This window comes from Streptomyces sp. TRM70350 (genome assembly GCF_019219825.1).
GTDB lineage: Bacteria > Actinomycetota > Actinomycetes > Streptomycetales > Streptomycetaceae > Streptomyces.
This window is the reverse complement of the sequence record NZ_JAHUXH010000002.1, coordinates 170,108-400,793: the sequence shown is the minus strand read 5'-3', so window position 1 is coordinate 400,793 and position 230,686 is coordinate 170,108. Positions and strand designations below refer to the sequence as shown.

The window sequence follows — 230,686 nt, the reverse complement described above, 5'->3', positions numbered from 1 at the left end:
GGCCCTTGGCCTTCAGGAACGTGTACGCCATGCCGCCGCCGATGAGCAGGCGGTCGGCCCTGCCGAGCAGCTGGTCGATCACGGCGAGCTTGTCGGAGACCTTGGCGCCGCCGAGCGCGACGACGTACGGCCGCTTGACGTCCTCGGTGAGCTTCTTCAGCACGCCGACCTCGGTGGCGATGAGGTGGCCGGCGTAGTGCGGCAGCCTCTTCGGCAGGTCGAAGACGGAGGCGTGCCCCCGGTGCACGGCGCCGAACCCGTCGCCCACGTACACGTCGGCGAGGGCGGCGAGCCGGTCGGCGAAGGCGGCGCGCTCGGCGTCGTCCTTGCTGGTCTCACCGGCGTTGAAGCGCAGGTTCTCGATGACCGCGACCTGGCCGTCGGCGAGGCCGCCGACGGTGGCCTGCGCGGAGTCGCCGACCGTGTCGGTGGCGAACTTGACCTCGGCACCGAGGAGTTCACCGAGCCGCGCGGCGGCCGGGGCGAGCGAGAAGGCGGGGTCCGGGGCGCCCTTGGGGCGGCCCAGGTGCGAGGCGACGACCACGCGGGCGCCCGCCTCGGCCAGCGCCTTGACGGTGGGCAGTACGGCGCGGATGCGGCCGTCGTCGGTGATGGTGGTGCCGTCCAGCGGCACGTTGAGGTCGGCGCGGACGAAGACCCGCTTGCCGGCCACGCCGTCCGCGAGAAGCTCGTCGATCGTCTTCATGAAGGGGCTCCTGGGAAGGGCTCTCGCTACGAGAGGGCTGGTCGATCTGTACGTGAGTCAGGGCTCGGGCAACGCGGCCTGCGCTGCCCGAGCCCTGCCCTCACACCGAGGTGCCTGTGGAAGCTGCTCAGAGCTGGTTGCCGACGAAGACCGTGAGGTCGACGAGGCGGTTCGAGTAGCCCCACTCGTTGTCGTACCAGCCGATGACCTTCACGTTCTTGCCCTCCTGGACCATCGTCAGGGAGGAGTCGAAGGTGCAGGACGCCGGGGCGTTGACGATGTCGGAGGAGACGATCGGGTCCTCCGTGTAGTGGAGGAGACCCTTCAGCTCGCCCTCGGCGGCCTTCTGGAAGGCGGCGTTGACCTCTTCCTTGGTGACCTCACGGCCGAGCTCGACGACCAGGTCGGTGACCGAGCCGGTCGGGACCGGGACGCGCATGGCGATGCCGTCCAGCTTGCCCTTGAGCTGCGGCAGGACCAGGGAGGTGGCCTTGGCGGCACCGGTGGTGGTCGGGATGATGTTCTCGGCGGCGGCACGGGCGCGGCGCAGGTCCTTGTGCGGGAAGTCCAGGATGCGCTGGTCGTTCGTGTACGCGTGGACCGTCGTCATCAGGCCCTTGACGATGCCGAAGTTCTCGTCGAGGACCTTCGCCATCGGCGCCACACAGTTGGTGGTGCAGGAGGCGTTGGAGATGACGTGGTGGTTCGCCGGGTCGTACTTGTCCTGGTTGACGCCCATCACGATGGTGATGTCCTCGTCCTTGGCCGGGGCCGAGATGAGGACCTTCTTGGCGCCACCGGCGAGGTGCTTCGCGGCGTCTTCCTTCTTGGTGAAGATGCCGGTCGACTCGATGACGATGTCGACGCCCAGCTCGCCCCACGGGATGTCGGCGGGGTTGCGCTCGGAGAGCACCTTGATGGTGTGGCCGTCGACGGTGATCGTGTCGGCGGTGTGCGTGACCTCCTGCTTGAGGCGGCCCAGGATGGTGTCGTACTTCAGCAGGTGAGCGGTGGTCGCGGTGTCACCCAGGTCGTTGACAGCCACGATCTCGATGTCTGCACCCTGCTCCAGCAGCGCGCGGAAGTAGTTACGACCGATGCGGCCAAAGCCGTTGATGCCTACGCGGATCGTCACGAACCGATCTCCTCGTTGGTACGCCGGCCGTTGATGCCGGCGAGCTGTATGGGATGTCCCCGACCGCCTACGACCCTACCTCCCCGAGGCCCCTGTGGTGACATCGAGATGCCCCATACACGGCAGTGCGGTCCGTACCCACCAGTAGGGGTACGGACCGCCCGGGCCGTGCGACCCGATCACCCGATATGACTACGAACGGTGGGCGGCCGTTGACCTGGTGTTCAGTCGTCGAGCGCGGTGAGCGCCTCGCCGATCAGGTCCCTGCGGTCGGCCGCTGCGGTGACGTGTTCCAGGCCGAAACCGAGCAGCACCGTGTCGTCCGTGGTGACCGCTCCATATGTCTTGAACAGCTCTCCGGACAGACCCCAGTCCTTGGCCACCGCCGGACTGCCCGCGGGCGGCCCGGGCGTGCTCCAGGCGCCGAGCGAGGTCTCGAAGCCGTCGGTCCGCCCCGCCGTACCGCCGATGACGACGGTGGCGTTGTCGGCGAGGACGCCGTGGCCGCCGGAGCCGGGGTCGGTGAGGTAGCTGAGGGAGACCTCGACCGTCTTCCCCGCGTAGGCGGAGAGGTCGAACTCGACCTGCTGCCAGCCGTGGGAGGCGCCGGTGAAACTGTTCCAGGAGCCGCTGGTCCCGGTGGGCGTGCAGCCGCTCTCGCCGAGGGTGAGATACCGCTTGAGCGCCGGGTGCGCCTGGATGAAGTAACCGGCCTCGCACTCGGTGGGTACGGCGGTGCCGGTGGCGCCGTTCTTCTCCGGGAGCGTGGTCCAGTCGTCGGCCCCGGCCGTGTGCGCCTCCAGGACGGCATGGTCGTAGCCCGCCTCGGTGTTCCACAGCAGCCGGGTGCGCAGGGTCGGGGTGTCGGCCGCGCTCACCGAGGTGAGGTCGATGGTGCGGGTCAGGCGGTTCCAGGCGTAGTCGGAGTGCGTGACGGCCGCCATGGACGCGCCCTCGTACGGGCCGTAGGGGTTGACGGTCCCCGGGTACTGGCCCGCGCCCGCGCTCTCGAACTGCGGGAACGTCTCCACGGGCAGGGTGTCGGAGGTGACGCCGAACGATCCGGCGGTGTTCAGCGGGTTGCCGGGCGCGTCGCCGAGGGTTCCCGTGACGCCCGCCAGCCTGCCGGTGCCGGTGAAGCCGGTGACGTCCGGCAGGGACGTACGGGTGTGGGCGCCCAGGTAGTACTGGCTGAAGTCGTTCGACAGGGTGCCCCCGCCGAGGTCGACCGAGCCACCGGCCGTCTCCCCCGCCTCGATCAGCTTGCCGCCCTCGTTGAGGTAGGCGCGCAGGGCGAGCTGGGTGGCGACGCCCGGGCGGACGGCGCCGGTGTAGTGGACGACCGTGTCGAAGTGCTTCAGCACCCCGAGCGCGTCCGGTGCACCCTGGGTGGCGACGTCCCAGACGACGGCCCGTTCCCCGTTGGCCCTCAGCGCGTCGACGTACTTCTGCGCCTGGGTCGCGGGTGCGCCCTCCTCGGCGACGACGAGCACATCGGCGCGCGGCCGTTCGGCGACCGTGTAGGTGAAGTGCTCGCTCGCGGTGCGCTTTCCTGACCTCGTCCTGCCGGTGAACCAGACCTCGACCGTGTCTCCGGGGTCACCGTCGTCGACCTTCGCCCGGTACTCGTCGAAGTAGAGGTTGTCCTCACCGCCGTACGTCTCGCCGCCCCTCCAGGGCCGAAGCCGCATGTCGTGCGTTCGGCCGCCGTTGACGCGGTACTTGAGTTCCTTGTCGCGCACCGACTTGCGTACGACGACGGAGACCTCCTGGTCGGCGCCGCGCGCGTACGACGTGGTGAACGGCGCGGGCGTGAAGTCGGGGGCGTCGATGCCGACCGAGGACTTCGGCTGGTCGGGCCGGGCGGCGGACTCCGCGACGGAGAGCGCGAACGGGATGTTCTTCTCGAACTCCTGCTGGATCAGCTTCTCGTCGTCCGGGAAGGTGAAGATCGACGCGCAGTCGGCGGCCTCCCAGGCGTCGTCCGGGTCGGCGTTGGAGACGGTCTGACAGGTCGACATCTCGGGCGTGAACATGGCCGCGCCGTGCAGGTTGGCCGCGTGGCCGTCGGTCTCGCCGTTGGTGGTGTACAGCTCGGAGGAGAGCTGCGGGTGGTAGCCGGGGACGGCCGGGTTCTCGGGCGTGCCGGCGAGGGACTTGTAGAGGACGTCGTCCGGGGTGGACGTGGCGACCTGCCAGCCGACGCCGTAGAGGATCAGCTCGGCGGCGGAGTGGTAGTTGATGCCGTACTCGAAGCCGATGCGCTGGAAGAAGGCGTCCAGCGCCCTGGTCTCGGGCTCGGAGTTGGGGCCGGGGCCGCGGTAGGTCTGGCTGGTGGGGTACGGGGAGGAACCCTCGTCGTCGTAGCCCCACTTGTAGGCGAAGTTGCGGTTGAGGTCGACGCCGTCGCCGATGGTGGTGGCGCCGTCGCCGTTGTTGTCCCGCATGTTCTTGCGCCAGAGGCGGTCCCCGTCGGCGGCGTGGGTGAAGTCGTAGCCGTCGGGGTTCGCGGAGATGACGAACCACAGCTCGGTGGTGTCGACGATCTTCCTGATGCGCTTGTCCGTCGCGTAGTTGTCCAGGTAGTGGTGCATCAGCCGCCGGGTCATCTCCGGGGTGATCCACTCGCGCGCGTGCTGGTTGGAGAGATAGAGGACCGAGGGCTTGGCGCCGTCCTTGGTCTTCCTGGCGTTCTTGGTGAGCTTGAGGGCGAGGATGTCCTGGCCCTGGAGGGACTTGCCGATGGAGACCACCTTGGTCAGGGACGGGTGCTCCTGACCGGTCCTGAGGATCTCCTCCTTGAGGTTGCCCTTGCCGCTGTACGGCCGGAAGACGCCCTCGCCCGCGGCGCTCACGCGTGCGTGTGCCTGCGCGGAGAGCGTGTGCTCCTTGAGGTGGATGCCCTGCTTCTGGAGCTTGTCGGCCTGTTTGTCGGTGAGGTAGACCTCGACGGTGGCGGTGCCCTTGTCGGGGATCTGTTCGCCGAGTTCGTGACTGTCCTGTCCGGTGGCGAGCAGCAGGGGTACCTGCTGCTGGGTGACGTCGGCGCGGAAGACCTTGACCTCTTGGGTGTCGGGGTCGGATGCCTTCTCGTCGGCCTGGGCCAAGGGTGCCAGGGTGAGGCCGCCCAGCAGGAGCGCGCCGGCGGCGAGGATCGATCTCGCTCTTCGTCTCATGAGCCCCCCTTGCGGTGGTTCGCCACGGTGGCGAGTGGAGATGCCAGGCTCATGACAGGGCATGGTCAAGTCAAGAGCGCCTCATGACACGCGAACGCCGGTGCCGACCACCCACGTGGGCGTCTTCACCGGCGTCTTGTGGCCCTTCAGGTCTCCCCTGACCCCAGGTCACCCCTGCCCTTCAGGTCACCCCTGCCCGTGCAGGGTCACCCCGCGAGGTTGTCGGCCAGTTCCTCCGTGAGGTTCGCCTCCGTACCCGGGATCCCCAGGTCGGCCGCACGCTTGTCGGCCATCGCCAGCAGGCGGCGGATACGGCCCGCGACGGCGTCCTTGGTCAGCGGCGGGTCGGCCAGCGCGCCCAGCTCCTCCAGCGAGGCCTGCTTGTGCTCCATGCGCAGCCGGCCGGCCGCGGCGAGGTGCTCGGGGACGTCGTCACCGAGGATCTCCAGCGCGCGGGCGACCCGGGCCCCGGCGGCGACCGCCGCGCGCGCGGAGCGGCGCAGGTTGGCGTCGTCGAAGTTGGCGAGCCGGTTGGCGGTGGCACGCACCTCGCGGCGCATCCGCCGCTCCTCCCAGGCCAGCACCGACTCATGGGCGCCGAGCCGGGTGAGCAGCGCGCCGATCGCGTCACCGTCCCGGACGACCACCCGGTCCACGCCCCGCACCTCACGGGCCTTCGCGGCGATCGACAGGCGGCGGGCGGCGCCGACCAGGGCGAGCGCGGCCTCGGGGCCCGGGCAGGTCACCTCCAGGGAGGAGCTGCGGCCGGGCTCGGTGAGCGAACCGTGCGCCAGGAAGGCCCCGCGCCAGGCCGCCTCGGCGTCACAGGTGGCCCCCGAGACCACCTGCGGGGGCAGACCCCGGATCGGCCGGCCCCGGCCGTCGACCAGGCCGGTCTGCCGGGCCAGCTGATCGCCACCGGCGACGACCCGCACGACGTACCGCGATCCGCGCCGCAAGCCACCCGGCGCCATCACGATCAGCTCCGAGCTGTGCCCGAAGATCTCCAGGATGTCCCGCTTGAGCCGCCGCGCCGCCATCGCGGTGTCCAGCTCCGCCTCGATCACGATGCGCCCACTGACCAGGTGAAGGCCGCCGGCGAACCGCAGAATGGCGGAGACCTCCGCCTTCCTGCAGCAGGTCCGGGTGACGGGGAGCCGGGAGATCTCGTCCTTCACCGCTGCCGTCATCGCCATGGGCCGATCCTTCCATGCATCCGAAAAATACGGTCGTACGCGGCGGCCAGCAGCTCCGGGTCGTGCCGCGGAGTTCCGTCCGTCCGGGCCACCGGCGCCAGCTCGACCGCGGCGCCGAAACGCTTGGCGGCGTCGGTCAGCGAGTCGCGGTCGGGCACGGCGGCCTCGTCGGCCAGCACCACGTCCAGGGCGAGTTTAGGGGCGTGTCGTCCCAAAACCTCCAAATGACGCTGCGGGGAGAAGCCCTCGGTTTCTCCGGGCTGGGGGGCGAGGTTCAGCGAGAGCACCCGGCGTGCCTTCGTCTCCGTCAGGGCGTCCAGCAGCTCGGGCACGAGCAGGTGCGGGATGACCGAGGAGAACCAGGAGCCGGGGCCGAGCACCACCCAGTCCGCGTCCAGCACCGCCTCGACGGCCTCCGGGACGGCGGGCGGGTCGTTCGGCACCAGGTGCACGGACTGCACCTCGCCGGGGGTGAGGGCGACGTTCGCCTGCCCGCGGACGGTGTCGATGCCATCGGGCCGCTCCCGGTCGTGCCCCTTGACCAGCGCCTGGAGCTCCAGCGGCACGGCGGACATGGGCAGCACGCGCCCGTGCGCGCCGAGCAGCTTGCCGACCAGGTCGAGGGCCAGGACGTGGTCGCCGAGCTGCTCCCACAGGGCGACGATCAGCAGATTGCCGACCGCGTGGTCGTGCAGTTCGCCCTTGGACTGGAAGCGGTGCTGGATGACCCGGGCCCAGGTCTGACCCCAGTCGTCGTCACCGCACAGCGCGGCCAGCGCCTTGCGCAGATCGCCGGGCGGCAGCACGCCCAGCTCGTCCCGGAGCCGGCCGCTGGAGCCGCCGTCGTCGGCCACGGTGACGACGGCCGTGAGGTCGCCGGTGATCCGGCGCAGCGCGGCGAGCGAGGCGGACAGTCCCATACCGCCGCCGAGGGCGACCACCTTGGGCTGGGTGCCCCGGCGGCGCGCCCGGCCACCCCGGGACTCGGTGAGCCGGCCGGCCCGCCCCTCGGGGGTGACCCTGCGCAGCCGGCTCAGCCGCAACGTACGTCCCGTCATTCCCGTCCCATGTCCCGGTGCACGACCACCGTCTCCACGCCCTCGGCCGCCAGGCGCGCGGCGAGCTTCTCCGACATCGCGACCGAGCGGTGCTTGCCGCCGGTGCAGCCGACCGCGATGGTCACGTATCGCTTGCCCTCACGCCGGTATCCGGTCGCGATGAGCTGGAGCAGTTCGGCGTACCGGTCGAGGAACTCCTTCGCGCCGGGCTGGTTGAAGACATAACCCGACACCTCCTCGTTGAGGCCGGTGAACGGGCGCAGCTCCGGGACCCAGTGCGGGTTGGGCAGGAAGCGGCAGTCGACGACGAGGTCGGCGTCGACCGGCAGGCCGTACTTGTAGCCGAAGGACATGACGGTGGCCCGCAGTTCGGGCTCCTCCTCGCCCGCGAACTGGGCGTCCATCTTGGCGCGCAGCTCGTGCACGTTGAGGCTGGAGGTGTCGATCACCAGGTCGGCGTCGCCGCGCAGCTCGCGCAGCAGCTCGCGCTCGGCGGCGATGCCGTCGACGATCCGGCCGTCGCCCTGGAGGGGGTGCGGGCGGCGCACCGACTCGAAGCGGCGCACCAGGGCCTCGTCGGAGGACTCCAGGAAGACGATCCGCCGGGTGACCCCGCGGGTGTCGAGGTCGGCGAGGGACTCGCGCAGGTTGTCGAAGAAACGCCGGCCGCGTACGTCGACGACGACCGCGATCCGCGCCACATTGCCCTGCGAACGGGCACCGAGCTCCACCATGGTGGGGATCAGCGCGGGCGGAAGGTTGTCGACCACGAACCAGCCGAGGTCCTCCAGACACTTCGCGGCCGTCGAGCGTCCGGCTCCGGACATGCCCGAGATGATCACCAGTTCGGGGATGGCCGCTTCGGGGACCCCGCCTGCTTCGATGCCCGTACCCACCTGTGCTCCGTCGTCCTGGGGCGCGTCCTGCCGGGTGCGATCCTCGTGGGTCACCTTGTGTGTTTCCTCGGTTTCCTGATCTCGCTGGGCTGTGGACTGCTTGTCGTGTTCGGTCATCTCTCCTGCCCCCGTCGCTCGTCCGGGGCGCCCGTGGGCACGGGCGTCCCTGGGGTACCCGCCGTCGTCTCGGGTGCCCCGTCCTCCACGTCATCCATGATCTCTCCAGTCGCCGTGTTCACGGCGGGTGCGGCCGGGGCCGTCCGGGCGAGCGCCACGGCGATCGTCTCGGCCGTCTTGCGGCCTATGCCCGGAACCTCGCAGATCTGGTCGATGGTCGCGGCGCGCAGCTTCTTCACCGACCCGAAGTGCTTGATCAGCGCCTGTTTGCGGGTCTCGCCGAGCCCCGGTACGTCGTCCAGGGGGCTGGAGCGGACGCGCTTGGCGCGCTTGCTGCGCTGGTAGGTGATCGCGAACCGGTGCGCCTCGTCGCGGACGCGTTGCAGCAGGTAGAGGCCCTCACTGGTGCGGGGCAGGACGACCGGGTCGTCCTCGCCGGGCAGCCAGACCTCTTCCAGGCGCTTGGCGAGGCCGCAGACGGCGATGTCGTCGATGCCGAGCTCGTCCAGGGCCCGCTGGGCGGCGGCGACCTGCGGCTGCCCGCCGTCGACGACGACCAGCTGCGGGGGGTAGGCGAAGCGCTTGGGGCGGCCGTCGTCCTCGGTGAGGGAGCTGACGAGGCCGTTGGTGTCACCGTTGGTGCTGCCGTCGGTGAGGCCGCTCGTGCTGCCGTCGCCGGTGGCGCCGTCCGTGTGGCCGTTCGTGAGGCCCGGCTCACCGTCGGCCCACTCGCCCGTCTTCTCCTTCTCGGCGAGGTAGCGCCGGAAGCGGCGGGTGATCACCTCGTGCATCGAGCGGACGTCGTCCTGGCCCCGGAAGCCTTTGATCTGGAACCGGCGGTACTCGCTCTTGCGCTGCAGCCCGTCCTCGAAGACGACCATGGAGGCCACCACGTCGTCGCCCTGGAGGTGCGAGATGTCGTAGCACTCGATCCGCAGCGGGGCGCTGTCCAGGTCCAGGGCGTCGGCGATCTCCTCCAGCGCGCGCGAGCGCGTGGTCAGGTCGGAGGCGCGCTTGGTCTTGTGCAGCGCGAGCGCCTGGAGGGCGTTGCGCTGCACGGTCTCCATCAGGGCCTTCTTGTCGCCACGCTGGGGGATGCGCAGCGAGACGTTCGAGCCGCGCCGCACGGTGAGCCACTCCTGCACCGGCTCCACCGGGTCGGGCAGCGCCGGGACGAGGACCTCCTTGGGGACCGCGTCGCCGGTCTCCTCCCCGTAGAGCTGCTGGAGGGCGTGCTCCACCAGGGCGCCGGTGGTGATCTCCTCGACCTTGTCGGTGACCCAGCCGCGCTGGCCGCGGACGCGACCGCCACGGACGTGGAAGATCTGCACGGCCGCTTCCAGCTCGTCCTCGGCCACGGCGATCAGGTCGGCGTCGGTCGCGTCGGCGAGCACGACCGCGTTCTTCTCCATGGCCTTCTTCAGGGCCTCGATGTCGTCACGCAGCCGGGCCGCCCGCTCGTACTCCAGCTCCTCGGCCGCCTCCGTCATCTGCTTCTCCAGACGGCGCAGGTACGTGCCCGTACGGCCCGTCATGAAGTCGCAGAACTCCTCCGCCAGCTCCCGGTGGTCCTCGTCGGAGATCCGGCCGACGCAGGGCGCGGAGCACTTGCCGATGTAGCCGAGCAGGCAGGGGCGGCCGGTGCGGTGGGCGTTCTTGAAGACGCCCGTCGAGCAGGTGCGCACCGGGAAGACGCGCAGCAGCAGGTCGACCGTGTCCCGGATGGCCCACGCGTGCGCGTACGGCCCGAAGTAGCGCACGCCCTTCTTCTTGTGGCCGCGCATCACCTGCACGCGCGGGTACTGCTCGTTCATCGTCACCGCGAGGTACGGGTAGCTCTTGTCGTCGCGGTACTTGACGTTGAACCGGGGGTCGTACTCCTTGATCCAGGAGTACTCCAGCTGCAGTGCCTCGACCTCCGTGGAGACCACCGTCCACTCCACGGACGCGGCCGTGGTGACCATGCTCCGGGTGCGCGGGTGCAGGCCGCCCAGGTCCTGGAAGTAGTTGGCCAGGCGCTGGCGCAGGCTCTTCGCCTTTCCGACGTAGATCACCCGGCGGTGCTCGTCGCGGAACCGGTACACCCCGGGGGAGTCCGGGATGTCTCCCGGCCTGGGGCGGTAGCTGGAGGGATCGGCCATGTCTCACACCCTACTGGCGAGCAGTGACACTCCGGCGGGCCTGTGGACAACGCCCACCGCACCGCCGGTCGGACCGGTAAACGATCACCTGCGGGGCAGCGGTCGAACCTCGGCCACGAGCACACCACGGTTGGGCATCAGGTGTTGTCGCGGCATGGTCAACACGCTTCAATGCGGAGGAACTCGGGACCGTGAACGGCGGCGTACGGATGTGCAGACGGCCCGGCGCCGCCCGGGTGACCCGGACGACCTGCGCGAACGGACCGACCAGCCGTTGTGCTCCAGCACAGAAAGGCCCCTGCATGCCGCACGCCACACCGCACGCGGACGTCGTCCCCGCGGAACTGGACACGGAGCCGGGCTCCGAACTGGACACGGCCCTGCGTGGCGGCCCCTTCCACGTCGCGCTGCGCGCCGCGATAGCCGCCCGTGGACTGCCGCTGCAGCGGGTGCAGCACCATCTGACGCGGTACGGCGTGAAAGTGGGCGTCACGAGCCTGAGTTACTGGCAGCAGGGCGCGCGCCGCCCCCAGCGCCCCGAGTCGCTGCGCGCCGTCCGGGCCCTGGAGGAGATCCTCCACCTCCCGGAGGAGTCGCTGATCCGGCTGCTCGCCGAGCCGACCGACGACCGCGTGTCCAGGCGCCGCCGCGAGGGCCGCTCCTACCGGTCCCTCGTCGAGGCCTCGGGCGTCCTGGAACGGCTGCTCGCCGAGCTGGGCGCACCGCTCGACGGCGGCCTGCACATGCTCGGGCTGCACGAGCGGGTACGGATCGGGGCGCGCCGCGAACTGCTGGGGCGCGAGTCGCACCACATCGTGCGCGCGCACCGGGACGGCGTCGACCGCTTCGTGGCCGTCCACCACGGCGACCCCGGCTGCGCACCGGACCGGACGGCCGTGCAGGCCCTGGACAACTGCCGCACCGGGCGCGTCCGTTGGCACCACGAGACCGGGATCCTGGTCGCCGAGCTGCTCTTCGACACCCGGCTGCGGGCCGGCGACACCTTCCTGTTCCGCTACGGCGTCGAGGACGGCACCGCCGGTGTGTCACGCGAGTACGTCCGCGCCTTCGGGCCCGCCGGCGGCCAGTACGCCCTTCAGGTGCGGTTCGACGAGAACGCCCTGCCGGTGCGCTGTCACCGGTTCACCCAGCACTCGGCGGCGGCCCCGCGCAGCGGCCGCCAGGACCTGCCGCTGACCGGGCGGCACCACTCGGTGCACCTTGTGGAGCCGCGGGTGCGGGCGGGGATCGTGGGGATCGGGTGGGAGTGGGACGGTGGGTGAGTTTCGGGTGACGTAAGCGTTTGCGCAAGCGTTTACGTCCGGGGCTGAATGGGATACCGTCCTCGCCAGGATCGGCGCGGCCCGGCACGGGCGCTTTCGCGGAGGGGACACCATGGCGACGATGGCGGACGTGGCGCGCAGCGCCGGTGTCTCCGTGGCGACCGTCTCCCATGTCCTGAACGGCACCCGACCGGTCCTCCCACAGACCCGCCAGGCCGTCCTGGACGCCGTCGACGAGCTCGGTTACACCCCGAACACCCTGGCCCGCTCCCTGGTGACCTCCCGCACCCGCTCGATCGGCCTCGCGGTGTCGGCCATCAGCAACCCGTACTTCACCGAGATCCTCCAGGGCGTCGAGGCGACCGCCCTGGAGCAGGGCTACAGCCTTCTCATCGCCGACCCGCACGACGATCCCGAGCACGAGCGCAAGGTCGTCCAGCTGCTGCACGAGCGACGCGTGGACGGCCTGATCGTCGCCCCGTCCTCGTCCCCCCGCGAACTGCTCTCCTACCTGCACCGGCACAAGGTGCCGACGGTGCTCCTGGACCGCGTGGTCGACGATCCGGCGAGCGGCACGCCGCGCTTCGACCAGATCTGCGCGGAGAGCACGGAGCCGGTGGCAGGCCTCGTCACGCACCTCGCCGAACTCGGCCACCGCCGTATCGCCCTGATCGCGGGCCGCCGCGGGCTGAGTACGACCGCCGAGCGGATCACCGGCTACCGGCACGGTCTCGCCGCCGCCGGACTGCCCCACGACGAGCGGCTCGTCGTGCACGGCGACTCCGAGTCGGCCGGCGGCGCGGAGGCGACCGCCGCCCTGCTCTCCCTCGCCGCGCCGCCCACGGCTCTTGTCACCGCCAACAACGCCATGACCATCGGCGCCCTGCGCGCGCTGCGCGAGCGGGGTCTGTCCGTGCCCGGCGACATCGCGCTGTGCTGCTTCGACGACTTCCTCTGGGCGGACCTGTTCTCACCCCGGCTCACCGCGATCGCCCAGCCCAGCAAGGACCTCGGCGCCCAGGCCGTGCGGGTCCTGCTGGAACGTCTCGCCGCTCCGGACCGGCCCAGCCGGACCGTGCGGCTGCCCTGCACCCTCGTCCACCGCACGTCCTGCGGCTGCCCCGAGAAAGGACCCGACTCGTGATCGTCGTCGCCGGTGAGGCCCTGATCGACCTGGTACCGCAGGGCCCGGGCGCCCTCGCCGGACTGCGGCCCGCTCTCGGCGGCGGTCCGTACAACACGGCCGTGGCGCTCGGCCGACTCGGCTCACCCACGGCCTTCTGCTCCCGCACCTCCACCGACGCCTTCGGCGAAGCCCTGCTCGACGGGCTGCGCAAGGCCGGTGTGGACGTCTCGGCCGTGCAGCGCGGCCCGGAGCCGACCACGCTCGCGGTCGCGACGATCGACGGGAACGGCTCGGCCGCGTACTCCTTCTACGTCGACGGCACCGCCGACCGGCTGTTCACGGCGCCGGACCGCCTCCCCACCGGAACACGCGCGGTGTCCTTCGGTACCTGTTCGCTGGTTCTGGAGCCGGGGGCGAGCGCCTACGAGAACCTGATGCGCACCGCGGCCGCGCAGGGCGTGTTCACCGCGCTCGACCCCAACATCAGGGCCGGACTGATCCCGGACGCGGACGCCTACCGGGCCCGGTTCCTGGGCTGGCTGCCCTCGGTGACGCTGCTGAAGCTCTCCGAGGACGACGCGGGGTGGCTGGGCGGCTCGCCGAGCGAGTGGCTGGCGGCGGGACCCTCGGCAGTGGTGATCACCCGGGGCGGCGACGGGCTGACCGTCTTCACCCGGGACGGCGGGGAGCACTCCGTGCCGGGTGAGCAAGTCGAGGTGGTGGACACGATCGGTGCCGGTGACACCGTCAACGCGGCCCTCCTGCACGGCCTGTCGAGCTGGAACGCCCTGTCCGCCGAGGCCCTCGACGCCCTCGACGCGGACGCCTGGACCCGGCTGCTGCGGTTCGCGGCCCGTGCGGCGGCGATCACCTGCTCACGGGCGGGGGCGGAGCCGCCGTATGCGTCGGAGCTGGGTGAGCTGTAGAGGTCGGTATCACTGGGTCATGGGTGGTGCCCTGCGGGAGTTCCCGCAGGGCACCGCCCATGTGCGTCAGGCCTTCCGAGCCCGTGTCGCCTTCTTGGCGGGCGTGACCTTCTTGGTCACCGCGGCCGCCTTCTTCGTCGTCGACCTGTTGTTGACCGCCGTGGCCGCCACCGTCTTCTTGGCGGCGGTCTTGCGCGGAGCCTTCACCTCGGTGGCGTCGCTGATCCGGTCCGCGCCGAGGATCTCCCGCAGGAACTTGCCGGTGTGGCTGGTCGACACCGCGGCGACCTCCTCCGGCGTGCCCTCCGCGACGACGAGGCCACCGCCCGCGCCGCCCTCGGGGCCCATGTCGATGATCCAGTCGGCGGTCTTGATCACGTCGAGGTTGTGCTCGATGACGATGACGGTGTTGCCCTTGTCGACCAGGCCGGACAGGACCCTCAGCAGCTTGCTGATGTCCTCGAAGTGCAGACCGGTGGTCGGCTCGTCGAGGACGTAGACGGTGCGTCCGGTGGAGCGCTTCTGGAGCTCGCTGGCGAGCTTCACGCGCTGGGCCTCACCGCCGGAGAGGGTGGTCGCCGACTGGCCGAGGCGGACGTAGCCGAGACCCACGTCGTGCAGTGTCTTCAGGTGGCGGGCGATCGCGGGGACGGCCTCGAAGAAGTGCAGGGCCTCCTCGATCGGCATGTTCAGGACCTCGGCGATGGACTTGCCCTTGTAGTGGACCTCCAGGGTCTCCCGGTTGTAGCGGGCGCCGTGGCAGACCTCGCACGGGACGTAGACGTCCGGGAGGAAGTTCATCTCGATCTTGATCGTGCCGTCGCCCGCGCAGTTCTCGCAGCGGCCGCCCTTGACGTTGAAGGAGAAGCGGCCGGGCATGTAGCCGCGGACCTTCGCCTCGGTGGTCTCGGCGAACAGCTTGCGGATGTGGTCGAAGACGCCGGTGTACGTCGCCGGGTTGGACCGCGGGGTGCGGCCGATGGGCGACTGGTCGACGTGCACGACCTTGTCGACGAGGTCGTCGCCGTCCACGCGCGTGTGCCGCCCGGGGACGTTCCGCGCGCCGTTCAGCTCGCGGGCCAGGTGTGTGTACAGGATGTCGTTGACCAGCGTCGACTTGCCGGAGCCGGACACGCCCGTGACCGCGGTGAACACGCCCAGCGGGAAGGACACGTCGATGTCCTGGAGGTTGTTCTCCCGGGCGCCGTGCACGGTGAGCTGCCGGGACGGGTCGCGGGGCCGCCGGATGTCGGGCACCGGGATGGACTTCTTCCCGGCGAGGTACTGACCGGTCTGCGACTCCTCGTTGGCGAGCAGTTCCTTGAGGGAGCCGCTGTGCACGACCTTGCCGCCGTGCTCGCCCGCGCCGGGGCCGATGTCGACGACCCAGTCGGCGACCTTGATGGTGTCCTCGTCGTGCTCGACGACGATGAGCGTGTTGCCCATGTCGCGCAGCCGGACCAGGGTCTCGATCAGCCGGTGGTTGTCCCGCTGGTGCAGGCCGATGGACGGCTCGTCGAGGACGTACAGCACGCCGACGAGGCCGGAGCCGATCTGGGTGGCCAGGCGGATGCGCTGGGCCTCGCCGCCGGACAGGGTGCCGGCCGCGCGGTTCAGCGAGAGGTAGTCGAGGCCGACGTCGACCAGGAACCGCAGGCGTTCGTTGACCTCCTTCAGCACGCGCTCGGCGATCTTCTTGTCGCGCGCGCTGAGCTTCAGCTCGCCCAGGAACTCCGCACAGTCGCTGATCGACATCGCGGAGACCTCGGCGATCGACTTCCCCATGATCGTGACCGCGAGGACGATCGGCTTCAGGCGCGTGCCCTCACAGGTGGGGCAGGGCACCTCGCGCATGTAGCCCTCGAAGCGCTCGCGGCTGGCGTCGCTCTCCGCCTCGCTGTGCCGGCGCTTGACGAAGGGGACGGCGCCCTCGAAGGGCGTGGTGTACACCCGCTCGCGGCCGTACCGGTTGCGGTAGCGGACCTCGATCTGTGTCTTGTGGCCGTACAGCAGTGCCTTCCTCGCGCGCTGCGGCAGGCCCGCGAAGGGGATGTCGGTCCGGAATCCCAACGCGTCTGCGAGGGCGCCGATCAGGCGGCCGAAGTAGTCCTTGGTGTGCCCGTGCGACCAGGGGTGGATGGCGCCCTCGTCGAGGGTCTTGTCCTCGTCCGGGACGATCAGCTCGGGGTCGACCTCCATGCGCGTGCCGATGCCGGTGCACTCGGGGCAGGCGCCGAAGGGCGAGTTGAAGGAGAAGGAGCGGGGCTCCAGCTCCTCGAAGGACAGGTCGTCGTACGGGCAGTACAGGTGCTCCGAGAACATGCGCTCGCGCTCGGGGTCGTCCTCGGGGAGGTCGACGAAGTCGAGCACGACCATGCCGCCGGACAGGCCGAGGGCGGTCTCCACGGAGTCGGTGAGGCGGCGCTTGGCCGAGTCCTTCACCGTGAGGCGGTCGACGACCACCTCGATGGTGTGCTTCTCCTGCTTCTTCAGGGTGGGTGGGTGGGAGAGCTGGATCGTCTCGCCGTCCACCCGCGCGCGGCTGTAACCCTTGGTCTGGAGATCGGCGAAGAGGTCGACGAACTCCCCCTTGCGCTCACGCACCAGCGGCGACAGCACCTGGAAGCGGCTCCCCTCCGGCAGCTCCAGGACCCTGTCGACGATGGCCTGCGGCGACTGGCGGGAGATCGGGCGGCCGCACTCGGGGCAGTGCGGCTTGCCGATGCGCGCGAAGAGCAGACGCAGGTAGTCGTAGACCTCGGTGATGGTGCCGACCGTCGAACGCGGGTTGCGCGAGGTCGACTTCTGGTCGATGGAGACCGCCGGGGACAGGCCCTCGATGAAGTCGACGTCCGGCTTGTCCATCTGGCCCAGGAACTGGCGGGCGTACGAGGACAGCGACTCCACGTAGCGTCGCTGGCCCTCGGCGAAGATGGTGTCGAAGGCCAGGGAGGACTTGCCCGACCCCGACAGGCCCGTGAAGACGATGAGCGAGTCCCGAGGCAGGTCGAGCGAGACGTTCTTCAGGTTGTGCTCGCGCGCGCCACGGACGATGAGACGGTCGGCCACGCCGGTCCGCACCTTTCTTGAGAGAAGTGACAGGGGCGGGGCCCCCGTGCTTTCTCAGACTAGGGGGAGCCACTGACAACGCCGGTCGGATTCCCGGGTTGCATAACAATCCCCGGCCCTCCAGCATGCCCGACGCCACTGCCGACCCTATAGCACGCACATTCGATTAACGGCCGGGGTTCACCGCCTTCACCCGAACGTGTGGCGGGGCTAGGGTCGGCGTCATGACTGATCACGCGCGTGACCTGGCGTCTGTACGGGACGCGACGGAACGGCTGCTCACCGCAGTGGCCAAGTTGGACAACGCGGCCGTGACGGAACCGTCACGGCTCCCCGGCTGGAGCCGCGGTCATGTACTCGCCCATCTCGCCCGCAACGCGGACGCCCTCGTGAACGTCCTTGACGGCCGTCCCATGTACGTCTCCGGCAAGGCCCGGGACGCCGACATCGAGCGGGACGCCCCGCGCCCCCTCGACGCCCAGCTCGCCGACGTCCGGGAGAGCGCCGCTCGCTTCCAGGACGCGGCGGCCGCGCCCGCCGACTGGTCGCGCACCGTGGAGCTGCGCAACGGCGTGACCGACTCCGCGTCCCGGGTGCCGTTCCGGCGCTGGGTCGAGGTCGAGCTGCACCACGTGGACCTCGGCATCGGCTACGAGCTGGAGGACCTGCCGGCGGAGTTCGCGGAGCGGGAGATCGACTTCCTCGCCGACCGGTTCACCGGCCACCCCGACGTACCGCCCAGCCGCCTGACGGACGGCACGCGCGCGTGGAGCACGGGCCGGAGGGCGAGCGAGCCCGAGATCACCGTCACGGGCTCCCCGGCCGACCTGCTGGGCTGGCTCGCCGGGCGCCGCGACGGCTCCGGGCTGACCGTCGAGGGCGGACCGTTGCCGTCGCTGCCCCCGCTGTAGCGGCGCGGACGCCCTGCTCGCCGTACCCCTGCCGACCTAGACTGACGGGCATGACGTACAGCGGACAGGTGACGGTCGGCGGCCCGGCGGACGTGCACGAGCTCAAGGACCTGATGATCACCAAGATCGCGGTGGGCCCGATGGACAACAACGCCTATCTGCTGCGCTGCCGGGCCACCGACGAGCAGTTGCTGATCGACGCGGCCAACGACGCGAAGACGCTCCTCGGCATGATCGGTGACGACGGCATCGCGTCCGTCGTCACCACGCACCAGCACCGCGACCACTGGCAGGCGCTCGCCGAGGTCGTCGCAGCCACGGGTGCCCGCACCTACGCGGGCCGCGACGACGCCCCCGGCATCCCCGTGCCGACCGATGTCCTGGTCAACGACGGGGACACCATCCGGGTGGGGCGCGTGGAGCTCACCGCCCGTCATCTCGTCGGGCACACGCCGGGCTCGATCGCCCTGGTCTATGACGACCCGCACGGGCACCCGCATGTGTTCACGGGCGACTGCCTCTTCCCGGGCGGCCCTGGCCGGACAACACGTCCGGAAGAGTTCAACTCCCTCATGGACGGCCTGGAGACCAAGGTATTCGACGTCTTGCCCGATGAGACCTGGGTCTACCCCGGCCACGGCAACGACACCAGCCTCGGCACGGAGCGGCCCCACCTCGCGGAGTGGCGCGCACGAGGTTGGTAACCGTCCAACGACGACCGCCCCCGTTTCGCAACCAAAGCGGGGGCGGTCGCGCGTTCACCGCAGCACCAGCGAAGCCCCAGGAGGCGTCTACCATCTGCCAGACCTGCCCCTCCCCCGGACGCAAGCGCGTCGTGTGGGATGGGACGGTCACAACGGCTGGCTCATGCCCTGCGTGAAGACCTGTCGTGACGCCTGCTACTACGGTGCCCCAGCATCTGCGTGACGATCAGGCGTCCTGAACCTCGTCCAGCAGCACGAGGGACGCCGCTGACGCAATGCGCCACAGCGAAGGGGCGGGCCCGGCGGACGGACTCCGCCGAGCCCGGGATGCGGCAGGTCGCGGTGAGCGTCGAAAGTGGCCACATGGCGATCGTCATGCTGCGCGAGCTACGCGAGGAACTGTCCGAGGACTTCGGCCCGGGCGATCCGGTCTCACGGATCGAGGCGATACACGCGGCACCAGCCGACCCGGAGGACCCCCGGCGACGTGGACGACCGGACGTTCTACGGTAAGCCGACAGAGCACATGGAACGGGTGAACTACCAGCCTCAGGGACCGGGGGCGCCGTGGCTGCCACCCAACATGAGGCCATGGGAGTGCTCCGGCTGTGCCGACGCGCTCCGGTCGCTGTAGAACCCGGCAACCCACCGCCGGGGCCTGCTCCGGCCTTGGGGACCAGCTGCGGATGGCGGTAGTACTGATGCCGCTTCTGCTCTCTCGCCAACGACCGATCGACCAGCGCCTTCTCGATGGTGCCGCCGGTGTGCCCGGCGACCTGGTCCAGCAGGGCGATGCCGCAGCGTTGTCGTGTTCGCCCAGCACGCGGCGATGATCAGGCCGGACATCTCGTCCACGGCCAGCCCCCCGCTTGCGGCCACCCGTTCGCCGGGTCCAGGCCGGTTGTGGAGGCGGGGACCCCGGCGGCTACGTGGACACTCTGTGTGTCCAGCACCACATGGTGGGCCGGGGCGCGGGTCCTCTGATCGGCGGCGGGCCCTCTCACGGACCTGGCAGCGCATCGGTTCGTGCACCCAACCGCCGTGAAGGCAGCGGACCTCGTCCGCCGCGGCTTCACCGCTGGCTCCCAGGTGGCGAGTGGTGACTGCCGGCGGTTATGCGGCTTTCAGTGCAGCCAGCCGCGTTTCGATCTCGGTCGCGTCGCCGAGTCCTTCGAGCTGCTCGAACTGCGTGTCCAGGGAGGAGGCGGCGAGTTCTTCCTTGCCCATGGCCCGGGCTTCTTCGCGGCGCACCTTGTCCTCGAACCGGCTGAGTTCGCTTGTCGGGTCGAGTATGTCGATGCTTTTGACGGCGTCCAGCATGCGGTTTTGCGCCTCGGCGGACTTCGCCCGTGCCACGAGTTGGTCGCGCTTGCTGTGCAGTTCGCCGAGTTTGAGCTGCATCTGGTCGAGGCCGGTCTTGAGTTTGTCCACGACGGCCGTGTTGGAGGCGATGGTCGGCTCGGCTGCCGTGGCCTCCCTTTCGGACTGCAGCTGCCTGCTCAGGGCGACCTTGGCCAAGGTGTCGAACCTGTCCGCGTCCACAAGGTCTCCCGCAGCGCGGAGTTCGTCCGCCTTCTTGCTGGCTGCGAGTGCCTTGCGGCCCCACTCGGTGGCGGCTTCCTTGTCCTCCTTGTAATCCTGTTCCATCAGGCGCAGGTTGCCGATGGTGGTGGCCACCGCCTGCTCCGCTTCCCTGATGTTGTTGGTGTAGTCGCGGATCAGCTGGTCCAGCATCAGCTGAGGATCTTCCGCCTGGTCGATCAGGGCGTTGATGTTGGCCCGGGCGAGCTGAGCGACCCGTCCCAGGATGGTCTGCTTGGTCATAACACTTCTCCTTTGCGCATCTGGGTGAGGGAGAATTGGTAGTGTCAGAAACGGCCGCCGCCCATCCGGGCGCGTGTTCCGCCGCCTCCGAAACTGACTGGCCCGGCGCTGTAGCCACCGCCGAAGCCGCCGAGCAGGATCCCGCCGAGCATGGCGCCCGCCAGGCCGCTGCCGCCGCTTCCGACCGCGTACACACCGGGCTCGGTGGCGACGCCGAAACCCTCTACGTCCTCTTGGGCCAGGAGCAGCGCATCCTGCGCCAGCGCGTCGGCCTGCTGCGCCTCTGTCAGGGCATTGTGCGCATCCGCCCCGGCACCCCGGCCGGAGAAGGCCTCGGCCCGCTGCAGCCTGCGCTGTGCTTCCGCGAGCCGCGTGCGGGCCTCGCTGCCGACGGCTCCCCTGTTGGTGATGATGTAGTCCACGGCCTCGCCGACGCTGGACTGCGCACTGAGCACCGTCCGCTCAAGCAGCGCAAGGGCGCGCCGTGTGCCCTGCTCGCTCTCCTGCGCCCCCATGAGGGCCTCGTCGAGCCCGGCATCGGCCTCCTCCACCCGGCGCAGCGCATCGATGGGGTCGTACCGGCCACTCTCCATGGCCCTGCGTACCTCGGTCGCCACGGTCTCGGCGCGTGCGATGCGCCCCTGCAGGGCGGCGGTCGGCAGTTCTTTGGCTCCCTGCAGCAGGCCACGCGCCTCCGCCAGATCCGCGTCCGTCTCGGTCAATGCGCCTGGCAGCGCGCCGGCCGCGTCCGCGAGTTCCTGGGCTCGCCGGTCGACGGCTTCGATCAACCGGTTGGCCTGCGCCACGGCTGCCTCTGCGGCCCGCAACTGGACCGCGGCCGAGCCGTTGTCGTTGCCTTCCACGGCCTGCCGCGCCTGTTGCAGGCTGTTCTGCGCGAACTGCAGTCGGCTGCCCGCCTGCTCTACGTCAGTGACTACCGGTTCGGTGGCTGAGGAGGCGTACTGCTCGCGCATGGCGGCCAGGGTGTCCTGCGCGAGCACCACTCGGCTGCTCGCGGTGTCGAAAGCGGCCTGAGCCGCGGCCAGGGCTTGAGGTGCGTTGCGTTCGAAGCCACGCAACTGGTCGAAGTCCTCGGCCTTCTCGTCCAAGACGCGATTGGCCTGCGCGCACCGATCAATAATCTCCTGGACCATCTGCAGGCGGGTCGAATCGTCCTCGGGGTAGGCGTCATCGAGTTGCTGCCGCAGCCGGAACGCCGCGGTCAGCTCCCGCTTCGCCGCCTCCACCGCTTCGGTGAACGGCTGGGTCGCCTCCTCGCCGAACTGCGCCGCGGCGAAGCCCAGTTCCTCCTGGCTGGTGCGCACCGCGTCGTCGGTTCGCACCAGAGCCTGGCGCGCCTGTGCGTCGAGATCCGCCAGCGACTTCGGGGACGGCCCGCCCCACGTCTCTTCGCCGCCTCGCGGCCCGGCGGCCCTGCGCGACCTGCGTCTGATCAAGGCGAACGCGGCCAGGGCCACTGGAACGAGCACCAAAAGCAGAAGGAGCCAGTTGCCTGTGCCGACGCCTACCTGCTCGCCCTGACCCGGGTCCGCCCCTCCGGGCGTCACGTCCAGCGTGGGCGCGGGCTGACCTGAGAGCACCGCGTCGTATCCCCGGGCTGCGCCGATCGCCGCTCCCGCCCAGTCGTTCTGCCGCAGCGCCGGCGCGACGGCTGTTGCGTCGACCTCAGTCAGGTCCTGCCGTGTCAGCGGCGAGCCGGCGTCCACGTAGTAGGAGTACTGCCGGTCGCTGGTGGCGACGGCGAGCAGCGCGTCGTCGGCGCCGAACCCGTTCCTTACGGCTGTCGCGTTCGCCCACTGCTGTGGGGAGCGGCCGGAGAAATCGCTCACGTACACCACGAACAGCTGGAGTTGGTGTTCGTCGGCCAGCCGGGCCAGCGCCCGGGCGACTTCAGGTTCCCGGTTGCCGAGTGCCCCGACCCGGTCCGTGATCTGTCCTTCCCGTGACAAGTCGACCGGGGCGTCGGCCAAGGCGGCGTTCGCAGAGGTCAGGATCAGGCCCGCAGTCGTCAGCAGCATAGCCATAAGGAATCGCACAAATGTACGCACCACGATATTCGATGCTATGCACCCGCGGGAGGCCCTTCGGCGACCGGACGGTTGCGAACGCATTCGCCGGGCCGCCACGGCCGGCCGGAGATCCTGACGACTGTGCACCCCAGGCGAGAAGGAGCCGACACTGCCCCTCGATCCCCTGCCCTTCCGCTCCGGCCTGCTCATCGCCGCCCCCTTTCGCGCTGGCGCTTCAACGGCCGCGTACCCGCCCTGTACGTGCTGATTCGTTCTGAAAAGTCACTTATCTTCTATTCATTCGCGGCCTGCACAGGAGGCACCAAGGGCAGGCAGATTGTCCAGCCGACAACCAACTGCGCCCTGTGCCGCCGACGACCGCGTTGGATACGCGTCGGGCGCACGGGCTCCTACTGCATGAGCGTTCTGCCGCTCGAGTGAAATTGCGGATGGGTGCACGCCCGCCGGAAGATTGCAAGGGTAGAAGGCGAGCCCCCTGCCAGGGCGTCAGTGGAGATGCTCGCGGCCAACAGGCATCACACAGCAAAGGCGAGATGCCAAGGCAAGGAGCTACCCCCGGCAGTTGAACGAGAACAGACTAAACATGCATATCTACTGGAAGTGTGTGCTACTTGAGGTATTGGGACATACAGGAGATGTCCGGCGACTACTGGGTTTACCGGGGGGCCGGAATCAAGAGGAGACACCATGCGTAGAACCGCCAGCACGGTACTCATCGCCCTTCTGCTCGCTCTCGCGCCGGCAGGGACGGCGTTCAGCCAGGACACTGCCGAGCAGGCGATGCCGCCGGCCGCCACCGCGACGGTTCAGGCCCAGGACAACCAGAACGAGGACGACGACAACGCGGGCCTGTGGGGCCTCTTCGGCCTCCTCGGCCTGGCCGGTCTCATCCCGTGGCGCAAGAAGCGCGAGCACGACCGCCAGGGCTACCGGGAGTCCAACACCCGTTCCACCGGCATGTAGGCGGAGGGCACCATGATGGTCAAGAAGATGCACGAGATGGGCGTCCGCAGCGAGCACGCCTACACGGCTGCCTTCGCTTCCATCGGCCTGACGGTCGCCGCGTGGGCAGTCTCACTCGCAGCGGAACCGGGAACCGGGCTCGCACGCGCCGACCGGTGGGGCATTTTCGTGGGCGAGTGGGCTCCAACCTTCTTCGGCCTCGGTCTCGCCCTGTCCCACTACGAACAGCAAGACGGCACGCTCACCGCCAGCACCCACGAACTCAGGCAGCACCAGCAGGCAAGCTGAAACCGAGCAGCCCCGCCGCGATGCGGCGGGGCTCGCCCTCACCACGGGCACCGCCACAACCGCCAACACTTCCCTGAGCAAGCGGACAGCGACCGGGCCGCAGAGGTCTGCGTAAAGAGGCTTGCAAGCTGGCTACGGGTAGATGACTTGCGTACCGCTCTGGCACAACCGGCAGCAAGTGACGAGGCGGCGTAGCCCTTCCCGTTCTGCTGGCCCTCCCGGAGCATCCACGTCACGAACGCGACCAGGGAGCCGCGGGTGCCCTCGGTGATCGGGAGGCCCTGGGCGGTGGTGAACCGCTCCCAGACCCGCCACGACTTCACGTATGTGTCCCGGGTGTTCTCCGGGGTTTCCCGGGCGGTGTGGGCAACACCCACAAGAATCCAAAGGCGTTCGCCAGTCTGATGCACGACGTCGAGACGAAGATCTTCGACGTCCTCCCGGACGAGACCTGGGTCTACCCGGGGCACGGCAACGACACCTCGCTCGGCGCGGAGCGGCCGCTTCTGCCGGAGTGGCACGCGCGCGGGTGGTGAACTCCACAGCCAGGGGGCGCGAGTTGCGAGACGCGCGCCCCGTGTGAATCCTCTGCACGCGCCGGTGCCCTGCGCGCGCTCCCCGCGCGCGTGGTTGCGCGGTCAACTGGAAGCAGCCCCGCGCGGGATGACAGCACCTGCGCGGTATGGGCCGCCGGTCCCTCGATCCCCGCCCTCGGCCGGCGGCCCACGCAACCCCCACTCCTGGCGGGCTACGCGTCGGCCTGTGCCGCCCCGGCCAGCGCCGCGACCCGCTCCACCCCGAACAGGTACCCCTGCACACCGCATCCCGCGATGACGCCGTCGGCGCGCAGCGAGACGTACGAGTGGTGCCGGAACGACTCCCGCTGGTGGATGTTGGAGATGTGGACCTCCAACACGGGCATGCCGTCACAGGTGTTGAGGGCGTCCAGGATCGCGACGGACGTGTGCGAGTAGGCTCCGGGGTTGATGACGATCCCGCAGTGGTTGAGCCGCGCCTCGTGGATCCAGTCGACCAACTCACCCTCGTGGTTGGACTGCCGGAAGTCCACCGTGCCGCCGTGCGCGGCGGCCGCCTTGGCGCACAGGGTCTCGACGTCGGCCAGGGTGTCGGAGCCGTAGATCTCCGGCTGGCGTTGCCCGAGAAGGTTCAGGTTGGGCCCGTTGAGGATCATGATCGGGGCGTTGGCCAGGGTGCGGGGCACGGTTCCTCCGGTCCGGTCGAGGTCGGTCGGTCCGCGAGGACCGCTGCGCAGACCCGGTCTATCACGGTGCGCCGACACCGTGGCCCTCGTACCCTCCCCGCATGAACGCCGTGATCTCGCCCTCCGCCGGTCTGCTGAGGCGCGCCGCACCTCCGTGCGCCCCCGTAACCCGTGGTCACCGTGAGTAGTTGACGCGGCATGCACGACGTACGCACCGTAAGGGCGCCTTCCATGCTGCGGCTCGCGGCCGCCTCGCTCGCCGGGACGGCCATCGAGTTCTACGACTTCTTCGTCTACGGGACCGCGGCGGCACTGGTCCTGGGGCCGCTGTTCTTTCCCACCTTCTCGCCGCTGGCGGGGACGCTGGCCGCCTTCGCCACGTTCGGCGTGGGCTTCGTGGCGCGGCCGCTGGGCTCCGTACTGTTCGGGCACATCGGGGACCGGCACGGGCGGCGGCCGGTCCTCGTCGGCTCGCTGCTGCTCACCGGTGCGTCGACGGTCGCCGTCGGCTGTGTACCGACGTACGACACGATCGGTGTGGCCGCCCCCGTGCTGCTGCTCGTGCTGCGCTTTCTGCAGGGGCTCGGGCTCGGCGGCGAGTGGGGCGGTGCCGTGCTGCTGACCGCGGAGCACGCGCCGGCCGACCGGCGTGGACTGTGGTCGAGCTTCCCGCAGGTGGGGCCCCCGGTGGGCTTCGTCCTCGCCAACGGCGCGATGCTGACGCTGTCGGCGACGCTGACCGACGCCCAGTTCGCGGCATGGGGCTGGCGGGTGCCGTTCTGGGCCGCCGGGGTGCTGGCCGTGGTGGGGCTGTGGCTGCGGTCGTCGCTCACCGAGAGCCCCAGCTTTCTCTCCATCGACGACTACGCGCGCGTGCCGCTCGCCGAGGTCGTGCGCGACCATTGGCGGCTGGTTCTGCTGACCGCCGGAGCGCTCGCCGTCGGGTACGCGATCTTCTACGCCGTGACCACCTGGTCGCTCGCGTACGCCACGGAACGGCTCGGCGTGAGCCGTACCGTGATGCTGACCTGCGTCATGGCCGCGGTGGTGATGAAGGGCACGCTGACGCCCCTGGCGGCGGTGCTCGGCGACCGCTACGGGCGGCGGCCCCTGTGTCTGATCGGGTGTGCGGCGGCCGCGCTGTGGATGTTCCCGATGGTCGCGCTGCTCGCGACCGGTGCCCCGCTGCTGATCTTCCTCGGCTTCCTGGTGGCGTTGGTCGCGTTCGTCACGATGTTCGGGGTGATCGCCGCGTATCTGCCGGAGCTGTACGAGCCCCGCGTCCGCTGCACGGGCGCCGCGGTCGGCTACAACCTCGGCGGAGTCCTCGGGGGCGCGCTCACCCCGATCGTGGCGACGGCACTGGCCGAACAGGGCGGCCGGGTGCCGTGGGGTGTGGGCGCCTACCTGACCGGCGTCGCGCTGCTCAGCCTGGGGTGCTTCGCATTGCTTCCGGAGACGCGGCCGGTGCGGGTGCGTGCGGCGAAGGCTGAGGCCGAGGCGGCGGCCGGCTGACGTACCGCTCGGCCACGGATTGACCGCCAGCTCCAAGTACGCCGCCAGCAGCACCAGATGGACGCCTCCCTGTAGCGGTGTGGCCCGGCCCGGTACCACCGTCAGGGAGGCGACCACGACGGTCAGTGCGAGCAGCACCATGTGGGTGGGGCCGAGGCCGGGGATGAGTGGCCCGGAGAGCCAGATGGACGCCAGGGCGACCGCGGGGATGGTCAGGCCGATGCTGGCCATGGCGGAGTCGAGCGCGAGGCGAGGCTGGTCTGCGCCCGGTCGCGGCGCGCGGCGCGCAGTGCGGGGATGGTTTCGGGGAGCAGCACCGGCAGCGCGATGATCACACCCACGACGGCGTGGTGCAGGCCGGCGGCGGCCACGCCCGACTCGATCGTCGGCGACATGCCAGGCCGACCACCCCGACCAGCGCGAGCGACAGCAGCCCCAGGCTGATCAAGGCGGTGCGGGTGGACGGGGCCGCGGCGTGGTCCTCCGCGGTGATCATGTCGCCCTCGCGGGTGATCGGCAGGAAGTAGTCGCGGTGCCGGACGGTCTGGGGTCGCCACGAACAGGCCGTAGAGGATCGTCGCCACGAACAGGCCGTAGAGGATCAGCGAGGACAGCGCGGCGAACGTGAGCTGCACCGCCGAGAACTCCGGGCCCGGCTTGCTGGTGGTGAAGGTCGGCAGCACGAGGCTGAGCGCGGCCGGCGTGGCGACCGTCGCGAGGGCGGCGCCGGTGCCCTCGGGGTTGAAGACGGCCGTGCGGTGGCGCGGGGAGGCCACGAGGATGCTCAGGCCGACGATGCCGTTGCAGGTGATCATCACGGCCGCGAAGACCGTGTCCCGTGCCGGCGAGGCGCTCTTGTCGCCGCCGTCCGCCATGAGGGTGACGATCAGCGCGACCTCGATGACGGTGACGGCGACGGCGAGGATGAGCGAGCCGAAAGGCTCGTCGGCCCGGTGAGCGACCACTTCGGCGTGATGCACGGCGGCGAGGACCGCGCCCGCGAGGACGACCATCATCAAGCACGACGACCGCGCCCGGCACGTCCCGGCCCCAGGTGAGGACCAGCGAGATCGCCGCGAGCACCGGCACTACGGACGTCCACCCATGCGTGAGCGACCTGAGCCGATCGATCATGCAGCGACCCTCGCAGACCGGCTCATACCTCCCATTCCGGTCGGCGACGGTCGGCGGAGGTCGCACGACGCCCGTACGTCACCGTCATGGCCTCCGCATGTCGAACTCGAAGCACGGGAGCGGTGCTCGGCACTTCACCGAACACCGCACCAGTGATGGTTGTCGCTGCCTCCGTGATGGTCAGACGTCGACGCTGTCCTTCGGGGTCTCTTCGCTCGGCCCCTGCGCCGCCTCGGCCGCCGCCTGTTTCCGGGAGGCCATGAGGCTGGTGATCGTGGTGACGATCAGGACGGTGCAGATCACGCCGAGCGAGAACGGGATGCCGATCTCCGGGACGTGGACCCCGGACTCGTGCAGCGCGTGCAGCACCAGCTTGACGCCGATGAAGCCGAGGATGATCGACAGGCCGTACGACAGGTGGACCAGCTTCTTCAGCAGGCCGCCGATGAGGAAGTACAGCTGCCTGAGGCCCATCAGCGCGAAGGCGTTGGCAGTGAAGACGATGTACGGGTCCTGCGTGAGGCCGAAGATCGCCGGGATGGAGTCGAGCGCGAACAGGACGTCCGTGGTGCCGATGGCCAGCATCACGACCAGCATCGGGGTCATGACCCGCTTGCCGTTCTGCTCGATCCACAGCTTGGTGCCGTGGTAGCGGTCGGCCACACCGAAGCGGCGCTCGGCGGCCTTGAGGAGCTTGTTCTCCTCGTACTCCTCGTCCTCGGCTCCCGCCCGGGCCTCCTGGATCAGCTTCCAGGCGGTCCAGATCAGGAAGGCGCCGAAGAGGTAGAACACCCACGAGAAGCTGGCGATGATCGCGGCACCGGCGGCGATGAAGACCGCGCGCAGTACCAGGGCTATGAGAACGCCGATGAGCAGCACCCGCTGCTGGTACTGCGAGGGCACGGCGAACTTCGCCATGATCAGGACGAAGACGAAGAGGTTGTCGACGCTCAGCGACTTCTCGGTGATGAAGCCGGCGAAGAACTCACCGGCGGGCCGGCCGCCGCCGAAGACGAGCAGGCCGAGGCCGAAGAGACAGGCCAGGACGATCCAGACGACGGTCCAGATCCCGGCTTCCTTGATCGATACATCGTGGGGCTTGCGACCGATGAAGAAGTCGACCGCGATGAGCGCGGCCAGTCCCACGATGGTCAGGACCCATAGGGTCACAGAAACATCCACTGCGCCTCCGGCAGTACGTAACGGCGAACGGTCAGTCAGCGTCGTCGCTGCCGGAGGTCTCTTCCACCCACAAGCGGGCCGACGCCCCGGGATCTGGCCTGATCCGTATTGACGGGTACGTCGCAGTAGTCAGGGAGTACTCCCCTCCGTACGCAGAACAGTACCCCAATCACCAAGGAAAGGTAAATTAGTTGGCAAAGACAAGCTCAAATCCCCTGCTCAGCCCGGCTTTACCGATGCTTGGTACGGGCTGCGGCGATCTGGTCGAGCACCCGCTGGAGCACCTGGCTTCCGGGCGGCACCAGCGACGGCTCGTACGTCCAGGCGTGCCCCACCCACGGGTCGGCGAGATGGTCGTCGGGCACCGGAGTCAGTCGCAGCAGCGAACGCCACAGCGGGTCGAGCAACGGCCCGTAGGCAGCGGCGTCCTCCCGGTCCGCGACCATCATGAGATGGACGCCGACGGCCGGGCCCTCGTCGGCCAGGTAGCGCAGTTGCGTGACGGCCCGGTCGTCGAAGCCGTGCGGGAAGTCGTTGACCACCAGCAGGTTCTGGGAGGTGTCGAAGTCCGGTGGAAGTGCGTCGGGCGCGCCGCCGCGCACCGCCATCTGCACCAGGTCGACCCGCTGCGTGAGCTTGCCCAGGACGTCCGCCACACCGGCGGCACCGACCGCGGGCGGGGCCGCGAGCACCCCGCTCTGCACCAGCGGTACCAGCGTCTGCGCTCCCGAACCGGCCGGGTCGATGACATACACGGTGAACTCGCCCGTGGGATGGACGGCGAGCAGGCGCGCCACATGCGCCACCGCCGTCTCCATCGCCAGGCGCCGCAGGTCGTGCGCGTCGTGGAACGAACCGTCGACGGACCCGGCACGACCGCTGTCGATCCACAGGCCGCGCTCCAGCGGCAACCGGACCAGCATCGGTATCCGCACCTCGGCGCACTCCGGCAGATGCAGGTCGCCCAGGCGCAGGGCCATGGGCATCTCCATCGGCACGCGGTAGCCGTGCCAGACGGGGTTGTCCCAGCGGGCGTACGCCGGTGGCAGGGCCGGTTCGACGACGTCGGCCTCGGCGGCGAGCTGGGCGACGTCCCGGTCGAGGGCCTGCCGGGCCTGGTCGACGAGCCGGCCGTGCCGGACGCGGGCCTCCTCGCGTGCGGCGTCGGCCTGTCCGCCGATCCGGCTGCGCGGGTCGGACAGGACCTGCTCCAGTTCCTTGTCCATGCGCGACTCGGCGAAGTCGACGGCGCTGCGGTACGCGGCGGTGGTACGGGCGAGGTCCTCGAACATGCCCCACACCTGGTTGCAGAGCCGCTCGTCCATGGACCAGCCGGTCGCGTCGCCCGCGACGGGCTGGGCGGGCTGACCGGGCGCCGCAGGGGGCGCGGTCGGCGGGGACGGCGGCGGTACGGAGTTCCGGCGGCGCGGGTGGTTGTAGTCGATCGGGCCGCCCGCGGTGGGCGCGGAGGGCTGGGTGAGGGCGGAGGGGTCGGTGGGGGCGGAGGGCTCGGGGTGGGCGGAACCACCGGGGTAGCCCGTACGTCCTCCTGTGGCGCCCTGCGGGGCCTGGGTGCCGTAGGGCGAGCCGCCGTGGTCCGGGCCCGGGGTGGGTGCGGCCGCCTGGCGGGTGCGGTCCGCGCCCACCGTACGGGGCGGGGGTGCCGCCACCGAGCGGGCCATGCCCTGGGCGACCGCGTCGTGGATGGCTCCGGCGAGCTGGTGGGCCTGGGGCAGGCCCTGGTCGGTGAAGAGCTCGGCGAGGCCGCCGGCGTAGCCCTGGCCGACGGCGCGCACCTTCCAGGCGCCCTGACGGCGGTAGAGCTCCAGGGCGACGACGGCCGTCTCGGTTTCCAGGCCGGTGATGGTGTAGCTGGCGACCTCGGTGCCGTCGAGTCCGGTGACCGCGACGAAGGGGGCGGCCACGGCGCCGAAGCGGGCCGGTCCCCCGGCGCCGGTGGGCAGGGCGAGCAGCACATGGACGCGGTGCACGGCGTCCGGCATGGCGTCCAGGTCCACCGCGAGGCGGTGGGCGGCGGCCGCCTGGCGGGACACCTCCAGTCCGGGCAGGGTGGGTGCGCCCGGGTGGGCCACTCGCTCCGTGTCCCGGACCTTGCCCTGCTCGTCGCTGAGCGTCGCCACGGCCACGACGGGCTTGCCGGCCGAGACCCTGATCTCCAGGCGGGCCTGGGAGAGCGGGTGGTTCTGCCCCCGCACCAGCTCGGCCGTCATCGCCTCAATCCCCCTGTGTGGCTGTTGTTGTCGTGTGCCGCTCGCCGGGTCCGCCGTCTCAGAGGAGCGGCAGGATCGACGGCATCAGGTCCTGGAAGGTGCGGCCGTTGGCCGGGGTGCCGAGGGCCGTCATGGACCAGCCCGTGCCCGCGCGGTGCACCTTCGCCATGATCTGGGCCGTGTAGGCGCCGCCGCCGGCGAGCGTGTAGCGGGCGAGTTCCTGGCCGTTGGTCTCGTCGACGATGCGGCAGAAGGCGTTCTGCACCTCCTGGAACGTCTGGCCCGTGAAGGAGTTCACGGTGAAGACGATCTGGTCGATGTGGACCGGGAGGCGCTGCAGGTCGACGAGGATCGCCTCGTCGTCGCCGCCCTGACCGACGCCGCCGACGAGGTTGTCGCCGGTGTGGCGCACCGAGCCGTCGTCGCTCACCAGGTGGCGGAAGAACACGACGTCGACCGGCTGCTTGTCCGCGAACAGGACGGCGGAGGCGTCAAGGTCGATCTCCCGGGTGCGCGAGCCGAACAGGCCGCGCCGGGGGGCCGCCTGCCAGCCGAGACCCATGCGCACCGCGGTCAGGGTGCCGCCGTCGTTCTTCTGCAGGCTGATGGCCTGCCCCTTGGTCATGTTGACGGTCACGCGCTGATTCCCCTCTTTAGCATTCCCCTGTTGCCGCGAAGTCGCGGATGACCAGCACCCTACGCAGGGGCACTGACAGTGACGTACTCCGGTCCGCACTTTGTGTCGGTCTTGCAACACAGCGCATTCGCGGCGAGGTCACAGCGGTCCCGCCGATCCATCAGGCCAGGCCTGCCTCCTTCATCTGGCGCAGTTCCTTCTTCATCTCGGACACCTCGTCGCGCAGCCGTGCCGCGATCTCGAACTGCAGGTCCGCGGCGGCGGCGCGCATACGCTCCGTCAGCTCCTCGATCTGCCCGGCGAGTTCCGCGGCCGGGCGGTCGGTCGGCACGGTCTCCTTGGCCTTGGCCTTGGCGCGCTTGGTGGGCTTCACGTCCTTGACCGCGTGATCCTTCAGGGAGGGCACGGGGGCCCTCGTCCCGCGGCCGTCCTTGCGGGACTGGCGATAGCCCGTGCCGAGCAGCTGCTCGGTGTCGACGTCCTCGCGCGCGATCTGCGCGACGATGTCGTTGATCTTCTTGCGCAGTGGCTGGGGGTCGACGCCGTTCGCCGTGTTGTACGCGATCTGCTTCTCCCGGCGGCGGTTGGTCTCCTCGATGGCCTTCTCCATCGCCGGGGTGATCTTGTCGGCGTACATGTGGACCTGGCCGGAGACGTTGCGCGCCGCGCGGCCGATGGTCTGGATCAGCGAGGTGCCGGAGCGCAGGAAGCCCTCCTTGTCGGCGTCGAGGATCGCCACCAGGGAGACTTCGGGCAGGTCGAGGCCCTCCCTGAGGAGGTTGATGCCGACCAGGACGTCGAACTCGCCGGAGCGCAGTTCCCGCAGCAGCTCGACGCGGCGCAGCGTGTCGACGTCGCTGTGCAGATAGCGGACCTGGATGCCGAGCTCCAGGAAGTAGTCGGTGAGGTCCTCGGCCATCTTCTTGGTCAGCGTGGTGACCAGGACGCGCTCGTCCTTCTCCACGCGTGTGCGGATCTCGTGCACCAGGTCGTCGATCTGGCCCTCGGTGGGCTTGACCACGACCTCCGGGTCGACCAGGCCGGTGGGCCGGATGATCTGCTCGACGACGCCGTCGGAGCGGGACAGCTCGTACTGGCCCGGGGTGGCCGACAGGTAGACGCTCTGGCCGATGCGCTCCTGGAACTCCTCCCACTTCAGCGGGCGGTTGTCGAGGGCCGAGGGCAGCCGGAACCCGTGCTCCACGAGCGTGCGCTTGCGGGAGGCGTCGCCCTCGTACATGGCGCCGATCTGCGGCACGGTGACGTGCGACTCGTCGATGACGAGGAGGAAGTCCTCGGGGAAGTAGTCCAGCAGCGTGTTCGGCGGGGAGCCGGGCAGGCGGCCGTCGAAGTGCATCGAGTAGTTCTCCACGCCGGAGCAGGTGCCGATCTGGCGGAGCATCTCGATGTCGTACGTCGTCCGCATCCGCAGTCGCTGGGCCTCCAGGAGCTTGCCCTGTTTCTCCAGCTCGGCGAGCCGCTCCCCGAGCTCCTTCTCGATGTCGTTGATGGCCCGCTCCATGCGCTCGGGGCCCGCGACGTAGTGGGAGGCCGGGAAGACGTACAGCTGCTGGTCGTCGCTGACGATCTCGCCGGTGATCGGGTGCAGGGTGGACAGCGCCTCGATCTCGTCACCGAACATCTCGATGCGGACGGCCAGCTCCTCGTAGACCGGGAAGATCTCGATGGTGTCGCCGCGGACCCGGAAGGTGCCCCGGGTGAAGGCCATGTCGTTGCGCGTGTACTGAATGTCGACGAAGCGGCGCAGCAGCTGGTCGCGGTCGATCTCGTCGCCGACGCGGAGCGGGACCATGCGGTCGACGTACTCCTGCGGCGTACCGAGGCCGTAGATGCAGGACACCGAGGCGACCACGACGACGTCGCGGCGGGTGAGCAGCGAGTTGGTCGCCGAGTGGCGCAGGCGCTCGACCTCCTCGTTGATCGAGGAGTCCTTCTCGATGTAGGTGTCCGACTGCGGCACGTAGGCCTCGGGCTGGTAGTAGTCGTAGTACGAGACGAAGTACTCGACCGCGTTGTTCGGCAGCAGCTCGCGGAACTCGTTCGCCAGCTGGGCGGCCAGCGTCTTGTTCGGCGCCATCACCAGGGTGGGGCGCTGGAGCTTCTCGATCATCCACGCGGTGGTGGCGGACTTGCCGGTGCCGGTCGCGCCGAGGAGCACGACGTCCTTCTCGCCGGCTTCGATGCGCCGGGCGAGATCGGCGATGGCCGTCGGCTGGTCGCCGCTCGGCTGGTAGGGGCTGACGACCTCGAAGGGCGCCACCGTGCGTTCGATGTTGGAAACGGGCCGCATGGAATCCACCGTACGACCCCGCACTGACAACGGGCTCCGATCAGCGGTTCTGCGGGGTGCGGTAGCCACTGCGGGCCGGGTGCCGACGGGTGCGGAGCGCGAGTCGGCGGGTGGGATGCGGCAGCGGCGCGTGGGCGGGGACGCCGGGTTTGGGCTCGGGGCGGGGGTGGGCGGGCCTGCCCATGACCATCAGCGGGTCGAACAGGACGACGACGGCCGCGAGGAGCAGCAAGGCGAGCGGGCCGATCAGCATGGGGGCGAGCAGCGCGGCGGGCGAGTCGCCCGTGGCGGGGTCGGCGGTGCTGTGCAGGTGGACGCGGAGGGCGGCCATGCCCGTGTAGTGCATGCCGCTGACCGCGAGTCCCATGACGAGGCTGGCGCCCACGCTCCACAGGAACCCTCTGACCTGTCCGGCCGCCCACAGGGCGGCGGTGGCGGCGACCATGGCTATGAGGACGGAGGCGGCGACGGTGAGTGTGTTGTACTCCAGCTTTCCGTTCAGCCGTATGCCGGCCATGCCCAGGTAGTGCATGGACGCGATGCCGAGGCCGGTGATGGTGCCGCCGGTGAACAGGGCCGTGCCGGACGCGCCGCGGTAGCCGACGATGAAGATCCCGATGCCCACCATCAGGATGGCGACGCCCAGACTGGCGTACGTCATGGGCTTGTCGTAGTGGATCGGGGCCTCGTGGACCGTGAACCCCATCATCGCGACGAAGTGCATGGTCCAGATGCCGGAGCCGATCGCCATGGAGCCCAGGGCGAGCCAGCCGGGGCGCCAGGAGCCGGCCACGAGCAGGGATCTGGTGGTGCAGCGCAGGCCGAGGGCACCGCCGAGGCAGGCCATGGCATAGGCCACCAGCGGTGTGACGAGGCCGTAACTGAATCCATCGACCGTGCCCTGCATGCGCGGCTGCCCTTCCGCCCCATTCCGTCCCGGAATTCCGTGAAATGCTCCCCTCCCAGGACCGCCCGAGCGGTCAGGGTTGAGGCAGAGAGTATGACTCGCACCGGATGGTCGAACGACTTTCCGGCAAAGAAACACGCCTCTGCCCCAGTTGTGCCGCACCCGTGAGCGGTCTCGGGCAACTCCATTCGATCTGTGTCCATCCTGTCCCCCTCCGACGCCGGGGCCGAGAACACCGTGGAGCAGGTGCGTGCCGACGCCCGCGCGGGGTCATCGGTGCGCACGGCAGGCCGCTGGAGGTCTTCACCCGGACCGTCGACGACGCGGCCACCGCCCGCAAGGTCGCCGGGTACGGCGTCGACGGCGTCATCACCAACAAGCCCGATGCCGTCCGGGACGCGCTGGGCGGGCAGTGACGTTCCGGCGCCGGTTCGGAGGGGCGTTGATGCTCCTATTGCTGGTCAAGCAGTTTGGAGCCAGTTGCGGTAGGCGTGGGCGAGGTCGTCGAGTCGGCGGGTTCCGCGTTCGATGTCGGAGATTCTGGTCGGCCAGACGCCGAGGTGTCGTGCGGCGGCGGTGAGGGTGATGTTCTTGGACAGCCGCAGGGGACGCAGGTCGGCGATCTCAGGAACGTGGACCGTGGTGGTCAGGCAGCGGAAGACCTCACGGGCGATGGCTCGTTTCAGCAGCCGGACGATCTCCTTACTTCGTGCGTCCGGCGGCGGTCTGGCGTGCGGCGTACCCGCGCGTGCGGGGATCGCTGCCCATGCGGACCAGGGCGATGCGGTAGAGGGCGGCGTTGGCGGCCCGGTCGCCGCCCCGGGAGAGGCGGTGGCGGCTGGTTCTCCCGCTGGAAGCCGGCACCGGGGCAGCTCCGCACAGTGTGGCGAAGGATGCCTCGGTCCGCATGCGGTCGGGGTTGCCGCCTGCCGTGATCAGCAGTTGTGCGGCGGTGTCGGGCCGACTCCGTGAGCGGCTCGTAGGCCGGGGTTGTCGGCGGTGACCGCGGTGTCCAGGGCCTTGAGGGCTTCATGCCCGGCGGTCAGCTCTCTGACGCGCCGGGCAAGGGTCTTCAGCGCGGTCAGGACTGCCGTGTGGACGGCGTCTGCGGCCGGCCGCAGACGGGCAAGGGCATCTGCACGGTCCGTCGATTTCAGCGGACCGTACTTGGCGTGGATGGCCTCGGGGGCACAGACGAGGATGCTGCCGATCTGGTTGAGCGCGGCGGTCCGGGTCTTCACCGTGGAGCGGGCGGCGTTGTGCAGGGCGCGTATGCCGGTGACGGTGTCGTCCTTCGGCGCGCTGGAGGCCCGCCCGGACAGGGCGGCGCGGGCTGCGGCGTAGGCGTCGATGGGGTCGGACTTGCCGATGCGGCGGCGTTCGGCCCGATCCGGCCGGTTGACCTCGGTGACCCGGTGCCCGTGCGAGCGGGCGGCACGAGTGAAGCCTGCCCCGTAGGAGGATGTGCCCTCCACACCGGTCGCCCTCACGTGCCCGTGGGCGTCGACGAAGGCCAGCGCGGCGGCGTATCCGGCGGAGGTGGTGGCGGACTCGGCGTCGGCGAGGTGGCCGCCGTTGTCGCTGATGACCGCGACATGAAGGGTGTCGGTGTGGGAGTCGACACCTGTGGACACCTTCTGGCCAGTGCCCGTGGTGTCTTCCGGGGCCTGTGCTGCCATGCTGGTGAACGCCTTCCTAGCTGGAGGTGGCGTCGACCGGGTGGCTCAGACAGGACATTGAAGGGGCTTCTGACCAACTCCTATCAGGTCATGGCTCCGCCCGGCCGGAGCCATGAGAACCAGCTCCGGCGGTCGGACAGAACAACGCGAAGACAGCCCAGCAGGGCGTCAGTCAGTGGCAGAGCCACGACCGCCGGAAGCCGCTACGAGTATCAATGTCAGTGGCGGGTCGTACGGTGGCCGCATGGACAGCCATGGGCAGTACGAGCAGCAGGCCGTGTGGACCGTCGTCGCCAGCGACATCGGTCCGCTGCTGCTGGCCGCGACCGGCGCGGGCCTGGTCAACGTCGTGTTCCACGCCACGGACCCGGTGCGCGACAAGGCGCTCGGCCGGCTGGCGTCCCGGCTGGGCGCCGAGCCGGTCGAGGCACCCGGCTCCCCGCTGCTGGCCGAGGCGATACGTCAGGTCCGGGCCTATTTCGCGGGTGAGCGCCGCGACTTCGAGTTGCCGCTGGACTGGTCGCTGATCTCCGGCTTCAACCGTGAGGTCCTGCGCGAGCTGGCGTCCGGCGTGCCGTACGGCACGGTCGTCGGGTACGGCGATCTGGCCGGCCGGGTCGGTCAGCCGGGCGCGGCCCAGGCGGTGGGCGCGGCGATGGGCGCCAACCCGCTGCCCGTGGTCGTGCCCTGCCACCGGGTCGTGGAGAGCGACGGCGGCATCGGCGGCTTCGGCGGCGGTCTGGACACCAAGCGGAAGCTGCTGGCGCTGGAGGGCGTGCTGCCCGAGCCGCTGTTCTGAGACCGGAGGGGGCCCACCGTGCGGGCCCCGGCGCGTGCGTCTCTGGCGTGGTTGGCGTGCCTCCCTCAGGCGTAGTGGCGTGCCTCGAAGAGGTTGCCGTCCGGGTCACGGAAGTAGAAGTTGCGCCGGGCGTTGCCGCGGGCGCCGAAGGAGTCGTGGCCGATGTCCGTCATGGGGACCGAGCGTTCCTGGAGTCGGTCGCGCAGGGTGTCGAAGTCGTCCTCGGGCAGAGCGAGGCAGACGTGGTTGACGGGGTGCCCGGAGCTGTCCGCCGCACCGGGGAGCATCGTCATCCGCTCCGCCGCGGTGAGCGGCATCAGGTCGATGATCGTGTCGTCGTTGACGCGTACCGAGGGGAAGGGCACCTGTCCCGCGGCGAACTCGGTGAGCCTGACCGGCTCCAGGCCGACCGCCTTCTCGTAGAAGTCGGCGGCGGCGACCGGGTCCCGTACCCAGAGGACGATGTGGTCGAGACGTGTCGTGTTGTCCGTCATGCCCCCAGGCTGGTGTCGTGCCGCACGTGCCGCAAGTGTTTGACGGGGCACGCCGCCCGCCAGAGATGAGGGAAGACCGGAAGACAGGAGGCAGGCGCGTGACGCTGGTGGTGTCCGAAGAGGTGCGGGAGGCGGTCCACGCGCGCCGGCCCGTGGTGGCCCTGGAGTCCACGATCATCGCGCACGGGCTGCCGCGTCCACGCAATCTGCGGGTGGCGCTGGAGCTGGAGGAGGCGGTACGGCGGCAGGGCGCGGTACCGGCCACGATCGCCGTGCTGGACGGGCAGCCCCGGGTCGGCCTGGACAAGGAGCAGCTGGAGCGGATCGCGAACGAGGACGGGATCCGCAAGCTGGGCCACCGTGATCTGCCGCTCGCGGTGGCCGCCGGGGCGAGCGGGGCGACCACGGTGTCCGCGACCGCGCTGCTGGCGGCGCTGGCGGGCGTACGGGTGTTCGCGACGGGGGGACTCGGCGGGGTGCACCGGCAGTGGACGGTGACGCAGGACGAGTCGGCCGACCTGGGTCTGCTGGCGCGCACGCGGATCACGGTGGTGTGCGCGGGCGTGAAGTCGATCCTGGACGTACCGGCGACGTTGCAGCGGCTGGAGACGCTGGGCGTGGCGGTGGCCGGATACGGCACGGACCGCTTCCCCGGCTTCTACCTCTCGGACTCCGGGCATCCCGTGGACTGGACCCTGGACAGCCCGCGGCAGGTGGCCGACGTCATGCGGGCCCGGGACGCGCTCGGCGGGCCGGAGTCGGCACTGGTCGTGGCCAACCCGGTGCCGGAGGCGGAGCAACTGGATCCCGAGCTGCACGCGCGCGTGCTGGCCGACGCGCTGCACGCGTGCGAGGCGGAGGGCATCACCGGCCAGGCCGTCACGCCGTTCCTGCTCGACTATCTGGTACGGCACACCGAGGGTGCCTCGCTGAGCGCCAACCTGGCGGCGGTGCGCGGCAACGTGCGGCTGGCGGCGCGGATCGCGGCGGCCTGGGCCGAGGCGTGAGCGGGCCGGGGCACGGCTCTTCGAGCGGCGCCCTGCTGGTCGTCGGGGATGTCGTGACGGACGTCGTCGCCCGGCACCGCGGGCCACTCGCGGGGGGCACCGACACGCCCGCCGTGATCAGGACGCTGCCCGGTGGCGCGGGCGCCAACGTGGCCTGCTGGGCCGCCCATTGGGGCTGCGCGGACGTACGGCTGCTCGGCCGGGTGGGCTCGGACGCGGTGGCGTGGCACGAGCGGGCGCTGGCCGCGGCGGGGGTGCGTGCCCAGCTGGTGGTCGACCCGCGGGCGCCGACCGGGACGGTGATCTGCCTGGTGGACACGGGTGCCGCGGCCGAGCGGACGTTCCTCACCGACAGTGGCGCCTCGTTGCGGCTCGATCCCGGTGACTGGTCGGACGCGCTGCTCGACGGCGTGGCGTGGCTGCATCTGTCCGGCTACCTGCTCTTCTCCGCACCGGGCCGGGCGCTGGTGGCGGCGGCACTGGCGACGGCACGCGCGCGTGGGGTGCCGGTGAGCCTGGACCCGGCGTCGGCCGGGTTCCTGGTGGAGCTGGGAGTGGACCGTTTCCTCACGGCCGTCGACGGCGTGGCGGTGCTGCTGCCCAGCCGGGACGAGGCCCGCCTGCTCACCGGGTTGCCGGACGGGGCCGACGCGGCGGCGAAGCTGAGCCGCCATGTCCCTCTGGTCGTGGCCAAGCAGGGCGCGGACGGTGCGCTGGTGGCTCGGTCGGGCACCGTACGCGCCCGCGTCCCCGCCGTACCGGCGACGCCCCGGGACACGACGGGCGCCGGAGACGCGTTCACCGGGGCGTTCCTCGCCGCACTGCTGGCAGGCGCCGAGCCGGATGCAGCGGCGGCGGAGGGGTGCGCGGCAGGGGCGCGAGCGGTCGAACAGGTGGGCGGCAGGCCTCCCGTGAGCCCGCGCTCCGGATGAGCCACACCCGGAAAGGAGGGCCGACCAGGCCTACGCCTTGCGCCCGCACGCCGAGATCATCGGACCCGCGGCCAGGTCCATCGCGCCGGACGCGATGTTCGACCGGTGCCGGTCGGCGTCTTGGTCGCGGCGAACCCCTGGGCGACCGGTTCGTCCGTACCTGACGGGTCGTCGCGCCTTCCAGCGCGGCGCAGGCCGGTGCCGTGGCCGGGAAGTACGCGTCGCCCTCGACGCGCCCCAGGCGGCTCTCACGGAACAGCCGCGGCAGTCTGCGGCCGTGGGTGCAGGTCGGCGCCCTGCCCTGCGAGCCAGGACACCAGGGAAGGAGCCGCCCGGGTCCGGCGGCTGTCGCGCCGATGGCTGCCGGTCAGCGCCACGCCGCGATCATCCCATTTACCCGACTTGCCGGGATTGCTCGATGCTCCGCACGCCGAGAATCCACGACGACGCGGCCAATTCCCGTTGTCCACAGCCGGGAACCAAGCGGAACGCGGGGTTTCCCCAGGCTTACCCGCTGCTCACGCGCTCCTGGCACACTGGCGCGACAGGCGCAGGATTGCGGCGCGAGAGGATCCACGCAAGGAGATCCAGATGTCCATGGCAGGGAATCTGCGGAAGGTCACGGGCCTCGGCAGGGTCGGCGGCCTCCGCAAGGTGGCGCGGCTGGCCCGGCGGGGCCGACGGGTGGACCTGAGCCACCCCGCGCGGTCCCCGCTGGGCTCCTCGGTGGTCAACTGCGTGGCCTACGAGGAGGGTGCCCGGCTCCCCCTCGGCGGTGACCTCGTCGACACCGTCGAGCGGGTGCGCAAGAGCGGGGCTGGTTTCGTCTGGCTGGGTCTGCATGAGCCGACGGACCAGGAGTTCGCGGGGATCGCCGAGCTCTTCGACCTGCATCCGCTGGCGGTCGAGGACGCGATCGAGGCCCACCAGCGCCCGAAGGTGGAGCGGTACGGCGAGACGCTGTTCGCGGTGTTCAAGACGGTCTGCTATGTCGAACACGAGGAATTCACGGCGTCCAGCGAGGTGGTGAACACCGGCGAGCTCATGGTGTTCGTCGGCCAGGACTTCGTCATCACGGTGCGGCACGGCCGGCACGGCTCGCTGGGCCCGCTGCGCGAGGAGCTGGAGGCCGACCCCCACCAACTCGCCAAGGGCCCGTCCGCGGTGCTGCACGCGGTCGCGGACCACGTCGTCGACGACTACCTCAGCGTCATCGACGCGGTGCAGGCGGACATCGAGCAGGTCGAGACGGACGTCTTCGCGGAGAACGGCGCACGCGCCGACCCGGGCCGTATCTACCAGCTCAAGCGCGAACTCCTGGAGCTGAAGCGGGCCGTGGTCCCGCTGAACCGGCCGCTGCTGGATCTCGCAGACCGGCCGATGCGGGTGGTGGAGCCGGAGATACAGGCCTACTTCCGCGACGTGTCCGACCATTTGATGCGCGCGACGGAACAGATCGCAGGCTTCGACGAGTTGCTCAACTCGATCCTGCAGGCCCACCTCGCCCAGGTCACGGTCGCGCAGAACGCGGACATGCGGAAGATCACGGCATGGGCCGCGATCATCGCCGTACCCACGATGGTCTGCGGGGTGTACGGCATGAACTTCGACCACATGCCCGAGCTGCACTGGAAGTACGGCTACGGCATGGTCATCGGCGTCATATCCGTGGCCTGCCTGACCCTGTACCGCGGATTCCGGCGCAACGGCTGGCTGTGACCGCCCGGTGCGGGCGAGGCGGGCCGGCGGTCAGCGGTTCGCGCTCTTGGCGTAGACCCGCTCCGCCCACTCGGCGATCTGGTCCTCGGTCAGGTGCTGGGCGAGATCGGCCTCGCTGATCATGCCGACCAGGCGCTTGTTCTCGATCACGGGCAGCCTGCGGATCTGGTGGCCCTCCATCTCCTGGAGCACCTCGCTGACATCGGCGTTCGCGTCGATCCAGCGCGGTGTGCCCTTGGCCATCTCGCCCGCGGTGACCTTGGACGGGTCGTGGCCCATGGCCACACAACCGACCACGATGTCGCGGTCGGTGAGGATGCCGCAGAGCCGTTCGTTCTGGTCACTGATGGGCAGGGCCCCGACGTTGAGTTCGCGCATCAGCTGGGCGGCGCGGTCCAGGGTCTGGTGCGCGGGGATCCACTGGGCGCCCCGGTGCATGATCTCTCGGGCAGTGGTCATGGAGTACCTCCCGGTGCCGGACGGCCGGCGCGGCGCGGGACGCACCGCTAGTCCCGGCGCCCTTCATTCTCGTCGGGTCGCCCGGCACACGCACCCGGGGCGGGGCTCGGACGAGAAAACCGACGATCTTCCGCGGCACCCCGCGGAAGGTCACGCTGACCTCGTCGTCCTGAACGGGCAGGGATTCGGCAGGAGCTTCGATCGCCACCCCGGTCAGCCGCTCCACGCCGGGCGGCACGGATCGTCGGTGCGTACGAGGACGTCGGCGGTGCCGCCGGGGTCGGTCTCGTTCTCGTAGCGCTCGAAGGCGGGGAGGGTCCAGTGCTCGCTCTCCGGGGTGCGGCGGCGCAGGGCGCCCGGAGACAGGAGGAGATGAACGGTCAGGTCGAAGGGGAACCAGTGGCGCAGGAGGAGGGGGCCGTGCAGCAACAGGAGGCCGCCGGGCGGGAGTTGGACGTAAGGGCTGCGGGTGGCGCGGTCGGTGACCGGGTCCAGGAGGTCGGGCAGGACCCGCCCGTCACCGCCGGGTTCGAGGGGGCCGAACACCTCCCGCCACAGGGCGCCGGTGTCGAACCAGCCGTCATAGTAGGCGTCCACGTCCTGGTGCCCGCGCTCCAGACGGACGGAGGCCGGGCGCAGGAAGCCTTCGGTGCCGACGACCAGCGAGGGGCGGCCGCGTATGCGCAGGGCCTCGTGGACGCGTGCGGCGAGGTCTCCCGGGGTGGCCGCCGGGGCGCCGTCGAAGGCGACCCGTGGCCAGGGGCTGCCGTCGGCCGGCTTCAGGTCGATCAGGCGTTCGGCGAGGCGGTCGACGAGCCGGTCCCAGGTGATCGCTTCGAGTCGCACACGACCATGATTACGGATGCGGGGGTGGTGGCGGACATGGCCGAGGGGCGGGGGCGTGGAGGGCGTGGCGCCATGGGAATGAAGCGGATATGGCAGTGCGTGTGACTCCCCCGTCCGCCGGCGGGGGCGAGATCAGACCCCTCACCGGCTCCCGTAGCGCTCCTGTCGTCATCCAGCCACTGAAGAAGAAGCGCTGTGCCAAGTGCCGGCGTGGGCCGCTGTCGCTGCTTGTCATGGAGGACGGAGTGCCGCGGTGCCTGGACTGTGCCGACCTCGGGCATCTGGTGTTCCTGCCGCGCGGCGACACCGCGCTGACGCGCAGGGCTCGGGAGGAGAGTCGGCTGTCGGTGGTCGTCGTGCGGTTCAACCGGCGCAAGAGCCGCTACGAGCGGCAGGGCGTCCTCGTCGAGGAGGCGGGGCTCGCCCGGGCCGAGGAGCGCTGCCTGGCGGACGCGGAGGCCCGGCGGCGGCGCCGGGCGCGGGACGCGCAGCGCAGGGCGGTGGAGGACGCGCGGTTCGCGGAGGCGTTCGCGGCGGAGATCCTGCGGCTGTTTCCCGGGTGCCCACTACAGCGGGCGCGGGCGATCGCGGCGTACGCGTCCCTGCGCGGCAGCGGCCGCGTGGGGCGAACGGCGGCCGGGCGGGCGCTGACGGAGGGGGCGGTGGCGTCGGCGGTGGTGGCGGCGGTGCGGCATGTGGACACGCCGTACGACCAGCTGCTGATGAGCGGGGTGCCCCGGTATGAGGCGCGGCGGAGGATCGCGGCGGCCGTGGAGACGGTGCTGCGGGAGTGGCGGGAGGAGCGGCTCGACTCCGTCGGGTGACGGGGGCCGCGGGCGGATGGCATGGCCGGGGTGGGGCCCCGGCACGGACGCTCGCGTATGGGGCTGCGGCGTTGAGAATGGTCCGGGTCGCGGGGCCGGAATTCACTGGTGGGAGCCGGGATGACCGGTGTGCCGGGCGGGGGCCCGGCCGGACGTGGGAGGAGTGGGTGACGTGATCGACGGGCCGTACTTCGTGCTGACGGTCGTGGGGCTGGTGGGGGCCGGGCTGGTGGCCGGGGTGTTCTGCGCCTTCTCCACGTTCGTGATGCAGGCGCTCGCCGCGCTGCCGCCCGCGCAGGGGGTCGCCGCGATGAAGGCGATCAATGTGACGGCGTTGCGACCCGCCTTCATGATCGTGTTCCTGGGGTCGACGCTGCTGTGCGCGGTGATCGCCGTGGTGGCGTTCGTGCTGTGGCCGGACGAGGGGGCGGTGGAGCTGCTGGTGGGCAGCGCGCTGTATCTGTTCGGGTGCTTCGGGGTGACCGTGCTCGCGAACGTGCCGCGCAACAACGCGCTGGTCACAGTGGACGCGGGCACCGCTGAGGCGGCCGCGTACTGGCCGAGATACGTGCGCGAGTGGACGGCGTGGAACCACGTCCGGACGGTCGCCGCGGCCGGCGCGGTGGTGGCGTATGTGCTGGCCCTCGCGTGAGCCGCCGGGCGGGGCTCTGCACAGGTGGCCGACGGGACGTATCGTGGCCGAAAGGGTGCCGCCGATGACGCACGGCCCGTCGTACCCCCATGCAAGGAAAACCGGCCATGGCCGATCCCAAGGGTTTCATGACCACCCCCCGCCAGGACTGGCCCCGCCGGCCGGTCGAGGAGCGGGTGCGGGACTGGAACGAGGTCTACGTCCCGGGGGCGCTGCTCCCCATCATCAACCAGCAGGCGGACCGCTGCATGGACTGCGGCATACCGTTCTGCCACGATGCCTGTCCGCTGGGCAATCTGATCCCGGAGTGGAACGACCTGGTCTCCCGGGACGACTGGCGGGCGGCGAGCGACCGGTTGCACGCCACGAACAACTTCCCCGAGTTCACGGGGCGGTTGTGTCCGGCGCCGTGCGAGGCGGGGTGCGTGCTCGCCATCAACCAGCCGGCGGTCACCATCAAGAACGTCGAGTGCGCGATCGCCGACCGGGCCTGGGAGGAGGGCTTCGCGCCGCCGAGTCCGCCGGAGCGGCTGAGCGGGCGGACGGTCGCGGTGATCGGGTCGGGGCCCACGGGGCTGGCGGCGGCACAGCAGCTGACGCGGGCGGGGCACACCGTTGCCGTGTACGAGAAGGACGACCGGCTCGGTGGGCTGATGCGGTACGGGATCCCCGAGTTCAAGATGGAGAAGCGCCATCTGGAACGACGGCTGGAGCAGATGCGTGCCGAGGGGACCAAGTTCCGTACGTCGACGGTGGTCGGGCGGGACATCGGGGCGGCGGAGCTGCGGTCGCGGTACGACGCCGTGGTGATCGCCACCGGGGCGACGGCCTGGCGTGAACTTCCTGTGCCGGGACGGGAGTTGGCCGGTGTGCAGCAGGCGATGGAGTATCTGCCGCTGGCCAATCGCGTGTGTGAGGGCGATCTGGAGGTCTCGCCGCTGTCGGCGGCCGGAAAGCATGTCGTGATCGTCGGGGGTGGTGACACGGGGGCGGACTGTCTGGGGACGGCGGTACGGGAGGGTGCGGCGTCGGTGACGCAGCTGGACATCTACGCGCAGCCGGGGGCCGAGCGGGACGAGGACGCGGAGCCCTGGCCGACGTACCCGAAGATCTACCGGCTTTCGGCGGCGCACGAGGAGGCGCGCGATCTGCGGACCGCGCCGGCGGCGGACGCGGACGCGCGGTTGTTCGCGGCGTCGACGCTCCGCTTCACGGGGGACGCGGAGGGGCATGTGCGGTGGCTGCACCTGGTCGAGGTGGACGCGCAGCGGCGGCCGGTATCCGGCACCGAGCGCACCCTGCCCGCCGACCTCGTACTGCTCGCGCTCGGCTTCTCCGGGCCCGACCGGGAGGACGGGCTCGTCGACCAGCTGGGGCTGGAGCTGGAGCCGCGCGGCACGATCGCACGGGACGCCGGGTTCGCGACGAACGTCCCCGGCGTGTTCGCCGCGGGGGACGCGGCGCGGGGGCAGTCGCTCATCGTGTGGGCGATCGCGGAGGGGCGGGCGGTGGCGGCGGCGGTCGACCGCCACCTGATGGGGAGTTCAGAACTACCGGCGCCTATTGGGCCGTACGACCGGCCGATGGCGGTGTGAGGGGGCGACCGGCGGCCCGGCAGGTTCGGCACCGCGGGCCATCGGGCCCGCCCCACCCCGTTCGGCGGTGCCGAACCCGCGGGGTCGCTGTGCTGTTCTGCGGCCGCCCACCGCCCCACGGCCACCGGTGCGAGGGCCGCGCCGCCGGATGGTGCGGTCGCCGAAGCCAACCGTCGCCGGATGGTGCGGTCGCCGAAGCCACCCGCGCCGTGGCAGCCAGGCAGGCGGAACGCGCCCCCTGCTGCGGGCAGGCTCAGCTGCGGCGCTCGTCCGTCCCCGCCACCTTCCCCGTCGACAGCGCCACCCGGTTCCACGTGTTGATCGTGCAGATCAAGGCGATGACCTGGGCCAGTTCCTGGTCCCCGAAGTGGGCCGTGGCCTCGGTGTAGACGTCGTCGGGGACGCCGGCGTCGGCGACCAGGGTGAGGGCCTCGGTGAGGGCCAGGGCGGCCTGTTCCTTGGGGGTGAAGAAGTGACGGGCCTCGCGCCACACGGCGACCATGTGCAGGCGGTCCTCGCTCTCACCGGCCTTGCGGGCGTCGTTGGTGTGCATGTGCAGGCAGTACGCGCAGCGGTTGAGGTGCGAGGCGCGGATCTGGACGAGCTCGACGAGAGCCGGGTCGAGGCCCTCACAAGCCGCCGCGTCGAGACCGATCAGGGCACGGAAGGCCTTCGGGGCGGACTGGGCGAAGTCGAGCCGGGTCCGCTCGGCCTCGGCGGCGGCGATGGCGGGAGCGAGGGAGGCGTTCGTCATTTTCGTCGCGTTCGTCGCGTTCATCGTGTTCGTCGCGTTCGTCGCGTTCATCGTGTTCGTCATGTCCCTCAACCTACGGCCCGCAAAGACCGGCTGTAGGGTGCATTTCCATGGCAGAAACGTGGGTCAATCCCGCCCAGCGCATCGGCGCCGACCTGCACTTGGAGCTGACCGGCCCGGGCGGCCGTCGCGCCGCCCTCATCCGGGCGCTGCGGGACGCCGTACGCAGCGGCCGCCTCGCCCCCGGCACCCGCCTGCCCCCGTACCGCTCGCTCGCCGCCGACCTCGGTGTCGCCCGCAACACGGTCGCCGACGCCTACGCGGAACTCGTCGCGGAGGGCTGGCTGACCGCCCGTCAGGGCTCCGGCACCCGCGTCGCCGACCGCGCCGAGCCCCTCAAGGGCAGCACCCGCGTCGCGAAGAAGACGCCCGCACGCGCGCGTGGCCCACGGCACGACCTCCGGCAGGGCACCCCGGACGCCTCCGCGTTCCCGCGCGCGGCCTGGCTCGCCTCCTACCGGCGGGCGCTCCAGCAGGCGCCCAACGAGGTGTTCGGCCCGGGCGACCCCGCGGGCCGCCGGGAACTGCGCGAGGCGCTCACCGAGTACCTGGCACGCGCGCGTGGCGTCCGCACCGAGCCGGGCCGGATCGTGGTCTGCTCCGGCTTCGCACACGCCCTGCGGCTGCTGTTCGGACAAGGCGGGGGCGGCGTCCTGCGCGGTCCGCTGGCGGTGGAGGCGTACGGGCTCGGCTTCCACCGTGAGTTGCTGGCAGCGGCTGGTGTACGGACGGTCCCGCTCCCCCTGGACGAGGACGGCGCCCGCGTCGACCGGCTCACGCGCGAACGGGCCGTCCTGCTCACACCCGCCCACCAGTTCCCGACCGGCGGCCCGCTGCACGCCACGCGCCGCGCCGCCGTCATCGACTGGGCACGCGCGCGTGGGGGTGTGATCCTGGAGGACGACTACGACGGGGAGTTCCGCTACGACCGCAAACCCGTCGGCGCCGTCCAGGGCCTCGACCCCGAGCGGGTGATCCACATCGGCTCGGTCAGCAAGAGCCTGTCACCGGCCCTGCGGCTGGGGTGGATGGTCCTGCCGGAGCGGTATGTCGACGGCGCCCTCGCGGCGAAGGGCGAGCGCGAGGGCTGGGCGAGCGTCCTGGACCAGCTCAGCCTCGCCGACTTCGTCGCCAAGGGGTCGTACGACCGTCATGTGCGGCGTATGCGGCAGCGGTACCGCAGCCGCCGGGACCGCCTCGTCGCCACGCTCGCCGAGCACGCCCCGCACATCGAGGTGACCGGCGTCGCGGCGGGCCTGCACGCGGTGCTGCGGTTGCCGCCCGGCACCGAGCGCTCCACGGTCAAGGCCGCCGCCTGGCAGGGCGTCGCCCTCGACGGCCTCGCCCCGTTCCGGCACCCGCAGACGGACATGACCGCGCGGGACGGCCTGGTCGTCGGCTACGCGACCCCCTCGGAACACGCGTACGGGGCGGCACTGGACGCACTGTGCGGCGTACTGCCGCCCCCGTGAACGCCGTGGACGTAAACGCTTACGCACCGCACGACCGAGCCACCCAGCCGCTACGCCTACCGCCTATCACCCACCGCGCCACACAGCCGCTACCCCTACCGCCCCCCGACCACGCAGCCGCTACCCCACCGCCCCGCGCCACACAGCCGCTACGCCTTCCGCCCCACCGCCCCGTACCCCGGAATCACCCCGTCGTCCTGCCCCGGCACCGGCTCCCCCAGCTCCGGATGCCACTCGGGCACCACCACGACGCCCGGCTCGACCAGTTCGAGCCCGTCGAAGAACCGGGCGAACTCGTCCCGCGAGCGCAACGCCAGCGTGACGCCCGCCGCCCTGAGCTTCTCGGTGGCCGCCGCCGACTCCTCCGGCGTGAAGTCGGCGGTGGCGTGGGTCATCATCAGGTAGCTGCCGGACGGGAGTTCGGACAACAGCTCGGCGACCAGCTCGTGCGCGCCGTTCTCGTCGGCGACGAAGTGCAGCAGCGCGACGAGGGAGAGCGCCACGGGCCGACTGAGGTCCAGGACCTTCCTGGCCCCGTCGATGATGGTGGCCGGTTCACGCACGTCGGCCTGGAGGTACTCGGTCACGCCCTCGGGTGTGCCGCGCAGCAGGGCCGCCGCGTGGGCCAGCACGATCGGGTCGTTGTCGCAGTAGACCACGCGCGCGTCCGGCGCGACGGCCTGCGCGACCTGGTGGAGGTTGGGCTCGGTGGGGATGCCCGTGCCGATGTCCAGGAACTGCCGTACGCCGTTGTCGGCCAGCCAGCGCGTGGCCCGGTGCATGAACGCGCGGTTGACCCGCGCCATCACCGGCACGCGCGGGTCCAGGGCCAGCATCTGCCGGCCCATCTCCTCGTCGACGGGGTAGTTGTCCTTGCCGCCGAGATACCAGTCGTACATCCGCGCCGGATGGGGCTTGCTGGTGTCGATCCCGGTCATGAGGCACTCCGTAAGCGTCGGATGCGATAAGCGATGGGACATGCGATGGGACATGCGATGCGATGGACGATCAAGTCAACACCAAAGTAAGGAAGTTGAGCCACAAAGACAGAGCACGAAGAGTACGTCAACGAGTCAACATCGGTCAGGACAACAGGAAGTCCGCTTCCCCCGCCTTCGCACCCTCGATGAACGCCGTCATCTCGTCGGAGGTGTAGATCAGCGCCGGCCCGTCCGGGTCGGTGGACTGCCGCACGGCGATACGGCCGTCGGCGAGCTTCATCGCCTCCAGGCAGTTGCCCCCGTTGCCGCCGCTCCACGGCTTGTGCCAGCCCTCGCTGCCCAGCTCCCGGGCGGGCATGCCGTTGTAGATCCGCTCGGCGCGGACCCGCGGCCTGGGCTGGGACGTGATGCGATCCATTCACAGCTCCTTGCGGAGATCCTCAAGGATCTCCTTCGTGCGATGTGCCGTAGCGGCCTGCGCCGCCATGCGGTCCATGACCTCGAGGTGAGTCGCCACCTCTGCGCGCGCGTCCAGGTAGACGGCGCCGGTCAGGTACTCGCTGTAGACCATGTCCGGAAGCTCGGGCACGGCGAATCGGAACAGCACGAAGGGCCCGTACGTGCCGGGGTGCGGCCCCGTGGCGAACGGGACGACCTGCAACGTCACATGGGGCAGCTTCGTGGCGTCGAGCAGTCTTTCGATCTGGGCACGCATCACCTCCGGGCCGCCGACCGGGCGGCGCAGCACGGTCTCGTCCATCACGGCCCACACCCTGGGTGCGTCCTGACGGATGAGCAGTTCCTGGCGTCGCATACGCAGGGCGACGTGTCGCTCGATGTCCTCGGGCCGGGCCTGGCCGACGGCGCCCGATGTCAGGACACCGCGCGCGTAGTCCTCGGTCTGCAGGAGTCCGGGCACGAAGTGGGGTTCGTAGCTGCGGATGAGGGAGGCGGCACCCTCCAGGCTGACGTACATCGAGAACCAGCCGGGCAGGATGTCGTGGAACCGCTGCCACCAGCCGGGTTTGTTGGCCTCCTCGGCCAGTTGGACGAAGGCGTCGGCCTCGTCGTCGGGGACGCCGTAGGCCTTCAGGAGCAGTTGGACGTACGGGATCTTGAGGGCGACCTCCGCCGTCTCCATACGGCGGATGGTGGCGGGGGCGACGCGCAGGACACGGGCGGCTTCCTCCCGTTTGAGGCCGGCGCGTTCACGCAGGTCGAGCAGGCGCCGACCGAGGACGACCTGGCCGACCGTCGGTGCCGACCGCGGCTCGCTCACACTCCACCTCCACTCACCCACTCACCGAATGCTGACAGCCCAGCGGCGCCATTCGAAGACCCATTCGAAGGCCGGTGCCGACCTCCGGGGATCTCAACTGGCGCCGCATCACATGCTGTTGCGAGCAGTGTGCCACGACCCTTCACCGCGTCACACAGCACTCTGCAATTTTCAGAGTGACACTTGCCAAGTTGTTCGCGGCAGGGCGATAGTGGCAAGCGTGATTCCGTCCGCGCCCTTAGGAACAGACGCCGCCACAGGCCGGTCCGGCCTCGGTGCAGCAGCGGCAGTCGGCCCCTCGGGGTCCCCCGCCGAGCGCCGGTTCCGCTTCGAACTGGCCGCACACCCGGGTTCTCCCGCGCAGGCCAGACGCCTGACGCGGACCCGGCTGAACGGCTGGGCGGTGTGCGAGGACACCTGCGACACGGCCGCACTGGTGGTGTCGGAGCTGGTCACCAACGCGATCCTGCACACCGGGAGCGATGTCGTCGTCTGCGAGCTGCACGACGGCGACGACGTGGTGCGCATAGCCGTGCGTGACCAGGGGTGCGCCGCGGGTGATCCGCACCCGTCCCCGAGCAGGCCCGAGGAGGAGCACGGGAGGGGACTGCTCCTCGTCGACGCGCTGTCGCACGCCTGGGGCGCCCAGGAGCACGGCCCCGGCCTGCTGGTCTGGGCCGAGCTGCCGCGCCAGGCCGATGCGCCCCGCGGCGACCTCGGCTGGGGTGCCCGCCCCAAGCCGGGTCCGTCCGACGGCTCGGACGAGGACGACGACGAGGCGCACGCGCGCGCGTGCCGCCCGACGCGCGGTGGGACGGGGACCGAATGGGTGTGACGGCTGCCTCCGGTGGCGGACAGGTCCTCGCCCTCGACACGCTCGTTCGCCTCAGCCGCGGGCTGCGCAGGGCGGACGTACCGCCGCTGCGGCTGTCCGTGCCCGACGGTATGACGGCCCCGCTGGGCTGCGACGCGGTGCAGGTACCCGCCCGCTTCGGTCCGCTCGTGCTGCCCCGCCTCCCGCGCGTGGGGTGCGTGTACGCCGACGACGCGCACTGGTGGTGGCTGGTCCCGTCCGACTCGGACTACGCACTGGAGTGGCCCGCGCCCGCGCGCTACGCCACCGGCGCGGTCGTCCCCGAGGCCCCCCGCCTCATCCACCGCCCCGACGGCACCCTCCCCTACACCCCACCGATCCCGCTCTACCTGGCCCTGTGCCGCCTCATGGGCACAACGCCGAGCTGGTCACGGCCGGTCACCGCGTAGGGCTCCGCGGTCCGACTCCGCGGTCCGACTCCGCGGTCCGACTCCGCGGCACGACTCCGCGGTCCGACTCCGCGGCACGGCTCCGCAGCGGGAAGGCTCCTGCGCTACGGCCGTACAGGCCGCCCAAGCCCCACCGCCCGGCGCGCACACCCGGCGCAAACCCCATCCTCCAGCGCGCACACCCGGCGCAAGCCCCCACCCCCCAGCGCATCACCCCGCGAACACACCCGGCGCAAGCCACCCCCACCCCGCGCCCTGCCCAGTCACCGGCCGTCCCGCGATAGTGGCCTTCGCGCGGGTTCGGGGGAGGCAGACGGTGGGGACGAAGGGTGGCTCGGGCGAGCCGGAGGTGTCCGAGTCGGAGCGGCTGCTCTTCGGCGGACCGCTGCGCTACGACATGGGCTGGAACCAGCACTCGGACGCCTTCCTGGAGCTCACCTTCCGGGCCATGATCACGCGGATGCCCGCCCTGCTCGCCTCCAGCCTGCGGCTGGCCCGGCACGCCGACCGCGCTGCCGCGCGGATGGTGCTGGCGGCCGAGGCGGGCCGGGGCGTGGCACAGGCGGTGAGCCTGTTCGCGGTGAACAGCGTGCTGAGTCGGCTGATGGGCGCCGGCCCGATCGAGGACCGGCTGCGCGGCGCCGTCCCCGCGCTGGTCGCCATCGCCGTCGTCCTGCTGCTCGGCGCGCTGCTGCGGGCGGCGTCGACGTACGCCACCGGCCGGCTGGAGCCGAAGGTGGAGCGCGTCGCGACCGAGCTGTACCTGGAGCGGGCCGCTGCCGTCGAGCTCGCGGCGATCGAGGACCACGCCTTCCACAAACTGCTGGACACCGCGCAGTACGGCGCCTCCTCGGCCCGCCGGATGATCATGTACGGCACACGGGTGGTGAACGCCATGATCTCGCTGGTCGCGGCGGCCGGCGTGCTCACGGTGCTGCATCCGCTGCTGCTGCCGATGCTGGTGACGATGACGCTGCCCAGTGCGTGGAGCGCGCTGACGAACGCCCGGCGCCACTACGCGTCGTTCCACACCTGGGTGCAGCACGCGCGCGCGGGCCACCTGATCAGCTCCCTGCTGACGGAGCCGGGGGCGGCGCCGGAGATCCGCTTGCACGGCGTGGGCCCGTTCCTGCTGCGGCACTTCCGCGCGATGTCGGAGGCGGCGGAGGCGGAGCAGGCCCGGCTGGCGCGGCTCGCGGCGCGGACCGGCCTGATCGCGGCGGCCTGGACGGGCCTCGCGACGGTGTCGACGTACGCCACGCTGGGCGGTCTGCTGCTCTCGGGGACGATGTCGCTGGCGGTGGCGGGCACGGCCGTGATCGCGATCCGGACCGGCTCCGCGAGCCTGGAGACGCTCGTTCTGGAGATCAACCAGCTGCATGAGGAGGCCTTGTTCGTCGGCGATCTGGAGCGTCTCTACGTCGAGGCCGCCGAACGTGCGATTCCGGTCGGCGGCGCGGCCCTGCCGGAGAATCCGCGCGAGATCCGCTTCGAGAACGTCACGTTCAGCTACCCGGGTGACGCCACCCGCCCCGCGCTCGACGACGTCTCCCTGACGCTGCCGATCGGCCGGATCATCGCGCTGGTCGGCGAGAACGGCTCCGGCAAGACCACCCTGGTCAAGCTGCTCGCCGGGCTGTACAAGCCGGACCGGGGCCGGATCCTGTGGGACGGCGTCGACGCGGCGACCGCGGACCGGCATCTGCTGGCCGAGCGGATCGCGATGGTGGCGCAGGACTTCAAGCGGTGGCCGTTCACCGCCCGGGTGAACATCGCCGTGGGCCGTCCCTCGGTGCCGGTGGCCGAGGATCGGCTGACGGCGGCGATCGCCGAGGCGGGCGCCGAGGACGTGGTCGCGGATCTGCCGCGCGGTCTGGACACGCTGCTGGCCCGCAACTTCAGCGGCGGGCACGAGCTGTCCGGCGGGCAGTGGCAGCGGCTCGGCATCGCCCGGGCGGCGTACCGGCGGGGCGGCATCCTGATCGTGGACGAGCCGACGGCCGCCCTGGACGCCCGGGCCGAGCTGGAGGTCTTCGACAAGATCCGTGCTCTGGCCGGGACCGGCCAGACGGTCGTACTCATCACCCATCGGCTGGCGTCCGTACGCCATGCGGACCTGGTGCACGTCCTGGACGAGGGGAAGCTCGTGGAATCGGGACCTCCGGAGGAACTGCTCGCCAAGGGCGGCGTCTACGCGGAGCTGTACGGGCTGCAGGCGCAGCAGTTCGTGATGCGGGCGCCCGCGCCGAAGGCGGGCTGACCCTGCTCACTCCGTGCCGTCGCCACCCCGGACGATCACCAGGAACGTGTCCGTCGCGAGGTCCATCACGACCTCGGCGGGCAGGCCCTCCGACCGGCGCGCCTGCGCGAACTCCTCCGCGGGCCACGACCCTCGCGGCCCGCCCGCGGGAAAGCGTTCGAGCACCATTCGCCCGTTCACCATCCTGCACCTCCAGAAAAGCGTCGTACTTGTAGGAGTTAACGCCTTCCGAAGGAAAATCGCCTCGCCAAGTGACGCGACTGAGACGTAGTTGACACTCGTTCACCGTCAAAAGTGAGGAGCCTCTGATCGTCTCCGCGTTTACCGTTACCCTCCGCTTCACTCCTCGTACTCGTCGTGATAACGGATCCGCTCACTGCCCGCGGGCGCGCCGAAGGCCGACGCGCGCCCCTTGGGTCCCTCCCACTCCTCCTGCCGGCCCAGCGCTGTGAGGTCCAGGAAGCTGGTGGTCGAGCCGAGCCCGTCCAGCCCGCGCCCGTACGTCGAGTAGGTGTGGAACACCCGGTCCCTCTCCCGCAGGAAGCAGCTCACGCCCGGCCGCTCGACGAGTTGCCCCTCCTGCTCCAGGGTCGCCTCGAAGTCGCGGTTGAAGTCGTCGCCGTACGACGAGTACCAGGGCAGCGTCCAGCCCATCCGCGCCTTGAACGGCAGAATCCTGGTGTACGGCGCCCTGGAGACGGCCGCGAACGTCGTCCCGCGCGCGTGCAGATGCGCCAGCTGCCCGACCTGGTCGAGGAACGCCGAGCAGCCGGGGCAGCCGGTCTCCCCCTCGGGCGCGAACATGAAGTGGTGGACGACCAGCTGGTGCCGCCCCTCGAAGAGGTCGAGCAGGGTGGCTTTTCCGTCGCCTCCTTCGAACACGTACTCCGTGTCGACCTCCACCATCGGCAGCCGCCGCCGCTCGGCGTTGAGCGCGTCCCGCGCGCGTGTGGCCGCCTTCTCCTTGACCAGCAGTTCCTGACGCGCCCTGCGCCACTCCTCACGCGAGGCGATCTCCGGAAGCGACATGGCCCCTCCTGTGCGACGGTCCCGTTGCGGGTGGTGACCGATGGACGGGGTGGAACTCATCGCGGTTCCACGAAGATTCTTGGGAGGGGTGTCCAGGTGCCGGTCACCGAGGGCCTCGCCTCAGGTGCCGTACTCCTGGACACGGCGCCCATGGCTCCGGTCCACCAGCGCGGGCATGCGTTCACCCAACTCCCGTACGACCGCGCTCACGTCCAGCGTCAGCAGCTCCCGGTCGCGCATCAGGACCCGCCCGTCGACGACGGTCGTGCGCACATCGGAGGAACGGGCGCTGTGCACCAGGGTCGCGGCGAGGTCGTGCACGGGCTGGGTGTGCGGGCCGGTGAGGTCGACGAGGACGATGTCGGCGCGCCGGCCCGGTGCGAGGGAGCCGATGGTGTCGCCCAGGCCGACCGCGCGGGCGCTCTGCAGTGTGGCGTGATGCAGGGCCTGACGTGCGGTCAGCCAGCGCGGATCGCCCTCGGTCGACTTCTGGATCAGGGCGGTGAGCGCCATCGACTCCCACACGTCGAGGGAGTTGTTGGAGGCGGCGCCGTCGGTGGCGAGTCCGACGGGGACGCCGATGGCGCGCAGGGCGCGCACCGGTGTGGTGGTGGGCCAGCCGAACTTCAGATAGCCGCGGGGCGCGGTGGCGACGGCGATCCGACCGCCCGCGCGTTCCAGCAGGGGCAGGTCCCGGTCGATGATGCCGGTGCCGTGCGCGATGAGGAGGTCGGTGTCGAGCAGTCCGGTGCGTTCCAGGACCTCGATGGGGGTGACGCCGTGGCGGGCGAGACTGGTGTCGGTCTGGTCGCGGTTCTCGGCGGCGTGGAGGTGCACGGGAAGACCGTGGGCGCGGGCGAGGTCGGCGGTGGCGGCGAGGTCGGCGTCGTCGACGGTGTAGGGGGCGTGCGGAGCGAGGGCGGTGGTGATACGGCCACCTGCGCGCCCCCGGTGCCGTAGCGCGAAGTCGAGACTGCGCTCCCGCCCTTGAGCCCCCTGCGAGGAGAAGTAGGCCTCGCCCAGATGGGCGCGCATCCCGCACTCCTCGACGACGGCGGCCACCGCGTCCATCGTGAAGTAGTGGTCGGCGAAGCAGGTGACGCCGCCCCGGATCATCTCGGCGCAGGCGAGGCGCGCGCCCAACTCCACGTCCTTCTCCGTGAGGTTGGACTCGACGGGCCAGACGACGTCGTTGAACCACGCCTCGGTGGGCAGATCCTCGGCGAGGCCGCGCAGGGCGACCATGGGGGCGTGGGTGTGGCAGTTGACGAGCCCCGGGAGGGCGACCTGTCCGGCGGCCTCGATGCGCTCGACGGCGGGCAGGTGCCGTACGGCCTCGGCGGTGGTGACGGACTCGACGACTCCCCTTCGCACGACGACCGCGGCGTTCTCCTCGAACCCGATCCGCTCTTGATCGTCGTGCACGAGGACGGTGCATCCGGTGATGATGAGGTCGGCGGGAGCTTGCCCGGGAGAAGGCGTCATCACGCCAACGTACGACGCGGTCGCCGGGTCGCGTGAAGTGAACGGCGCATCCTGTCGCGGGTCTGTCCAGGAACCGTCCGCACGGGCACGCTGGCCTCACCACACACCGCCGTCCGGCCTCTGAAAGGAGCCCGGCATGCTGCTCGGCACCTGGAACCTGGAGAACCTGTACCGGCCCGGCGGGCCGTTCGGCCCCAAGGACAAGGCCGCCTACGAGGCCAAGCTCGCCGCCCTCGCCGACGTGATCGCGGAACTCGACCCGGCCCTGCTCGGCGTACAGGAGGTCGGGGACCCGGACGCGCTGGCCGACCTGGCCGGGATGCTGGCCGGCACCTGGCACATCGCCCTGTCCGAGCACGCCGACAGCCGGGGCATCCGGGTCGGCTTCGTCAGTCGTACGCCGCTGGTGGTGCTGTCCGACACGACGGCGTTCCCGGCGCCGCTGCGACCGGTGCAGGCGGACGACTCGGGGCCCGCGGTGGCGGCGGCGGGCCGGGGTCTGCTGGCGGTGCGGGCCGGTGAGCTGTCGGTGGCGGTCGCGCATCTCAAGTCGAAGCTGCTGTCGTATCCGGAGGGCCGATTCCACCCCCGTGACGAGGGCGAACGCGCCCGCTACGGCGCCTACGCCCTCTACCGGCGGGCCGCCGAGGCGACGGCGCTGCGCGCGCTGGCCGACAAACTGCTGGCGGGCGACGGGCGGGCGCGGGACGTGGTGGTCCTGGGCGATCTGAACGACGAGGCCCAGGCGGCCACCACCCAGATCCTGCTGGGCCCGCCGGGTTCGGAGCTCGGCACGCCCGGTTTCACGGCGGACGACAAGGGCGACGCGGCCCGGCTGTGGAACGTGGCGCCGTTGATCCCCGCCGAGCAGAGGTTCTCACGGGTGCACTCCGGGCGGCGCGAGCTGATCGACCACATACTGTGCAGCCACCGGCTGGTCCGTCGGGTGACGGCGGCGGGCACGGGGCTGCCGGGGGCCGGTGCGCCTCAGCTGCCGTCGGTGGGGCCGGACCCGACGGGACGGCGGGGCGCGGCGGGGTCGGATCATGCGCCGGTGTGGGTGCGGGTGGGGAGCTGAAGGGACCTCGTCGCAGGGGGCGTCGGGGCTGCGTCAGCGGTCAGACGGCAACGGGCAGCTCCGGCTCGCGCAGGCCGAGGCGGCGGCGGCCCGACTCCAGTTCGTCGAGGAGTTCGGCGAGCCGCTCGGTGTGGCGCGGCGTGAGCCGGCCGGTGTCGTCCAGGTGGACGGCGCAGGCGGTGGTCGTGTCGACGAGCCGTTCCAGGGTGCCGGCGACCTCGTCGGCGCCCTCCGTGTGCCGGGCGAGCGCGGGCAGTTCGGCGGCGGCGAGGGCAATGGCGCCACGCGCCTCGGCGAGCGTGCGGTAGGCCTCGCGGCGGAGGGTCCAGCGGGCGGCGCGGTCGTCGGACTCGCTCAGCACATGGGCGAGATAGGCCTGCGCCGCACTGCCTGCCGCGGCGAGCCGCGCCCGCACGCCCCCGCCCCGCTGCCCCGGCATCGGCAGATGCCCGACGACGAGCACGATCGCGCAGGCCAGCAGGGTCTCCCCCATCCGGCTCATGGAGGCCTGCGGTTCGCCGCCGACCATCACCAGGGCGAGGACGAGCACGGTCACGACAGCGGTCTGGGCGGCGAAGTGCCGCGTGGCGACGGGAATGAGGGCACCGCAGACGGCGACGAGCGCGACGAGCCCTTCGGGCCGGGGCAGCAGGGCCGCGAACCCGGCGAAGACGAGGGCACCGAGCACGGTCCCGGCGGCACGGCACAGGACACGGGAGACGAGCGGCCCGAGGTCGGGCTTGACGAGGAAGACGACGGTGGCGGGAAGCCAGTACCAGTGCTCGTGGGTCCCGTACCCCTGGGCGTGGCGCAGTGCCTGGGCGATGGCCACGCCGGCGCCGAAGCAGAGGGCGACGCGCAGCCCGTACTCCCGGCCGCCGACACCGACGACGGCCCGCAGCAGGTCCCCGGCCGTACGCCGCCGGGTGTGCAGGTCGCCGCCCTTGCCCTGGTCGAAGACCTCGGCGGCGTGCAGCAGGGCGTCGTCGAGGGCACGCAGCGCGGGCATCGACCGGGACGGCGCGGGGAGCGGCCCGGTGTGCGCGTCCGCGCGTACGGCTTCGGCGAGTCGACGCGGCCCCGCAGCGGCCCGCTCGGACACGGCTTCCCCGGCCCAGGCGAGCGCGGTGGCGGCCTCGGCGAGGGGCAGCGCGGCGGCGTACTGCGCGTGCAGCCGCCGTTCGGCGGCGGAAACGGCGTACCGGCGCAGCCGGGGCCCGGCAAGAGCGTCCTGCGCGTGGTCGAGGGCGGCGGTGAGGGCGGCGCGCCGGGTGGTGGCGTGCTCGGTGCCGACGGCGTCGAGCAGGTCGCCGATGGCGTCGTACACGTCGGCGACCGCCTCCCGCTCCCCGTCGAACCGGAAGTCCCCGGCGAGCGCACCGGGCGTGGGCAGCAGCAACCGCAGCGCGAGCAGCCACCCGGCCCCCGCGAGAAAGGCGAGCGCCCGCTGCCACCCCGACTCCGGCAACGGCATCCCTGCCCCGACCGCGCTCGCCACGAGTAGCTGCGTACCGGCCGCGGAGGCGACGGGCCCGACAGCGCTGACGCCGCCGGCGACGAGCCCGAGCCCGGTGAGGAGCAGCGTCTGCGCGACGACACCCGTGTTCTGTCCGGCGTACGTCCCGACGAGCAGCCCCACCGAGCCCGCGAGCGCGGGCACCCCGAGGCGCCGGACGGACGCCCGCCGGCTGCCGGGCCGGTCGTTGATCCCGGCGAGCATGGCGGCGATGGCGGCGACGACCCCGACGGACGGATGCCCGACGAGCACGGCGGCGAGCAGCAGCGGCCCCGCGGCCAGCGCGCCTCGCACCACCGCATTCCAGGGCACGGGGCCGCGCTGGGCACGGAGGGCGTGGGCGAGCCAGGGCGGTAGGGCACGGATGACGCGGCGGTACACGGGGCTCCTGTCGGGGCGAGGGCGGGGGTGGGTGCCTTCGGGCGACGGTGGCCGGGCTGCGGGTTGTGCTGCGGGTTGTGCTGCCTACCGTAGGTCGCGTTCTTGGAGGGTGTGGAACGCTTGTATTACCGCGGTGTGACGATGGGTGGATGGGCCGGGTTCTTTATGAACGCAATGCGCTCGTGGCCGTGGTGACCCTGTCGTCGACGAGAGCGAGGGCACACTCGACTGCGCGGACAAGGCCTTCGGGGCCACGGCCGGCCCCCGCCTCCTCGACGATGTCGTCGACCTCCCGCAGCCCGGCCCGCTCCAGCAGACGCTTCTCGTTCGTCACCCACTCCCCGCGGGCGGCGAGGACGGCGTGCGCGGCCTGGGTGGCGGCGACGGCGAGGGCACCGACGGTCTCCGTGCACCGTCCCGCCGGAGCGTGGTTGGCCAGGGCATAGGAGAGGGTGGCGCGGGCGGTGCCGTACCAGCGGTCGCTCGCGGTGCGACGCAGCGGCGGTGGATAGGCGGACGGCCGGGGGAGCTTGCCGCGCAGTACCTGGTTGATCGCCAGCTCGGCGACCACCAGATAGCTCGGAATCCCCGCGAGATGGAAGAGCAGCGGCTCGACGTGGAAGCGGCCTTGCTCCGCCTCCGCCAGCTCGTGTTCGACGACGTCGAGGTCCCGATAGTGGACGTCGACCCGGCGTCCCTCGATGGTCAGCCACGCGCCCCCGTTGAAGACCCCACCACCCCAGCCGCCGACTTCGCAGACCTCGCCCTCCCAGCCGATGGCGCGCAGGTCGCCGGGGTTGAAGCGACCGCGGTAGTAGACGGCCAGGTCCCAGTCGCTGTCGGGCCGGTGGGTGCCCTGGGCCCGGGAGCCGCCGAGGGCCACGGCCCGGACAGTGGGGAGGGCGGCGAGACGGTCGCCGACGGTGTCGAGGAAGGCCGGGTCGGTGAAGGAGGGCATGCGCGCAGGGTAGGCGGCCGTGCGCCGTGTCTCCACGGAAATGACAGCCGACTTCCGGCTTGGACCTCCATGAGCCGAGGAATGGTGACGGCCGCCCCCACTCGACTACCGTTACGTCTCGCACTCATCGCATGACCAGGGGGAAGGGACGAGATCCACGTGAACGCGGCGCCGCTGAGCCCCGAGGATCCTGCGCAGCTCGGTGACTTCGAGCTGATCGGCCGGATCGGCCACGGCGGCATGGGGCAGGTCTATCTCGGCGAGTCGCAGGGAGGCGAGCATGCCGCGGTCAAGGTCATCAAGCCCTCGGTGGTCGACTCGGAGACGCGGCTGCGCTTCGCCCAGGAGGTCGAGGTTCTGAAGACGGTCTGGGGCCCGCGCATAGCCGCCTTCATGGACGCGGACCCGGATGCGGAGCAGCCGTGGCTGGCCACGGAGTACGTAGACGGGCCTGATCTTCGCAAGCATGTGAACACCTGCGGACCCCTGCCCATGGTGCTCGTGGCCTCGCTCGGTGCCACGATCGCCGAGGCCCTCTCCGGTGTGCACAAGCAGGGGCTGCTGCACCGCGATCTCAAGCCGGCCAACATCCTTCTCGGCCCGAACGGCCCGAAGATCATCGACTTCGGTCTGGCGGTGTTCACCGAGTCCAGCGCCTCGCTCACCGCCCCGAGCACGGTGCTGGGCACTCCGGCCTGCATGGCCCCGGAACAGGCCAATGGCGTCAAACCCCTTCTCGCACCCGTCGACGTCTACGCACTCGGTGCCGTCCTTCTGTACGCGGCGACCGGCCGCTATCCCTTCCAGGCCGAGAACATCCACGCCCTCTTCCACCTGATCACCAAGCCGGAGGCGCAACCGGATCTGACCGGTGTCCCGAACGAGCTGGTGCCCCTGCTGACGGCGATGCTCGCCTACGACCCGAGTGCGCGCCCCACCCTGCAGAGCGTCGTGCAGCAGTGCCGTGCCGTGATCGAGGGCCAGGGGCTCAAGGTCGCCCAGGCCCGCCGTCGGCTCACTGCGCACACGACGGCGACCTCGCCGCAGGACATCACGCGGGTGCCGCAGGCCCCGTCCCCCGCCCCCGACCCTGCCGTGGTGGCGGACCTGCCCACAGCCCCGGCCACGTACACACCGACCGTGCAGGACGAACCCGCCGTACCTGACCGGCAACCGGCACCCGCCGCCCCGGCTCCTGGGACCCCGCCGCCCGCACATCGCGGGCGGGAGCAGACCGGCCCGCCAGGCCCGCGCGGGAACGCCCCGCAGATCAGGCATTCCGCCCAAGCCAGGCGTGTAGCCCAACAGCTGCGCGAGACCTACGCTCAGCGTGCGAAGTTCTGACCCGAAACACCCGCGTTCCGCCCCTACAGGAGGCAGCCCCCGTGACCGTCGAGCAAGCCGGCGTCGCTGAGAACCCTCCCCTCAGCGCTGATCAGGGGGACGCCAAGTACCCGCCCGGCTCGCAGATCGAGGTCCGCGACGAGGAGTGGCTCGTACGGAACGTACGGCGCACCGCGCACGACGGTGACCGCATCGAGGCCGTCGGTGTCTCCGAATTCGTCCGCGACCAGGAAGCCGTCTTCTTCACGAAGCTCGACGACGTGCAGTTGATGGACCCGCGCCGGACCAAGCTGACCTCCGACGACTCCCCGAACTTCCGGCGCAGCCGCCTGTTCCTCGAAGCCATCCTGCGCAAGACGCCGCTCCCCCAGTCGGAGCGCGGCCTGGCCCTCGCGGACAGCTTCCTGCTCGACTCGCTCCCGTACCAGCACCGGCCCGCGCAGCTGGCGTTGTCGGGCAAGAACCTGCGCCCGCGCATGCTCATCGCGGACGTGGTCGGCCTCGGCAAGACCCTCGAAATCGGTCTGACCCTCGCGGAGTTGATCCGCCGAGGCCGGGGCGAGCGCATCCTCGTCGTCACTCCGCAGCATGTCCTGGAGCAGTTCCAGCACGAGCTGTGGACCCGCTTCGCGATTCCGCTGATCCGCCTCGACTCGGTCGGCATCGAACGCATCCAGCGTGAGATCCCGGCCGGACGCAACCCGTTCACGTACTTCAAGCGCGTCATCGTCTCCATCGACACGCTCAAGAACACCGACCAGTACAAGCACCACCTGGAGCGCATCACCTGGGACGCGGTCGTCATCGACGAGTCCCACAACCTCATCAACCGCGGCTCGCTGCGCAACCAGCTGGCCCGGCTGCTCGCCCCGCAGACCGACGCACTCATCCTGGCCTCGGCCACCCCGCACAACGGCGACGCCCGTTCCTTCGCCGAGCTGATCTGCCTCCTCGACCCGGCCGCGATCCGCGACCCGGAGCGCTACGAGGCGAAGGACATCGAGCACCTCTTCATCCGGCGTACGAAGATCAGCGCCGAGGTCCGCGAGCAGATGAAGGGCCAGTGGGCGGACCGGGGCCCGAGCACATCGGTGCACTGTGCCGCGACCCCGGCCGAGGAGAAGATCTTCGAGGAGCTGGCGCAGGTGTGGCTCCCGCAGGACCCGGACCAGCGCTCGGTGAGCGAGAGCCGCCTCTTCCCGTACACGCTCCTCAAGTCCTTCCTGTCCTCGCACGTGGCCCTGGCCTCGACGGTCGACACCCGCATCAGGACCCTGAAGGCGAAGGAGGACACGGAGGGCGGCGCGGGAGCGGAGGCCGAGCTGGCCGCGCTGCGGCGCCTGAACGACCTTACGTTCGTGATGTCGGAGACGGACTCGGCGAAGTTCCAGGCCCTGGTGGAGCAGCTGCGCGAGATCGGTGTCGGACCGCAGAGCGACACCCGGGTGGTGGTGTTCTCCGAGCGCGTCCAGACGCTGGAGTGGCTGCGCGAGAAGGTCCCGGCGGCTCTCGGTTTCAAGGGCAGGGCCCTGAAGGAGGCCGCGCGCGTCATGCACGGTGGCCTCTCGGACGAGCAGCAGATGCAGTGCGTGGAGGGCTTCGGGCTCGCCGACACCCCCGTACGCCTGCTGTTCACCGGTGATGTCGCCTCCGAGGGCGTCAACCTGCACCGCCAGTGCCACCACCTCATCCACTACGACGTCCCCTGGTCCCTGATCCGCATCGAGCAGCGCAACGGCCGCATCGACCGCTACGGCCAGGCGCACCAGCCCCAGTTCCGCGCGCTGATCCTCACCAGTGAGGTCGAGGGCGCGAAGGACGACCGTACGGTCGCCGAGCGGCTCCTGGAGCGCGAGGACGAGGCGCACCGCAGCCTGGGCACGGCGGAGGCGGTGTCCGGCCTGTACCGTGCGGAGGCGGAGGAGAAGTCCCTCATCCAGGATCTGCTGCGCGGCCGTACGGTGGACGAGTCCCTGGACGCCACGGCCCAGGCGGCCGCCGCCGAGGACTCGGGCACGGACTTCCTGGCGGACTTCTTCGGTGCGGTGGACGCGGTGAGCGACGCCGCCCCCGACGAGGTGGACGGCGACGGCCCGCCCGCGCCCGCCGACGTACCGCGCCTGTTCACGGGCACCCGGGAGTTCATCGACGAGGCGATCCGCGAGGTCTTCCCGGACGCTCAGCGGCAACTGGAGCTGGACCAGGACCCCGAGACGGGCCTGATCTCCTTCAAGCCGCCGTCGGACCTCACCCACCGCATGAAGTCCCTCCCCTCGGACTACCGTCGCGAACAGCGTCTGCACGAGCGCCTGTTGGTGACCCTGAACCGCAAGCTGGCCGACCTCTCCCTGGTCCGCGCCCGGGAGTCGTCCTCCTCCAGCTGGCCGGAGATCTCGCTCCTCACCGACCTCCACCCCGTCGTGGAGTGGCTGACGGACAAGGTGCTGGTGCGCCTCGGCCGCCAGGAGGCCCCCGTCATCACGGCGGACGTCGACGCCCCGACGTACCTGATCCAGGGCATCTTCTCCAACGCGCTGGGCCGCCCGACCGTGGTGAAGTGGATGGCCGTGAGCAGGGGCGAGGTCACCGACGACATGGTGGGCGTACTGCGCCGCGCGGGCGTCGGCCCGACCATGGCCAACCCGCTCCACGGCCACGACCTCGACCTGCTGAGCCGTGGCATCCCCGACGCGCTGGAGGCGGCCGAGCGCTTCCTGCGCCGCCACAGCAGCGAGTGGGACAAGGCGCTGGCCGGCCCGATCGACGACTACAAGCGGCGCCTGGGCGCCTGGGAGCAGCCGACGCTCGCCGGCGAGCGCACGAAGTCGGATCTGGCCGACCTGGCCGACTCGCTCCTTACCACCGGTCGCCCGATGCTCCGGGTCCTCGCCGTCCTCGACCACACCCGCTGATCCCTGAGGTCATTTCCGTCATGTCGTACGACTCACTCGTCAACCGCGGCGACTACTTCTCCGCGCACTACCTGGCCGAGGTCTTCCCCAAGGACCTCAAGGCGGGGCTGCTCGCGGCCTGGAAGGAGCGGGAGGACGCGGTACGCGGAACAGAGGCCGACCGCGCCGAGGACACCCTCCCCGTGACACCGCGGGTGGGCCTGCGAGAGCTGCGCCGCCCGTACTTCAAGGCGCGCGCGTTCTTCGCGGAGGCGGCGGCCGAGCCGGACGACGCGACGACGTACGACTCCCCCGCCTGGCGTGAGCGGGCGGCGGCGCTGAACGCGGACGTGCTGAGGGCCTTGGGGTACGACGCCAAGCCGCACACCCTGACCGTCGAACGCGCCGACCACACCTACGAGGTCCAGGTCGCCCACGCCGAGCCGGGCCTGGTGGCCCTGGACTGCGGCTGGGCGGCCGAGCCGGACGCGGCCCTTGACCCGGACGGTCCGGGCCGCCTCCTGCACCGGCTGCCCCTCGACGGCTCGAACGAGGTGACCACGGGCTCGAAGCTGGCGTCGTTCCTGTTCGCGTGCGAGGACGCGCCGCGGTATGTGCTGCTGCTGGTCGGCGGTGTGGTGGTGCTGGCCGACCGGGCGGCGTGGGGCGAGGGCCGCTACCTGGCGGCCTCGCTGGACGCGGCCCTGGAACGCAACGACACACGCGCGGGCGGCGAACTGGACACGCTGGCGGCCCTGTTCGGCGCGGACTCGCTGCGGACGCCGGAGGAGGGCGGCGAGAATCCGCTCGCGGGTCTCGTCAACAAGTCGACGAAGCACGCGGTGGGCGTGTCGAGCGACCTGCGGGACGGGTTGCGCCTGTCGGTGGAGCTGATCGCGAACGAGGTGCTGGACCGGATCCGGGGGGCGGGGGTTCGGCCGGAGGATGTTGCAGAACTGCCGGAACTTTCACGTCAGTTGACGCGGGAGTCGCTGCGGTATCTGTACCGGATCCTGTTCCTGCTGTACGCGGAGGCACGCCCCGAGCTGGGCATCCTGCCGTCGGACTATCCCGAGTACCACCAGGGCTACGGCCTCGGGCGGCTGGGTGAGCTGGTGGCGGAGCGGGACCTGGTGGGCGAGAAGGCCCGCGAGGGGACGTACTTGTACGACTCCCTGGACCTGCTCTTCCGCATGGTCCAGGAGGGCTACCGGCCGCGTCGTACGCACGGCGAGGCGGGGGAGACGGAGGCGGAGTCCGGGTCGCTCGGCTCGGAGGATGTCGGCCTGCGCTTCGAGCCCCTGCACTCCAAGCTGTTCGAGGCAGGGTCGATCCGCCTGATCGGCCAGCGGTCGGTGCCGGACCCGCGTTTCGACGAGGACGAGACGGGCGAGCCGCGTTACATCGACACGCGGCTGCGTAATGCCACGCTGTACCGCGTGCTGCGGCTGCTGATGCTCACGCGCGGCAAGAAGGGCGAGCGCGGGGGCTTCATCTCGTACGCGCAGCTCGGCATCAACCAACTCGGGGCTGTGTACGAAGGGTTGATGTCGTACTCCGGCTTTGTGGCGAGTGAGGAGCTGTACGAGGTCGCCAAGGGCGGGTACTCGAAGGACGGGTCCTGGCTGGTGCCGGCGTCGAAGGCGGACGAATACCCGGACGCTGTGTTTGTACGGCGTCGCGATGAGGAGACGGGCGAGGAGGTACGGGTCCGGTACCGGCCGGGGTCGTTCGTCTACCGCCTGTCGGGGCGGGACCGGCAGACGTCGGCGTCGTACTACACGCCGGAGTCGCTGACGAAGGTGACGGTTCAGCTGGCGCTTCAGCAGCGGCTCGACCAGGACGGTGAGGTGACGCCGGCCCGGGAGCTGCTGGACTGGAAGATCTGCGAGCCGGCGCTGGGGTCGGGCGCGTTCCTCAACGAGGCCATCAACCAGGTGGCCGCGGAGTATCTGCGGCGGCGGCAGGACGAGCTGGGTGTCGCGATCGACACCGAGAAGTATGCGGTGGAGCTGCAGAAGGCGAAGGCGTACATCGCGCTGCACAACTCGTACGGGGTTGACCTCAATTCGACGGCTGTGGAGCTGGCGGAGGTCTCGTTGTGGCTGAACACGATGCATCCGGGGATGGAGGCGCCGTGGTTCGGGCTGCATTTGCGGCGGGGTAACTCGCTGATCGGGGGGAGGCGGGAGGTCTATGCCGCCGAGAGGTTGAAGAAGGGTGGCTGGCTGGGGGCGACTCCGGAGCGTTTTCCGCTGACGGAGGCGGCGGCCGGGGCCGGGCTTCCGGTGGGGGCGGTTCATCACTTCCTGCTGCCTGCGAAGGAGTGGGGTGCGGTCGCCGCCGAGAAGGAGGCCAAGGCGCTGGCTCCGGAGGAGTCGAAGGCGCTGGCCGCCTGGCGGAAGGCCATCACCAAGTCGCCGTCGAAGAAGCAGACGGAGCGGTTGCAGGGGCTGGCTCGGCGGGTCGAGTACCTCTGGGGGCTTGTCGTACGGCGTCTGGAGATCTCCGAGCGGGACATCTCGCGGCGGATTGGTGTCTGGGGCGCGGAGGACGGGTGGCTGCGGGCGCCTGAGGTGGCCGTGCAGCGGGATGAGGTGCTGGCGGATCTGGAGGCTGTCGACACGCCCTATTGGCGGTTGAAGACGCTGATGGATGCGTGGTGTGCCTTGTGGTTCTGGCCTGTGCAGAGGGCTGCGTTGCTGGACGGGAGTGATGGGGTTTACCAGCGGGCGGCTGAGCTGGCGGAGGAGTCGGGGGCGTTTGAGGGGCTGAGTGAGGAGGCTGACGATGACGGCGTCCTCATGTCCTGGGAGGCGGATGCGCTACCTGGGTTCGGCGTCGATGCCAAGCAGCTGTCGTTGACGCGGGAGGACCTGGACAAGCGGCGGGCCGGGCGTCGGAAGGAGGCAGTGAGCGGGCAGCGGCGGGCTGTTGTCGCGTTGGCCGACCTTGATGACTGGCTGGACTTCGCCGAGTCGCTGCTGGGAAAACGGGATGTTCCGGCCGACTCGTTGGTTTCGGAGTTCGAGCGGCTGGATGAGCTTGAGCCGTATGAGGATGCGTTGCCGGATCTGATGGGCATGGACTGGGCTCATCATGTGGAGGGGCGGTATCCGTGGGCGGGGGTGGCTCGGGATATCGCGGGGCAGCAGGGGTTCTTTCATTGGGAGTTGGAGTTCGCGCAGGTGTTTGCGCGGGGTGGGGGATTTGACTTGCAGGTGGGGAATCCGCCATGGGTGAGGCCTCACTGGCATGAGGATCAGGTTCTGGCGGAGCGGGAGCCGTGGTTCGTGCTGGCGGAGAAGCCAAGCGTGGAGGAGTGGCGCCTGCGCAAGCAGGAGGTGCTGAGCACCGGCCGCGACAACAAGGCTTACTTCCTGGGCGAGTTGGCGGTGAACGTAGGAATCTCAGCTGTGCTGGGCAGCATGGCCGCGTATCCGCTACTCGCTGGGACGAATGGCGACCTCTACCGCGCCTTCATGGCCCAGGTGTGGCGGCATATGAAGTCGCATGGCAGCGCGGGTCTCATCCACCCGGACTCACACTTGAGCGGCGTGCGAGAGGGCTCGATTCGGGCCGCGTCGTATCGACATCTGCGAGTGCATGCACATTTTGTCAACTCGGCAAACTGGGCGTTTGAAGATCTCGACCGCGGCTGGGAATTCGGGATGCATATCTACGGCACGCCGCAGGAACCCGATTTCCTGCACGTCAGCGAGCTCCGCGGCGCCGATGTCCTACCCGATTCTCTGGCTCACGACGGACACGGCACGATGCCTGGCATCAAGCACAGCGGCTCGTGGGACATCCGGCCCCACCGCGAGCGCGTAGTACGTGTGAACACTGCTCTCCTGTCGGGTTGGCAGGCTTTGGCGGGTTCGGAAGGCGGAACTGTGCAGGCTCCCCTGCTGTACCCCGTCCTCGCCAGTGAACAAGGGGCGATCGAGGCGCTGGCCGCCTATCCCCGCAGCCTGGCCGATTTCCAACCGATGATCTCAGGCGGATACAACGAGACCATCGCCAAGAAGGACGGGCTGATCCGCTGGGGCAACAGAACCGTCTCGAAAATCGAGGATGTGATCCTCCAAGGACCGCACTTCGCGTCGGCTCTTCCCTTCTCGAAGGAGCCGAGAGTTCCCTGTCGGAGCAACAGGGATTGGGACTCGCTCGTGCCGACAGAACTGTCCGAGACATACGTCCCTGTAACGAACTACGTACGGGCCGCCGACGAGGCAACGTACCTTGAGGCCCAAGACTCCTGGCTCGGGCGACCGTACACCGCATACGTCCGGCTGGCCTGGCGGAAAATGATCCCCTTTAATACCAGCCGCAGTCTGCAAGCCGCCCTCATCCCGCCCGGCCCCGCCCACGTTGACGCCGTGCGTTCAATGGCCGTGGACGACACGCGCCTAACCGTGCTCAACGCTGGCTTCTGGGCATCGCTGCCCCTCGATTACGTACTGCGTATCACCAGTCGCTCGAATCTTCACGTCTCCGAGGCTCGCAAGATGCCCGCCCCAGACCCCAAGCACCCCCTCGCCCCCGCCATCCTCCTCCGCACCCTCCGTCTGAACGCCCTCACCACCCACTACGCACCCCTCTGGGAAGAGCTGTTCGACCCCCGCTGGTCCGGCTACGAAGACTGGGCCAACCCCAACTGGCCGGGCCTGAACCCCCTCGCCGCCAACCTCAAGCCAACCTGGGAGTACACCACCCCCCTCCGCACCGAGCACGAACGCCGAGCCGCCCTCGTCGAGCTGGACGCCTTGGTCGCCGTATGGCTCGGCATCACCGCCGACCAGCTCGCCGCGATCTTCAAGTCCCGCTACCCCCAGCTGTACGACTACGAGTCGGCGACCTGGTTCGACGCCAACGGCCGCAAGATCGCCGCAGACTTCAACACGTACGGCCACGGCCAGACCAAGCAGGACTACCTCGACCTCATGGCCCACCTGGAAGACCCGGAGCACACCCCACCCCCGGCCGGCTACCAGGCCCCCTTCTACAAGGCCGACCGCGAAGCCGAGATGCGCGCCGCCCACGCCCACTTCCAGGCCCGCCTGGACGAGGAGATCGCCCTCGGCCGCTGGCCCCGCTGAAACACACGCAGGGCCCTCGGCAAGCACACGCCTACCGAGGGCCCTGCCCCTGTCAGAGCGCCGCGAACTCGACGAACGCGGTCCACGCCGTGGTTTCCACGGCCACTGCGGCCCGGGCCGCGTCCTTCGAGTCGCGGACGTGAACCCTGCCGGGGCAGACGGCGACCTCGACGCACTCGCCGCCCGAGCCCGTGCTGTAACTGCTCTTGAACCAGGCCGACTCAGGTATGGGCTGTTGGGCGTTCATCTCTCTCCAAGCAACTTCTCGATGAGGGCCAGCGACTCGCGCGGAGTGAGCGCTTGGGCCCGGAGGATGCCGTACTGCTCCTCAATCTCCCGGACCGACCTCCGCTCCGTGTAGAGACGGCTGTCCTTGTACGCCTCCACGTACGCGATCCTCTGCCCTTCCTGTGTCTCGATCAAGGTGAAGGGGCCTTCCAACCCAGCGTGCTCCTCCCGCTCGATCGGCATCACCTGGATTTCCACGTTGCGCCGGTGACCGTGCAGCAGGATCTGCTCCAACTGGCCCTGCATCACAGCCCATCCACCGAGCGGTCGCCGCAGTACGAACTCCTCGATGACAAAGCTGATGGTGGGCAACGGGCTCCGGGAGAAGATGTCCTGGCGTGCCAGGCGAGCAGCGACCCGCTGGTTGATCGTCTCCTCGTCCAGCAGCGGACGCCACATGGAGAACACCGCCCGCGCGTACTCCTCCGTCTGCAAGAGTCCTGGAACAGCCTTGGTCGCGTACACATGCAGTGCTGCCGCCTTGGCCTCCAACCTGGCCGCATCCCGAAAAAACGCCGGATACTGAGCCCGAGCCACCTCCTCCTTCCCGGCGCTCAACACCCCACCCGCCCCCAGCACTTCATCGGCCCGGTCGATGAACTTCGGCGGCGGAATACGTCTCCCCTGCTCAAAGGACGCGATCGTCGAAGCCGAGTACCCGGTCAGCGACCCGAACTTCGCCCGATCCATGCCCGCCCGCTCCCGGAACAGCTTCAACTGCCGCCCGAACACGCACAGAATCCCCGCCCCGAACTCGTACTCCGGCTGCTGAACCTCGTCGCTCACCCCGCCGCACCTCCCGCTCCCGTACAGCCGAACCGCCACCACAGCCACCGAACTCCACCCAACGCGCGGCCGCACACCCCGGTCACGCCCCGCACCACGTACAAGCGCACCACCACCACGTACAGCCCGCACCCGTCAGCACACCACGCCTGTTCAACGCTACGCAGAGTCCGCGACGGTTCACCTCATGAAGTCAGCAACTCCCCCGAACGGGCATATGCCACAACGCCCCGCACCCGAACACGAGTTCACCATGCGCTTCACGTCCACCCCACGTGGCGCCCGCCTCGCCCGCCGACTCGTCTCGCACCGCCTGAACGAGTGGGGCCACCCCTACACGACCGAAGCCAACGAGACTCTCACCCTCATCACGGCCGAACTCACAGCCAACGCCGTACGCCACGGCCACGTCCCCGGCCGTGACTTCCACCTCCACCTCACCCTGACCGACAACACCTTCCGCATCGAGGTGACGGACACCCGCACGGAACGACACCCAGCACCCCCTCCCCCATCCACCCCCGCCCCCGACGCCGAATCCGGCCGCGGCCTCCTCCTCGTCGCCGCCCTCGCGGACGACTGGGGCGTCACCCCTCGCGCCACGGCGCCCGGCAAGACCGTATGGGCGGAGTTCGCCGTACCGTCACCGGCCCCCGCGGCCCCTCGTCAGGCAGAATCGGCACCGGCGTCACAGGTTCAAGTTCTGGCCGGCTACGAGACGGACACGAGGGCATATGTCACAGGAGGACAGCATCGGCAGCCGTAAGGCGGCGCGGGAGCAGGCGTCACTGTTCAGCCGCTACATGGACGACTCCGAGGACAGCGGCGCCTTCCGTGTCGAGGTCGGCGCCGACGGCCGGGCGACCGACGTGGAGCTGGAGCTTCCGGATCCCGAGGCCGAGGACGCGGCGGACCAGATCACCGCGCCGTACGACCCCTCCAAGATCGAGATCCAGACCCTCAACCCCACGATCAACCTGCTCATGTCCCGACTGAGCAACGGCATGATCGACCTCGCCCCCGACTTCCAGCGACATGCCGGGATCTGGTCGGACGAGCAGCAGAGCAGGCTGATCGAGTCACTGTTGCTCCGCATCCCGATCCCGTCGTTCTACGCGGCCGAGACGGAGGACAGCGACTGGGCCATCATCGACGGCATCCAGCGGCTCACGGCCATCGCCCGGTTCATCGCGCCCCGGGCGCTGGCCGAGGTGGCCGGCATCGACGTAGGCCCGTTGCGGCTGCGCGGTCTGGAGTACCTGTACGAGGACTTCGAGGGCAAGGGATACGACGACCTCACCGGGCGGCTTCAGATCCGGCTGAACGAGACGCAGGTCGTCGTCCATGTCATCCGGCCGGGCACTCCGGAAGAGGTCAAGTTCAACATCTTCGCCCGGATCAACACCGGCGGTCTCCCGCTCACCCGTCAGGAACTCCGGCACGCACTGATCCCGGGACCGGCACGGCAGTTGCTGTCATCGCTCGCCGAGTCGGAGGAGTTCGTGTCGGCGACGGGCGGCAGCATCCCCAGCGCGCGCATGGCCGACCAGGAGATGGTCCTGCGCGCCCTGGCCTTCCGGCTCACTTCCCCGAATGCCTTCCGGGCCCAGGACTTCGACCAGTTCCTCGCGCACACCATGCGGCAGATCAACCGGCTGTCCGACGAGGAACGAGCAGCTCACGCCTTGTCCTTCAAACGGGCGATGACCGCGGCCGAGATGATCTACGGCGCACACGCCTTTCGCAAGATGTACCCAGGGCAGACGCGGCGCTCGCCCATCAACAAGGCCCTCTTCGAGTCGGTGACGGTCAACCTGGCCGAACTCTCCGGCCGCGAGCTCGGCACGCTGGTAGCCTGCCGCGAGAAAGTGATCGAGGGCTTCCAACGGCTCATGAAGGACCGGGACTTCGAGCGCGCCGTATCCGTCGGCACCGGCGACCGCGCCAAGGTCAGGACCCGGTTCAGCAAGGTCCACGATCTCTTCCGCAGCGTTCTGGACAGCAACGGGGGCAGTGCGCAGTGATCGACCAGTTGTCGCTGAACAACTTCAAGGCGTTCCGGTCGGCCGACATCCCGCTCGCCCCGGTCACTCTCCTAACGGGCCTCAACTCGTCAGGGAAGAGCACGGTCTTACAGGCTTTCGCCCTGCTGCGGCAGTCGTACGACTCGTTCACGCTGTTCTCCAGCGACGGTGACTCCCAGCAGGGCGGCTTCCTCCTGAACAGCGATCTGGTGGAGCTGGGGACGGGACAGGATCTGATCCACGAGGACTTTGTGCGTTCACCGGGGCTGCCCACTCCGCTGATCGGCGTCGGGTTGCGTACCAGTGACGGGCGGGGCCACAAGTGGTCCGCGCTGTACGCCCCCGAACAGGACGTACTCCCCTTCCACTCCGCCTCGGGCCACCTGGAAGACGACTCGCTCTTCGGCCGCTGCTTCCAGTACCTCAAAGCCGACCGCATCGTCCCGGCCACGAGTTATCCCCGGTCCCATCACCAGGCGATCGCCCGCGCCTTCCTCGGCGCACGCGGTGAACACACCGTCAACTACCTGCGGCACCACGCTCGGCACCCCATGGCGGACGGCCCGCTCCGCCACCCCGAAGCAGATGCCCACACCTTCCTGGACCACGTTGTGGCCTGGATGCAGGAGCTGTGTCCAGGCGTCAACCTCGAAGCCACGGAGATCCCCGGCATCGACTCGGTCCGCCTCAGCTACGGCTTCGACGGGACGGCCGGCCTGGACTCCTCCTCCCGCCGCCGCCCCACGAACGTCGGCTTCGGCCTCACTTACGCTCTACCGATCGTCGTCGCCTGCCTGTCGGCGGGACCGCGAAGCCTGATCCTCCTGGAAAACCCGGAAGCCCATCTCCACCCCCGCGGTCAGTCCCGTATGGCCGCCCTCATGGCCGCCGCCGCGTCGGCCGGAGCCCAGCTGATCGTCGAGACCCACTCGGACCACGTCCTCAACGGCCTGCGCCTGGCCGTCAAAAACGGCGTCATCCCCGCCTCGGCCACCGCCGTGCACTACTTCCGCCGCAACGGACAGCGCGCGGAGTTCGTCAGTCCGCAGATCCACGACGACGGCACCCTCTCCGACTGGCCGGCGGGCTTCTTCGACGAGTGGGAGAACTCGCTCGAACAGCTCCTCGACTGACCGTCGCGCATCGCCACTGAGCCACTGAGCCACTGAGCCACTGAGCCACTGAGGGGGTCCGTAGTGCCGCTGTCCTTATTCCTGAACGAACTGTCCTGCCAGTCCGACGCGGGCCCGAGACAGGTCGACGAGGCCATGGCCACGTTCGTGGCCACGCTGAAGCACCTCAAGGGCTGGGGGCAGAACGTCGGACTCGTCACCGAAAGCCCGCTCCAGTCGGCCGAACTCGCCCGCGGCTACGTCTACCAGCAGTGGCTGAACGCCACCCCCCGCAACAAAGAGCGGCACCGCCTCATCCTCAGCCTGCGCGACCGCACCCCGGGCGCCCTGCGCGGCGTACTCGAAGCGGCCGGACACGACCCGGCCGAGGTCGAGCACTTCCACGACGGCCGCCGCGCCGTCGGCATCGGCGCCGCCCAGCTCGTGGACGGGATAGCCATCAGCCTGCCCGTCAGCCCGAAGTGGGCGGCCTCCTGGCTGGACGTCGACATCAACCGCGTCGGCGAGGACGACGTCGAGTCCGACCGGGACCGTGTCCGGCACTGCTCCACTCCCGCCGAGGCCGACGAACACGAGGAGTGGGCACGCGGCACCGGCCTCAGCTCCCTCACCGGCCCGTCCCAACTCCTCGACGCCTGGGATGAGTTCTTGCCCTCCCTGGAGCGCCTGCCCCGCTTCGACCGCGACCTGCGCGCCCTCGACCCGAAGTGGTTCCGTCCTGTCCGCGACCTCCTCGCCGACCTCCAGTCCACGGCCGCCGACCACTGGGACCTCGCCCGCTCCCCCGAGCCCGACTGGCAGAACCCGCACATCACCCCCGAGTCACAGTCCCGCCGCCACCTGTGCACCTTCCCGGACCCGGACCTCAACGGCCGGGACGCGTGCTTCTCCTGGCACGGGCGCATGACGCCGGGCAAGGGACGGCTGTACTTCCGGCTGGTGCCCGAGCGGAAAACCTTCCGCCTGGCCTACGTCGGCGACAAACCCGGCAGCGACCGTCTCTCCTGACCAGCACGGAGGGACTCAACGGGCGACGTGCACACGGCAATTGGCGGAAAGCACATGCCTGACAGGTAAGTGACAGCGAAGCACTGTTGACCCTCTCCGTGCCCCCGAATGATGCTGATGCGCGCGGTATCTGCAAGTCGGTTGATGAAACGTTACATCCCGCCATACCACGGAGGACGAACGTGCCAATCAGCTCGGCAAGACATCGTTTCAGACTTGGCGGCTGGGCCATCGGCTGCACGGCACTGGCTTTGCTCGCAGCGGCGGTGCCCGCGGCCGCGGCCCCCTCGAAGCCCGGCGCCGCTGAGCCGAAGAGTCTCCTCGACGCCACGCCCAACGCGGACATCATCGGAGGCACACCCGCCACCCAGGAGGCGCTGTTCGCCGTCCAGGAGCGGTTGAACAAGGCGGCCGACCGGATCCAAGCGGTCACCAACACGCTCGGCGGCTCCGGTTTCGCCGGTGACCGCATAGACACCGCCGCGGGCACCGTCACCCTCTACTGGCACGGAGAGCTTCCGCAGCAGGTCTCCAAGGCCGTCAAGCAGATCGAGCGTTCCGGAATCACCGTCGAGGTCCAAGAGGCGAAGTACACCCTCGAACAACTCCTCCAGGAGTCCGACCGCTTGGCCTCCCTGGGCTCAGTCAACGGTGCGACGATCACTTCCGTCGGGCCCCGCCCCGACGGAAACGGGGTCGAGGTCGCCGTCGAGTCCGACAGTGAACCGACCAGCCAGGCCCGGGCCGCCCTCGACGCCGCCCTCACCGAGAGCGTGGACCTGGACATCACACTCGGGGTAGCCCCCCGCCAGGCCAGCCGGCTCGCCGACACGCCCCCTTACTGGGGTGGCGCCTATGCCACGATCCACAACAGCTCAGGGACCGCCCAGGGTTCGTGCACCACCGGGTTCGGCGTCGCGGGCAACAACGGCGCCGCCCGCTACATCCTCACGGCCGCGCACTGTGGCGGTACCACGTGGCGGACAGGCACCGGCGCCACCATCGGCACCGTGCTGTCCGGGAAGGACACCGCCCGCGACGCCGAGCTGGTCCTCGGCGACATCGGCAACGCCGTCTACGAGGGTCCGTCCATCGCGGACGGCGACACGAACACCGGGCGCCTCGTCACCAGCGGCTCCAGCAGCCGTGTCGGCGACTCGATCTGCCAGGGTGGCGCGTACTCCGGCAGTATCTGCGGGTACACGGTCGCCGCCGTGAACCAGACCATCACCATCGGCGGTTTCGGCACGGTCACCAACATGGTCCGGGTCGAAGCCGCCAACCGGGCTTCCGGAATCGGCAACGGGGACAGCGGCGGCCCCGTCTACACCATCTCCAGCTCCGGTGCCGGCGTGGCCCGCGGCATCATCAGTGCCTATGACGGTTCGCAGATCATCGACTGCCCCGGCGTCCCCAACAGCAGCACCCGTAACTGCTCCTGGCGCTGGTGGTACCCGGATGTAACCGTGGCCGCCAACAATCTCGGCGTCCACTTCTGACGCACCGGACCGCTCCTGGCCTACGCCGGGCTGGGGGTTGACGGTGTGAACGGTTCCGCGGGGCCCGCGACAGCCGTCCCCCGCTCCACCACGACGCGGCTGTCGTAGTGCTTCGACAGCCGCGTCGCTTCCGCGGCCGTTCCCGCCCGCGTCATGATACCGACGCCCGAGCCATCGTTCAGCGGTCCGCCGCCGGTGATGACGATGTCCCGCTCCCGCCAGTATTCGGTGTCGGCCAGGATCTCCCGGACTTGGGCCAGCATGCTCTTCTCGGACATGGCCGCGTCCTTGAACACCAGCTTCACTCCGGAGACCCGGGAACGAACGGCCTTGTCCAGGTCGCTGCCCGGCTTCCGGTAGACGGTCAGCACGCCGCCTCGGTGATCGAGGACGGTACCCGCGTACCAGTCCTCGTAGCGGGGACGGACGATCTCGTCCACTTCGTCCGCCGCCGCCGAAAGAGCGGGATCGTCACTCACCACGGAGGGCGGCGCCGACGGTGCCGTCTGCTTCGGGTCGCTGCCCGACGTACCCTCGGAGGCGGTACCGCATCCAACCGCCACCGCACACACGGCGCTCACCACGGCCAGCCACCGCACTCCATACCGGCATCTCACGGGCACTCCCTCGCACTCGGTCCTCACAGATACGACGTGCGACCCCGGCACCTGGTTCACTCACCGCAGGCCAACAGCTCGCCCCCCCACAGGTCATGTGCTCGACGTGCCCCACCTTGATCCACATCTCGGGATTGCCCGAGCCCTTCCACGGTTTGTCCGGCTGGTCATGAAAACGCGGGAAGGCCCCGGACGCGAGCACGACCGTGCGCCAGGGCAGCAACGTACCCAGCAGATCGAGCGCGGTGATGGCGTCCTTCGCGGTCTCCTCCCCTTCCGTGACCGCGCCCATCTCGACATGGACGGCGTCGACCCAGCCCGGCATCGCGGCTCCCCCTCGGCCCTCGTCTCGCCGAATCCCCCATCGCCCCTGGTCGCAGAGTGAGCGGGCATCCTCCGTAACGAAAGAGCGCAATTCCGGCTAGAACCGAACCCTGAAACGAACGGTGTGAGTCGTGATTCGGGGGACGCTGTCGGTGCTCCGCTATACGGTTGGGCTGAACGGTTGATCCGTACACTGACCTGGGACGAAGGAGTACGTCGTGCGGCCCACCCTGGCCGCCGCGCAGTTGCGCGGCAGTCTGACTCAGTACCTCACGACGACGTACGCCCTGACCGACTCGGACACCCGCCTCGCCCTGGAGCGGTTCCTGAGTCACCCCGAGACGGGGATCTTCCGCGGGCCGTACCTGCGGATCCGGACGCCTTTCCACACCGCCGACGACGGCTGGCGGCAGCACCTCGAATGGACCCCCGGCTTCCCTCCCTACCGGCATCAGGCGAAGGCGTGGGAGCGGCTCAGCACCCTGCGCGGGGCCGCGCGGCCGACGCTGATCACCACAGGGACGGGGTCCGGCAAGACGGAGTCCTTCCTCGTGCCCGTGCTCGACCACTGCCGACGGGAGAAGGCCGCCGGGCGGGCCGGTGTCAGGGCCGTGCTTCTCTACCCCATGAACGCCCTCGCCACCGACCAGGCGGGGCGTATCGGCGAGTATCTGGCGCAGCCGGAGCTTGCTCAGGTCACCGCGGGCCTCTACATCGGCGACCGGCCCGACACCGACTTCCGGCGGGTGATGACCCGCCGCGAGGAGATGCGGGTCTCCCCGCCGGACGTGCTCATCACCAACTACAAGATGCTCGATCTGCTGTTGCAGCGGGGTGAGGACCAGACACTGTGGGAGGGCGCCGACATCACGTATGTGGTGCTGGACGAGTTCCACACGTACGACGGGGCTCAGGGCACCGATGTCGCGATGCTGCTGCGTCGCCTCGCGACGGCCACGGGCAAGAGCCGGCCGGGGCGGCCGCTCGGGACGATCTGTCCCGTGGCCACGTCCGCGACCCTGGGTGAAGGCGCCATCCCGGGCGCCGCTCCGGGCGGTCGGGACAGGGCGATCCTCGACGTGGCCGAGCAGGTCTTCGGCATGCCCTTCCCCTCGGACGCGGTGATCGGCGAGGAGCGGATGTCCGCGGGGCAGTTCACCGGCGAGATCGACTACGAACTGCCCGAGCCGCCCTCGCCGAAGGAGGTCATCGAGTGCTCGGGCGGTCCCGGGATCGAGGCCCGGCCGGATCTGCTCGACCTCGACGGACTCGCGGAGCGGCTTCTCGGGCGCAGAGGGCTCGACGCGTTCCAGATCGGCAGGCTGCTCAAGCGGCACGACTTCACGCACGGCGTGCTGTCCCTGCTCGACGGAGAGCCACTCAGCGAGTGGGAACTGCGGGACCGCATGAGCCGGTTCGGGTACGCGTGGGGCCGTACCGCGCGCGAGAACCCGCGGTTGGTGCTTCAGGCGCTCTCACGCTTCGTGGCACTGCTGTCCGCAGCCCGGGACCCGGAGTCGGACGAGAAACGGCCGCGACCGCTCCTGCACATCGAGGCCCATCTGTGGGTGCGGCCCGTCACGCGCGTGCTGCGGGGCGTGGGGCCCAACCCCGAGTTCCGGTGGTACGAGGACGACCGCACCGCCGCGCGTCGTGCCGCGCTGGCCGCGCCACCTGCCGGCGGCGACGGCTTCGACGGCACTGACGACGAGCGGTCGTCGGGTGGATGGCCGTCCGGCGATGCCCGCCGTGCGCAGGCCCAGCCGGGGGCGGACACCGCGGTTCGCCCCGCCGCCGTCCATCTGCCCGCCGTCTACTGCCGCAACTGCGGGCGGTCGGGATGGGCCGCCCTGTCACCGGAAGCCGATCCGCAGCGGCTCGTCATGGCGCAGGACCGGGTGTGGCGCGCGGGCGTGGGGCGCGACAAGCGGCGTATCCGGTACTTCATCGCCGCCACCCCCGCCGAGCGGGACGAGGCGCTCGACGCGCTGACCGGCGCCAGGCCCTCGTCGGGCTCCCCGGGCAAGGGCAGTGGCGTCGATCCACTCTCCGTCGTCGTCCTGGACGGCGCACAGGGCACGTACCGACTTCCGGCGCCCGCCGACCGCGAGGAACTGCAGGACGGCTGGTTCGCGCTGGCCATCACCGACAAGAAGTCCGCCGACAAGGCGGCCCTCGACGACCGGTGCCCGGCCTGCAACACCGACAACGGCATCCGCTTCCTCGGTACGGCACTGGCGGCGCTCGCCTCGGCGACCGTCACGCAGCTGTTCACCGGCGGGGACATCGCGCTCGTACCAGAAGAGCGCAAGACGCTGCTGTTCAACGACTCCACGCAGGACGCCGCGCACCGTGCGGGCTACGTCGCCAACGCGTCCTACAAGTTCTCGCTGAGGTCGCTGCTCGCCCACGCCCTCGCCGACTCCCCGGAACCGGTGGCGCTCAACGACCTGATCGGCAACGTTCTCGACTCCATCGACGACACCCAGGCCCTGGCCGCCGTCGTCCCGCCCGACCTGCACGACGAGCCGGGGGTGGACCGGCTGCTGTCCGGGCGGGGCAGCGGCGATGCCCGTACCTGGAAGCTCATCGGTGAGCGGCTGGCGTTCGCCACGGTGATGGAGTTCGGTCTGCGGTCGCGTCAGGGACGCACGCTGGAGCTCACCCGCACCGTGGCGGCCGAGGTTGCCCTCCGGGAACCGGACCTCATCGTCGCTCTGGCCCGCGATCTGCATCTGACGCTGCCGGGCCAGCTGCTGGCCGTCGGCGGCCTGGCCACACCCGACCGCTATCTGGCGTTCATGCGCGGGCTGTTGGAACGCATCAGGCTGCGGGGCGGCGTACGGCACCGGTGGCTGGAGCCGTGGATGCGGGACGCCGGCGTCACGCGGTTCAAGGTGTGGGGCGGTCGGCCCGACGGGATGCCCGCGTTTCCCGACGGAGTGGCCGCGCCCCGGTTCCTGCTGGACGCCCCGAAGGAGAAGTCCACCTTCGACGCGGCTACCGGACGGCTCGGCTGGTACCAGGACTGGACCCGGCGGTGCCTCGGTCTGGACGTCGCAGGCGTCAACGAGTATCTGCGGCGGCTGCTGCCCGTGCTCGCGGAGGATCACGTCCTGGCGGTCCGCACGGCACAGGACCGGACGACGAAGGTCTACGGGCTGCAGCCGGGGCACATCCAGGTGCGGCTGCTGGACGACGCCTCGGTCAACAAGGCGTTCGTCAGCTGCCCGGACTGCGGGTGGGAGCAGGTCGTCCTGCCGGAGCGCAGGACCCGCTGGTACGGGCATCCGTGTCCGCGCTACCGCTGCCAGGGGGTGCTGAGGCCCCCGCAGGACGACGTCTCGATGACCATCACCAGTACCTCCGGGAGCTTCGGTGGGTCACGCGAGCGCGACTACGTCAGCGACTACTACCGGCGGCTGTATCTGACCGGCGGCGCCTTCCGCGTGGTGACGGCCGAGCACACGGGCATGCTCACCCGGCCGCAGCGCGAGCGCGTCGAGCGCACCTTCCGCGACGGCACCCACTACACCGACCCCAATGTGCTGTCCTGCACTCCCACGCTCGAACTCGGCATCGACATCGGCGACTTGTCGGCCGTACTCCTCGGCTCGCTGCCGAAGGGGCCCGCGAACTACGTGCAGCAGGCCGGTCGCGCCGGACGCAAGACCGGCAACGCGCTGGTGGTCGCCTTCGGTGGGCGGCGCGCCCGGGACCTGTACTACCTGGACGAGCCCCGCGAAATGATCGCGGGCGACATCGTCCCGCCCGGCTGCTATCTGTCCGCGGTCGAGATCCTGCGCCGCCAGTACACGGCGCATCTGCTCGATCTCGCCGCCCGGGGAGCACTCACCACCGCTGACGGCGAGCGGCTCCAGCCCGCGCCCCGGCTGGTGTCCGCGCTCTTCGGCACCACCGGCTGGTGCCAGGACCTCGCCGACGCGGCACTCACCCATGGCGCCCGCCTGGTCGAGGACTTCCTGGCCCTCTTCCCGGCCGCGGACGCGGAGGGCAATGGAGTCACCGAACACGCCGCCGACGAACTGCGGGCCTACGCGACCGGCGGAATCGTGCGCGCCCTCCAGGAAGCGGAGGAAGACTGGACCGCACGACGTGAGGAGCTGCGCCGGCGGATCGCGGCCATCGACGCGGCGATGGACGGCCTGGTGCGCTCCGACCCCGAACAGGACCGGGAACACCGGGAGTTGCTGGCCGAGCGCCGCGCCACCGGCGATCTGCTGCGCGAACTCAGCCAGACCAGCGCACACGGCGCACTCGTCGAACTGGGGCTGCTGCCGAACTACAGCCTCACCGACACGACGACCCAGTTGGAGGCCACCCTCTACTGGACGGAGGAACAGGCCGACGGCGACGGCGATACGGCTGGCGCGAAGAAGACGTACCGCAGCGAGGTACGGGACTACGAGCGCTCCCGCCGGCTCTCCCTCTCCGAACTCGCCCCGGGCAACAGCTTCTACGTCAACGGCTACAAGCATGTCGTGCGCGCCCTGGACATCGGCGGCCCGGATCGCCGTGCCTGGTCGGTGTGGCGGCTGTGCCCGGCGTGCGGGTACGTGCGGACGGAGAACGCCAAGGCGGACACCTCGCCCTGCCCGCGCTGCTCAGGCCGGGAGATCGCCGACGCCGGATGCGTGCAGCACGTACTCGAACCCCGGCGGGTGATCGCCCGCGACAAGCGTGACGACGCCCGCGTCCGGGACGACAAGGACGAGCGCGACCGGCGCCGCTACTCACTGCTCACGACGGTCGACATCGACCCTGCGCATCTCGCTGCCGGCTCCTGGCGGCACGACACCGCCGTGTTCGGCGTCGACTTCACCCGGCGCGCCGTCATCAGAACCCTCAACCTGGGACTCGACCGGCAGGACGGCAGCAGCACCGTGCCCGTCGCCGGTGAGGACGTGCGTCTCAACCCCTTCCATGTGTGCACCAGTTGTGGTGGCGCGACCGCCGACGGGCGTCCCGTCGTGGACCAGCCGCACGACGCCCTCACGGAATCCCTGGCGGCCTCCACCCGGGCAGGTGCCCACCATCTGCTGTGGTGCCCGCGCCGCAAGACGCTGTCGGCCGGTGACGGACAGGGCAAGGGCGAGGACATACCCCTGCTGCTCGCCCACGAGCTGGTCACCGAAGCCGTACGCATTCTGCTCCCCGCTTCCGTCGCCCGCGCCAAGGAGCGACTCGCCTCGTTCACCGCGGCCCTGTTCGTGGGCATCGCGGCCCGGTACGGCGGAGACCCGGACCACATCGAGATCGCCGCCGCCTCCATGCCCGACGGTGGGGACGCCAACTGGCCGCGGCGCTTCCTCGTGGTCTACGACCGGCTGCCGGGCGGCACCGGATATCTGCACCGACTCGCCTCCGCGGACGGATTCCGCGAAGTGCTGCTCAAGGCCAGGGAAGCCATCGAGAGCTGCACGTGCATCGAGAAGGGTCTGGACGGCTGCCACCGATGCCTGCTGCGCCGCGTCGCCGCGACCGACTACGACAAGGTCAGCCGCAACGAAGTGCGGCACATGCTGGACGAACTGCTCGGCAAGGGCGGTGAGGGATGGAAGACCTCGCCCGTCGCGGCGACGCACGCCATTCCCCTGGAGCGCCAGGCCGAGAGCGACCTCGAGGTCATGTTCATCGACACGCTCAAGGAGTGGGCGCGCCAGCCGGCGGCCCGGGCCAGCGCCGATGCGTACACGACCACGGCGGGCACCTACTCCCTCGACCTGCGGCTGACGAACTCGGACGGGACGACACTGAGCTGGCGCGTATCCCAGCAGCGCGTCCTCGACGGCACGCGTCCGGACGTGCTCTTCGAGCGGCTCGACGCGCCCGGACCGCGACTTGCGCTCTATCTCGACGGATACGAGTTCCACGCCTCGGCCCGGCACAACCGTCTCGCCGACGACGCCGCAAAGCGCACCAGGCTGCGGGCCGAGGGACTCCGGGTCTTCCAACTCACTTACTACGACGTCAAGGAGTGGCGCACGCGGGTGCGCGACACGGGCTACGCGGCCGCAGGCCCGGCCGATCCGGTATGGCAGCCCTACGGTGACCAGGGTCAGCGGCAGGCACGCGACTACTACGCCAAGGTGAGGGGCGGACTGCCCGGCGAGCTCGCGGAGAACATCTGGATCAACCCCGCCGAGACACTGCTCGCCTATCTGCGCTCCCCGGACGCGGACATGTGGCTGGCCCGCGCGGAGGCGGCCGTCGCCGGGCTCACCGGGACACGGCCGCAATCGGCGGCGGTGTCGGGAGAGGCCGTGAGCGTACAACTCACCGCCGCGCTGCACGGCGCACCGCCGGCCGGTCAGAACGGGCCCGTCCGCGTGCTCGGAGCACTGGACCGGTCGGGATGCCATGTGGTCGCGGTCGCCGACGGACGGCAGAAGCCTCCCGCCTGGACGGCCATCACGGTCCTGGACGACAGCCCGGCCGCGGTCACGGACTCCGAGGCGCACAAGGAGCGGTGGCGCGCCTGGCTGTACTGGAGCAATCTCCTGCAGTTCCTGGAACGCGGAGGTGGTGACAGCGCACAGCTGACCACCAGTCAGCTCGACGGCTTCTCGACGGAGACACTCGCGGTCACGGGCGGCTCCGGATGGCTGGCTTCCACGCGTATTGACCTGGAGGCGGTGGGACAGGAGCGGGACGCGGAGGCCGTCGTCGAGAAGCCTGTCACGGTCGAGACCCCCGTCACGCAGGGTGGGGGCTGGGGCACCGTCCTTGAGTACCTCGACCCCGACGAACCCGGCCTGCAGCTCCTCGCCGTGTCCCTCGCCACACGGGGCGTACCTGCGCCCGTCGACGGCTTCGAACTCGACGAACACGGGTGGATGGCCGAACTCGCCTGGCCGGACCGGAAGGTGGGGGTGGTTCTCTCACCCCGGCCCGCGGAACCGGAACCCGATTACGAGGCTCAGGACCGGGACCGCGCCTTCGCGGCCGCCGGGTGGGACGTACGGCGCGCGAGTGACTGGACCGCGGAAGAGCTGGCTGGTCGGCTCGGCGTACAACCATCCACTCCCGACGCGCATCGTGATCTGCAGAACGACGGAACGACCCAGGGGGAGCCCCACCGATGAACACCGCGAGTGTGACTCTGCGTCTGCTCGACAAGGCCGACAAGGAGATCCTGAAGCTCCCCCGCGCGGTCAAGGGCGCCCTCTACGACTTCCAGCACAAGTTCAAGACCAACCCACAGGCCACCGGTCTCCAGCTGAAGCAGCTGAAGGGAGACAGCAGGCTCTGGTCCGCACGCGTCAACGACGAGTACCGCGCCCTGCTGCTGCGCCTCGCCGACACCGACTGGCTGATCGTCTCGGTCAAGCACCGCAAGGAGGTCTACGAGAACCTCGACCGGCTCTCCTACGGCATCAACCAGGTCACCGGTGCCATCGAGTACGTCGACCTCCAGGTGGTCGAGGAGAGCGTGCTGCGGCGTGTCGCGCCCGATCGGCCGATCGCCCCGCAGCCGCCTCGGCAGCACGCTGAACCGACGCCGCCCGAGCCTCTGTTCGCGCACTTCACGGACCAGCAGCTCACCGACCTCGGTGTGGCGGAACCGCTGATCCCTGTGGTCCGGACCCTCACCACGGAGGAGCAGCTGCTCGGGCTCGTCGAGTACGCTCCGCAGCTCACCGGCGAGATTCTGCTCTCGCTGTTCGACGGCAAGTCCTACGACGAGGTCCTGGACCAGGTGACGGCCCCGGTCGCCGCTCCCGAACCCGTCGACACGGAAGACTTCCAGGCTGCCGCCGAGCGTCCGGCGACCATGGTCACGACCACGGACGAAGCACTCCGCGAGGCCCTTGAAGGCGAGGACTTCGGACGCTGGAAGGTCTTCCTGCACCCCACGCAGTCCAAGTTGGTGGAGCGGGACTACTCCGGCCCCGCCCGAGTGGGCGGCGGCCCCGGCACAGGCAAGACGATCGTCGCCCTCCACAGGGTCAAGCATCTGGTCGAGCAGCTTGCTCCGGGGCGCAACAAGCCCGTGCTGCTGACGACGTACAACAAGAACCTCGCCGCCGACCTGCGGACTCGTCTTGTGGAGCTGGGAGGCGAAGAGCTGCTGTCCCGCGTGGAGATCAGCCACGTCGACCAGCTGGCGCTGCGAGTGGTGCGGGAGGCCGAGCCCGGCAACGCCAAGCAGACCGTCGACGACAACCAAGTACTGCGCGAGTGGCGCTCCATGCTGGACGAACTCGGCGAGACGAAATGGGACGCGGAGTTCCTCCACGACGAGTGGACGCAGGTGATCCTCGGCCAGGCGGTGGCATCCCGCACGGAGTACTTCCGAGCCCGCCGGGCCGGCCGGGGCCGCAACATCGCGCGAGCCGAACGAGCCGAGATCTGGCAGTTGGCGGAGAAGTTCACGCAACGCCTGGACCGCCTCGGCCGCCAGACCTGGGCCCAGGTGGCCGAGCGGGCCGCGCGTCTGGAAATGGAGCGCGAGCAGCGGATCCAGGCCGTCGAACGGCAACGCGACGAAGCGGGCGGCCTGGACAACATCCACCTCCAGGACGGCTCCGCCGGATGGCTGCGTTACCGCTACCAGCACATCGTGGTGGACGAGGCCCAGGACCTTCGGCCGGGTCACTGGAAGATGCTGCGGGCCATGGTCGCCCGCGACCGGAACGACATCTTCCTCGTCGGTGACACACACCAGCGGATCTACAACAACCAGGTGACCCTGGGCAGCCTCGGCGTCAACATCCGGGGCCGGTCCGCCAAGCTGACCCTCAGCTACCGCACCACACGGCAGATCCTCGGATCCGCGCTCGGCGTACTCGAGGGCGAGTCCTTCGACGACCTGGACGGCAACCAGGAAACCCTGGCCGGCTACCGGTCCGTCCTCAATGGCGCGCCCCCGGCCCTCCACCCGAGCCCGGACTGGGAATCCGAACGCGAGGGGATCGCAGAGCTGATCTCCCGTTGGAATGATATTCCCCTGGAGCAGATCGCGATCTGTGTCCCCACGAATGCCATGGCGCAGGAGGTGGCTGTCACACTGGCCCAGTCAGGCATCAGAGCCGTCGAGATCGGTCCGGACGGGCCTCGTGGCGATGAAGGGGTCCACATCGGGACGATGTTCCGATTCAAGGGGCTCGAATACCAGCGCATGATCATCGCCGGCGTGAGCGAAGGTCTGGTACCCCGCAGCACCGTGATCGGGCTGCAGCACACCGACGCCCTCCGGTACCGACGCGAACTCCAGCGCGCTCGCTCCCTGCTCTTCGTCGCAGCAACACGATCTCGCGACTCCCTCGCTATCTTCTGGCACGGGAAGCCCAGCCGTTTCCTCACTCCGCTGGTTGCCGGGTAACGAAGGTCCTTACCGAGGTGATGGTCCTGGCGACGGGAAATTCGGATGCGCGCGCGGGCGACGGCTCCGATGATCGGCGGGTTGGCCGACGTACACCGTGTCCGACATGACCCTCAGGAGCCCTCGTGATCCATCGCGTCACAGTCCCCACCCTGTTCCCTCCCCCAACCTACTCCCACGCCTCCGTCGTCGAGGCCGGCACGAAGCTCGCCTTCCTCGCCGGTTCCGTGCCCCTCGACGCCGACGGGGACCTCGTCGGTGAGGGAGATCCCGTACGGCAGGCCGAGCAGGTGATCGCCAACCTTGAGGCGCAGCTGCGGGCGGTCGGCAGCGACTTGGAGCATGTTCTGTCGACCGACGTGTATGTCGTGAGCAGTGAGACAGCGGTGCTGTCCGCCGTCTGGGCGGTCGTCGAGGACTCCGGGCTGAGCCTCGGTCCCCACTCGTCGACGCTTCTCGGGGTGGCCTGCCTCGGATATACGGGGCAGTTGGTGGAGATCAGGGCCACTGCCATCGTTCCCGAGGAGCCGGCGGACGGCGTTGTTCCCGAAAGGCCGGCTCAGGGGGCGCGGCCATGAGCCCCGTCGTACTCCGCCGCGCCGTGGCCACCGACGCCGGTGCCGCGGCCGACGTCTGGCTGCGGTCGTTCGCCGCCGCGTTGCCGACGGTCGTTCGGCCACGCTCCGATGACGAGGTGCGGATGTATTTCCGGGAGGTGGTGGTGCTGCTGCGGGAGACCTGGGTGGCCGAGGCCGCCGATCGCATCGTCGGCCTCATGGTCCTCGACGGCGACGAACTCTCCCAGCTCTACCTCGACCCCGACTGGCGCGGCCGGGGCATCGGGGACCGCTTGGTCGCCCTCGCCAAGCAGCACCGCCCGAACGGCCTGACCCTGTGGACCTTCCAGGTCAACAAGCCCGCCCACCGCTTCTACGAGCGTCACGGCTTCGTCGCCGTCGAGTCCACGGACGGCAGCGGCAACGAGGAGCGGGAGCCCGACGTGCGGTATGTCTGGCGTCCGAGCACCCCTGAAACGGCCGAGTCGACCCCCATGTCCGCCGCTTCGGCAACGGCTTCGCGTAGCTCCCGATCCGGCTTGCCGTCAGCCCCGACTCCACCGGCGAGTCGGCCAGTTTGACGACCGGCACCCCCAACTCCTCGCCGGCCTGTTCGGCGAGGAGCCCGCTAGCGGGCCGCGTACCGGTCCGTCGCCGCCACCAGCACCTCCGTCATCCCCGGCGCACCCGCGTTGTGTCCCACCTCGTCGACCACGACCAACTCACTGCCGGGCCACGCGTGATGCAGCCGCCAGACGATGCCGAGCAGGTTGCCGAAGTCGACAGCGCCCTGGACGAGGGTGCCGGGGATGCCCTTCAGCAGATGCGCGTCGCGGAGCACCACGCCCTCGTCGTTGCCCTCGCCCAGGAAGTGGTCGTTGCCCCAGTAGTGCGTGACCGTACGGGCGAAGCCCATGCGGAACACCGGGTCCTCGTAGCGCGGCACGGAACGCGGCGGCGCGGGAACGACCGCCGTCTCCCAGTCCGTCCAGGCCCGCGCCGCCCGCTCCCGTACCGCCGCGTCCGGGGACTCCAGCAGCCGGTTGTAGGCGGCGGCGAGGTTGCCGTCACGATCGCCGTCCGGCAGTTCGCCGACGAACCGTTCGAAAGCCTCCGGGAAGATCTTGCCAAGCCCCCTGGTCATCAGTGCCACTTCGGCGTTCGAGCCCGTCGCGACACCGGTCAGCACCAGCTCGGACACCGCACCGGGATGCGTCTGCGCATACCGCAGTCCCAGCACCGACCCCCAGGACACCCCCCACACCAGCCACCGCTCGATCCCGAGGTGCCGCCGCAGCAGCTCCAGGTCGGCGATCACATGCGCCGTCGTGTTGACGCTCATGTCGGTGTCGTACGCGCTCGCGCTCGGCGTCGAACGCCCGCACCCGCGCTGGTCCAGCAGCACGATCCGGTACGCCGCCGGGTCGAAGTAGCGCCGGAAGGTCGGCGAGCACCCGGAGCCGGGCCCTCCGTGCAGCATCACCGCGGGCTTGCCGTGCGGGTTCCCGCAGGTCTCCCAGTAGATACGGTTGCCGTCACCGACGTCGAGCATGCCGTGGTCGTACGGTTCGATCTCCGCGTAGAGGCCCATCGGGGCACCGTAGCGTCGCCACGACGGCCCCGACCCCTCAGTTTCGCACCGCCAGCCCCGCCGTACGCGCCGCCCTGCGCAGGACCTCCCGCAGCATCTCCGGGGTGAGGCGGCCGGTGAAGGTGTTGCGCTGGCTGACGTGGAAGCAGCCGAAGAGGTCGAGGGCCGTGTGTCGGTCGGGGGCGGCAAGCCTCACCTGTGCGCCGTGCGCGAAGGCGGGCCTCGGTCTCGGCACCGTCCAGCCCGCCGCCGCGAACGCGGGCAACGCCGCCTGCCAGCCGAAGGCACCGAGCACGACCACCGCCCGCAGCGTCGGCCGCAGCAGGCACAGTTCCTGGACGAGCCAGGGGCGGCAGGTGTCGCGTTCCTCGGGTGTGGGCTTGTTGGCGGGTGGCGCGCAGTGCACCGGCGAGGTGACGCGGACGCCGTACAGCTCCAGGCCGTCGTCGGCCGACACGGACGTGGGCTGGGAGGCGAGCCCCACGGCGTACAGCGCCTCGTACAGTACGTCTCCGGAGCGGTCGCCGGTGAACATCCGGCCGGTCCGGTTCCCGCCGTGCGCCGCCGGGGCGAGGCCGACGATCAGCAGCCGGGCGTCCGGCGGACCGAAGCCCGGCACCGGCCGCCCCCAGTACGTCCAGTCGGCGAAGGCGGCGCGCTTGGTACGGGCAACCTCCTCACGCCACGCGACCAGCCGAGGGCACGCCCGGCAGCCCGCGATCCGCTGGTCGAGGCCGGGGAGACCGGCGGGGGCGCTGCTGTCCATGCGTCCACCGTAGATCCGTGCTCACCCCGGCGGCGGTGCCGGTCAGGGCGGGGCCGGAGGAAAAGCCGTCCAACGCATCCGGCCCGGGGGACTAAGGTCAGTGGCATGGCTTCCGATCGCATGGACAAGGCAGGCAGCGGCGGGACCAGCCGGAACGTCCCGGACACCACCGCGGCTCCGCCCGACGGACGTGCCTCTGAGACGCCCTTGGCCCGGGAGACCGACGGCCGAGAGGCAACGGGCGCCCAGCAGCCCCCCGTGGATCCGGCCGCCGACGTCCTGTCCGCCGACGCCCCGCAGCCCGAGGACCAGGGCGCCGACGCCCGGCAGCCCGCGCACCCGCCCGCCGTCGACCCCAAGGTCGCCGCCGCGATCGCCGCCGCCGAGGCGGCCGGTCCGGCGAACGGCGAGACCGTCCGCATCGACAGCTGGATCTGGTCTGTACGGCTGGTCAAGACCCGCTCCCAGGGCGCCGCGGCCTGCCGGGGCGGCCATGTGCGGCTGAACGGCGAGCGGGTCAAGCCCGCCCACGCGGTGCGCGTCGGCGACGAGGTGCGGCTCCGGCACGAGGGCCGGGAACGGATCGTCGTCGTCAAGCGGCTGATCCGCAAGCGGGTCGGCGCCCCGGTGGCCGTCCAGTGCTACATCGACAACAGCCCGCCGCCCCCGCCTCGCGAGGCCGTCGCCCCCGCCGGCATCCGCGACCGCGGCACGGGCCGCCCGACCAAGCGAGACCGCCGCGAACTGGAACGCCTGCGCGGCCTGGGCGGCTTGGGCGGCCCCGGTGGGCCAGGTGGGCTCGGAGGTCCCGGAGGACTCGGAGGCCCGGGTGGGCTCGGGGGCGCGGGTGGCGGTGCTGGCCGACCGGGTGGGGGCGTTGGCCGACCGGGCGGCCGGGGTGGCCGTCCCGGCGGGCGCTGACCTGCGGGCATCGGCCGGGCGGCACGGCGCGCTGCCAGGGATGTTGCGAAGGCGGCCGATGGATCTCGTCGACCCCCTTGGTCCGCTCCCTTCGTCGATCCCCTTGGTCGGCTCCCTTCGTCGATCGCCTCGGTCGGCTCCCTTCGTCGGCCCCCTCGGTGGCTCCCGTGGTCGGCCCCTTTGAGGAACCCTGGGAGCGCCCCGCCGACCCGGAAGGCACCGGCCGGGGCCGTCCCTCGCCCACCACGACGACGGCCGACGGGACACGCCCGACGTGCCCCACGGACACGGCCGAGGGGCACGCCGCCCCACCGGTCACCACCGCCGCCGTACGGTCGGCTGCGGTCGGTGCCCGTCCGCTCACCCCCGCCGCCGCAGCACCCTCATCAGCAGCTCCGCATTCTGCCCCCGCCGGGCCCAGGCGATCAGGGCGAGCGGCACCAGCAGGATCAAGGGTGTTGCCGCGTTCTGCCCCTCGAAGACCGTGAGCTGCACGATGAACGCACCCACCATCAGCGCGCCCAGCGATATCGCCGCGAGGGACTGGAGGAGCGGTACCAGCAGGGCGACCGCGCCGGCCAGTTCGAGGATGCCGATGGTGTACATCCCCGCAGTGCCCCAGCCCATGTCGGCGAAGAACTCGGTGGCCGAGGAGTGCCCGATCAACTTGGGCAGCGCGCTCGCGATCGCGTAGAAGAGCGCGAGGACCACCTGGAGCGCGCGCAGCGCGATACGGGCGCGGCGGCCCCGGGCGGTCGCGGACTCGGCCACGACGGCGGACGACGAAGCGGGCGTGACGGCCGCGTTGGACGCGACGGAGGCTACGGAAGCGGTGGTCTCGGACATGGGGATTCTCCTGTGTGAAGCGGTCCGTGATGCTGTCACAGAGGTAGACCCGCCCCCGGTCCGAACTCATCGCCGCCCGGCGGGAATTCCCGACCAGCCACAGGTCGGGCGAGCAGCGCCGCCCCTCCCCGTGCTCAGTCCGTCGCCCCCGGCCCAGCCACTGCCCTCACCCATATCCGATCCTCCGTCAGATACCTGTCCACTCTCAGCCCCACCTCTCCCAACGCCACCTCGAAGTCCTCCTTCGTCAACGGCCGGGCCCGGAACGTCTGTGTCCAGACGGCGTCCGGGAACTCGTACTCCGCGCGGACCGAGTTCGTGCCGTCCCCGATCGGCTCGGCCGACACGATCCGCACCGTGAAGCCGCTGGGATCGACCCGTTCGCGTGGCACGTTGGTGTGGTAGCCCTCGCCCTCCCGTTGGATCACCACGCAGCCGTCGTCCGCGAGATGCCGCACGCACGTCCGCAGCAGACCTCGCCGCACCTCCTCGTCCCCGGTGTTCACGAGGAACGACGCCAGCAGCACCGCGTCGAACCTCTCACCGAGGTCGAGCTTCTCGATCGGGCTGCATATCCTGCGCGCCCCGCGGACCCGTTCCAGCATCTCCGGGGACTCGTCCACCGCCGTGACCGTGCAGCCCCGCTCCAGCAGCGGGTGCGTCATACGGCCGACCCCGCTGCCCAGCTCCAGAAGGTGCGCCCCGGCGGGCACCGCGCCCGCGATGATGTCCGGCTCGTCCCCCACCGGCAGCCGTGAGTACAGTTCGACGGCGCAGCCGTCCGGTGTGATCGGCCCCGGTCCCGTCCCCTGATGTCCCGCTCGCATGGTCAGCCCCATGCCCGCCCAACGGCCCGCGCCCGCACGGCCGTTCCCACCTACCCCTAGTTCGCCCGTTCGAGTGACCCCGATGCCCTGCGCCGTTCTCCCAGCAGTGCCGCCGTCATACGGGGAGGCAGTCAGGCCCGAGATCCACCGCTGGAGAACACCCGCGCCGAAGAGTACTTTTCAAGCAAGGAGTGATGATCCCGATGCGTACGGGCAGTGAGCCGATGACCGCACGGAGTGCGCTGCGGTTGCGCTTGTGGCTGAGTGTGTGGGGGCTGGCCTGGGCGAGCTTCGGAACGATCGCCTTCACACTGGCCGGTCGCCCTGGCTGGGCGATCGCCTGCGGCGTGCTCTGGCTGTTGATGACCATCGACCTGGTCGTCATCGTCCGGCACATCCGCCAGGGCCCGCACTTCCAGCCAGGCCGGGACATCCCGCCGTACCGGCCCGTGGACGACCACGCACCGTACCGCGCTCCGGACGACCGCGCACGGCACCGGTCCCCGGACGACCGCACTCCGTAGCGCCCGTCCGTTCCTCCGCCTCCCGGCCCCGACTCCCCGTCGTATGACTCAACGCGTCCTGTGCCTCAACGCGTCCTGTGACTCAGATCGGTCCTAGGACTCAACCCGCCCTACGGCTCAGCCGTCGAAACGCGCCGCCTTCAGATACTCCGGGTTCGGATCCAGCGCGGCCGCCAGCCGGAAATGCCGCTTGGCCTGCTCCGGCCGCCCCTGCCGCTCGTACGTACGCGCGAGCGCGAAATGCGCGAACGCGTTGTCCGGCTCGCGCTCCAGCACGATGGTGAACTCCAGCTCAGCAGGCCGCAGTTGCGCAGCGGCGAAGAACGCCCGCGCGCGCAGCAGCCGGGCCGCGGTGTTCTCGGGGTGCGCGGCGATGACGGGGTCGAGCAGCTTCACCGCGCCGCGCGGATCGCGCGCGGCGAGCAGCTGCTCGGCGGCGCGGAAGTCGATGACATGCGTCTCCGGCGAACGTCCGTTCGAACCGCTGGTCTCGGGCACGGCTGAATCCTTCCCTTACTGGCCGGATTCAACGCCCGTTCACCCGGCCCCTATTCCCGAGCGGCTGGTGGCCGTCACAGCCAGGACAGTTCCGTCGCCGCTACTCCCCGGGCGACTCTTCCGGCGACTTCCGGGACACGTGCGCCCGGCGTACCAGCTCCGCCCACACGTCCTTCACGCGCCGCCGCAGCTCCGGCAGCGGTACGTCGTTGTCGATCACGATGTCCGCGATCTGCAGGCGCTTCTCCCGCGTCGCCTGGGCGGCCATACGCGCGCGTGCGTCCTCCTCGGTCATGCCCCGCAGCCGTACGAGCCGGTCGAGCTGGGTCTCGGGGTCGGCGTCGACGACGATCACGAGGTCGTACAGCGGCGCCAGGCCGTTCTCGGCGAGCAGCGGGACGTCGTGGACGACGACGGCGTCCTCGGCGGCCGCGGCCTCCAGCTCGCGGGAGCGGGCACCCACCAGGGGGTGCACGATCGAGTTCAGGACGGCCAGCTTCTCCGGGTCGGCGAAGACGATGGAGCCGAGTCTGGGCCGGTCCAGGGCGCCGTCCGGGGTCAGCACCTCCTCGCCGAAGGCCTCGACGACCGCGGCGAGACCGGGCGTGCCGGGCGCGACCACCTCGCGCGCGATGCGGTCCGCGTCGATCAGCACGGCTCCGCACTCCACGAGCAGCCGCGACACCTCGCTCTTGCCGGCGCCGATCCCGCCGGTCAGGCCCACCTTCAGCATGAGCGGAAGCTTAGGCCCTGCCGGTGACAACGCACCCGACCGGGCGACCACCGGCCGCCCGGTCGGCCCCCTCAGTTGTCCCCTTCACGTTCCGCCAGGAACCGCTCGAACTCCCGCCCGATCTCGTCCGCCGACGGAATCTCCACCGGCTCGGCGATCATGTTGCCGCGGGTCTCGGCGCCTGCGACGGCGTCGTACTGGTGCTCCAGGCCCTGGACGAGGGCGGTGAGTTCCTCGTCGCCCTCCTGGATCTGCCGGTCGATCTCGGTCTGGGTGCGGTGCGCGTCCGTGCGCAGGGCGTGCGCGATGCCGGGCAGGACCAGTCCCGTGGCGGCCGTGATGGCCTCCAGGACGGTCAGCGCCGCGTCGGGGTACGGGGAGCGGGCGATGTAGTGCGGGACGTGCGCGGCGACGCCCAGGACGTCGTGCCCGGCCTGCATCAGGCGGTACTCGACGAGCGACTCGGCGCTGCCGGGTACCTGGGCCTCGTCGAAGGGGCTGCGGTGGCCCGGTACGAGGTCGGTGCGGTTGCCGTGCGGGGTGAGGCCCACCGGGCGGGTGTGCGGGACGCCCATGGGGATGCCGTGGAAGTTCACGGCGAGGCGTACGCCGAGACGCTCCACGATCTGCTCCACGGCCGCGGCGAAGCGCTCCCACTCCACGTCCGGCTCCGGGCCGGACAGCAGCAAAAAGGGCGCCCCGGTGGCGTCCTGGACGAGCCGTACGGCCAGCGTGGGCTCCTCGTAGGCGGTCCAGCGGTCACGCCTGAAGGTCAGCAGCGGACGGCGGGCGCGGTAGTCCACGAGCCGGTCGTGGTCGAAGCGGGCGACGACCTGGTGGGGCAGCGAGTCGAGGAGCCGGTCGACGATCTGGTCGCCGGTCTCGCCCGCGTCGATGTATCCCTCGAAGTGGTAGAGCATGACAAGGCCGGCCGACTCCTGGGCGAGCGCCATGTCGACGACGGCCAGGCCCTTCGGCTCCCACGTGTACAAACCCTGCGGATCAAGCACTGTGACCGCTCCTCCTCGTGTCCGTACGTCACAACGCCCTTACAGGCGTGGGCATTCCCGAAGGAGGGGGCCATGATCTTGAAAACGGATCGACGACGCCCCTGAGGGGAGCGAGGAACTGCGCGACAAGCCCCCACAAAGCCGCACCCGAACGACAAGCACCAGGGCAACACCAGAGGGGCCGCACCTCGAAAGTCGAAAGGTACGGCCCCTCAGTCAGCGGCTAAGCCTCAGCGGTGAGCGTTCAGCTCTGCCCACCCGCCAGCTTCTCGCGCAGCGCGGCCAGCGCCTCGTCCGAGGCCAGCGCGCCGGAGTTGTCGGCGCCCTCGGAGGAGTACGAACCGCCGGTCGCGGCCGGAGCGGCGGCCTCGCCGCCCTCGGCGGCAGCGGCGGCGTCCGCCTCGCGGGACTTGATGACCTGCTGCTGGTGCTGCTCGAAGCGGGCCTGCGCCTCGGCGTACTGGCGCTCCCACTCCTCGCGCTGCTTCTCGTAGCCCGGCAGCCAGTCGTTGGTCTCCGGGTCGAAGCCCTCGGGGTAGATGTAGTTGCCCTGGTCGTCGTAGGACGCGGCCATGCCGTAGAGGGTCGGGTCGAACTCGACCGAGGCCGGGTCGGCACCGAAGGACTCGTTGGCCTGCTTCAGCGAGAGGCTGATGCGACGGCGCTCGAGGTCGATGTCGATGACCTTGACGAAGATCTCGTCGTTGACCTGGACGACCTGCTCCGGGATCTCCACGTGGCGCTCGGCCAGCTCGGAGATGTGGACCAGACCCTCGATGCCCTCGTCCACGCGGACGAACGCACCGAACGGAACCAGCTTCGTGACCTTGCCGGGCACGACCTGGCCGATCTGGTGGGTGCGGGCGAACTGCTGCCACGGGTCTTCCTGGGTCGCCTTCAGCGACAGGGAGACGCGCTCGCGGTCCATGTCGACGTCGAGGACCTCGACGGTGACCTCCTGGCCCACCTCGACGACCTCGGAGGGGTGGTCGATGTGCTTCCAGGACAGCTCGGAGACGTGGACCAGACCGTCGACGCCACCCAGGTCCACGAAGGCACCGAAGTTGACGATCGAGGAGACGACGCCGGAACGGACCTGACCCTTCTGGAGGGTGGTGAGGAACGTCTGGCGGACCTCGGACTGGGTCTGCTCCAGCCAGGCACGGCGGGACAGCACCACGTTGTTGCGGTTCTTGTCCAGCTCGATGATCTTGGCCTCGAGCTCCTTGCCGACGTACGGCTGGAGGTCGCGGACGCGGCGCATCTCGACCAGGGAGGCCGGAAGGAAGCCACGGAGGCCGATGTCGAGGATGAGACCACCCTTGACGACCTCGATGACGGTACCGGTGACGATGCCGTCCTCTTCCTTGATCTTCTCGATGGTGCCCCAGGCACGCTCGTACTGGGCACGCTTCTTCGAGAGGATCAGGCGGCCTTCCTTGTCCTCCTTCTGGAGGACCAGGGCCTCGATCTCGTCGCCGACGGCGACGACCTCGTTCGGGTCGACGTCGTGCTTGATCGAGAGCTCGCGGCTCGGGATGACACCTTCGGTCTTGTAACCGATGTCGAGCAGGACCTCGTCCCGGTCGACCTTCACGATGACGCCGTCGACGATGTCGCCGTCGTTGAAGTACTTGATCGTCTCGTCGATCGCTGCGAGGAAGGCTTCCTCGTTACCGATGTCGTTGACCGCTACCTGCGGGGTGGTGGCGGTGGTCTCGGTGCTGCTCGTCATGTGGGAAAGGGCTCCGGTACGGACATTGAAGTCGTAGGTACTGCTTACGCCGGGAGCCCGTTTCGCTCTGCAGAAGCCGGACAGCCAAGGAAGCGCCCCACCAGTGACTGGTGATGGCGCCTCGACAACCGAGGGGACATACAACAGATGCGAGCGCAGCCTGCTACGTCTGAGGTGCGCAGGCCCGCAGCGCAACTTGTAGCATACGGGGGCAGCCGGACAGGGTCAATGCGCGAAGCCGCACACCCGGGGCGGATCGCCCCATACCCGGCACAAAACCTGTCTCTTGAGGCCACGCGAGCCCTGGGGCGCCCCTCCAGTGACACCCCCGGGACGGGTTGGACGGAAGATTACGACGAGGGAGCCGATCATCCAAGAGCCGGAAGCGTTCGAACCGGAAGCCACCCGGCGTACCGCGGATCTCACGGAGAGCGCCCGGGCCAACCGGGGCTGGTGGGACCGCAACGCGGACGAGTACCAGACCGAGCACGGCGCGTTCCTCGGCGACGACCGTTTCGTGTGGGGTCCCGAGGGCCTGGACGAGGTGGAGGCGGAGCTGCTCGGCCGCCCGGAGGAGCTGAAGGGCAGGGACGTCCTGGAGATCGGCGCCGGCGCGGCCCAGTGCGCCCGCTGGCTGGCCGCGCAGGGCGCCCGCCCGGTCGCCCTCGACCTTTCCCACCGCCAGCTCCAGCACGCGCTGCGCATCGGCGGATCGTTCCCTCTGGTGTGCGCCGACGCGGCCGCCCTGCCCTTCGCGGACGCCTCCTTCGACCTGGCGTGCTCGGCGTACGGGGCGCTGCCGTTCGTCGCCGATCCGGTGCTGGTGCTGCGGGAGGTGCGGCGGGTGCTGCGCCCCGGGGGCCGTTTCGTCTTCTCCGTGACCCACCCGATCCGCTGGGCGTTCCCGGACGAGCCCGGTCCGGAGGGCCTGTCGGTCGCGGCCTCGTACTTCGACCGCACGCCCTACGTCGAGCAGGACGCGGAGGGCCGCGCGGTCTACGTCGAGCACCACCGGACGCTCGGCGACCGCGTGCGGGACATCGTGGCGGCGGGCTTCCACCTGGTGGACCTGGTGGAGCCGGAGTGGCCTGCCTGGAACACCTCGGAGTGGGGTGGCTGGTCGCCGTTGCGGGGCAACTTCATCCCGGGGACGGCGATCTTCGTGTGCGTACGAGACTGAGCGCGTGATCCGTGACGACGCCCTGGAGGCGCTGCCCGTACGTACCGCACTGCCCGCCCTGCACGAGGCCCTGGACGGACACGGCACGGCCGTCCTCGTCGCGCCGCCGGGCACGGGCAAGACGACGCTGGTGCCGCTCGCGCTGGCGGGGCTGCTCGGCGAGGGGCCGACCCGGCGGGTGGTCGTGGCCGAGCCGCGGCGGATCGCGGCGCGGGCGGCGGCGCGGCGGATGGCGTGGCTGCTGGGCGAGCAGGTCGGCGAGAGCGTCGGCCACACCGTGCGCGGGGAACGGGTCGTCGGGCGGCACGCGCGCGTGGAGGTCGTCACGACCGGTGTGCTGCTGCAGCGGCTCCAGCGGGACCAGGAGCTGAGCGGCGTCGACGTGGTGGTGCTCGACGAGTGCCATGAGCGGCATCTGGACGCGGACACGGTGGCGGCGTTCCTGTGGGACGTGCGGGAGGCGCTGCGGCCGGAGCTGCGGTTGGTGGCCGCTTCGGCGACGACCGACGCGGAGGGCTGGGCGCGGCTGCTGGGCGGGGCTCCCGTGGTCGCGGCGGAGGGTGCCTCGTACCCGGTCGAGGTGGTGTGGGCGCCGCCGGTGCGTCCGGTACGGCCGCCGCACGGCATGCGGGTCGATCCGGCGCTGCTCGGCCATGTGGCGTCGGTGGTGCGGCGGGCGTTGGCCGAACGGGCGGGGGACGTGCTGTGTTTCCTGCCCGGTGTCGGGGAGATCGCGCGGGTCGCCGGGCAGCTGGGGGATGTGGGGGACGTCGAGGTGCTGCAGGTGCACGGGCGGGCACCGGCGGACGTGCAGGACGCGGTGCTGTCGCCGGGGGCGCGGCGCCGGGTGGTGCTGGCGACGTCCGTGGCCGAGTCGTCGCTGACGGTTCCCGGGGTGCGGGTGGTGGTCGACTCGGGGCTGGCGCGGGAGCCGCGGGTGGATCACGCGCGCGGGTTGAGCGCGCTGACGACGGTACGGGCGTCGCGGGCGGCCGGGCGGCAGCGAGCGGGGCGGGCCGGGCGGGAGGCGCCGGGGGTGGTGTACCGGTGCTGGGCGGAGGCCGAGGACGCGCGTCTGCCGCGGTTCCCGGCGCCGGAGATCCAGGTGGCCGATCTGACGGCGTTCGCGCTGCAGGCGGCCTGCTGGGGGGATCCGGAGGCGTCCGGACTGGCGTTGCTGGATCCGCCGCCGGATGGGGCGATGGCGGCGGCGCGGAGTGTGCTGCGGGCGGTGGGGGCTGTCGACTCCGGTGGGCGGGCGACGGAGCGGGGGGTGGCGCTGGCTCGGCTGGGGCTGCATCCGCGGTTGGGGCGGGCGTTGCTCGATGCGGCTCCGCTGGTCGGGGCCGAGCGGGCTGCCGAGGTCGTCGCTCTGCTGAGTGAGGAGGCGCCTCGGGACTACGGGGACGATCTGGCCGCTGCGTTGCGGGTTGCCCGGCGTGGGGGCGACGCCTATTCGGGGCGGTGGCGTGCGGAAGTACGGCGGCTGCGGGCCGTGGTGGCGGAGTCTGCGCAGCCGCCCACCCGCTACGGGGCCGTGGCCGCACCTGACGACGTGTCGGCGTCCGCCGTCGGGGTCGTCGCCGCGCTCGCCTTCCCGGAGCGTGTCGCCAAGGCCGACGGCGGCTCGTATCTCATGGTCTCCGGGACCCGCGCCGAGCTCGGGGAGGCCTCATCCCTGCGCGGAGCGCCCTGGATCGCGGTGGCCGTCGCCGATCGCCCCCTCGGCAAGGGGCACGCGCGCGTGCGGCTCGCCGCCGAGGTGGACGAGGAGGTCGCCCGGCGCGCCGCGGGCGCCTTCCACACCGAGGCGCAGGAGGTGCACTGGGCCGACGGCGACGTCGTCGCACGGCGGGTCGAACGGCTCGGGGCCGTGGAGTGGGCGGTGCGGCGGCTGTCCGACGCCGCCTCCGGCCTCGTACGCGAGGCGCTGCTGGACGGGCTGCGCCGGGAAGGGTTCGGGTTGTTGCGGTGGTCGCGGGAGGCGGACGTACTGCGGCAGCGGCTCGCCTTTGTGCGGCTGCATGTCGGGGAGCCGTGGCCGGACGTGTCCGACGAGGCGCTGCACGCGCGCGTGGAGGAGTGGCTGGAGCCGGAGCTGAGCCGGGCGCGGCGGCGCAGTGATCTGGCGCGGATCGATGCCGGGGAGGCGCTGGCCCGGTTGCTGCCCTGGGCCTGCGGGGAGGCGGCGCGGCTTGATGAGCTCGCCCCCGAGCGGATCACCGTACCGAGTGGGTCCAGAATCCGGATCGACTACACGGATCCCGAACGGCCCGTCCTCGCCGTGAAGTTGCAGGAGATGTTCGGGCTGCAGCAGTCACCGGCCGTCGCCGGGGTCCCCGTGCTCGTGCATCTGCTCTCCCCCGCCGGGCGCCCCGCCGCCGTCACCGCCGACCTCGCCTCCTTCTGGCGGGACGGCTACAAGGGCGTACGAGCGGAGTTGCGCGGCCGCTACCCCAGGCATCCGTGGCCCGAGGACCCCGCCACCGCCGAGCCCACCCGGCACACCAACGCGCGGCTCAGGCGCTGACCGGTGCCGGTCGCGTGGCCTCCTCGGGGGCCGGGTCGCCGGGGCGGCGGCCACGGGCCTCCAGGTACAGGGCGAGCGCGAGCAGCAGGGCGCCCAGGGTCAGGAAGCCCCAGGGCAGGTACGAGGTCATCAGCAGGACCAGGGTGCGGTTGGACTTGACCAGGTCGACCGTGTGGTCGATGTAGTCCTCGCGCATCTTCACATGGCCGGCGAACGCCGTGACCTTGTCGCGCCCGCCGAGCAGGGTGCCGCCGCGGAGTTCCTCCTTGTGGATCTCCTCTCCGTAGACGGGGGCGCCGGTCAGCGGTTCCACCCAGAACTTGCGGACCGTGGTGTACCAGCGGGTGGTCCCGGTCTCGGCGACGGTCTCGGGGGTGATGCCCTCGACGGGCATGGCCTTGGGGAACGGGACCTTCGTCCAGGGGATCGTCTGCTCGAAGTAGTAGACCTCGACGCCACGGAAGGTCTGGGTGCCCTTGTAGTGGATGGGCGCGGTCGTGCGCGCTTGTGCGTCGAAGTACTCGTAGTTTCGTTTTTCGGTCAGGAACGGCCATTTGAACTCGATGCCCTCGCGCCGCACAGGGTCGCCGTCGACCATCTCGCCGGTGGCGTGGACGGGTTCCTGGGTGTGGGCGTCGAAGATGTACCGCTCGGGGACCTTGGAGACCATCCTGCCGTCGGGGCCCTGGACGTAGGACAGGCCGTCCCAGACGACGACGTCCCGCCCCGCCGTCCGCTCGATCCGTTCGGAGGCCTCCACGTTGCCCTTGAGGGTCTGCACGATGGTCACCTTGGGGACCTTGCGGGCCTGCATGGTGCCGTAGTCGAGAAGGGTGGCGTCCTTCGCCTCCAGGACCATGTCCTGGTACTGGTTGGGCGGGATCTTGGCGAGGCGCGGGAAGGCGTACCAGCGCAGCAGTGGGGACAGCGCCGCGAAGAACACGGCGAGGGCGAGCAGAATGAGGCTGGTCCTGCGGCGCATCTCGGTCTCCCTCCCCCGGGGTTACGGGTGTGGCGGCACCGTCGTCAACAGCGGTTTCGGGGACGTCTCGCCGGTCGGTGCGCCCATGGCCGTGATGGTGAGGACCAGGGCGAGGGCGACGGCGAGTCCGGTCACGGCGGCGATCAGGGCGCGCATGCCTGCCTCCGGGCCAGCTGGAACTGATACCTCGTCAGGTCCGGCACCGTAGCAACGGGCGGCCGAGATGAGAACACGTCGCACACGACAGCGGCGGCGCCCCGCTTCCGGAGGGGCGCCGCCGCTGTCGTGCCAGGAGGCGGAAAAGCCGTACGAGGGACTACGCGCCGGGGCTGGGCGACGAACTCCCGCTCCCGGACGGGCTGGGCGACGAGCTCGCGTTTTCGGATGGGCTGGGCGACGAGCTCGTGCTCCCGGACGGGCTGGGCGACGGCGTCGACTCGGCCTCCGTCACGTTCAGCGGGACGTCGAGCGTGGCGCCGCCCGCGGTGGTGAGGCGGAGGATGTACGTGCCGACGGTGTCGTCCGCGTACAGCTTCGGCAGCTTCAGCAGGCCGTTCGCGTCCGTCTCCAGGCCCGTCAGGGTGCGTACGGCGTCGCCGTTCGCGTCCTTGAAGTACGGGCCCTTGTCGTTCTCGGCGGGGTCCAGCACCGACTTGATCAGCGTGGCGGTGACCGCCACCCGGTCCGCCACGGCGCCCTGGTACGTCGCCTTCACCTCGACCTGCTCGGCGAACTCGCCGCCCGCCGTGCAGGTCAGCTCGGTGTCGCTGGTGCGGGCCAGGGCGTCGGCGGCGCGGGGGGTGACGGTCGCGGTGTAGTCGACGCCGGGGATCGAACGGCCCACGACGGTGGCCCGCACCGTGAACGAGCCGGTCTTCTCGCCCGCCTGCAGCGCCGGCGCAATGGCCACGCCCGCGGTGCCGGTGACGACCGTGGCGACCTTCTCGCCACCGGTGAAGGTGGCGTCGGTGGGGCTGACGATCGTGAAGCGGATGCGGACCTTGGCGACGCCCTTGCCCGCCTTGTTCTCGGCGCGGGTGCTGACCCGCTCGGCGAACGCGTCACCCGCCATCGCGGTGAGCTGCGCGGTGCCCCCGTCCTCCAGGTGGTCCACCGTGTCGGTGACGGTCGGCGGGGTGATGGGCGGCTTGGGCTTGGGGCTGGTGGAGCCGCCGCCCGACGGCGGGGTCGGCTCGGGGCTGGGCGAGCCGGTCTCCGGATTCTGCGGCGGCTTCTGCGACGGCTTCTGCGGCGACGGGCTCGACCCGGCGGGGGTGTCGCTGCGGTTGCCGGGCAGCGCGCCGCTGCCGTCGGGGATCTCGTGCGTGCCCTTGCGGTAGTACTCCAGCCAGGACAGGACGGTGTTGAGGTAGTCCGTCGAGTTGTTGTAGCTGAGGATCGCGCTGTGCAGGTCGTCCGCGACGGACAGGTCCCAGCCGAAGCGGCACAGGTAGTGCCCGGCGGCGAGGGCGGCGTCGTAGATGTTGTTCGGGTTCTCGACGCCGTCGCCGTTGCCGTCGCGGCCCGCCCAGGCCCAGGTGGACGGGATGAACTGCATCGGGCCCACGGCCCGGTCGTACGTGCTGTCCCCGTCGTACGCGCCGTTGTCGGTGTCGCTGATGTGTGCGAAGCCGTTGCCGTTGAGCGCGGGGCCGAGGATCGGGGTGATCGTGTCGCCGCTGGCGTCGACGTTGCCGCCGCCCGCCTGGCCCGACTCGACCTTGCCGATGGCGGCGAGGAGTTCCCAGGGCAGATTGCAGCCGGGCTTGGCCTCGCGCAGTGCGGCCGCCGCCTTCTTGTAGGCGTCGAGGACGGTCGCGGGTATGCCCGCGGTGGCGTCGCCCGTGACGGTCGGGTCGGCGGTGGGGCCGACGGTGGGCGCGGGGCTGGGGCTGTCCAGCGGCGGCAGGTCCGTGTAGTACGGCGAGTTACCGGTCGCGCTGTCCGCGGCAGGCGTGTCGGACGAGGGCCGGGTGCCGGTGGTGGTCTGTCTGCCGGCGTCGTCGGTCTCGGCCCCCGGGGCCTGGGAGGCGACCAGTGCCGCCGCCACGGCCGCGGCCACGGCGGTGTTCGTCGCGCCCTTGCGCAGCCTCCTGCCGAAATGCGCCGCCATGAAGAGAACCCCTCCCGTGGGCGTCCGAGTCGCCCGCATATGCCCTGTTGCCACTACTGTGTTGATGCTGATGTGCTGATGCTTCCCTGCCGGCGGTCGCACGCACTCCCCCAGTACGTCAACCCAGGCGACCCTACGACAACTCCGCTCGCCCGGGCACCCGTTCCCGCCCGGTTTTCACCGCTTGGCCATACGACGTTGTGGCGTTGACCTCACCTTGGGGCCGGGCACCAAGCGCACGCGCTCGCTCATACTGGACGTCAACGTCCGTCATGGGGAGCACTGTTGCCGTTCACCCTCAGTCACGCGGCAGCCGTGCTGCCCGTCATCCGTCCTGACGGAACGGGCCGCGGCCCGCTGGTTCCGTCCGCGCTCGTCGCGGGTTCGTTCGCGCCCGACATGACCTATTACGTGGCGAGTGTGCTGTCCGGCGCGATGGAGTTCGGTGACGTGACGCACTCCTTCGCGGGTGTGTTCACGATCGACGTGCTCATCGCCTGGGCGCTGGTGGGGCTGTGGCTGCTGGTGCGCGAGCCTCTGGTGGCGCTGCTGCCGCGCGGGCGGCGGCAGCGGGTGGCCTCGCTGCTGCGTTGCGGGGCGGCACGCGCGCGTGTACGCCCCTCCCTGGTGGCGTGGTGGTACATGTCCGCCGTGCTCGGCGCGCTCACGCACGTCGTCTGGGACGCGTTCACGCATCTCGACCGGTGGGGGATGCGGCTGTTCCCCGTGCTGGGCCAGGAGATCGCGGGCTCGCCGCTGTACTGGTACCTGCAGTACGGCGGTTCCGCGGTGGCCGCCGTCGTCATCGCCGTGTTCGTGGCTGTCGGGCTACGACGGGTGCCCGCGGCCGAGCCGGTGGGGGTGCCCGTGTTGTCGGTACGGGACCGGTGGCTGGCCTTCGTCGTGATCGGCGGCTGTGCGGCAGTCGCGGCGGCGCACCGGGCGGCGCGGTGGTGGGCGTACTGGGGGTCCTCGGCGAAGCCCTGGGAACTGATCCCCACGCTGTGCTTCGGCGCCGGAGCGGGGCTGGTGCTGGGGGTGTCGGCGTACGCCGTGGTCGTGCGGGTACGACGACCGGCTCTCGCACCTAGTGGTTCGGCAGGGGCCGACAGGGAGCTGGACCGGAGCCGTCAGGGGGCTTGATCGCTCCGGCGACGCTGGGGAGCGGTGCGATGACCACGGTGAGTGTGCCCGTCGGACGGGACCGGCGGGGCAGCAGGCTGAGGCAGCGGGTCAGGTAGCCGCGGGCCAGGTTGGCCCACAGGCGCCATACGGGGGTGCCGTGGGGGCGTACCGCGGCGGGTTTTCGGCTTTCCCGGTGGGCGGCGACGCGGCGGCGGAGGTCCACGGCGGCGTGGCACAGGGCCGTCGCAGGGTCGGCGGGGATGATGGCGGTGCTTGCGCCGACCGCGTAGGCCGGGGGCGGGGCCTGAGCCGGGGCCGTTCGGCGGCTGAGCATGCGTATACCCATGGCGGCATCTTGACGGGCGCGGGCGGCGGGGTGCTTTTTCGCGGGGGCCACGCGAGTGAAGGGCCCCTCCGGGGGTGCGGAGGGGGGTGGCTGGGCCTGGGAGGGGGTGGGTGGCTGGGCCTCGGAGAGGGGTGGGTGGCTGGGCCTCGGAGAGGGGTGGGTGGCTGGGCCTCGGAGAGGGGTGGGCGGCTGGACCTCGGAGGGGGTGAGCCGCGGGCTGGGAGGGGGTGAGCCGCGGACTGGGATGAGCTGCGGGGAGCGGGGTGGGTATCGCCGGGCTGGGCTGTGGGGTGATCGCCGTTGCGGCGGGTAGCCGGGGCACGGGCGCTCCAAGGACCGCTGCGTCGGCGGCCTCGGAGACACGGGCACTCCAACTTCCGTGGCGCGCGACTCCGCTGCGGGCCACGGAAGCACAGGCAGCCTGAGACTCCGCTGCGGCTGGGAGCCGGGCCGCGGCCACTCCAAGACTCCGCTGCAGGCCACGGAAGCGCGGGGCAGCCTGAGACTCCGTTGCGGGGTCAAGGACCGCAGCCGTTGGCAACAGGAGCCCCCGGCATCCCACCGAGGGCTCCCAGCGCGGGCCGAGGGCTCCCTCGCTGGCCGACAGGGCTCCCAGCCTGGACCGAAGACCCCTGCGCTGGCCGACAGAGCTCCCAGCCTGGACCGAAGACTCCCTCGCGGGCCGACAGGGCTCCCAGCCTGGACCGGAGCGGACAGCGGCCGGTCCGTCGGAGGCTAGTGCGCGGCCGACTCCCAGTCGGGGCCGACGCCCACCGAGACGTCCAGCGGCGCCCTGAGGTCGACCGCGCCCGCCATCTCGCGGCGGACCAGTTCCTCCGTCGCCTCGCGCTCGCCGGGCGCGATCTCCAGGACGACTTCGTCGTGGACCTGGAGGAGCAGGCGGGACTTGAGGTCGGCCTCGCGCAGCGCCCGGTCCACCTTCAGCATGGCGATCTTGACGATGTCGGCCGCCGTGCCCTGGATGGGCGCGTTGAGGGCCATCCGCTCGGCCGCCTCGCGGCGCTGGCGGTTGTCGCTGTTGAGGTCGGGGAGGTAGCGCCGACGCCCGAAGAGCGTCGCCGTGTAGCCCGTCGCCCGCGCCTCGTCGACCGCCCGGCGCAGATAGTCCCGGACGCCGCCGAACCGCTCGAAGTACGCGTCCATCAGGGCGCGGGCCTCGGCCGCCTCGATGTTCAGCTGCTGCGAGAGGCCGAAGGCCGACAGCCCGTACGCCAGGCCGTAGGACATGGCCTTGATCTTGCGGCGCATCTCCGCGTCCACCGCCGAAGGGTCGACCGCGAACACCTGTGAGGCCGCCGTGGTGTGCAGGTCCTCGCCGGACGTGAACGCCTCGATCAGGCCGGCGTCCTCCGACAGGTGGGCCATCACGCGCAGCTCGATCTGGCTGTAGTCGGCCGTCATCAGCGACTCGTACCCCTCGCCGACGACGAAGCCGCGGCGGATCGCCCGGCCCTCGTCCGTGCGGACCGGGATGTTCTGCAGGTTCGGGTCCGTGGACGACAGACGGCCGGTCGCGGCGACCGTCTGGTTGAACGTGGTGTGGATCCGGCCGTCCGTCGCGATCGTCTTGATCAGGCCCTCGACCGTGACGCGCAGCTTCGCCTGCTCGCGGTGGCGGAGCATGATCACCGGCAGTTCGTTGTCGGTCTGGGTCGCCAGCCAGGCCAGGGCGTCGGCGTCCGTGGTGTAGCCGGTCTTCGTCTTCTTCGTCTTGGGCAGGGCCAGCTCGCCGAAGAGGACCTCCTGGAGCTGCTTGGGCGAGCCCAGGTTGAACTCGTGGCCGGCCGCCGCGTGCGCCTCCTTCACTGCCTGCTGCACCGCACCGGCGAACATCTGTTCCATGGTCTCCAGGTGGGCGCGGTCGGCCGCGATGCCGTGGCGCTCCATGCGGGCCAGCAGAGCCGAGGTCGGCAGCTCCATGTCGCGCAGCAGGTCCGCCGCGCCGACCTCCTCCAGCCGGCCCTCGAAGGCCTGGCCCAGGTCGAGGATCGCGCGGGCCTGGATCATCAGCGCCTCGGCCTCGGCACCGTCGTCCGTGCCGAAGGCCAGCTGGCCGTCGGCCGAGGCGGCGGGGGCCAGCTCGCGGTGCAGGTACTCCAGGGACAGCGCGTCCAGGTCGAAGGAGCGGCGGCCCGGCTTGACCAGGTAGGCGGCGAGCGCGGTGTCCATGGCGACGCCCTCGATGGTCCAGCCGTGCTCGGCGAAGACCCGCATCGCGCCCTTGGCGTTGTGGAAGACCTTGGGTCGGCCGGGGTCTGCCAGCCAGGCCGCGAGCGCCTTCTCGTCGGCCTCGTCCAGCTCGGCCGGGTCGAACCAAGCGGCCGCCCCCTCGGGCGCGGCGAGGGCGACCTCGGCGACCGAACCCGCGCCCAGCGCCCAGGTGTCGACGGTGGCGACGCCCAGCGGGCCCGTGCCGTGCTGGGCGAGCCATGGGGCCAGCTCGCCCGTGCCCAGGACCGTGGCGTCCAGCTCCACGCCGTCCGTCACGACCGGGGTCGTCTCGGACTCCACGGCGCCCGGGTCGACGCCGAAGAGCCGTTCGCGCAGCGAGGGGTTCCTGATCTCCAGGGTGTCCAGCACCATCGCGACGGCCTTGCGGTCGTACGGCACGCGCGCGAGGTCGGCGACCGTCCTGGGCAGCTCGACGTGCCGCTCCAGCTCGGTGAGCCGGCGGTTCAGCTTCACCGCCTCCAGGTGGTCGCGCAGGTTCTGCCCGGCCTTGCCCTTGACCTCGTCGACGCGCTCGACCAGCTCGGCGAAGGAACCGAACTGGTTGATCCACTTGGCGGCCGTCTTCTCGCCGACGCCGGGGATGCCCGGCAGGTTGTCCGACGGGTCGCCGCGCAGCGCCGCGAAGTCGGGGTACTGCGCGGGCGTCAACCCGTACTTCTCGAAGACTTTCTCCGGGGTGAACCGGGTCAGCTCCGAGACGCCCTTCGTCGGGTAGAGCACCGTCGTGTGCTCGGAGACGAGCTGGAAGGAGTCACGGTCGCCGGTGACGATCAGCACCTCGAAGCCCTCGGCCTCGGCCTGCGTGGTGAGCGTGGCGATGATGTCGTCCGCCTCGTAGCCCTCGATCGCGAAGCGCGGGGCGTGCATCGCGTCGAGCAGCTCGCCGATCAGCTCGACCTGGCCCTTGAACTCGTCCGGGGCCTTGGAGCGGTTCGCCTTGTACTCCGCGAACTCCTCCGAGCGCCAGGTCTTGCGGGAGACGTCGAAGGCCACCGCGAAGTGGGTGGGCTCCTCGTCGCGCAGCGTGTTGGCCAGCATCGACGCGAAGCCGTAGATCGCGTTCGTCGGCTGGCCCGTCACGGTCGTGAAGTTCTCCGCGGGCAGCGCGAAGAACGCGCGGTAGGCCAGCGAGTGCCCGTCCATGAGCATCAGGCGCGGGCGGCTGTCGCCGGGGTTGCTGTCGGTCTGCTTCGGTGCTGTCTCTGCCACGCCCCCGATCCTGCCACGCCCCACTGACACTCGGCCCCGGCCACCCGGTGCGCACTGGAGGCGACGGGGATCGGGGGCCTTGGCCGCCGAACACCACCGGGCTCACCCCTCACGCTCCGTCGAACACCACCGGGCTCACCCCTCACGCTCCGTCGGGCTCCGCCCGGGGCACCACGGGGCTCCACCTCCAAGCACCACCACCAGGCACCGCCACCGAACACCGCCCCCCGTGCGCTCCACCCCCGCGCCCCACCACCGAACACCAGCCCCGGCACTCCACCCCGCCGCTCCACCACCGGCTGGCCCTCGCGTCCCGTCAGGCCCCCTGGGGCACCACAGGGCTCCACCTCCAAGCACCACCACCGAGCACCGCCGACCGGCACGCCACCACCGAACACCGCCCCGGCACTCCACCACCGCGCCCCACCTCCAAGCAACACCACCAGACACCGCCACCAAGCACCGCCGCCAAGCGCTCCCCCTCCCCGCCCACCGGATCGCGCACCATCACGCCAGCGCAAGCGCAAGCACCAGCGCAAGCACCAGCACCGACCCCGGCCCCAGTCCCACCCCCAGCCCCAGCCCCAGCCCCAGCCCCAGCCCCAGCGGCGGCAGTTGCCGCGCAAGCTCTGCCGGTGTTCTGCGCCCCGCCCGCCTTCCACCGCTGTCACTGCCCCATGCGAGGATCGGAGACATAGCTCACACGTGCAGTCGAAGGAGAGCGCGCGATGGCAACGAAGCCGCCCAAGGCCGACCCGGTTCAGGACGCGCCGCAGGTCGCCGCGCCGCAGCACGCGGCCGCCGGGCTGCCGGCCATCGGGCACACCCTGCGCGTCGCCCAGCAGCAGATGGGCATCAAGCGCACCGCGCTGACCCTCCTCAGCGTGAATCAGAAGGACGGCTTCGACTGCCCCGGCTGCGCCTGGCCGGAGCCGGACCACCGGCACAAGGCGGAGTTCTGTGAGAACGGCGCGAAAGCGGTCGCCGAGGAGGCCACCCTGCGCCGGGTCACCCCGGAGTTCTTCGCCGCGCACCCGGTGGCGGACCTCGCCCACCGCAGCGGCTACTGGCTCGGCCAGCAGGGCCGGCTCACGCACCCCATGTATCTCTCCGAAGGGGCAGAGCGCTACGAGCCGGTCACCTGGGAGCGCGCCTTCGACATCATCGCCGAGGAGATCACCGCCCTCGACTCCCCCGACGAGGCCGTCTTCTACACCTCGGGACGGACGAGCAACGAGGCCGCGTTCCTCTACCAGCTCTTCGCGCGCGAACTCGGCACGAACAACCTGCCCGACTGCTCCAACATGTGCCACGAGTCGTCCGGCTCGGCCCTCTCGGAGACCATCGGCATCGGCAAGGGCAGCGTCCTGCTGGAGGACCTCTACAAGGCCGACCTGATCATCGTGGCGGGCCAGAACCCCGGCACCAACCACCCCCGCATGCTCTCCGCCCTGGAGAAGGCCAAGGCGAACGGCGCGCGGATCATCAGCGTCAATCCGCTGCCCGAGGCAGGCCTGGAGCGGTTCAAGAACCCGCAGACACCCAAGGGCCTGACCAGCGGGTCCTCGCTCACGGACCTGTTCCTGCAGATCCGCATCGGCGGCGACCAGGCCCTCTTCCGCCTCCTCAACAAGCTGATCGTGGAGACCGAGGGCGCCGTCGACGAGGCGTTCGTACGCGACCACACCCACGGCTACGAGGAGTTCGCCGCGGCCGCCCGCGCCGCCGACTGGGACGAGACGCTCACCGCGACGGGCCTCGACCCGCGCACGATCCAAGAGGCCATGGACCTGATCCTCGCCTCGGAGCGCACCATCGTCTGCTGGGCCATGGGCCTCACCCAGCACAAGCACGCGGTGCCCACCATCCGGGAGGTGGTCAACTTCCTCCTGCTGCGCGGCAACATCGGCCGTCCCGGCGCGGGCGTGTGCCCGGTGCGCGGCCATTCGAACGTGCAGGGCGACCGCACCATGGGCATCTTCGAGCGCCCGGCGCCCGCCTTCCTGGACGCCCTGGAGCGCGAGTTCGGCTTCGCTCCCCCGCGCGAGCACGGCTACGACGTCGTACGCGCCATCCGCGCCCTGCGCGACGGCGAGGCGAAGGTCTTCTTCGCCATGGGCGGCAACTTCGTCTCCGCCTCCCCCGACACCGAGGTCACCGAGGCGGCGATGCGGCGCGCCCGCCTCACGGTGCATGCGTCGACGAAGCTCAACCGCAGCCACGTCGTCACGGGCGCGCGGGCGCTGATCCTGCCCACCCTCGGTCGCACCGAGCGCGATCTGCAGAGCAGTGGCGAGCAGTTCGTGACCGTCGAGGACTCCATGGGCATGGTGCACGCCTCTCGCGGCCGCCTGGACCCCGCGAGCGCGCACCTGCTGTCCGAACCGGCCATCGTCTGCCGCATGGCACGCCGCGTGCTCGGTGAGAACAGCCGTGTGCCGTGGGAGGAGTTCGAGAAGGACTACGCCACGGTCCGCGACCGCATCGCGCGCGTGATCCCCGGCTTCGAGGACTTCAACGCGCGCGTGGCCCGCCCCGGTGGCTTCGCCCTCCCGCACGCCCCGCGCGACGAGCGCCGCTTCCCGACGGCCACCGGCAAGGCCAACTTCACCGCCGCGCCCGTCGAGTACCCGAAGCTGCCCGAGGGTCGGCTGCTGCTGCAGACGCTGCGCTCGCACGACCAGTACAACACCACGATCTACGGCCTCGACGACCGCTACCGAGGCATCAGGAACGGCCGCCGGATCGTCCTGGTGAACCCCGAGGACGCCCGCGAGCTCAAGGTCGCCGACGGGTCGTACGTCGATCTGGTCAGCGAGTGGACGGACGGCGTGGAGCGGCGGGCGCCCGGCTTCCGCGTCGTGCACTACCCGACCGCCCGGGGCTGCGCCGCCGCCTACTACCCCGAGACCAACGTCCTCGTCCCGCTGGACGCCACCGCCGATGTCAGCAACACCCCGGCCAGCAAGTCCGTCGTCGTCCGTCTGGAACAATCGGCGACCGACTGAGCGTTTGCTCAGCACGATGCGTCAAAAAGATGCACCCGAAAGATGCGTCCTAAAGACGCACCGAAAGATGCATCCGAAAACTGCGTCCGACGACGAAGACGACGAAACGGAGCCGGTCCCCATGGGCGAGCAGCAGCAGGTGAAGTTCCCGCAAGAGGTCATCGACGAGTACGCGGCACTCGGCGTCGACCTGCCCGCCCTGTTCTCCGCCGGGCACCTGGGCACCCGCATGGGCGTGCAGATCGTGGAGGCCTCGGCGGACCGCGTCGTCGGCACGATGCCGGTCGAGGGCAACACCCAGCCGTACGGCCTGCTGCACGGCGGCGCGTCCGCCGTGCTCGCCGAGACCCTCGGCTCGGTCGGCTCCATGCTGCACGGCGGCAGCTCCAAGATCGCCGTGGGGGTCGACCTGAACTGCACCCACCACCGGGGCGTCCGCTCCGGGCTGGTGACCGGCGTGGCCACGCCCGTGCACCGGGGGCGCTCCACGGCGACGTACGAGATCGTGATCAGCGACGAGGGCGGCCGCCGCGTGTGCACCGCCCGCCTGACCTGCCTGCTGCGGGACGTGAACCCGGGGGACGCGGACCACATACGCACGGCGGTCTGATCCGGCCAACTCCCTTGCCATTGCCGAGAAACACCCGGCGCCGTAGCGTCTGGCACATGGCAACGGGCGGACCCACCCGATCGGCAGCCCTCGGGCTGGCCCTGCTGACCGGCGCCCTCCTCACCGGATGCGCCGGCTCAGCCGCCGGAGAAGCCTCGGCAGAGGCCTCCGGTGACGCCTCCGGACCGGCCTCCGCGTCGCCCTCCCCGCGTACGACCCCGCCCGCCGAGGTGTGCGCCCGGATCATCACGTACTGGTCCCGGGAGGTCCTCGACGGCGACACCTACGGCGACTACCAGTCGATGGGCCTGTCCAACGGCCAGTACGACATCCTCAGGGACGTCGTCGACGCCGCCCGCGCCGAACGCAAGAGCCAAGGCCGGGCGGCGGCAGAGCAGGTGATCGACCGACAGGCCCGCGAGCGCTGCACGGAGCGGTACCGCGACGGCGGGCCCACCGGGGGGCCGTGGAGTTGAGCGGCGTCGGTCCGGTCGAGCCGGGCGAGGGCACGCACGCATGGGAACCCCCGCCCACCCCGCACGCCGCCCGGCCCCCGCGGGGACGCGCCGCACGGTTTCGCGCCCGCCACCGCCGAACCGCCCTCGCGACCACCTCGGCCACCACCCTCGCCGCCGTCGGCGCCTACCTCTACGTCACCCGGCCCGAGGCACCACCCCCACCGGACCTGCCGCCTCCCTCCCAGACGGTCGGCGTCACCTACCTCGGCCCCCTCGACCCCGAGCCCACACCCACCGGCTTCCGCTTCACGGTGGCGGTGACCGCACGCTCCGGCCCACCGGTCACGGTGACCCGGATCAGTCAGCCGTACGAAGGTCTGTCCCTGACGGCGATTCCCCGTCCGCCTTTCCGCACCAGGACCGGAATCCCCCACCGGATCGAGATCGCCATGAAGGTCACCGATTGCGGAAAAGTGCCACGGAACGCCGGACTCCCTTTCCTGGATGTAACGCTGCGTAATACGCGTGCAATAGAAGCACACAGTTTCATCCTGGGTGAGCGCTATGCCCATGACCTCTCGGGCGCCCTCCAAGTAGCCTGCAGCAACGACTTCTTGCCATTACCAAAACCCACTAACACTCCTGATAGGGGGCGGGGAGTCCTGCGAGTCTCATAATGCGGACTGCGCGAATCGGCCGGAATTCCGCGCTTCCACCCGCTCAGTACCGCTCTGCATTACGTCGTGTCATAACAAGAGCGTCACAGCCTTCGTCAGACTCTCCTCCACGTTCCCTGCACACGCTTAGAGTCACGCCCAGTCACCGCGCCGTCGGATTCGACGTCAATGGGCCCTCTCTTCGGCCCCAGCGCTCGACTCGGCGTCTTCCACCGGGAAGAGCCGTGCCAGGGAAAGGACTGATCGTGCGTCAACGTTCGCTCATCGCCATAACCGCCGCGCTGGCGGCGGGAGCGCTCACTCTCACCGCCTGCGGTTCGCGCGACGGGGACGGTGGCTCGGACTCCAGTGGCGGTGGCACCACCGTCGTCATCGGCGTCGACGCCCCGCTGACCGGCGACCTGTCCGCGCTGGGCCTGGGCATCAAGAACTCGGTGGATCTGGCCGTCAAGACGGCCAACAAGGAGAAGTACGTCGAGGGCGTCACCTTCAAGATCGAGGCCCTCGACGACCAGGCGCAGCCGTCCTCCGGCCAGCAGAACGCCACCAAGCTCGTCGCCAACAAGGACGTCCTCGGCGTCGTCGGCCCGCTGAACTCCAACATCGCCGAGTCCATGCAGAAGGTCTTCGACGACGCGAACCTCGTCGAGGTCTCGCCGGCCAACACGAACCCGGCCCTGACCCAGGGCCCGGACTGGCAGACCAAGAAGGAGCGGCCGTACAAGTCGTACTTCCGCACCGCCACCACGGACGCCATCCAGGGCCCGTTCGCCGCGCAGTACGTCTACAACGACGCCAAGAAGAAGAAGGTCTTCGTCATCGACGACAAGAAGACCTACGGCGCGGGCCTCGCCGCCACCTTCTCCGCGGAGTTCAAGAAGCTCGGCGGCCAGGTCGTCGGCACCGAGCACATCGACCCCGAGACCAAGGACTTCTCGGCGGTCGCCACCAAGGTCAAGAGCTCCGGCGCCGACGTCGTCTACTACGGCGGCGAGTACCCGCAGGCCGGCCCGCTCAGCAAGCAGATCAAGGCCGCCGGTGCCAAGATCCCGCTGGTCGGCGGTGACGGCATCTTCAGCGCCGAGTTCATCAAGCTGGCCGGCTCCGGCAGCACCGGCGACCTCGCCACCTCCGTCGGCGCCCCGATCGAGGAGCTGCCCTCCGCCAAGGAGTTCGTCGCCAACTACAAGGCCGCGGGCTACAAGGAGGACTACGAGGCCTACGGCGGCTACTCCTACGACTCTGCCTGGGCGATCATCGAGGCCGTCAAGAAGGTCGTCGAGGCCAACAACGGCGAACTGCCCGACGACGCCCGCGCCAAGGTCACCGAGGCCATGCAGGACGTTTCCTTCGACGGTGTGACCGGCAAGGTCTCCTTCGACGAGTTCGGTGACGCGACCAACAAGCAGCTCACCGTCTACTCCGTCGAGGACGGCGCCTGGAAGCCCGCCAAGTCCGGCACCTACGAGGGCTGACCCCCACCCGCACCACTCCCTTGAGAGCCGCGCGGGGCGCTGCACCACTGGCGCCCCGCGCGGACTCGCATCAGCCCCCTGTCGTCGAATCATCCGAACGTCTCGGAGGACATGCGGTGAACGAACTGCCGCAGCAGCTGGTCAACGGCCTGCTACTAGGATCCATGTACGGGCTGGTCGCCATCGGCTACACAATGGTCTACGGCATCGTCCAGCTCATCAACTTCGCCCACGGCGAGATCTTCATGGTGGGCGGCTTCGGCGCCCTCACCGTCTGGTTGTACGTGCTGCCCGACGGCACGGCGATGTGGGTCGCTCTCCCATTGATGCTCATCGGAGGCATACTCGTCGCCGTCCTGGTCGCCGTGGGCGCGGAATGGCTCGCCTACCGCCCCCTGCGCGGCGGTCCACGCCTCGCGCCGCTGATCACCGCGATCGGCCTCTCCCTCGCCCTCCAGCAGGCGGTCTGGGTCTGGTACCCCGACGCCCGCTCCGCGATCACCTTCCCGCAGATCGAGGGCGGACCCTTCGAGATCGGCAGTGTCACCATCCAGACCGGCGACATCTTCCTGCTGCTCGCCGCGCCGATCAGCATGGCGATCCTCGCCTACTTCGTGATGAAGACCCGCACCGGCCGCGGCATGCAGGCCACCGCGCAGGACCCGGACACCGCCAAGCTGATGGGCATCAACACCAACCGCATCATCGTGGTCGCGTTCGCCCTCGGCGCCACCTTCGCCGCCGTCGGAGCCGTCGCCTACGGCCTGAAGTACGGCGAGGTCCAGTTCCGCATGGGCTTCATCCTCGGCCTCAAGGCCTTCACCGCCGCCGTCCTCGGCGGCATCGGCAACATCTACGGCGCCATGCTCGGCGGCCTGGTCCTCGGCGTCGCCGAAGCCCTCTCCACCGCCTACATCTCCGACATCCCCGGCATGGACCAGTTCGGCAGCCAGTCCTGGGCCAACGTCTGGGCGTTCGTACTCCTCATCCTCGTCCTCCTGTTCAGGCCCCAGGGCCTGCTCGGCGAGCGCGTCGCGGACAGGGCGTGATCCACCGATGACCACACAGACCACCGCACCGGAAACCCCCCGCAAGGTCGACACCGGCAAGCACGCCGGTCTCATCGGGATCCCCCCGCAGCTCGCCCGCGCCCTCGCCACCGGCGGCGGCGCCCTCACGGTCGTCTCGACGTTCCTCGCCTGGACCTGGACCGCCGAGTTCCCCGGCGACCTCACCGTCTACGGCTACCCGGGCGGACTGCAGGTCCTCGTCCTCATCGGCGGCGCCCTCACCGCACTGTTCGGCCTCGCCTCGTACGGCGTCAAAGGCCTGCGCTGGCTCACCCCCGCGGGCGCCGACAGCCCCCTGAAGCTGTCCGCGCTCGGCGCCTTCGCCACCGCCTGGTACACCATCCTCGCGATCAGCTTCCAGCTCGGCGGCCTGATCAACCTCGAACCGGGCGGCTGGGTCGTCGCGATCGCCACCCTCGCCGCCGTACTCGGCGCCCTCGCCCTGCCGTTCGACTGGCCGGCATCCGAACCAGGCGACCCCGAGGACACCGCCCTGGAACAGATCGGCCAGCAGCTGCGCCACCTCGGCGCCGTCCTGAAGGCCACGTTCGCCTCCGGCACCGCGGCCCCCGCCCGCAAGCTGCCCGCGTACGCCGAGATCCTCCTCATCGTCGCCGCGCTCGCCCTCGGCCTGACCGTCTTCACCTACGGCATCGGCACCGAGTACGACGAGCTCTTCGTCGGCTTCCTCATCACCGCCGGCTTCGGCTTCGCCGCCGCCGCCAAGGCCGGTCTCGTGGGCCGCGTCTCGGCGCTCACCGCCAAGCACCGCAACGTGACCCTGATCGGCGCGTTCGTCGCGGCCGCCGCCTTCCCCTTCACCCAGTCCGACGACCAGTACGCGACGATCGGCGTCTACATCCTGATCTTCGCCACCGTCGCCCTCGGCCTGAACATCGTCGTCGGCCTCGCCGGCCTCCTCGACCTCGGTTACGTCGCCTTCCTCGGCGTCGGCGCCTACACCGCGGCCATGGTCTCCGGCTCGCCCTCCTCCCCGTTCGACATCCAGCTGCCGTTCTGGGCGTCGGCGCTGCTCGGCGCCGCCGTCGCCATGGTCTTCGGCGTCATCATCGGCGCCCCGACCCTGCGACTGCGCGGCGACTACCTCGCCATCGTGACCCTCGGCTTCGGTGAGATCTTCCGGATCGCCGTCCTCAACATGGACGGCACCTCCGGCCCCGACATCACCAACGGCTCCAACGGCATCTCGTCGATCCCCAACCTCAACATCCTGGGCTTCGACTTCGGCGAGGAACACACCATCGCCGGCTTCACCATCGCGCGGTTCGCCAACTACTTCCTGCTGATGCTCCTCATCACGCTGGTCGTCGTGATCGTCTTCCGCCGCAGCAGCGACTCCCGCATCGGCCGCGCCTGGGTCGCCATCCGCGAGGACGAGACCGCCGCCCTCGCCATGGGCATCAACGGCTTCCGGGTCAAGCTCATCGCCTTCGCGCTGGGCGCCGCCCTCGCCGGTCTCGCCGGTACGGTCCAGGCGCACGTCACCTACACCGTGACGCCCGAGCAGTACCAGTTCGCTCACGTGGTCCCGCCCAACTCGGCGTTCCTGCTGGCCGCGGTCGTCCTCGGCGGCATGGGCACCATCAGCGGCCCGCTCGTCGGCGCCGCACTGCTCTACCTCATCCCCGCCAAGCTCCAGTTCCTCGGCGACTTCCAGCTCTTCGCCTTCGGTCTCGCACTGGTCCTGCTGATGCGCTTCCGCCCCGAGGGCCTCATCCCCAACCGGCGCCGCCGGCTCGAATTCCACGAAGACACGGAAGCACCCACAGTCCTCAGCAAGGCAGGGGCCTGACCCATGACAACCGACACCATCACCACCGGTGAGGCCGTCCTCGACGCCCGCGGCGTCACCATGCGCTTCGGCGGCCTGACCGCCGTACGAGGCGTCGACCTCCAGGTCAACAGCGGCGAGATCGTCGGCCTCATCGGCCCCAACGGCGCCGGCAAGACCACCTTCTTCAACTGCCTGACCGGCCTCTACGTCCCCACCGAGGGCGAAGTCCGCTACAAGGGCACCGTCCTGCCGCCCAAATCCTTCAAAGTGACGGCGGCGGGCATCGCCCGCACCTTCCAGAACATCCGCCTGTTCGCCAACATGACGGTCCTGGAGAACGTGCTCGTCGGCCGCCACACCCGCACCAAGGAAGGCCTCTGGTCCGCGCTGCTGCGCGGCCCCGGCTTCCACAAGGCGGAGGCCGCCTCCCGCGAACGCGCCATGGAACTGCTGGAGTTCGTCGGCCTCGCACCCAAGGCGGAACACCTCGCCCGCAACCTGCCCTACGGCGAACAGCGCAAGCTCGAAATCGCGCGAGCGCTGGCCAGCGAACCGGGCCTGCTGCTGCTCGACGAGCCCACGGCCGGCATGAACCCGCAGGAGACGCGAGCCACCGAGGAACTGGTCTTCGCCATCCGCGACAAGGGCATCGCCGTCCTCGTCATCGAGCACGACATGCGGTTCATCTTCAACCTCTGCGACCGCGTCGCCGTCCTCGTCCAGGGCGAGAAGCTCGTCGAGGGCGACAGCGCCACCGTCCAGGGCGACGAACGGGTCATCGCCGCGTACCTCGGCGAGCCGTTCGAGGGCGCACCCGGCACCGCCGAGGTGGCGGAGGTCGAGGCCGCCGAGGCACACGCCGACACCACGTCCGGCAAGGAGAACGACCGATGACCGCACTGCTCGAAGTCGAGGACCTCCGGGTCGCGTACGGCAAGATCGAGGCCGTCAAGGGCATCTCGTTCAAGGTCGACGCCGGCGAGGTCGTCACCCTCATCGGCACCAACGGCGCCGGCAAGACCACCACGCTGCGCACCCTGTCCGGCCTGCTCAGGCCCGTCGGCGGGCAGATCCGCTTCAACGGCAGGTCGCTGAAGAAGATCCCCGCCCACCAGGTCGTCTCCCTCGGACTCGCCCACTCCCCCGAGGGGCGGCACATCTTCCCGCGCATGACGATCGAGGACAACCTGCGCCTCGGCGCGTTCCTCAGGAACGACAAGCCCGGCATCGAGAAGGACATCCAGCGCGCCTACGACCTCTTCCCCATCCTCGGGGAGCGGCGCAAGCAGGCCGCGGGCACCCTCTCCGGCGGTGAGCAGCAGATGCTGGCGATGGGCCGCGCCCTGATGTCCCAGCCCAAGCTGCTCATGCTGGACGAGCCGTCGATGGGCCTGTCGCCGATCATGATGCAGAAGATCATGGCGACGATCGCCGAACTGAAGGCCCAGGGCACGACGATTCTGCTCGTCGAGCAGAACGCCCAGGCGGCCCTGTCCCTGGCCGACCACGGCCACGTCATGGAGGTCGGCAACATCGTCCTGTCCGGCACGGGCCAGGACCTGCTCCACGACGAGTCGGTACGGAAGGCGTACCTGGGCGAGGACTAGCAGACCCTTCGGTACGTACGACGAGGCCCGCGCCCCCGGTTGCTCACCGGGGGCGCGGGCCTCGTCGTACGCCAGAGGGGGCTCAACCCTTGTCGGAGGCCTTGGCCGCCTTCTTCTCGGTGGCGTCCTGAATGACCGCCTCGGCGACCTGCTGCATGGACATCCGCCGGTCCATGGAGGTCTTCTGGATCCACCGGAACGCGGCCGGTTCCGTCAGCCCGTACTCCGTCTGCAGGATCGACTTCGCCCGGTCGACGAGCTTGCGCGTCTCCAGCCGCTGCGAGAGGTCGGCGACCTCCTTCTCCAACTCCTTCAGCTGCGTGTACCGGGACACCGCCATCTCGATCGCCGGTACGACGTCACTCTTGCTGAACGGCTTCACCAGGTACGCCATCGCACCGGCGTCCCGGGCACGCTCGACGAGGTCGCGCTGCGAGAAGGCGGTGAGCATCAGCACCGGGGCGATCGACTCCTCGGTGATCTTCTCGGCGGCGGAGATGCCGTCGAGCTTCGGCATCTTCACATCCAGGATCACCAGATCGGGCCGGTGCTCCCGGGCCAGCTCCACGGCCTGCTCACCGTCACCGGCCTCGCCGACGACCATGTAGCCCTCTTCCTCCAGCATCTCTTTGAGGTCGAGCCGGATCAGGGCCTCGTCCTCGGCGATGACGACACGGGTCGTCAGCGGAGGCACGTGCGACTTGTCGTCGTCGGGCGCGTCAACGGGCTGGGGCGACTCGGGGGCGGTCACGGGGGCTCCTTGGTGCGGGCCGGCAGGTACAGCTGCCTATGCAGCCTACCTAGAGGCGGCGAGCTGCGGTGACCCGGTATGCTTCCGTGCAGCCAGTCCTGCCGGGTTGGTGGAATGGCATACACGGATGTCTCAAACACATCTGCCCGTGAGGGCTTGCGGGTTCGAATCCCGCACCCGGCACTCTCCGAAGCGGAGGCTCACGTTCGCGTGAACCTCCACTTTTTTGCTACAGGCAGCCACGATGTGTAACGCAGGGTGGCTGCATGGAACAGAACAGCCCTTCGATCCGTGCACACGCTGTCGCGCTCATGCGTCAAGGTGTCCCCAACCGCGTAGTCGCGGAACAGCTCAATGTTCCGCGCGGTACCGTCGGCTGGTGGCGCAGCGAGGACCGTAAGGCCCGCGGCGAGACGTACGAACAGCCAACGGACTGCCCCAAAGCACAGACCGCGAGTTCGACACAGCCGCATACGCCTATCTGCTCGGCCTCTATCTCGGCGATGGCCACATCGTCTCGAAGACCAAGCAGCACCACCTCTCCGTCTTCTGCAACGCAGAACAGACTGGCCTGATCTCTGCCGCTGAAGACGCGATGCGCAAAGTGATGCCGCTCCCCAGTGTCAGGCGGCGCTACAAACCTGGCTGTGTCGAGGTGAAGTCGTACACGAAGCACTGGACCTGCATGTTCCCTCAGCATGGCCCCGGCAAGAAGCACGAGCGCACCATCACCCTGAAGCCCTGGCAGCAAGCCATCGTCGACGCACACCCCTGGGAACTCATCCGCGGCCTCATCCACTCGGACGGCTGCCTAATCACCAACTGGACGACTCGTACGGTCGCCGGTGAGCCCAAGCGCTACGAATACCCCCGGTACTTCTTCACCAACACGTCGACCGACATCGTCCAGCTCTCACTGACACCCTCGACAAGGTCGGCATCGAGTGGAAGACGCTGAACCAGAGCCGCGCAGCGGTCACCGTCTCCGTCGCCCGCAAAGCCTCCGTAGCCCTCACGGACACCCACGTAGGCCCCAAGCACTGACAGCCGGCCCCCCGCCTACGACGTCTTCCCAATGTGATGCACCCGCACCATGTTCGTCGTCCCCGGCATCCCGGGAGGCGAGCCCGCCGTGATGACGACCGTGTCGCCGGGTTCGCAGCGGCCGTACTGGGTCAGGAGGTCGTCGACCTGGGCCACCATCGCGTCCGTCGAGTTCACGTGCGGACCGAGGAACGTCTCGACACCCCACGTCAGGCTCAGCTGGGAGCGCGTCGCGGGCTCCGGGGTGAAGGCCAGGAGCGGGATCGGGGAGCGGTAGCGGGACAGGCGGCGGGCCGTGTCGCCGGACTGGGTGAACGCCACCAGGAACTTGGCGCCCAGGAAGTCGCCCATCTCCGCCGCCGCCCGGGCGACCGCGCCGCCCTGCGTGCGGGGCTTGTTGCGCTCGGTCAGGGGCGAGAGCCCCTTGGCGAGGAGGTCCTCCTCCGCCGCCTCGACGATCTTCGCCATCGTCCGGACGGTCTCCACGGCGTACTTCCCGACGCTCGTCTCGCCCGACAGCATCACCGCGTCCGTGCCGTCGATGACGGCGTTGGCGACATCGCTGGCCTCGGCGCGCGTCGGCCGGGAGTTCTCGATCATGGAGTCCAGCATCTGCGTCGCGACGATCACCGGCTTGGCGTTCCGCTTGGCCAGCTTGATCGCGCGCTTCTGGACGATCGGAACCTGTTCGAGCGGCATCTCCACGCCCAGGTCGCCGCGCGCGACCATGATGCCGTCGAACGCCGCCACGATGTCGTCGATGGCGTCGACGGCCTGCGGCTTCTCCACCTTGGCGATCACCGGGAGGCGGCGCCCCTCCTCGTCCATGATGCGGTGGACGTCCTCGATGTCCCGGCCGCTGCGGACGAAGGAGAGGGCGATGACGTCGAAGCCGGTGCGCAGGGCCCAGCGCAGGTCGGCCTCGTCCTTCTCGGAGAGCGCGGGGACGGAGACCGCGACACCGGGGAGGTTCAGCCCCTTGTTGTCGGAGACCATGCCGCCCTCGACGACCGTGGTGTGGACGCGGGGTCCGTCGACCTCGGTGACCTCCAGGCACACCTTGCCGTCGTCGACGAGGATGCGCTCGCCGGGGGTGACGTCGCCGGCGAGGCCTTGGTACGTCGTCCCGCACGACTGCCGGTCGCCCTTGGCGCCCTCTTCGACGGTGATGGTGAAGGTGTCGCCGCGTTCAAGGAGTACAGGCCCTTCGGTGAAGCGGCCGAGCCGGATCTTCGGGCCCTGAAGGTCGGCGAGGAGCCCGACGCTGCGGCCCGTCTCGTCGGAGGCCTTGCGTACGCGCTGATAGCGCTCCTCGTGCTCGGCGTATCCGCCGTGGCTGAGGTTGAATCGGGCGACGTCCATTCCGGCGTCGACCAGGGCCTTGATCTGGTCATACGAGTCGGTGGCGGGGCCCAGAGTACAGACGATCTTTGCTCGGCGCATGGTTCGAGCCTAGGCCTTACCGGCGGGTAGACAATTGGTCGGGCATGACTACTCAACAACCTTTGAGTGAAGGGGTGTTGACAAGTGTTGAATTGTGCGGAGGGGCGCTCTGATGAGCATTCCGTATCTCTCGCGCATTCACCGTCATGCAGGCAGGCAGGCCGAATTTTCGAATTACGGCTGATCCGCTCCTTCAAAGCCGCGGCGGCACCATCGTGAAACGGGCGTTGACCTGGGCGTGGACGTATTGGCGCTGGGGTTCGAGATCGAGGGGTGCCGCGGCCGTGTCCTCGGCGGCGGCCGAATAGGCCACGGAACGCATCCGCTCGCCGGGCGACGCCGGATAGGGCTGCGGGCTCTCGGCGCCGATGTCGGCGAGTTCCACCAGGGCGGAGAGGGTCGTACCGAGCGCCTCGGCATATTCGCGCGCGCGTTGCACCGCCTCGCGGACGGCCTGCCGGCGGGCCGTGCGGTGGGCCGGTGAGTCGGGTCGCAGCGCCCACCAGGGGCCGTCGACGCGGGTGAGGTCGAGGTCGGCGAGGCGGGAGGTGAGTTCACCGAGGGCGGTGAAATCGGTGAGCTCGGCGGTGATGTGGACGATGCCGTGGTAGGTGCGGATGCGTTCGCCGCGGCCGTGCTTGGTGAGTTCCGGGGTGATGGAGAAGGCGCCGGTCTCCAGTCGTTCCACGGCGTCGCCGTAGGACTTGACCAGGTCGAGGGCGGTGGCGTTGCGGCGGGTGAGGTCGTCGAGGGCGGAACGCCGGTCGCGGCCGCGGGCGGTGACGGTGACGCCGATGCGGGCGATCTCGGGGTCGACTTCGAGGCGGGCCTCGCCGCGGACGGCGATGCGGGGCGCGTCGGGGGTGCCGTAGGGGACGGCGGGTGGCTGGGGTTCCTCGGTGGGCGAGGTGGGCGACGTGGGCGACGTGGGTGAGCTGGGTGAGGTCATACGTCCCACTCTGTCACCGCCCGACGGGGTGTGAGCCTGCCCGGTCATCAGATCGCAACGTGCGGGGCCTGTTGGGGGCGGTCATGTCCGGGTCAGAATCTACGCGCGTTGCCACTACGCGCGCTGTCAGTTGTTCGAGGTTGACCCGGGAGAGCTCCATGCCGTTGAACCGCCGGAAGTTCCTGAAGAAGTCCGCCGCGACCGGGGCGGGGGCGGCGATCGCCGGCGCGGCCGCGGCACCGGCGGAGGCGGCGCAGCGGCGCGGGAAGCGTCCCAAGCGGTACTCCTTCACCGTCATGGGCACCACCGACCTGCACGGCCACATCTTCAACTGGGACTACTTCAAGGACGCGGAGTACTCCGACGCCAAGGGCAACGTCCAGGGGCTGGCCCGGATATCGACGCTGGTGAACCAGGTACGCAAGGAGAAGGGCCGCCGCAACACGCTGCTGCTGGACGCGGGTGACACGATCCAGGGCACCCCGCTGACGTACTACTACGCGAAGGTCGACCCGATCACCGCCAAGGGCGGCCCGGTGCACCCGATGGCGCAGGCGATGAACGCCATCGGGTACGACGCGGTGGCGCTCGGCAACCATGAGTTCAACTACGGCATCGAGACGCTGCGCAGGTTCGAGGAGCAGTGCCGCTTCCCGCTGCTCGGCGCCAACGCCGTCGACGCGAGGACGCTGCGGCCCGCCTTCCCGCCGTACTTCATGAAGACGTTCCGGGTGCCGGGCGCCCCGCCGGTGAAGGTGGCTGTGCTCGGGCTGACGAATCCGGGCATCGCGATCTGGGACAAGGCGTATGTGCAGGGCAAGCTGGTCTTCCCGGGTCTTGAGGAGCAGGCGGCCAAGTGGGTGCCGAAGCTGCGGTCGATGGGCGCGGACGTGGTGGTGGTCTCCGCGCACAGCGGATCCTCGGGCACGTCGTCGTACGGCGACCAGTTGCCGTACGTGGAGAACGCCGCCGCCAACGTGGCCCGGCAGGTGCCCGGCATCGACGCGATCCTGGTCGGCCACGCGCATGTGGAGATCGAGGAGCTGCTGGTCACGAACGAGCAGACCGGCACAACGGTCGTCCTGTCCGAACCGCTGTGCTACGCCGAACGGCTGACGCTGTTCGACTTCGAGCTGGTCTTCGACAAGGGCCGGTGGCAGGTCGAGTCGGTCCGGGCGTCGCTGCGGAACTCGAACACGGTCGAGGACGACCCGAGGATCACCAGGCTGCTGTCGGACGAGCACGCGAAGGTGGTGGAGTACGTCAACCAGGTCGTCGGCACCGCGACGGAGACCCTGACGACGGTCGAGGCCCGCTACAAGGACGCCCCGATCATCGACCTGATCACCAAGGTGCAGGAGGACGTGGTCAGGGCGGCCCTGGCGGGCACCGAGTACGCGTCGCTGCCGGTGCTCGCGCAGGCGTCGCCGTTCTCGCGGACGAGCGAGATCCCGGCCGGCGAGGTGACGATCCGGGACCTGTCGAGCCTGTACGTGTACGACAACACGCTGGTCGCCAAGCTGATGACGGGCGCGCAGGTGCGGGCGTACCTGGAGTACTCGGCGGAGTACTTCGTGCAGACGGCGGCCGGCGCGCCGGTCGAGGTGGACAGGCTGACCAACGCGGGCGGCCGCCCAGACTACAACTACGACTACGTGTCGGGGCTGACGTACGAGATCGACATCGCCCGGCCGACCGGTTCGCGGATCAGGAACCTGGCCTTCGACGGCGCCCCGCTGGACGACGCCCGGCAGTTCGTGCTGGCGGTGAACAACTACCGCGCCAACGGCGGCGGCGCGTTCCCGCATGTGGCGTCGGCGCGGGAGCTGTGGTCGGAGTCGACGGAGATCCGTACCCGGATCGCGGAGTGGGTGACCGCGAAGGGTGTGCTGGACCCGAAGGACTTCGCGTCGGTGGACTGGAAGCTCACGCGGGACGGCACGCCGGTGTTCTAGGCCTTCGTCGGCGTCAGGTCCCGTCCCGCAAGGGGGTGAGCGTCCCCGGGTGCCGGGCGGGCGGGACCTGGGAGCGCTGCTGTTCCAGGCCGAAGGTGGTGAACGCGGTACGGTGCGGCAGCGGGTACGGCTCCTTGCCGGTCAGCGTGTTGAGGATGGTGGCGCTGCGCCAGGCGGCGAGGCCGAGGTCGGGGGTGCCGACGCCGTGGGTGTGGAGTGAGGTGTTCTGGACGAAGGCCGCTCCGGTGACCGAGGGGTCGAGGACCAGGCGGAACTCCTCGTCGACGCGTGGGTGTTCGCTGCTGTCGCGGCGCAGATAGGGTTCGAGGCCGGCGAGGAGGCGGGTGAGGGGGCGTTCGCGGTAGCCGGTGGCGAGGACGACGGCGTCGGTGGCGAGCCGGGAGCGGGTGCCCTGCTGGAGGTGTTCCAGATGGAGCTCGATCTTGGTGGTGGCGATCCGGCCGGCGGTGCGGACGGTGACGCCGGGGGTGAGGACGGCGTCGGGCCAGCCGCCGCCCAGGTTGCGCCGGTAGAGCTCGTCGTGGATGGCGGTGATGGTGCCCGCGTCGATGCCCTTGTGGAGCTGCCACTGTGAGGCGACGAGCTGCTCGCGGACCGGCTCGGACAGGGCGTGGAAGTAGCGCGTGTAGTCGGGGGTGAAGTGCTCCAGGCCGAGCTTGGAGTACTCCATGGGCGCGAAGGCCTCGCTGCGGCCGATCCAGTGCAGCCGCTCGCGGCCGGCCGGCCGGTGCCGCAGGAGGTCGAGGAAGACCTCGGCGCCGGACTGGCCCGAGCCGACGACGGTGATGTGCTCGGCGGCGAGCAGGGTGGCGCGGTGGTCGAGGTAGTCGGCGGCGTGGATCACGGGCACGCCGGGTGCGTCGACGAGGGGCCTGAGCGGGTCGGGGACGTAGGGCTCGGTGCCGATGCCGAGGACGATGTTCTTGGTGTAGGTACGGCCGAGTGACTCGGCCTCTGTGTCGGCGTCGAGCCGGGTGAAGTCGACCTCGAAGACGTCGCGTTCGGCGTTCCAGCGGACGGCGTCGACCTGGTGGTGGAAGCGCAGTCCGGGAAGGTTCTCGGCCACCCAGCGGCAGTAGGCGTCGTACTCGGTGCGCTGGATGTGGAAGCGCTCGGCGAAGTAGAAGGGGAAGAGCCGCTCGCGGGTCCTGAGGTAGTTGAGGAAGGACCAGGGGCTGGTGGGGTCGGCGAGGGTCACCAGGTCGGCGAGGAACGGGACCTGGACGGTGGTGCCGTCGATGAGCAGGCCGGGGTGCCAGTCGAAGGTGGGGCGCTGTTCGTAGAAGACGGCGTCGAGTTCGGCGAGGGGGTGGGCGAGTGCGGCGAGGGAGAGGTTGAACGGGCCGATGCCGATGCCGACCAGGTCGCGGGGGGCGTGGGGTTCGTGGGGGGCCGGGTGGGTCGCGGGGGACGGGCTCGGGTGGGGGGTGGTCTGTGGCGTGGTCGGCGGGTTCGTCGGGCGGGTCATCGGGGGGTGTGTCCTTCCACCAGTGTCAGGAGGGCGGCCAGGTGGTCTGGCCCGGTGTGGGGGTTGAGGAGGGTGGCCTTGAGCCAGAGCCGGCCGTTCAGCCGGGCACGACCGAGGACCGCGCGGCCGGCGCGGAGGAGTCTTCGGCGTACGGCGGTCACGGCGTCGTCCGGGGCACCGGCGGGCCGGAACAGGACCGTGCTGATGGTGGGCCGGTCGTACAGCTCGAAGCCCGGGTGCGCGGCTATCAGCCGGGCCAGCTCATCGGCGCGCTCGCACACCTGGTCGACGAGCGCCCCGAGCCCGCTCAGGCCCAGGCTCCGCAGCGTGACGGCGATCTTGAGGATGTCCGGGCGGCGGGTCGTGTGCAGGGAGCGGCCCAGCAGGTCGGGGAAACCGGCCTCGGTGTCGTCGTCGGCGTTGAGGTAGTCGGCGCGCTGGTGCAGGGCGGCGAGGTCGCGGGCGTTTCGGACGGTGAGCAGGCCGGCGGCGATCGGCTGCCAGCCCAGTTTGTGCAGGTCGAGGGTGACGGTGTCGGCGGCGTCGAGCCCGGTGAGCCGGTGGCGGTGGCGCTCGCTGAACAGCAGCCCGCCGCCGTAGGCGGCGTCGATGTGCAGTCGGGCCCCGTGGGCGCGGCACAGGGCGGCGATCTCGGGCAGCGGGTCGATCAGCCCGGCGTCGGTGGTGCCCGCGGTGGCGGCGACGAGCCGGGGGCCGGGCAGGTCGGTGAGGGCCTCGTCGAGGGCGGCCGGGTCGAGGGTGCCGGCCGGGGCGGGGACGGTGACGGGTTCGGGCAGGCCGAGCAGCCAGGCGGCGCGTGTGAGCGAGTGGTGGGCGGTGGCCGCGGTGACCAGGTGCACGCGGCCGCCGTGTGCCTCGCGGGCGAGCAGCAGGGCGAGTTGGTTGGACTCGGTGCCGCCGGTGGTGACGAGGCAGTCGGCCGCCCCGGTCGTCTCGGCGAGCGCCCGCGTGACCAGGGCTTCCAGGGCGGAGGCGGCCGGGGCCTGGTCCCAGGAGTCCAGGGAGGGGTTGAGGGCGCTGGCGGCGAGGTCGGCGGCGGTGGCGAGGGCGAGGGGTGGGCCGTGCAGATGGCCGGCGCACAGCGGGTCGGCCGGGTCGGCGGCGCCCTCGGCGAGCGCGTGCACGAGGGCGCGCAGGGCGTCCGGGTCGCCCTCGTCCGGCAGTACGTCCCCCAGCGCGTCCCGCATCCGCGCGGTCACCGCCTCCGGGCCACCCGCCGGGAGCGGGCCGCCCCGTGCCCGGCCGCCGGCGTCCAGCGCGTCGAGCACGGTGTCGAGCAGCGGCCGCAGGGCCCCGGGGCCTTCGGGGCCTGAGGCGAGGGGCGGCGTGGGCATGTACCCAGCTTGTACGCGGAGGGGGCGACGCGCCCGAAACGTGCGGGTGGAACGACCCGAAGGGGGTAATGAGCGGGGCGTTTGCCGGTTCGTCGGCGTGGGTGCGGGCGTCGCTGGGGGCTGCCCGCCCCCAGGCCCCGCTTCGGCCCTGGACGGGCCTCGTCCTCGAACGCCGGACGGGCTGAGGGATGCCGTCCGGGCGTCGAGAGGTCAGGCCCCCCGCACCCGCAGCGCCCGTGCCAGGTCGTCCAGTTGGTCGACCAGCTTCCGGCGCAGCGCCGGTGTCGGCTCCGCGTCGCGCAGGCACTCCTCGCCCAGCCTCAGGGTCTCGGTGTCGACGGCGTGGGCGGGGAAGGCCCACCTGCCGGCGGCCTCGGCCATGGCGGGGCCGCGGCGGGCGGCCAGGGCGACGGCGTCCTCGTAGTAGCGCGGCACGTACGCACGGACCAGCTCGGCCTGTTCGGGCTGCCAGAAGCCCTGGGCGGTGGCTGTGAACAGGTAGTTGGACAGCTCGTCGTGCGCGAACATCGCCTCCCAGGCCGACTGCTTGGCCCGCGGGTCGGGCAGGGCGGCGCGGCAGCGGGCGGCGCCCTCCTGGCCGGTGGCGCTGGGGTCGCGGTCGAGTTCGGCGGCGATGGCGGTGTCGTCCGTGGCGCCGAGGACGGCGAGGCGGCCGAGGATGCGCCAGCGCAGCTCGGGGTCGAGCTCGGGTCCGCCGGGGACGATGCCGTCGGCGAGCCAGGCGGCGATGGTGTCGGGGTGGGCGGCGACGTCGATGAAGTGGCGTACGGCGAGCAGGCGCAGGCCGGGGTTGTCGCCGTCCTCGGTGCGGCGCAGCAGGTCGCGGCAGAGGGCGGAGAGGATGCTCAGCGCGGCGGGGCGCTCCTCGGGGGTGAGGTAGCGGTCGGTGATCTGGCTGGTGGCGAAGCCGAGGACGCCCTGGACGAGGGCGAGGTCGGTTTCGTGCGGGAGGTGGGTGCGGGCGGTGTCCAGGTAGGCGGTGGGCGGGAGTTCGGCGTCGCGGACGGCGTCCCTGAGGGCGTTCCACACAACGGCGCGGGTGAGGGGGTCGGGCAGGCCGGACAGTTCCTCGCGCACGGTCTGGAAGGACCGCGGGTCGAAGCGGACCTTGGCGTAGGTGAGGTCGCCGTCGTTGAGGAGGAGCAGGGCGGGGCGCTTGCCGATGGGGTGGCCGTCCGGGTGCGGGACGTCGAGGTCGAGGCGTGCACGCAGGGTGAGGCGGCCCTCGTCGCCGAGGTCCTGGTCGTAGAGGCCGACGGCGATGCGGTGCGGGCGGCTGCCGGTGTGGTCGACGGTGAGGGTGCAGGTGCCGTTGTCGCCGGTGGTGATGCGGGGGGTGAGGGTGTCGACGCCGGTGGTGCGCAGCCAGGCCTCGGCCCAGGCGTGCACGTCGCGGTCGGTGGTGGCGGCGAGGGAGTCGATGAAGTCGGCGAGGGTGGCGTTGCCGAACCTGTGCCGGGTGAAGTGGGTGTTGATGCCGGCGAGGAAGTCCTTCTCGCCGAGCCAGGTGACGAGCTGGCGCAGGGCGGAGGCGCCCTTGGCGTAGGAGATGCCGTCGAAGTTGAGCAGGGCGGAGGCGGTGTCGGGGACGGACTCGGGGGCGACGGGGTGGGTGGAGGGGCGCTGGTCGGCGTCGTAGCCCGAGCCCTTGCGGGCGACGCCGAACTCGGTCCAGGTGCCGGTGAAGCGGGTGGCCTCGCTGAGGGTCTGGTAGCCCATGTACTCGGCGAAGGACTCGTTCAGCCAGATGTCGTCCCACCACTTGAGGGTGACGAGGTCGCCGAACCACATGTGGGCCATCTCGTGGGCGATGACCATCGCGCGGGTCTGTCGCTCGGTGTCGGTGACGGCGGAGCGGTAGACGAACTCGTCGCGGAAGGTGACCAGTCCAGGGTTCTCCATGGCGCCCGCGTTGAACTCCGGGACGAAGGCCTGGTCGTAGGAGTCGAAGGGGTAGGGCTCCTCAAACTTCTCGTGGTACCGGTCGTAGCAGGCGCGCGTGATGGCGAGGATCTCGTCGGCGTCCGCGTCCAGGTAGGGGGCGAGGGAGCGGCGGCAGTGGATGCCGAAGGGCAGGCCGCGGTGCTCGGTGCGCACCGAGTGCCAGGGGCCCGCGGCGACGGCGACGAGGTAGGTGGGGATCAGCGGCGTCGGCGCGGCCTTCCATACGCCGTCCGTGGGTGCGGTGACGCTGTTGGCGAGGACGGTCCAGCCCTCGGGTGCCGTGACCGACAGCTCGAAGACGGCCTTCAGGTCGGGCTGGTCGAAGGCGGCGAAGACGCGCTGGACGTCGTCCAGGAACAGCTGGGTGTAGACGTATGTCTCGCCGTCGGTGGGGTCGGTGAAGCGGTGCATGCCCTCGCCGGTGCGGGAGTAGCGCATGGCGGCGTCGACGCGCAGCTCGTGGTCGCCCGCGGTGAGGTTCTTCAGGGGCAGGCGGTTGCCGTCGAGGGTCTCGGGGTCGAGGGACTGTCCGTCCAGGGTGACCGAGCGCAGTTCGGCGGGCTTCAGCTCGACGAAGGTGTCTGCGTCCGTGCGCGCGGTGAACCCGATCACCGTACGGGAGTCGAAGGTGTCGTCGCCGGTGGTGAGATCGAGATCGATCGTGTAGTGGCGGACGTCGATGAGCTGGGCACGGGTCTGCGCTTCGTCGCGCGTGAGTACGGACATGGATCACATGCTGCCTGATGCCACCGACAACGGGACAGGGGCGGGCGGTTTCGCGGGGCCCTACGTGCGGTCCTGCGCCCGCGTCGGCCCGCGCCGGTCGCGCTGCACGGGCAGGCGTGCGCCCGGCTTGTCCGGTTGCGTCTCCGTCTCGATCAGGGCGCGCAGTTCGCGGACCTCGCGCTCCAGGGCCTGGTGGCGCTGGTGGGCGTCGTACAGGTAGCGGACCTTGGTGCGCAGCGCCCAGGGGTCGACGGGTTTCATGAGGAGGTCGGCGACGCCCAGTTGGAAGGCGGTGGAGGTCAGTTCGTGGTCCGGGCCGTAGCCGGTGAGCAGGACGACCGGGATGTGCTGGGTCTGTTCCAGGCGGCGCAGGTAGCGCACCACGTCCAGGCCGCTGACGCCGGGCATGCGCACATCGAGCAGCAGCAGGCCGACCTGGCCGCGCAGCACCCGCTTCAGGGCCTCGTCGCCGCTGGTGGCGCGGCCCAGGTCGTAGCCGAGCGGGGCCAGGGCGCTCTCCAGTGCGTACAGCGTGTCCTCGTGGTCGTCGACGATGAGGATCTTGGTGTCCGACCCCATGCCCGAACTCCCTCCGGCGTGGACAACCAGAGTATGCGAGGCGTTGACGGTCGGTGGTCGCCGGTTGACGATCAGTACGCGGCGTGGCCTTCCCGCCCGGGCCGCGCCGCCCCCGTGCCGGCCGGGTTCGCCGAGGTCAGTCGGCTGCGGGCGAGGTGCCGTTCACGGTGTCCTCGGCGATGCGCTCGTGGTGCCTGATCACTTCGCCGATGATGAAATTGAGGAACTTCTCAGCGAATCCGGGGTCGAGCTTGGCGCTTTCGGCGAGGGTGCGCAGCCGGTCGATCTGCCGTGCCTCGCGGGCCGGGTCGGCGGGCGGCAGCCGGTGCAGGGCCTTGAGGCGGCCGACCTGCTGGGTGCATTTGAAGCGCTCGGCGAGCATGTGGACGACGGCCGCGTCGATGTTGTCGATGCTCTCGCGCAGCCGGGTGAGTTCCTCGCGCACGGCCGGGTCGACGTCATCGGTGGTGGTGTTGCTGGTGGTCATGGGCGCCCACCCTACGCGGCCGGTGGCTGTTGCCGGATGCTCTCAGGATCCGATGACCTTGTGCAGGTACACGTCCGCGTGCCCGCCGGGAACGCCCGGCAGGCGCCCCGCCTCACGGAAGCCGAGCTTGCGGTAGAAGCCCGGGGCCTGGAAGGTGTACGAGGAGACGATCATGTCCGTGCAGCCGCGCCGTACGGCTTCCTCCTCGGCGGCCCGCATCAGCTTGCTGCCCCATCCGGTGTGCCGCCGGTCTCCCCGCACCCACAGCATCTCCACGCCGCACAGGCCGCCCCAGACCCACCCGGTCAGTCCGCCGAGCAGTGCGCCGTCGGCGGCGGTGACCCGGACGCTGAACTCGTCGGGTTCCCCGGCGCCGGTCGCCGCCGCGTTGAACGCGGTCAGCTCCTCGTCGAGGCGCTGCTCCAGGTCGTCGTCCTTGCCGCCGACCTGGAGGGTCGCGGCGTCCGCGGAGTGCTGTTCGGTGGTCACGTCCGGGATTCTGCCGGCGGGCAAACCCGCCGACGACGGGTTTTCCGGCCCCGTGGGTGACCCGGCCGACGCCGCCGCCCTACAGCGCGTTCGCCGCCCGGGCTATGTCCTTCGCGAAGTGGCTGACCTCGGTGTACACGCCCGGGACACCGGTGCGGGCGCAGCCGTCGCCCCAGCTGACGATGCCGACCTGGATCCACTTGCCGGCGTCGTCCTTGCGGAACATGGGGCCGCCGGAGTCGCCCTGGCAGGTGTCGACGCCGCCGCTCGGGTGGCCGGCGCACAGCTCCTCCTTGGCCATCAGCCGGTTGCCGTAGTGCCACTTGCACGCACGGTCGGTGACGAACGGCACCGTGGCCTTCTGCAGCGTGGTGGTGCCGGTGCCCGCGCCCTCCCGGGTGTCGCCCCAGCCGGCGATGGTGAAGGTGCCGCGGTTGTAGCGGTTGGTGGTGGCGATCTTCAGCGTGGGCTTGTCGATGGGCCGGGCCAGCTTGATCAGCGCCCAGTCCTTGCCCGTGCCGTTGTAGCCCGGCGCCACCTTGACCTTGGTCGACTTGACCTTGATCGCGGCGGGGGAGTTGAGATCGGCGACGCCCGCGGTGACGGTGATGCGGTTGGTGTTGCCGGAGCCCTCCACGCAGTGGGCTGCGGTCAGGACGACGTCCTTCTTGTAGAGCGCGCCGCCGCAGCCCATCGAGAGGTGGACCATGAACGGGAACTCGTTCTGCACGGCGGGCTTTCCGCCGATCACGCGCGTGTCCGCGGCCTGCGCGCTGACCGGCTGGAGGCCGGCGACCGCGAGAGCGACGGCTGCGGCCGCCGCGGCTCTCCTGGCCAGGGACAGACCGGTTCTCGTCGTCGCGTTGGGGGTCAACGTACTTCCCTTCGTGGGGGATTGGGCGGCTGGCCAGTATGAAGATCGGACAGCGTCCATGACAAGGACTGATCTCACGCCCCCACGGCGCAACCCGCCGAGCGAAATTCCGCTCTCCCCCTCGTACAGTGGAATCGGGTTCAAGGCGTCTTGGGGGTAAGGGCGTGGCGAACGACGGACCGGTCGAGCACGGCTACCCACACCTGGAGACGGTGCGGGCCGCCATCACCGCGCTGTACAAGCGGCTGTCGTACGACACCATCCAGACGTTCTCGACCAGCGTGCCCCCGGCCGACGTGGCGTTCTGCGACACCGACGACCTCTACCTGGGCGCCCAGCGCGTGGCCCGCGAGTTGGTCCGGCACTACCGGCTGCCGGACGCCCGCGTGATCGTCAGCTTCCGCGAGATGCACCACGCGGCGAACGTCGAACTCACCGCAGGACCCGAGTACTTCGTGGAGCTGAACGACCGCTTCCGCACCCACCGCCGGGACATCGGCGCGGCGCTCGCGCACGAGATCATGCACGTCTATCTGCACCGCCTGGACCTGTCGTTCCCCGGCACCCGCGACAACGAGATCCTCACGGACACGGCGACGACGTACCTGGGCGCCGGCTGGCTGCTGCTCGACGCCTACCGGGAGGACTCGGACTCCAGCCAGAAGCTCGGCTATCTGACCCCCGAGGAGTTCGGGTACGTCCTCGCCAAGCGCGCCCTGGTGTTCGGCGAGGACCCGTCGATCTGGTTCACCAGCCCGCAGGCGTACACGGCGTATGTGAAGGGCATGACCCTGGCCCGCCGCGACGAGCAGCAGCCCCCGCTCACCGCGGCGGGCTGGGCGGGCCGCCGCCGCTACGCCCGCGACCGCCGCCACGCGCAGAGCCAGCACGTCCTGGTGAGCGCACCGGGTACGCCGTACGCCTTCACCCCCGACGCCCGCGGCCCGCTGCGGGTGTCGTTCCCCTGCCCCACGTGCCACCAGCGGATCAGGGTGCCGGTGCGGGGGCGGATGCGGGCGCGGTGCGCGCTGTGCCGGACGGTGCTGGAGTGCGATACGTAGGCTTGCCGCGGGACGGGCTGGAGACCGTGCCGCCGAGCCGGAAGTCGATCCCGGTGAAGCCGAGGGAGGGGCACGTGACGCTCACGCCTGACTGCCGTACACCGGGCCGGGCACGTATCGCTCAGGTCTGACTGCCGTACACAGACCCGGGCACGTCGGATCCGGCCAGCAAGCCTCGTACCACCTCGTCCAGTTCCGCCACGCCCCACCGCGCCCCTTTGTCCACGGTTGGCCCCGCCCGCCACCCCTCCATCACGGTGACACGGCCCCCCTCCGCCTCGAACACCCGGCCGGTGACGCCCGCGCTCGCGGCGGACCCGAGCCAGACGACCAGCGGCGAGACGTTCTCCGGGGCCATGGCGTCGAATCCGCTGCCCGGCGCCGCCATGGCCTCGGCGAATGTCCGCTCCGTCATCCGGGTACGCGCCGCCGGGGCGATGGCGTTGACCTGGACGCCGTACCGCCGGAGTTCGGCCGCCGCGACCAAGGTGAGCCCTACGATCCCGGCCTTGGCGGCGCTGTAGTTGCCCTGCCCGACCGAGCCGAGCAGTCCGGCCCCGCTGCTGGTGTTGACGATCCGGGCCTGCGGTGTGCGGCCCGCCTTGGCCTCGGCCCGCCAGTGCGCGGCGGCGTGTCTCAGCGGCAGGAAGTGGCCCTTGAGGTGGACGCGCAGGACGGCGTCCCAGTCGTCCTCGTCGAGGTTGACGAGCATCCGGTCGCGCAGGAAGCCGGCGTTGTTGACGAGCGTGTCGAGGCGGCCGTACGCCTCCAGCGCGGCGCCGATCAGGGAGGCGGCGCCCTCGGTGGTGGCGATGTCGCCGGCGTGGGCGACGGCCTCGCCGCCCGCCGCGCGGATCTCGTCGGCCACGCGGGCGGCCGGGCTGTCGGCGCCGGGCTGGCCGTCGAGGCCGACACCGAGGTCGTTGACGACGACCCGTGCCCCCTCGGCGGCGAAGGCGAGCGCGTGCGCCCGTCCGAGCCCCCGGCCGCCCCCGGTGACGACGACGACCCGTCCCTCGCAAGTGCGGCTCATGTCACCCCTCCTTGTGGGCGGTCGCGGCGGCCAGGAACGCGGGGCGCTCGCCGCCGCCGTGCACGTGCAGACTGGCTCCGCTGATGTACGAGGCGGCGTCGGACGCGAGGAACACGGCGGCCGCCCCGACGTCGGCCGGTGTGGCGAGCCGCCCGAGCGGGACCGTGCGGGAGACGGCCGCGACGCCGTCCTCGCCGCCGTAGTGCAGGGGGGACAGCTCGGTGTGGACCATGCCGACGACGAGGGTGTTCACGCGGACGTGGGGCGCCCACTCCACCGCCATGGAGCGGGCGAGGTGCTCCAGACCGGCCTTGGCGGCGCCGTACGCGGCCGACCCGGGTGACGGGCGGCCCCCGCTGACACTGCCGATCATCACCACGCAGCCCCGCGCCCGTCGCAACGGCTCGTACGCGGCGAGCGACGCGGTCAGCGGAGCCACGAGGTTGAGCTCGACGACGCGGGCGTGCCGCTCGGCGTCGGCCTCGGTCAGCAGCCGGTACGGCGTGCCTCCGGCGTTGTTGACGAGGACGTCCAGCCGGGGCAGCGCGGCGAAGAAGTCCCGTACGGCGGCGGGCTCGCGCAGGTCGAGGGGGACGAACCGGCTGCCCTCGACGGGGACTTCGGGTGGCCGCCGCGCACAGGTGACGACCTCGGCACCGGCCGCGGCGAAGGCGCGAGCGATACCGGCGCCGACCCCTCGGGTGCCGCCGGTGACGACGACGGTCCGGCCGTCGAGCTGTGGAACCGCCGAGTTGTCCACAAGGGCTGCTTTGTCCACAGGGGCTCCCACGCTGAATCGGCGACTGCTAGCTTCGAAGCCTCGAACACCTAACAAATGTTTGGTGGAAAGGTAGCTGATGCGGCCATGGGTGTCTTTACCTCGTCCCCGGAAAACGGGATTTCCGTCGTCACGGTCGACTTCCCGCCGGTGAACGCGCTGCCGGTGCACGGCTGGTACGCCCTGGCCGACGCCGTGCGCGCGGCCGGGCGGAATCCCGACGTGCGCTGTGTCGTGCTGACCGCCGAGGGGCGCGGCTTCAACGCGGGGGTGGACATCAAGGAGATACAGGCGCGGGGCCAGAGCGCCCTGCTGGGCGCCAACTCGGGGTGCGCGGAGGCCTTCGCGGCGGTGTACGAGTGCGAGGTTCCCGTCGTGGCGGCGGTGCGGGGCTTCTGTCTCGGCGGCGGCATCGGGCTGGTCGGCAACGCGGACGCGATCGTGGCGAGCGAGGACGCCACCTTCGGCCTGCCGGAGCTGGACCGGGGCGCGCTCGGCGCGGCCACGCACCTGGCCCGTCTGGTCCCCCAGCACCTCATGCGCGCGCTGTACTACACCTCCCGCACGGCGAGCGCGGCCGAGCTGCACGCGCACGGTTCGGTGTGGCGGGTGGTGCCGCGCGAGGAACTGCGCGGGGCGGCCCTGGAGTTGGCCCGCGAGATCGCCGCCAAGGACGGCGGGCTGCTGCGCCTGGCGAAGGCCGCGATCAACGGCATCGACCCCGTCGACGTGCGCCGCAGCTACCGGTTCGAGCAGGGCTTCACCTTCGAGGCCGCGGTGAGCGGGGTGGCGGACCGGGTGCGGAGCACCTTCGGAAAGGACGTGCCGGAGTGACCGACAAGACGATGACCGCCGACGAGGTGGCCTCCCGCCTGTGGAGCGGCATGACGCTCGGCATCGGCGGCTGGGGCTCGCGTCGCAAGCCGATGGCCCTGGTCAGAGCACTGCTCCGGTCGGAGATCACCGATCTGACGGTCGTGTCGTACGGCGGCCCGGACGTCGGCATGCTCGCCGCCGCCGGCCGGATCCGCAAGCTGGTCGCCGCCTTCGCCACCCTCGACTCCATCCCGCTCGAACCGCACTACCGCGCGGCCCGGGAGCGCGGGGCGTTCGAGCTGATGGAGATCGACGAGGCGATGTTCCTGTGGGGACTGCACGCGGCCGCGAACCGGCTGCCCTTCCTGCCGGTACGGGCCGGGATCGGCTCGGACGTCATGCGGGTCAACCCCGGTCTGCGCACGGTGACGTCGCCGTACGACGACGGGGAGACGTTCGTGGCCATGCCCGCCCTGCGGCTGGACGCGGCGCTGGTCCATGTGAACCGCGCGGACCGGCGGGGCAACGGGCAGTATCTGGGCCCCGACCCGTACTTCGACGACCTGTTCTGCGCGGCGGCCGGGACGGCGTACGTCTCCTGCGAGCGGATCGTGGACACGGCCGGGCTGACGAGGGAGGCGGCACCGCAGACGCTGCTCGTCCCGCGGCACACGGTGACCGGCGTCGTCGAGGCCCCGACCGGCGCCCACTTCACGTCCTGCGCACCCGACTACGCACGGGACGAGGCCTTTCAGCAGCACTACGCCACCACACCCTGGCCGGAGTTCGCCGACCGGTTCCTCGCCGGGGACGAGCACACGTACCGGTCCGCCGTCCGCGCCTGGCACGAGGAGTGCGGGCAGCGCCGCGAGGACGAGGAGCGGCCATGACCCCGGCAACGCCGAGAACACCAGGAGCGGCCATGACCGAGCCGACGACGCCCCCGCCCACCCGTGCCGAGTACTGCGTGCTCGCCTGCGCCGAAGCCTGGCGCGGGGCCGGAGAGATCCTCGCGAGCCCCATGGGCCTGATCCCCTCCCTCGGCGCCCGGCTGGCCCGGCACACCTTCGCGCCGGACCTGCTGCTCACCGACGGCGAGGCGATGCTGGTGGACGCCGACGGCAACCCCGAGGGCTGGCTGCCGTACCACCGGCACCTCACCCTCGTCACCGGCGGCAAACGGCACGTGATGATGGGCGCGAGCCAGATCGACCGCCACGGCAACCAGAACATCTCCTGCGTCGGTGACTGGGCCAAGCCGTCCCGGCAGCTGCTCGGCGTGCGCGGGGCGCCGGTCAACACGCTGAACAACCCGACGAGTTACTGGATCCCCCGGCACTCCCGGCGGGTGTTCGTCGAGCGCGTCGACATGGTGTGCGGAGTCGGCCACGACCGCGCCGCGCGCCATCCGGAAACGGCCCGCTTCCATCGGCTGGCCCGGGTCGTCTCGGACCTCGGCGTCTTCGACTTCGCGACACCGGACCGCTCCATGCGGGTCGCCTCCCTGCATCCGGGGGTGACCGTCGAACAGGTCGGGGAAGCGACCGGCTTCGCGCTGACGATCCCGGCCGAGGTGCCGGAGACCCGTGCCCCCGGCTTCGAGGAACTGCGCCTGATCCGCGAGGTGATCGACCCGGCGAACACCCGGGAACGGGAGGTGCGGTCCTGATGGAGACGGCGCTCACCAGGCTGGTCGGCGTACCGCACCCGATCGTGCAGAGCGGGATGGGCTGGGTGGCGGGCCCCCGCCTGGTCTCGGCGACGGCGAACGCGGGGGCGCTGGGCATCCTGGCGTCGGCCACGATGACGCTCGACCAGTTGCGCGCGGCGATACGGGAGGTCGGGGCGCGGACGACGGCACCGTTCGGGGTCAACCTGCGCGCCGACGCGGCGGACGCCGCCGACCGGGTGCAGATCATGATCGAGGAGGGGGTGCGGGTGGCGTCCTTCGCCCTGGCACCCTCGCGGGAACTGATCGCCGCGCTCAAGGAGTCGGGCGTGGTCGTCATCCCGTCCGTGGGCGCGCGGCGTCATGCCGAGAAGGTCGCGGCGTGGGGCGCGGACGCGGTGATCGTGCAGGGCGGCGAGGGCGGCGGGCACACCGGCGAGGTGGCGACGACGGTGCTGTTGCCGCAGGTGGTGGACGCCGTGGACATCCCGGTCGTGGCGGCGGGCGGCTTCTTCGACGGGCGTGGCCTGGTCGCGGCGCTGGCCTACGGGGCGGCGGGCGTGGCCATGGGGACGCGGTTCCTGCTGACGTCGGACTCGACGGTGCCGGACGCGGTGAAGGGCAGGTATCTGGCGGCGACGGTCCGGGACGTCACGGTCACCACGGCGATCGACGGCCTGCCCCACCGCATGCTGCGCACGGAACTGGTCGACGCCCTGGAGAGATCCGGCCGGACCAGGAGACTCCTGCGGGCCGTCCACCGATCCGCAGGGTTCCGGCGGGTCTCCGGCCTCACCTGGCGCCGGATGCTCCGGGACGGCCTCGCCATGAAGCACGGCAAGGACCTGACCTGGGGCCAGGTCCTGCTGGCCGCGAACACGCCGATGCTGTTGAAGGCGTCCATGGTGGACGGCCGGACGGATCTCGGGGTGATGGCGTCCGGCCAGGTCGCCGGGGTGATCGAGGATCTGCCGTCGTGCGCGGAGCTGGTCGAGCGGACCATGCGGGAAGCAGAGGAGGCACTGACGTCACTCGAACTGCTCAGACCCGCTCGATGATCGTCACGTTCGCCTGTCCCCCGCCCTCGCACATTGTCTGCAGCCCGAACCGGCCACCGGTGCGCTCCAGTTCGTGCACCAGCGTCGTCATCAGTTTCGCGCCGGTCGCGCCGAGCGGGTGCCCCAGGGCGATCGCGCCGCCGTTGACGTTGACCTTCTCGGGGTCGGCGCCGGTCTCCTTCAGCCAGGCCAGGACGACCGGTGCGAAGGCCTCGTTGATCTCGACGAGGTCGATGTCGTCGAGGGTGAGGCCGGTCTTCTTCAGGGCGTGGGCGGTGGCCGGGATGGGAGCGGTCAGCATGCGGATCGGGTCCTCGCCGCGCACCGAGAGGTGGTGGACACGGGCGCGTGGCGTCAGCCCGTGCTCGCGCACCGCCCGCTCGGAGGCCAGCAGCAGCGCCGCCGCCCCGTCGGAGACCTGGGACGAGCAGGCGGCCGTGACCGTGCCGCCGTCGATGACCGGCTTCAGCGCGGCCATCTTCTCCGGCGAGGTGTCCCGCCGCGGCCCCTCGTCGACGGTCACGTCCCCGTACGGCACGGTCTCGCGCGCGAAGCGCCCCTCGTCGATCGCCCGCACCGCCCGCCGGTGCGAGCGCAGCGCGAACTCCTCCTGCTCCGGCCGGCCGATCCCCCACTTCGCGGCGATCATCTCGGCCCCGGCGAACTGGTTGACCGGCCGGTCCCCGTACCGCGCCCGCCAGCCCGCGCTGCCCGCGAACGGCCCCTGCGTGAAGCCCAGCGGCTCGGCGGCCTGCCGGGTGGCGTAGGCGATGGGGATCTGCGACATGTTCTGCACACCTCCGGCGACCACCAGGTCCTGCGTCCCGGACATGACGGCCTGCGCCGCGAAGTGCACGGCCTGCTGCGAGGACCCGCACTGCCGGTCGACGGTCACGCCCGGCACCTCCTCGGGCAGCCCGGCCGCCAGCCAGCAGGTCCGCGCGATGTCGCCGGCCTGCGGCCCCACCGCGTCCAGGCACCCGAAGACGACGTCCTCGACGGCCGCCGGATCCACCCCGGCCCGCGCGACCAGCTCCTTCAGCACATGCGCGCCCAGATCGGCCGGGTGGACCCCGCTGAGTCCTCCCCCACGTCGCCCGACGGGCGTACGGACCGCTTCGACGATGTAGGCCTCGGCCATGACGACTCCCCAGCGAGTTGTACGAGTCATGCGAGCTATGTGCGTACGGCGATCCCGTCCAGCACCATCGACAGGTACTGCCGGGCGATCTCCTCCGGACTGTGCTGCCCGCCCGGCCGGTACCAGGACGCGGCGACCCACACGGTGTCCCGCACGAACCGGTAGGTGAGCCGGACGTCGAGGTCGTCCCGGAAGACCCGGTCGGCGACCCCGCGTTCCAGCGTGGACAGCCACGCTCTTTCGAACTTGCGCTGCGACTCGGCGAGGAACGCGAACCGTTCCTGCGCCGCCAGCTGCCTGGACTCCTTCTGGTAGATCGCGACGGCGGCGCGGTGCCGGTCGATCTCCCGGAACGACTCGGTGACCAGCGCCTCCAGTGTCTCTCTCGGCCCGAGCCCGGCGTCGAGGACGGCGTCGTAGCCGTCCCAGAGCTCGTCGAGGAAGGTGCGCAGGATCTCCTCCAGCATCGACTCCTTGGAGTCGAAGTGGTAGTAGAGGCTGCCCGCGAGCATGCCCGCGTGGTCGGCGATGGTCCGGACGGTCGTGGCGTTGTACCCCTGCTCGGCGAAGACCTCGGCCGCGGTGCGCAGGAGTTCGTGGCGGCGCGCCGGTGCGGAGGCGGTCACCTGGGGGTTCTTCTTGGTCGGCACGGCACCCATTGTGGGCCTACGGATGTTGGCTGCTGACGGAGACGACCTCTCCGGTCAGATACGACGAGTACCCGGACGCCAGGAACACGATCACGTTGGCCACCTCCCAGGGCTGCGCGTACCGCCCGAAGGCCTCGCGCGCGGTGAGCTCGGCGAGCAGCTCGGGCGTGGTCACCTTCGCCAGGTGCGGATGCATGGCGAGGCTGGGCGCGACGGCGTTGACCCGCACCCCGTACTGCGCGGCCTCCACCGCCGCGCACCTGGTCAGTGCCATCACGCCGGCCTTCGCGGCGGCGTAGTGCGCCTGCCCGGCCTGGGCGCGCCAGCCGACGACGGAGGCGTTGTTGACGATCACTCCGCCGTTCCCCGCCTCCTTCATCAACCGCAGCGCCGCCCGCGTACACCGAAAGGTCCCGTTCAGCGTCACGTCGACCACCCGGAACCACTGCTCGTCGGCCATGTCGGTCAGCTCGCGGGTTCCGCCCAGTCCCGCGTTGTTGACGACGATGTCCAGCCGCCCGTGCTCGTGCACGGCCGCCGCGAACAGGTCCCGCACCTGGGTCTCGTCCGTGACGTCACAGGGCACGGCGGCCACCGACCCGGCGAACTCCCGCTCCAGCTCGGCCGCGTACTCCTTCAGCCGCCGCACATGCGCGTCGCTGATCAGCACACGCGCGCCCTCCTCAAGGAACCGGCGCGCGGTCGCCCCGCCGATCCCCGCACCGGCCGCGGCCGTGATGACGGCGGTACGGCCCTTCAGCAGCCCGTGTCCGGGCACATACGCCGGACTCTCGACGCCTGTCATAGGACCACGCTAACCTACCAAACACTTGTTAGGGAAGCTCCGCACCGGACAACGCGCAACAGACACGCGCACCAGACACGCGCAACGGACAACGGGAAGCACACGGGAGGACGCGCCGATGGATCTCGCCTTCGCACCGGAGGAGCACGCCTTCCGCGCCGAGGCCCGGGCCTGGCTCCGCGCGCACGTGCCGCCTGCGCCGCTGCCCTCCCTGGAGACCGAGGAGGGCTTCGCCGCCCACCGCGCGTGGGAGGCCGAACTGGCCGCGGACCGCTGGTCGGTGGTCGACTGGCCGACGGCGTACGGCGGCCGGGACAGCGGGCTCGTCCGGTGGCTGATCTTCGAGGAGGAGTACTACGCGGCCGCCGCCCCCGCCCGTGTCAGCCAGAACGGCATCCACCTCCTCGCCCCCACCCTCTTCGCCCACGGCACCGAGGAGCAGCGAGCGCGCGTCCTGCCTCCCATGGCCTCGGGCCACGCCGTCTGGGCGCAGGCCTGGTCGGAGCCGGAGGCGGGCTCCGATCTCGCGTCGCTGACGTCGAGAGCCGTCCGCACCGACGGCGGCTGGCTGCTGTCCGGCCAGAAGACCTGGTCCTCCCGTGCGCCCTTCGCGGACCGCGCCTTCGGCCTGTTCCGCAGCGAGCAGCACACCGCGAAGCCCCACGAGGGCCTGACGTACCTGATGTTCGACCTGCGCGCCCCCGGCGTCACCGTCCGTCCCATCGCCCGCCTGGACGGCAGACCGGCCTTCGCCGAGATCTTCCTGGACGACGTCTTCGTCCCCGACGAGGACGTCATCGGCGAGCCCGGCCAGGGCTGGCGTGTCGCCATGGCGACAGCGGCCAACGAACGCGGCCTCACGCTCCGCTCCCCCGGCCGCTTCCTGGCCGCCGCCGACCGCCTGCACCGGCTGTGGCGGACTCGAGGAAGCCCGCACGCCACGCGCGCCCGTGTGGCCGACGCCCTCATCGGCGCCCGCGCCTACCAGCTGTTCACCTACGCCGCCGCCTCCCGCTTCCTCGACGGCGAGCCGCTCGGCGCGGAGTCCAGCCTGAACAAGGTGTTCTGGTCCGAGTACGACATCGCGCTGCACGAGACCGCCCTCGACCTCCTCGGGCCGGAGGGCGAGCCGGCGGACACGGCGTGGTCCGAGCCGTACGTCTTCGCCCTGGCCGGCCCGATCTACGCCGGCACCAACGAGATCCAGCGCGACATCATCGCCGAGCGCCTGCTGGGCCTGCCGAAGGGACGCCGCTGATGCGCTTCCTCCTCGACCCCGAACACCGCGCCTTCGCCGCCTCCCTGGACGCCCTGCTCACCTCCGCCGACACGCCCTCGGTCATACGGGGCTGGAGCCGCGGCGACCACTCCGGCGGGCGGGCACTGTGGTCCCGTATCGCCGAGGCGGGCGTGTTCGCGCTGGCCGTACCGGAGGAGTACGACGGACTGGGCGCCCGGCCCGTGGAACTGGCCGTCGCCTTCGTCGAGTTGGGGCGGCACGCGGTACCCGGCCCGCTGGTGGAGACGGTCACGGCGGCCGCGCTGCTCACGGACCCGGCCCTCGCCAAACGCTTCCTGCCGTCCCTCGCGGCAGGCGGGACCATGGTCACGCTGGCGCCGCACGAGTGGTACGCCCTCGACGGCGACGCGGCCGCCGTCCACCTCTCTCTCACGCCCGACGGTCTCCGCCTCTCGCCCGGCCCGGCGACCCCCGCCCGCCCCTCCCTGGACCCGGCCCGCCGCCTCACCCCCCTCCTCCCCGGCGGGGAACTCCTCTCCCCCACCCCGCCCACCGAACAGGCCCTCACCTGGGCGCGCCTGGCCACCGCCGCCCAGGCCCTCGGCGTCGGAGCAGCCCTGCTCGACCGGACCGTCGCGTACGTCCGTCAACGCACCCAGTTCGGCGTTCCCGTCGGCTCGTTCCAGGCCGTCAAGCACCGGCTGGCGGACGCGAAGATCGCCCTGGAGTTCGCCCGCCCGCTCGTCTTCGGAGCGGCACTCACCATGAGCCCCGCCGACGTGGCCGCCGCCAAGGTCACGGCGTGCGAGGCGGCGTACGCCACGGCCCGTACGGCGCTCCAGTTGCACGGCGCGATCGGCTACACGGCGGAGTACGACCTGTCCCTCTGGCTGACCAAGGCCCGCGCTCTGCAGGGCGCCTGGGGCGGCCCGGACGAGTGCCGGGACGTCGTGCTCAGTGCCCGCGCGTGATCTGCCGACTGGCTGTGCGTGTCGGCACGGTCTCAGCCGGGCCGTACGATCCCCCGCTCGCGCGCGGCCGTCAGCCACTGGGGGAACTCCCCCACGAGACGGTCGTACAACTCGGCGTCGGACACCCGCCGTGGGTCCTCCCCCGCGTGGAAGAACCCGGCGTTGTCGACCACCCGCCGGTCCGGCACGGGCAACTCGTCGAGCCTGCGCAGGAAGTCGAACTGCCGGCTGCCCGGATCGCCGAAGCCGACGAACTGCCAGAACAGCGGCAGCTTCGCCGCCTTGCACAGATACCGTTCGGCGGCGAGCTTGTTGATGGGTCCGCCGTCGGTCTGGAAGACGACCAGGGCGGGCTCCCGGGAGCCGCTGTCGAGGTAGTGGTCGATGACGGCGTCCATGGCCAGGTGGTAGCTGGTCTTGCCCATGTGCCCGAGCCCCGCCACGATCCGCTCGATCCGCCCCTGGTGCTCGGCGAGCGCGATGTGCGTCTGCGCGTCGATGTCCGTCGAGAAGAACACCACGGGCACCCGGCCGTCGTCGTCGAGTTGCGCGGACAGCCCGAGCACCCGGTCGGCGAGCGCCTGCACCGTGCCGTCCTTGTAGTACGGCCGCATGGAACCGGAGTAGTCGAGCACGAGGTACACGGCGGCCCGCTGCCCCTCCAGCCCGTGCTGGGCGAGCGAAACCCCGGCGCTCTTGTAGAGGCTGACCAGCGCGGGCGCGGTCTGCTCGACCTTGCTGAGACTGATGGCTGCCACGCGGCCGAGATTACGGCACTCCCGCGCCACCGCGCGTGCCGGCCTGAGAACAAGCGGCGGCGCCTGCCCATTCGGTCCGGTCGGGGACTGGTCGGGCAGGCGCCACCTGGTGTTCCGTACGCCTTTGTACGGGACGTTTGTTGAGTCGGATCAGACCGTCAGCGCACGGTCCGTCGGGCGGATCGGCGCCGGGAGGTCGCTCGCGCCCGTGAGGAAGCGGTCGACGCCGCGTGCCGCCGAGCGGCCCTCCGCGATCGCCCACACGATCAGCGACTGGCCACGGCCCGCGTCACCCGCCACGAACACGCCCGGCACATTGGTCTGGAAGTCGGCGTCGCGGGCGATGTTGCCGCGCTCGTCGAGCTCCAGGCCGAACTGGTCGACCAGGCCGTTCTCGCGGTCGGTGCCGGTGAAGCCCATGGCCAGGGTGACCAGCTGGGCGGGGATCTTGCGCTCCGTGCCCGGCTTCTGGGTCAGCTTGCCGTCGACGAACTCGACCTCGACCAGGTGCAGCCACTGGACGTTGCCGTCCTCGTCGCCCTCGAAGTGGGTCGTGGAGACGGAGTAGATCCGCTCGCCGCCCTCCTCGTGCGCCGAGGTGACCTTGTACAGCATCGGGAAGGTCGGCCACGGCTGGTTGACGGGGTTCCGCTCGTCGTTCGGGCGGGGCATGATCTCCAGCTGCGTGACCGAGGCCGCGCCCTGGCGGTGGGCGGTGCCCACGCAGTCCGCGCCGGTGTCGCCACCGCCGATGACGACGACGTGCTTGCCCTCGGCCGAGACCGGCGGGGTGACGTAGTCGCCCTCCTGGACCTTGTTGGCCAGGGGCAGGTACTCCATGGCCTGGTAGATGCCCTTCAGCTCCCGGCCGGGGACCGGCAGGTCGCGGGCGGTGGTGGCGCCGACGGCCAGCACCACCGCGTCGTACCGCTTCTTCAGGTCCGTCGCCTTCAGGTCGCGGCCGATCTCGATGCCGGTGCGGAAGCGGGTGCCCTCCGCGCGCATCTGCTCGATCCGGCGGTTGATGTGCCGCTTCTCCATCTTGAACTCGGGGATGCCGTAGCGGAGGAGGCCTCCGACGCGGTCCGCGCGCTCGTAGACGGCGACGGTGTGGCCCGCCCGGGTCAGCTGCTGGGCGGCGGCGAGACCGGCGGGACCGGATCCGATGACCGCGACCGTCTTGCCGGACAGGCGCTCGGGGATCTGCGGGGCCACGTCCCCGGTCTCCCACGCCTTGTCGATGATCGAGACCTCGACGTTCTTGATGGTGACCGGCGGCTGGTTGATGCCGAGCACACACGCCGACTCGCACGGAGCCGGGCACAGACGGCCGGTGAACTCCGGGAAGTTGTTCGTGGCGTGCAGCCGCTCGGACGCGGCGCCCCAGTCCTCGCGGTAGGCGTAGTCGTTCCACTCGGGGATCAGGTTCCCCAGCGGGCAGCCGTTGTGGCAGAACGGGATGCCGCAGTCCATGCACCGGCTGGCCTGCTTGCTGATGATCGGCAGCAGGGAGCCGGGGACGTAGACCTCGTTCCAGTCCCTGACGCGCTCCTCGACCGGGCGGGACGTGGCGACCTCACGGCCGTGGTTCAGAAAGCCCTTCGGGTCAGCCATTGATCGCCGCCTCCATCATCTTCTCGGTGATCTCGGACTCGGAGAGACCGGCTCGCTCGGCGGCGTCCTTGGCGGCGAGTACTGCCTTGTACGTGCTGGGGATGATCTTGCTGAAGCGGTCGACCGCCGTGTCCCACTCGGCCAGGAGCTTCTCGGCGACCGTGGATCCGGTCTCCTCCTGGTGGCGGCGCACCACGTCGTGCAGCCACTGCTTGTCGGTGTCGTCGAGCGCCTCGATCGACTCCAGGTTGCCGACGTTGACGTTGTCGCGGTCGAGGTCGATGACGTACGCGACACCGCCGGACATACCGGCCGCGAAGTTGCGGCCCGTCTCGCCGAGGACCACCGCGTGACCGCCCGTCATGTACTCGCAGCCGTGGTCGCCCACGCCCTCGGAGACGACCAGCGCGCCGGAGTTGCGGACGCAGAAGCGCTCGCCGACCTTGCCACGCAGGAACATCTCGCCGCTGGTCGCGCCGTACGCGAGGGTGTTGCCCGCGATGACGCTGTACTCGGCGAGGTGGTCCGCGTTCCGGTCCGGGCGGACGATCACACGGCCACCCGACAGGCCCTTGCCGACGTAGTCGTTGGCGTCGCCCTCCAGGCGCAGCGTGATGCCACGCGGCACGAAGGCGCCGAAGGACTGGCCGGCCGAGCCGGTGAAGGTGATGTCGATGGTGTCGTCGGGCAGGCCCGCGCCGCCGAACTTCTTCGTCACCTCGTGGCCGAGCATGGTGCCGACCGTGCGGTTGATGTTGCGGATGGCGACCTGGGCGCGCACCGGCTGGGCGTCCTCCACGGAGGAGGCGCTCAGCGCGTCGGCGGCGAGCTTGATCAACTCGTTGTCGAGCGCCTTCTCCAGGCCGTGGTCCTGCGCGACGACGTGGTGACGCACGGCGCCCTCGGGCAGCTCGGGCACGTGGAACAGCGGCGCCAGGTCCAGGCCCTGCGCCTTCCAGTGGTCGACGGCCCGGGTGACGTCGAGGGTCTCGGCGTGGCCGACGGCCTCCTCGATGGAGCGGAAGCCCAGCTCGGCCAGCAGTTCGCGGACCTCCTCGGCGATGAACTGGAAGAAGTTCACCACGTGCTCGGCCTTGCCGGTGAACCGGTCGCGCAGCGTCGGGTTCTGTGTGGCGATACCGACCGGGCAGGTGTCCAGATGGCACACGCGCATCATCACGCAGCCGGAGACGACGAGCGGGGCGGTCGCGAAACCGAACTCCTCGGCGCCGAGCAGCGCGGCGATGACCACGTCACGGCCGGTCTTCAGCTGGCCGTCGGTCTGTACGACGATCCGGTCGCGCAGGCCGTTGAGCAGCAGCGTCTGCTGGGTCTCCGCGAGGCCGAGCTCCCAGGGGCCACCGGCGTGCTTCAAGGACGTCAGGGGAGAAGCACCCGTACCACCGTCGTGGCCGGAGATGAGCACGACGTCCGCGTGCGCCTTCGACACACCGGCGGCGACCGTGCCGACGCCGACCTCCGAGACCAGCTTGACGTGAATGCGCGCTTGCGGGTTGGCGTTCTTCAGGTCGTGGATCAGCTGGGCCAGGTCCTCGATGGAGTAGATGTCGTGGTGCGGCGGCGGGGAGATGAGCCCCACGCCCGGCGTCGAGTGCCGGGTCTTCGCCACCCACGGGTACACCTTGTGGCCGGGCAGCTGGCCGCCCTCACCGGGCTTGGCGCCCTGGGCCATCTTGATCTGGATGTCGTCGGAGTTGACCAGGTACTCGGACGTCACGCCGAAGCGGCCGGACGCCACCTGCTTGATCGAGGACCGGCGCGCCGGGTCGTACAGGCGCTCCGGGTCCTCGCCGCCCTCACCGGTGTTGGACTTGCCGCCCAGCTGGTTCATGGCGATGGCGAGGGTCTCGTGCGCCTCCTTGGAGATGGAGCCGTACGACATGGCGCCCGTCGAGAACCGCTTGACGATCTCGGAGGCGGGCTCGACCTCGTCCAGCGGGATCGGCTTGCGGTCGGACTTGAAGCCGAACAGGCCGCGCAGCGTCATCAGGCGCTCGGACTGCTCGTTCACGCGCTCGGTGTACTTCTTGAAGACGTCGTAGCGGCCGGTGCGCGTGGAGTGCTGGAGGCGGAAGACTGTCTCCGGGTCGAACAGGTGCGGCTCGCCCTCGCGGCGCCACTGGTACTCGCCGCCGATGTCGAGGGCGCGGTGCGCGGGCGCGATGCCACTCGCCGGGTAGGCCTTGGCGTGCCGGGCGGCGACCTCCTTGGCGATGACGTCGATGCCGACGCCGCCGATCTTGCTGGTGGTGCCGTTGAAGTACTTCTCCACGAAGGCCTCGTCGAGACCGACGGCCTCGAAGACCTGGGCGCCGCGGTAGGAGGCGACGGTCGAGATGCCCATCTTGGACATGACCTTCAGCACGCCCTTGCCGAGCGCGTAGATCAGGTTGCGGATGGCCTTCTCGGGCTCGATGCCGTTGATGAAGGTGCCGGCCCGCAGCAGGTCCTCGACGGACTCCATCGCCAGGTACGGGTTGACGGCGGCGGCGCCGTAACCGATGAGCAGGGCGATGTGGTGGACCTCGCGGACGTCACCGGCCTCGACCAGCAGGCCCACATGGGTGCGCTGCTTGGTGCGGATGAGGTGGTGGTGGACGGCCGCGGTGAGCAGCAGCGACGGGATCGGCGCGTGTTCGGCGTCCGAGTGCCGGTCGGACAGGACGATCAGGCGGGCGCCGTTCCCGATGGCCGCGTCGGCCTCGGCGCAGATCTCCTCGATGCGCGCGGCCAGGGCGTCACCGCCGCCGCTCACCCGGTACAGGCCGGACAGCGTGGCGGCCTTCATGCCGGGCATGTCGCCGTCGGCGTTGATGTGGATGAGCTTGGCCAGCTCGTCGTTGTCGATCACCGGGAAGGGCAGCACGACGCTACGGCAGGACGCGGCCGTCGGCTCCAGCAGGTTACCCTGCGGGCCCAGCGAGCTGCGCAGGGACGTGACCAGCTCCTCGCGGATCGCGTCCAGCGGCGGGTTGGTGACCTGGGCGAAGAGCTGGGTGAAGTAGTCGAAGAGCAGGCGCGGGCGGTCCGACAGCGCGGCGATCGGCGAGTCGGTGCCCATCGAACCGATGGGCTCGGCGCCGGTCCTGGCCATCGGGGCGAGGATGACGCGCAGCTCCTCCTCGGTGTAGCCGAAGGTCTGCTGGCGGCGGGTGACCGAGGCGTGCGTGTGCACGATGTGCTCGCGCTCGGGCAGGTCGCTCAGCTCGATCTCGCCCGCCTCCAGCCACTCGGCGTAGGGGTGCTCGGCGGCGAGGGTCGCCTTGATCTCGTCGTCCTCGATGATCCGGTGCTCGGCGGTGTCCACGAGGAACATGCGGCCGGGCTGCAGGCGGCCCTTGCGGACGACCTTCGAGGGGTCGATGTCGAGCACGCCGACCTCGGAGCCGAGGACGACGAGGCCGTCGTCGGTGACCCAGTAGCGGCCGGGGCGCAGGCCGTTGCGGTCGAGAACCGCGCCGACCTGGGTGCCGTCGGTGAAGGTGACGCAGGCGGGGCCGTCCCAGGGCTCCATCATCGTGGAGTGGAACTGGTAGAAGGCGCGCCGGGCCGGGTCCATGGAGTCGTGGTTCTCCCACGCCTCCGGGATCATCATCAGCACGGAGTGCGGCAGCGAACGGCCGCCCAGGTGCAGCAGTTCCAGGACCTCGTCGAAGGACGCCGAGTCGGAGGCGTCGGGCGTGCAGATCGGGAAGACCCGCTCCAGCTTCTCCGGGGAGCCGAACAGGTCGGAGTACAGCTGGGACTCGCGGGCGCGCATCCAGTTGCGGTTGCCCATGACGGTGTTGATCTCACCGTTGTGCGCGACGAAGCGGTAGGGGTGCGCGAGCGGCCACGACGGGAAGGTGTTCGTGGAGAACCGGGAGTGCACGAGCGCGATCGCGGAGGCGAACCGGCGGTCGGACAGGTCCGGGAAGAAGGGCTCCAGCTGGCCCGTGGTCAGCATGCCCTTGTAGACGATCGTCCGCGCGGACAGCGACGGGAAGTAGACGCCGGCCTCGCGCTCGGCGCGCTTGCGCAGCACGAAGGCCTTGCGGTCGAGGTCGATGCCCGTGGCAGGCACTGCGGCGCCGTCGGTGACGAAGAGCTGCCGGAAGGCGGGCATCGTCGAACGGGCGGTGGCGCCGAGCAGTTCGGGGGCGACGGGGACCTCGCGCCAGCCGAGGACGGTCAGGCCCTCGTCGGCCGCGATCGTCTCAATGCGTGAGACGGCCTCGTCGGTGCCGTCCTCCGGCAGGAAGGCGATACCGACGGCGTAGCCACCGGTCTGCGGCAGATCGAATCCGGCCACCTCACGGAAGAAGGCGTCCGGCACCTGGGCGAGGATGCCCGCGCCGTCCCCGGAGTCCGGCTCGGAGCCGGTGGCCCCGCGGTGCTCCAGGTTGCGCAGAACCGTGAGCGCCTGCTCGACCAGCGCATGGCTCGCCTCACCGGTGAGGGTGGCCACAAAGCCGACGCCACAGGCGTCGTGCTCGTTGCGGGGGTCGTACATACCCTGCGCGGCAGGGCGAGCATCCATGAACGACCAGTTCTGGCCATTCGTGGAGTGCTGGGACGGCTGGCGCGGCGTACGCATCGGCTCTCCCGTCGTCATGTGGCATGTGCGAAGTGCCGAGGGACGACGCTGGCCCTCTGCTTGAGATCAAAATTTCGTGCAGGTTACATGATGGAGCGGTTCTCGGGAACCGGATACACCGTTCCAACATGCGGACGCCGCGGGTCGCGGCATGGGTACCGCGCACGGGCGGCGGAAGTATGTGGGGACCGCGGCGGACAGATCGATGTCCGCCGGTCCGGAAGATCGGGAAAGCAGCGTCGCTCACCCTTGAGGCGCGCCGCAGGCCTCATTGCCCACAGCGCTTACGGCTCATGCCCAGTGGTTAAACGCTCGAAACCAGCGAGTAACGGCTACTTATGCGGCCCAACGCATAGTCGGAGCTGCCTTATCCTACGGCCGTTCCGAACAAACTGCCCAGGGCGTACGTCACACCGGCCGCCGCGCCACCGAGCGCGAGCTGCCTGAACCCACTGAACCACCAGGTCCGCGCGGTCACCTTGGCCACCACGGCACCGCATCCGAACAGCCCGAACAGCGCGAGCAGCACCGCCGGCCACAGCGCGGTCGCCCCGAGCAGATACGGCAGTACGGGAAGCAGGGCGCCCAGCGCGAAGCAGCCGAAGCTCGACACCGCGGCGACCAGCGGCGACGGCAGATCCCCGGGGTCGACGCCGAGCTCTTCGCGGGCGTGTATCTCCAGCGCCCGCTCGGGATCCTCGGACAGTTGCCGGGCCACCTCACGGGCGAGCCCCGGCTCGACGCCGCGCGCCTCGTAGAGCCGGGCGAGCTCGGCCTCCTCGTCCTTGGGGTGCTTGCGCAGCTCGCGCCGCTCGACATCCAGCTCGGCCTCGACCAGCTCACGCTGCGAGGCCACCGACGTGTACTCACCGGCGGCCATGGAGAAGGCACCGGCGGCGAGACCCGCGAGCCCGGTCAGGACAATGGTCTGCTGACTGACCGAACCTCCCGCGACACCGGTCATCAGGGCGAGGTTGGAGACCAGACCGTCCATCGCGCCGAAGACGGCGGGGCGCAACCAGCCGCCGTTCACATCGCGGTGCGTGTGGTTGTCGCGGTGCGCCTCGTGCAGCGTCGCCTCGGTGTCGATGATGGCCATACCGGTCCCCCAGAAAGCTTATTTGGACGAGTTCTACTTTTCGACGACGCCCAGACTACGTCCCTGTTTCCGCCCACGCCAGCAAGGAAAGGCTGCGCTAACCTGCGGTTTTACCGTTTCCCGCTCATCAGAATCAGTTAGCGCTCACATGTCGACCGGGTGACGCTGGGGCCGGTGAGGCTGCGCCACACACCGCACCGGGGACAGTTCCGCAAAGGGTTCCGCGCCTTGAGAGGTGGCTTTGAGCGAAGGCCCCGAGGCGCTTCTGCGAGAGCCCTGAGAGGAGAGGCCGCGATGCCATCGATCGCCTGCGATCCCTCGGTCCCGGCCCCCGGGGACGCCGCCGAACTCCGCCGCCGGGCCCGCGGCGCCCTGCTCGGACTCGCCGTCGGCGACGCCCTGGGCGCGCCCGCCGAGAACCTGAAGCCCTCCGAGATCCGCGCCCGCTGGGGCCGTATCACCGGCTACGTCACCGACCGCCCGTCGGGCACGGACGACACCGAGTACGCGATCTTCTCGGGCCTGCTGCTCGCCCGGCACGGCTCCGCCCTCACACCCGCGCACGCGGAGGCCGCCTGGCACGCCTGGATCGCGGACCGCGCCGAGGGGCAGTTCCGGGGCGCGGGCTTCAGCGAGCGCGGCACCCTGGAGAACCTCCGCCGCGGCCTCGCCGCCCCCATCTCCGCCCAGCACCGCCACGCCTGGAGCGACGGCCTCGCGATGCGCGCCGCACCCTTCGGGGTGTTCGCCGCGGGCCGCCCCGCCGAGGCGGCCCGCCTGGTCGCGATCGACGGTTCGGTCAGCCACGAGGGCGAGGGCATCTACGGTGGCCAGGCGGTCGCGGCCGGGGTCGCGGCGGCGATGGCGGGCGCCCCGCCCATCGCCGTGGTCGCCTCCGCCCTCGCCGTCGTACCGGACGACTCCTGGACCGCCCGCTCGCTGCGCCGTGCCGTCGCCGTCGCCCACCGCGGCGAACGCGCGGTCCGCTCCGCCGTGGTCATCGGCGGCTACCCGTGGACCGACCTCGCCCCCGAGGCCGTCGCCCTGGCCTTCGGCGCGTACGCGGCGGCCGACGGCGACTTCAAGGAGGCGGTGCTCACGGCCGTCAACATGGGCCGCGACGCCGACACGACCGCCGCCGTCGCGGGCGCCCTGGCAGGCGCGACGCAGGGCGAGTCCGCGATCCCCGAGGAGTGGGCGGCGCCGATCGGCCCGGCGCGGGGGAGCTGCCTGCCGTCGATGGCCGGTCACCACGTACTGGACGTGGCGGACCTGCTGACGCCGGAGGTGGAGGAAGGCGCAGCTCTCGTACAGGGGACCGATCTCGAATCAGCGACCGATCCCGTATGGGAGACAGACCCGCCACGGGACAACGCCTGGCCGCGTCCCGACCCCACCGCCTTCGTCCTCGCCTCCCCCGACCAGGACGAGGCACGACCGTGACCCGCCGAGTCGAGGGCCTGCTGCTGGGCCTGGCCGCGGGCGACGCCGCAGGCTGGCCCGCCGCCCGCCACCGGGCCGCGCGCATGCCCGAGTGGACCCGCCGCCTCACCCGCGAACTCGACACCTTCGCCGAACACAACGCGACCACCACCCTCCCCGTCCCCATCGCCCTCAACCAGCCCCCGGAACCCCTCCGCCTCGGCCCCTCCGACGACGCCGAGTGGGCGGTGTTCGCCGCGGAGGCGGTGCTGCGGGCCGGTGACGACACGGTCCTCGGCGACCTCAGCCGGGAGCGCCGGGTCCGCGCCGCCATCGACCTCACCTGGAACGCGGTCGCCAGCGAGGTCGCGGCCGCGGCCGAACGCGCCCCCGAGATCGAGTCCGCCGTCCTCCCGCTGCGCGCCCGCATCTCCGTCCGGGCCGGCCTCGGCAACCTCGCCGCCGGCCTGCGCCCGCCCGCCACCGGCCACGACAACCCGCACTACTTCGACGACGCGGCCTGCGTACGGGCCTGCGCACTGGCCGTCGCCCACCCCGGCGACCCCGCGCTCGCCGCGTCGCTCGCCGAGTTCGACGCCCGCTACACCCAGGACGGCGACGGCGTGCACGGCGCCCGCGCGATGGCCGCCGCCGTGTCCCTCGCCCTGACGGGCGCGAACCCGCACGCCTGCGTGACGGCCGCGCTCGCCGAGCTGCCCGAGGAGACGGAGATCGGCCGCAACGCCCGCCACGCCCTGAGCCTCGCGGCGGACGCCGTCAGCGCCTTCGCGCTGATCCCCCTCCTGGAACACCAGATCGTGGACCACGTCTACAGCTACGGCATCGCCGCCGCCGAGACGGTCCCGGTCGCCCTCGCCCTCACCGTCGTCTCGCACGGCCGGATCGCGGAGGCGGTACCCGCGGCGGCCTGCCTCTCCCGCGTCGCGGACTCGGCCCCGGCCCTCGCGGGCGCCCTCACCGGCGCGCTCGGCGGCGGCGCGGCGATCCCGGCGTCCTGGCGCGACACCTGCCGCCACCTCTCCGGCTGCGTACTCCCCCGCCTCACCGGCACCGACCTCGTGGAACTCGCCGAACTCCTGGAAGCCGCGCAACCGGCCCCGCCAGGAGGATGATTCGGCTCATGACCCCCAAAGGAGAAGAAAGCCGAGCAGACTCTCTCAGCGACCGGATCACCGGCGCCCTGGTCGGTGCGGCCGTCGGCGACGCCCTCGGCGGTCCCGTCGAGGGCTACTCCCCCGACCAGATCGCCGAACGCCACGGCGGCCGCGTCCACGGCGTCGTCGGCCCCTGGAACGGCGAGGCCTGGCGCACCGCCCGCCCCATCGCGCCGTACCACAAGGGCGACGGCCACGTCACCGACGACACGTTGATGACCCACGCGCTGGTCCGGGTCTACGCCCGGGTCCGCGACCACCTCGACGCCTACGCGGTCGCCGACCACCTGGTCCCGGACCTGATGACGACCCCGCGCTGGATCCCGGAGCTGGAGTCGGAGGCCCTCCCCCTGCACCGGATCTTCCTGGCGGAGAAGTGGCTGGTGGCCCGGCTGCACTACGGCCATGTCGACCCCCGCGAGGCCGGCGTCGGCAACATCGTCAACTGCGGTGCCGCGATGTACATGGCCCCGGTCGGCCTGGTCAACGCGGCCAACCCGGCGGGCGCCCACGCCGAGGCGCTGGACGTCGCGGGCGCCCACCAGTCGTCGTACGGCCGCGAGGCGGCGGGCGTCTTCGCGGCGGCCGTGGCGGCGGCGTGCAGCCCCGGGGCGACACCGGAGTCGGTGGTGACGGCATGCCTGGAGTTGGCGAAGGACGGCACGCGGGCGGCGATCGAGGCGGTGTGCGAAGTGGCGTCCGCGTACTCGGACTTCGAGTCGGCCCTGGCACCGCTGCGGAAGGCAGTGGCGCCGTACGACACGGTGGGCCCCGACTACCGGGCCCCCTCCCTCGGCGCCCGCCGCCCGTCCCGGCTGCACTCGATCGAGGAACTCCCCGTCGCGCTGGGCATGTTGCTGGTCGCGGGCGGCGACTACCGGCAGGCGGTCCTGGGGTCGGTGAACTACGGCCGCGACTGCGACTCGATCGCCACGATGGCGGGCGCGCTGGCCGGGGCGCTGGGCTCCCCGGTGCCCGAGGAGTGGTCGAAGACGGTGGCGGAGGCCAGCCGTCTCGACCTGTGGGAACCGGCGCGCACGCTCAGCGAAGTCACCGCCGAGATCTTCCAACGGGACGTACACCGGCGCCGTACCCACGAGCAGTTGTTCACCGCGTTGGGAGGCACCGTATGCTCCGCCTGACCTGGGTCCAGCCCGAGGACCTGATCGGCCACGAAATCCGCCAGGCACACCAGGACGGCCGCCGGCCGACGGCCGTCGAGAAACGCTGGCAGGCGGCGGGCGGCCCCGAGGCCCCGGCCCACGCGGGCGCCTCCCCGGAAGCGGCCTCCCGCTATCTGCGCCAGCTGGCAGAGGACCTGCTGGACGAACTGGCGGACCTGCCGAGCCTGCTGGCGGACAGAGAGCCGACGGACCTGCGGAGGATCAAGGCCCTGTGCCCGAACTGGCCGTCACCGGGCCGCGTCCCCAGCCCCCCGGCCGACCTGGAGCCACGCCTGCACGCCGCCTGGCTGGGACGAGCCGTCGGCTGCCTGCTGGGCAAGCCGGTCGAGAAGCTCCCCCTCACCGGCATCCGCCAACTCGCCCGCGCCACCGGCAACTGGCCCCTGAACACCTACTTCACGGCCCGAGGAGTCCCCCAGCCCCTCCTCGACACCTACCCCTGGAACCGCCGCTCGGCCGGCACCTCCCTCGCCGAGAACATCGACGGCATGCCCGAGGACGACGACCTCAACTACCCCCTCCTCAACCTGCTCCTGCTCCAACGCCACACCAGAGGGTTCACCACCACGGACGTGGCCTCCCTCTGGCTCGACGAACTCCCCGCCGGCCGCGCCTTCACCGCGGAACGCGTCGCCTACCGCAACCTCCTCACCGGCGTCGAGCCCCCGCACACCGCCCGCCATCGCAACCCCTTCCGCGAATGGATCGGCGCCCTCATCCGCGCCGACCTGCACGGCTGGACCAACCCCGGCAACCCCGCCGCGGCCGCCGAACAGGCCCACCGGGACGCCACCCTCACCCACACCGCCAACGGCGTCTACGCCGCGATGTTCACCGCCGCCACCATCGCCACCGCGGCCACCGGCACCGCCGACGTCCACACCAGCCTGCGCACCGGTCTCACCGTCGTGCCCCCGCGCTCCCGGCTGGCCGAGGCCGTCCGCCACGCCGTCCGACTGGCCGAGTCCCACGAGGACTTCGACACGGTCGTGGACGAACTCCACGCCCACCACGCCGCCTACCACTGGGTCCACGCCATCCCCAACACCGCCCTGATCGCCGCCGCCCTCACCCACGCGAACGGCGACTTCACCGGCTCCATCTGCCGTGCGGTCTCCGGCGGCTGGGACACCGACTCGAACGGCGCGACGGCCGGCGGCATCGCCGCCCTGCTCGCCGGGGCCCCCACCGCGCTGCCCGACCACTGGACGACTCCTCTCAAGAACCGTCTCGCCACCTCCATCGCGGACTTCCAGGGCACCGGCTTCGACACGCTGGCCCACCTCACGCACCTGGAGGCGACCCGCGCATGACCCGTATCGCCGTCCTCCGCAGCACGAACGTGGACCTCGTGGCGTACGTCGAGAAGGCCCCGCAACGCGGCGAGACCGTGACGGGACGGGAGTTCCGTACGATCCCCGGCGGCAAGGGCGCCAACCAGGCGATCGCCGCCGCCCGCGCGGGCGCCACCGTCTCGATGACCACGGAGGGCCCCCTCTCCACTGTCGTCGCGGGCACCGAGCCGGCCCGGGCCCACGGCGTCCGCACGATCCTTTTGGTGCCCGACGAGCACGAGGCCGCCGCCCTCCCCGGCCTCCCCGACCCCCGCGAGGTCACCGCCGTGGACTCCACCGGCGCGGGCGACATCTTCGTCGGCGCCCTCGCCGCCCCGTCCGTCCAGCGCGAGGGCGCCTCCACCTCCATGCCGTACCGCTCAGAAATCGAGGCCCAGTTCACGCAATGAGCACGCACACCCCACCCCTCACCGGCCTCCGCGTCCTCGACATGGCCACCCTCTTCGCCGGTCCCCTCGCCGCCACCCTCCTCGGCGACTTCGGCGCGGAGGTCATCAAGATCGAGCACCCCACCAAACCGGACCCGTCCCGGGGCCACGGCCCCGCCAAGGACGGCATCGGCCTGTGGTGGAAACACCTCGGCCGCAACAAACGCACGATCACCCTCGACCTCTCCAAGCCCGGCGGCCAGTCCACCCTGCGCCGCCTGGCCGCCGGCGCGGACGTGGTCATCGAGAACTTCCGCCCCGGCACGCTGGAGAAATGGGACCTCGGCTGGCCGGAGCTGTCCGCCGTCAACCCCCGCCTGATCCTCGCCCGCGTCACCGCCTTCGGCCAGTTCGGCCCCTACGCCCACCGCCCCGGCTTCGGCACCCTCGCCGAGGCGATGAGCGGCTTCGCCGCGATCACCGGCGAACCGGACGCGCCCCCGACGCTCCCGCCCTTCGGCCTCGCCGACTCCATCGCCGGCCTGGCCACGGCGTACGCCGTGATGACCGCCCTCGCCGCCCGCGAGAGCACCGGCGAGGGCCAGGTCGTCGACATGGCGATCATCGAACCGATCCTCACGGTCCTGGGCCCGCACCCCCTCTGGTACGACCAGCTCGGCCACGTCCAGCCCCGCACCGGCAACCGCTCCCAGAACAACGCCCCGCGCAACACCTACCGCACGGCCGACGGCAGCTGGGTCGCGGTCTCGACCTCGGCCCAGTCCGTCGCGGAACGCGTGATGCGCCTGGTCGGCCGCCCCGACCTGATCGACGAACCCTGGTTCGCCACCGGTGTCGACCGCGCCCGCCACGCGGACGTCCTCGACGAGGCGGTCGGCGGCTGGATCGCCGAGCGCACCCGCGACGAGGTCCTGGCGGCGTTCGATAAGGCGGAGGCGGCGGTGGCCCCGATCCAGGACGTACGAGACGTGATGACCGACCCCCAGTACGCGGCCCTGGACACCATCACCACCGTCGACGACCCGGACCTGGGCCCCCTGCGCATGCAGAACGTGCTGTTCCGCCTCTCCGCCACCCCCGGCGCCGTCCGCTGGGCGGGCCGCCCGCACGGCGCGGACACCGACGAGGTCCTCACCGAACTGGGCCTGACCCCCGCCGAACTGGCCGCCCTCCGCGCGGAGGGCGCCCTGTGACCCCCCTGACCTGGCTTTACGCCCCCGGAGACCGACCTGAGGTGGTGTGCAAGGCTCTCACTGCGGGCGCCGACGTCGTCGTGATCGACCTGGAGGACGCGGTCGCCCCCGACCGCAAGGACTACGCCCGAGCCGCCACGGCGGAACTCCTCTCCGAGCCACATCACCCCACCCCGGTCCACGTCCGCGTGAACGCCCTGGCCACCCCCTGGGCCGACACGGACCTGAAGACGCTGGCCGCCCTCCCCGGCGTGGCGGGGCTCCGCCTGCCGAAGGTGACGTCCCCCCGCGACATCACCGACACGACGGACAGAACAGGCACCGACGGCAGCCGACCACCCCTGTACGCGCTGCTGGAATCCGCCCTCGCCATCGAGAACGCCTACGCCATCGCCTCCGCCCACCCCGCCCTGCGCGGCATTTCCCTGGGCGAGGCCGACCTCCGAGCCGACCTCGGCGTACGGTGCGACAGCGGCCTCGACTGGCCCCGCTCCCGCATCGTCAACGCGGCGCGGGCGGCGGCCCTCGCTCCGCCACCCCAGTCGGTCCATCCGGATGTCCGCGACCTGGACGGCCTGGCGGCGACCTGCGCCCACGGCCGGGCCCTGGGCTTTCTGGGCCGGGCCGCCATCCACCCCCGCCAGCTCCCGATCATCGAATGCGCCTACCTCCCCACCCAGGAGGAGATCGACAAGGCCGAGACCATCGTCAGGGCGGCAGCCGGGAACAGCTCGGCGCAGGCCCTCCCGGACGGCACGTTCATCGACGCGGCGGTGGTCACCGAAGCGACCCGGACCCTGGCCTTGGCCCGGCGTCACTGATTCTTAACTCCGCCGCAACGGCGAACCACCGCGGCGCACCCCGGCGGTGCCGAACACAGCGAAAGCACTGGCCGACGCACAACGAGGGCGCCCGGAAACTCCGAGCGCCCTCGCCTACGTACGACCGGCCGTCAGGTCTTCTTCGTCGCCGACCCGGCTTCGTCCTCAGCCACGTCGGACTTCGCGGTCTCAGCCTCTTCGTCGGCCTTCTCCGCACCGTCGGCCTCCTCGTCGGAGGCACCCGGCTCCACCACGGCCTCCCGGCCCGGCCGCTTCCTGGCGGACAGCACGATGTAGACCACGGCCAGCAGGAGGACGAGCAGCGCGGTCCAGTTGTTCAGCCGCAGGCCCAGGATGTGGTGGGCGTCGTCGACCCGCATGTACTCGATCCAGAACCGGCCCGCGCAGTACGAGGCGACGTACAGCGCGAACGCCCGGCCGTGGCCGAGGTTGAACCGCCGGTCGGCCCAGATCACCAGCACCGCGACGCCGATGCACCACAGGGACTCGTACAGGAACGTCGGGTGGTAGTACCCCGGCACCCGCCCGTCCGCCGTGGACGTGATGTGCAGCGCCCACGGCAGGTCGGTCTCCCGCCCGTACAACTCCTGGTTGAACCAGTTGCCCCAGCGCCCGATCGCCTGCGCGAGGGCGATACCGGGCGCGATGGCGTCGGCGTACGCGGGCAGCGGGATGCCCCGGCGGCGGCAGCCGATCCAGGCGCCGACCGCACCGAGCGCGATCGCGCCCCAGATGCCGAGGCCGCCCTCCCAGATCTTGAAGGCGTCCACCCAGTCACGGCCCTCGCTGAAGTACAGCTGGTAGTCCGTGATCACGTGGTAGAGCCGACCGCCGACCAGGCCGAACGGCACCGCCCATACCGCGATGTCGGCCACCGTGCCGGACCGGCCGCCGCGGGCGATCCAGCGCTTGTTGCCGTACCACACGGCCACGAAGACACCGAGGATGATGCAGAACGCGTAGCCGCGCAGCGGGATGGGGCCGAGGTACAGCACTCCGCGCGACGGGCTGGGAATGTAGGCAAGTTCCATGGCAAGGTCGACGCTACCCTGCCGGGCAGGCCCGGTGCCGGGCAGCCCGGCTACGGCTCCATAACGGGCCGGGCCCGCGCCTCACCCCCGCGCGGCCTCCTGCACCTGCTGCTTCAGCTTGGCGGGCGTCATGGTCTGGTCCTGGTAGATGTTCGTGCCGTTGAGCAGCACGGTCGGCGTGCCGGAGAAGCCGCCCTTGTTGAAGGCCTCGTTGGACTTGTCGACCCAGCTGTTGTGCGTGCCCTCCTCGACGCACGTGCGGAACGCGGGGGTGACCAGGCCGTCGACCTTCCTCGCCAGCTCGATCAGCCTGGCGTCGCTCGCGAAGGCGTCGTCGGTCTCCGGCGGCTGGTTGTCGTAGAGCACGTCGTGGTACGGCGTGAACCTGCCCGCGTCCTGCGCGCAGGCGGCGGCGTTGGCCGCGTTGCGCGAGCCGCTGCCGCCCATGTTGCCGTCGATGATCGTGGCCAGCCGGTACTCCACTCTCAGCTGACCGGCGTCGACCAGCTCGTGGATCGTCGAACGGTAGGTCTGCTCGAAGGACTGGCAGGCCGGGCAGCGGAAGTCCTCCCAGACCGTGAGCGTCGACTCGGCGGTGTCCCTGCCGACCGGGATGGCGAGGTTGTCCTCGCCGTTCGCCCCCGAGGGCGCCACGACCGGGCCCGCGGCGTCGCCCTCCCTGCCGGCGTTCGCGGCGATCACGCCGATCACCGCGGCCAGGCCCAGGACGGCCACGACCGCCGCGCCCACGATCAGTGCGCGCCGTCGCTTCTCCGCCGCCTTGTGCTTCTCACGCTCGACCGCCAGCCGCTCCCGGGCGGTGCGCTTTCCATCACGGTTCTTCTCGCTCACACCCGCAGAACGAACCGGGGAGGCGCAGCGTGCCTCCCCGGTCCGAGGTCCACCCGTACGAGGGACCCGTATGACTTGCTGGTTTGTTACGTCGGCTTACGCCTGTCCGCGGACGCCCTTCGCCAGCTCACCCGCGAGCGCGCGGACCGCCTCGACACCGGCCGGGTGGTCCGGAGCGTCCAGCATCCGCTTGACGAAGGCCGACCCGACGATCACCCCGTCGGCGAAGCCGGCCACCTCGGCGGCCTGCGCGGCGCTGGAGACGCCGAGCCCGACGCAGACCGGCAGGTCGGTGCCGGTGGCCCGGGTCCGTCGCACCAGATCCTGGGCCTGCGCGCCGACCGTCTCGCGGGTGCCGGTGACGCCCATCAGCGAGGCGGCGTACACGAAGCCGCTGCCCGCCGCGGTGATCTGCGCGAGCCGCTCGTCCTTGCTGCTCGGCGCCACCACGAAGATCGTCGCCAGGCCGTGCTTCTCGGCGTGCTCCCGCCACAGCGCCGACTCCTGCACGGGCAGGTCGGGCAGGATGCACCCGGCGCCGCCCGCCTCGGCCAGCTCGGCGGTGAAGCGCTCGACGCCGTAGCGGTCGATGGGGTTCCAGTAGGTCATGACGAGGATCGGCTTGCCGGTGGCCTCGTAGGCCTCCCGGACCGTGCGCATGACGTCCGCGATCTTCACGCCGCCGCGCAGGGCGATGTCGTCGGCGGTCTGGATGACCGGGCCGTCGAGGACGGGGTCGCTGTGCGGCAGCCCGACCTCGACGACGTCGGCGCCGCCGTCGATGACGGCCTTGATCGCCTCGATGCCGCCGTCCACGGTCGGGAACCCGGCCGGGAGGTAGGCGATGAGGGCGGAGCGCCCCTCGGAGGTGGCCGCGGCGAGGGTCTCGCTCAGCAGCTGAATGTTCCCGCTCACTTGGCGTCCCCCTCGATCTCGGCGGTGTCGGTGTCCGCGTCGGCGGCGACCTCGGCGTCGGTGTCGTACAGGCCGAAGTAGCGGGCGGCGGTGTCCATGTCCTTGTCGCCGCGGCCGGACAGGTTGACCACGATCAGCCCGTCCTTGCCCAGCTCCCGGCCGACCTCCAGGGCACCGGCCAGCGCGTGGGCGCTCTCGATGGCCGGGATGATCCCCTCGGTCCGCGACAGCAGCCGCAGCGCCTGCATCGCGGCGTCGTCGGTGATCGCGCGGTACTCACCGCGGCCGGTGTCCTTGAGGTAGGAGTGCTCGGGGCCGATGCCGGGGTAGTCGAGTCCCGCCGAGATCGAGTACGGCTCGGTGATCTGGCCTTCCTCGTCCTGGAGGACGTACGACCGCGAACCGTGCAGGATGCCGGGCTCGCCCGCGGTCAGGGTGGCGGCGTGCTCACCGGTCTCCACGCCGTGCCCGGCGGGCTCGCAGCCGATGAGGCGTACGTCCGGGTCCGGGATGAAGGCGTGGAACAGGCCGATGGCGTTGGAGCCGCCGCCGACGCAGGCGATGGCGGCGTCGGGGAGGCGGCCGGCGCGCTCCAGGAGCTGGCGGCGCGCCTCGACGCCGATCACGCGGTGGAAGTCGCGGACCATGGCCGGGAAGGGGTGCGGGCCCGCCACGGTGCCGAACAGGTAGTGGGTGTGGTCGACGTTGGCGACCCAGTCGCGGAAGGCCTCGTTGATGGCGTCCTTCAGCGTGCGGCTGCCGGACTTCACGGCGATGACCTCGGCGCCGAGCATGCGCATGCGGGCCACGTTCAGGGCCTGGCGCCGGGTGTCGATCTCGCCCATGTAGATCGTGCAGTCCAGGCCGAAGAGCGCGCACGCGGTGGCCGTGGCGACGCCGTGCTGGCCGGCGCCCGTCTCGGCGATGACGCGGGTCTTGCCCATGCGCTTGGTGAGCAGGGCCTGGCCGAGGACGTTGTTGATCTTGTGGGAGCCGGTGTGGTTGAGGTCCTCGCGCTTGAGGAACACCTTCGCGCCACCGGCGTGCTCGGCGAACCGGGGCACCTCGGTGAGGGCGCTCGGGCGGCCGGTGTAGTTGACGAGCAGGTCGTCGAGCTCGCGGGCGAACTCGGGGTCGTGCTTGGCCTTGTCGTACTCGACGGCGACCTCGTCGACGGCGGCGACGAGGGCCTCCGGGATGAACTTGCCGCCGAATGCGCCGAAGTAGCCCTCCGCGCTGGGGACTTGACCCTCCGGGTCGGGGATGAAGAACTGGCTGGGCATGCGGAAACCTCACGGTGAGTGCGTGGAAAAGACACTAATCGCCGTGGGGGCGGGGTTATCAGATGACTGCGCGCCGTCAGTGGCTGGTCGCGCAGTTCCCCGCGCCCCTGAAGGCCGGCTGCCATCGGCGGCCGTTGACCTGCCCAGGCTCGTCACCGATCACGTAGCGGACCCGGCGGCCGTGTACCCGGCGTGCGGGAGCGCGGCAGCCTCGGGGCCTGCAGCCGCGCGCGAGGCGGGCGTACGGGTCCCTGGCCGTCAGGGTGATCGTCGTATTCATCGGCGCTCAGCCTACCGGGGATCAGCCCCGGCCGTGCCGCAGTGCGGGATGGGCGCCCGCGGCAACCAGGTCGGACACCGCCGTCCTGGGGTCCTTGCCGGTGACGAGGGACTCGCCGACCAGGACCGCGTCGGCGCCCGCGTTGGCGTAGGCGATGAGGTCGTGCGGGCCGCGGATGCCGGACTCGGCGACCTTGACGATGCCGTCCGGGATCTCCGGCGCGACCCGCTCGAAGGTGCCGCGGTCGACCTCCAGCGTCTTGAGGTTGCGGGCGTTGACGCCGATGAGCTTGGCGCCCGCGTCGACCGCGCGGTCGACCTCGTCCTCGTCGTGCACCTCGACGAGCGGGGTGAGCCCGATGGACACCGCCCGCTCGATCAGGGACTCCAGGGCGGGCTGGTCGAGGGCCGCGACGATCAGCAGCGCGAGGTCGGCGCCGTAGGCCCGGGCCTCCCACAGCTGGTACGAGGTGACGATGAAGTCCTTGCGCAGCACGGGGATGTCCACACGCGCGCGGACCGCCTCCAGGTCGGCGAGGGAGCCGCCGAAGCGGCGCTGCTCGGTGAGGACGGAGATGACGGCCGCGCCGCCCGCCTCGTAGTCCGCGGCGAGACCGGCCGGGTCGGCGATCGCGGCCAGCGCGCCCTTGGAGGGGCTGGACCGCTTGACCTCGCAGATGACCTGGACGCCGTCGCCGCGCAGGGCGGCCAGTCCGTCCTTGGCCGCGGGGGCCTTCGCCGCGCGATCCTTGAGCTCGTCGAGGCTCACGCGCGCCTGCCGCTCCGCGAGGTCGGCACGGACTCCGTCGATGATCTCGTCGAGCACACTCACGCGAGTGGCCCCCTTCCAGACGGTTGACTGTCACAGCGGCACCGAAGAACAAAACCGGTGGTCACTGCGATGGTATCCGGAGCCGGGCGAAGGCCTCGCATCCGGTTGACGCCGGTCCCAGTACCTGGACATCCATCAATTGATCAAGGATGGAGCCAGCCACCGAAGGGCAGGTTCCGGACAACGGTGAAGAGCAGCAGCAACGCGCCCGCGCTCCACAGGTACGCGGGCCGCAGGTCGAGAAGGAGCGGACGGCCGCGTGCCGCGCGGACCACCCAGACGGTCCACAGCACGGCGAAGAGCAGATAGCCGGCGACGGCCAGGGCGTTGGCGTGCAGCGCCGCCGGGAGGTCGCCGTGCACGACGGCGTGGGCGCTGCGCAGGCCGCCGCAGCCGGGGCAGTACAGGCCGGTGAACCGCAGCAGCGGGCAGACGGGGTAGTGGCCGGGTTCGTTGGGGTCCACGGCGCCCACGTAGGCGAAGGCGGCGGCGACGGCCCCGAGGACGCCGACGGGGGCGGCCAGCCGTCTGGTGGGAGTGCTGCGGCTGTCGGCGTTCATGCTCCGCATTGTGCCCGGCCCGGCGCGGACGCGCGTAAGGGGCGGTCCGGCGTCGCGCCGGGCCGCCCCTCGACGAGGTCGCGGCGGAAGGCCGTACGGGCAGGATCAGCTCTCGGCGGCGACCGGCTCGCGCGTGGTCACGGTCCGCGCGGGCTGCGTGGCGCCGGACGTCATCTTGAGGGGCTGCGCCTTGGGCGCGCCCAGGCCCATCGCGCGCATGATCCAGCCGACGACACCGCCCAGGACCACGATCGCCATACCGGCCCAGAAGCCGAGCGGGTTGTCCATCACCATGAAGGCGCCCGCGACGCAGAAACCGATGAAGGCGATGATGACACCGGTCCAGGCGGCGGGGGTGTGACCGTGCCCGTGGCTGCTGTCCGCCATTGCTTGCTCCTCGTTGCTGTGTGCGTGTGTGAGCCGGACGCTCGTCCTTCATTGTCCCGTACGCGTGCGCGTGCCGTGCGCGGGGGGCTGACCCCGAGTGCGTCTGTTTCGCCACACCGGGCGGGACGGCCCGGTGTCTACGCCGGGCCGGTGCCCGTCGGGTCCTCGCCGCGGTCCAGGGCCTTCCAGAGGTCCTCGGGCCGGTCGGGGTCGGTGGACGGGGCGGTACGGCGCGTGCCGGGGGCGCCGCCTCGCTCGTAGCGGCCGGACATCGCGGGCCACAGGCGGCCGTAGCGCAGGGCGAGTAGTCCGGCGAGCAGGATCAGGGCGCCGCCCACGGCCGCGGCGTACGGCCAGGCGGTGTGGGTGAGGGCGTCCACGGTGGCGGAGGTGTCGCCGGAGGCCTGCGCGGCCTTCTCGTCGAGCGCGGAGCTGTCGGAGGCGCCGGACAGGGCGGCGGCGACGGTGCCCGCGCCGCACAGCGCGAGCAGCCCGGCCACCGCGAGGCGGCCGGCCCGGCGGACGGCGAAGACGGCGACGAGCGCGGCCAGGCCCACTATGGCGAGCGCGGCGGGGACGCCGGTGACGTCGCTGCCCCTGGCGGTCAGCGGGAAGGCGCCGCCGGCCACCGTCGCGGTGCCCTCCGACCACTGCTGACGGGTGGCCAGCAACGCCACGGCCGCGCCGAGCGCGCCGCACAGCAGGGCCAGGGCCAGACTCCGCCGACCGGCCCGGGCGGAGGCGGCGGCTTCGGTACGGGGGTGAGGAACAGCAGTCACGTACTCCACTATCGCCTGCCCTTCGCGTGAACCGTCACCCGGGGTTCACGTGAGAAGCGCCCTATTGTGCGAGCCGGTTCGCCGTGTGGATCGCGCGGAGGACCGCCGCCGCCTTGTTGCGGCACTCCGTGTCCTCGGCGACGGGGTCGGAGTCGGCGACGACGCCCGCGCCCGCCTGGACGTACGCGGTGCCGTCGCGCAGCAGGGCCGTGCGGATGGCGATGGCGGTGTCGGAGTCGCCGGCGAAGTCGAGGTAGCCGACGCAGCCGCCGTACAGGCCGCGCCGGGACGGCTCCAGTTCGTCGATGATCTGCATCGCGCGCGGCTTGGGCGCGCCGGAGAGGGTGCCCGCAGGGAAGCAGGCCGTCAGGACGTCGAAGGCCGTACGGCCCGGCGCCACCCGTCCCGTCACCGTGGAGACGATGTGCATCACGTGCGAGTACCGCTCGATGGACATGAAGTCGACGACCTCCACCGAGCCGGGCTCGCAGACCCGGCCGAGGTCGTTGCGGCCGAGGTCGACCAGCATGAGGTGCTCCGCGCGCTCCTTGGGGTCGGCGAGCAGTTCCTCGGCCAGGGTCTGGTCCTCCTGGGGGGTGGCGCCCCGGGGCCGGGTCCCGGCGATGGGATGGACCATGGCCTGCCCGTCCTCGACCTTGACCAGCGCCTCCGGCGAGGAGCCGACGACGTCGAAGCCTTCGAAGCGGAGCAGGTACATGTACGGCGACGGGTTCGTGGCGCGCAGCACCCGGTACACGTCCAGCGCGCTCGCCGTGCACGGCGTCTCGAACCGCTGCGACGGTACGACCTGGAAGGCCTCGCCGGCCCGGATGCGCTCCTTGATGTCCTCGACGGCCTCCTGGAAGTCGGGGCCGCCCCACAGCGCGCTGTACTCCGGCAGCTCGGAGGGCGGCAGCACGGCCGGCGGCTGGGCCACCGCGCGTGTGAGGTCGGCCTCCATGGCGTCGAGGCGGGCCACGGCGTCGGCGTAGGCCTCGTCGACGCCGGTGGCGAGGTCGTTGTGGTTGATCGCGTTGGCGATCAGCAGGACCGAGCCCTCCCAGTGGTCCATCACCGCGAGGTCGCTGGTCAGCAGCATGGTCAGCTCGGGCAGCTTCAGGTCGTCCCGCTCGCCGGGGCCGATCTTCTCCAGGCGGCGGACGATGTCGTACCCGAGGTAGCCGACCATGCCGCCGGTGAAGGGCGGCAGGCCGTCCTGGTGGGGTGTGTGCAGGGCCTCGACGGTGGCGCGCAGGGCGGCCAGCGGGTCGCCGTCGACGGGCACGCCCACGGGGGGCTCGCCCAGCCAGTGCGCCCGGCCGTCCCGCTCGGTGAGGGTGGCGGCGCTGCGGACGCCCACGAAGGAGTAGCGGGACCAGGAGCGGCCGTTCTCCGCGGACTCCAGCAGGAAGGTGCCGGGGCGCTCGGCGGCGAGCTTGCGGTACAGCCCGACCGGTGTGTCGCCGTCGGCCAGGAGCTTGCGCGTGACGGGGATGACGCGGCGGTCGGTGGCCAGCTTGCGGAACGTCTCTAGGTCCATGGCGGCCGACCTTACTGACCCAGCGGCAGGACGTCGGAATCGAAGCAGGTGCGCGCGCCCGTGTGGCAGGCGGCACCCACCTGGTCCACCTTGACGAGCACCGTGTCGGCGTCGCAGTCCAGGGCCACGGACTTCACGTGCTGGACGTGTCCCGAGGTGTCGCCCTTGACCCAGTACTCCTGGCGGCTGCGCGACCAGTACGTGCAGCGGCCCGTCGTGAGCGTGCGGTGCAGGGCCTCGTCGTCCATCCAGCCCAGCATCAGCACCTCACCGGTGTCGTACTGCTGGGCGATGGCGGGCAGGAGGCCGTCGGCGCTGCGCTTGAGGCGCGCGGCGATCTCGGGGGCGAGGCTGCTGGGCGGCGGCGCGCTGGTCGGCGTACTGGTCATGGATGCCATTGTGCCGCGCACCACTGACAGGGCCGGACGGCGTCCACTGGGCGGACCGGACGCCCGGTCGTAGGCTGACTCCATGTCGACCTTTGCCAAGCGTGAACGGCTTCTACTCGCCGACCTGTTGGAAACCGCCGGTCCGGACGCCCCCACCCTGTGCGAGGGCTGGCTGACCCGCGACCTGGCCGCGCACGTCGTGGTGCGCGAACGCCGCCCGGACGCCGCCGGCGGCATACTGATCAAGCAGCTCGCGCCCCGCCTGGAGAAGGTGATGGAGGAGTACACGGCGAAGCCGTACGAGGAGCTGATCCAGCTCCTCCGCACCGGCCCGCCGCGCTTCTCACCCTTCCAGCTCAAACCGATCGACGAGATGTCGAACACGATCGAGTTCTACGTCCACACCGAGGACGTCCGCCGCGCGCAGCCCGACTGGACGACCCGCGAGCTCGACCCGGTCTTCCAGGACGCCCTGTGGTCCCGGCTGGAGCGCACCGCCCGCCTGATGGGCCGCGGCGCCCCCACGGGCCTGGTGCTGCGCCGCCCCGACGGCCAGACGGCGGTCGCCCACCGGGGCACGCCGGTGGTCACGGTGACCGGTGAGCCGTCGGAGCTGCTGCTGTTCCTGTACGGCCGGCAGAGCGCGGCGAAGGTCGACGTGGACGGCGACCAGGAAGCCATCGACAGGCTGCACGAGTCCAAGCAGCTGGGCATCTGACGGATCACTCCGGGAGTTCGGCGCGGCGCAGGTCGGGCACGGCAAGGGCGACGGCCCCGGCGAGTCCGCTGATCGCCGCGCTGCCGGTGAAGACGGGTCCGGTGCCCCACACCCCGATCGCCGCGGCGGTCAGCGGCATGGTGAGCGGGGCGAAGCCGAGGCTGATCAGTGCGGACACGGCGCTGACGCGGCCCAGGCAGGCCGGTTCGGTCTGGGTCTGCAGCAGCGCCCCGCACAGGGCGCCGCTCAGCCCTGCGAGCAACCCGACGAGCAGTGCCGTTCCGGCGGCCGCGACGACGTTCGGGACGTGGGCCAGGGCCCCGATCGCGACGCTGCCCGCGAGGGCGGTGTACGCGAGAACCTGTCCGGCGTGCGGCAACCGCCCCCGCACGGTCAGCAGCAGGGAGGCGAGTCCGGCGCCCGTTCCGAAGCCGGCGAGCACCCAGCCCATCCCGGCGGCGCCCCAGCCACGCTCGTCGGCCAGCAGCGTCAGGCCCACGTTGAGCGGGCCGATGAAGCCGAGGTTGCCGAGGGCGACGGCCAGCATGAGGGGCCCGAGGACACGGTGCCGCCGGATGTGACGCAGGCCGGCGACCATGTCGTGCCAGGCGGTGCTCCGGGACTTCTCGGCGGTGTCGTCGGCGGGCAGTTCCCGGATCCGTACGGCGACCAGCAGCGGTACCGACACGGCGATCAGCAGCCCGGCGAGGCCGAACGCGGCCGCGGCACCGCCCAGTGCCATGCCGAGTCCGCCGAGCGGGGCTCCCACGACGTGGGCGAAGCGGATCGCGAGGCCGCGCATGCCCTGGACCCGGGCGAGCTGGCCCCTGGCCGTGATCCGTGCCGGGAGCGCTCCCACCGCGGGCATGAACACGGCGTCGACGGTGCCGAAGACCAGGGCGAGCACGGCCAGCGGCCACAGGCCGGGGCCGGTGAGGAGGAGCAGGACGGCCGTCGCCAGCACAGCGGCGCAGCGCACGGCGTCGCTGCCGATGACGACCCGGCGCGGCCCGAACCGGTCGGCGATCACTCCCCCGCCCAGCATGAGGACGGCCCGCGGCAGTGCGCTGACCGACATCACGAGGCCGGCCTGCGCGGGTGTGCCCGCCTGAACGGCCGTCCAGCTCAGGGCGATGTAGTAGACGCTGTCGCCGACCATCGAGGAGGTGTAGGCGGCGAGCCAGCGCAGGACGTTGCCGTCGCGGTGGGCGGGGCGCTCGGCGGCAGGTGCGTCGGCGCGTAACGCGGACACGGTGGTCAAGGCGGAGGGCCCTCTCAGAGGCGGAACGGGAATCCGTACACGTGCAGCGCGATGTGCTCACGCCCTTCGGTGTCTCCGGCGGCTTCGGCGGCCCGGCCCTTCTCGTCGTACTTCTTGAGCAGGGCGTGCATCTCCTGGGCGAGCTCGGCCAGTTCGGGGGCCGTCAGCCGGGACGCGTACTCGGAGTCGAAGGCCGCGCTGTTCCAGTCGGCGCCCCAGTGCAGCCGTTGGTCGAGGTAGCGGCGGTAGAACTCGCTGCGCTGCGCGTAGATCAGCCGGGAGGCGGCCGTGTGCGCGGCCGCCTTCTCCGGGGCGTCCCGGAAGTCCTCGCCGCGGATGCTGACGCCGTCCGAGGCGGGCTGCCACCAACGTTCGCGCCCGTCCTCGCTCTGCGGCTCGGCCTCCTCGATCAGCCCGTGGTCGGCGAGTTTGCGCAGGTGGTAGCTGACCAGAGAGACGGCTTCGTCGACCTGGTCGGCCAGCTGCGAGGCGGTCGCGGTGCGGTTGACGTACAGCAGCCGGTAGAGCTGCATGCGCAGCGGATGTGCGAGGGCCTTGAGCGTGCCCAGGTCGGTGATCCGTCGGTTCCCTTTGTCCGGCATGACCTCAGCGTAGGCAGGAAAGAAAAATTGCACAATTGATTTTGCGCAACTTCTCTTTCGCATCTGCCCACATGTAAGCCCCGGCCGCCCTGGCGACCGGGGCTTGCCTCCGCTGGGACATCACTTCACCGGACGGGATGCCCCGCCGCCCGCAGCGTCTCCTTGACCTCGCCGATCCGCAGATCGCCGAAGTGGAACACCGAGGCCGCGAGGACGGCGTCCGCGCCCGCCGCGATGGCCGGGGGGAAGTCGGCCAGCTTGCCGGCGCCACCGGAGGCGATCACCGGCACGGTGACGTGCTTGCGGACGGCGGAGATCATCTCCAGGTCGTAGCCGTCCTTGGTGCCGTCCGCGTCCATCGAGTTGAGCAGGATCTCTCCGGCGCCCAGCTCGGCGGCCCGGTGCGCCCACTCGACGGCGTCGATGCCGGTGCCCCGGCGGCCCCCGTGCGTGGTCACCTCGAAGCTTCCCGAAGGGGTCCGCCGCGCGTCCACGGACAGCACCAGCACCTGCCGGCCGAACCGCTCCGCGATCTCCCGGATCAGCTCCGGACGCGCGATCGCCGCCGTGTTGACGCCCACCTTGTCGGCGCCCGCCCGCAGCAGCCGGTCCACGTCCTCGGCGGTGCGCACGCCGCCGCCGACGGTCAGCGGGATGAACACCTGCTCGGCGGTGCGGCGCACCACGTCGTAGGTCGTCTCGCGGTTGCCCGAGGACGCGGTGATGTCCAGGAACGTCAACTCGTCGGCGCCTTCGGCGTCGTACACCTTGGCCATCTCGACGGGGTCGCCCGCGTCGCGCAGGTTCTGGAAATTGACACCCTTGACGACCCGGCCGTTGTCGACGTCCAGGCAGGGGATGACTCGGACCGCCAGGGTCATGAGTTCACGGCTCCTCTGAATGCTTCCACTTCCACTGAGACCAGGACCCGCGGGTCGACGAAGCCCTCCACGACCAGCAGGGTCGTCACGGGCCGTACGGAGCCGAACAGCTCCTTGTGGGCCCGCCCCACCTCGTCGACGTCCCGCAGATGCGCCAGATACATCCTGGTCCTGATCACGGACTCGACACCGAGCCCGAACTCGCCGAGCGCCTCGATCGCGCTGGTGAAGGCCACCTTGGCCTGTTCGTACGGGTCGCCCTCCCCGTACAGCACGCTGCCCTTGAAGGACGTCGTGCCCGCCACCAGGACGCGGTCGCCCGCCGCGACGGCGCGTGCGAAACCGAAGGACTCTTCCCAGGGACTTCCGCTCTGCACACGCCGTACGGCATCGGACGTCATGACGACACTGCCTCCAGGGCCTCTTCCAGGGTGAACGCCTTCGCGTACAGGGCCTTCCCGACGATCGCGCCCTCGACACCGAGCGGCACGAGCCCGGCGATCGCCCGCAGGTCGGCCAGCGAGGACACGCCGCCGGAGGCCACGACCGGGCGGTCGGTCGCCGCGCACACATCGCGAAGCAGCTGCAGGTTCGGGCCCTGCAGCGTGCCGTCCTTGGCGATGTCGGTGACGACGTAGCGTGCGCAGCCCTCCTTGTTGAGGCGCTCCAGCGTCTCGTAGAGGTCGCCGCCGTCGCGGGTCCAGCCGCGGCCGCGGAGCGTGGTGCCCCGCACGTCCAGGCCCACCGCGATCTTGTCGCCGTGCTCGGCGATGACCCTGGCGACCCACTCGGGGGTCTCCAGGGCGGCCGTGCCGAGGTTCACGCGGGTGCAGCCGGTGGCCAGGGCGGCGGCGAGGGTGTCGTCGTCGCGGATGCCGCCGGACAGCTCCACCTTGATGTGCAGCTCCGCCATGCGCTCGGCGACCTCGGCGATCAGCTGACGGTTGTCGCCGGTGCCGAAGGCGGCGTCCAGGTCGACCAGGTGCAGCCACTCGGCGCCCGCCCGCTGCCAGGCGAGGGCGGCCTCCAGGGGGGAGCCGTACGAGGTCTCCGTGCCGGACTCGCCGTGCACGAGGCGGACGGCCTGGCCGTCGCGGACGTCGACGGCGGGGAGGAGTTCGAGCTTGGCCATGTCTCTACAGGGTTCCGATCCAGTTGGTGAGCAGCTGCGCTCCGGCGTCGCCGGACTTCTCGGGGTGGAACTGCGTGGCCCACAGGGCGCCGTTCTCGACGGCGGCCACGAAGGGCTTGCCGTGCGTCGACCAGGTGACCTTGGGGGCCGTGAAGGCGGGGTTGTGCGTCTCCAGCGTCCAGTCGTGGACGGCGTAGGAGTGCACGAAGTAGAAACGCGCGTCCGCGTCCAGCCCGGCGAACAGCTCGGAGCCGGCCGGCGCCTCGACGGTGTTCCAGCCCATGTGGGGCACGATGTCGGCCTGCAGCGGCTCCACCGCGCCGGGCCACTCGTCGAGGCCCTCGGTCTCGACGCCGTGCTCGATGCCCCGGGCGAAGAGGATCTGCATGCCGACGCAGATGCCCATCACGGGGCGCCCGCCGGAGAGGCGGCGGTCGACGATCCAGTCGCCGCGGGCTTCGCGCAGGCCGTTCATGCAGGCGGCGAAGGCGCCGACGCCCGGCACCAGGAGGCCGTCCGCGTTCATGGCCTTGTCGAAGTCGCGCGTGATCTCGACGTCCGCACCCACGCGCGCGAGGGCGCGTTCGGCCGACCTCACATTGCCGAAGCCGTAGTCGAAGACCACGACGCTCTTGGGGGCGCTCAATTCCAGACCTCCAACCGCAGGACGCCCGCGACCAGACACATCGCGGCGCCAATGGAGAGCAGCACGATCAGGCCCTTCGGCATCTTCTGCTTGACGAAGGAGATCACGCCGCCGACGAGGAAGAGACCGACGACGATCAGCAGGGTCGAGGTGCCGTTCACAGTGTCCCTTCGTTCGCTTCTCCGCCCGCGCGGCGCAGAGGTGCGGCCATCGTCGTCGTCCGCGGCCCGGCGGCCGCGCGTGCGTCGCTCACAATGCGCCCTTCGTCGACGGGAGGATGCCCGCCGCGCGCGGGTCGCGCTCGGAGGCGTACCGCAGGGCCCGCGCCAGGGCCTTGAACTGGCACTCCACGATGTGGTGCGCGTTGCGTCCGTAGGGCACGTGCACGTGCAGGGCGATCTGGGCCTGGGCGACGAACGACTCCAGGATGTGCCGGGTCATCGTCGTGTCGTACTCGCCGATCATCGGCGCCATGTTCTCGGGCTCGGTGTGCACGAGGTAGGGGCGGCCGGACAGGTCGACGGTGACCTGGGCGAGGGACTCGTCCAGCGGGACCGTGCAGTTGCCGAAGCGGTAGATCCCCACCTTGTCGCCGAGGGCCTGCTTGAAGGCGGCGCCCAGCGCGAGGGCGGTGTCCTCGATGGTGTGGTGCGAGTCGATGTGCAGGTCGCCCTCGGTCTTCACGGTCAGGTCGAACAGGCCGTGCCGGCCGAGCTGGTCGAGCATGTGGTCGTAGAAGCCGACGCCTGTCGACACATCGACCTTGCCGGACCCGTCGAGATCGATCTCGACGAGGACCGAGGTCTCCTTCGTGACCCGTTCGATTCTTCCGACGCGGCCGTCGCGAGTCATGCGCTCTGCTCCTTCTTCAGTTCACGTACCGCGTCGAGGAACGCGTCGTTCTCTTCGGGGGTCCCGGCGGTGACCCGCAGCCACCCCGGTACGCCGTTGTCCCGGACCAGGACGCCCCGGTCGAGGATCTTCCGCCAGGCCTCGTGGGCGTCCGGGAACCGCCCGAACTGCACGAAGTTCGCGTCGGACTCCGTCACCTGGTAGCCGATCGCGCGCAGCTCGGTGACCAGCCGGTCCCGCTCGGCCTTCAGCTGCTCGACGTATCCGAGCAGGGTGTCGGTGTGCTCCAGGGCGGCCAGGGCGGTCGCCTGGGTGACGGCCGACAGGTGGTACGGCAGCCGTACGAGCTGCACGGCGTCCACGACGGCCGGGTCCGCGGCGAGATAGCCGAGGCGCAGGCCGGCCGCGCCGAAGGCCTTGGACATGGTCCGGGAGATCACCAGATGCGGACGGCCCGCGAGCAGCGGCAGCAGCGAGTCGCCGTGGCTGAACTCGATGTACGCCTCGTCGACCACGACCATCGACGGCTTGGCCGCCTGTGCGGCCTCGTAGAGGGCCACCACCGTCTCGCGCGGGACCGCGTTGCCGGTGGGGTTGTTGGGGGTGGTGATGAAGACGACGTCGGGCTGGTGCTCGGCGATCGCCTTCTCGGCGGCGGCGAGGTCGATCGTGAAGTCCTCGTTCCGGGGGCCGGAGATCCAGCCGGTGCCGGTGCCCCGCGAGATGAGGCCGTGCATCGAGTACGACGGCTCGAAGCCGATCGCCGTGCGGCCCGGTCCGCCGAAGGTCTGCAGGAGCTGCTGGACGACCTCGTTGGAGCCGTTGGCCGCCCAGACGCCCGCGAGGCCGACCTCGTGGCCGGAGGTCCTGGTCAGGTACTCGGCGAGCTTGGTGCGCAGCTCGACCGCGTCGCGGTCCGGGTAGCGGTTGAGATTCCGGGCCGCCTCACGCACCCGCTCGGCGATCCGTTCGACCAGCGGCTCGGGGAGCGGGTACGGGTTCTCGTTGGTGTTCAGCCGTACGGGGACGTCCAACTGGGGCGCGCCGTAGGGGGACTTGCCGCGCAGCTCGTCCCGTACGGGGAGATCGTCGATGCCGGTCACTTGCTCTCGGGTACCTTCCAGCCGAACCTCGCCTTGATCGCCGCGCCGTGCGCGGGCAGGTCCTCCGCCTCCGCCAGCGTCACCACGTGCTGCGCGACCTCGGCCAGCGCGTCCTGCGTGTAGTCGACGATGTGGATGCCCCGCAGGAAGGACTGCACGGACAGGCCCGAGGAGTGGCACGCGCAGCCGCCGGTGGGCAGGACGTGGTTGGACCCGGCCGCGTAGTCGCCCAGCGAGACGGGCGACCAGGGGCCGATGAAGATCGCGCCGGCGTTGCGGACCCGGTCGGCCACCGCGGCGGCGTCGGCCGTCTGGATCTCCAGGTGCTCGGCGCCGTACGCGTCGACGACCCTGAGGCCCTGGTCGATGCCGTCGACCAGGACGATCGCGGACTGCTTGCCCTTGAGCGCCGGGACGATCCGGTCGTCGATGTGCTTGGTGGCCGCGACCTGCGGCTGAAGCTCCTTCTCCACCGCGTCCGCCAGCTCGGCGGAGTCGGTGACCAGCACCGCCGCCGCCAGCGGGTCGTGCTCGGCCTGGCTGATCAGGTCGGAGGCGACGTGCACCGGGTCGGCGGTGGCGTCGGCGAGGACCGCGATCTCGGTCGGGCCGGCCTCGGCGTCAATGCCGATCTTGCCGGTGAAGTAGCGCTTGGCGGCGGCGACCCAGATGTTGCCGGGGCCGGTGACCATGTTGGCGGGCGGGCAGGACTCGGTGCCGTACGCGAACATCGCGACGGCCGTCGCGCCCCCGGCGGCGTACACCTCGTCGACGCCGAGCAGGGCGCACGCGGCGAGGATCGTCGGGTGCGGCAGGCCGTTGAACTCGGCCTGAGCCGGGGAGGCCAGCGCGATCGACTCGACGCCGGCCTCCTGCGCGGGCACGACGTTCATGACCACGGACGACGGGTAGACCGAGCGGCCACCCGGCGCGTACAGGCCGACGCGCTCGACCGGCACCCACTTCTCGGTGACCGAGCCGCCGGGCACGACCTGGGTGGTGTGTGCGGAGCGGCGCTGCGCGCGGTGGACGAGCCGGGCGCGCCGGACGGACTCCTCCAGGGCGGCCCGCACGGCCGGGTCGAGCTCCTCCAGGGCACGGGTGAGTGCCGCGGCCGGTACCCGTACCTGGTCGAGCTTGACGCCGTCGAACTTCTCGGCGAAGTCGATCAGCGCCGCGTCGCCACGATGATGCACGGCCTCGCAGATCGGACGCACCTTCTCCAGGGCGGCCGATACGTCGAAGTCGGCTCGGGGCAGCAGGTCGCGCAGGGCGGGACCCTCCGGGAGGGCGTCGCCGCGCAGATCGATTCGGGAGATCACGCACCCAATTCTCGCAGACCCGGACGGGTCGCCGTCCGCGCGTTTCAGTGGCTGATACGAGACCCCGCTCGCGACCCGCGCCACCACCGGGAAGATCGGCTGCACGCTGGGCGTTCGCGGCGTCACTCAGCGGGCATGAACGGCAGTACGAACCGCTGAGCAGCCGGGGAGGAGAGAGCACACCGTGACCGAGGGGGCCGGCATCCGGGACGGGGATCTGCCGGACGATCTGACCGCCGCCGAGGCCGGCATGTGGCAGGCCTTCCGCAACGGCAGCGTGTACGACCTGAGCAGCGGGGACGCGGTCGTGGACGATCCGCACGGCGGGCATCCGTGGGGGTCCGAGCGGACCGTGCGGGCCCGCATCGTGTGCTGGCTGCTGCTGGACGGGCCGCCGGCGCTCGCGGGCCGGGTGTCCTCGCTGAAGCTGACCGGTGTGCAGATCAGCGGCAGCCTGGACCTCGCGGGCGGCACGGTGACGCCGTACGTCGAGCTGCGGAGCTGCCGCTTCGAGCGGGAGGTCCTGCTGCCGGAGGCCCAGTTCAAGACCCTGCGGCTGGTGAACTGCTCGGTGCCGCGGCTGGAGGCGGCCAGGGTGCACACCGAGGGGGATCTGCATCTGCCGCGCTGCCGGTTCCTGGGCGGCATCCGGCTGACCGACGCGCACATCGGTACGGACCTGCTGCTCAACCAAGCCGTCGTGTACCAGGACCGCACCGGCCGTTCGATCGCCGCGGACGGCATGACGGTCGGCCAGGACCTCCAGGCCGAGATGCTGGAGTCGCACGGCGAGCTGAGTCTGCGCAGCGCTCAGGTGGGCGTCTCGCTCAGTCTGCGCGGGGCCCGGCTGCGCAACCCGTACTCCCGGCTCGCGCTGAACGCCCCGCAGCTGACCGTCGAGCGCACGCTGTACCTCACACCGGCGGGCGTCGGCGGCCCGCAGCTCGCCGGGCGCACACCCGCGCGCGGGACGCGGATCCAGTACTTCGAGTGCCAGGGCGGGGTGCGGCTGGACGACGGCCGGTTCGGGGACGCGGTGGACCTGGAACGCGCCCGGTTCACCTTCACCGACGAGCAGGAGCTGTCGCTGCGCCGGGTGCAGGTGCCCGAGCTGCGCTTCCTCGGGGAGCGGCCGCAGCGCGGCAAGGTGGTACTGTCCGGCGCGCGGATCGTCAACCTGGTCGACCGGGCGAGCAGCTGGCCCGGCCCCGGAAGTTTGCACATGCCGGGTTTCGCGTACGAGAACCTGGTGCCGCAGGGGCCGTTCTCGCTGGCCGAGCGGCTGGAGTGGGTGTCCGCGGCGACCGCCGAGTACCACCCGGAGCCGTACGAGCGTCTGGCCGCTGTGCTGCGGGCGAGCGGGGAGGACGAGGACGCGCGCGAGGTGCTGCTCGCCAAGCAGCGCCGCCGCCGGGAGACCCTGCCGCCGGCCGGCAAGTTCTGGGGGTACGCGCAGGACCTGGCGGTGGCCTACGGGTACCGGCCCGGGCGGGCCGCGGTGTGGATGGCGGTGCTGTGGGCGGCCGGCACGCTGGCCTTCGCGTACGCCGGGCGGCCCCGGACGGGTGGCAGCGCCGGTGACCCGCCGTGGAACCCGGCCCTGTTCGCCCTGGATCTGCTGCTGCCGGTGATCGACCTGGGGCAGGTGGGTGTCTGGCACCTGGACGGCGGCTGGCAGTGGCTCGCCGCCGCGCTGGTCCTGCTCGGCTGGATCCTCGCCACGACGGTGGCGGCGGGGGCGACACGGCTGCTGCGGCGCAGCTGAGTGGGGCTCCGGGAGGGCGGGGCGGACAGGCAGGGTTCGGCGCCCATTAGGCTCTTGCGTCGTGACCACCGTCCGGCTGCCCCTCTTCCCCCTGAACACGGTGCTGTTCCCGGGGCTCGTGCTTCCCTTGAACGTCTTCGAGGAGCGCTACCGCGCCATGATGCGTACGCTCCTGAAGACCCCCGAGGACGAACCGCGCCGCTTCGCCGTCGTGGCGATTCGCGACGGCCACGAGGTCGCACCGAGCGCGCCCGGCATGCCCGACCCGACGGCGGTGCCCGAGCGGGGGGCGGCGGCCGGGTTCGGCGCCGATCCGGCGAAGGCGTTCCACGGCGTGGGCTGTGTGGCCGACGCGGCAACGATCCGGGAGCGGGCCGACGGCACGTTCGAGGTACTGGCGACCGGGACGACCCGGGTGCGGCTGCTGTCGGTGGACTCCTCGGGGCCGTACCTCATGGCCGAGCTGGAGGAACTGCCGGAAGAGCCGGGCGACGAGGCGGGGGCGCTGGCCGAGGGGGTGCTGCGGGCGTTCCGGCAGTACCAGAAGCGGCTGGCGGGGGCGCGGGAGCGGTCGCTGTCGACGGGCGGGGACCTGCCGGACGAGCCGTCGGTGGTGTCGTATCTGGTGGCGGCCGCGGTGATGCTGGACACCCCGACGAAGCAGCGCCTGCTCCAGGCCCCCGACACGGCGTCCCGCCTGCGCGACGAGCTGAGACTCCTTCGCTCCGAGACGGCCATCATCCGTACGCTGCCGTCGCTGCCGGCGTCGGATCTGACGCGGGCGCCGACGAGCCTCAACTGATCTCTGATCCGACCTGGGAGACAGCCCGGATGGCGAAGAAGCCGAAGAAGAACCAGCAGTCCGGCGGCACGCCCGCGACGGTGGCGCTGACGGCGGCGGGCGTGGACTTCACGACCCACTCCTACGACCACGACCCCTCCCACCCCTCCTACGGCGAGGAGGCGGCGGAGGCGATGGGCGTCTCGCCGGACCGCGTCTTCAAGACCCTGGTGGCGGACGTGGACGGCACCCTGACGGTGGCGGTGGTGCCGGTGGCTGGCACGCTGGACCTGAAGGCCCTGGCGTCGGCGGTGGGCGGCAAGAGGGCGACGATGGCGGACCCGTCCCTGGCCGAACGCACCACGGGCTACGTCCGGGGCGGCATCTCCCCGTTGGGCCAACGCAGGAAACTCCCCACGGTCCTGGACGCCTCGGCCTCCACCCACGCCACGATCTGCGTCTCGGCGGGCCGACGGGGCCTGGAGGTGGAGCTGTCCCCCGACGACCTGGCCAAGCTCACCGAGGCGACCCTGGCCCCGATCGGCCGTGCGTGACCTCTCGACGCCATGTCCTTCCTCGGTTGATCGGACATGTCTAATCGGAAAGGACATGTCGAAGAAAACCCGGAAACGCACATGGCGCACACGAAAGCGCCGGGCAAACCATGGACGGCGTCCGTCGTAGGAATCAACACCCATCGGCTGCCGCAGCCGATCCGGGCAACGGCGGGCGTCCGCCACGGCTGCGGTCGCACTCGGCGCGGCTCAGGGCGGGGTTGCGGTGGCCGGCCGCACCCCGCACGGCCGAGGGCAGGATCGCGATGGCCCGCCACACACCGCACAGCCAAGGGCACGATCGTGGTCGCCGCACTGCGCGCAGCCAAGGGCACGATCGCGATGCCCCCCACACACCGCACAGCCAAGGGCACGATCGCGGTGGTCGCCGCACTCCGCACAGCCAAGGGCAGGGTCGTGTCGTAGTGGCCCGCAGCACCCGGCACAGCTGCGCGCGCTCCTGCCACCGAGGCGGCCCACCCAGCACAGCAGCGCCGCCGCACGTACCCCCGCAGAGCCACGTGGCTGCGGGCAGTCGTGCCGCCGAGGCCCCCACCCAGCAGCCGCAGCCACTTCGCACAGCAGCGCCGCCGCACGTACCCCCGCAGAGCCACGTGGCTGCGGGCAGTCGTGCCGCCGAGGCCCCCACCCAGCAGCCGCAGCCACTTCGTACAGCAGCGCCGCCGCACTCACTCCCCCGGCCCAGGCGCCCGCACCCCGCAGCCGCACACGTCCCGCACAGCAGCCCATCAGCGGGCACTCGTCCCGCCGGGGCGCTGCCGCAGGCGACCCGCAGAGCAGGGCAGCTGCGCGCACTCCCGCCGCCGCGGCGACGCCCAACCCAGCAGCCGCGGGCAACCCCGCACAGCAGCGCCGCCGCACGCACCCGCAGAGCCGCCTGGCTGCGGGCAGTCGTGGCGCTCGGGCGGCACGGGTGGGAACGGCGACACCCCGTTGCGCCGGGATGCGCGACGCGCGCCCCGCGCGCGGATGCCGGGTGCCGGCAGAGAGCTACCGAGGCTCTCCATACGGCCCGTATCCCACCGGCTCCGGATCCCGAGGACCGAACAACGCCGTCAGCCCCAGATGCACCAGCAACGCCGAGAACGGCCAGGCCAGCAACGCCCCCTTCGCCGCCAACCGCAACGGCGCCGAGAACGTCACCCCCTTCCCCACTTCCTTGGCATGCGCCAGCACATCCTGTGCGGGCCCCAGCCACACCCCCACCCGCCAGGCGAGCAGCGACCCGAGCAACCCCCCGACCCCCAGCGCGACCACGACCGGTACACCCCCACGCCGCCGCACCAGAAACACCACCACCGCGCTGACCACACCGAACGCCAGCGCAAGGAGAGTGAACGTTCCGTCGACCCCGACCGACTGCTCCCCCTCGGTGTCCTTGAGGTAGACGACCCACGTCCCGTCCACCACGTCACCGACCAGCGGCACACGCGGCGCCAGCCAGTTCCACAGCACCCCGAGCAGCGCCCCGCTCAGCGCCAGAGCCACCGCGATCACGGCGGCCTCCCGCACGTCGGTCCTCATTCCGGGCCCGTCCTCACCCTTGTTCCCGTGAACGCTTCCGTGAGCGACGGCGTGATCACGCGCGCCCACCCCGTGCCCGGCCCCGGCCGGGGGCCACGCATGGTGCGAGGACTGTTCATGCGGCGGCGGAGGCGGCGTCAACGGTGCTGTCACCCTGACATCGTGCCAGGCCCGTCCGCAGGACGCGTCACCGGACGGCGGCCCGGCGGTACGCCCAGGTGGCGACGGCCAGCGAGATCACCCCGACCCCGGCGCACACGGCGAGGTCCGCGACCACCCGCGCCCAGTCGGGATGCGCCGCGAAGGTCCGCGCGTACGCCTCCACCCCGTACGTCGACGGCAGCAGATCCCGCGCGAACCGCACGATCTCCGGCATCCGGTCCGGCGGCAGCACCCCCAGCAGCAGCGCCGCCGACATCCCCAGCTGCCCCAGCAGCGTCGCCAGCTCCGGCCGCGGCGCGAGCAGCCCGCAGGCCGCCCCGAGCCCGGACAGCGCGGCCCCGGCCAGCGGAATCACCGCCAGCAGGACCCACAGGTTGGCCAACGGCAACCCGAACAGCACACACCCGAAGACGGCGGTCACGAGCGTCCCCGGCACGGTGAAGGACGCGTACGCCCCCGCGGCGCCCAGCACCACCGCGGCCGGCGGCACGGGCAGCGTGGCGTAGTGGTCGAGCCCGCCGGTGGCCCTCAGCTGCCCGAAGTACTGCGCGAGCAGGTTCAGCGCGACGAACGCGACGACCACGACCGACGACCCGGCGACCACGGCGTGCGCCTCGCCCCCGCCGTCCACCACGCCCCGCATCATGATCATGATGCCGACGGACTGGAAGGTCGCCACGAACAGCAGCGGAATCCGCGCCACCCGCGCCCGGGACAGCTGCGCCCGGTACACCGCCGCCAGCGACGGCCACAGCCGCGCGGGCGGTGCGAGCTCGGCCGCGTCCCGGGCCGCTCCGTCGGCGGCCAGGGCACTGCCCGGCAGCACTTCTGCGGGTACGACACTCACGTCGCGCTGCTCCCCTTCCCCGGTTTCACTCCGGCGCTCCCCCCGTTCCGTACGGATGTGACGGCTCGACGACTCAAGCCCACGCTGATGCGACTCAAGCCGGTGCGGCGACTCAAGCCCGTGCCGCGACGCCTCACGCTCATGCCTTGACCAGCCCCTGCCGCGCCGCCCCACCCAGCGCCATGTACACGTCCTCCAGGCTCGGCGTGGTCAGCGTGAAGTCGTCCAGCGCGGCGAAGGCGGCTCCACCGGTGACCGTCGAGACGACCGCGCGGGCCTCCTCCGGCGCCAGCCGCAGCGTCCAGCGCCGCCCGGACTCCACGACCCGGTCCCGCAGCGCGGCCACCTCGGGCACGTCCAGCGGCGCCCGCTCCCGCCACACCAGGTCGACCCGCACCTCACCGGCGACCTGCTCCTTCAGCCGGGAGGGCGTGTCACAGGCGATCACGCGCCCCTGGTCCAGGACGGCGACCCGGTCGAGCACGGTCTCGGCCTCGATGACGTTGTGGGTGACCAGCACGACGGTCGTACCGCGCTCGGCCCGCCGCCGGTCCACGGCGGCCCACACGGCTCGCCGCGCCACGGGGTCCATCGCCGCGGTCGGCTCGTCCAGCACGAGCAGCGGCCGCTCCCCGACCAGCGCCGCGGCGACACAGGCCAGCCGCCGCTGCCCACCGGACAGCTTCTTCAGCGGCCGCCCGGCGATCGCCGTGAGCCCCAGCTCCTCCAGTACGGCGTCCCGCTCGCCTCGCGCCCGCCGCGCGTCCAGCCCGCGCAGCCGCCCGGTGGTCTCGGCGGCGAGGGACACGCTCAGTTCGTCGAGGGCGGTGGACTCCTGCCCGAGGTAGGCGAGGATCCGCGAGGCCCGCTCCGGGTGGCGCACGATGTCGTGCCCGAGGATCTCGACGCTGCCGCTGTCGGGCCGCATCAGCCCCGTCAGCTGCCTCACGAGGGTGGACTTGCCGGCCCCGTTCGGCCCGAGCAGCCCGAAGATCTCACCCCGGCGCACCTCCAGCCGTACGTCGTCGGTGGCCCGGACCTCGGGTGTTCCCGGCGCGCCGCGCCGGCCCCGTACCGCCGGATAGGTCTTGGTCAGCCCGCGCACCGCGCACACGACCTCGCCACTGTGCCGGAAGGTCTGTGCCACGCGCGTACTCACAAGGGACGAGCCTACGGGGTCCACGCCCCCGGCACGGTCCCGGGTCGGCCCAGGCCGCGAAAACCACCGCTGAGCCCGGGAGATTCACTGCTCCCCGGCAGGAGCCGGTTCCGCCGCCGTCCGCACGTCGATCTCCCGCCAGAACCCGGCCCGGATCGCGTACCGGTCGTGCTCGTCGATCTGGTCGTCCTTGTGGGCGAGCAGTCCGAAGCGGGCGGCGTAGCGCAGCAGCTCCCCGTCGATCCGGTGCGGGATCCGCGGATACATCCCGGACAGCTTCTGCAGATGGCTCTGGTCGCCGAGCCGGGACATCCACCGCCGCGCGAACACCTGTCCGACCTCGTACGGGTCCCCGCCGACGGTCGTGATGTCCTCCTCCCGGTCGGCCCAGCGCTGCTCGGCCGTGGTGAGCTGCGCCAGCGTCGGCATCGAGGCGACCTCGGGCGGTTCCGCGGCGACGCCGGGCCGGTCCACCCAGCCCTTGTCGGAGGACCAGCGCAGGGTGGCGGTGGCGGGTTGCGGAGGCTGCGGGCCGTGCGCCCGGAGCGCGGCGAGGTCCTTGGGCGTCGGCACGCCCTTCGGTGCCGGCACCCGCTCCTCGGTGCCGTTCTGCGCGGCGGGCGGCGCGGTGCGCGGCGGCTGTTCGGCGGACCGCTCGGCCGTGGGGGCGAGCGCGGAGTCGGGCAGCGGCGCGGACAGGATCGCGGCGATCTCCGGCCGCGGCGCGGGCGGCGGCGCGCAGATCCCGCCCAGTTCCTTGGCGCGTACGGCCTTGGTGATCCACGTCCGGTCGAGCACGCGCCGCTCGTCGGCCTCGGCGACCAGGTCCTCGGACTGGTTGTAGTCGCCGTCGGCGGCCTGCACGGCCCACAGGTGTACGGCGACCCCGTGCTCCTTGGCGGCCATCATGCCCGGCAGCAGGTCGCCGTCGCCGGTCACCAGGACGATGTCGGAGCAGGCGCGGTTGCGGGCCAGCTCGGTGAGCTCGGCGTGCATCGCGGCGTCGACGCCCTTCTGGTTCCAGCGGCCGTCGCTGCGGGTGAGCGCGCCGAGCCGGACCGTGACCCGGGGCATCACGCGCAGCCTGCGGTGCTCGGGCTGGGGGACTCGGTCGGGGGCGCCGTCGAACCAGTAGATGCGCAGCAGCGGCCGTTCCGTGTCGGACTCGGCGCGTTCGCGCAGCCCTTGGATGAGGGCGGTGTGGTCGACGGTGATGCGGGACCGCGAGGGCTCCCCGGCGAGGAGACTGGCGGCGGCCCCCAGCAGATACCCGGCGTCCACCAGGACGACGCAGCGGTCCACGCGACTCACCCTCTTCCCGGGAGGTTTGCTTCGGGCTTGCTTCGAGTCTGCCCGACCACGCGGGGGTTAACGGCCCGAACTCGATCTTCGGCGTGGCGTTTGTGGGATTCGCGCTCCGTTCTCGCGTCGACAAGCCCTGTCACACACGGTAATTGTCCGACATGCGTTTGTTGACAGCCTATGTGAATCTGGTCCCGGCCCTGGCCCCTAGATCCCCCACAGGAGGCAGATCACCATGGCCAAGAACAAGAACCGTGACCGTAGGCAGCAGCAGACCAGCCGCGCGCAGCAGCAGCCGGAGCAGTCGTCGGCGGAGCCGATGTCGGAGCAGCAGGCCGCGCAGTCGTCGCCCATGGACGTCGCCCGCAAGGGCCGGCAGAAGCGCTTCGGCCACAACTGACATCCGTATGACGGGCCGTTGCGGCCCAGGCACATGACGAGGGGCGCATCCAGCAGCGGATGCGCCCCTTGCGCACATCAGGAAGCCGGGCCTCAGCCCGCGAGGCAGGACGGCCCGAGCAGCACCTTCAGATCACCGAACAGCGCCGGGTCGGGCTTCACCCGGTGCCGGTCCAGCCGCAGGACGGTCGTCTTCGTCGGCCCCTGGAGCCTGATCCGCACCTCGCTGTCGCCCTTGTGGTGGGTGAGGATCTCACCGAGCCGGCTGACCATGGGCGGAGTGACCTTCACCGCCGGGATGGTGAGCACCACGGGTGCGTTGGTGCCCGCGTTGGACAGGTCGGGGACCATCAGCTCCATCGCGACGAGCCGCGGCACGTCCTCGCGCTTGTCGAGGCGGCCCTTGACGAACACCACGGCGTCCTCGACGAGTTGGGTCGACACCAGCTGGTACGTCGCCGGGAAGAACATGCACTCGATGGAACCGGCGAGGTCCTCGACCGTGGCGATCGCCCAGGCGTTGCCCTGCTTGGTCATCTTGCGCTGCAGGCCCGAGATGATGCCGCCGATGGTGACGACCGCGCCGTCGCCGAAGTCACCCCCGGTGAGCTGGGAGATGCCCGCGTCGGCCTTGTCGGACAGCACGTGCTCCAGGCCGAAGAGCGGATGGTCGGAGACGTACAGACCGAGCATCTCCCGCTCCTGGGCGAGCAGATAGGTCTTGTCCCACTCGTCGGGCGAGAACTCCACGTCCAGGCCGAAGCCCGGCTCGCTGCTCGCCTCGTCGCCCATGCCGCCGAAGAGGTCGAACTGTCCTTCCGCCTCCTTGCGCTTGACCGCGACCACGTTGTCGATCATCGGCTCGTACTGCGCCGTCAGGCCCTTGCGGGTGTGGCCCATGGTGTCGAACGCGCCCGCCTTGATCAGCGACTCCGTGGTGCGCTTGTTGCAGACGACCGCGTCGACCTTGTCGAGGTAGTCGGGGAAGGAGGCGTACTTCCCCTTCGCCTTGCGGCACTTGATGATCGAGTCGACCACGTTCGTACCGACGTTGCGCACGGCGGACAGGCCGAAGAGGATCACGTCGTCGCCCTGCGCGGCGAAGTTCGACTCGGACTCGTTGACGTTCGGCGGCAGCACCCGGATGCCCATGCGGCGGCACTCGTTGAGGTAGACCGCCGACTTGTCCTTGTCGTCCTTGACCGAGGTGAGCAGCGCGGCCATGTACTCGGCGGGGTGGTTCGCCTTCAGGTACGCGGTCCAGTACGAGACCAGTCCGTACGCCGCCGAGTGCGCCTTGTTGAACGCGTAGCCGGCGAACGGGACCAGCACGTCCCACAGCGCCTGGATGGCTTCGTCGCTGTAGCCGTTCTTACGGGCGCCGCCCTGGAAGATGACGAAGTTCTTCTCCAGCTCCTCGGGCTTCTTCTTGCCCATCACGCGGCGGAGGATGTCGGCCTCGCCGAGCGAGTAGCCCGCGATGATCTGGGCGGCCTTCTGCACCTGCTCCTGATAGACGATCAGGCCGTAGGTGACGTCCAGGACCTCCTTGAGCGGCTCCTCCAGTTCGGGGTGGATCGGTGTGATCTCCTGCTGGCCGTTCTTGCGCAGGGCGTAGTTGATGTGCGAGTTCATGCCCATCGGGCCCGGCCGGTACAGGGCCGAGACGGCGGAGATGTCCTCGAAGTTGTCGGGCTTCATCATGCGCAGCAGGGAGCGCATGGGGCCGCCGTCGAACTGGAAGACGCCCAGGGTGTCGCCGCGCTGGAGCAGTTCGAAGGTCTGGGGGTCGTCGAGCGGCAGCGACAGCAGGTCGATGTCCAGGCCCTTGTTGGCCTTCACCATCTTGACCGCGTCATCCATGATCGTGAGGTTGCGCAGGCCCAGGAAGTCCATCTTCAGCAGGCCGAGCGACTCACAGCTCGGGTAGTCCCACTGCGTGATGGTCACGCCGTCGGTGTGCCTCACCCAGACCGGGACGTGTTCGGTGATGGTCTCGCTGGACATGATCACGCCGGCGGCGTGCACACCCATCTGCCGGACCAGGCCCTCCACGCCGCGTGCGGTGTCGATGACCTTCTTCACGTCGGGCTCGTTCTCGTACATCGCCCGGACCTCGCCCGCCTCCGAGTAGCGGGGGTGCTGCGGGTCGGTGATGCCGGAGAGCGGGATGCCCTTGCCGAGGACGTCCGGCGGCATCGCCTTGGTGATGCGGTCGCCCATCGCGTACGGGTAGCCCAGCACGCGCGCGGAGTCCTTGATCGCGTTCTTCGCCTTGATGGTGCCGTACGTGCCGATCATGGCGACCTTGTCGGCGCCGTATTTCTCCGTCACGTACCTGATCACCTCGACGCGCCTGCGCTCGTCGAAGTCGATGTCGACGTCGGGCATCGAGACGCGCTCGGGGTTGAGGAACCGCTCGAAGATCAGGCCGTGCGGGATCGGGTCGAGGTCGGTGATGCCCATGGCGTATGCCACGATCGAGCCGGCCGCGGAGCCTCGGCCGGGGCCGACGGCGATGCCGTTCTTCTTGGCCCACATGATGAAGTCGGCGACCACGAGGAAGTAGCCCGGGAACCCCATCTGGATGATGACGTCCATCTCGTACTCGGCCTGCCGCATCCGGTCCTCGGGGACGCCGCCCGGGAAGCGGCGCTCCATGCCGCGGCGGACCTCCTCCTGGAACCAGGTGACCTCGGTGTACCCCTCCGGGATGTCGAACCTGGGCATGAGGTCGCGCTTCTCGAACATGCCCGTGGTGTCGACCTGCTCGGCCACCAGCAGCGTGTTGCGGCAGCCCTCCTGCCAGGCGTCCGAGGAGTCGATGGCGTACATCTCCTCGGTGGACTTCAGGTAGTAGCCGGTGCCGTCGAACTTGAAGCGGTCGGGGTCGGAGAGGTTCTTGCCGGTCTGGATGCACAGCAGCGCGTCATGGGCGCCCGCCTCGTGCGCGTACGTGTAGTGCGAGTCGTTGGTGACCAGCGGCGGGATGCCGAGCTTCTTGCCGATCTCCAGCAGACCGTCGCGGACCCGGCGCTCGATCTCGATGCCGTGGTCCATCAGCTCCAGGAAGTAGCGGTCCTTGCCGAAGATGTCCTGGTAGTCGGCGGCCGCCTTCAGGGCCTCGTCGAAGTGGCCCAGGCGCAGCCGGGTCTGGACCTCGCCGGAGGGGCAGCCGGTGGAGGCGATCAGACCCTCGGACCACTGGGCGATGGTCTCCTTGTCCATCCGGGGCCACTTCTGCAGCCAGCCCTCGGCGTACGCGTCGGAGGAGAGCCGGAAGAGGTTGTGCAGGCCGGTCTTGTCCGCCGCCCAGATCGTCTTGTGCGTGTAACCGCCGGAGCCGGAGACGTCGTCCCGCTTCTGGTGCGGCTGGCCCCAGAGGATCTTGCGCTTGTTGCGCCGGGACTCCGGGGCGACGTATGCCTCGATGCCGATGATCGGGGTGATGCCGGCCTTCTGCGCGGAGTGGAAGAAGTCGTACGCCCCGTGCAGGTTGCCGTGGTCGGACATGGCGATGTGCGTCATGCCCATCTCGTTGCAGGCGTTGAACATGTCCTTCAGCCGCGCGGCACCGTCCAGCAGCGAGTACTGGGTGTGGACGTGCAGGTGCGTGAAGGGCGGCTTCGACACGGTTTCGGCCTCCAACTGAAAAGGTACGGCGCGAAGCGCCTCGTTGAGGGGTGGTGGTCGGGTGGCGGGTGGGCGCACGTCGACGAGGGCCCGACAGGCTGCGGACAGTCTGGGGGACAGCGTCGAAGTCTATGCCCCGGCACTGACACTCCGCGGGCACTCCCGCGTACCTTCGGACGTTGGAGAGTGACGGACGGGTCCTCGCACCGCGGCATGGACCATCCGTCCCACAGGTCACGCACCACGCCCGCACCAGGAGGCACCCAGCGATGTCGTTCCCGCAGCTCAACGACGAGCAACGCGGCGAGGAGATCCTCGCCGTCTTCGACACCGCCTTCGGCGAGCTGCTCGCCGCCGACCCGGCCGCGTTCCGGGTGAAGTTCCGGAAGATGGCCGCCTCGGCCTTCGCCTTCTACCGCGGCACGGCGTGCCTCTTCTACCACGACCTGGACGCGGAGAACGCCGGGCGGGGTGGCGGGAACACGCACGCGCGGACGGACGGGAACATAGACAGGGCACCGTTCCTGGACGAGCGCACCTCGCGCGTGTGGATCCACGGCGACCTGCACGCGGAGAACTTCGGCACGTACATGGATTCGAACGGTCGGCTGATCTTCAACGTCAACGACTTCGACGAGGCGTACGTCGGCCCCTTCACCTGGGACCTCAAGCGCTTCGCGGCCTCCATCGCCCTCATCGGGTACGCGAAGGCGCTCAGCGACGAGCAGATCACCGAGCTGGTGACGATCTACGCGGCCGCCTACCGCGAGCGGGTGCACGCGCTGGCCACCGGCGCCAAGAGCGACGAGGTGCCGCCGTTCACCCTGGACACCGCCGAGGGCCCGCTGCTGGACGCGCTGCGTGACGCCCGCTCGCTGACCCGGTTCGGGCTGCTGGACTCGATGACCGAGATCCGCGACTTCGAACGCCGGTTCGCCCCGGGCGGCGGCTCCATCGAGCTGGACGCGGCCACGCGCTACAAGGTGCTCGCCGCCTTCGACGGCTACCTGGAGACGCTCCCGGAGTCCTCGCTGGCCCGCCCCGACTCGTACCGGGTGAAGGACGTCGTCGGCCGCCGCGGCATCGGCATCGGCTCGGCCGGCCTGCCGTCGTACAACATCCTGCTGGAGGGCAACAGCGACGCCCTGGAGAACGACGTGGTGATCTACGTCAAGCAGGCCCAGACCCCGGCCGTCTCCCGGCACGTCACGGACCCGGCGATCCGCGAGTACTTCCAGCACGAGGGCCACCGCACGGTGATCTCCCAGCGCGCTTTGCAGGCGCACGCCGACCCGTGGCTGGGCTGGACCGAGCTGGACGGCGCGGGCCAGCTGGTCGCCGAGGTGTCGCCGTACGCCGTCGACCTCGACTGGGGCGACATCGACGACCCGGAGGAGATCGCCGCGGTCGTCGCCGACCTGGGCCGGGCCACGGCCACCATGCACTCGGCCGCCGACGACGACTCCGGCCACTCCGACCTGGTGCCGTTCTCCACCGAGCGGGCCATCGACGCGGCCCTCGCGGGCGACGAGGACGGCCTCGCGCCGCTCCTGGTCGACTTCGCGCACAGCTACGGCGCACGCGCGCGTGCCGACCACCAGATCTTCGTCGACCTCTTCCGCAACGGCCGGATCCCCGGCCTGTGACCGCCCACCGACCGCCCCAGGACTCCACAGGGACCCTTTAGGGGTCCCTTACAGGAGTCCGTGACACACTCTCTCCGTTATGGACATATCCGGGACACAGCTCAGAGCCGTACGCGCGGCGCTGTTCACGGCGATCGTCGTGACGCTCAGCACCGCGTCGCACGTGCTGCTGTCCCGGGCCCCGCTGCCGCTGGGCACGGTGGCGGCGATCGCCGCCGCCGTGTTCGTCATCGCCTACGCCCTGGCCGGCCGGGAGCGCGGCTTCGGCCGGATCGCCGCGCTGCTGATCCCGCTGGAGCTGGCCGCCGACACGGTGTTCACCACGGGCCAGCACGCCTGTTACGGCCGGGCGGGCGGCCCGGTGGCGGGCCCGTTGCGCTCGGTCGGCCTGGACGTGCTGTGCGGCGGCGGCGAGGTGGGCACGCCACTGGCACGGATGGCCGGCACCAGCGGTACGGACCGGGTCGCCGCCGTCCTCGCGCACGCGCACCCCGAGACCGCGTGGCTGCTGCTCGGCGCCCACGTCGGCGTCGGTCTGCTGGCGGCGGCCTGGCTGCGCCGCGGCGAGCGGGCCCTGGCCCAGCTGCTCAGCGCGATGGCCGCGACCACGTTCCGGCCACTGCTGCTGGCGGTCGCCGCCGGGACGGTACGACTCGCCGCACCGGCCCCCCGGCTGCCCCGCCCCGCGCACCGTACGGCCCCCGCGCGCGACCTGCTCCTCACCCACTCCCTGGGACGACGTGGCCCGCCGTGCTCCCTGGCCCTCGGCTGAACCGAGCGGCACCGCACGAGCACGACAACCCCTCACACGTATCCCGCGTACGACATGTGCGCGTCCCACACGGAGATCATCATGAGCAAGCGGAACAGCCAGGCGGCGAAGACGGCGGCCCGGGAGCGGCTGCGGGCCGAGCGCGAGCGTGAGGCCAGGCGGGCCAAGGTCAAGCGGCAGATCATCGTCGCCTGCTCGGCCGTCGGCGTCCTCGCGGTGGCCGGCGGCATCGGCTATGCCGTCGTGCAGACCAACCAGCCGAGCAAGTGGGAGGCGGCCGCCGACGCCGAGGTCGTCGCCCCGGCCAACACCTCCGGCAAGAACGGCACCACGGTCCTGATCGGCGACTCCAAGTCCGACAACGTGGTCCACCTCTACGAGGACCCGCGCTGCCCGGCCTGCGCCTCCTTCGAGCAGACCATCGGCGAGGCCGTCAACAAGGGCATGGAGGACGGCGACTACAAGCTGTCCTTCACCCTCGGCACCTTCCTCGACGGCAACCTCGGCGGCGAGGGCTCCAAGAACGCCCTCAGCGCGCTCGGCGCCGCGCTGAACGTCAGCCCCGAGGCGTTCCTGGACTACAAGGCCGCGCTGTACTCGGCGGAGTACCACCCGCAGGAGTCCACCGACGAGTTCGCCAAGGACAGCTACCTGATCAAGGTGGCGAACACGGTGGACGCGCTGAAGAACAACAAGAAGTTCCAGGACGCCGTCGAGAAGGGCACGTACGACGCCTGGGCGATGAAGATGAGCGACTCCTTCGACAACACCAAGGACGTCAAGTCCACCCCGACCATCAAGATCAACGACAAGGTGATCGAGAACCCGAGCACCGTCGCCGAGTGGGAGACCGCGCTCAAGAACGCGGGCATCACCAAGTAACACGCCGTCAGGCGGTAACGCCGTACGGAAGCACGAAGAACGAGCGGGCGAACTCTTCCTGGTTCGCCCGCTCTTCGCATACCCGTGCCTTACCGAAAGCGCTACCGATCAGTAATCTGATCGCCCGTGACCAGTCGACACAGACCCAACACGGGCCTCAACTCTCCCACTCCGCGCCGCCGTACGGTCGTCAAGGCGGCCGCCGCCGGAGCCGTGCTCGCCGCTCCGCTCGCCGGTGCCCTGCCCGCCCGGGCGGCTACCGACACCCCCGCCTTCCTGCACGGGGTCGCCTCCGGGGACCCGCTCCCGGACGGCATCCTGCTGTGGACCCGGGTGACGCCCACCGCCGAGGCGACGCCCGGCTCCGGGCTCGGCCCGGACACCGAGGTCAGCTGGACCGTGGCCACGGACAAGGCGTTCACCAACATCATCGCCAAGGGCTCCACCACCGCGAGCGCCGCCTCGGACCACACGGTCAAGGCCGACATCCGCGGCCTCGCGCCCGCCACCGACTACTGGTTCCGCTTCTCCGCCGGCGGCACCGACTCCCCGGCCGGCCGCGCCCGCACCGCCCCCGCCACGGACGCGGCCGTCGCGAACCTCCGCTTCGGCGTGGTCTCCTGCGCCAACTGGGAGGCCGGCTACTTCGCGGCGTACCGTCACCTCGCCGCCCGCGGCGACCTGGACGCCTGGCTGCACCTCGGCGACTACATCTACGAGTACGGCGCCGGCGAGTACGGCACCCGGGGCACCTCCGTCCGCGCGCACGCCCCGGCGCACGAGATCGTCACCCTCGCCGACTACCGCGTCCGGCACGGCCGTTACAAGACCGACCCCGACCTGCAGGCGCTGCACGCCGCCGCCCCGGTCGTGGCGATCTGGGACGACCACGAGATAGCCAACGACAGCTGGTCCGGCGGTGCCGAGAACCACACCGAGGGCGCCGAGGGCACCTGGGCCGCCCGCCAGGCCGCCGCCAAGCAGGCCTACTTCGAGTGGATGCCGGTCCGCCCGGCCATCGCGGGCACCACCTACCGTCGGCTGCGCTTCGGCAAGCTCGCCGACCTCTCCCTGCTCGACCTGCGCTCGTTCCGCTCCCAGCAGGCCGCCTTCGGCAACGGCGACGTCGACGACCCGGACCGCACGCTCACCGGACGCGCCCAACTCGACTGGCTCAAGGCGGGCCTGACGTCCTCCGACACCACCTGGCGGCTGGTCGGCAACTCCGTGATGATCTCGCCGTTCGCCATCGGCTCGCTCTCCGCCGGGTTGTTCAAGCCGCTGGCCAAACTGCTGGGCCTGCCCCAGGAGGGCCTGGCCGTCAACACCGACCAGTGGGACGGCTACACCGACGACCGCCGCGAACTTGTCGCCCACCTGCGCTCGAACGCGATCCGCAACACCGTCTTCCTCACCGGCGACATCCACATGGCGTGGGCCAACGACGTGCCGGTGAACGCCGGTACGTACCCGCTGTCGGCGTCCGCCGCCACGGAGTTCGTCGTCACCTCGGTCACGTCCGACAACCTCGACGACCTCGTGAAGGTCCCCGAGGGCACCGTCTCCGCCGTCGCCTCGCCGGTCATCCGCGCGGCCAACCGGCACGTCCACTGGGTCGACACCGACCGCCACGGCTACGGCGTGCTGGACATCACAGCCGAGCGCGCGCAGATGGACTACTACGTCCTCTCCGACCGGACGAAGGCCGACGCGACGGCCTCCTGGAGCCGCTCCTACCGCACGCGCAGCGGCACACAGAAGGTGGAGCGGACGTACGACCCGGTGTAACCGCTGGTCAGAGACTGTCGAGGAAGCCGAGCGCCACCCGCCAGGTGGCCTCGGCGGCCTCCTCGTCGTAGTCCGGCAGGTCGGGGTCGGTGTACAGGTGCCCGGCCCCGGCGTACCGGTAGATCTCCACGTCCGCCCCGGCCCGGCGCATCTGCAGATACCAGGCGCTCAGCCAGTCGTCCGTCTCGAACGGGTCCGGCTCGGCGACATGCAGCTGCACCGGCAGATCGTCCACCGAGACGTTCGGCGCGAGGTCCGACGTGCCGTGCAGGAGCAGCAGTCCGCGCGCCCTCTCGTCACCCAGCGCGAGGGTCTGCGCGACCGAGGCGCCGAGCGAGAACCCGGCGTACACCAGCCCCCGCTCCGAGTAGGGCGCGGCGGCCAGCACGGCCCGCTTCAGCAGCTCGTCCTTGCCGACCTCCTCCTTGAACGCCATGCCGTCCTCGGCCGTTTCGAACGTGCGCCCCTCGAAGAGGTCCGGCGTCCACACCTCGTGACCGGCCGTGCGCAGCCGGTCCGCCGCGGCGCGGACCGCGGGTCTGAGGCCGTAGGACGAGTGGAACAGCATGATGTTCATGAGGCCATGGTGCCAGCCGGGTACGACAACGCAGGTCCGGGGCGCTACCCCGATCCGCCGCGAAGTCACATGTTCACTGTCCCCTGGTACTGGTTACGTTCGAGGGCATGGAGAACCTGCTCCGCCCCCTCATCGTGATCGGCGGCTCGGTCGTGCTCGGCCTGCTCATCGGCTGGGCCACCGACCGGCTGCTGCGCAAGGCCGACGAGCGGCACCCGGAGACCCCGCTGTGGGGTCTGCTGCGCCGTGGCCGCATCCCCTACCAACTCGTGCTGTGCGCGGCCCTGCTGAGAGGGTCGTACGACCAGGCGCAGTTGCTCCAGGACCACCGGGTCGGCGTCGGCCGGACGTTCACGCTGGTGCTGATCGGGTCGGCGGCGTGGCTGGTGATCCGGATCGCGGCGGCGGTCGTCGAGACGTCGTACACGCGGTACGCCAGCTCCCACGCCCAGCGCGACCCGGCCCGGGTCCGCCGGGTGCGCACCCAGGTGACGCTGATCACGCGGGTGGTCGCGGCGGTCGTCGGCGTGGTGGCCGCCGCGGCGATGCTGCTGACGTTCCCGGCGTTCCGCGCGGCGGGCGCCTCGCTGCTGGCCTCGGCGGGCATCCTCGGCATCGTCGCCGGTGTGGCGGCACAGTCGACGCTGGGCAACATGTTCGCGGGGCTGCAGATCGCGTTCGGCGACATGGTGCGCATAGGGGACACGGTCGTGGTGGACGGCGAGTGGGGCACCGTCGAGGAGATCACGCTGACCTACCTCACGGTCCGCACGTGGGACGAACGCCGGATCACGATGCCGGTGTCGTACTTCACATCCAAGCCCTTCGAGAACTGGTCGCGCGGCACCCCTCAGATGACCGGCACCGTCTACTGGCACCTCGACCACACCGCCCCCGTGGCCGCGATGCGTGAGAAGCTCCGCGACATCCTGCGCGAGTGCCCGGCCTGGGACGGCCGCCACTACGGCGTGGACGTGACGGACACCACGCCCAACACCATGGAGGTGCGGGCCCTGGTGACGGCGAAGGACGCGGACGACGTCTGGACGGTACGGGTCACGGTCCGCGAGCGGATGATCGCCTGGCTGATCCACGAACACCCGTACGCCCTCCCCCGGGTCAACACAGCGGACGCGATCCTCCCCCCGGGCTCCAACGGCCGCCGCCCGTCCCCCGACGGCGCGGCACCACGCCGAGCGGTGGAAACCCCGAGGCCGGAACGAGGCTGAGGCTTGTCACGGCACGCGCGACGCCCACCTCTTGCCCAACTTGTCAGCCCCGCCGGAGCGAACGCCGCATCGCCCGATGCGGTATCCCCGCGTCGGGGAACTCCGGCCCGTACGCCACGTACCCCAGCCGCTCGTAGAAGCCCAAGGCATGTGTCTGCGCGTGCAGATCGACCGCCGACAGCCCACGCGCGCGTGCCGCGTCCTCGATGGCCCGCACCCGCGCGCCCCCGACACCGAGCCCGCGCGCGCCCCGGGTCACCGCGAGCCGCCCGAGCGACCCCACCGACGGATCGCCCCCGGTCTTGCCGACCGCCGCGGCGCCGTACAGCAGCCGCCCCGTCCCGAGGGGCACGCCGTCCTCCCGCACGGCGAGCACATGCAGCGCGCCGGCGTCGTACGCGTCGTACTCGACATCCTCCGGTACGCCCTGTTCGGCGACGAAGACCTCCTTGCGTACGGCGAAACACGCCGCGCGGTCGGCCTCCTCCTCGGCGACCCGGACGACGTACCCGGGGCTCATCCGTAGGTCTCTTCGCGCACCTTGTCCAACGCGTTCTGCAGGTCGTCCGGGTAGTCGCAGGCGAACTCCACCCACTCACCGTCCCCGGGGTGCTCGAAGCCCAGCCGTACGGCGTGCAGCCACTGCCGGGTCAGGCGGAGCCGCTTGGCGAGGGTCGGGTCGGCGCCGTACGTCAGGTCGCCGACGCAGGGGTGGCGGTGCGCGGCCATGTGGACGCGGATCTGGTGCGTGCGGCCCGTCTCCAGCTTCACGTCGAGCAGCGAGGCCGCGCGGAACGCCTCGATCAGGTCGTAGTGCGTGACGGACGGCTTGCCGTCGGCCGTGACCGCCCACTTGTAGTCGTGGTTGGGGTGGCGGCCGATGGGCGCGTCGATGGTGCCGCTGGTGGGGTCGGGGTGGCCCTGCACGAGGGTGTGGTACCGCTTGTCGACCGTGCGCTGCTTGAACTGCCGCTTGAGCGAGGTGTACGCGCGCTCGGACTTGGCGACCACCATCAGCCCCGACGTACCGACGTCGAGCCGGTGCACGATGCCCTGGCGCTCGGCCGCGCCGGACGTGGAGATCCGGTACCCGGCCGCCGCGAGGCCGCCGATGACCGTCGGCCCGGTCCACCCCGGACTCGGATGCGCGGCCACGCCGACCGGCTTGACGACGACGACCACGTCCTCGTCGTCGTGCACGATCTCCATGCCCTCGACCGGCTCGGCCACCACCTGCACCGGCGGGGCCGCCTGCGGCATCTCGACCTCCAGCCAGGCGCCGCCGCGCACCCGCTCGGACTTGCCGACCGCCGTGCCGTCGACCAGCACCTTGCCCGCCGCGGCGAGCTCCGCGGCCTTGGTACGGGAGAAGCCGAACATGCGGGAGATGGCGGCGTCGACGCGCTCGCCCTCCAGGCCGTCCGGCACGGGCAGGGTACGGATCTCGGGAATCGTGCTCACCCGTCGAGTATGCCGGACGGGTCCGACAGCACTGACCGGAGGCTGTTGATCAGTCCTTTGATCAGTCCTTTGATCAGTGCTGTGGCGAGTCGTGGTGTGGTCAGTCCTGTTGTCGTCAGTCCTGTTGTGGTCAGTCCTTGTGGACGGTGCCGTCCGGATCGAGGCCCTTGAAGGACAGCAGCACGATCAGGATGCCGCCGCACACGATCGCCGAGTCGGCGAGGTTGAAGACGGCGAAGTTCTTGGGCGCGATGAAGTCGACGACCGCGCCCTGGAAGACGCCCGGCGAGCGGAAGATCCGGTCGGTGAGGTTGCCCAGCGCACCGCCGAGCAGCAGGCCGAGGGCGATCGCCCAGGGCAGGCTGTACAGTTTGCGGGCGAGCCGGGCGATCACCACGATCACCGCCGCCGCGATCATCGTGAAGATCACGGTGAAGGCCTCGCCGAAGCCGAAGGCCGCGCCCGCGTTGCGGATCGCCTCGAAGCGCAGCCAGTCCCCGATGATCTCGATCGGCTCGTGGTGCTCCAGCTTGGCGACCACGATCATCTTGCTGATCAGGTCGAGGGCGTACGCGAATCCGGCGACCGCGAACAGTACGGCGATCCGGCGCTTGCCCCGGGGCCGCTCGGCCGGGGCGCCCCGCTCGTCCGTGCCGGACGCGCCGGCCGCTGCCGCCGCCTCGCCGTTCACCTCGGAGCCGGACCGTTCCTGCGACGCGGCGTCGTCGCCGGGCTGCTCCTGCTCGGCCCGCGCCGCGTCCGGGGTGCCCGGCATACCGATGATGCGCTCCGCCTCTGCCACGTGAGTCCCTCAACCTAGGTGCCTGACTGAGCACGAGGGTACGGCACGCCGAGGACGGCGCACGTGGTCAGTACCGGCGCTCCTGCTTCTGCTTGCACTCGACGCACAGGGTGGCCCGGGGGAAGGCCTGCATACGGGCCTTGCCGATGGGGTTGCCGCAGTTCTCGCAGAGGCCGTACGTGCCCGCGTCGAGGCGCTGCAGGGCGTGCTCGGTCTGGGTCAGCATCTCGCGCGCGTTGGCGGCGAGGGCCAGCTCGTGCTCGCGCGTGATGTTCTTGGCGCCGGTGTCCGCCTGGTCGTCGCCCGCGCCGTCGCCGGAGTCCCGCATCAGACCGGCAAGGGACGCCTCGGCGTTGGCGATCTCGGCGCTCAGCCGCTCCATCTCGGACGTCAGCTCCCCGTGGGCCTCCTCGACCTCTTCCGGGGTCCAGGGGTCCTCACCGGGGCGCACCGCGAGATCGCCCGGCTCCGCCGCGGCGACCCGTGCCTTGGGGACGGCGGTCTGCGCCGCCGTGGCCTGCCCAGGGGTCTTCTTCGCAACCACCGTCGTGGCTCCCGTCTGCTTCGCGGCCTGCGCCGCGCCCACCTTCTTGCCCGGCACCTTCTTCGCGGCCCGCTTCCCAACGCCCACGGCCGCGTCCTCACCGACGGCCGCCTCGCCGCCTACGGCTTCCTGAGCGCCCGCCGCCTTCTCGACGAGGGCCTCCTCAGCCGCAGCACGCCCGGTCACCGCCGCCTCCTCGGCGGTCCCCTCAGCCGCCGCGTGCTCGGCTACCACCGCCTTCCTGGCCGCGGCCTTCTTGCCCGACGCCACCTTCCTGGCGCTCTCCTCAGCCGCCGCGTGCTCGGCTACCACCGCCTTGGCCGCGGCCTTCTTGCCCGACGCCACCTTCCTGGCGGCCCCCTCAGCCACCGCGTGCTCGGCTACCACCGCCTTGGCCGCGGCCTTCTTAGCCGACGCCGTCTTCTTTGCCGCGGCTTCCTTCGGTCCCGCGGCCTTCTTGGCAGCGGCCTTCTTGGCAGCGGTCTCCTTGGCCACCGCTTCGCTGGGCACTTCCGCCTTCTCGGCCGCAGCCGCCTTTTTGGCGGCGGTCTTGGCGGCGGTCTTGGCGGCGGTCTTCTCGGCCGCAGCCTTCTTCGCCGCCTGCTTCCCGGCCCCCGCCTCTCCGGCCCCCGCCTGCTTGACCGGCTCCTTCTTGGCCGACGCCTTCCTCGCGGCCCGCTTCTCGGTGGCCTCCTTCCCGACAGCAGCCTTCTCACCCACCGCCGCCTCCGGCGCCCTCTTCCTACCCGACACCTTCTTCGCAGCCTGCTTCTCGGTGGCCTCCTCCCCGACCACCGCCTCCGGCGCCCCCCTCTTGCCCGACACCTTCTTCGCAGCCCGCTTCTCGGTGGCCTCCTCCCCGACGGCCGCCTTCTTGGCCGCCACCCCCGCAACCGGCGCCTTCTTACCCGCAGCCTCCTTGGCCGCCGTCTTCGCGGCAGTTTTCCCGGTGCCCGTCTCCTTCGCCGCCGCCTTCTTCCCCTCCGCCTTCTTGGCCGCAGCCTTCCCCGCGCCCCCCTTCTCACCCACCGCCTTCTTGGCCGCAACCTTCCCCGCGGCCCCCTTCTCACCCGCCACCCCCGCCGAAGCCGTACCCTTCCCAGCCCCCGACCCCGACCCCGACCCCGACCCCACCCCCCTCTTCACAGGCGCCGCCCGCGCCCCGGCCGTCCGCTCGGCGGTCGCCCCCCGCACCCTTTTCATGGCCTTGCCCACCGCGCGCTTCGCGGCCGACGTCACCCCCTGCGTGCTCTTCTTCCCGCCCGCACCCTTGGCCGTACCACCGGACGCGCTCGCCGCCCCGCCGGAGGCGCTCGTGGACCTGCCGGACGCCGACTGCTGTACGGCGGTCTTCTTCGCCACCATGGCCGCGGCCCCTTCACATATTGTGATCTTGCACGCGAATCGTGCTGGGACGATAAATCGACTCGGGTCCCGCGGCAACGGGGCACGCCGCCCGAATCGCCCGCCCCGCGGCCGCTGCGCGGCCGGCATGCATGCGTTGTGCCCAGCTCCCCGCCAGGTAATCCGTCGAGCCGGACATCACAGGATCCGAAGTCACATAATTGACCAATCGGGTCATATTACATCCATCCCCGTCCCACCCAGCCCCCTCCAGAAATCCGGTCGGCCGCTGTCCGCCCGGCGCCGTACACTGGGCGGAGCGAAAAGCGTGGATGGGGACGAGTAGCGGCGTACGCAGCCCAGAGCGACCCGGGGACGGTGGAAGCCCGGGGGCGAGCGCGACGTGAAGATCACCCCGGAGCCGCCGGAAGAAAGCCCAGCTGAAGAGCCAGGGTCAGTAGAACCGGCATCGCGACCCCAATGAGGGGGCTCACCGAGGCACAACAGTGCGTCGGCGGGCCAAGGAGGGTGGTACCGCGGGAGCGCGCCGAAAGCGGCGTAAGGAGTCGAAGCTCTCGTCCCTCCGGACGGAAGGCAGCAAGTCCGCCGGAGGAAGCTCGCAGATGACAACGCCGACGTACCGCCAGGTGCCCGCCCAGGTCGACCTGCCCGCCCTTGAGCACGCCGTGCTCGACTTCTGGCGCGAGCAGAAGATCTTCGCCAAGAGCCTGGAGCAGTCCGAGGGCCGCCCCGAGTGGGTGTTCTACGAGGGCCCGCCCACCGCCAACGGCATGCCCGGCGCCCACCACATCGAGGCCCGCGTCTTCAAGGACGTCTTCCCCCGCTTCCGCACCATGCGCGGCTACCACGTGGCCCGCAAGGCCGGCTGGGACTGCCACGGCCTGCCGGTGGAGCTGGCGGTGGAGAAGGAGCTGGGCTTCTCCGGCAAGAAGGACATCGAGGCCTACGGCATCGCCGAGTTCAACGCCAAGTGCCGCGAGTCCGTGCTCCGCCACACCGACGCCTTCTCCGAGCTGACGACCCGCATGGGCTACTGGGTCGACCTCGACGAGGCATACGTGACCATGGAGCCCGAGTACATCGAGTCGGTCTGGTGGTCACTGAAGGAGATCTTCAACAAGGGCCTCCTCGTCCAGGACCACCGCGTCGCCCCCTGGTGCCCCCGCTGCGGCACCGGCCTGTCCGACCACGAGCTGGCCCAGGGCTACGAGACGGTCGTCGACCCCTCCGTCTACGTCCGCTTCCCCCTCGCCTCCGGCCCCCTCGCCGGCGAGGCCGCGCTCCTGGTGTGGACGACCACCCCGTGGACCCTGGTCTCGAACACGGCCGTCGCCGCCCACCCCGAGGTCACCTACGTCGTCGCGACCAACGGCGAGGAGCAGCTCGTCGTCGCCGAGGCCCTCGTCGCCAAGGCCCTCGGCGAGGGCTGGGAGACCACCGGCCAGAGCTTCACCGGCGCCGAGATGGAGCGGTGGACGTACCAGCGCCCCTTCGAGCTGGTCGAGTTCCCGGCCCCGGCCCATTTCGTCGTCAACGCCGACTACGTCACCACCGAGGACGGCACCGGCCTGGTCCACCAGTCCCCCGCCTTCGGTGAGGACGACCTCAGGGTCTGCCGCTCCTACGGCCTGCCGGTCGTGAACCCGGTCCGCCCGGACGGCACCTTCGAGGAGGACCTCCCCCTCGTCGGCGGCGCCTTCTTCAAGAAGGCCGACGAGAAGCTCACCGAGGACCTCGGCAACCGCGGCCTGCTCTTCAAGCACCTGCCGTACGAGCACAGCTACCCGCACTGCTGGCGCTGCCACACCGCGCTCCTCTACTACGCGCAGCCGTCCTGGTACATCCGCACGACGGCCGTCAAGGACCGCCTGCTGGAGGAGAACGAGCGGACCAACTGGTACCCGGACACGGTCAAGCACGGCCGCTACGGCGACTGGCTCAACAACAACATCGACTGGGCCCTGTCCCGCAACCGCTACTGGGGCACCCCGCTGCCGATCTGGCGCTGCGAGGACGACCACCTCACGGTCGTCGGCTCCCGCTCCGAGCTCACCGAGCTGACCGGCACGGACCAGTCCGGCCTCGACCCGCACCGCCCGTTCATCGACGAGGTCACCTTCGCCTGCCCGCAGTGCCGGCAGACGGCCACGCGCGTGCCGGAGGTCATCGACGCCTGGTACGACTCGGGTTCGATGCCGTTCGCGCAGTGGGGCTACCCGTACAAGAACAAGGAGCTCTTCGAGTCCCGCTACCCGGCGCAGTTCATCAGCGAGGCCATCGACCAGACCCGCGGCTGGTTCTACACGCTGATGGCGGTCGGCACCCTCGTCTTCGACAAGTCGTCGTACGAGAACGTCGTCTGCCTCGGCCACATCCTCGCCGAGGACGGCCGGAAGATGTCCAAGCACCTGGGCAACATCCTCCAGCCGATCCCGCTCATGGACCAGCACGGCGCCGACGCGGTCCGCTGGTTCATGGCGGCTGGCGGCTCCCCGTGGGCGGCCCGCCGCGTCGGCCACGGCACCATCCAGGAGGTCGTCCGCAAGACGCTCCTCACCTACTGGAACACGGTCGCCTTCCAGGCCCTGTACGCCCGCACGTCGAACTGGGCCCCGTCCGAGGCCGACCCGGCCCCGGCCGACCGCCCGCTGCTCGACCGCTGGCTGCTGTCCGAACTGCACGCGCTGACCGACCAGGTGACCCAGTCCCTGGAGGCGTACGACACCCAGCGCGCCGGCAAGCTGCTGTCCGCGTTCGTCGACGATCTGTCGAACTGGTACGTACGCCGGTCCCGGCGCCGGTTCTGGCAGGGCGACAAGGCGGCGCTGCGCACCCTGCACGAGGTCGTCGAGACGGTCACGAAGCTGATGGCCCCGCTGACCCCGTTCATCACCGAGCGGGTCTGGCAGGACCTGATCGTGCCGGTCACGCCCGGGGCGCCGGAGTCGGTGCACCTGTCCTCCTGGCCGGAGGCGGACCTGTCCGCGATCGACCCGGAACTGTCGAAGCAGATGGTGCTCGTGCGCCGCCTGGTGGAACTGGGCCGTGCCACGCGCGCGGAGTCGGGTGTCAAGACGCGTCAGCCGCTGAAGCGCGCGCTGATCGCCGCGACCGGTTTCGACGCCCTCTCCCCCGAGCTGCACACGCAGATCACGGAGGAGCTGAACGTCGAGTCGCTGGCGTCGCTGAGCGAGGTCGGCGGCTCCCTGGTCGACACGACGGCCAAGGCCAACTTCCGTGCGCTGGGCAAGCGGTTCGGCAAGCGCGTCCAGGACGTCGCCAAGGCGATCGCGAACGCCGACGCGGCCGCGCTGTCCCTCGCCCTGCGCGAGGGCACGGCGTCGGTGGAGGTCGACGGCGAGACCATCACCCTGGCTCCGGACGAGGTCATCATCACGGAGACCCCGCGTGAAGGCTGGTCGGTGGCCTCGGACTCGGGCGCCACGGTGGCCCTGGACCTGGAGATCACGGAGGAGCTCCGCCGCGCGGGCCTCGCCCGTGACGCGATCCGCCTGATCCAGGAGGCCCGCAAGAACAGCGGCCTCGACGTCGCCGACCGCATCGCGCTGCGCTGGACGGCGACGGACCCGGCGACCGTCGCCGCGCTGACCGAGCATGCCGGGCTGATCGCCGACGAGGTGCTGGCGACGGACTTCGCGTCCGGCAAGGGGGACGAGACGTTCGGCGAGGCGTTCACGGACGAGCCTCTGACGCTGACGTTCCGCCTGCGCAAGGCATAACCCCCGGCCGAAGGCCCGGGCCCGCCAAAGAATCTTGGCGGGCCCGGGCCTTCGGCGTTGCGTACACCCACACAACTGCACCCACACCCGAACACACACGGCAAAAACCGCGAACACGCGTAGCAAAAGGGCGGGGCCCCGGACTCGGAATCCGGGGCCCCGCCCTATGAACGCCGCCGACGTCTACGCCGTACTACGAACCGTCAGTTGTCGTCCTCGTCGATGAGGAACCCACGCATGGGCGAGGGGGCCTGACCCATCGGCGACGGGCCCTGCGGCCGTACCGGAGCCATCGGCTGGGTCATCGCCGGGGACATCTGCTGCTGACCGCCGTAGGACGGACCGGACGGCGAGGGGCCGCCGCCCATCGTCTGGTTGCCGCCGTACGACGGGGCACTCGCGCCGGCCGGTGCCATGGAGGGCGCCGGGGACGGCGGGAGGGACGCGGTCGCCGGAGTGCGCGGCGGGGCGAGCGAGTCGTCCGCCTGGGTCTCCAGCTGACGCAGCTGCGACTCCAGGTAGGACTTCAGGCGCGTGCGGTACTCCCGCTCGAAGCCGCGCAGGTCCTCGACCTTGCGCTCCAGCGTGGCGCGGGCGGACTCCAGCGAGCCCATCGCGACACGGTGCTTCTCCTGGGCGTCCCGCTCCAGCGCGTCGGCCTTGGCGCGGGCGTCCCGCTCCAGGCCCTCGGCCCGCGAACGGGCCTCGCCGACGATCTTGTTGGCCTCGGAACGGGCCTCCGCGATCGCCTGGTCGGCGGTCTGCTGGGCGAGCGACAGAACGCGCGCGGCGCTGTCGCCACCGGGGCCCTGACCGGGCATACCGGGACCACCCATCGGACCGCCCATGGGGCCCGGGCCCATCTGGCCCTGCATCGGCCCCTGGCCCATCGGACCCTGACCCATCGGGCCGGGACCCTGCGGACCCTGACCGCCGGGACCGGCGGGCAGCTGCGGCGCACCGCTCGGCAGCTGGGGCGGGCCACCCATGGGGCCGCCCATCTGCTGCTGCGGCGGGCCCGATATGCCGGCGGGTACAGGAGCGCCGGGACCGCGCATGCCCTGCTGCGGCATGCCCTGCTGGGGCATACCCTGCTGCTGGTCCTGCCCCTCCGGGGGCTTGCGCATGTTCTGCTGGTTCTGGGCGGCGGCGCGGGTGGCCGCGGCCAGCTTGGCGCGCAGGTCCTCGTTCTCGCGGAGCAGGCGGGTCAGCTCGGCTTCGACCTCGTCGAGGAAGGCATCGACCTCGTCCTCGTCATAGCCTTCTCGGAGGCGGACGGTCGTGAACTGCTTGTTCCGCACGTCCTCGGGGGTCAACGGCATCTCTTCACCTCAACGTAGTCGTCGGCATTCGGCAAGACCGTAGTTCACATCGCTCACAGCCGGCTCACGATCGAGATCAGGATGTAGACGATGATCATCAGTACGAAGAAGGACAGGTCGAGCGCCACGCCCCCGAGACGCAGCGGCGGAATGAACCGCCGCAGAAGCTTGAGCGGTGGATCAGTGACAGTGTAGGTGGCCTCCAGAACGACCACCATCGCCTTGCCGGGTTGCCATGAGCGGGCGAACTGGAAGACGTAGTCCATGACCAACCGGAAGATGAGCACGATGAGGAAGCACATCAGCGCGACGTAGACGACATCCAGGACCACGCTCATGACCCTTGCTTCCCTCTCCCCTGATCCGTGCTCTGGGTACTGCTCGGTGATGCTTTTACTGCTGTTTTCCGGTCGTGCGTCTCAGCTCTGGTTGAAGAACCCGCCCTCTGCGATGCGGGCCTTGTCCTCCGCCGTGACATCGACGTTAGCAGGAGACAACAGGAACACCTTCTGCGTCACCCGCTCGATGCTGCCGTGAAGACCAAACACCAAACCCGCCGCAAAGTCGACAAGTCGCTTGGCATCTGTGTCGTCCATCTCAGTCAAGTTCATGATCACCGGGGTGCCTTCACGGAAGTGTTCCCCGATGGTACGGGCCTCGTTGTAGGTCCGGGGGTGAAGCGTGGTGATCCGGTACGGCTCTCGTTCCGACACGACCTTGGGCATGATCACCGGCGCGTTCTTCTCCAGGCTCTGACGTTCTTGTGTGATGGATGCCACGGGCGCGATGCGCGCGGGGCGTCCGGATTCCGCGGGTAGCGAAGCGGAGCGTGAGACCGGCTCGCGGGGTGCCGGAGGCTGCACCACTCGTACCGGTTCATCCCTTTGGGACTGATGTGCACTGTGGGACTGATGAGACGACTCGTGTCGCCGGTGGTCCCGTTCGGGCTCCGGGTCGAGTTCGGGTTCGAAGTCGTCGTCGGGGTCGAACCCCCGGCCGTCGTACCCATCGTCCTCCACGAGGCCGAGGTAGACCGCCATCTTGCGCATCGCGCCGGCCATGCTCTGAGTCCTCCGCTCTGTGGTGGATCGGCTGACGACTGCCAAGTGCCCGCGATCCACGAGGTCGTTACGCCCGCCCTTCGACGGCAATGACCATATTTTCTGCTGTGGTCCGACTTCTTGGCGACGTTACCCGAGCCTGGGGCGGACTCCGAGTACCGCGGTGCCGACGCGCACATGTGTCGCTCCGGCGGCCACGGCCTGTTCGAGGTCCGCACTCATCCCTGCCGAGACCATGGTGGCAGCCGGATGGGTCCGGCGCAGGTCAGTCGACAAATCCATCATCCGCTCGAACGCCGCCCGTTCGCGTCCCGCGTACTCTCCGGTGAGCGGCGCGACGGTCATCAACCCGTCCAGCCGCAACCCCGGAGCCCCGGCCACGAGGTCCGCCAACTCCGCGATTCCGCCGGGCGCCACGCCACCCCGCTCCCCCCTCGCACTCTCGCCCGCGTCGAGCGCGACCTGGACGAGACATCCCACCTCACGCCCGGCGCGCACGGCTTCCTTGGACAGAGCCGTCACCAGCCTGGAACGATCGACGGACTGTACGACATCCGCGTAACCGACCACGGATCGCACCTTGTTGGTCTGCAACTGGCCGACGAAGTGCCAAGTAAGGGGCAGATCCGAGCATTCCGCGGCCTTGGGCGCCGCGTCCTGGTCGCGGTTCTCGGCGACATGACGCACACCGAGCTCCGAGAGGATCCGCACATCGGCCGCGGGATAGGTCTTGGTGACCACGATCAGGGTCACTTCCTCGCGCCGCCGCCCGGCGGCCGCGCACGCGGCGGCGATGCGCTCCTCGACTTTCGCCAGATTTCCGGCGAGTTCGTCCTTACGGTCCGTCATGTCCCATCAGTCCAGCCACACATAGCCCGCGAGCCGACCGGTGGTGCGGTCACGGCGGTACGAGAAGTGGTCGCCCGACTCGAGCGTGCACACCGGCGACCACGCCCGGTCGCGCACCCCGAGCCGGGTGAGCTGGGCGTGCACACCGGCGGCCACGTCGACCGCGGGCGTACCCCAACTCGTCTCGGCGTACGCCTCCGGCTCGACGGCGGCCACCTCGGCGCGCATCGCCTCCGGCACCTCGTAGCACCGGCCGCACACGGCGGGTCCGGTGCGGGCCACGATCCGGTCCGGTTCGGCACCCAGTTCCATCATCGCGCGTAGCGCGGCGGGGACGACGCCGGCGACCATGCCGGGCCGGCCCGCGTGGGCGGCGGCGGCGACCCCGGCGACGGGGTCGGCGAGCAGGACCGGCACGCAGTCGGCGGTGAGGACGGCGAGGGCGAGGCCGCGGCGCCGGGTCACGATGGCGTCGACCGAGGGGATCGGCGCCGCGCAGTCCCAGGGTCCGTCGACCACGGCCACGTCGTCGCCGTGCACCTGGTTCATCCAGACGACCCGCCCGGCGTCCAGCCCCAGGGACTTGGCGGCCAGCTCACGATTGGTCCGTACCGCCTCGGGGTCGTCACCGACCGCCCCGCCGAGGTTGAGCTCCTCGTACGGAACGGCGCTCACCCCGCCCCACCGGTCGGTGAAGGCGAAGTGCGCGCCGTTCACGGTGTCGCGCTGTCCTATCACTTCAGGAAGTCCGGTACGTCCAGTTCCTCGGCCGCGCTGTCCGTGTAGGTGCGCGACGGCGGGACCGGCGGCGGCGCCTGGATCTCGCTCACCGGCTCGGGCGCGGGCTCCGGCTCCTCCTTCGGCTTGACGCTGCCGAGCGTGCCGAAGGACGGGCGGCTCTCGGTCTGCCGTACCGGAGTGGGCTCCTCGCGCTTGGTGGAGGACGAGCCGAGGACGTTGTCCCGGCGGGCCGGGGGCTGGCCGCCGTCGAAACCGGCGGCGATCACGGTGACCCGGACCTCGTCGCCGAGGGCGTCGTCGATGACCGCGCCGAAGATGATGTTGGCCTCCGGGTGGGCGGCCTCGCTGACCAGCTGGGCGGCCTCGTTGATCTCGAACAGGCCGAGGTCGGAGCCGCCGGAGATGGAGAGCAGCACGCCCCGGGCGCCGTCGATGGACGCCTCCAGCAGCGGCGAGGAGATCGCCATCTCGGCCGCGGCCACCGCGCGGTCGTCGCCGCGGGCCGAGCCGATGCCCATGAGGGCCGAACCGGCCTCGGACATGACCGACTTGACGTCGGCGAAGTCGAGGTTGATCAGGCCGGGGGTGGTGATGAGGTCGGTGATGCCCTGGACACCGGAGAGGAGGACCTGGTCGGCCGACTTGAAGGCGTCGAGGACGGACACCTGGCGGTCCGAGATGGACAGCAGCCGGTCGTTCGGGATGACGATGAGGGTGTCGACCTCTTCGCGGAGCTCGGCGATGCCGTCCTCGGCCTGGTTGGCGCGGCGCCGTCCCTCGAAGGTGAACGGGCGCGTGACCACGCCGATGGTGAGGGCGCCCAGGGAGCGTGCGATGTTGGCCACGACGGGCGCGCCGCCGGTGCCGGTGCCGCCGCCTTCACCGGCCGTCACGAAGACCATGTCGGCCCCCTTGAGGACCTCCTCGATCTCCTCGCGGTGGTCCTCGGCGGCCTTGCGGCCGACGGCCGGGTTGGCTCCGGCGCCGAGTCCGCGGGTGAGTTCGCGGCCGACGTCGAGCTTCACGTCGGCGTCGCTCATCAACAGCGCCTGTGCGTCGGTGTTGATGGCGATGAACTCGACACCCTTGAGACCGACCTCGATCATCCGGTTGATGGCATTGACACCACCGCCGCCGACACCGATGACCTTGATGACTGCGAGGTAGTTCTGCGGTGCTGCCACGTCGAAGGCCTCTCGCCTCGAATTACGTGCCGTCGTCTCGCGGTGGCCCGCGGTCCGACGACTGATGCCGAATGGGACGGTCCGTATCGCCGACCCGAACCCTAACGCTGAAGTTTAGGGTTACCAGTGTGTCTGTTCCCTGGAGTCTTCTGAACAGGACACTAAGTCGACAAGTGGCGCACGTTCAACGAACACGCCGAACCTCCCGTTTTTCTTTTCACCCTATGTGATCAGGCGTAGCGCTGCCCAACCAGGGTGCTGGCCTGCGCGGATGTGCGTCAACTCCCTGCTGACGCAGGGGCGGTGGGAACGCTGACGTCGAAGTGCCGGGCGCCGGGGGCGGCTTTCATGAGAGCGGTGAGCGTACGGGCCTTCGCGCGGCCCTTCTCACTGCTCCCCCACGCGACGGTGCGTCCGCCGCTCAACTCCAGTGAGATGTCGTCGTAGGAACGGACCTTGACGATCCGGGTCTCGCGGGCGACCGCGGGCGGAACGGCACCGGCGACCCGGACCGCCTCGCGCACCAGGCGGCTCTCGCCGAAGCGGCGGTGGCTGGGCGCCGCCGAACCCGACCGGGACACCGTCAATTCGAGGAGCGGAACGCCTTTCGGAGCCTCAGAAACCGTGGCGAACCGGACACCTTCGTCGTCCACTTCCACGAACTCGGCGCCCTTTTCGACGAGCAGAACCGGGGTCCGCTCGGTCACTTTCAGGCCGATTCCATGAGGCCAGGAACGAACCACCTGAATCGCGTCAATTCGGAGCAATTTCCGACGCAGTCGCGCCTCAATCCTGTCGGTGTCGACGGAAATCAGCGGCGCTCCGACCGGCACGTCGGCGGCCTCGCGCACCTGCGCGGGCGTCAGAACGCGGGTTCCGGAGACGGTCACGCGCTCCACGCGCGTCCACTGCGAGCCGTACAACAGCCAGCCGACGCCGGTGCCGAGAAGAATCAGGACGATCGTAAGGATGATGATCGTACGGAGCCGGGGCGACCTCAACCGCCGGACGAGAGGCGGGCCGGACGACTCCTGCTGGCGTGCACCGCGCTCGGCGGTGGTCGGTCCGGCCACACGCACTCCCTTTCCTGGCTCGGTTCACCTCCGGGGCGCGTCCGTCGGCGACGAGAGCCCGACCGCGCTCAGCCCTTCGGGCCTCCGCGCGCTCGATCTCTCGTCACCGACGCGCCCCTTCGGCTCACTCGCCGATGTGTCGCTATCGGTGTGCACGGTGGGCGGCGATCGCCTCGTACACCATGCCGACGAGGAGTTCGTCGGCGTCCCGGCGGCCGAACTCGCCGGCGGCGCGGGACATCTCGTACAGCCGGTGCGGGTCGGCGAGCACGGGCAGGACGTTCTGCTGCACCCACTCCGGGGTGAGTTCCGCGTCGTCGACCAGCAGTCCGCCGCCGGCCTTGACCACCGGCTGGGCGTTCAGCCGCTGTTCGCCGTTGCCGATGGGCAGCGGGACGTAGGCGGCCGGGAGTCCGACGGCGGAGAGTTCGGCGACGGTCATCGCGCCCGCACGGCAGAGCATCATGTCGGCCGCGGCGTACGCGAGGTCCATCCGGTCCAGGTAACTTACCGGGATATAGGGGGGCATTCCCGGCATCTGGTGCACCTGCGGCAGTTCGTTCTTCGGGCCGACCGCGTGCAGGATCTGGATGCCCGCCTGCTGGAGCCGGGGCGCGACCTGCTGCACGACCTCGTTGAGCCGGCGGGCGCCCTGCGAGCCGCCGGAGACCAGCAGCGTGGGCAGGTTGGGGTCGAGGCCGAACATCGCGCGGGCCTCGGGGCGGACGGCGGCCCGGTCCAGGGTCGCGATGGAGCGGCGCAGCGGGATGCCGATGTAGCGGGCGCCGCGCAGCTTGCTGTCCGGGGTGGAGACGGCGACCTGGGCGGCGTACCGGGAGCCGATCTTGTTGGCGAGGCCGGGGCGGGCGTTGGCCTCGTGGATCACGATCGGCACGCCGAGCCGCTTGGCGGCCAGGTAGCCGGGCAGCGCCACATAGCCGCCGAAGCCGACCACGGCGTCCGCCTTGGTGCGCTCCAGGATCTGCTCGGCCGCCTTGATCGTGCCGCGCAGCCGGCCCGGGACGGTGATCAGCTCGGGAGTGGGCTTGCGCGGCAGCGGCACGGCGGGGATCAGCGCCAGCTCATAGCCGCGCTCCGGAACGAGCCGGGTCTCCAGGCCGCGCTCCGTGCCCAGGGCCGTGATCCCCACCGTCGGGTCCTGCCTGCGCAGGGCGTCCGCGAGGGCGAGCGCGGGCTCGATGTGGCCGGCGGTCCCCCCACCAGCGAGTACGACATGCACCGAAATTCACCGCTCTCCGGACGAGCGCGCCGGGGCGCGTCGTCGCATCGTGTTCCATCTCCGAGGCCCCGTAGGGCCCCCAGCCCCCCGCTTTCTACCAAAGCGGGGTTGCCGCATCGCAAGCGCCGCCCGCGCAGCGGGCTCGTCGCGCGCGAAGGCGATCATCAGCCCGATGGCGAACATGGTCGGCAGCAGGGCGGATCCCCCGTAGGAGAACAGCGGGAGGGGGACGCCGGCGATCGGCAGCAGGCCGAGCACCGCACCCATGTTGATCACGGCCTGGGCCGTGATCCAGGTGGTCACACCTCCCGCGGCATACCTCACGAAGGGGTCCTCCGTGCGTCCGGCCACGCGGATACCCGCATAGCCTAGAGCGGCGTAGAGGGCGAGCACCGACAGCGTCCCCGCCAGGCCCAGTTCCTCACCGGCGACGGCGAAGATGAAGTCGGTGTGCGCTTCGGGGAGTTGGCCCCATTTTTCCACACTCGCGCCGAGCCCGGAACCGAAGAGTCCGCCGGAGGCCAGGGCGTAGATCCCGTGCACGGCCTGCCAGCAGGAGCCGTCGGGGCCCATCTCGGTGGCGCCGATGCAGCGGAACCGGTCCAGCCGGTTGGAGCTGCTCTGGATGAGGATCGTGCCGAGCGCCGCGGCGACCGTCAGCACGCCGACGAACAGCCGGGTCGGGGCGCCCGCCAGCCACAGCAGGCCGAACAGGATCGCGGTCAGGATGATCGCGGTGCCCATGTCGCCGCCGAGCATGATCAGGCCGAGCAGCAGGAACGCGACCGGCACCAGCGGCACCAGCATGTGCTTCCACTGCGCGAGCAGGTTGCGCTCCTGCTTGCGGGCGAGCAGATCGGCGCCCCACAGCACCAGGGCGAGCTTGCCGAACTCGCTGGGCTGGATCTGGAAGGAGCCGCCGAGGGCGATCCAGTTCTGGTTGCCGTTGACCGCCATCCCTATCCCCGGCACCTGCACCAGGGCCATCAGGAAGACGGCACCCGCCAGGATCGGGTAGGCCAGCGCCCGGTGCAGTTTCACGGGCATCCGGGAGGCGGCGTACAGCAGCACCGCGCCGATGACGGCGGCCAGCATCTGCTTGCGGAAGAAGTACGACCCCGGCAGGGACATCTGCAGCGCGGTGATCTGCGAGGCCGAGTAGACCATCACCAGGCCCAGCACGGTGATCAGCAGGCTGCCGCCGAGGATGAGGTAGTACGCCGTCAGTGGCCGGTCCCACGCCCTCCGCGCGCGTGTGGAGAACCGTACGAAGGGGTTCTCGCGCGGCGGCCGGGGGGCGGCGGGCGCGCGGACGGTCCGCGGGACCGGAGGACGTCCTGTCCGGCTGCCGGACATCACCGGCTCCCCCCGGCGGGCAGCCGCCGACCAAACCCGAGCCACATCCGAGTCACCCGTCCCTCCATGGGTCCCACAGCACCCGCCGTGGCCGAGACCCTCCGTCAGGCGCCCGCGCCGAGTTCGCGAACCGCCTCCGCGAACGCGTCTCCTCGCTTGTTGTAGTTGGCGAACATGTCCATAGAGGCACAGGCAGGTGCCAAGAGCACCGTGTCCCCGGTGATGGCGAGTCGCCGTGCCTCGCGGACAGCCGCGAGCATCGCCCCAGTGTCGGTCCGGTCGAGGTCGACGACGGGTACTTCGGGGGCGTGTCGCGCCAGGGCGTCCCGGATCAGGGCACGGTCGGCGCCGATGAGCACGACCCCGCGAAGCCGCTTCGCCGACTTGGCGACCAGCTCGTCGAAGGTGGCGCCCTTGGCCAGTCCGCCCGCGATCCACACGATCGAGTCGTACGCCGCCAACGAGGCCTCGGCGGCATGGGTGTTGGTGGCCTTGGAGTCGTCGACGTACGCCACCCCGTCCAGGTCGCCGACGAGCGCGATGCGGTGGGCGTCCGGGGTGAAGTCCCGCAGCCCGTCCCGTACGGCGGTGGGGGGCACGCCGAAGGCACGCGCGAGGGCCGCTGCCGCAAGGGCGTTGGCGATGTTGTGCGGGGCCGGCGGGTTGACGTCGGTGACCTCGGCGAGTTCCTGGGCGTTCTTGTGCCGGTCCGCGACGAAGGCGCGGTCGACCAGGATGCCGTCCACGACGCCGAGTTGGGACGGCGCCGGCGTGCCCAGCGTGAAGCCGATGGCCCGGCAGCCCTCCTCGACGTCCGCGGCCCGCACCAGCTCCTCGGTGGCCTTGTCGGCCGCGTTGTACACGCAGGCGACGCGATTCCCTTCGTAGACACGGCCCTTGTCGGCGGCGTACGCCTCCATGGAGCCGTGCCAGTCGAGGTGGTCGGGGGCGAGGTTCAGCACGGCGGCGGAGTGGGCGCGCAGGGAGGGCGCCCAGTGGAGCTGGTAGCTGGACAGCTCGACGGCGAGGACGTCGTAGCGCTCCTCGCCGAGCACCGCGTCCAGCAGCGAGACGCCGATGTTGCCGACGGCGGCGGTGCGCAGCCCGGCCGCGTGCAGCATCGAGGCCAGCATCTGGACGGTGGTCGTCTTGCCGTTGGTGCCGGTCACGCACAGCCAGGGCGCCGCGTCCGGGCCGCGCAGCCGCCACGCCAGCTCGACGTCGCCCCAGATCTCCAGACCGGCCTCACGGGCCGCCGTGAACAGCGGCTTGTCCGGCTTCCAGCCCGGCGCGGTGACGATCAGATCGGTGCCCTCGGGCAGGGTCGCCCCGTCGCCGAGGCGGACGGTGACGCCGAGCGCCTCCAGTTCGGCGGCCTGGGCCCGGGCGCGTTCGTCGGCGCCGTCGTTGACGACGGTGACGTGGGCGCCGAGGCCGTGCAGGACCTTGGCCGCCGGGACGCCGGAGACGCCGAGCCCGGCGACGGTGACGTGCTTGCCCTTGACCATCGAGGACACCGTGGAGGTCACTTTTCCGCTGCCCATCCCGCGTAGAAGAGGCCCAGTCCGACAATCACACAGATGCCCTGAATGATCCAGAAGCGGACCACGACAAGGACTTCGGACCAGCCCTTGAGTTCGAAGTGGTGCTGGAGTGGCGCCATCCGGAAGACGCGCTTGCCGGTCATGCGGAACGAGCCGACCTGGATGACCACCGACATGGTGATCAGCACGAACAGACCGCCGAGGATGGCCAGCAGCAGCTCGGTGCGGGAGCAGATGGCCAGACCGGCGAGCACACCGCCGAGCGCCAGCGAACCGGTGTCACCCATGAAGATCTTGGCGGGCGAGGTGTTCCACCACAGGAAGCCGAGGCAGGCGCCCATCAGCGCGGAGGCGACCACCGCGAGGTCGAGCGGATCCCGTACCTCGTAACAGGCGCCCGGGTTGGTCAGGGTCCGCGCGTTGGCGCAGGACTCCTGGAACTGCCAGACGCCGATGAACGTGTAGGCGCCGAAGACCAGCACGGAGGCGCCGGTGGCGAGGCCGTCGAGGCCGTCGGTGAGGTTCACGCCGTTCGACATCGCGAGGATCATGAACAGCGCCCAGACCACGAACAGCACCGGGCCGATCGTCCAGCCGAAGTCGGTGATGAACGACAGCTTGGTGGAGGCCGGGGTGTTGCCGCGGTTGTCCGCGAACTGCAGCGACAGCACCGCGAAGGCGATACCGACGATCAGCTGGCCGGCCATCTTCGCCTTGGCCCGCAGACCCAGCGAACGCCGCTTGACGATCTTGATGTAGTCGTCCAGGAAGCCGACCAGACCCATGCCGGCCATCAGCCCGAGCACCAGCAGACCCGAGAAGGTCGGCGAGTAGCCGGTGATCAGCTTGCTCAGGAAGTACGCGGCGATGGTCGCCAGGATGAAGGCGATACCGCCCATGGTCGGCGTCCCGCGCTTGCTGTGGTGCTCGCGCGGGCCGTCGTCGCGGATGTACTGGCCGTAGCCCTTGCGGGCCAGGAGTTTGATCAGCAGCGGGGTGCCGATCAGCGTCAGGAAGAGGCCAATGACTCCTGCGAACAGGATCTGCTTCATCATCGGGCGGCAACCTCACCCTCGGCACCGGTCTCGAGCAGCGCCTGGGCAACGCGCTCGAGCCCGACCGAACGGGACGCCTTCACGAGTACGACGTCCCCCGGGCGCAACTCGCTGCGCAACAGGTCGACCGCCGCCTGTGCGTCGGACACGTGCACCGACTCCTCACCCCACGAACCCTCGTTATATGCGCCCAGTTGCAGCCAGGCGGCTTCCCTGCCCCCGACCGCGACGAGCTTGCTGACGTTGAGCCGGACGGCGAGCCGTCCGACCGCGTCGTGCTCGGCGAGCGCCTCGTCCCCGAGCTCGGCCATCTTGCCGAGCACCGCCCACGTACGACGCCCCTTGGCCATGGCCACCAGGGCGCGCAGGGCGGCCCGCATGGACTCGGGGTTCGCGTTGTAGGCGTCGTTGACGACCGTCACGCCGTCCGGGCGCTCGGTGACCTCCATACGCCAGCGGGAGAGGGAGCCCGCCTCGGAGAGCGCGGTGGCGATCTCTTCCGCGGACATGCCCAGCTCATGGGCGACGGCGGCCGCGGCGAGCGCGTTCGACACGTGGTGCTCACCGTACAGGCGCATGGTCACATCACCGCACCCGGAGGGTGTGTGAAGGGTGAAGGAGGGCTGCCCGCCGTCCGTGAGTCGGACGTTCTCGGCGCGTACGTCCGCTTCGTCGGTCTCTCCGAAGAGGACCACCTTCGCCTTCGTACGCGACGCCATGGCGCGTACGAAGGGATCGTCGGCGTTGAGGATCGCCGCCCCGCCCTCCTCCGCCGGCGGAAGCGCCTCGACGAGCTCGCCCTTGGCCTGCGCGATCTGCTCGCGGCCGCCGAACTCGCCGATGTGCGCGGTGCCGACGTTGAGCACCAGGCCGATCCTCGGGGGCGTCAGGTTGGTGAGGTACCGGATGTGGCCGATGCCGCGCGCGCCCATCTCCAGCACCAGGAACCGGGTGTCCTCGGTGGCGCTGAGCGCGGTCAGCGGCAGCCCGATCTCGTTGTTGAACGATCCGGGCGTCCAGACCGTCGGCGCCTTGCGCCGGAGCACCTGCGCGATCAGGTCCTTGGTGCTGGTCTTGCCCGCGGAGCCGGTGAGCGCCACGAGGGTGGCGCCGAGCTTGCGCACGACGTGCCGGGCGAGGGCGCCGAGGGCCGCCGGGACGTCGTCCACGACGATCGCGGGCACGCCGACGGGGCGCGACGCGAGCACCGCGACCGCGCCCGCCCCGACGACCTGTGCCGCGAAGTCGTGGCCGTCCACGCGTTCGCCGACGAAGGCGGCGAACAGGCTGCCGGGCGCTACCTCGCGGGAGTCCCGGACGACCGGTCCGGTCACCTGCACCGACGGATCCGGTATGTCGTGCGTCTGCCCGCCGACGACTTCCGCGATCTCGGCGAGAGAGAGGGCGATCACAAGTTCATCCCCTGGGTCTTTTTACGGATTTTCATCCCTGGGTTTTCCGGATTGCTTCGCGCAGCACCTGGCGGTCGTCGAACGGACGGACCACCCCGGCGATGTCCTGGCCCTGCTCGTGGCCCTTGCCCGCGACCAGCACCGTGTCCCCGGGCCGGGCCCGGTCGACGGCGGCGGCGATGGCGGCGGCCCGGTCCTCGAAGAGCACCACCTCGCCGCGTTCGTGCGCGGGCACCGTCGCCGCGCCCTGCAGCATGGTGGCGAGGATCGCGAGCGGGTCCTCGGAGCGGGGGTTGTCCGAGGTCAGTACGGCCGTGTCGGAGAGCCGGGCCGCGGCGGCGCCCATCGGGCCCCGCTTGGTGATGTCCCGGTCACCGCCGCACCCGAGCACGACATGCAGCCGGCCCTTGGTGACCTTGCGCAGCGCCTTGAGGACGGACTCGACGGCGTCCGTCTTGTGGGCGTAGTCGACGACCGCGAGGTAGTCCTGACCGGCGTCGACACGCTCCAGCCGGCCCGGCACGCCCGGCACGGCGGCGATGCCGTCGGCGGCGGTCTGCGCATCGAGGCCGGCGGCGGCGAGGGCGACGATCGCGGCGAGGGTGTTCGCCACGTTGAAGGGGCCCGGCAGCGGCGACCTGGCGCTGATCCGCTCGCCCTTGGGGCCGAGCACGGTGAACGGCGAGTCCAGCGGGCCGACCTCGACGTCCTCGGCACGCCAGTCGGCGTCCGGGTGGCCCTCGGCGGAGTAGGTGACGACCGGGACGGTGGCCTCGCGGGCGAGCCTGCGGCCGTACTCGTCGTCGATGTTGACCACGCCGAGTTTGCTGCGTTTCGGCGTGAACAGCTGCGCCTTGGCCCGGAAGTAGTCCTCCATGTCGGAGTGGAACTCCATGTGTTCCGGGCTGAGGTTGGTGAAGACGGCGACATCGAAGACGCAGCCGTCGACCCGGCCGAGGACCAGCGCGTGGCTGGAGACCTCCATGGCGACCGCCTCGACCCCGCGCTCGCGCATCACCGCGAACAGGGCCTGCAGGTCGGTGGCTTCGGGGGTGGTGCGCTCGGACTTGATGCGCTCGTCACCGATCCGGGTCTCGACCGTGCCGATCAGCCCGGCGGACCGGCCGGTCTTCAGGCCGCCCTCGATGAGATAGGCGGTGGTGGTCTTGCCGGAGGTGCCGGTGATGCCGATCTGGAGCAGCTCGCGGCCGGGGTGGTCGTAGATCGTCGCCGCCAGCTCGCCCATCCGCGCGCGCGGGTCGTCGACGGTGAGCACCGGAAGGCCCGTTGCGGCGGCGCGTTCGGTGCCGGCCGGGTCGGTCAGTACGGCGGCGGCGCCGAGGCCGACGGCCTGGGTGACGAAGTCGGCGCCGTGCGCGCGGGCGCCGGGCAGGGCGGCGTACAGGTCGCCGGGGCGAACGGCGCGCGAGTCATGGGTGATGCCCGTGACCTCGGCGGCCCGCTCCGGGGCGGTGACACCCAGCTGGTCGGCGAGGTCCGCGAGGGGTGTGGCGGAGGCCCGTTCCGGCCGGGGCGGTCCCGGATATGTCACGGGAACGTCCTTCTGGGTGATGTGGGACTGATCAGCGTGTGGCACGGCGGTGAGCGTACCGGGCGCACCCGCTCCGGAGCGAAGCGAGGGGCGGGGGGTGCTCTGGTTCCCGGGATCGGGGGTGATCGTTGTCACGGATGGTTCCTGGGTGCTCGGTGCTGATCGGGGGTTCTGCGGACGCAGGGCCCTGTCGGCTCGGTGCTGATCAGGGTTTGAAGGTGACCGGCAGGTGCGCGGGCTTCGCTCCGGTCGGCGGGACCTGGAGGGTCTTCAGGGCGAACTCCATCACCTGCTTGTAGACGGGTCCACAGATCTGGCCGCCGAAGTAGCTGCCCTTGGTGGCGTTCTGGATCGCGCAGTAGACGGTGACGCGCGGCTTGTCCGCGGGTGCGAATCCGGCGAACGACGAGGTGTAGCCGCGGTACCTGCCGGTGGCCGGATCCACGCGGTTCGCGGTGCCCGTCTTGCCCGCGACCCGGTAGCCGGGGATGCGCGCCTTGGTGCCGGTGCCCTCCTCGTCGTCGACCACCGACTCCAGCATGCGGGCGAGTGTCTTGGCCGTCTTCTCGCTCACCACCCGCGTCTTCTCGGGCTCGGGGGCGGGTGTGAAGCGTCCGTCCGGTCCCTTCGTGCCGCGTACGAGCGTGGGTTCGACGCGTACGCCGCCGTTGGCGATGGTCGAGTACACGGAGGCCGCCTGCATCGCGTTGATGGACACGCCCTGGCCGAAAGGAATCGTGTACTGCTGCGACGTCGACCACTGGTCCGGCGGCGCGAGGATGCCCTTGGTCTCGCCGGGGAAGCCCAGCCCGGTGTAGCCGCCGATGCCGAACTTGCGCAGGTACGTGTAGAGCACCCGGTTGGCCTCGGCCTGCGTCTTGCCGAGCTGTCCGGTGGCCAGGATGGTGCCGATGTTGCTGGACTTGGCGAGCACGCCGTTGAGGGTCAGATACCAGGTCGGGTGGTCGATGTCGTCCTGGAACAGCCGGTCGCCGCGGTGCAGCCGGTTGGGCACGGTGACGTGCGTCAGCGGGGTGGCGACGTTCTCCTCCAGCACTGCGGCCATCGACATGACCTTGGCGGTGGAGCCGGGCTCGTAGGCGTCCTGGAGGGCCGCGTTGCCCATGGCGGACGCGTCTGCCTTGGTCAGGTCGTTGGGGTCGAAGCCGGGCGAGTTGGCCATGGCGAGGATCTCGCCGGTGCGGGCGTCCTGGACGATCACATAGCCGCGGTCCGCCTCGGACTTCTCCACCTGCTCGGCGATGGCGTTCTGCGCGGCCCACTGGATGTCGCGGTCGATGGTCAGCTCGATGTCGGAGCCGGGCACCGCGGGCGTCTCGGTGGAGCCGACGGTCGGCACCTGCAGGCCGCCGGACTGGGCGTAGCGGATCTTGCCGTCCTCGCCGGCCAGCTCCTCGTTCAGCTGCTGCTCGATGCCGCCGCCGCCCTCGCCGTCGGCGTTGACCCAGCCCAGTATCCCGGCGGCCAGATCGCCGTTGGGGTACACGCGCTTGCTGCTGGGTTCGGCGAGGACGCCGGCGAGGACGTTGACGGTGCTCTGGTCGGTCTGCGCCTTGGTGGCGAGCGCGGTCCTCAGGTCCTTGATCTGCTTCCAGACCTGCGGTGTCTGCCGCCCGGCGAGCTTGACGTAGCGGAGCGTGCTGTCCTCGGGCCGGAGCTTGGCGACGAGCTCTCCCTGGTCCTTGCCGAGGATCGGCGCGAGCAGGGCCGCCGCCTGCTCGGGCCCGTCGTCGATCTTCAGCTGCTCGCGGGTGAACAGCGTGGGGTCGGCGGTGATGTCGTACGCGTCGACACTGGTCGCCAGGGCCACGCCGGTGCGGTCGGTGATCTCGCCGCGCTGGGCGGCGAGGGTGTGCACGACGTAGCGGTTCCGCTCGGCCTTGGCGGCGTAGGCGCTCGCGTCGACGGCCTGCACCTGGAGCAGTCGTACGACGAAGACCAGCAGGACAAGGGTCAGCGCGAAGCCGATCATGCGCAGCCGGGGGCGGGGGCTGCCGAGCCGGATCGCGCGCGGATCCGCCGCACGGGGCGGGGCGGGGCGGCGGGCCGGGCGGGCGCCGGGGCCGGGGCGCCGCCGGCCGCCGGAGCGATCGGGCCGCGCGGGTCCGGGCACGCGGCGACGCGGCGATTCCCTGTCGGTCACTTCCGTCACCTGCCGGGGGGTGTGGTCGGGAGGGGGGCGGGCGGGCTGGCGAGCGGGCGGGGGGTGGAGGTGGGGGTGGAGGCCGTGGGGGTGGCCGGGGCGGGGGTGGGGGCGGCCGGTGTGGCGGGCGGGTGCACGGAGGGGAGGGCCGCGGAGGCAATGGCCTCGGAGGGGATGGGCACGGCTGCGGTGGACATCGCCTCGGGGGCGAGGACGAGGGGGCGGCGGTCGGAGGCCGGTTCGGCGTCGGCGGGGGACGGGACGCCCTTGACGGTGCCGTCGGGGTTGAGGAAGGCGGGGTCCGAGCCGGGAACCATGCCCAGTTCGCGGGCGCGGCGCTGGAGTGCCTCGGGGGCGGAGTAGGCGTCGATGTCGCGCTGGAGGGCCTGTTCCTCGTCGGTGAGGTTCTTGGTCTCCTTCTGCAGGTCGTCGAGTTGGAACGACCCTTCGCTGAGCGCCGAGTTCAGCAGGAGCAGGCCGATGAGGCCGCCGCCGAGGAGCAGGACGACGAGGAGGACGAAGGGCGTCCGGGCGGCCTGTCGCCGTCCGCTCGGCAAGAGCTGCGCGAGCCGCGCGGCCCTCCCCCTCAGTTCGGGTTTCCTACTCACTCACCCTCCACCCTCCCCTGCGTGGGTTCGGTTCTCCAACCGAGCCCCCGCCCGTCGGCTGCCTCACTCGACGTCCTCCCTGATCCGCTGCGCCCCGCGCAGTCGTGCCGGGGCCGCACGGCGGTTCTCGGCGACCTCTTCCTCGGTGGGAAGTTCGGCACCGCGGGTGAGCAGCTTGAGCCGGGGCTGGTACTGCTCCGGCACCACCGGCAGCCCGGGCGGCGCGGTACTGGCGGCGCCCGCCGCGAACACCTGCTTGACCAGCCGGTCCTCCAGCGAGTGGTACGACAGGACGGCGATCCGCCCGCCCACGTCCAGCGCCTTCACCGCCGCCGGGATCGCCCGCTCCAGCACGGACAGCTCACCGTTGACCTCGATGCGCAGGGCCTGGAAGGTGCGCTTGGCCGGGTTGCCGCCGGTGCGCTTGGCGGCCTGCGGCAGCGCGTCCCGGATCAGCTCCACGAGCCGCGCGCTGGTGCTGAACGGCTCCTTCTCGCGCTCGCGCACGATCGCGGCCACGATGCGCTTGGCCTGCTTCTCCTCGCCGTACGCGCGCAGGATCCGCACCAGCTCACCGGCCGGGTAGGTGTTGAGGACCTCGGCGGCGCTGATGCCGGTGGTCTGGTCCATGCGCATGTCGAGGGGGGCGTCCTGCGCGTAGGCGAAACCCCGGTCGGCCTCGTCGAGCTGCATGGAGGAGACCCCGAGGTCGAACAGCACACCCTGCACGCGCGCGATGCCGAGCCGGTCCAGCACCTCCGGCAGCTCGTCGTACACGGCGTGCACCAGGGTGGCGCGCTCCCCGTACGGCGCGAGCCGCTCGCCGGACAGGCGCAGCGCCTCCTTGTCCCGGTCGAGGGCGACGAGGCGGGCCTCGGGGAAGCGCGCGAGCAGCGCCTCGCTGTGGCCGCCGAGGCCGAGCGTGCAGTCGACGACCACGGCTCCGGGCCGCTCCAGCGCGGGTGCCAACAGGTCCAGGCACCGCTGGAGCATCACCGGGACGTGTCGACTCTGGCTCAAGGGGCCCTCTCAGGTCCGGCGGGCCGTACGCACCGCCGGGTCCCCGCCCGCTCGTGAAGGGGAGGCCTGCCGGCGCCGGAAGCGTCAGCCGGCCGGGAGCGGGTGGAGGCCGAGCCGTACGTACGCGCCGCGCACGTGGGGGATCCCCGGCGGCTGCGCCGGAATCCTGGGTCGTTCGATGCAGCGGGGAGAGCCTCGCCTCCCGCTTCGCGTCACTTTAGTGCACCCTCTGTCGCGGTCAATCAACCGGCCTGCGCGTCGCGGCGGGGGACGTGAACCAACCCGCGAACCAGCGAGGATCACCCGTAAGGACGCATACGCGTCACGCTTGTGGGTTAGCTCACATCACGGCCCGATGGCGTTCTTTGTCCTCCTTCACAACAGGACCCGAGCGCCCGTGACCAGTACCGTCGTCACCATGACGACTTCTGCATCGGTTCCCGCCGGCTCCGAGGACGCCATAGCCCGCGTCGGCACCGTCACCGACCGCGTGGTCGAGGCCAACAAGGCGTACGCGGCCGCGTTCACCGACCCCGGCCTGGACGCCGCCCCGGCCCTGAAGGTGGCCGTCGTGGCGTGCATGGACGCCCGGCTCGACCTGTACCCCGCGCTCGGCCTGCAGCTCGGCGACTGCCACACCATCCGCAACGCGGGCGGCGTGGTCACCGACGACGTGATCCGCTCGCTCACCATCAGCCAGCGCAAGCTCGGCACGCGCAGCGTGGTCCTCGTCCACCACACCGGCTGCGGTCTGGAGACCCTCACCGAGGACTTCCGCACCGAGCTGGAGCTGGAGGTCGGCCAGCGCCCGGCGTGGGCGGTGGAGTCCTTCAAGGACGTCGACCAGGACGTACGGCAGTCGATGCGCCGCCTGCGCACCTCGCCGTTCCTGCTGCACACCGACGACGTGCGCGGCTTCGTCCTCGACGTGCGGACGGGTCTGCTGCGCGAGATCGATCCCGCGTAACCGGGCGGCGGAGCTGTCGTTTCGCTATCAATTCGAGCATCGAGGCCCGCGAAAAGCGTTAAAGCCGACATATCGCGGGCAGTTGTCCACAGGCGAGTGACACGAATCGGTAACGGCAGCAAGAATGCGGGTTGTGGCATCACGCGGAACCTTTCACGCGTGGTGTCCGTGTTTCGGGGTGGGCCGGTCCGCATCGCAGAGCGTCGGCCCGGAGAAAGAAACGGGCCGAGGAGGGCCGGGTGACGACCTATGACGATCGAGCGAGCCTTACTGATCTGACTGCCACTGTGGATCGGGTCCGCAGTTCGGTGGAGGAAGTGATCGAGGGCAAGCCCGAGGTCGTGCGGCTTTCGCTGACCGTGCTGCTCGCCGAGGGGCACCTCCTGATCGAGGATGTCCCCGGGGTGGGCAAGACGATGCTCGCCAAGACGCTGGCGCGGTCCATCGACTGTTCGGTGCGGCGTATCCAGTTCACGCCCGACCTGCTGCCCTCGGACATCACCGGTGTGTCCATCTGGGACCAGCAGCGCCGGGACTTCGAGTTCAAACCGGGCGCGATCTTCGCCCAGATCGTGATCGGCGACGAGATCAACCGCGCCTCGCCCAAGACCCAGTCCGCGCTGCTGGAGTCGATGGAGGAGCGCCAGGTCACCATCGACGGGCAGACCTACGAGCTGCCCAGTCCCTTCATGGTGGTCGCCACGCAGAACCCGGTCGAGATGGAGGGCACCTACCCGCTTCCCGAGGCCCAGCGCGACCGCTTCATGGCCCGCGTCTCCATCGGCTACCCGAGCCCGGAGGCCGAGCTGCAGATGCTCGACGTGCACGGCGGGGTGAGCCCGCTGGACGACCTCCAGCCGGTGGCGCACGCGCACGAGATCGTCAAGCTGATCGAGGCGGTGCGCGACGTCCACGTCGCCGACACGGTCCGGCGGTACGCGGTGGACCTGGTCGCCGCCACCCGCACCCACCCCGACCTCAGACTCGGCGCCTCCCCGCGCGCGACGCTGCATCTGCTGCGCGCGGCGAAGGCGGCGGCGGCCCTCAGCGGCCGGGAGTACGCCCTGCCGGACGACGTGCAGGCCCTCGCCGTGGCCGTCCTGGCGCACCGCCTGCTGCCCACCGCCCAGGCCCAGCTCAACCGCCGCACGGCGGAGCAGGTGGTCCAGGAGATCCTGCAGCAGACGCCGGTGCCCGCGACGCCCCAGCAGAACGCCTTCGGCGGCCTGGGTCACGGCACCCCGGCGTACGGCCAGCAGCCGCCCCGGAGGCTGTGATGACCCCTGCGGCGGGACCCGCGCCCGCCGACGCCGACCGGGGCGACCAGGGCGGCGTACGCACCGCCCTGGCCGGTCTGACCACCCGCGGCCGCTCCTTCCTGGCCGCCGGAGTCGCCGCCGCCGTCTGCGCCTACGTCCTCGGCCAGAGCGACCTGCTCCGGGTCGGACTGCTGCTGGCGGTGCTGCCCCTGGTGTGCGCGACCGTGCTGTACCGCACGCGCTACCGGGTGGCCGGCAGCCGCAGGCTCGCCCCCGCGCGCGTGCCCGCCGGCGCCGAGTCCCGGGTGCATCTGCGGATGGACAACGTCTCGCGGCTGCCCACCGGCCTGCTGATGCTCCAGGACCGGGTGCCGTACGTGCTCGGCCCCCGCCCCCGCTTCGTGCTGGACCGCGTCGAGCCGGGCGGCCGCCGCGAGGTGTCCTACCGCGTCCGCTCCGACCTGCGCGGCCGCTATCCGCTGGGCCCGCTGCAGCTGCGCCTGACCGACCCGTTCGGCATGTGCGAGCTGACCCGGTCCTTCTCGACGTACGACACCCTGACGGTGATCCCGCGCGTGGAGCCGCTGCCGCCGGTGCGGCTGACCGGCGAGGCCAAGGGGTACGGCGACGGGCGGCTGCGCTCGCTGGCGCTGGCCGGCGAGGACGACGTGATCCCGCGCGGGTACCGCTACGGCGACGACCTGCGCCGCGTGCACTGGCGCTCCACCGCCCGCTACGGCGAGCTGATGGTGCGCCGCGAGGAGCAGCCGCAGCGCTCCCGCTGCACGGTGCTGCTCGACACCCGGGCCGTCGCCTTCGAGGGCGCGGGCCCCGACTCGGCGTTCGAGTGGGCCGTGGGGGGCACCGCCTCGGTGCTGGTGCACATGCTCGAACGGGGCTTCTCGGTACGGCTGTTGACGGACACCGGCAACTCGGTGCCCGGCGAGGGCGCGGACGGCTTCGCGGGCGCGAGCCAGGAGTCGGCGGACGCGGCCGGGCTGATGATGGACACCCTCGCGGTGATCGACCACTCCGACGGTACGGGCCTGTCGCGGGCCTACGACGTGCTGCGCGGCGGGCACGAGGGGCTGCTCGTGGCCTTCTTCGGCGACCTCGACGAGGAACAGGCCGCGGTGGCCGCGAGGATGCGCCAGCGCACCGGCGGCGCGGTCGCCTTCGTCCTGGACGGCGCGGACTGGGTGCGGGAACCGACCGATGTGCCCCGGCCGTTGGACGGGAAACCGGGCGGGAAAGAGGAGCGGCTGCGGATGCTGCGCGAGGCCGGCTGGACGGTCGTGCGCGTGCCGCGGGGCGCCTCGCTGCACGACCTGTGGCGCCAGGCGGAGCGTGAGCGCACGGGCGTCGTGGCGGCGGGGGGCAGGACGGGCGGGGAGGGGCGGTCATGAGCGGACAGGCGCGGATGGCTCTGTGCGCCACGGCGGCGACGCTGATGGCCGCGTGCGCCCTGCTGCCGCTGGTCGACCCGGTCACGTGGTTTCTGCAGGCGGCCGTTCTGCTGGCGATCCAGACGGGGGTGGGTGTGGCGGCCCGGCGGGTGCCGCTGGCCCGTCCGCTGACGGTGACCGTGCAGGCCCTGGTCACGCTGATGCTGCTGACCCTGGTCTTCGCCCGGGAGTACGCGTTCATCGGGCTGATCCCCGGCCCCGAGGCCTTCCTGCACTTCGCGGACCTGCTCCAGCAGGGCGCCCAGGACGTCGGGCGGTACGCGATCCCGGCGCCCCTGTCGCCCGGCATCAAGCTGATGCTCATCGGCGGTGTCCTGGTGATCGGGCTGATGGTCGACGTGATCGCGGTGACCTTCCGCAGCGCGGCCCCGGCCGGGCTGCCGCTGCTCGCGCTGTACTCGGTCGCCGCGGGCCTGTCCGACGGCAGCGGCGGCTGGGTGTGGTTCCTGATAGCGGCGGTCGGCTATCTGATGCTGCTGCTCGCCGAGGGGCGGGACCGGCTGTCGCAGTGGGGCCGGGTGTTCGGCGCGGCGCCGCGCGGCCAGGGCGGCGAGCCGGGCGGTCCCATGGCGCCGGTGCGCACGGGGCGGCGGATAGGCGTGGTCGCGCTGGGCACAGCCCTGGTCGTGCCGCTGGCGCTGCCCGCGATGAACGGCGGCCTGCTGGACGGCGCCGGGACGGGCGTCGGCTCGGGCGGCGGGGGCGGCGGCACGATCTCCGCGGTCAACCCGCTGGTGTCGCTGCGCGACAGCCTGAACGTGGACGAGGACCGCACGGTCATGACGCTGCGCACCAGCACGACCGACCTGTCGGGCATGTATCTGCGGATCGTGTCCCTGGACGACTTCGACGGCACCACGTGGAAGCCCTCCCGGCGGAACATCGTCGAGGTGCCGGACGATTTCCCGACGCCGATCGGACTGGGTCAGGACGTCCGGCGCGCCGAGGTCCGCACCCGTATCGCGGCCGCGGACTGGTACGCGCAGGACTGGCTGCCCATGCCGTACCCGCCGAGCGGCGTGAGGATCGACGGCAACTGGCGGTACGAACCGGTCGGCATGACGCTCGTCGGCGACCACGGCCAGACCACCCGCGGTGCCACCTACGAGGTGACCAGCCTCGATGTGCAGCCGACGGCGGAGCAGCTCGCCTCGGCGTCGAAGCCGCCCCCCGCGATCGAGCGCGAGTTCACCCAGGTACCGGATTCACTGCCGGAGGTGGTGGCGCGGCAGGCCCGCGAGATCACGGCAGGCGCGAAGAATCCGTACGAGCAGGCGGTCAAGCTCCAGGAGCACTTCGCCCTGACCGGCGGGTACCAGTACGACACCGAGGTGGAGGTCGGCAGCGGCTCCCAGGCGATCGCCCGCTTCCTGCGGGACAAGCGGGGCTTTTGCGTGCACTTCTCCTTCGCGATGGCGTCGATGGCCCGCACGCTCGGCATACCGGCCCGGGTCGCGGTGGGCTTCGCCCCCGGTACGGCGCAGGGGGACGGCACGGTGACGGTGGGGCTCCGGGACGCGCACGCGTGGCCTGAGCTGTACTTCGAGGGCGTGGGCTGGACCCGCTTCGAGCCGACCCCGAACCGGGGCACGACGCCCACGTACACCCAGCCCGAGGTGCCGGGCAGCAGCATCCCCGAGCTGCCGGAGGCCTCGCGTCCGGCGGAGCCGGCTCCCTCGGCCGAGCCGTCCACGAGTGCGAGCTGCTCGGCGGAGGACAGGCGGCTTCAGGTGTGCGGCGGGGCGCTGCCGCTGGACCTGGGTGCCTCGGACGACGAGGGCCGGCCCTGGTACCAGACGGCGGGCTGGACGCTGCTCGCCGTCGCGGTGATCGTCCTGGCGCTGCTGCCCATGCTGTGGCGGGTCAGACGGCGGTCGGTGCGGCTGGCCTCGGCGCGGCACACCGGCTCGGCGGCACCGGGTGTGCTCGGCCGGGGACGCGACGGTGAGGGCAGCAGCGGCGGCGTCGAGGTGACCCCTGTCGACGTGGAGCTGGACGAGCGGTATGTCGCCGAGGTGGCGGCCGGGCATGTGCTGGCCGTCTGGCGGGAACTGACCGACACCGCGTGGGACTACGGCATCGTGCCGGACGACGCGCTGACCCCGCGCAAGGCGGCGGCGCGGATCGTGCGGCTGGGGCATGTGGACGAGCCGACGGCCCAGTCGGTGCATCGGGTGGCCGGTGCCGTGGAGCAGGTGCTGTTCGCCCCGAACCCGCGCTGGGAGGCCGGACTGGCCGACGACGTACGCCGGCTGCGGGCGGCGCTGCGCGCCCGGGCCGGCTTGCGGACCCGGATCCGGGCGGTCGTCGTACCGCGCTCGGCCATCCGCGCGGTGTGGGACCTGAGCGACCGCTGGGCGACCGCGAAGGCCCGCGTGGCGACCGGCTGGGCGGCCCTGGTGCGCCGCCCGTCGGGTCAGCAGAGCGGCTGAGGCCCGAGGGAGACGGAGCGGGGGGCCGGTGCCCTGGCACCGGCCCCCCGCTCCGTTCTGACGACGTACGCCCCGACCTGCTCACGGCATGCGTGAGGGGTCACCGCCCGGCGGGCGGTGACCCCTCACGTACGTCGGTGGGAGCTGTGGGTGGGAATCAGTGGCCCTGTTGCTCGTCGCGGCGTCGCTGCCAGCGCTCTTCGATGCGGTCCATCATCGAGCGCCTCTGACGTTCCTGACGGCCGGCGTGGGGAGCACCCGCGGCGGGCTGCTCACCCGGTTTGGGGGCCTTGCGCCAACCGGTCACGGCGAGTACCGCGCAGCCCAGCATGACCAGGAAGCCCACCACGCTGAGCCAGACCTGCTTGGCGACCATTCCGGCCATGAGGAGCGCGATACCTACGAGGAAGCCCGCGACCGCCTGGTAGACCCGTCGCCGGGTGTACGTACGCAGCCCGCTTCCCTCAAGCGCTGTCGCGAACTTGGGATCTTCGGCGTACAGCGCTCGCTCCATCTGCTCGAGCATGCGCTGCTCGTGCTCTGAGAGCGGCACGGAGTCCTCCTCATCGTGCAGTCGCCGGGGCGACCCGGGGGGTCTCTTCAGGATAGGCAGGGAATCGCCCCCGTGAAACCCGCCCCTCTGCGCCAATTGGCCAACCGGAACCCGCCATGGCCGGACCGGCCCGCTGAGGTTCACATTCCCCGGCAGCCGACCCGTCATGCCGGGCGGTCTCCCTCGATCATACGGTGGGAAGGGCCCGATCGGGGGGCCTGTGGCGTACTCCATCCGGAACCAACGCGCTGATCAGCGGCGCGCCACAGCAGTCGCTCAGGCCTCGGCCGACGCTCGCATCTCGCCGAGCACATGAAGCTGCGTGGCCACCGCGTGGAACGCGGGCAGCTCGGCCGCCGCGGCCTCCAGCTTGAGCAGGGCGTCCATGGCGCCGGGCTCGGTGTCCACCAGTACGCCGGGCACGAGATCGGCGAAGACCCGGACGCCGTGCACGGCGGTGACGGCGAGGCCGGCGCCCTCGGCCAGGTCGGTGAGCTGCTCGGCGGTGAAGCGGCGCGGCATCGGGTCACCCGAGCCCCAGCGGCCGTTCGGGTCGTCGAGGGCCTGCTTGGCCTCCTTGAAGTGGCCCGCGAGGGCACGTGCGAGCACGGCGCCGCCCAGCCCGGCGGCGAGCAGGCTGAGGACCCCCTCGGGACGCAGGGCGGCCACCGCGTTGCGAACGCCCTCGGCGGGGTCGTCCACGTACTCCAGGACACCGTGGCACAGCACCGCGTCGTAGCCGCCGCGCTCGACCACGTCGAACAGGCCGTGGGCGTCACCCTGCACACCCTTCACCCGGTCGGCGACTCCGGCCTCGGCGGCGCGGCGCTCCAGGGCGAAGAGCGCGTTCGGGCTGGGATCGACGACGGTGACCCGGTGGCCCAGGCCGGCGACGGGCACGGCGAACTTGCCGCTGCCGCCTCCGGTGTCGAGGACGTCCAGCGACTCCCGGCCCGTGGCCTTGACCCGGCGGTCCAGGGCGTCCTGAAGGACCTCCCACACCACGGCGGTACGGAGAGCGGCGCGGGGGCGCGACGGGTCCGACACGGCAGTTGACTCCTCGGCGCGGCACCGCCCTGGTGCGGGGCGGAGCGAACGGGCTGCCTCCCCGGCCCGGGGTACGGGAGGAAGGCTTCAGGCGCCCTCCACCCTATTGCCTCCGGCGCGGCCGCCGGTCACCGCGGTGACTGCGTATCCCTCCTCACCATGAGTGTTCCGGCGCCAGGTGCGCCCCGGGGGTCAGCCCGCGTCGGGCATCTCGCGGTCGCGGTCCGTACCGGGGCCGCGGTCCTCTGCCTCGTCCGCGTCCGGGCGGGGCTGTGGGAGGACCGGCTGGAGCACCAGCATCCGCTCGACGAGGCGGATGAACATCGCCACGTCGCGTATCAGGTCGTCGGCGTCCCGGCGGCTGGCCGCGCCCTGGATGCCCGCCTCGGCCCGGGCGCGGCGCCGGGCCCCCGAGGCGAACAGGGCGCTCCACTCGGTGAGCTCGGGCGCGATTTCGGGGAGCACTTCCCAGGCGCTGCGGATCCGGGCCCGGCGCCGGGGGTTGGATT

Annotated in this window: 190 protein-coding genes, 1 tRNA gene and 6 pseudogenes (2 of these 197 cut by a window edge); 80 read left to right on the top strand and 117 right to left on the bottom strand. The window is 71.0% G+C overall.

Annotated elements, in window-relative coordinates; genetic code table 11:
- The 7 genes from pgk to uvrC form a co-directional block, all read right to left on the bottom strand.
- A protein-coding gene (gene pgk, locus KWI83_RS05130) for a phosphoglycerate kinase (RefSeq protein WP_218513055.1) crosses the window boundary here: on the bottom strand, positions 1-706 show its 5' portion. The gene continues 506 nt to the left of window position 1, outside the view; only the first 706 of its 1,212 coding nucleotides appear in the window; it begins with the start codon at positions 704-706; its stop codon lies beyond the left edge, outside the window.
- A gap of 127 nt (positions 707-833) precedes the next feature.
- Positions 834-1,841 carry a type I glyceraldehyde-3-phosphate dehydrogenase gene (gap, locus tag KWI83_RS05125; RefSeq protein WP_218513054.1) on the bottom strand — a complete coding sequence of 336 codons (1,008 nt, stop codon included), beginning with the start codon at positions 1,839-1,841 and terminating at the stop codon, positions 834-836.
- 224 nt (positions 1,842-2,065) lie between these two features.
- Positions 2,066-5,017 carry a M14 family metallopeptidase gene (locus KWI83_RS05120; RefSeq protein WP_218513053.1) on the bottom strand — a complete coding sequence of 984 codons (2,952 nt, stop codon included), beginning with the start codon at positions 5,015-5,017 and terminating at the stop codon, positions 2,066-2,068.
- A 206-nt stretch (positions 5,018-5,223) separates the two neighbouring features.
- On the bottom strand, positions 5,224-6,213 hold the full coding sequence (whiA, locus tag KWI83_RS05115; RefSeq protein WP_218513052.1) for a DNA-binding protein WhiA: 990 nt from the start codon (positions 6,211-6,213) through the stop codon (positions 5,224-5,226).
- Positions 6,204-7,271: a uridine diphosphate-N-acetylglucosamine-binding protein YvcK gene (gene yvcK / locus KWI83_RS05110; RefSeq protein ID WP_218513051.1), complete on the bottom strand. Its 1,068-nt coding sequence runs from the start codon at positions 7,269-7,271 to the stop codon at positions 6,204-6,206. The genes whiA and yvcK overlap by 10 nt, the downstream gene beginning before the upstream one ends.
- Entirely contained in the window at positions 7,268-8,284 is a 1,017-nt protein-coding gene (gene rapZ, locus KWI83_RS05105) for an RNase adapter RapZ (protein ID WP_218513050.1), read from the bottom strand. The genes yvcK and rapZ overlap by 4 nt, the downstream gene beginning before the upstream one ends.
- Positions 8,281-10,425: an excinuclease ABC subunit UvrC gene (gene uvrC / locus KWI83_RS05100; RefSeq protein WP_218513049.1), complete on the bottom strand. Its 2,145-nt coding sequence runs from the start codon at positions 10,423-10,425 to the stop codon at positions 8,281-8,283. Before uvrC ends, rapZ begins: the two co-directional genes overlap by 4 nt.
- Positions 10,426-10,727: 302 nt before the next feature.
- Between uvrC and KWI83_RS05095 the strand changes: the two genes are divergently transcribed.
- The 3 genes from KWI83_RS05095 (at position 10,728) to KWI83_RS05085 (ending at position 13,760) form a co-directional block, all read left to right on the top strand.
- Complete coding sequence (locus tag KWI83_RS05095) at positions 10,728-11,708, top strand: hypothetical protein (RefSeq protein ID WP_218513048.1); 981 nt, start codon at positions 10,728-10,730, stop codon at positions 11,706-11,708.
- A 112-nt stretch (positions 11,709-11,820) separates the two neighbouring features.
- Positions 11,821-12,852, top strand: a complete 1,032-nt coding sequence (locus KWI83_RS05090) for a LacI family DNA-binding transcriptional regulator (RefSeq protein WP_218513047.1) — start codon at positions 11,821-11,823, stop codon at positions 12,850-12,852.
- Positions 12,849-13,760 carry a carbohydrate kinase gene (locus KWI83_RS05085; RefSeq protein ID WP_218513046.1) on the top strand — a complete coding sequence of 304 codons (912 nt, stop codon included), beginning with the start codon at positions 12,849-12,851 and terminating at the stop codon, positions 13,758-13,760. The genes KWI83_RS05090 and KWI83_RS05085 overlap by 4 nt, the downstream gene beginning before the upstream one ends.
- A 66-nt stretch (positions 13,761-13,826) precedes the next feature.
- On the opposite strand, the gene uvrA is transcribed toward KWI83_RS05085, so the two are convergent.
- Complete coding sequence (gene uvrA / locus KWI83_RS05080; protein ID WP_218513045.1) at positions 13,827-16,829, bottom strand: excinuclease ABC subunit UvrA; 3,003 nt, start codon at positions 16,827-16,829, stop codon at positions 13,827-13,829.
- 224 nt (positions 16,830-17,053) lie between these two features.
- Here uvrA and KWI83_RS05075 point away from each other — a divergent pair, with 224 nt between their 5' ends.
- The 3 genes from KWI83_RS05075 to KWI83_RS38130 all read left to right on the top strand — a co-directional run bounded on the left by KWI83_RS05075 (position 17,054) and on the right by KWI83_RS38130 (position 18,957).
- Positions 17,054-17,740, top strand: coding sequence for a maleylpyruvate isomerase family mycothiol-dependent enzyme (locus KWI83_RS05075; RefSeq protein ID WP_218513044.1), 687 nt, complete (start codon positions 17,054-17,056; stop codon positions 17,738-17,740).
- A 50-nt stretch (positions 17,741-17,790) separates the two neighbouring features.
- Positions 17,791-18,444, top strand: a complete 654-nt coding sequence (locus KWI83_RS05070; RefSeq protein ID WP_218513043.1) for an MBL fold metallo-hydrolase — start codon at positions 17,791-17,793, stop codon at positions 18,442-18,444.
- 363 nt (positions 18,445-18,807) lie between these two features.
- Complete coding sequence (locus KWI83_RS38130; protein WP_256361764.1) at positions 18,808-18,957, top strand: hypothetical protein; 150 nt, start codon at positions 18,808-18,810, stop codon at positions 18,955-18,957.
- A 600-nt stretch (positions 18,958-19,557) separates the two neighbouring features.
- Here KWI83_RS38130 and KWI83_RS05060 read toward each other — a convergent pair.
- On the bottom strand, positions 19,558-20,268 hold the full coding sequence (locus tag KWI83_RS05060; RefSeq protein ID WP_218513042.1) for a PspA/IM30 family protein: 711 nt from the start codon (positions 20,266-20,268) through the stop codon (positions 19,558-19,560).
- Between the two features lie 44 nt (positions 20,269-20,312).
- Positions 20,313-22,307 carry a TPM domain-containing protein gene (locus tag KWI83_RS05055; protein ID WP_218513041.1) on the bottom strand — a complete coding sequence of 665 codons (1,995 nt, stop codon included), beginning with the start codon at positions 22,305-22,307 and terminating at the stop codon, positions 20,313-20,315.
- 699 nt (positions 22,308-23,006) lie between these two features.
- Between KWI83_RS05055 and KWI83_RS05050 the strand changes: the two genes are divergently transcribed.
- The 3 genes and pseudogenes from KWI83_RS05050 to KWI83_RS05040 all read left to right on the top strand — a co-directional run.
- On the top strand, positions 23,007-23,282 hold the full coding sequence (locus tag KWI83_RS05050) for a WGxxGxxG family protein (RefSeq protein ID WP_218513040.1): 276 nt from the start codon (positions 23,007-23,009) through the stop codon (positions 23,280-23,282).
- Between the two features lie 12 nt (positions 23,283-23,294).
- A complete protein-coding gene (locus KWI83_RS05045; protein WP_218513039.1) occupies positions 23,295-23,570 on the top strand; it encodes a hypothetical protein in 276 nt (91 codons plus the stop codon).
- A gap of 350 nt (positions 23,571-23,920) precedes the next feature.
- Positions 23,921-24,106, top strand: a pseudogene (locus KWI83_RS05040) (MBL fold metallo-hydrolase); the annotation flags it as partial.
- 212 nt (positions 24,107-24,318) lie between these two features.
- On the opposite strand, the gene aroQ reads toward KWI83_RS05040, so the two are convergent.
- Positions 24,319-24,792: a type II 3-dehydroquinate dehydratase gene (aroQ, locus tag KWI83_RS05035; RefSeq protein ID WP_218513228.1), complete on the bottom strand. Its 474-nt coding sequence runs from the start codon at positions 24,790-24,792 to the stop codon at positions 24,319-24,321.
- A 198-nt stretch (positions 24,793-24,990) separates the two neighbouring features.
- Between aroQ and KWI83_RS05030 the strand changes: the two genes are divergently transcribed.
- Positions 24,991-26,307, top strand: a complete 1,317-nt coding sequence (locus tag KWI83_RS05030) for an MFS transporter (RefSeq protein WP_218513038.1) — start codon at positions 24,991-24,993, stop codon at positions 26,305-26,307.
- A 15-nt stretch (positions 26,308-26,322) separates the two neighbouring features.
- On the opposite strand, the pseudogene KWI83_RS05025 reads toward KWI83_RS05030, so the two are convergent.
- The 6 genes and pseudogenes from KWI83_RS05025 to KWI83_RS05000 all read right to left on the bottom strand — a co-directional run.
- Positions 26,323-27,441 (bottom strand): annotated as a pseudogene (locus KWI83_RS05025) (calcium:proton antiporter); the annotation flags it as partial.
- A gap of 180 nt (positions 27,442-27,621) precedes the next feature.
- Positions 27,622-28,623, bottom strand: a complete 1,002-nt coding sequence (locus tag KWI83_RS05020; protein WP_218513037.1) for a TerC family protein — start codon at positions 28,621-28,623, stop codon at positions 27,622-27,624.
- A 230-nt stretch (positions 28,624-28,853) separates the two neighbouring features.
- Entirely contained in the window at positions 28,854-30,854 is a 2,001-nt protein-coding gene (locus KWI83_RS05015) for a TerD family protein (protein ID WP_218513036.1), read from the bottom strand.
- Positions 30,855-30,912: 58 nt separating this feature from the next.
- Positions 30,913-31,491: a TerD family protein gene (locus tag KWI83_RS05010; RefSeq protein WP_218513035.1), complete on the bottom strand. Its 579-nt coding sequence runs from the start codon at positions 31,489-31,491 to the stop codon at positions 30,913-30,915.
- Between the two features lie 160 nt (positions 31,492-31,651).
- A complete protein-coding gene (uvrB, locus tag KWI83_RS05005) occupies positions 31,652-33,802 on the bottom strand; it encodes an excinuclease ABC subunit UvrB (protein WP_218513034.1) in 2,151 nt (716 codons plus the stop codon).
- A 40-nt stretch (positions 33,803-33,842) separates the two neighbouring features.
- The gene (locus KWI83_RS05000; protein WP_218513033.1) at positions 33,843-34,709 is read right to left on the bottom strand and encodes an MHYT domain-containing protein; all 867 of its coding nucleotides are present in this window, start codon (positions 34,707-34,709) and stop codon (positions 33,843-33,845) included.
- 275 nt (positions 34,710-34,984) lie between these two features.
- On the opposite strand from KWI83_RS05000, the pseudogene KWI83_RS04995 reads away from it, so the two are divergent.
- Positions 34,985-35,125 (top strand): annotated as a pseudogene (locus tag KWI83_RS04995) (glycerophosphodiester phosphodiesterase); the annotation flags it as partial.
- Positions 35,126-35,411: 286 nt separating this feature from the next.
- Here KWI83_RS04995 and KWI83_RS38125 read toward each other — a convergent pair.
- Together KWI83_RS38125 and KWI83_RS04990 are read right to left on the bottom strand one after the other, a co-directional pair.
- Positions 35,412-35,618: an IS110 family transposase gene (locus tag KWI83_RS38125; protein ID WP_256361762.1), complete on the bottom strand. Its 207-nt coding sequence runs from the start codon at positions 35,616-35,618 to the stop codon at positions 35,412-35,414.
- Between the two features lie 26 nt (positions 35,619-35,644).
- The gene (locus tag KWI83_RS04990; protein WP_256361761.1) at positions 35,645-36,388 is read right to left on the bottom strand and encodes a transposase; all 744 of its coding nucleotides are present in this window, start codon (positions 36,386-36,388) and stop codon (positions 35,645-35,647) included.
- Positions 36,389-36,632: 244 nt separating this feature from the next.
- Between KWI83_RS04990 and KWI83_RS04985 the strand changes: the two genes are divergently transcribed.
- Positions 36,633-37,187, top strand: a complete 555-nt coding sequence (locus KWI83_RS04985) for a methylated-DNA--[protein]-cysteine S-methyltransferase (RefSeq protein ID WP_218513032.1) — start codon at positions 36,633-36,635, stop codon at positions 37,185-37,187.
- 65 nt (positions 37,188-37,252) lie between these two features.
- Here KWI83_RS04985 and KWI83_RS04980 read toward each other — a convergent pair whose 3' ends face one another.
- Complete coding sequence (locus KWI83_RS04980) at positions 37,253-37,681, bottom strand: VOC family protein (protein WP_218513031.1); 429 nt, start codon at positions 37,679-37,681, stop codon at positions 37,253-37,255.
- 98 nt (positions 37,682-37,779) lie between these two features.
- On the opposite strand from KWI83_RS04980, the gene KWI83_RS04975 reads away from it, so the two are divergent.
- Together KWI83_RS04975 and KWI83_RS04970 are read left to right on the top strand one after the other, a co-directional pair.
- The gene (locus KWI83_RS04975; protein WP_218513030.1) at positions 37,780-38,688 is read left to right on the top strand and encodes a pseudouridine-5'-phosphate glycosidase; all 909 of its coding nucleotides are present in this window, start codon (positions 37,780-37,782) and stop codon (positions 38,686-38,688) included.
- Positions 38,685-39,620, top strand: a complete 936-nt coding sequence (locus KWI83_RS04970; protein WP_218513029.1) for a PfkB family carbohydrate kinase — start codon at positions 38,685-38,687, stop codon at positions 39,618-39,620. Before KWI83_RS04975 ends, KWI83_RS04970 begins: the two co-directional genes overlap by 4 nt.
- Before the next feature lie 30 nt (positions 39,621-39,650).
- On the opposite strand, the pseudogene KWI83_RS40200 reads toward KWI83_RS04970, so the two are convergent.
- Positions 39,651-39,928, bottom strand: a pseudogene (locus KWI83_RS40200) (SAM-dependent methyltransferase); the annotation flags it as partial.
- 283 nt (positions 39,929-40,211) lie between these two features.
- Between KWI83_RS40200 and KWI83_RS04965 the strand changes: the two are divergent.
- A complete protein-coding gene (locus KWI83_RS04965; RefSeq protein WP_218513028.1) occupies positions 40,212-41,339 on the top strand; it encodes a magnesium and cobalt transport protein CorA in 1,128 nt (375 codons plus the stop codon).
- A gap of 30 nt (positions 41,340-41,369) precedes the next feature.
- Here KWI83_RS04965 and KWI83_RS04960 read toward each other — a convergent pair whose 3' ends face one another.
- Both KWI83_RS04960 and KWI83_RS04955 read right to left on the bottom strand, forming a co-directional pair.
- Positions 41,370-41,798, bottom strand: a complete 429-nt coding sequence (locus KWI83_RS04960) for a CBS domain-containing protein (RefSeq protein WP_218513027.1) — start codon at positions 41,796-41,798, stop codon at positions 41,370-41,372.
- A 213-nt stretch (positions 41,799-42,011) separates the two neighbouring features.
- Positions 42,012-42,644, bottom strand: coding sequence for a uridine kinase (locus KWI83_RS04955; protein ID WP_218513026.1), 633 nt, complete (start codon positions 42,642-42,644; stop codon positions 42,012-42,014).
- Between the two features lie 89 nt (positions 42,645-42,733).
- On the opposite strand from KWI83_RS04955, the gene KWI83_RS04950 reads away from it, so the two are divergent.
- From KWI83_RS04950 to KWI83_RS04940, 3 genes are all read left to right on the top strand, one after another.
- On the top strand, positions 42,734-43,468 hold the full coding sequence (locus tag KWI83_RS04950; RefSeq protein WP_218513025.1) for a DUF2293 domain-containing protein: 735 nt from the start codon (positions 42,734-42,736) through the stop codon (positions 43,466-43,468).
- 172 nt (positions 43,469-43,640) lie between these two features.
- Entirely contained in the window at positions 43,641-44,120 is a 480-nt protein-coding gene (locus KWI83_RS04945; protein ID WP_218513024.1) for an anthrone oxygenase family protein, read from the top strand.
- Between the two features lie 107 nt (positions 44,121-44,227).
- Entirely contained in the window at positions 44,228-45,715 is a 1,488-nt protein-coding gene (locus tag KWI83_RS04940) for a glutamate synthase subunit beta (protein WP_218513023.1), read from the top strand.
- Between the two features lie 253 nt (positions 45,716-45,968).
- Here the strand turns inward: KWI83_RS04940 and KWI83_RS04935 are convergent, their stop codons facing one another.
- Positions 45,969-46,469 (bottom strand): carboxymuconolactone decarboxylase family protein, encoded by a 501-nt coding sequence (locus KWI83_RS04935; protein ID WP_256361844.1) that lies wholly within the window; start codon positions 46,467-46,469, stop codon positions 45,969-45,971.
- A gap of 110 nt (positions 46,470-46,579) precedes the next feature.
- On the opposite strand from KWI83_RS04935, the gene KWI83_RS04930 reads away from it, so the two are divergent.
- Positions 46,580-48,001 (top strand): PLP-dependent aminotransferase family protein, encoded by a 1,422-nt coding sequence (locus tag KWI83_RS04930; RefSeq protein WP_218513022.1) that lies wholly within the window; start codon positions 46,580-46,582, stop codon positions 47,999-48,001.
- 149 nt (positions 48,002-48,150) lie between these two features.
- On the opposite strand, the gene KWI83_RS04925 is transcribed toward KWI83_RS04930, so the two are convergent.
- From KWI83_RS04925 to KWI83_RS04915, 3 genes are all read right to left on the bottom strand, one after another.
- The gene (locus KWI83_RS04925) at positions 48,151-48,939 is read right to left on the bottom strand and encodes an SAM-dependent methyltransferase (protein ID WP_218513021.1); all 789 of its coding nucleotides are present in this window, start codon (positions 48,937-48,939) and stop codon (positions 48,151-48,153) included.
- A gap of 145 nt (positions 48,940-49,084) precedes the next feature.
- Positions 49,085-49,360, bottom strand: coding sequence for a DUF397 domain-containing protein (locus KWI83_RS04920; RefSeq protein WP_218513020.1), 276 nt, complete (start codon positions 49,358-49,360; stop codon positions 49,085-49,087).
- The gene (locus KWI83_RS04915) at positions 49,361-50,221 is read right to left on the bottom strand and encodes a helix-turn-helix transcriptional regulator (RefSeq protein WP_218513019.1); all 861 of its coding nucleotides are present in this window, start codon (positions 50,219-50,221) and stop codon (positions 49,361-49,363) included. It lies immediately after the preceding gene.
- Between the two features lie 211 nt (positions 50,222-50,432).
- Between KWI83_RS04915 and KWI83_RS04910 the strand changes: the two genes are divergently transcribed.
- From KWI83_RS04910 to KWI83_RS04900, 3 genes are all read left to right on the top strand, one after another.
- The gene (locus KWI83_RS04910) at positions 50,433-51,056 is read left to right on the top strand and encodes an ATP-binding protein (protein ID WP_218513018.1); all 624 of its coding nucleotides are present in this window, start codon (positions 50,433-50,435) and stop codon (positions 51,054-51,056) included.
- Entirely contained in the window at positions 51,047-51,484 is a 438-nt protein-coding gene (locus KWI83_RS04905) for a hypothetical protein (protein WP_218513017.1), read from the top strand. The genes KWI83_RS04910 and KWI83_RS04905 overlap by 10 nt, the downstream gene beginning before the upstream one ends.
- A gap of 397 nt (positions 51,485-51,881) precedes the next feature.
- Positions 51,882-53,744 (top strand): ABC transporter ATP-binding protein, encoded by a 1,863-nt coding sequence (locus tag KWI83_RS04900; protein ID WP_256361841.1) that lies wholly within the window; start codon positions 51,882-51,884, stop codon positions 53,742-53,744.
- A 6-nt stretch (positions 53,745-53,750) separates the two neighbouring features.
- On the opposite strand, the gene KWI83_RS04895 is transcribed toward KWI83_RS04900, so the two are convergent.
- The 3 genes from KWI83_RS04895 to KWI83_RS04885 all read right to left on the bottom strand — a co-directional run bounded on the left by KWI83_RS04895 (position 53,751) and on the right by KWI83_RS04885 (position 56,258).
- Entirely contained in the window at positions 53,751-53,927 is a 177-nt protein-coding gene (locus KWI83_RS04895) for a hypothetical protein (protein WP_171109073.1), read from the bottom strand.
- A gap of 156 nt (positions 53,928-54,083) precedes the next feature.
- Positions 54,084-54,773, bottom strand: a complete 690-nt coding sequence (locus KWI83_RS04890; protein ID WP_218513015.1) for a DUF899 domain-containing protein — start codon at positions 54,771-54,773, stop codon at positions 54,084-54,086.
- Positions 54,774-54,893: 120 nt separating this feature from the next.
- Positions 54,894-56,258: an amidohydrolase gene (locus tag KWI83_RS04885; protein ID WP_218513014.1), complete on the bottom strand. Its 1,365-nt coding sequence runs from the start codon at positions 56,256-56,258 to the stop codon at positions 54,894-54,896.
- A 136-nt stretch (positions 56,259-56,394) separates the two neighbouring features.
- Here KWI83_RS04885 and KWI83_RS04880 point away from each other — a divergent pair, with 136 nt between their 5' ends.
- A complete protein-coding gene (locus tag KWI83_RS04880) occupies positions 56,395-57,336 on the top strand; it encodes an endonuclease/exonuclease/phosphatase family protein (protein WP_218513013.1) in 942 nt (313 codons plus the stop codon).
- A gap of 40 nt (positions 57,337-57,376) precedes the next feature.
- Here KWI83_RS04880 and KWI83_RS04875 read toward each other — a convergent pair whose 3' ends face one another.
- Both KWI83_RS04875 and KWI83_RS04870 read right to left on the bottom strand, forming a co-directional pair.
- Positions 57,377-59,233, bottom strand: a complete 1,857-nt coding sequence (locus tag KWI83_RS04875) for an FUSC family protein (RefSeq protein ID WP_218513012.1) — start codon at positions 59,231-59,233, stop codon at positions 57,377-57,379.
- A 163-nt stretch (positions 59,234-59,396) separates the two neighbouring features.
- The gene (locus tag KWI83_RS04870; RefSeq protein ID WP_218513011.1) at positions 59,397-60,191 is read right to left on the bottom strand and encodes a nucleotidyltransferase domain-containing protein; all 795 of its coding nucleotides are present in this window, start codon (positions 60,189-60,191) and stop codon (positions 59,397-59,399) included.
- 159 nt (positions 60,192-60,350) lie between these two features.
- Here KWI83_RS04870 and KWI83_RS04865 point away from each other — a divergent pair, with 159 nt between their 5' ends.
- The 3 genes from KWI83_RS04865 to KWI83_RS04855 are packed head-to-tail and all read left to right on the top strand — an operon-like array spanning position 60,351 to position 69,528.
- Positions 60,351-61,535: a serine/threonine-protein kinase gene (locus KWI83_RS04865; protein WP_218513010.1), complete on the top strand. Its 1,185-nt coding sequence runs from the start codon at positions 60,351-60,353 to the stop codon at positions 61,533-61,535.
- A 41-nt stretch (positions 61,536-61,576) separates the two neighbouring features.
- The gene (locus KWI83_RS04860; RefSeq protein ID WP_218513009.1) at positions 61,577-64,447 is read left to right on the top strand and encodes a DEAD/DEAH box helicase; all 2,871 of its coding nucleotides are present in this window, start codon (positions 61,577-61,579) and stop codon (positions 64,445-64,447) included.
- 20 nt (positions 64,448-64,467) lie between these two features.
- Positions 64,468-69,528 (top strand): class I SAM-dependent DNA methyltransferase, encoded by a 5,061-nt coding sequence (locus KWI83_RS04855; protein ID WP_218513008.1) that lies wholly within the window; start codon positions 64,468-64,470, stop codon positions 69,526-69,528.
- Between the two features lie 52 nt (positions 69,529-69,580).
- Here KWI83_RS04855 and KWI83_RS04850 read toward each other — a convergent pair whose 3' ends face one another.
- Both KWI83_RS04850 and KWI83_RS04845 read right to left on the bottom strand, forming a co-directional pair.
- Positions 69,581-69,775, bottom strand: coding sequence for a DUF397 domain-containing protein (locus KWI83_RS04850; RefSeq protein ID WP_218513007.1), 195 nt, complete (start codon positions 69,773-69,775; stop codon positions 69,581-69,583).
- On the bottom strand, positions 69,772-70,602 hold the full coding sequence (locus KWI83_RS04845) for a helix-turn-helix transcriptional regulator (RefSeq protein ID WP_218513006.1): 831 nt from the start codon (positions 70,600-70,602) through the stop codon (positions 69,772-69,774). Before KWI83_RS04845 ends, KWI83_RS04850 begins: the two co-directional genes overlap by 4 nt.
- 217 nt (positions 70,603-70,819) lie before the next feature.
- Between KWI83_RS04845 and KWI83_RS04840 the strand changes: the two genes are divergently transcribed.
- The 5 genes from KWI83_RS04840 to KWI83_RS04820 all read left to right on the top strand — a co-directional run bounded on the left by KWI83_RS04840 (position 70,820) and on the right by KWI83_RS04820 (position 76,266).
- A complete protein-coding gene (locus KWI83_RS04840; RefSeq protein WP_308121990.1) occupies positions 70,820-71,368 on the top strand; it encodes an ATP-binding protein in 549 nt (182 codons plus the stop codon).
- Positions 71,337-72,626, top strand: coding sequence for a DUF262 domain-containing protein (locus tag KWI83_RS04835; RefSeq protein ID WP_218513004.1), 1,290 nt, complete (start codon positions 71,337-71,339; stop codon positions 72,624-72,626). The genes KWI83_RS04840 and KWI83_RS04835 overlap by 32 nt, the downstream gene beginning before the upstream one ends.
- Complete coding sequence (locus tag KWI83_RS04830; RefSeq protein ID WP_218513003.1) at positions 72,623-73,759, top strand: DUF3696 domain-containing protein; 1,137 nt, start codon at positions 72,623-72,625, stop codon at positions 73,757-73,759. The genes KWI83_RS04835 and KWI83_RS04830 overlap by 4 nt, the downstream gene beginning before the upstream one ends.
- A 63-nt stretch (positions 73,760-73,822) precedes the next feature.
- Positions 73,823-74,767 (top strand): hypothetical protein, encoded by a 945-nt coding sequence (locus KWI83_RS04825; RefSeq protein WP_218513002.1) that lies wholly within the window; start codon positions 73,823-73,825, stop codon positions 74,765-74,767.
- 251 nt (positions 74,768-75,018) lie between these two features.
- Positions 75,019-76,266: a S1 family peptidase gene (locus KWI83_RS04820; RefSeq protein WP_218513001.1), complete on the top strand. Its 1,248-nt coding sequence runs from the start codon at positions 75,019-75,021 to the stop codon at positions 76,264-76,266.
- A 20-nt stretch (positions 76,267-76,286) separates the two neighbouring features.
- Here KWI83_RS04820 and KWI83_RS04815 read toward each other — a convergent pair whose 3' ends face one another.
- Together KWI83_RS04815 and KWI83_RS04810 are read right to left on the bottom strand one after the other, a co-directional pair.
- Positions 76,287-76,745 (bottom strand): hypothetical protein, encoded by a 459-nt coding sequence (locus tag KWI83_RS04815; RefSeq protein ID WP_218513000.1) that lies wholly within the window; start codon positions 76,743-76,745, stop codon positions 76,287-76,289.
- The gene (locus KWI83_RS04810) at positions 76,738-77,208 is read right to left on the bottom strand and encodes a hypothetical protein (protein WP_218512999.1); all 471 of its coding nucleotides are present in this window, start codon (positions 77,206-77,208) and stop codon (positions 76,738-76,740) included. Before KWI83_RS04810 ends, KWI83_RS04815 begins: the two co-directional genes overlap by 8 nt.
- Positions 77,209-77,425: 217 nt before the next feature.
- On the opposite strand from KWI83_RS04810, the gene KWI83_RS04805 reads away from it, so the two are divergent.
- The 4 genes and pseudogenes from KWI83_RS04805 to KWI83_RS04790 form a co-directional block, all read left to right on the top strand.
- Entirely contained in the window at positions 77,426-84,313 is a 6,888-nt protein-coding gene (locus tag KWI83_RS04805) for a DEAD/DEAH box helicase (RefSeq protein ID WP_218512998.1), read from the top strand.
- On the top strand, positions 84,310-86,553 hold the full coding sequence (locus KWI83_RS04800; RefSeq protein ID WP_218512997.1) for a UvrD-helicase domain-containing protein: 2,244 nt from the start codon (positions 84,310-84,312) through the stop codon (positions 86,551-86,553). Before KWI83_RS04805 ends, KWI83_RS04800 begins: the two co-directional genes overlap by 4 nt.
- A gap of 125 nt (positions 86,554-86,678) precedes the next feature.
- On the top strand, positions 86,679-87,131 hold the full coding sequence (locus tag KWI83_RS04795) for a RidA family protein (RefSeq protein ID WP_218512996.1): 453 nt from the start codon (positions 86,679-86,681) through the stop codon (positions 87,129-87,131).
- Positions 87,128-87,574, top strand: a pseudogene (locus KWI83_RS04790) (GNAT family N-acetyltransferase); the annotation flags it as partial. The gene KWI83_RS04795 and the pseudogene KWI83_RS04790, both read left to right, overlap by 4 nt.
- 164 nt (positions 87,575-87,738) lie before the next feature.
- Here KWI83_RS04790 and pip read toward each other — a convergent pair.
- Together pip and KWI83_RS04780 are read right to left on the bottom strand one after the other, a co-directional pair.
- Positions 87,739-88,701, bottom strand: coding sequence for a prolyl aminopeptidase (pip, locus tag KWI83_RS04785; protein WP_218512994.1), 963 nt, complete (start codon positions 88,699-88,701; stop codon positions 87,739-87,741).
- 37 nt (positions 88,702-88,738) lie between these two features.
- Positions 88,739-89,467 carry a uracil-DNA glycosylase gene (locus KWI83_RS04780; protein WP_218512993.1) on the bottom strand — a complete coding sequence of 243 codons (729 nt, stop codon included), beginning with the start codon at positions 89,465-89,467 and terminating at the stop codon, positions 88,739-88,741.
- Between the two features lie 105 nt (positions 89,468-89,572).
- Here KWI83_RS04780 and KWI83_RS04775 point away from each other — a divergent pair, with 105 nt between their 5' ends.
- Positions 89,573-90,388, top strand: coding sequence for an RNA-binding S4 domain-containing protein (locus KWI83_RS04775; protein WP_256361760.1), 816 nt, complete (start codon positions 89,573-89,575; stop codon positions 90,386-90,388).
- Positions 90,389-90,748: 360 nt separating this feature from the next.
- Here the strand turns inward: KWI83_RS04775 and KWI83_RS04770 are convergent, their stop codons facing one another.
- Positions 90,749-91,234, bottom strand: a complete 486-nt coding sequence (locus KWI83_RS04770) for a DoxX family protein (protein WP_218512992.1) — start codon at positions 91,232-91,234, stop codon at positions 90,749-90,751.
- Positions 91,235-91,368: 134 nt separating this feature from the next.
- Positions 91,369-92,061, bottom strand: coding sequence for a bifunctional 2-polyprenyl-6-hydroxyphenol methylase/3-demethylubiquinol 3-O-methyltransferase UbiG (locus tag KWI83_RS04765; RefSeq protein ID WP_256361759.1), 693 nt, complete (start codon positions 92,059-92,061; stop codon positions 91,369-91,371).
- Between the two features lie 194 nt (positions 92,062-92,255).
- Here KWI83_RS04765 and KWI83_RS04760 point away from each other — a divergent pair, with 194 nt between their 5' ends.
- Complete coding sequence (locus KWI83_RS04760) at positions 92,256-92,585, top strand: DUF6343 family protein (RefSeq protein WP_256361758.1); 330 nt, start codon at positions 92,256-92,258, stop codon at positions 92,583-92,585.
- Positions 92,586-92,702: 117 nt separating this feature from the next.
- Here KWI83_RS04760 and KWI83_RS04755 read toward each other — a convergent pair whose 3' ends face one another.
- From KWI83_RS04755 to rpsA, 4 genes are all read right to left on the bottom strand, one after another.
- A complete protein-coding gene (locus KWI83_RS04755) occupies positions 92,703-93,083 on the bottom strand; it encodes a tetratricopeptide repeat protein (RefSeq protein ID WP_218512989.1) in 381 nt (126 codons plus the stop codon).
- A gap of 100 nt (positions 93,084-93,183) precedes the next feature.
- On the bottom strand, positions 93,184-93,816 hold the full coding sequence (gene coaE / locus KWI83_RS04750) for a dephospho-CoA kinase (RefSeq protein ID WP_218512988.1): 633 nt from the start codon (positions 93,814-93,816) through the stop codon (positions 93,184-93,186).
- A 71-nt stretch (positions 93,817-93,887) separates the two neighbouring features.
- Positions 93,888-94,826 (bottom strand): PAC2 family protein, encoded by a 939-nt coding sequence (locus tag KWI83_RS04745; RefSeq protein WP_218512987.1) that lies wholly within the window; start codon positions 94,824-94,826, stop codon positions 93,888-93,890.
- 244 nt (positions 94,827-95,070) lie between these two features.
- Complete coding sequence (gene rpsA, locus KWI83_RS04740) at positions 95,071-96,561, bottom strand: 30S ribosomal protein S1 (RefSeq protein WP_218512986.1); 1,491 nt, start codon at positions 96,559-96,561, stop codon at positions 95,071-95,073.
- Positions 96,562-96,880: 319 nt separating this feature from the next.
- Between rpsA and KWI83_RS04735 the strand changes: the two genes are divergently transcribed.
- Both KWI83_RS04735 and hrpB read left to right on the top strand, forming a co-directional pair.
- Positions 96,881-97,741, top strand: a complete 861-nt coding sequence (locus KWI83_RS04735) for a class I SAM-dependent methyltransferase (protein WP_218512985.1) — start codon at positions 96,881-96,883, stop codon at positions 97,739-97,741.
- Positions 97,742-97,745: 4 nt separating this feature from the next.
- A complete protein-coding gene (gene hrpB / locus KWI83_RS04730; RefSeq protein ID WP_218512984.1) occupies positions 97,746-100,271 on the top strand; it encodes an ATP-dependent helicase HrpB in 2,526 nt (841 codons plus the stop codon).
- On the opposite strand, the gene KWI83_RS04725 is transcribed toward hrpB, so the two are convergent.
- The 3 genes from KWI83_RS04725 to KWI83_RS04715 form a co-directional block, all read right to left on the bottom strand.
- Positions 100,261-101,253 (bottom strand): DUF3068 domain-containing protein, encoded by a 993-nt coding sequence (locus tag KWI83_RS04725; RefSeq protein ID WP_218512983.1) that lies wholly within the window; start codon positions 101,251-101,253, stop codon positions 100,261-100,263. The genes hrpB and KWI83_RS04725 overlap by 11 nt on opposite strands.
- A gap of 21 nt (positions 101,254-101,274) precedes the next feature.
- Positions 101,275-101,409, bottom strand: a complete 135-nt coding sequence (locus KWI83_RS04720) for an SPW_0924 family protein (RefSeq protein ID WP_218512982.1) — start codon at positions 101,407-101,409, stop codon at positions 101,275-101,277.
- A gap of 160 nt (positions 101,410-101,569) precedes the next feature.
- The gene (locus KWI83_RS04715) at positions 101,570-103,366 is read right to left on the bottom strand and encodes a lytic transglycosylase domain-containing protein (protein ID WP_218512981.1); all 1,797 of its coding nucleotides are present in this window, start codon (positions 103,364-103,366) and stop codon (positions 101,570-101,572) included.
- Between the two features lie 285 nt (positions 103,367-103,651).
- On the opposite strand from KWI83_RS04715, the gene KWI83_RS04710 reads away from it, so the two are divergent.
- On the top strand, positions 103,652-104,509 hold the full coding sequence (locus KWI83_RS04710; protein WP_218512980.1) for a DUF4184 family protein: 858 nt from the start codon (positions 103,652-103,654) through the stop codon (positions 104,507-104,509).
- A 1,063-nt stretch (positions 104,510-105,572) separates the two neighbouring features.
- Here KWI83_RS04710 and polA read toward each other — a convergent pair.
- Complete coding sequence (gene polA / locus KWI83_RS04705; protein ID WP_218512979.1) at positions 105,573-108,299, bottom strand: DNA polymerase I; 2,727 nt, start codon at positions 108,297-108,299, stop codon at positions 105,573-105,575.
- Between the two features lie 728 nt (positions 108,300-109,027).
- Between polA and KWI83_RS04700 the strand changes: the two genes are divergently transcribed.
- The 8 genes from KWI83_RS04700 to KWI83_RS04665 all read left to right on the top strand — a co-directional run bounded on the left by KWI83_RS04700 (position 109,028) and on the right by KWI83_RS04665 (position 118,999).
- Positions 109,028-111,307 (top strand): FdhF/YdeP family oxidoreductase, encoded by a 2,280-nt coding sequence (locus KWI83_RS04700; RefSeq protein ID WP_218512978.1) that lies wholly within the window; start codon positions 109,028-109,030, stop codon positions 111,305-111,307.
- A gap of 121 nt (positions 111,308-111,428) precedes the next feature.
- Positions 111,429-111,917, top strand: coding sequence for a hotdog fold thioesterase (locus KWI83_RS04695; RefSeq protein ID WP_218513225.1), 489 nt, complete (start codon positions 111,429-111,431; stop codon positions 111,915-111,917).
- 56 nt (positions 111,918-111,973) lie between these two features.
- Positions 111,974-112,393 (top strand): hypothetical protein, encoded by a 420-nt coding sequence (locus KWI83_RS04690; RefSeq protein ID WP_218512977.1) that lies wholly within the window; start codon positions 111,974-111,976, stop codon positions 112,391-112,393.
- A 904-nt stretch (positions 112,394-113,297) separates the two neighbouring features.
- On the top strand, positions 113,298-114,527 hold the full coding sequence (locus tag KWI83_RS04685; protein WP_218512976.1) for a branched-chain amino acid ABC transporter substrate-binding protein: 1,230 nt from the start codon (positions 113,298-113,300) through the stop codon (positions 114,525-114,527).
- Between the two features lie 116 nt (positions 114,528-114,643).
- Positions 114,644-115,576, top strand: a complete 933-nt coding sequence (locus KWI83_RS04680) for a branched-chain amino acid ABC transporter permease (RefSeq protein ID WP_218512975.1) — start codon at positions 114,644-114,646, stop codon at positions 115,574-115,576.
- Positions 115,577-115,583: 7 nt separating this feature from the next.
- Positions 115,584-117,410, top strand: coding sequence for a branched-chain amino acid ABC transporter permease (locus tag KWI83_RS04675; RefSeq protein WP_218512974.1), 1,827 nt, complete (start codon positions 115,584-115,586; stop codon positions 117,408-117,410).
- Between the two features lie 3 nt (positions 117,411-117,413).
- On the top strand, positions 117,414-118,286 hold the full coding sequence (locus tag KWI83_RS04670) for an ABC transporter ATP-binding protein (protein ID WP_218512973.1): 873 nt from the start codon (positions 117,414-117,416) through the stop codon (positions 118,284-118,286).
- Positions 118,283-118,999: an ABC transporter ATP-binding protein gene (locus KWI83_RS04665; protein WP_218512972.1), complete on the top strand. Its 717-nt coding sequence runs from the start codon at positions 118,283-118,285 to the stop codon at positions 118,997-118,999. The genes KWI83_RS04670 and KWI83_RS04665 overlap by 4 nt, the downstream gene beginning before the upstream one ends.
- A gap of 82 nt (positions 119,000-119,081) precedes the next feature.
- On the opposite strand, the gene KWI83_RS04660 is transcribed toward KWI83_RS04665, so the two are convergent.
- On the bottom strand, positions 119,082-119,750 hold the full coding sequence (locus KWI83_RS04660; protein WP_218512971.1) for an ANTAR domain-containing response regulator: 669 nt from the start codon (positions 119,748-119,750) through the stop codon (positions 119,082-119,084).
- Positions 119,751-119,850: 100 nt separating this feature from the next.
- On the opposite strand from KWI83_RS04660, the gene KWI83_RS04655 reads away from it, so the two are divergent.
- Positions 119,851-119,933 (top strand) — tRNA-Leu (locus tag KWI83_RS04655).
- 83 nt (positions 119,934-120,016) lie between these two features.
- Positions 120,017-120,794, top strand: a pseudogene (locus tag KWI83_RS04650) (helix-turn-helix domain-containing protein).
- A gap of 15 nt (positions 120,795-120,809) precedes the next feature.
- Here KWI83_RS04650 and pyk read toward each other — a convergent pair.
- The gene (gene pyk, locus KWI83_RS04645; RefSeq protein WP_218512970.1) at positions 120,810-122,237 is read right to left on the bottom strand and encodes a pyruvate kinase; all 1,428 of its coding nucleotides are present in this window, start codon (positions 122,235-122,237) and stop codon (positions 120,810-120,812) included.
- 193 nt (positions 122,238-122,430) lie between these two features.
- Positions 122,431-123,186 (bottom strand): SIMPL domain-containing protein, encoded by a 756-nt coding sequence (locus KWI83_RS04640; RefSeq protein WP_218512969.1) that lies wholly within the window; start codon positions 123,184-123,186, stop codon positions 122,431-122,433.
- Between the two features lie 158 nt (positions 123,187-123,344).
- Here KWI83_RS04640 and KWI83_RS04635 point away from each other — a divergent pair, with 158 nt between their 5' ends.
- Complete coding sequence (locus KWI83_RS04635) at positions 123,345-125,141, top strand: bifunctional UDP-sugar hydrolase/5'-nucleotidase (RefSeq protein ID WP_218512968.1); 1,797 nt, start codon at positions 123,345-123,347, stop codon at positions 125,139-125,141.
- Positions 125,142-125,154: 13 nt separating this feature from the next.
- On the opposite strand, the gene KWI83_RS04630 is transcribed toward KWI83_RS04635, so the two are convergent.
- The 7 genes from KWI83_RS04630 to KWI83_RS04600 all read right to left on the bottom strand — a co-directional run bounded on the left by KWI83_RS04630 (position 125,155) and on the right by KWI83_RS04600 (position 133,105).
- Positions 125,155-126,630 carry a lysine N(6)-hydroxylase/L-ornithine N(5)-oxygenase family protein gene (locus tag KWI83_RS04630; RefSeq protein ID WP_218512967.1) on the bottom strand — a complete coding sequence of 492 codons (1,476 nt, stop codon included), beginning with the start codon at positions 126,628-126,630 and terminating at the stop codon, positions 125,155-125,157.
- Positions 126,627-127,985 (bottom strand): aminotransferase class V-fold PLP-dependent enzyme, encoded by a 1,359-nt coding sequence (locus KWI83_RS04625; RefSeq protein WP_218512966.1) that lies wholly within the window; start codon positions 127,983-127,985, stop codon positions 126,627-126,629. The genes KWI83_RS04630 and KWI83_RS04625 overlap by 4 nt, the downstream gene beginning before the upstream one ends.
- A gap of 210 nt (positions 127,986-128,195) precedes the next feature.
- Positions 128,196-130,676, bottom strand: coding sequence for an aminopeptidase N (pepN, locus tag KWI83_RS04620; RefSeq protein WP_218512965.1), 2,481 nt, complete (start codon positions 130,674-130,676; stop codon positions 128,196-128,198).
- Positions 130,677-130,736: 60 nt separating this feature from the next.
- A complete protein-coding gene (locus tag KWI83_RS04615; protein WP_218512964.1) occupies positions 130,737-131,255 on the bottom strand; it encodes a two-component system response regulator in 519 nt (172 codons plus the stop codon).
- A gap of 136 nt (positions 131,256-131,391) precedes the next feature.
- Positions 131,392-131,742, bottom strand: coding sequence for a chorismate mutase (locus KWI83_RS04610; RefSeq protein WP_218512963.1), 351 nt, complete (start codon positions 131,740-131,742; stop codon positions 131,392-131,394).
- A 42-nt stretch (positions 131,743-131,784) separates the two neighbouring features.
- Entirely contained in the window at positions 131,785-132,231 is a 447-nt protein-coding gene (locus KWI83_RS04605) for a GNAT family N-acetyltransferase (RefSeq protein WP_218512962.1), read from the bottom strand.
- A gap of 79 nt (positions 132,232-132,310) precedes the next feature.
- Positions 132,311-133,105: a trypsin-like serine protease gene (locus KWI83_RS04600; RefSeq protein WP_256361757.1), complete on the bottom strand. Its 795-nt coding sequence runs from the start codon at positions 133,103-133,105 to the stop codon at positions 132,311-132,313.
- A 164-nt stretch (positions 133,106-133,269) separates the two neighbouring features.
- Here KWI83_RS04600 and KWI83_RS04595 point away from each other — a divergent pair, with 164 nt between their 5' ends.
- Positions 133,270-134,166 (top strand): hypothetical protein, encoded by an 897-nt coding sequence (locus KWI83_RS04595; RefSeq protein ID WP_218512960.1) that lies wholly within the window; start codon positions 133,270-133,272, stop codon positions 134,164-134,166.
- Between the two features lie 121 nt (positions 134,167-134,287).
- Here KWI83_RS04595 and KWI83_RS04590 read toward each other — a convergent pair whose 3' ends face one another.
- Both KWI83_RS04590 and KWI83_RS04585 read right to left on the bottom strand, forming a co-directional pair.
- Positions 134,288-135,199, bottom strand: a complete 912-nt coding sequence (locus KWI83_RS04590) for an SDR family oxidoreductase (protein WP_218512959.1) — start codon at positions 135,197-135,199, stop codon at positions 134,288-134,290.
- A gap of 1 nt (position 135,200) precedes the next feature.
- Entirely contained in the window at positions 135,201-135,977 is a 777-nt protein-coding gene (locus tag KWI83_RS04585) for an SDR family oxidoreductase (protein WP_308121984.1), read from the bottom strand.
- An 87-nt stretch (positions 135,978-136,064) separates the two neighbouring features.
- Here KWI83_RS04585 and KWI83_RS04580 point away from each other — a divergent pair, with 87 nt between their 5' ends.
- The 4 genes from KWI83_RS04580 to KWI83_RS04565 are packed head-to-tail and all read left to right on the top strand — an operon-like array spanning position 136,065 to position 139,520.
- A complete protein-coding gene (locus KWI83_RS04580) occupies positions 136,065-136,811 on the top strand; it encodes an enoyl-CoA hydratase family protein (protein ID WP_218512958.1) in 747 nt (248 codons plus the stop codon).
- On the top strand, positions 136,808-137,683 hold the full coding sequence (locus KWI83_RS04575; RefSeq protein WP_218512957.1) for a CoA transferase subunit A: 876 nt from the start codon (positions 136,808-136,810) through the stop codon (positions 137,681-137,683). Before KWI83_RS04580 ends, KWI83_RS04575 begins: the two co-directional genes overlap by 4 nt.
- A 32-nt stretch (positions 137,684-137,715) precedes the next feature.
- Entirely contained in the window at positions 137,716-138,462 is a 747-nt protein-coding gene (locus tag KWI83_RS04570) for a CoA-transferase subunit beta (protein WP_218512956.1), read from the top strand.
- The gene (locus tag KWI83_RS04565) at positions 138,462-139,520 is read left to right on the top strand and encodes a nitronate monooxygenase family protein (protein ID WP_218512955.1); all 1,059 of its coding nucleotides are present in this window, start codon (positions 138,462-138,464) and stop codon (positions 139,518-139,520) included. The genes KWI83_RS04570 and KWI83_RS04565 overlap by 1 nt, the downstream gene beginning before the upstream one ends.
- On the opposite strand, the gene KWI83_RS04560 is transcribed toward KWI83_RS04565, so the two are convergent.
- The 3 genes from KWI83_RS04560 to KWI83_RS04550 are packed head-to-tail and all read right to left on the bottom strand — an operon-like array spanning position 139,504 to position 142,116.
- Positions 139,504-140,661, bottom strand: a complete 1,158-nt coding sequence (locus tag KWI83_RS04560) for an acetyl-CoA C-acetyltransferase (RefSeq protein WP_218513223.1) — start codon at positions 140,659-140,661, stop codon at positions 139,504-139,506. The genes KWI83_RS04565 and KWI83_RS04560 overlap by 17 nt on opposite strands.
- A gap of 35 nt (positions 140,662-140,696) precedes the next feature.
- Complete coding sequence (locus KWI83_RS04555; protein WP_218512954.1) at positions 140,697-141,311, bottom strand: TetR/AcrR family transcriptional regulator; 615 nt, start codon at positions 141,309-141,311, stop codon at positions 140,697-140,699.
- 16 nt (positions 141,312-141,327) lie between these two features.
- Positions 141,328-142,116, bottom strand: coding sequence for an SDR family oxidoreductase (locus KWI83_RS04550; protein WP_218512953.1), 789 nt, complete (start codon positions 142,114-142,116; stop codon positions 141,328-141,330).
- Between the two features lie 118 nt (positions 142,117-142,234).
- Here KWI83_RS04550 and KWI83_RS04545 point away from each other — a divergent pair, with 118 nt between their 5' ends.
- Both KWI83_RS04545 and KWI83_RS04540 read left to right on the top strand, forming a co-directional pair.
- Positions 142,235-143,374: an acyl-CoA dehydrogenase family protein gene (locus KWI83_RS04545; RefSeq protein ID WP_218512952.1), complete on the top strand. Its 1,140-nt coding sequence runs from the start codon at positions 142,235-142,237 to the stop codon at positions 143,372-143,374.
- Positions 143,374-144,327, top strand: coding sequence for an acyl-CoA dehydrogenase family protein (locus KWI83_RS04540; RefSeq protein WP_218512951.1), 954 nt, complete (start codon positions 143,374-143,376; stop codon positions 144,325-144,327). The genes KWI83_RS04545 and KWI83_RS04540 overlap by 1 nt, the downstream gene beginning before the upstream one ends.
- Before the next feature lie 32 nt (positions 144,328-144,359).
- Here the strand turns inward: KWI83_RS04540 and KWI83_RS04535 are convergent, their stop codons facing one another.
- From KWI83_RS04535 to KWI83_RS04520, 4 genes are all read right to left on the bottom strand, one after another.
- On the bottom strand, positions 144,360-145,085 hold the full coding sequence (locus KWI83_RS04535; protein WP_218512950.1) for a VWA domain-containing protein: 726 nt from the start codon (positions 145,083-145,085) through the stop codon (positions 144,360-144,362).
- Positions 145,086-145,235: 150 nt separating this feature from the next.
- Entirely contained in the window at positions 145,236-146,699 is a 1,464-nt protein-coding gene (locus KWI83_RS04530; RefSeq protein WP_218512949.1) for a glutamate synthase subunit beta, read from the bottom strand.
- Positions 146,692-151,296, bottom strand: coding sequence for a glutamate synthase large subunit (gene gltB, locus KWI83_RS04525; RefSeq protein ID WP_218512948.1), 4,605 nt, complete (start codon positions 151,294-151,296; stop codon positions 146,692-146,694). The genes KWI83_RS04530 and gltB overlap by 8 nt, the downstream gene beginning before the upstream one ends.
- A gap of 367 nt (positions 151,297-151,663) precedes the next feature.
- Positions 151,664-152,395, bottom strand: coding sequence for a VIT1/CCC1 transporter family protein (locus KWI83_RS04520; protein ID WP_218512947.1), 732 nt, complete (start codon positions 152,393-152,395; stop codon positions 151,664-151,666).
- 294 nt (positions 152,396-152,689) lie between these two features.
- Between KWI83_RS04520 and KWI83_RS04515 the strand changes: the two genes are divergently transcribed.
- From KWI83_RS04515 to KWI83_RS04485, 7 genes are read left to right on the top strand one after another with little or no spacing between them, the layout of a single operon-like run.
- Positions 152,690-153,838, top strand: coding sequence for an ADP-ribosylglycohydrolase family protein (locus tag KWI83_RS04515; protein ID WP_218512946.1), 1,149 nt, complete (start codon positions 152,690-152,692; stop codon positions 153,836-153,838).
- On the top strand, positions 153,835-154,950 hold the full coding sequence (locus tag KWI83_RS04510) for an ADP-ribosylglycohydrolase family protein (RefSeq protein ID WP_218512945.1): 1,116 nt from the start codon (positions 153,835-153,837) through the stop codon (positions 154,948-154,950). Before KWI83_RS04515 ends, KWI83_RS04510 begins: the two co-directional genes overlap by 4 nt.
- Positions 154,951-154,958: 8 nt before the next feature.
- Positions 154,959-156,134: an ADP-ribosylglycohydrolase family protein gene (locus KWI83_RS04505; RefSeq protein WP_218512944.1), complete on the top strand. Its 1,176-nt coding sequence runs from the start codon at positions 154,959-154,961 to the stop codon at positions 156,132-156,134.
- Entirely contained in the window at positions 156,122-157,489 is a 1,368-nt protein-coding gene (locus KWI83_RS04500) for an ADP-ribosylglycohydrolase family protein (protein WP_218512943.1), read from the top strand. The genes KWI83_RS04505 and KWI83_RS04500 overlap by 13 nt, the downstream gene beginning before the upstream one ends.
- On the top strand, positions 157,486-157,920 hold the full coding sequence (locus KWI83_RS04495; protein WP_218512942.1) for a PfkB family carbohydrate kinase: 435 nt from the start codon (positions 157,486-157,488) through the stop codon (positions 157,918-157,920). The genes KWI83_RS04500 and KWI83_RS04495 overlap by 4 nt, the downstream gene beginning before the upstream one ends.
- Positions 157,917-159,113 carry a CaiB/BaiF CoA-transferase family protein gene (locus tag KWI83_RS04490; RefSeq protein WP_218512941.1) on the top strand — a complete coding sequence of 399 codons (1,197 nt, stop codon included), beginning with the start codon at positions 157,917-157,919 and terminating at the stop codon, positions 159,111-159,113. The genes KWI83_RS04495 and KWI83_RS04490 overlap by 4 nt, the downstream gene beginning before the upstream one ends.
- Positions 159,110-159,934 (top strand): CoA ester lyase, encoded by an 825-nt coding sequence (locus KWI83_RS04485; protein ID WP_218512940.1) that lies wholly within the window; start codon positions 159,110-159,112, stop codon positions 159,932-159,934. The genes KWI83_RS04490 and KWI83_RS04485 overlap by 4 nt, the downstream gene beginning before the upstream one ends.
- Before the next feature lie 131 nt (positions 159,935-160,065).
- Here the strand turns inward: KWI83_RS04485 and lgt are convergent, their stop codons facing one another.
- From lgt to hisI, 11 genes are all read right to left on the bottom strand, one after another.
- Positions 160,066-160,986 (bottom strand): prolipoprotein diacylglyceryl transferase, encoded by a 921-nt coding sequence (gene lgt / locus KWI83_RS04480; protein WP_218512939.1) that lies wholly within the window; start codon positions 160,984-160,986, stop codon positions 160,066-160,068.
- An 81-nt stretch (positions 160,987-161,067) separates the two neighbouring features.
- Entirely contained in the window at positions 161,068-161,838 is a 771-nt protein-coding gene (locus tag KWI83_RS04475; protein WP_218512938.1) for a thioredoxin domain-containing protein, read from the bottom strand.
- 96 nt (positions 161,839-161,934) lie between these two features.
- Complete coding sequence (gene trpA, locus KWI83_RS04470) at positions 161,935-162,753, bottom strand: tryptophan synthase subunit alpha (RefSeq protein WP_218512937.1); 819 nt, start codon at positions 162,751-162,753, stop codon at positions 161,935-161,937.
- Positions 162,750-164,036, bottom strand: a complete 1,287-nt coding sequence (trpB, locus tag KWI83_RS04465) for a tryptophan synthase subunit beta (protein WP_218512936.1) — start codon at positions 164,034-164,036, stop codon at positions 162,750-162,752. The genes trpA and trpB overlap by 4 nt, the downstream gene beginning before the upstream one ends.
- A gap of 76 nt (positions 164,037-164,112) precedes the next feature.
- Positions 164,113-164,316: a tryptophan biosynthesis modulator TrpM gene (gene trpM / locus KWI83_RS40195; protein ID WP_374106272.1), complete on the bottom strand. Its 204-nt coding sequence runs from the start codon at positions 164,314-164,316 to the stop codon at positions 164,113-164,115.
- Positions 164,317-164,337: 21 nt separating this feature from the next.
- Complete coding sequence (trpC, locus tag KWI83_RS04460) at positions 164,338-165,147, bottom strand: indole-3-glycerol phosphate synthase TrpC (protein ID WP_218512935.1); 810 nt, start codon at positions 165,145-165,147, stop codon at positions 164,338-164,340.
- Between the two features lie 143 nt (positions 165,148-165,290).
- On the bottom strand, positions 165,291-165,707 hold the full coding sequence (locus KWI83_RS04455; protein WP_374106271.1) for a DUF2752 domain-containing protein: 417 nt from the start codon (positions 165,705-165,707) through the stop codon (positions 165,291-165,293).
- A gap of 105 nt (positions 165,708-165,812) precedes the next feature.
- Complete coding sequence (locus tag KWI83_RS04450) at positions 165,813-166,094, bottom strand: HGxxPAAW family protein (RefSeq protein WP_218512933.1); 282 nt, start codon at positions 166,092-166,094, stop codon at positions 165,813-165,815.
- 137 nt (positions 166,095-166,231) lie between these two features.
- The gene (locus KWI83_RS04445; protein WP_218512932.1) at positions 166,232-166,882 is read right to left on the bottom strand and encodes a TIGR02234 family membrane protein; all 651 of its coding nucleotides are present in this window, start codon (positions 166,880-166,882) and stop codon (positions 166,232-166,234) included.
- Positions 166,883-166,934: 52 nt separating this feature from the next.
- Positions 166,935-168,413 (bottom strand): anthranilate synthase component I, encoded by a 1,479-nt coding sequence (locus tag KWI83_RS04440; RefSeq protein ID WP_218512931.1) that lies wholly within the window; start codon positions 168,411-168,413, stop codon positions 166,935-166,937.
- Between the two features lie 11 nt (positions 168,414-168,424).
- Entirely contained in the window at positions 168,425-168,802 is a 378-nt protein-coding gene (gene hisI / locus KWI83_RS04435; RefSeq protein ID WP_218512930.1) for a phosphoribosyl-AMP cyclohydrolase, read from the bottom strand.
- 82 nt (positions 168,803-168,884) lie between these two features.
- On the opposite strand from hisI, the gene KWI83_RS04430 reads away from it, so the two are divergent.
- Positions 168,885-169,520, top strand: coding sequence for a TIGR03085 family metal-binding protein (locus KWI83_RS04430; RefSeq protein WP_218512929.1), 636 nt, complete (start codon positions 168,885-168,887; stop codon positions 169,518-169,520).
- 4 nt (positions 169,521-169,524) lie between these two features.
- On the opposite strand, the gene KWI83_RS04425 is transcribed toward KWI83_RS04430, so the two are convergent.
- From KWI83_RS04425 to hisD, 10 genes are all read right to left on the bottom strand, one after another.
- Entirely contained in the window at positions 169,525-170,781 is a 1,257-nt protein-coding gene (locus KWI83_RS04425; protein WP_256361754.1) for an MFS transporter, read from the bottom strand.
- Positions 170,782-170,795: 14 nt separating this feature from the next.
- Positions 170,796-171,383, bottom strand: a complete 588-nt coding sequence (locus KWI83_RS04420) for a transcriptional regulator (RefSeq protein ID WP_218512928.1) — start codon at positions 171,381-171,383, stop codon at positions 170,796-170,798.
- A gap of 125 nt (positions 171,384-171,508) precedes the next feature.
- A complete protein-coding gene (gene hisF / locus KWI83_RS04415; RefSeq protein WP_218512927.1) occupies positions 171,509-172,264 on the bottom strand; it encodes an imidazole glycerol phosphate synthase subunit HisF in 756 nt (251 codons plus the stop codon).
- On the bottom strand, positions 172,261-172,665 hold the full coding sequence (locus KWI83_RS04410; RefSeq protein WP_218512926.1) for a RidA family protein: 405 nt from the start codon (positions 172,663-172,665) through the stop codon (positions 172,261-172,263). Before KWI83_RS04410 ends, hisF begins: the two co-directional genes overlap by 4 nt.
- Complete coding sequence (priA, locus tag KWI83_RS04405; protein ID WP_218512925.1) at positions 172,662-173,396, bottom strand: bifunctional 1-(5-phosphoribosyl)-5-((5-phosphoribosylamino)methylideneamino)imidazole-4-carboxamide isomerase/phosphoribosylanthranilate isomerase PriA; 735 nt, start codon at positions 173,394-173,396, stop codon at positions 172,662-172,664. Before priA ends, KWI83_RS04410 begins: the two co-directional genes overlap by 4 nt.
- A 4-nt stretch (positions 173,397-173,400) precedes the next feature.
- On the bottom strand, positions 173,401-174,042 hold the full coding sequence (gene hisH / locus KWI83_RS04400) for an imidazole glycerol phosphate synthase subunit HisH (protein ID WP_218512924.1): 642 nt from the start codon (positions 174,040-174,042) through the stop codon (positions 173,401-173,403).
- Entirely contained in the window at positions 174,039-174,203 is a 165-nt protein-coding gene (locus tag KWI83_RS04395) for a hypothetical protein (RefSeq protein ID WP_218512923.1), read from the bottom strand. Before KWI83_RS04395 ends, hisH begins: the two co-directional genes overlap by 4 nt.
- An 88-nt stretch (positions 174,204-174,291) precedes the next feature.
- Positions 174,292-174,894, bottom strand: a complete 603-nt coding sequence (hisB, locus tag KWI83_RS04390; RefSeq protein ID WP_218512922.1) for an imidazoleglycerol-phosphate dehydratase HisB — start codon at positions 174,892-174,894, stop codon at positions 174,292-174,294.
- Positions 174,891-175,997 (bottom strand): histidinol-phosphate transaminase, encoded by a 1,107-nt coding sequence (locus KWI83_RS04385; protein ID WP_218512921.1) that lies wholly within the window; start codon positions 175,995-175,997, stop codon positions 174,891-174,893. The genes hisB and KWI83_RS04385 overlap by 4 nt, the downstream gene beginning before the upstream one ends.
- Positions 175,994-177,319: a histidinol dehydrogenase gene (hisD, locus tag KWI83_RS04380; protein WP_218512920.1), complete on the bottom strand. Its 1,326-nt coding sequence runs from the start codon at positions 177,317-177,319 to the stop codon at positions 175,994-175,996. Before hisD ends, KWI83_RS04385 begins: the two co-directional genes overlap by 4 nt.
- Positions 177,320-177,503: 184 nt before the next feature.
- Here hisD and KWI83_RS04375 point away from each other — a divergent pair, with 184 nt between their 5' ends.
- The 3 genes from KWI83_RS04375 to ybaK all read left to right on the top strand — a co-directional run bounded on the left by KWI83_RS04375 (position 177,504) and on the right by ybaK (position 180,419).
- On the top strand, positions 177,504-179,084 hold the full coding sequence (locus KWI83_RS04375; RefSeq protein WP_218512919.1) for an oxidoreductase: 1,581 nt from the start codon (positions 177,504-177,506) through the stop codon (positions 179,082-179,084).
- A 61-nt stretch (positions 179,085-179,145) separates the two neighbouring features.
- Positions 179,146-179,886: an LON peptidase substrate-binding domain-containing protein gene (locus KWI83_RS04370; RefSeq protein ID WP_218512918.1), complete on the top strand. Its 741-nt coding sequence runs from the start codon at positions 179,146-179,148 to the stop codon at positions 179,884-179,886.
- A gap of 29 nt (positions 179,887-179,915) precedes the next feature.
- A complete protein-coding gene (gene ybaK, locus KWI83_RS04365) occupies positions 179,916-180,419 on the top strand; it encodes a Cys-tRNA(Pro) deacylase (RefSeq protein ID WP_218512917.1) in 504 nt (167 codons plus the stop codon).
- Between the two features lie 1,011 nt (positions 180,420-181,430).
- Here ybaK and KWI83_RS04360 read toward each other — a convergent pair.
- The 4 genes from KWI83_RS04360 to KWI83_RS04345 all read right to left on the bottom strand — a co-directional run bounded on the left by KWI83_RS04360 (position 181,431) and on the right by KWI83_RS04345 (position 185,434).
- Positions 181,431-182,117: an AAA family ATPase gene (locus tag KWI83_RS04360; protein WP_218512916.1), complete on the bottom strand. Its 687-nt coding sequence runs from the start codon at positions 182,115-182,117 to the stop codon at positions 181,431-181,433.
- 34 nt (positions 182,118-182,151) lie between these two features.
- Positions 182,152-182,973: an ABC transporter permease gene (locus KWI83_RS04355; RefSeq protein WP_218512915.1), complete on the bottom strand. Its 822-nt coding sequence runs from the start codon at positions 182,971-182,973 to the stop codon at positions 182,152-182,154.
- A 139-nt stretch (positions 182,974-183,112) separates the two neighbouring features.
- On the bottom strand, positions 183,113-184,087 hold the full coding sequence (locus tag KWI83_RS04350) for an ABC transporter ATP-binding protein (RefSeq protein ID WP_218513221.1): 975 nt from the start codon (positions 184,085-184,087) through the stop codon (positions 183,113-183,115).
- 129 nt (positions 184,088-184,216) lie between these two features.
- On the bottom strand, positions 184,217-185,434 hold the full coding sequence (locus tag KWI83_RS04345; protein WP_218512914.1) for an NYN domain-containing protein: 1,218 nt from the start codon (positions 185,432-185,434) through the stop codon (positions 184,217-184,219).
- 235 nt (positions 185,435-185,669) lie between these two features.
- Here KWI83_RS04345 and KWI83_RS04340 point away from each other — a divergent pair, with 235 nt between their 5' ends.
- A complete protein-coding gene (locus KWI83_RS04340; RefSeq protein ID WP_218512913.1) occupies positions 185,670-185,834 on the top strand; it encodes a hypothetical protein in 165 nt (54 codons plus the stop codon).
- A 92-nt stretch (positions 185,835-185,926) separates the two neighbouring features.
- Here the strand turns inward: KWI83_RS04340 and dnaE are convergent, their stop codons facing one another.
- On the bottom strand, positions 185,927-189,466 hold the full coding sequence (gene dnaE, locus KWI83_RS04335) for a DNA polymerase III subunit alpha (RefSeq protein ID WP_218512912.1): 3,540 nt from the start codon (positions 189,464-189,466) through the stop codon (positions 185,927-185,929).
- A 269-nt stretch (positions 189,467-189,735) separates the two neighbouring features.
- On the opposite strand from dnaE, the gene KWI83_RS04330 reads away from it, so the two are divergent.
- From KWI83_RS04330 to KWI83_RS04315, 4 genes are all read left to right on the top strand, one after another.
- Positions 189,736-191,112: a DUF2252 domain-containing protein gene (locus tag KWI83_RS04330; RefSeq protein ID WP_218512911.1), complete on the top strand. Its 1,377-nt coding sequence runs from the start codon at positions 189,736-189,738 to the stop codon at positions 191,110-191,112.
- Positions 191,113-191,191: 79 nt separating this feature from the next.
- Entirely contained in the window at positions 191,192-191,884 is a 693-nt protein-coding gene (locus tag KWI83_RS04325; protein ID WP_218512910.1) for a hypothetical protein, read from the top strand.
- An 81-nt stretch (positions 191,885-191,965) separates the two neighbouring features.
- Positions 191,966-192,766, top strand: a complete 801-nt coding sequence (locus KWI83_RS04320; protein ID WP_218512909.1) for a DsbA family protein — start codon at positions 191,966-191,968, stop codon at positions 192,764-192,766.
- Positions 192,767-192,892: 126 nt separating this feature from the next.
- Positions 192,893-194,554: an alkaline phosphatase gene (locus KWI83_RS04315; protein WP_218512908.1), complete on the top strand. Its 1,662-nt coding sequence runs from the start codon at positions 192,893-192,895 to the stop codon at positions 194,552-194,554.
- Positions 194,555-194,561: 7 nt separating this feature from the next.
- Here KWI83_RS04315 and KWI83_RS04310 read toward each other — a convergent pair whose 3' ends face one another.
- Complete coding sequence (locus KWI83_RS04310) at positions 194,562-195,131, bottom strand: dienelactone hydrolase family protein (RefSeq protein ID WP_218512907.1); 570 nt, start codon at positions 195,129-195,131, stop codon at positions 194,562-194,564.
- A gap of 107 nt (positions 195,132-195,238) precedes the next feature.
- On the opposite strand from KWI83_RS04310, the gene KWI83_RS04305 reads away from it, so the two are divergent.
- Positions 195,239-196,360, top strand: a complete 1,122-nt coding sequence (locus KWI83_RS04305) for a mechanosensitive ion channel family protein (RefSeq protein WP_218512906.1) — start codon at positions 195,239-195,241, stop codon at positions 196,358-196,360.
- 43 nt (positions 196,361-196,403) lie between these two features.
- On the opposite strand, the gene KWI83_RS04300 is transcribed toward KWI83_RS04305, so the two are convergent.
- The 4 genes from KWI83_RS04300 to KWI83_RS04285 all read right to left on the bottom strand — a co-directional run bounded on the left by KWI83_RS04300 (position 196,404) and on the right by KWI83_RS04285 (position 200,406).
- Entirely contained in the window at positions 196,404-196,880 is a 477-nt protein-coding gene (locus tag KWI83_RS04300) for a GNAT family N-acetyltransferase (protein ID WP_218512905.1), read from the bottom strand.
- Positions 196,877-197,821, bottom strand: a complete 945-nt coding sequence (locus tag KWI83_RS04295) for an RluA family pseudouridine synthase (RefSeq protein WP_218512904.1) — start codon at positions 197,819-197,821, stop codon at positions 196,877-196,879. Before KWI83_RS04295 ends, KWI83_RS04300 begins: the two co-directional genes overlap by 4 nt.
- A gap of 130 nt (positions 197,822-197,951) precedes the next feature.
- The gene (gene lspA / locus KWI83_RS04290; RefSeq protein WP_218512903.1) at positions 197,952-198,623 is read right to left on the bottom strand and encodes a signal peptidase II; all 672 of its coding nucleotides are present in this window, start codon (positions 198,621-198,623) and stop codon (positions 197,952-197,954) included.
- A 67-nt stretch (positions 198,624-198,690) separates the two neighbouring features.
- On the bottom strand, positions 198,691-200,406 hold the full coding sequence (locus KWI83_RS04285) for a TraR/DksA C4-type zinc finger protein (protein ID WP_308121983.1): 1,716 nt from the start codon (positions 200,404-200,406) through the stop codon (positions 198,691-198,693).
- Between the two features lie 728 nt (positions 200,407-201,134).
- Between KWI83_RS04285 and ileS the strand changes: the two genes are divergently transcribed.
- On the top strand, positions 201,135-204,272 hold the full coding sequence (gene ileS, locus KWI83_RS04280) for an isoleucine--tRNA ligase (RefSeq protein ID WP_218512902.1): 3,138 nt from the start codon (positions 201,135-201,137) through the stop codon (positions 204,270-204,272).
- A gap of 203 nt (positions 204,273-204,475) precedes the next feature.
- Here ileS and KWI83_RS04275 read toward each other — a convergent pair whose 3' ends face one another.
- The 16 genes from KWI83_RS04275 to rsmH form a co-directional block, all read right to left on the bottom strand.
- Complete coding sequence (locus tag KWI83_RS04275; protein WP_218512901.1) at positions 204,476-205,594, bottom strand: DivIVA domain-containing protein; 1,119 nt, start codon at positions 205,592-205,594, stop codon at positions 204,476-204,478.
- 53 nt (positions 205,595-205,647) lie between these two features.
- Positions 205,648-205,932, bottom strand: coding sequence for a YggT family protein (locus tag KWI83_RS04270; RefSeq protein WP_218512900.1), 285 nt, complete (start codon positions 205,930-205,932; stop codon positions 205,648-205,650).
- A gap of 81 nt (positions 205,933-206,013) precedes the next feature.
- Positions 206,014-206,655, bottom strand: coding sequence for a cell division protein SepF (locus KWI83_RS04265; RefSeq protein ID WP_218512899.1), 642 nt, complete (start codon positions 206,653-206,655; stop codon positions 206,014-206,016).
- A gap of 129 nt (positions 206,656-206,784) precedes the next feature.
- A complete protein-coding gene (locus KWI83_RS04260) occupies positions 206,785-207,504 on the bottom strand; it encodes a YggS family pyridoxal phosphate-dependent enzyme (protein ID WP_218512898.1) in 720 nt (239 codons plus the stop codon).
- 6 nt (positions 207,505-207,510) lie between these two features.
- On the bottom strand, positions 207,511-208,242 hold the full coding sequence (pgeF, locus tag KWI83_RS04255) for a peptidoglycan editing factor PgeF (RefSeq protein ID WP_218512897.1): 732 nt from the start codon (positions 208,240-208,242) through the stop codon (positions 207,511-207,513).
- Complete coding sequence (gene ftsZ / locus KWI83_RS04250; protein ID WP_218512896.1) at positions 208,239-209,429, bottom strand: cell division protein FtsZ; 1,191 nt, start codon at positions 209,427-209,429, stop codon at positions 208,239-208,241. Before ftsZ ends, pgeF begins: the two co-directional genes overlap by 4 nt.
- A 278-nt stretch (positions 209,430-209,707) precedes the next feature.
- The gene (locus KWI83_RS04245; RefSeq protein WP_218512895.1) at positions 209,708-210,502 is read right to left on the bottom strand and encodes an FtsQ-type POTRA domain-containing protein; all 795 of its coding nucleotides are present in this window, start codon (positions 210,500-210,502) and stop codon (positions 209,708-209,710) included.
- Between the two features lie 142 nt (positions 210,503-210,644).
- Complete coding sequence (gene murG / locus KWI83_RS04240) at positions 210,645-211,742, bottom strand: undecaprenyldiphospho-muramoylpentapeptide beta-N-acetylglucosaminyltransferase (RefSeq protein WP_218512894.1); 1,098 nt, start codon at positions 211,740-211,742, stop codon at positions 210,645-210,647.
- A 6-nt stretch (positions 211,743-211,748) separates the two neighbouring features.
- Complete coding sequence (gene ftsW, locus KWI83_RS04235) at positions 211,749-213,098, bottom strand: putative lipid II flippase FtsW (protein WP_218512893.1); 1,350 nt, start codon at positions 213,096-213,098, stop codon at positions 211,749-211,751.
- A 104-nt stretch (positions 213,099-213,202) separates the two neighbouring features.
- Complete coding sequence (gene murD / locus KWI83_RS04230; protein ID WP_218512892.1) at positions 213,203-214,642, bottom strand: UDP-N-acetylmuramoyl-L-alanine--D-glutamate ligase; 1,440 nt, start codon at positions 214,640-214,642, stop codon at positions 213,203-213,205.
- Positions 214,624-215,694, bottom strand: coding sequence for a phospho-N-acetylmuramoyl-pentapeptide-transferase (gene mraY, locus KWI83_RS04225; RefSeq protein WP_218513219.1), 1,071 nt, complete (start codon positions 215,692-215,694; stop codon positions 214,624-214,626). Before mraY ends, murD begins: the two co-directional genes overlap by 19 nt.
- Positions 215,694-217,109: a UDP-N-acetylmuramoyl-tripeptide--D-alanyl-D-alanine ligase gene (murF, locus tag KWI83_RS04220; RefSeq protein ID WP_218512891.1), complete on the bottom strand. Its 1,416-nt coding sequence runs from the start codon at positions 217,107-217,109 to the stop codon at positions 215,694-215,696. Before murF ends, mraY begins: the two co-directional genes overlap by 1 nt.
- A gap of 31 nt (positions 217,110-217,140) precedes the next feature.
- Positions 217,141-218,796, bottom strand: coding sequence for a UDP-N-acetylmuramoyl-L-alanyl-D-glutamate--2,6-diaminopimelate ligase (locus KWI83_RS04215; RefSeq protein WP_218512890.1), 1,656 nt, complete (start codon positions 218,794-218,796; stop codon positions 217,141-217,143).
- Positions 218,797-218,866: 70 nt separating this feature from the next.
- Positions 218,867-220,834, bottom strand: coding sequence for a penicillin-binding protein 2 (locus KWI83_RS04210; protein WP_218512889.1), 1,968 nt, complete (start codon positions 220,832-220,834; stop codon positions 218,867-218,869).
- Entirely contained in the window at positions 220,831-221,433 is a 603-nt protein-coding gene (locus KWI83_RS04205) for a septum formation initiator family protein (protein ID WP_218512888.1), read from the bottom strand. The genes KWI83_RS04210 and KWI83_RS04205 overlap by 4 nt, the downstream gene beginning before the upstream one ends.
- Positions 221,434-221,496: 63 nt before the next feature.
- Complete coding sequence (gene rsmH / locus KWI83_RS04200) at positions 221,497-222,453, bottom strand: 16S rRNA (cytosine(1402)-N(4))-methyltransferase RsmH (protein ID WP_218512887.1); 957 nt, start codon at positions 222,451-222,453, stop codon at positions 221,497-221,499.
- A 418-nt stretch (positions 222,454-222,871) separates the two neighbouring features.
- Between rsmH and KWI83_RS04195 the strand changes: the two genes are divergently transcribed.
- The 4 genes from KWI83_RS04195 to KWI83_RS04180 all read left to right on the top strand — a co-directional run bounded on the left by KWI83_RS04195 (position 222,872) and on the right by KWI83_RS04180 (position 228,577).
- The gene (locus tag KWI83_RS04195) at positions 222,872-223,420 is read left to right on the top strand and encodes a carbonic anhydrase (protein WP_256361752.1); all 549 of its coding nucleotides are present in this window, start codon (positions 222,872-222,874) and stop codon (positions 223,418-223,420) included.
- A gap of 239 nt (positions 223,421-223,659) precedes the next feature.
- Complete coding sequence (locus KWI83_RS04190) at positions 223,660-224,697, top strand: MoxR family ATPase (RefSeq protein WP_218512885.1); 1,038 nt, start codon at positions 223,660-223,662, stop codon at positions 224,695-224,697.
- The gene (locus tag KWI83_RS04185) at positions 224,697-226,085 is read left to right on the top strand and encodes a DUF58 domain-containing protein (RefSeq protein ID WP_218512884.1); all 1,389 of its coding nucleotides are present in this window, start codon (positions 224,697-224,699) and stop codon (positions 226,083-226,085) included. Before KWI83_RS04190 ends, KWI83_RS04185 begins: the two co-directional genes overlap by 1 nt.
- Positions 226,082-228,577 (top strand): DUF3488 and transglutaminase-like domain-containing protein, encoded by a 2,496-nt coding sequence (locus tag KWI83_RS04180; protein ID WP_218512883.1) that lies wholly within the window; start codon positions 226,082-226,084, stop codon positions 228,575-228,577. Before KWI83_RS04185 ends, KWI83_RS04180 begins: the two co-directional genes overlap by 4 nt.
- Positions 228,578-228,734: 157 nt before the next feature.
- On the opposite strand, the gene KWI83_RS04175 is transcribed toward KWI83_RS04180, so the two are convergent.
- The 3 genes from KWI83_RS04175 to KWI83_RS04165 form a co-directional block, all read right to left on the bottom strand.
- Positions 228,735-229,130 (bottom strand): DUF3040 domain-containing protein, encoded by a 396-nt coding sequence (locus tag KWI83_RS04175; protein WP_218512882.1) that lies wholly within the window; start codon positions 229,128-229,130, stop codon positions 228,735-228,737.
- Positions 229,131-229,406: 276 nt separating this feature from the next.
- On the bottom strand, positions 229,407-230,177 hold the full coding sequence (locus tag KWI83_RS04170; protein WP_218512881.1) for a methyltransferase: 771 nt from the start codon (positions 230,175-230,177) through the stop codon (positions 229,407-229,409).
- A gap of 192 nt (positions 230,178-230,369) precedes the next feature.
- Positions 230,370-230,686: the 3' portion of an SAV_6107 family HEPN domain-containing protein gene (locus KWI83_RS04165; protein ID WP_218512880.1), read on the bottom strand. 259 nt of this gene lie beyond the right edge of the window; the window shows 317 of its 576 coding nt (coding positions 260-576); its start codon lies off the right edge, out of view; its stop codon occupies positions 230,370-230,372.

Bases quoted from the DNA above. Each gene is read 5' to 3' on its own strand.
- KWI83_RS05120 (WP_218513053.1), bottom strand. From the start codon at position 5,017: ATGAGACGAAGAGCGAGATCGATCCTCGCCGCCGGCGCGCTCCTGCTG.
- whiA (WP_218513052.1), bottom strand. From the start codon at position 6,213: ATGGCGATGACGGCAGCGGTGAAGGACGAGATCTCCCGGCTCCCCGTC.
- yvcK (WP_218513051.1), bottom strand. From the start codon at position 7,271: ATGACGGGACGTACGTTGCGGCTGAGCCGGCTGCGCAGGGTCACCCCC.
- rapZ (WP_218513050.1), bottom strand. From the start codon at position 8,284: ATGACCGAACACGACAAGCAGTCCACAGCCCAGCGAGATCAGGAAACC.
- uvrC (WP_218513049.1), bottom strand. From the start codon at position 10,425: ATGGCCGATCCCTCCAGCTACCGCCCCAGGCCGGGAGACATCCCGGAC.
- KWI83_RS05095 (WP_218513048.1), top strand. From the start codon at position 10,728: ATGCCGCACGCCACACCGCACGCGGACGTCGTCCCCGCGGAACTGGAC.
- KWI83_RS05090 (WP_218513047.1), top strand. From the start codon at position 11,821: ATGGCGACGATGGCGGACGTGGCGCGCAGCGCCGGTGTCTCCGTGGCG.
- KWI83_RS05075 (WP_218513044.1), top strand. From the start codon at position 17,054: ATGACTGATCACGCGCGTGACCTGGCGTCTGTACGGGACGCGACGGAA.
- KWI83_RS05070 (WP_218513043.1), top strand. From the start codon at position 17,791: ATGACGTACAGCGGACAGGTGACGGTCGGCGGCCCGGCGGACGTGCAC.
- KWI83_RS38130 (WP_256361764.1), top strand. From the start codon at position 18,808: ATGGCGATCGTCATGCTGCGCGAGCTACGCGAGGAACTGTCCGAGGAC.
- KWI83_RS05060 (WP_218513042.1), bottom strand. From the start codon at position 20,268: ATGACCAAGCAGACCATCCTGGGACGGGTCGCTCAGCTCGCCCGGGCC.
- KWI83_RS05055 (WP_218513041.1), bottom strand. From the start codon at position 22,307: ATGCTGCTGACGACTGCGGGCCTGATCCTGACCTCTGCGAACGCCGCC.
- KWI83_RS05050 (WP_218513040.1), top strand. From the start codon at position 23,007: ATGCGTAGAACCGCCAGCACGGTACTCATCGCCCTTCTGCTCGCTCTC.
- KWI83_RS05045 (WP_218513039.1), top strand. From the start codon at position 23,295: ATGATGGTCAAGAAGATGCACGAGATGGGCGTCCGCAGCGAGCACGCC.
- KWI83_RS05030 (WP_218513038.1), top strand. From the start codon at position 24,991: ATGCACGACGTACGCACCGTAAGGGCGCCTTCCATGCTGCGGCTCGCG.
- KWI83_RS05015 (WP_218513036.1), bottom strand. From the start codon at position 30,854: ATGACGGCCGAGCTGGTGCGGGGGCAGAACCACCCGCTCTCCCAGGCC.
- uvrB (WP_218513034.1), bottom strand. From the start codon at position 33,802: ATGCGGCCCGTTTCCAACATCGAACGCACGGTGGCGCCCTTCGAGGTC.
- KWI83_RS05000 (WP_218513033.1), bottom strand. From the start codon at position 34,709: ATGCAGGGCACGGTCGATGGATTCAGTTACGGCCTCGTCACACCGCTG.
- KWI83_RS38125 (WP_256361762.1), bottom strand. From the start codon at position 35,618: ATGCGGACCGAGGCATCCTTCGCCACACTGTGCGGAGCTGCCCCGGTG.
- KWI83_RS04990 (WP_256361761.1), bottom strand. From the start codon at position 36,388: ATGGCAGCACAGGCCCCGGAAGACACCACGGGCACTGGCCAGAAGGTG.
- KWI83_RS04985 (WP_218513032.1), top strand. From the start codon at position 36,633: ATGGACAGCCATGGGCAGTACGAGCAGCAGGCCGTGTGGACCGTCGTC.
- KWI83_RS04980 (WP_218513031.1), bottom strand. From the start codon at position 37,681: ATGACGGACAACACGACACGTCTCGACCACATCGTCCTCTGGGTACGG.
- KWI83_RS04965 (WP_218513028.1), top strand. From the start codon at position 40,212: ATGTCCATGGCAGGGAATCTGCGGAAGGTCACGGGCCTCGGCAGGGTC.
- KWI83_RS04960 (WP_218513027.1), bottom strand. From the start codon at position 41,798: ATGACCACTGCCCGAGAGATCATGCACCGGGGCGCCCAGTGGATCCCC.
- KWI83_RS04950 (WP_218513025.1), top strand. From the start codon at position 42,734: ATGGCAGTGCGTGTGACTCCCCCGTCCGCCGGCGGGGGCGAGATCAGA.
- KWI83_RS04940 (WP_218513023.1), top strand. From the start codon at position 44,228: ATGGCCGATCCCAAGGGTTTCATGACCACCCCCCGCCAGGACTGGCCC.
- KWI83_RS04935 (WP_256361844.1), bottom strand. From the start codon at position 46,469: ATGACGAACGCCTCCCTCGCTCCCGCCATCGCCGCCGCCGAGGCCGAG.
- KWI83_RS04930 (WP_218513022.1), top strand. From the start codon at position 46,580: ATGGCAGAAACGTGGGTCAATCCCGCCCAGCGCATCGGCGCCGACCTG.
- KWI83_RS04925 (WP_218513021.1), bottom strand. From the start codon at position 48,939: ATGACCGGGATCGACACCAGCAAGCCCCATCCGGCGCGGATGTACGAC.
- KWI83_RS04920 (WP_218513020.1), bottom strand. From the start codon at position 49,360: ATGGATCGCATCACGTCCCAGCCCAGGCCGCGGGTCCGCGCCGAGCGG.
- KWI83_RS04905 (WP_218513017.1), top strand. From the start codon at position 51,047: ATGGGTGTGACGGCTGCCTCCGGTGGCGGACAGGTCCTCGCCCTCGAC.
- KWI83_RS04900 (WP_256361841.1), top strand. From the start codon at position 51,882: ATGGGCTGGAACCAGCACTCGGACGCCTTCCTGGAGCTCACCTTCCGG.
- KWI83_RS04895 (WP_171109073.1), bottom strand. From the start codon at position 53,927: ATGGTGAACGGGCGAATGGTGCTCGAACGCTTTCCCGCGGGCGGGCCG.
- KWI83_RS04890 (WP_218513015.1), bottom strand. From the start codon at position 54,773: ATGTCGCTTCCGGAGATCGCCTCGCGTGAGGAGTGGCGCAGGGCGCGT.
- KWI83_RS04885 (WP_218513014.1), bottom strand. From the start codon at position 56,258: ATGACGCCTTCTCCCGGGCAAGCTCCCGCCGACCTCATCATCACCGGA.
- KWI83_RS04880 (WP_218513013.1), top strand. From the start codon at position 56,395: ATGCTGCTCGGCACCTGGAACCTGGAGAACCTGTACCGGCCCGGCGGG.
- KWI83_RS04870 (WP_218513011.1), bottom strand. From the start codon at position 60,191: ATGCCCTCCTTCACCGACCCGGCCTTCCTCGACACCGTCGGCGACCGT.
- KWI83_RS04855 (WP_218513008.1), top strand. From the start codon at position 64,468: ATGTCGTACGACTCACTCGTCAACCGCGGCGACTACTTCTCCGCGCAC.
- KWI83_RS04850 (WP_218513007.1), bottom strand. From the start codon at position 69,775: ATGAACGCCCAACAGCCCATACCTGAGTCGGCCTGGTTCAAGAGCAGT.
- KWI83_RS04840 (WP_308121990.1), top strand. From the start codon at position 70,820: ATGCCACAACGCCCCGCACCCGAACACGAGTTCACCATGCGCTTCACG.
- KWI83_RS04835 (WP_218513004.1), top strand. From the start codon at position 71,337: ATGTCACAGGAGGACAGCATCGGCAGCCGTAAGGCGGCGCGGGAGCAG.
- KWI83_RS04810 (WP_218512999.1), bottom strand. From the start codon at position 77,208: ATGCCGGGCTGGGTCGACGCCGTCCATGTCGAGATGGGCGCGGTCACG.
- KWI83_RS04800 (WP_218512997.1), top strand. From the start codon at position 84,310: ATGAACACCGCGAGTGTGACTCTGCGTCTGCTCGACAAGGCCGACAAG.
- pip (WP_218512994.1), bottom strand. From the start codon at position 88,701: ATGGGCCTCTACGCGGAGATCGAACCGTACGACCACGGCATGCTCGAC.
- KWI83_RS04780 (WP_218512993.1), bottom strand. From the start codon at position 89,467: ATGGACAGCAGCGCCCCCGCCGGTCTCCCCGGCCTCGACCAGCGGATC.
- KWI83_RS04775 (WP_256361760.1), top strand. From the start codon at position 89,573: ATGGCTTCCGATCGCATGGACAAGGCAGGCAGCGGCGGGACCAGCCGG.
- KWI83_RS04770 (WP_218512992.1), bottom strand. From the start codon at position 91,234: ATGTCCGAGACCACCGCTTCCGTAGCCTCCGTCGCGTCCAACGCGGCC.
- KWI83_RS04765 (WP_256361759.1), bottom strand. From the start codon at position 92,061: ATGCGAGCGGGACATCAGGGGACGGGACCGGGGCCGATCACACCGGAC.
- KWI83_RS04760 (WP_256361758.1), top strand. From the start codon at position 92,256: ATGATCCCGATGCGTACGGGCAGTGAGCCGATGACCGCACGGAGTGCG.
- coaE (WP_218512988.1), bottom strand. From the start codon at position 93,816: ATGCTGAAGGTGGGCCTGACCGGCGGGATCGGCGCCGGCAAGAGCGAG.
- rpsA (WP_218512986.1), bottom strand. From the start codon at position 96,561: ATGACGAGCAGCACCGAGACCACCGCCACCACCCCGCAGGTAGCGGTC.
- KWI83_RS04725 (WP_218512983.1), bottom strand. From the start codon at position 101,253: ATGCGCCGCAGGACCAGCCTCATTCTGCTCGCCCTCGCCGTGTTCTTC.
- KWI83_RS04720 (WP_218512982.1), bottom strand. From the start codon at position 101,409: ATGCGCGCCCTGATCGCCGCCGTGACCGGACTCGCCGTCGCCCTCGCC.
- KWI83_RS04715 (WP_218512981.1), bottom strand. From the start codon at position 103,366: ATGGCGGCGCATTTCGGCAGGAGGCTGCGCAAGGGCGCGACGAACACC.
- KWI83_RS04700 (WP_218512978.1), top strand. From the start codon at position 109,028: ATGGCAACGAAGCCGCCCAAGGCCGACCCGGTTCAGGACGCGCCGCAG.
- KWI83_RS04695 (WP_218513225.1), top strand. From the start codon at position 111,429: ATGGGCGAGCAGCAGCAGGTGAAGTTCCCGCAAGAGGTCATCGACGAG.
- KWI83_RS04690 (WP_218512977.1), top strand. From the start codon at position 111,974: ATGGCAACGGGCGGACCCACCCGATCGGCAGCCCTCGGGCTGGCCCTG.
- KWI83_RS04675 (WP_218512974.1), top strand. From the start codon at position 115,584: ATGACCACACAGACCACCGCACCGGAAACCCCCCGCAAGGTCGACACC.
- KWI83_RS04670 (WP_218512973.1), top strand. From the start codon at position 117,414: ATGACAACCGACACCATCACCACCGGTGAGGCCGTCCTCGACGCCCGC.
- KWI83_RS04665 (WP_218512972.1), top strand. From the start codon at position 118,283: ATGACCGCACTGCTCGAAGTCGAGGACCTCCGGGTCGCGTACGGCAAG.
- pyk (WP_218512970.1), bottom strand. From the start codon at position 122,237: ATGCGCCGAGCAAAGATCGTCTGTACTCTGGGCCCCGCCACCGACTCG.
- KWI83_RS04640 (WP_218512969.1), bottom strand. From the start codon at position 123,186: ATGACCTCACCCAGCTCACCCACGTCGCCCACGTCGCCCACCTCGCCC.
- KWI83_RS04635 (WP_218512968.1), top strand. From the start codon at position 123,345: ATGCCGTTGAACCGCCGGAAGTTCCTGAAGAAGTCCGCCGCGACCGGG.
- KWI83_RS04630 (WP_218512967.1), bottom strand. From the start codon at position 126,630: ATGACCCGCCCGACGAACCCGCCGACCACGCCACAGACCACCCCCCAC.
- KWI83_RS04625 (WP_218512966.1), bottom strand. From the start codon at position 127,985: ATGCCCACGCCGCCCCTCGCCTCAGGCCCCGAAGGCCCCGGGGCCCTG.
- pepN (WP_218512965.1), bottom strand. From the start codon at position 130,676: ATGTCCGTACTCACGCGCGACGAAGCGCAGACCCGTGCCCAGCTCATC.
- KWI83_RS04615 (WP_218512964.1), bottom strand. From the start codon at position 131,255: ATGGGGTCGGACACCAAGATCCTCATCGTCGACGACCACGAGGACACG.
- KWI83_RS04610 (WP_218512963.1), bottom strand. From the start codon at position 131,742: ATGACCACCAGCAACACCACCACCGATGACGTCGACCCGGCCGTGCGC.
- KWI83_RS04590 (WP_218512959.1), bottom strand. From the start codon at position 135,199: ATGAGCCGCACTTGCGAGGGACGGGTCGTCGTCGTCACCGGGGGCGGC.
- KWI83_RS04580 (WP_218512958.1), top strand. From the start codon at position 136,065: ATGGGTGTCTTTACCTCGTCCCCGGAAAACGGGATTTCCGTCGTCACG.
- KWI83_RS04570 (WP_218512956.1), top strand. From the start codon at position 137,716: ATGACCGAGCCGACGACGCCCCCGCCCACCCGTGCCGAGTACTGCGTG.
- KWI83_RS04565 (WP_218512955.1), top strand. From the start codon at position 138,462: ATGGAGACGGCGCTCACCAGGCTGGTCGGCGTACCGCACCCGATCGTG.
- KWI83_RS04560 (WP_218513223.1), bottom strand. From the start codon at position 140,661: ATGGCCGAGGCCTACATCGTCGAAGCGGTCCGTACGCCCGTCGGGCGA.
- KWI83_RS04550 (WP_218512953.1), bottom strand. From the start codon at position 142,116: ATGACAGGCGTCGAGAGTCCGGCGTATGTGCCCGGACACGGGCTGCTG.
- KWI83_RS04545 (WP_218512952.1), top strand. From the start codon at position 142,235: ATGGATCTCGCCTTCGCACCGGAGGAGCACGCCTTCCGCGCCGAGGCC.
- KWI83_RS04540 (WP_218512951.1), top strand. From the start codon at position 143,374: ATGCGCTTCCTCCTCGACCCCGAACACCGCGCCTTCGCCGCCTCCCTG.
- KWI83_RS04530 (WP_218512949.1), bottom strand. From the start codon at position 146,699: ATGGCTGACCCGAAGGGCTTTCTGAACCACGGCCGTGAGGTCGCCACG.
- gltB (WP_218512948.1), bottom strand. From the start codon at position 151,296: ATGCGTACGCCGCGCCAGCCGTCCCAGCACTCCACGAATGGCCAGAAC.
- KWI83_RS04520 (WP_218512947.1), bottom strand. From the start codon at position 152,395: ATGGCCATCATCGACACCGAGGCGACGCTGCACGAGGCGCACCGCGAC.
- KWI83_RS04515 (WP_218512946.1), top strand. From the start codon at position 152,690: ATGCCATCGATCGCCTGCGATCCCTCGGTCCCGGCCCCCGGGGACGCC.
- KWI83_RS04505 (WP_218512944.1), top strand. From the start codon at position 154,959: ATGACCCCCAAAGGAGAAGAAAGCCGAGCAGACTCTCTCAGCGACCGG.
- KWI83_RS04500 (WP_218512943.1), top strand. From the start codon at position 156,122: ATGCTCCGCCTGACCTGGGTCCAGCCCGAGGACCTGATCGGCCACGAA.
- KWI83_RS04495 (WP_218512942.1), top strand. From the start codon at position 157,486: ATGACCCGTATCGCCGTCCTCCGCAGCACGAACGTGGACCTCGTGGCG.
- KWI83_RS04490 (WP_218512941.1), top strand. From the start codon at position 157,917: ATGAGCACGCACACCCCACCCCTCACCGGCCTCCGCGTCCTCGACATG.
- lgt (WP_218512939.1), bottom strand. From the start codon at position 160,986: ATGGAACTTGCCTACATTCCCAGCCCGTCGCGCGGAGTGCTGTACCTC.
- trpB (WP_218512936.1), bottom strand. From the start codon at position 164,036: ATGCCCAGCCAGTTCTTCATCCCCGACCCGGAGGGTCAAGTCCCCAGC.
- trpM (WP_374106272.1), bottom strand. From the start codon at position 164,316: ATGAATACGACGATCACCCTGACGGCCAGGGACCCGTACGCCCGCCTC.
- KWI83_RS04455 (WP_374106271.1), bottom strand. From the start codon at position 165,707: ATGAACGCCGACAGCCGCAGCACTCCCACCAGACGGCTGGCCGCCCCC.
- KWI83_RS04450 (WP_218512933.1), bottom strand. From the start codon at position 166,094: ATGGCGGACAGCAGCCACGGGCACGGTCACACCCCCGCCGCCTGGACC.
- KWI83_RS04440 (WP_218512931.1), bottom strand. From the start codon at position 168,413: ATGGACCTAGAGACGTTCCGCAAGCTGGCCACCGACCGCCGCGTCATC.
- hisI (WP_218512930.1), bottom strand. From the start codon at position 168,802: ATGACCAGTACGCCGACCAGCGCGCCGCCGCCCAGCAGCCTCGCCCCC.
- KWI83_RS04430 (WP_218512929.1), top strand. From the start codon at position 168,885: ATGTCGACCTTTGCCAAGCGTGAACGGCTTCTACTCGCCGACCTGTTG.
- KWI83_RS04420 (WP_218512928.1), bottom strand. From the start codon at position 171,383: ATGCCGGACAAAGGGAACCGACGGATCACCGACCTGGGCACGCTCAAG.
- hisF (WP_218512927.1), bottom strand. From the start codon at position 172,264: ATGACCCTGGCGGTCCGAGTCATCCCCTGCCTGGACGTCGACAACGGC.
- KWI83_RS04410 (WP_218512926.1), bottom strand. From the start codon at position 172,665: ATGACGTCCGATGCCGTACGGCGTGTGCAGAGCGGAAGTCCCTGGGAA.
- priA (WP_218512925.1), bottom strand. From the start codon at position 173,396: ATGGCCAAGCTCGAACTCCTCCCCGCCGTCGACGTCCGCGACGGCCAG.
- hisB (WP_218512922.1), bottom strand. From the start codon at position 174,894: ATGACTCGCGACGGCCGCGTCGGAAGAATCGAACGGGTCACGAAGGAG.
- ybaK (WP_218512917.1), top strand. From the start codon at position 179,916: ATGGCGAAGAAGCCGAAGAAGAACCAGCAGTCCGGCGGCACGCCCGCG.
- KWI83_RS04340 (WP_218512913.1), top strand. From the start codon at position 185,670: ATGGCCAAGAACAAGAACCGTGACCGTAGGCAGCAGCAGACCAGCCGC.
- KWI83_RS04330 (WP_218512911.1), top strand. From the start codon at position 189,736: ATGTCGTTCCCGCAGCTCAACGACGAGCAACGCGGCGAGGAGATCCTC.
- KWI83_RS04325 (WP_218512910.1), top strand. From the start codon at position 191,192: ATGGACATATCCGGGACACAGCTCAGAGCCGTACGCGCGGCGCTGTTC.
- KWI83_RS04320 (WP_218512909.1), top strand. From the start codon at position 191,966: ATGAGCAAGCGGAACAGCCAGGCGGCGAAGACGGCGGCCCGGGAGCGG.
- KWI83_RS04310 (WP_218512907.1), bottom strand. From the start codon at position 195,131: ATGAACATCATGCTGTTCCACTCGTCCTACGGCCTCAGACCCGCGGTC.
- KWI83_RS04305 (WP_218512906.1), top strand. From the start codon at position 195,239: ATGGAGAACCTGCTCCGCCCCCTCATCGTGATCGGCGGCTCGGTCGTG.
- KWI83_RS04300 (WP_218512905.1), bottom strand. From the start codon at position 196,880: ATGAGCCCCGGGTACGTCGTCCGGGTCGCCGAGGAGGAGGCCGACCGC.
- ileS (WP_218512902.1), top strand. From the start codon at position 201,135: ATGACAACGCCGACGTACCGCCAGGTGCCCGCCCAGGTCGACCTGCCC.
- KWI83_RS04275 (WP_218512901.1), bottom strand. From the start codon at position 205,594: ATGCCGTTGACCCCCGAGGACGTGCGGAACAAGCAGTTCACGACCGTC.
- KWI83_RS04270 (WP_218512900.1), bottom strand. From the start codon at position 205,932: ATGAGCGTGGTCCTGGATGTCGTCTACGTCGCGCTGATGTGCTTCCTC.
- KWI83_RS04265 (WP_218512899.1), bottom strand. From the start codon at position 206,655: ATGGCCGGCGCGATGCGCAAGATGGCGGTCTACCTCGGCCTCGTGGAG.
- KWI83_RS04260 (WP_218512898.1), bottom strand. From the start codon at position 207,504: ATGACGGACCGTAAGGACGAACTCGCCGGAAATCTGGCGAAAGTCGAG.
- ftsW (WP_218512893.1), bottom strand. From the start codon at position 213,098: ATGTCCGGCAGCCGGACAGGACGTCCTCCGGTCCCGCGGACCGTCCGC.
- murD (WP_218512892.1), bottom strand. From the start codon at position 214,642: ATGGGCAGCGGAAAAGTGACCTCCACGGTGTCCTCGATGGTCAAGGGC.
- mraY (WP_218513219.1), bottom strand. From the start codon at position 215,694: ATGAAGCAGATCCTGTTCGCAGGAGTCATTGGCCTCTTCCTGACGCTG.
- KWI83_RS04195 (WP_256361752.1), top strand. From the start codon at position 222,872: ATGACGACTTCTGCATCGGTTCCCGCCGGCTCCGAGGACGCCATAGCC.
- KWI83_RS04185 (WP_218512884.1), top strand. From the start codon at position 224,697: ATGACCCCTGCGGCGGGACCCGCGCCCGCCGACGCCGACCGGGGCGAC.
- KWI83_RS04180 (WP_218512883.1), top strand. From the start codon at position 226,082: ATGAGCGGACAGGCGCGGATGGCTCTGTGCGCCACGGCGGCGACGCTG.